Source organism: Thermomicrobium sp. 4228-Ro (assembly GCF_026241205.1).
Taxonomy (GTDB): Bacteria; Chloroflexota; Chloroflexia; order Thermomicrobiales; family Thermomicrobiaceae; genus Thermomicrobium.
Map to the genome: position 1 here is coordinate 1429452 of NZ_JAPFQM010000001.1, position 230686 is coordinate 1660137.

206 protein-coding genes, 4 tRNA genes, 1 other RNA gene, 3 pseudogenes and 1 CRISPR repeat array (2 of these 215 only partly in view) are annotated in these 230686 nt (G+C 64.6%); of the genes and pseudogenes, 121 read left to right on the plus strand and 93 right to left on the minus strand.

What is annotated here, in order from left to right:
• On the minus strand, positions 1-387 hold the beginning of the coding sequence (locus tag OO015_RS06780) for an RDD family protein (protein ID WP_265940475.1). It extends 819 nt beyond the left edge of the window; only the first 387 of its 1206 coding nucleotides appear in the window; it begins with the start codon at positions 385-387; its stop codon lies beyond the left edge, outside the window.
• 142 nt (positions 388-529) lie between these two features.
• On the opposite strand from OO015_RS06780, the gene mutL reads away from it, so the two are divergent.
• Positions 530-2257: a DNA mismatch repair endonuclease MutL gene (mutL, locus tag OO015_RS06785; protein WP_265940476.1), complete on the plus strand. Its 1728-nt coding sequence runs from the start codon at positions 530-532 to the stop codon at positions 2255-2257.
• Here the strand turns inward: mutL and OO015_RS06790 are convergent.
• From OO015_RS06790 to OO015_RS06800, 3 genes are all read right to left on the minus strand, one after another.
• Positions 2254-2988 carry a response regulator gene (locus tag OO015_RS06790; RefSeq protein ID WP_265940477.1) on the minus strand — a complete coding sequence of 245 codons (735 nt, stop codon included), beginning with the start codon at positions 2986-2988 and terminating at the stop codon, positions 2254-2256. The genes mutL and OO015_RS06790 overlap by 4 nt on opposite strands.
• Positions 2989-3025: 37 nt before the next feature.
• Positions 3026-4081 carry a sensor histidine kinase gene (locus OO015_RS06795; protein ID WP_265940478.1) on the minus strand — a complete coding sequence of 352 codons (1056 nt, stop codon included), beginning with the start codon at positions 4079-4081 and terminating at the stop codon, positions 3026-3028.
• A gap of 149 nt (positions 4082-4230) precedes the next feature.
• Positions 4231-5076 (minus strand): deoxyribonuclease IV, encoded by an 846-nt coding sequence (locus tag OO015_RS06800; protein ID WP_265940479.1) that lies wholly within the window; start codon positions 5074-5076, stop codon positions 4231-4233.
• 93 nt (positions 5077-5169) lie between these two features.
• Here OO015_RS06800 and rfbD point away from each other — a divergent pair, with 93 nt between their 5' ends.
• On the plus strand, positions 5170-6006 hold the full coding sequence (gene rfbD, locus OO015_RS06805) for a dTDP-4-dehydrorhamnose reductase (protein WP_265940480.1): 837 nt from the start codon (positions 5170-5172) through the stop codon (positions 6004-6006).
• On the opposite strand, the gene OO015_RS06810 is transcribed toward rfbD, so the two are convergent.
• The gene (locus OO015_RS06810; RefSeq protein ID WP_265940481.1) at positions 5935-7716 is read right to left on the minus strand and encodes a cellulase family glycosylhydrolase; all 1782 of its coding nucleotides are present in this window, start codon (positions 7714-7716) and stop codon (positions 5935-5937) included. The genes rfbD and OO015_RS06810 overlap by 72 nt on opposite strands.
• 108 nt (positions 7717-7824) lie before the next feature.
• Between OO015_RS06810 and OO015_RS06815 the strand changes: the two genes are divergently transcribed.
• The 4 genes from OO015_RS06815 (at position 7825) to OO015_RS06830 (ending at position 11071) form a co-directional block, all read left to right on the plus strand.
• Complete coding sequence (locus OO015_RS06815; protein WP_265940482.1) at positions 7825-8541, plus strand: HAD family hydrolase; 717 nt, start codon at positions 7825-7827, stop codon at positions 8539-8541.
• A 90-nt stretch (positions 8542-8631) separates the two neighbouring features.
• Positions 8632-9594, plus strand: a complete 963-nt coding sequence (gene ispH / locus OO015_RS06820; protein ID WP_265940483.1) for a 4-hydroxy-3-methylbut-2-enyl diphosphate reductase — start codon at positions 8632-8634, stop codon at positions 9592-9594.
• A 20-nt stretch (positions 9595-9614) separates the two neighbouring features.
• On the plus strand, positions 9615-10253 hold the full coding sequence (locus OO015_RS06825) for a phosphatase PAP2 family protein (protein ID WP_265940484.1): 639 nt from the start codon (positions 9615-9617) through the stop codon (positions 10251-10253).
• Entirely contained in the window at positions 10250-11071 is an 822-nt protein-coding gene (locus OO015_RS06830; protein WP_265940485.1) for a glycerophosphodiester phosphodiesterase, read from the plus strand. Before OO015_RS06825 ends, OO015_RS06830 begins: the two co-directional genes overlap by 4 nt.
• On the opposite strand, the gene OO015_RS06835 is transcribed toward OO015_RS06830, so the two are convergent.
• Positions 11047-11541 (minus strand): GAF domain-containing protein, encoded by a 495-nt coding sequence (locus tag OO015_RS06835; protein ID WP_265940486.1) that lies wholly within the window; start codon positions 11539-11541, stop codon positions 11047-11049. The two genes, OO015_RS06830 and OO015_RS06835, sit on opposite strands and share 25 nt — an antisense overlap.
• Positions 11542-11604: 63 nt before the next feature.
• On the minus strand, positions 11605-13296 hold the full coding sequence (locus OO015_RS06840) for a CAP domain-containing protein (RefSeq protein WP_265940487.1): 1692 nt from the start codon (positions 13294-13296) through the stop codon (positions 11605-11607).
• Positions 13297-13424: 128 nt separating this feature from the next.
• Here OO015_RS06840 and OO015_RS06845 point away from each other — a divergent pair, with 128 nt between their 5' ends.
• The gene (locus OO015_RS06845; protein ID WP_265940488.1) at positions 13425-13838 is read left to right on the plus strand and encodes a hypothetical protein; all 414 of its coding nucleotides are present in this window, start codon (positions 13425-13427) and stop codon (positions 13836-13838) included.
• Here the strand turns inward: OO015_RS06845 and OO015_RS06850 are convergent.
• The 3 genes from OO015_RS06850 to OO015_RS06860 all read right to left on the minus strand — a co-directional run bounded on the left by OO015_RS06850 (position 13832) and on the right by OO015_RS06860 (position 16319).
• On the minus strand, positions 13832-15421 hold the full coding sequence (locus tag OO015_RS06850; RefSeq protein WP_265940489.1) for a helix-turn-helix domain-containing protein: 1590 nt from the start codon (positions 15419-15421) through the stop codon (positions 13832-13834). The genes OO015_RS06845 and OO015_RS06850 overlap by 7 nt on opposite strands.
• A gap of 411 nt (positions 15422-15832) precedes the next feature.
• Positions 15833-16012 carry a YtxH domain-containing protein gene (locus OO015_RS06855; protein WP_265940490.1) on the minus strand — a complete coding sequence of 60 codons (180 nt, stop codon included), beginning with the start codon at positions 16010-16012 and terminating at the stop codon, positions 15833-15835.
• 4 nt (positions 16013-16016) lie between these two features.
• Complete coding sequence (locus OO015_RS06860) at positions 16017-16319, minus strand: hypothetical protein (protein ID WP_265940491.1); 303 nt, start codon at positions 16317-16319, stop codon at positions 16017-16019.
• Between the two features lie 522 nt (positions 16320-16841).
• Here OO015_RS06860 and OO015_RS06865 point away from each other — a divergent pair.
• The 4 genes from OO015_RS06865 to OO015_RS06880 all read left to right on the plus strand — a co-directional run bounded on the left by OO015_RS06865 (position 16842) and on the right by OO015_RS06880 (position 20781).
• Positions 16842-17939, plus strand: coding sequence for an ABC transporter substrate-binding protein (locus tag OO015_RS06865; protein ID WP_265940492.1), 1098 nt, complete (start codon positions 16842-16844; stop codon positions 17937-17939).
• Between the two features lie 152 nt (positions 17940-18091).
• Complete coding sequence (gene sucC, locus OO015_RS06870; protein ID WP_265940493.1) at positions 18092-19228, plus strand: ADP-forming succinate--CoA ligase subunit beta; 1137 nt, start codon at positions 18092-18094, stop codon at positions 19226-19228.
• Between the two features lie 13 nt (positions 19229-19241).
• The gene (gene sucD, locus OO015_RS06875) at positions 19242-20117 is read left to right on the plus strand and encodes a succinate--CoA ligase subunit alpha (RefSeq protein ID WP_265940494.1); all 876 of its coding nucleotides are present in this window, start codon (positions 19242-19244) and stop codon (positions 20115-20117) included.
• A gap of 16 nt (positions 20118-20133) precedes the next feature.
• Positions 20134-20781 (plus strand): class II aldolase/adducin family protein, encoded by a 648-nt coding sequence (locus OO015_RS06880; protein ID WP_265940495.1) that lies wholly within the window; start codon positions 20134-20136, stop codon positions 20779-20781.
• Between the two features lie 88 nt (positions 20782-20869).
• Here OO015_RS06880 and OO015_RS06885 read toward each other — a convergent pair whose 3' ends face one another.
• From OO015_RS06885 to OO015_RS06900, 4 genes are read right to left on the minus strand one after another with little or no spacing between them, the layout of a single operon-like run.
• Positions 20870-23374: a YfhO family protein gene (locus OO015_RS06885; protein ID WP_265940496.1), complete on the minus strand. Its 2505-nt coding sequence runs from the start codon at positions 23372-23374 to the stop codon at positions 20870-20872.
• Positions 23375-23397: 23 nt separating this feature from the next.
• Positions 23398-24501: a redox-regulated ATPase YchF gene (gene ychF / locus OO015_RS06890; RefSeq protein WP_265940497.1), complete on the minus strand. Its 1104-nt coding sequence runs from the start codon at positions 24499-24501 to the stop codon at positions 23398-23400.
• Between the two features lie 51 nt (positions 24502-24552).
• Positions 24553-25008, minus strand: a complete 456-nt coding sequence (locus tag OO015_RS06895) for a 7-cyano-7-deazaguanine synthase (protein ID WP_265940498.1) — start codon at positions 25006-25008, stop codon at positions 24553-24555.
• Entirely contained in the window at positions 25005-25229 is a 225-nt protein-coding gene (locus tag OO015_RS06900; RefSeq protein ID WP_265940499.1) for a 7-cyano-7-deazaguanine synthase, read from the minus strand. The genes OO015_RS06895 and OO015_RS06900 overlap by 4 nt, the downstream gene beginning before the upstream one ends.
• A 72-nt stretch (positions 25230-25301) precedes the next feature.
• Between OO015_RS06900 and OO015_RS06905 the strand changes: the two genes are divergently transcribed.
• Both OO015_RS06905 and OO015_RS06910 read left to right on the plus strand, forming a co-directional pair.
• On the plus strand, positions 25302-25856 hold the full coding sequence (locus tag OO015_RS06905; RefSeq protein WP_265940500.1) for a metal-dependent hydrolase: 555 nt from the start codon (positions 25302-25304) through the stop codon (positions 25854-25856).
• A 19-nt stretch (positions 25857-25875) separates the two neighbouring features.
• Entirely contained in the window at positions 25876-26229 is a 354-nt protein-coding gene (locus OO015_RS06910; protein ID WP_265940501.1) for a hypothetical protein, read from the plus strand.
• 27 nt (positions 26230-26256) lie between these two features.
• Here OO015_RS06910 and OO015_RS06915 read toward each other — a convergent pair whose 3' ends face one another.
• Positions 26257-27918: a ribonuclease J gene (locus OO015_RS06915; RefSeq protein WP_265940502.1), complete on the minus strand. Its 1662-nt coding sequence runs from the start codon at positions 27916-27918 to the stop codon at positions 26257-26259.
• Between the two features lie 114 nt (positions 27919-28032).
• Here OO015_RS06915 and OO015_RS06920 point away from each other — a divergent pair, with 114 nt between their 5' ends.
• The 3 genes from OO015_RS06920 to OO015_RS06930 are packed head-to-tail and all read left to right on the plus strand — an operon-like array spanning position 28033 to position 30715.
• Positions 28033-28698 (plus strand): phosphoribosyltransferase, encoded by a 666-nt coding sequence (locus tag OO015_RS06920; protein ID WP_265940503.1) that lies wholly within the window; start codon positions 28033-28035, stop codon positions 28696-28698.
• Entirely contained in the window at positions 28695-29516 is an 822-nt protein-coding gene (locus OO015_RS06925; RefSeq protein WP_265940504.1) for an alanyl-tRNA editing protein, read from the plus strand. Before OO015_RS06920 ends, OO015_RS06925 begins: the two co-directional genes overlap by 4 nt.
• Positions 29513-30715: a PLP-dependent aminotransferase family protein gene (locus OO015_RS06930; RefSeq protein ID WP_265940505.1), complete on the plus strand. Its 1203-nt coding sequence runs from the start codon at positions 29513-29515 to the stop codon at positions 30713-30715. The genes OO015_RS06925 and OO015_RS06930 overlap by 4 nt, the downstream gene beginning before the upstream one ends.
• Positions 30716-30750: 35 nt before the next feature.
• Here the strand turns inward: OO015_RS06930 and OO015_RS06935 are convergent, their stop codons facing one another.
• From OO015_RS06935 to OO015_RS06995, 13 genes are all read right to left on the minus strand, one after another.
• A complete protein-coding gene (locus OO015_RS06935) occupies positions 30751-31944 on the minus strand; it encodes a class I SAM-dependent rRNA methyltransferase (protein ID WP_265940506.1) in 1194 nt (397 codons plus the stop codon).
• 61 nt (positions 31945-32005) lie between these two features.
• Positions 32006-32935: a GNAT family N-acetyltransferase gene (locus OO015_RS06940; RefSeq protein WP_265940507.1), complete on the minus strand. Its 930-nt coding sequence runs from the start codon at positions 32933-32935 to the stop codon at positions 32006-32008.
• Positions 32936-32965: 30 nt separating this feature from the next.
• A complete protein-coding gene (locus tag OO015_RS06945; protein WP_265940508.1) occupies positions 32966-34453 on the minus strand; it encodes an NADH-quinone oxidoreductase subunit N in 1488 nt (495 codons plus the stop codon).
• Between the two features lie 13 nt (positions 34454-34466).
• Positions 34467-36053 (minus strand): complex I subunit 4 family protein, encoded by a 1587-nt coding sequence (locus OO015_RS06950; RefSeq protein ID WP_265940509.1) that lies wholly within the window; start codon positions 36051-36053, stop codon positions 34467-34469.
• 21 nt (positions 36054-36074) lie between these two features.
• On the minus strand, positions 36075-37976 hold the full coding sequence (gene nuoL / locus OO015_RS06955; protein WP_265940510.1) for an NADH-quinone oxidoreductase subunit L: 1902 nt from the start codon (positions 37974-37976) through the stop codon (positions 36075-36077).
• A gap of 13 nt (positions 37977-37989) precedes the next feature.
• On the minus strand, positions 37990-38298 hold the full coding sequence (gene nuoK, locus OO015_RS06960; protein WP_265940511.1) for an NADH-quinone oxidoreductase subunit NuoK: 309 nt from the start codon (positions 38296-38298) through the stop codon (positions 37990-37992).
• Positions 38295-39020 carry an NADH-quinone oxidoreductase subunit J gene (locus tag OO015_RS06965; RefSeq protein ID WP_265940512.1) on the minus strand — a complete coding sequence of 242 codons (726 nt, stop codon included), beginning with the start codon at positions 39018-39020 and terminating at the stop codon, positions 38295-38297. The genes nuoK and OO015_RS06965 overlap by 4 nt, the downstream gene beginning before the upstream one ends.
• Before the next feature lie 19 nt (positions 39021-39039).
• On the minus strand, positions 39040-40065 hold the full coding sequence (nuoH, locus tag OO015_RS06970; protein WP_265940513.1) for an NADH-quinone oxidoreductase subunit NuoH: 1026 nt from the start codon (positions 40063-40065) through the stop codon (positions 39040-39042).
• Positions 40066-40096: 31 nt separating this feature from the next.
• The gene (gene nuoD, locus OO015_RS06975) at positions 40097-41326 is read right to left on the minus strand and encodes an NADH dehydrogenase (quinone) subunit D (protein WP_265940514.1); all 1230 of its coding nucleotides are present in this window, start codon (positions 41324-41326) and stop codon (positions 40097-40099) included.
• Entirely contained in the window at positions 41323-41937 is a 615-nt protein-coding gene (locus OO015_RS06980) for an NADH-quinone oxidoreductase subunit C (RefSeq protein WP_265940515.1), read from the minus strand. Before OO015_RS06980 ends, nuoD begins: the two co-directional genes overlap by 4 nt.
• Positions 41934-42503: a NuoB/complex I 20 kDa subunit family protein gene (locus tag OO015_RS06985; RefSeq protein WP_265940516.1), complete on the minus strand. Its 570-nt coding sequence runs from the start codon at positions 42501-42503 to the stop codon at positions 41934-41936. Before OO015_RS06985 ends, OO015_RS06980 begins: the two co-directional genes overlap by 4 nt.
• Entirely contained in the window at positions 42494-42853 is a 360-nt protein-coding gene (locus OO015_RS06990) for an NADH-quinone oxidoreductase subunit A (RefSeq protein WP_265940517.1), read from the minus strand. Before OO015_RS06990 ends, OO015_RS06985 begins: the two co-directional genes overlap by 10 nt.
• A gap of 75 nt (positions 42854-42928) precedes the next feature.
• Entirely contained in the window at positions 42929-45451 is a 2523-nt protein-coding gene (locus OO015_RS06995) for a transglycosylase domain-containing protein (RefSeq protein ID WP_265940518.1), read from the minus strand.
• A 155-nt stretch (positions 45452-45606) separates the two neighbouring features.
• On the opposite strand from OO015_RS06995, the gene OO015_RS07000 reads away from it, so the two are divergent.
• Positions 45607-46137 (plus strand): PRC-barrel domain-containing protein, encoded by a 531-nt coding sequence (locus OO015_RS07000; RefSeq protein ID WP_265940519.1) that lies wholly within the window; start codon positions 45607-45609, stop codon positions 46135-46137.
• Here OO015_RS07000 and OO015_RS07005 read toward each other — a convergent pair.
• Positions 46120-46293 (minus strand): hypothetical protein, encoded by a 174-nt coding sequence (locus OO015_RS07005; protein WP_265940520.1) that lies wholly within the window; start codon positions 46291-46293, stop codon positions 46120-46122. The two genes, OO015_RS07000 and OO015_RS07005, sit on opposite strands and share 18 nt — an antisense overlap.
• Positions 46294-46328: 35 nt before the next feature.
• Between OO015_RS07005 and OO015_RS07010 the strand changes: the two genes are divergently transcribed.
• The 9 genes from OO015_RS07010 (at position 46329) to OO015_RS07050 (ending at position 55223) form a co-directional block, all read left to right on the plus strand.
• Positions 46329-47519, plus strand: a complete 1191-nt coding sequence (locus tag OO015_RS07010) for a glycosyltransferase family 4 protein (protein WP_265940521.1) — start codon at positions 46329-46331, stop codon at positions 47517-47519.
• A 3-nt stretch (positions 47520-47522) separates the two neighbouring features.
• Positions 47523-48104 (plus strand): CDP-alcohol phosphatidyltransferase family protein, encoded by a 582-nt coding sequence (locus tag OO015_RS07015; protein WP_265940522.1) that lies wholly within the window; start codon positions 47523-47525, stop codon positions 48102-48104.
• Positions 48105-48108: 4 nt separating this feature from the next.
• On the plus strand, positions 48109-49002 hold the full coding sequence (locus tag OO015_RS07020) for a ComEC/Rec2 family competence protein (RefSeq protein WP_265940523.1): 894 nt from the start codon (positions 48109-48111) through the stop codon (positions 49000-49002).
• On the plus strand, positions 48999-49241 hold the full coding sequence (locus tag OO015_RS07025) for a DUF3006 domain-containing protein (protein ID WP_265940524.1): 243 nt from the start codon (positions 48999-49001) through the stop codon (positions 49239-49241). Before OO015_RS07020 ends, OO015_RS07025 begins: the two co-directional genes overlap by 4 nt.
• On the plus strand, positions 49238-49600 hold the full coding sequence (locus OO015_RS07030; RefSeq protein ID WP_265940525.1) for a LysM peptidoglycan-binding domain-containing protein: 363 nt from the start codon (positions 49238-49240) through the stop codon (positions 49598-49600). The genes OO015_RS07025 and OO015_RS07030 overlap by 4 nt, the downstream gene beginning before the upstream one ends.
• A gap of 76 nt (positions 49601-49676) precedes the next feature.
• On the plus strand, positions 49677-50783 hold the full coding sequence (locus tag OO015_RS07035) for a L,D-transpeptidase (protein ID WP_265940526.1): 1107 nt from the start codon (positions 49677-49679) through the stop codon (positions 50781-50783).
• A gap of 55 nt (positions 50784-50838) precedes the next feature.
• Entirely contained in the window at positions 50839-52278 is a 1440-nt protein-coding gene (locus tag OO015_RS07040) for a hypothetical protein (protein ID WP_265940527.1), read from the plus strand.
• 74 nt (positions 52279-52352) lie between these two features.
• On the plus strand, positions 52353-53984 hold the full coding sequence (locus OO015_RS07045) for an N-acyl-D-amino-acid deacylase family protein (RefSeq protein WP_265940528.1): 1632 nt from the start codon (positions 52353-52355) through the stop codon (positions 53982-53984).
• Between the two features lie 9 nt (positions 53985-53993).
• Entirely contained in the window at positions 53994-55223 is a 1230-nt protein-coding gene (locus OO015_RS07050) for a zinc-dependent alcohol dehydrogenase (RefSeq protein ID WP_265940529.1), read from the plus strand.
• Between the two features lie 66 nt (positions 55224-55289).
• Here the strand turns inward: OO015_RS07050 and OO015_RS07055 are convergent, their stop codons facing one another.
• Positions 55290-56456: a class II aldolase/adducin family protein gene (locus OO015_RS07055; RefSeq protein ID WP_265940530.1), complete on the minus strand. Its 1167-nt coding sequence runs from the start codon at positions 56454-56456 to the stop codon at positions 55290-55292.
• Positions 56457-56538: 82 nt separating this feature from the next.
• Positions 56539-57549, minus strand: a complete 1011-nt coding sequence (locus OO015_RS07060; protein WP_265940531.1) for a diacylglycerol/lipid kinase family protein — start codon at positions 57547-57549, stop codon at positions 56539-56541.
• Positions 57550-57808: 259 nt separating this feature from the next.
• Here OO015_RS07060 and OO015_RS07065 point away from each other — a divergent pair, with 259 nt between their 5' ends.
• The 5 genes from OO015_RS07065 to OO015_RS07085 are packed head-to-tail and all read left to right on the plus strand — an operon-like array spanning position 57809 to position 63591.
• A complete protein-coding gene (locus OO015_RS07065; RefSeq protein WP_265940532.1) occupies positions 57809-59479 on the plus strand; it encodes a LysM peptidoglycan-binding domain-containing protein in 1671 nt (556 codons plus the stop codon).
• Positions 59480-59510: 31 nt separating this feature from the next.
• Entirely contained in the window at positions 59511-60587 is a 1077-nt protein-coding gene (locus OO015_RS07070) for a rod shape-determining protein (protein ID WP_265940533.1), read from the plus strand.
• Between the two features lie 20 nt (positions 60588-60607).
• Positions 60608-61432, plus strand: coding sequence for a rod shape-determining protein MreC (gene mreC, locus OO015_RS07075; protein ID WP_265940534.1), 825 nt, complete (start codon positions 60608-60610; stop codon positions 61430-61432).
• A complete protein-coding gene (locus OO015_RS07080) occupies positions 61429-62814 on the plus strand; it encodes a MurT ligase domain-containing protein (RefSeq protein ID WP_265940535.1) in 1386 nt (461 codons plus the stop codon). The genes mreC and OO015_RS07080 overlap by 4 nt, the downstream gene beginning before the upstream one ends.
• A 12-nt stretch (positions 62815-62826) precedes the next feature.
• Positions 62827-63591, plus strand: a complete 765-nt coding sequence (locus tag OO015_RS07085; protein ID WP_265940536.1) for a type 1 glutamine amidotransferase — start codon at positions 62827-62829, stop codon at positions 63589-63591.
• On the opposite strand, the gene OO015_RS07090 is transcribed toward OO015_RS07085, so the two are convergent.
• The 5 genes from OO015_RS07090 to OO015_RS07110 are packed head-to-tail and all read right to left on the minus strand — an operon-like array spanning position 63578 to position 75345.
• Complete coding sequence (locus OO015_RS07090) at positions 63578-66022, minus strand: DUF3536 domain-containing protein (protein ID WP_265940537.1); 2445 nt, start codon at positions 66020-66022, stop codon at positions 63578-63580. The genes OO015_RS07085 and OO015_RS07090 overlap by 14 nt on opposite strands.
• Positions 66019-67965, minus strand: a complete 1947-nt coding sequence (glgB, locus tag OO015_RS07095) for a 1,4-alpha-glucan branching protein GlgB (RefSeq protein ID WP_265940538.1) — start codon at positions 67963-67965, stop codon at positions 66019-66021. Before glgB ends, OO015_RS07090 begins: the two co-directional genes overlap by 4 nt.
• A complete protein-coding gene (locus tag OO015_RS07100) occupies positions 67962-69980 on the minus strand; it encodes a 4-alpha-glucanotransferase (RefSeq protein ID WP_265940539.1) in 2019 nt (672 codons plus the stop codon). The genes glgB and OO015_RS07100 overlap by 4 nt, the downstream gene beginning before the upstream one ends.
• The gene (gene treS, locus OO015_RS07105; RefSeq protein ID WP_265940540.1) at positions 69977-73345 is read right to left on the minus strand and encodes a maltose alpha-D-glucosyltransferase; all 3369 of its coding nucleotides are present in this window, start codon (positions 73343-73345) and stop codon (positions 69977-69979) included. The genes OO015_RS07100 and treS overlap by 4 nt, the downstream gene beginning before the upstream one ends.
• Positions 73346-73353: 8 nt before the next feature.
• Positions 73354-75345, minus strand: coding sequence for an alpha-1,4-glucan--maltose-1-phosphate maltosyltransferase (locus OO015_RS07110; RefSeq protein ID WP_265940541.1), 1992 nt, complete (start codon positions 75343-75345; stop codon positions 73354-73356).
• Positions 75346-75479: 134 nt separating this feature from the next.
• On the opposite strand from OO015_RS07110, the gene OO015_RS07115 reads away from it, so the two are divergent.
• The 10 genes from OO015_RS07115 to dnaJ all read left to right on the plus strand — a co-directional run bounded on the left by OO015_RS07115 (position 75480) and on the right by dnaJ (position 92949).
• Positions 75480-76238, plus strand: a complete 759-nt coding sequence (locus OO015_RS07115; protein WP_265940542.1) for a metallophosphoesterase family protein — start codon at positions 75480-75482, stop codon at positions 76236-76238.
• A gap of 55 nt (positions 76239-76293) precedes the next feature.
• Positions 76294-76788, plus strand: a complete 495-nt coding sequence (mreD, locus tag OO015_RS07120; RefSeq protein ID WP_265940543.1) for a rod shape-determining protein MreD — start codon at positions 76294-76296, stop codon at positions 76786-76788.
• A complete protein-coding gene (gene mrdA / locus OO015_RS07125; protein WP_265940544.1) occupies positions 76772-79027 on the plus strand; it encodes a penicillin-binding protein 2 in 2256 nt (751 codons plus the stop codon). The genes mreD and mrdA overlap by 17 nt, the downstream gene beginning before the upstream one ends.
• Before the next feature lie 30 nt (positions 79028-79057).
• Positions 79058-79765, plus strand: coding sequence for a septum site-determining protein MinC (gene minC, locus OO015_RS07130; protein WP_265940545.1), 708 nt, complete (start codon positions 79058-79060; stop codon positions 79763-79765).
• A 3-nt stretch (positions 79766-79768) separates the two neighbouring features.
• A complete protein-coding gene (gene minD, locus OO015_RS07135) occupies positions 79769-80614 on the plus strand; it encodes a septum site-determining protein MinD (RefSeq protein WP_416236569.1) in 846 nt (281 codons plus the stop codon).
• A gap of 21 nt (positions 80615-80635) precedes the next feature.
• Positions 80636-80914 carry a cell division topological specificity factor MinE gene (minE, locus tag OO015_RS07140; protein WP_265940547.1) on the plus strand — a complete coding sequence of 93 codons (279 nt, stop codon included), beginning with the start codon at positions 80636-80638 and terminating at the stop codon, positions 80912-80914.
• 81 nt (positions 80915-80995) lie between these two features.
• Positions 80996-81412: a VOC family protein gene (locus OO015_RS07145; RefSeq protein ID WP_265940548.1), complete on the plus strand. Its 417-nt coding sequence runs from the start codon at positions 80996-80998 to the stop codon at positions 81410-81412.
• A gap of 199 nt (positions 81413-81611) precedes the next feature.
• Complete coding sequence (locus OO015_RS07150; RefSeq protein WP_265940549.1) at positions 81612-83186, plus strand: acyl-CoA mutase large subunit family protein; 1575 nt, start codon at positions 81612-81614, stop codon at positions 83184-83186.
• A gap of 434 nt (positions 83187-83620) precedes the next feature.
• A CRISPR array of direct repeats spans positions 83621-90095; the repeat unit is 30 nt; unit sequence GTTTTGGCAGTACCTATGAGGGCTTGAAAC.
• 471 nt (positions 90096-90566) lie between these two features.
• Positions 90567-91589: a polyamine ABC transporter substrate-binding protein gene (locus OO015_RS07155; RefSeq protein ID WP_265940550.1), complete on the plus strand. Its 1023-nt coding sequence runs from the start codon at positions 90567-90569 to the stop codon at positions 91587-91589.
• A gap of 223 nt (positions 91590-91812) precedes the next feature.
• Entirely contained in the window at positions 91813-92949 is a 1137-nt protein-coding gene (gene dnaJ / locus OO015_RS07160) for a molecular chaperone DnaJ (RefSeq protein WP_265940551.1), read from the plus strand.
• A gap of 113 nt (positions 92950-93062) precedes the next feature.
• Here dnaJ and OO015_RS07165 read toward each other — a convergent pair whose 3' ends face one another.
• The 4 genes from OO015_RS07165 to OO015_RS07180 form a co-directional block, all read right to left on the minus strand.
• Positions 93063-93227 (minus strand): Flp family type IVb pilin, encoded by a 165-nt coding sequence (locus OO015_RS07165; RefSeq protein WP_265940552.1) that lies wholly within the window; start codon positions 93225-93227, stop codon positions 93063-93065.
• Between the two features lie 15 nt (positions 93228-93242).
• Positions 93243-93431, minus strand: a complete 189-nt coding sequence (locus OO015_RS07170; protein ID WP_265940553.1) for a Flp family type IVb pilin — start codon at positions 93429-93431, stop codon at positions 93243-93245.
• A gap of 280 nt (positions 93432-93711) precedes the next feature.
• Positions 93712-94779, minus strand: a complete 1068-nt coding sequence (locus tag OO015_RS07175) for a hypothetical protein (protein WP_265940554.1) — start codon at positions 94777-94779, stop codon at positions 93712-93714.
• A 131-nt stretch (positions 94780-94910) separates the two neighbouring features.
• Entirely contained in the window at positions 94911-95159 is a 249-nt protein-coding gene (locus OO015_RS07180; protein ID WP_265940555.1) for a hypothetical protein, read from the minus strand.
• 128 nt (positions 95160-95287) lie between these two features.
• On the opposite strand from OO015_RS07180, the gene OO015_RS07185 reads away from it, so the two are divergent.
• The 5 genes from OO015_RS07185 to OO015_RS07205 all read left to right on the plus strand — a co-directional run bounded on the left by OO015_RS07185 (position 95288) and on the right by OO015_RS07205 (position 99699).
• A tRNA-Gln gene (locus OO015_RS07185) sits at positions 95288-95358 on the plus strand.
• 34 nt (positions 95359-95392) lie between these two features.
• Positions 95393-96829 carry a bifunctional UDP-N-acetylglucosamine diphosphorylase/glucosamine-1-phosphate N-acetyltransferase GlmU gene (gene glmU, locus OO015_RS07190; protein ID WP_265940556.1) on the plus strand — a complete coding sequence of 479 codons (1437 nt, stop codon included), beginning with the start codon at positions 95393-95395 and terminating at the stop codon, positions 96827-96829.
• Positions 96830-96833: 4 nt separating this feature from the next.
• Positions 96834-97772, plus strand: coding sequence for a ribose-phosphate diphosphokinase (locus tag OO015_RS07195; RefSeq protein WP_265940557.1), 939 nt, complete (start codon positions 96834-96836; stop codon positions 97770-97772).
• 41 nt (positions 97773-97813) lie between these two features.
• A complete protein-coding gene (locus OO015_RS07200; RefSeq protein WP_265940558.1) occupies positions 97814-99073 on the plus strand; it encodes a hemolysin family protein in 1260 nt (419 codons plus the stop codon).
• 8 nt (positions 99074-99081) lie between these two features.
• Entirely contained in the window at positions 99082-99699 is a 618-nt protein-coding gene (locus OO015_RS07205) for a biotin--[acetyl-CoA-carboxylase] ligase (RefSeq protein WP_265940559.1), read from the plus strand.
• Here the strand turns inward: OO015_RS07205 and OO015_RS07210 are convergent.
• On the minus strand, positions 99634-100758 hold the full coding sequence (locus OO015_RS07210; protein WP_265940560.1) for an LLM class flavin-dependent oxidoreductase: 1125 nt from the start codon (positions 100756-100758) through the stop codon (positions 99634-99636). The two genes, OO015_RS07205 and OO015_RS07210, sit on opposite strands and share 66 nt — an antisense overlap.
• 326 nt (positions 100759-101084) lie before the next feature.
• Between OO015_RS07210 and mraZ the strand changes: the two genes are divergently transcribed.
• From mraZ to OO015_RS07285, 15 genes are all read left to right on the plus strand, one after another.
• Positions 101085-101513: a division/cell wall cluster transcriptional repressor MraZ gene (mraZ, locus tag OO015_RS07215; protein ID WP_265940561.1), complete on the plus strand. Its 429-nt coding sequence runs from the start codon at positions 101085-101087 to the stop codon at positions 101511-101513.
• 23 nt (positions 101514-101536) lie between these two features.
• Positions 101537-102505: a 16S rRNA (cytosine(1402)-N(4))-methyltransferase RsmH gene (rsmH, locus tag OO015_RS07220; RefSeq protein ID WP_265940562.1), complete on the plus strand. Its 969-nt coding sequence runs from the start codon at positions 101537-101539 to the stop codon at positions 102503-102505.
• Between the two features lie 4 nt (positions 102506-102509).
• Entirely contained in the window at positions 102510-102968 is a 459-nt protein-coding gene (locus OO015_RS07225; protein WP_265940563.1) for a hypothetical protein, read from the plus strand.
• Positions 102965-104692, plus strand: a complete 1728-nt coding sequence (locus tag OO015_RS07230; RefSeq protein WP_265940564.1) for a peptidoglycan D,D-transpeptidase FtsI family protein — start codon at positions 102965-102967, stop codon at positions 104690-104692. Before OO015_RS07225 ends, OO015_RS07230 begins: the two co-directional genes overlap by 4 nt.
• The gene (locus OO015_RS07235; RefSeq protein WP_265940565.1) at positions 104689-106086 is read left to right on the plus strand and encodes a UDP-N-acetylmuramoyl-tripeptide--D-alanyl-D-alanine ligase; all 1398 of its coding nucleotides are present in this window, start codon (positions 104689-104691) and stop codon (positions 106084-106086) included. The genes OO015_RS07230 and OO015_RS07235 overlap by 4 nt, the downstream gene beginning before the upstream one ends.
• Positions 106086-107102 (plus strand): phospho-N-acetylmuramoyl-pentapeptide-transferase, encoded by a 1017-nt coding sequence (gene mraY / locus OO015_RS07240; protein WP_265941023.1) that lies wholly within the window; start codon positions 106086-106088, stop codon positions 107100-107102. The genes OO015_RS07235 and mraY overlap by 1 nt, the downstream gene beginning before the upstream one ends.
• 10 nt (positions 107103-107112) lie before the next feature.
• Complete coding sequence (murD, locus tag OO015_RS07245; protein ID WP_265940566.1) at positions 107113-108525, plus strand: UDP-N-acetylmuramoyl-L-alanine--D-glutamate ligase; 1413 nt, start codon at positions 107113-107115, stop codon at positions 108523-108525.
• The gene (gene ftsW, locus OO015_RS07250; RefSeq protein ID WP_265940567.1) at positions 108522-109805 is read left to right on the plus strand and encodes a putative lipid II flippase FtsW; all 1284 of its coding nucleotides are present in this window, start codon (positions 108522-108524) and stop codon (positions 109803-109805) included. Before murD ends, ftsW begins: the two co-directional genes overlap by 4 nt.
• Positions 109802-111190, plus strand: a complete 1389-nt coding sequence (murC, locus tag OO015_RS07255; RefSeq protein ID WP_265940568.1) for a UDP-N-acetylmuramate--L-alanine ligase — start codon at positions 109802-109804, stop codon at positions 111188-111190. The genes ftsW and murC overlap by 4 nt, the downstream gene beginning before the upstream one ends.
• Positions 111174-112127 (plus strand): UDP-N-acetylmuramate dehydrogenase, encoded by a 954-nt coding sequence (gene murB, locus OO015_RS07260; RefSeq protein WP_265940569.1) that lies wholly within the window; start codon positions 111174-111176, stop codon positions 112125-112127. Before murC ends, murB begins: the two co-directional genes overlap by 17 nt.
• Before the next feature lie 3 nt (positions 112128-112130).
• The gene (locus tag OO015_RS07265; protein WP_265940570.1) at positions 112131-113231 is read left to right on the plus strand and encodes a D-alanine--D-alanine ligase family protein; all 1101 of its coding nucleotides are present in this window, start codon (positions 112131-112133) and stop codon (positions 113229-113231) included.
• Positions 113228-113965 carry a cell division protein FtsQ/DivIB gene (locus tag OO015_RS07270; protein ID WP_265940571.1) on the plus strand — a complete coding sequence of 246 codons (738 nt, stop codon included), beginning with the start codon at positions 113228-113230 and terminating at the stop codon, positions 113963-113965. Before OO015_RS07265 ends, OO015_RS07270 begins: the two co-directional genes overlap by 4 nt.
• Before the next feature lie 163 nt (positions 113966-114128).
• On the plus strand, positions 114129-115247 hold the full coding sequence (gene ftsZ / locus OO015_RS07275; RefSeq protein WP_265940572.1) for a cell division protein FtsZ: 1119 nt from the start codon (positions 114129-114131) through the stop codon (positions 115245-115247).
• 18 nt (positions 115248-115265) lie between these two features.
• A complete protein-coding gene (gene nrdR / locus OO015_RS07280) occupies positions 115266-115751 on the plus strand; it encodes a transcriptional regulator NrdR (RefSeq protein WP_265940573.1) in 486 nt (161 codons plus the stop codon).
• Positions 115709-117040: a hypothetical protein gene (locus tag OO015_RS07285; protein ID WP_265940574.1), complete on the plus strand. Its 1332-nt coding sequence runs from the start codon at positions 115709-115711 to the stop codon at positions 117038-117040. The genes nrdR and OO015_RS07285 overlap by 43 nt, the downstream gene beginning before the upstream one ends.
• Here OO015_RS07285 and trxA read toward each other — a convergent pair.
• Positions 116931-117254, minus strand: coding sequence for a thioredoxin (trxA, locus tag OO015_RS07290; protein WP_265940575.1), 324 nt, complete (start codon positions 117252-117254; stop codon positions 116931-116933). The genes OO015_RS07285 and trxA overlap by 110 nt on opposite strands.
• 192 nt (positions 117255-117446) lie before the next feature.
• Here trxA and OO015_RS07295 point away from each other — a divergent pair, with 192 nt between their 5' ends.
• Genes OO015_RS07295 through OO015_RS07305 form a run of 3 tightly spaced genes read left to right on the plus strand, consistent with a single transcriptional unit; the run spans position 117447 to position 120372 of the window.
• Positions 117447-118619: a glycosyltransferase family 4 protein gene (locus OO015_RS07295; RefSeq protein ID WP_265940576.1), complete on the plus strand. Its 1173-nt coding sequence runs from the start codon at positions 117447-117449 to the stop codon at positions 118617-118619.
• A 6-nt stretch (positions 118620-118625) separates the two neighbouring features.
• Entirely contained in the window at positions 118626-119762 is a 1137-nt protein-coding gene (locus OO015_RS07300) for a glycosyltransferase family 4 protein (RefSeq protein ID WP_265941024.1), read from the plus strand.
• A 7-nt stretch (positions 119763-119769) separates the two neighbouring features.
• Complete coding sequence (locus tag OO015_RS07305) at positions 119770-120372, plus strand: flavin reductase family protein (protein ID WP_265940577.1); 603 nt, start codon at positions 119770-119772, stop codon at positions 120370-120372.
• On the opposite strand, the gene OO015_RS07310 is transcribed toward OO015_RS07305, so the two are convergent.
• Both OO015_RS07310 and recG read right to left on the minus strand, forming a co-directional pair.
• Complete coding sequence (locus OO015_RS07310) at positions 120351-121139, minus strand: MqnA/MqnD/SBP family protein (protein ID WP_265940578.1); 789 nt, start codon at positions 121137-121139, stop codon at positions 120351-120353. The genes OO015_RS07305 and OO015_RS07310 overlap by 22 nt on opposite strands.
• A gap of 17 nt (positions 121140-121156) precedes the next feature.
• Complete coding sequence (gene recG / locus OO015_RS07315) at positions 121157-123574, minus strand: ATP-dependent DNA helicase RecG (RefSeq protein ID WP_265940579.1); 2418 nt, start codon at positions 123572-123574, stop codon at positions 121157-121159.
• A 229-nt stretch (positions 123575-123803) separates the two neighbouring features.
• On the opposite strand from recG, the gene rpmB reads away from it, so the two are divergent.
• Positions 123804-123995 carry a 50S ribosomal protein L28 gene (gene rpmB / locus OO015_RS07320; protein WP_265940580.1) on the plus strand — a complete coding sequence of 64 codons (192 nt, stop codon included), beginning with the start codon at positions 123804-123806 and terminating at the stop codon, positions 123993-123995.
• A 31-nt stretch (positions 123996-124026) separates the two neighbouring features.
• Here rpmB and prmC read toward each other — a convergent pair whose 3' ends face one another.
• The 4 genes from prmC to thpR are packed head-to-tail and all read right to left on the minus strand — an operon-like array spanning position 124027 to position 127074.
• Positions 124027-124887 (minus strand): peptide chain release factor N(5)-glutamine methyltransferase, encoded by an 861-nt coding sequence (prmC, locus tag OO015_RS07325; protein WP_265940581.1) that lies wholly within the window; start codon positions 124885-124887, stop codon positions 124027-124029.
• An 11-nt stretch (positions 124888-124898) separates the two neighbouring features.
• Positions 124899-125990: a peptide chain release factor 1 gene (gene prfA, locus OO015_RS07330; RefSeq protein ID WP_265940582.1), complete on the minus strand. Its 1092-nt coding sequence runs from the start codon at positions 125988-125990 to the stop codon at positions 124899-124901.
• Between the two features lie 13 nt (positions 125991-126003).
• Positions 126004-126489, minus strand: a complete 486-nt coding sequence (locus OO015_RS07335) for a TIGR00725 family protein (protein WP_265940583.1) — start codon at positions 126487-126489, stop codon at positions 126004-126006.
• A gap of 9 nt (positions 126490-126498) precedes the next feature.
• The gene (gene thpR, locus OO015_RS07340) at positions 126499-127074 is read right to left on the minus strand and encodes an RNA 2',3'-cyclic phosphodiesterase (RefSeq protein WP_265940584.1); all 576 of its coding nucleotides are present in this window, start codon (positions 127072-127074) and stop codon (positions 126499-126501) included.
• A 192-nt stretch (positions 127075-127266) separates the two neighbouring features.
• Between thpR and OO015_RS07345 the strand changes: the two genes are divergently transcribed.
• The 10 genes from OO015_RS07345 (at position 127267) to pyrE (ending at position 137787) form a co-directional block, all read left to right on the plus strand.
• Positions 127267-127521 carry a hypothetical protein gene (locus OO015_RS07345; protein ID WP_265940585.1) on the plus strand — a complete coding sequence of 85 codons (255 nt, stop codon included), beginning with the start codon at positions 127267-127269 and terminating at the stop codon, positions 127519-127521.
• A gap of 48 nt (positions 127522-127569) precedes the next feature.
• Positions 127570-128433 (plus strand): prephenate dehydratase, encoded by an 864-nt coding sequence (gene pheA / locus OO015_RS07350; RefSeq protein ID WP_265940586.1) that lies wholly within the window; start codon positions 127570-127572, stop codon positions 128431-128433.
• A gap of 12 nt (positions 128434-128445) precedes the next feature.
• Complete coding sequence (gene rsmD / locus OO015_RS07355) at positions 128446-129030, plus strand: 16S rRNA (guanine(966)-N(2))-methyltransferase RsmD (RefSeq protein WP_265940587.1); 585 nt, start codon at positions 128446-128448, stop codon at positions 129028-129030.
• Complete coding sequence (gene coaD / locus OO015_RS07360) at positions 129027-129530, plus strand: pantetheine-phosphate adenylyltransferase (protein ID WP_265940588.1); 504 nt, start codon at positions 129027-129029, stop codon at positions 129528-129530. Before rsmD ends, coaD begins: the two co-directional genes overlap by 4 nt.
• A gap of 5 nt (positions 129531-129535) precedes the next feature.
• Complete coding sequence (locus tag OO015_RS07365) at positions 129536-130024, plus strand: hypothetical protein (RefSeq protein WP_265940589.1); 489 nt, start codon at positions 129536-129538, stop codon at positions 130022-130024.
• Positions 130025-130357: 333 nt separating this feature from the next.
• The gene (locus OO015_RS07370; RefSeq protein WP_265940590.1) at positions 130358-131752 is read left to right on the plus strand and encodes a dihydroorotase; all 1395 of its coding nucleotides are present in this window, start codon (positions 130358-130360) and stop codon (positions 131750-131752) included.
• Entirely contained in the window at positions 131661-132818 is a 1158-nt protein-coding gene (gene carA / locus OO015_RS07375; RefSeq protein WP_416236570.1) for a glutamine-hydrolyzing carbamoyl-phosphate synthase small subunit, read from the plus strand. Before OO015_RS07370 ends, carA begins: the two co-directional genes overlap by 92 nt.
• A gap of 2 nt (positions 132819-132820) precedes the next feature.
• Positions 132821-136063 carry a carbamoyl-phosphate synthase large subunit gene (gene carB / locus OO015_RS07380; protein WP_265940592.1) on the plus strand — a complete coding sequence of 1081 codons (3243 nt, stop codon included), beginning with the start codon at positions 132821-132823 and terminating at the stop codon, positions 136061-136063.
• Between the two features lie 9 nt (positions 136064-136072).
• On the plus strand, positions 136073-137104 hold the full coding sequence (gene cax, locus OO015_RS07385; protein ID WP_265940593.1) for a calcium/proton exchanger: 1032 nt from the start codon (positions 136073-136075) through the stop codon (positions 137102-137104).
• Between the two features lie 59 nt (positions 137105-137163).
• Positions 137164-137787, plus strand: a complete 624-nt coding sequence (gene pyrE / locus OO015_RS07390; protein ID WP_265940594.1) for an orotate phosphoribosyltransferase — start codon at positions 137164-137166, stop codon at positions 137785-137787.
• On the opposite strand, the gene ligA is transcribed toward pyrE, so the two are convergent.
• Positions 137776-139869, minus strand: coding sequence for an NAD-dependent DNA ligase LigA (gene ligA / locus OO015_RS07395; RefSeq protein WP_265940595.1), 2094 nt, complete (start codon positions 139867-139869; stop codon positions 137776-137778). The genes pyrE and ligA overlap by 12 nt on opposite strands.
• Positions 139870-139968: 99 nt before the next feature.
• Here ligA and OO015_RS07400 point away from each other — a divergent pair, with 99 nt between their 5' ends.
• The 9 genes from OO015_RS07400 (at position 139969) to OO015_RS07440 (ending at position 149922) form a co-directional block, all read left to right on the plus strand.
• Positions 139969-141939 carry an exonuclease domain-containing protein gene (locus OO015_RS07400; RefSeq protein ID WP_265940596.1) on the plus strand — a complete coding sequence of 657 codons (1971 nt, stop codon included), beginning with the start codon at positions 139969-139971 and terminating at the stop codon, positions 141937-141939.
• Positions 141936-142586: a uracil-DNA glycosylase gene (locus tag OO015_RS07405; RefSeq protein WP_265940597.1), complete on the plus strand. Its 651-nt coding sequence runs from the start codon at positions 141936-141938 to the stop codon at positions 142584-142586. The genes OO015_RS07400 and OO015_RS07405 overlap by 4 nt, the downstream gene beginning before the upstream one ends.
• Before the next feature lie 49 nt (positions 142587-142635).
• The gene (locus OO015_RS07410; RefSeq protein ID WP_265940598.1) at positions 142636-144876 is read left to right on the plus strand and encodes an FtsK/SpoIIIE family DNA translocase; all 2241 of its coding nucleotides are present in this window, start codon (positions 142636-142638) and stop codon (positions 144874-144876) included.
• 70 nt (positions 144877-144946) lie between these two features.
• Complete coding sequence (gene recR / locus OO015_RS07415) at positions 144947-145558, plus strand: recombination mediator RecR (protein ID WP_416236571.1); 612 nt, start codon at positions 144947-144949, stop codon at positions 145556-145558.
• Positions 145559-145580: 22 nt separating this feature from the next.
• A complete protein-coding gene (locus OO015_RS07420; protein ID WP_265940600.1) occupies positions 145581-146564 on the plus strand; it encodes a hypothetical protein in 984 nt (327 codons plus the stop codon).
• A 44-nt stretch (positions 146565-146608) separates the two neighbouring features.
• Positions 146609-148303 carry a R3H domain-containing nucleic acid-binding protein gene (locus OO015_RS07425; protein WP_265940601.1) on the plus strand — a complete coding sequence of 565 codons (1695 nt, stop codon included), beginning with the start codon at positions 146609-146611 and terminating at the stop codon, positions 148301-148303.
• Positions 148300-148932, plus strand: a complete 633-nt coding sequence (gene tmk, locus OO015_RS07430; protein WP_265940602.1) for a dTMP kinase — start codon at positions 148300-148302, stop codon at positions 148930-148932. Before OO015_RS07425 ends, tmk begins: the two co-directional genes overlap by 4 nt.
• Positions 148933-148940: 8 nt before the next feature.
• Positions 148941-149273 carry a cyclic-di-AMP receptor gene (locus OO015_RS07435; RefSeq protein ID WP_416236595.1) on the plus strand — a complete coding sequence of 111 codons (333 nt, stop codon included), beginning with the start codon at positions 148941-148943 and terminating at the stop codon, positions 149271-149273.
• 22 nt (positions 149274-149295) lie between these two features.
• Entirely contained in the window at positions 149296-149922 is a 627-nt protein-coding gene (locus OO015_RS07440; RefSeq protein WP_265940604.1) for a zinc ribbon domain-containing protein, read from the plus strand.
• On the opposite strand, the gene OO015_RS07445 is transcribed toward OO015_RS07440, so the two are convergent.
• On the minus strand, positions 149908-150768 hold the full coding sequence (locus tag OO015_RS07445) for an NAD(+)/NADH kinase (RefSeq protein ID WP_265940605.1): 861 nt from the start codon (positions 150766-150768) through the stop codon (positions 149908-149910). The genes OO015_RS07440 and OO015_RS07445 overlap by 15 nt on opposite strands.
• 96 nt (positions 150769-150864) lie before the next feature.
• Between OO015_RS07445 and OO015_RS07450 the strand changes: the two genes are divergently transcribed.
• From OO015_RS07450 to OO015_RS07460, 3 genes are read left to right on the plus strand one after another with little or no spacing between them, the layout of a single operon-like run.
• Positions 150865-151506, plus strand: a complete 642-nt coding sequence (locus OO015_RS07450; protein WP_265940606.1) for a bifunctional 4-hydroxy-2-oxoglutarate aldolase/2-dehydro-3-deoxy-phosphogluconate aldolase — start codon at positions 150865-150867, stop codon at positions 151504-151506.
• The gene (gene recO, locus OO015_RS07455; protein ID WP_265940607.1) at positions 151503-152342 is read left to right on the plus strand and encodes a DNA repair protein RecO; all 840 of its coding nucleotides are present in this window, start codon (positions 151503-151505) and stop codon (positions 152340-152342) included. The genes OO015_RS07450 and recO overlap by 4 nt, the downstream gene beginning before the upstream one ends.
• Complete coding sequence (locus tag OO015_RS07460; protein ID WP_265940608.1) at positions 152302-153159, plus strand: purine-nucleoside phosphorylase; 858 nt, start codon at positions 152302-152304, stop codon at positions 153157-153159. Before recO ends, OO015_RS07460 begins: the two co-directional genes overlap by 41 nt.
• Positions 153160-153180: 21 nt before the next feature.
• Here OO015_RS07460 and smpB read toward each other — a convergent pair whose 3' ends face one another.
• Entirely contained in the window at positions 153181-153663 is a 483-nt protein-coding gene (gene smpB, locus OO015_RS07465) for an SsrA-binding protein SmpB (RefSeq protein ID WP_265940609.1), read from the minus strand.
• A 104-nt stretch (positions 153664-153767) separates the two neighbouring features.
• On the opposite strand from smpB, the gene OO015_RS07470 reads away from it, so the two are divergent.
• From OO015_RS07470 to aroA, 3 genes are read left to right on the plus strand one after another with little or no spacing between them, the layout of a single operon-like run.
• Positions 153768-154559 (plus strand): class I SAM-dependent methyltransferase, encoded by a 792-nt coding sequence (locus tag OO015_RS07470; protein ID WP_265940610.1) that lies wholly within the window; start codon positions 153768-153770, stop codon positions 154557-154559.
• Positions 154560-154587: 28 nt separating this feature from the next.
• Complete coding sequence (locus OO015_RS07475) at positions 154588-155043, plus strand: dTDP-4-dehydrorhamnose 3,5-epimerase family protein (protein WP_265940611.1); 456 nt, start codon at positions 154588-154590, stop codon at positions 155041-155043.
• 13 nt (positions 155044-155056) lie between these two features.
• Positions 155057-156367: a 3-phosphoshikimate 1-carboxyvinyltransferase gene (gene aroA / locus OO015_RS07480; protein ID WP_265940612.1), complete on the plus strand. Its 1311-nt coding sequence runs from the start codon at positions 155057-155059 to the stop codon at positions 156365-156367.
• Here the strand turns inward: aroA and aroC are convergent.
• The 6 genes from aroC to rfbB are packed head-to-tail and all read right to left on the minus strand — an operon-like array spanning position 156364 to position 162215.
• Positions 156364-157431, minus strand: coding sequence for a chorismate synthase (gene aroC, locus OO015_RS07485; RefSeq protein ID WP_265940613.1), 1068 nt, complete (start codon positions 157429-157431; stop codon positions 156364-156366). The two genes, aroA and aroC, sit on opposite strands and share 4 nt — an antisense overlap.
• A gap of 27 nt (positions 157432-157458) precedes the next feature.
• A complete protein-coding gene (locus tag OO015_RS07490; protein WP_265940614.1) occupies positions 157459-158322 on the minus strand; it encodes a GNAT family N-acetyltransferase in 864 nt (287 codons plus the stop codon).
• Entirely contained in the window at positions 158304-160064 is a 1761-nt protein-coding gene (locus tag OO015_RS07495) for an ABC transporter substrate-binding protein (protein ID WP_265940615.1), read from the minus strand. Before OO015_RS07495 ends, OO015_RS07490 begins: the two co-directional genes overlap by 19 nt.
• Positions 160061-160423 carry an AAA family ATPase gene (locus tag OO015_RS07500; protein ID WP_265940616.1) on the minus strand — a complete coding sequence of 121 codons (363 nt, stop codon included), beginning with the start codon at positions 160421-160423 and terminating at the stop codon, positions 160061-160063. Before OO015_RS07500 ends, OO015_RS07495 begins: the two co-directional genes overlap by 4 nt.
• 50 nt (positions 160424-160473) lie before the next feature.
• On the minus strand, positions 160474-161187 hold the full coding sequence (locus tag OO015_RS07505; protein ID WP_265940617.1) for a PP2C family protein-serine/threonine phosphatase: 714 nt from the start codon (positions 161185-161187) through the stop codon (positions 160474-160476).
• The gene (gene rfbB / locus OO015_RS07510) at positions 161184-162215 is read right to left on the minus strand and encodes a dTDP-glucose 4,6-dehydratase (RefSeq protein WP_265940618.1); all 1032 of its coding nucleotides are present in this window, start codon (positions 162213-162215) and stop codon (positions 161184-161186) included. The genes OO015_RS07505 and rfbB overlap by 4 nt, the downstream gene beginning before the upstream one ends.
• 599 nt (positions 162216-162814) lie before the next feature.
• Between rfbB and OO015_RS07515 the strand changes: the two genes are divergently transcribed.
• From OO015_RS07515 to OO015_RS07530, 4 genes are all read left to right on the plus strand, one after another.
• Positions 162815-164128 (plus strand): HD-GYP domain-containing protein, encoded by a 1314-nt coding sequence (locus OO015_RS07515; protein WP_265940619.1) that lies wholly within the window; start codon positions 162815-162817, stop codon positions 164126-164128.
• 222 nt (positions 164129-164350) lie between these two features.
• Positions 164351-165148, plus strand: a complete 798-nt coding sequence (gene trmD / locus OO015_RS07520) for a tRNA (guanosine(37)-N1)-methyltransferase TrmD (protein WP_265940620.1) — start codon at positions 164351-164353, stop codon at positions 165146-165148.
• The gene (locus OO015_RS07525; RefSeq protein WP_265940621.1) at positions 165135-165395 is read left to right on the plus strand and encodes a GlsB/YeaQ/YmgE family stress response membrane protein; all 261 of its coding nucleotides are present in this window, start codon (positions 165135-165137) and stop codon (positions 165393-165395) included. The genes trmD and OO015_RS07525 overlap by 14 nt, the downstream gene beginning before the upstream one ends.
• A gap of 25 nt (positions 165396-165420) precedes the next feature.
• Positions 165421-166116, plus strand: a complete 696-nt coding sequence (locus OO015_RS07530) for an ABC transporter ATP-binding protein (RefSeq protein ID WP_265940622.1) — start codon at positions 165421-165423, stop codon at positions 166114-166116.
• Between the two features lie 62 nt (positions 166117-166178).
• Here the strand turns inward: OO015_RS07530 and OO015_RS07535 are convergent, their stop codons facing one another.
• A complete protein-coding gene (locus OO015_RS07535; protein ID WP_265940623.1) occupies positions 166179-168053 on the minus strand; it encodes a peptide ABC transporter substrate-binding protein in 1875 nt (624 codons plus the stop codon).
• Between the two features lie 209 nt (positions 168054-168262).
• On the opposite strand from OO015_RS07535, the gene OO015_RS07540 reads away from it, so the two are divergent.
• The 3 genes from OO015_RS07540 (at position 168263) to OO015_RS07550 (ending at position 172961) form a co-directional block, all read left to right on the plus strand.
• Positions 168263-170611, plus strand: coding sequence for an ABC transporter permease (locus OO015_RS07540; RefSeq protein WP_265940624.1), 2349 nt, complete (start codon positions 168263-168265; stop codon positions 170609-170611).
• A complete protein-coding gene (locus OO015_RS07545; protein ID WP_265940625.1) occupies positions 170604-171584 on the plus strand; it encodes an efflux RND transporter periplasmic adaptor subunit in 981 nt (326 codons plus the stop codon). The genes OO015_RS07540 and OO015_RS07545 overlap by 8 nt, the downstream gene beginning before the upstream one ends.
• A 111-nt stretch (positions 171585-171695) precedes the next feature.
• A complete protein-coding gene (locus OO015_RS07550; protein ID WP_265940626.1) occupies positions 171696-172961 on the plus strand; it encodes an ATP-binding protein in 1266 nt (421 codons plus the stop codon).
• An 87-nt stretch (positions 172962-173048) separates the two neighbouring features.
• On the opposite strand, the gene speE is transcribed toward OO015_RS07550, so the two are convergent.
• Entirely contained in the window at positions 173049-173987 is a 939-nt protein-coding gene (gene speE / locus OO015_RS07555; protein WP_265940627.1) for a polyamine aminopropyltransferase, read from the minus strand.
• Positions 173980-174330 (minus strand): adenosylmethionine decarboxylase, encoded by a 351-nt coding sequence (speD, locus tag OO015_RS07560; protein WP_265940628.1) that lies wholly within the window; start codon positions 174328-174330, stop codon positions 173980-173982. The genes speE and speD overlap by 8 nt, the downstream gene beginning before the upstream one ends.
• A 230-nt stretch (positions 174331-174560) precedes the next feature.
• On the opposite strand from speD, the gene ssrA reads away from it, so the two are divergent.
• The 3 genes from ssrA (at position 174561) to OO015_RS07575 (ending at position 176405) form a co-directional block, all read left to right on the plus strand.
• Positions 174561-174913: a transfer-messenger RNA gene (gene ssrA, locus OO015_RS07565) on the plus strand.
• A 271-nt stretch (positions 174914-175184) separates the two neighbouring features.
• The gene (locus OO015_RS07570) at positions 175185-175847 is read left to right on the plus strand and encodes a glycosyltransferase 87 family protein (RefSeq protein ID WP_265940629.1); all 663 of its coding nucleotides are present in this window, start codon (positions 175185-175187) and stop codon (positions 175845-175847) included.
• A gap of 168 nt (positions 175848-176015) precedes the next feature.
• Positions 176016-176405: a hypothetical protein gene (locus OO015_RS07575; protein WP_265940630.1), complete on the plus strand. Its 390-nt coding sequence runs from the start codon at positions 176016-176018 to the stop codon at positions 176403-176405.
• A gap of 26 nt (positions 176406-176431) precedes the next feature.
• Here OO015_RS07575 and OO015_RS07580 read toward each other — a convergent pair whose 3' ends face one another.
• The 3 genes from OO015_RS07580 to OO015_RS07590 are packed head-to-tail and all read right to left on the minus strand — an operon-like array spanning position 176432 to position 177493.
• On the minus strand, positions 176432-176656 hold the full coding sequence (locus OO015_RS07580) for a hypothetical protein (protein ID WP_265940631.1): 225 nt from the start codon (positions 176654-176656) through the stop codon (positions 176432-176434).
• 13 nt (positions 176657-176669) lie between these two features.
• Positions 176670-177017, minus strand: a complete 348-nt coding sequence (locus tag OO015_RS07585) for a hypothetical protein (protein WP_265940632.1) — start codon at positions 177015-177017, stop codon at positions 176670-176672.
• A complete protein-coding gene (locus tag OO015_RS07590) occupies positions 177017-177493 on the minus strand; it encodes an EVE domain-containing protein (RefSeq protein WP_265940633.1) in 477 nt (158 codons plus the stop codon). Before OO015_RS07590 ends, OO015_RS07585 begins: the two co-directional genes overlap by 1 nt.
• Before the next feature lie 298 nt (positions 177494-177791).
• On the opposite strand from OO015_RS07590, the gene OO015_RS07595 reads away from it, so the two are divergent.
• From OO015_RS07595 to OO015_RS07615, 5 genes are read left to right on the plus strand one after another with little or no spacing between them, the layout of a single operon-like run.
• On the plus strand, positions 177792-179252 hold the full coding sequence (locus OO015_RS07595) for an FAD-linked oxidase C-terminal domain-containing protein (RefSeq protein WP_265940634.1): 1461 nt from the start codon (positions 177792-177794) through the stop codon (positions 179250-179252).
• A gap of 9 nt (positions 179253-179261) precedes the next feature.
• Positions 179262-180560 (plus strand): FAD-binding oxidoreductase, encoded by a 1299-nt coding sequence (locus OO015_RS07600; RefSeq protein WP_265940635.1) that lies wholly within the window; start codon positions 179262-179264, stop codon positions 180558-180560.
• 21 nt (positions 180561-180581) lie between these two features.
• Positions 180582-181925, plus strand: coding sequence for a (Fe-S)-binding protein (locus tag OO015_RS07605; protein WP_265940636.1), 1344 nt, complete (start codon positions 180582-180584; stop codon positions 181923-181925).
• A gap of 54 nt (positions 181926-181979) precedes the next feature.
• The gene (locus tag OO015_RS07610; RefSeq protein WP_265940637.1) at positions 181980-183158 is read left to right on the plus strand and encodes a carboxypeptidase regulatory-like domain-containing protein; all 1179 of its coding nucleotides are present in this window, start codon (positions 181980-181982) and stop codon (positions 183156-183158) included.
• Positions 183159-183162: 4 nt separating this feature from the next.
• Positions 183163-185142 carry an alpha/beta hydrolase family protein gene (locus OO015_RS07615; RefSeq protein ID WP_265940638.1) on the plus strand — a complete coding sequence of 660 codons (1980 nt, stop codon included), beginning with the start codon at positions 183163-183165 and terminating at the stop codon, positions 185140-185142.
• Here OO015_RS07615 and OO015_RS07620 read toward each other — a convergent pair.
• Both OO015_RS07620 and OO015_RS07625 read right to left on the minus strand, forming a co-directional pair.
• Positions 185139-186407: a metallophosphoesterase family protein gene (locus tag OO015_RS07620; RefSeq protein ID WP_265940639.1), complete on the minus strand. Its 1269-nt coding sequence runs from the start codon at positions 186405-186407 to the stop codon at positions 185139-185141. The genes OO015_RS07615 and OO015_RS07620 overlap by 4 nt on opposite strands.
• Positions 186408-186411: 4 nt before the next feature.
• Positions 186412-188043, minus strand: a complete 1632-nt coding sequence (locus tag OO015_RS07625; protein ID WP_265940640.1) for a helicase HerA domain-containing protein — start codon at positions 188041-188043, stop codon at positions 186412-186414.
• Positions 188044-188138: 95 nt separating this feature from the next.
• Between OO015_RS07625 and OO015_RS07630 the strand changes: the two genes are divergently transcribed.
• On the plus strand, positions 188139-189848 hold the full coding sequence (locus OO015_RS07630) for a sensor histidine kinase (RefSeq protein WP_265940641.1): 1710 nt from the start codon (positions 188139-188141) through the stop codon (positions 189846-189848).
• A gap of 66 nt (positions 189849-189914) precedes the next feature.
• On the plus strand, positions 189915-190706 hold the full coding sequence (locus OO015_RS07635) for an enoyl-ACP reductase FabI (protein ID WP_265940642.1): 792 nt from the start codon (positions 189915-189917) through the stop codon (positions 190704-190706).
• A gap of 12 nt (positions 190707-190718) precedes the next feature.
• Here the strand turns inward: OO015_RS07635 and OO015_RS07640 are convergent, their stop codons facing one another.
• Positions 190719-191768, minus strand: a complete 1050-nt coding sequence (locus OO015_RS07640; protein ID WP_265940643.1) for a M42 family metallopeptidase — start codon at positions 191766-191768, stop codon at positions 190719-190721.
• A gap of 188 nt (positions 191769-191956) precedes the next feature.
• Between OO015_RS07640 and OO015_RS07645 the strand changes: the two genes are divergently transcribed.
• The 5 genes from OO015_RS07645 (at position 191957) to OO015_RS07665 (ending at position 198250) form a co-directional block, all read left to right on the plus strand.
• Positions 191957-192493 (plus strand): STM3941 family protein, encoded by a 537-nt coding sequence (locus tag OO015_RS07645; RefSeq protein WP_265940644.1) that lies wholly within the window; start codon positions 191957-191959, stop codon positions 192491-192493.
• Between the two features lie 250 nt (positions 192494-192743).
• Complete coding sequence (locus OO015_RS07650; protein ID WP_265940645.1) at positions 192744-193511, plus strand: ABC transporter ATP-binding protein; 768 nt, start codon at positions 192744-192746, stop codon at positions 193509-193511.
• Positions 193508-196483, plus strand: coding sequence for an ABC transporter permease (locus OO015_RS07655; protein WP_265940646.1), 2976 nt, complete (start codon positions 193508-193510; stop codon positions 196481-196483). Before OO015_RS07650 ends, OO015_RS07655 begins: the two co-directional genes overlap by 4 nt.
• A gap of 7 nt (positions 196484-196490) precedes the next feature.
• Positions 196491-197654, plus strand: coding sequence for a YibE/F family protein (locus tag OO015_RS07660; RefSeq protein WP_265940647.1), 1164 nt, complete (start codon positions 196491-196493; stop codon positions 197652-197654).
• Positions 197654-198250, plus strand: coding sequence for a methylated-DNA--[protein]-cysteine S-methyltransferase (locus tag OO015_RS07665; protein WP_265940648.1), 597 nt, complete (start codon positions 197654-197656; stop codon positions 198248-198250). Before OO015_RS07660 ends, OO015_RS07665 begins: the two co-directional genes overlap by 1 nt.
• On the opposite strand, the gene OO015_RS07670 is transcribed toward OO015_RS07665, so the two are convergent.
• The 5 genes from OO015_RS07670 to OO015_RS07690 form a co-directional block, all read right to left on the minus strand.
• Positions 198212-198967: a rhomboid family intramembrane serine protease gene (locus OO015_RS07670; RefSeq protein WP_265940649.1), complete on the minus strand. Its 756-nt coding sequence runs from the start codon at positions 198965-198967 to the stop codon at positions 198212-198214. The genes OO015_RS07665 and OO015_RS07670 overlap by 39 nt on opposite strands.
• Before the next feature lie 78 nt (positions 198968-199045).
• Positions 199046-199321: a hypothetical protein gene (locus OO015_RS07675; protein WP_265940650.1), complete on the minus strand. Its 276-nt coding sequence runs from the start codon at positions 199319-199321 to the stop codon at positions 199046-199048.
• Between the two features lie 74 nt (positions 199322-199395).
• Complete coding sequence (locus OO015_RS07680) at positions 199396-200103, minus strand: HAD family hydrolase (protein WP_265940651.1); 708 nt, start codon at positions 200101-200103, stop codon at positions 199396-199398.
• Positions 200100-201449, minus strand: coding sequence for a M20/M25/M40 family metallo-hydrolase (locus OO015_RS07685; protein ID WP_265940652.1), 1350 nt, complete (start codon positions 201447-201449; stop codon positions 200100-200102). Before OO015_RS07685 ends, OO015_RS07680 begins: the two co-directional genes overlap by 4 nt.
• Positions 201446-202375 (minus strand): EamA family transporter, encoded by a 930-nt coding sequence (locus tag OO015_RS07690; protein ID WP_265940653.1) that lies wholly within the window; start codon positions 202373-202375, stop codon positions 201446-201448. The genes OO015_RS07685 and OO015_RS07690 overlap by 4 nt, the downstream gene beginning before the upstream one ends.
• A gap of 164 nt (positions 202376-202539) precedes the next feature.
• Between OO015_RS07690 and OO015_RS14080 the strand changes: the two genes are divergently transcribed.
• Positions 202540-202998: a J domain-containing protein gene (locus OO015_RS14080; protein ID WP_323053847.1), complete on the plus strand. Its 459-nt coding sequence runs from the start codon at positions 202540-202542 to the stop codon at positions 202996-202998.
• Here the strand turns inward: OO015_RS14080 and OO015_RS07700 are convergent.
• On the minus strand, positions 202995-203843 hold the full coding sequence (locus OO015_RS07700; protein ID WP_265940654.1) for an MBL fold metallo-hydrolase: 849 nt from the start codon (positions 203841-203843) through the stop codon (positions 202995-202997). The two genes, OO015_RS14080 and OO015_RS07700, sit on opposite strands and share 4 nt — an antisense overlap.
• Positions 203844-203948: 105 nt before the next feature.
• Here OO015_RS07700 and OO015_RS07705 point away from each other — a divergent pair, with 105 nt between their 5' ends.
• Positions 203949-204740, plus strand: coding sequence for a hypothetical protein (locus tag OO015_RS07705; protein WP_265940655.1), 792 nt, complete (start codon positions 203949-203951; stop codon positions 204738-204740).
• Here OO015_RS07705 and OO015_RS07710 read toward each other — a convergent pair.
• Positions 204737-205513, minus strand: a complete 777-nt coding sequence (locus OO015_RS07710) for an enoyl-CoA hydratase/isomerase family protein (RefSeq protein ID WP_265940656.1) — start codon at positions 205511-205513, stop codon at positions 204737-204739. The genes OO015_RS07705 and OO015_RS07710 overlap by 4 nt on opposite strands.
• Before the next feature lie 198 nt (positions 205514-205711).
• Between OO015_RS07710 and OO015_RS07715 the strand changes: the two genes are divergently transcribed.
• Both OO015_RS07715 and OO015_RS07720 read left to right on the plus strand, forming a co-directional pair.
• The gene (locus OO015_RS07715) at positions 205712-206878 is read left to right on the plus strand and encodes a hypothetical protein (RefSeq protein WP_265940657.1); all 1167 of its coding nucleotides are present in this window, start codon (positions 205712-205714) and stop codon (positions 206876-206878) included.
• A 24-nt stretch (positions 206879-206902) separates the two neighbouring features.
• A complete protein-coding gene (locus OO015_RS07720) occupies positions 206903-208105 on the plus strand; it encodes a hypothetical protein (RefSeq protein WP_265940658.1) in 1203 nt (400 codons plus the stop codon).
• 229 nt (positions 208106-208334) lie between these two features.
• Here OO015_RS07720 and OO015_RS07725 read toward each other — a convergent pair.
• The 9 genes and pseudogenes from OO015_RS07725 to OO015_RS07755 form a co-directional block, all read right to left on the minus strand.
• Positions 208335-208407 (minus strand) — tRNA-Gly (locus OO015_RS07725).
• Positions 208408-208600: 193 nt separating this feature from the next.
• Positions 208601-208969, minus strand: coding sequence for a hypothetical protein (locus tag OO015_RS14210; protein ID WP_416236572.1), 369 nt, complete (start codon positions 208967-208969; stop codon positions 208601-208603).
• A 131-nt stretch (positions 208970-209100) separates the two neighbouring features.
• A pseudogene (locus tag OO015_RS14215) lies at positions 209101-209615 on the minus strand (asparaginase); the annotation flags it as partial.
• Positions 209616-209618: 3 nt separating this feature from the next.
• Positions 209619-210425 carry an ABC transporter permease gene (locus OO015_RS07730; RefSeq protein WP_265940659.1) on the minus strand — a complete coding sequence of 269 codons (807 nt, stop codon included), beginning with the start codon at positions 210423-210425 and terminating at the stop codon, positions 209619-209621.
• Between the two features lie 876 nt (positions 210426-211301).
• Positions 211302-211868 (minus strand): TOBE domain-containing protein, encoded by a 567-nt coding sequence (locus OO015_RS07735; RefSeq protein ID WP_323053858.1) that lies wholly within the window; start codon positions 211866-211868, stop codon positions 211302-211304.
• A 90-nt stretch (positions 211869-211958) separates the two neighbouring features.
• Positions 211959-212431 (minus strand): annotated as a pseudogene (locus OO015_RS14220) (ABC transporter ATP-binding protein); the annotation flags it as partial.
• A gap of 65 nt (positions 212432-212496) precedes the next feature.
• Complete coding sequence (locus tag OO015_RS07745) at positions 212497-213804, minus strand: ABC transporter substrate-binding protein (RefSeq protein WP_265940660.1); 1308 nt, start codon at positions 213802-213804, stop codon at positions 212497-212499.
• 19 nt (positions 213805-213823) lie between these two features.
• Positions 213824-214864 (minus strand): CobW family GTP-binding protein, encoded by a 1041-nt coding sequence (locus tag OO015_RS07750; RefSeq protein ID WP_265940661.1) that lies wholly within the window; start codon positions 214862-214864, stop codon positions 213824-213826.
• Between the two features lie 454 nt (positions 214865-215318).
• Positions 215319-216189 (minus strand): annotated as a pseudogene (locus OO015_RS07755) (polysaccharide deacetylase family protein); the annotation flags it as partial.
• A 97-nt stretch (positions 216190-216286) separates the two neighbouring features.
• On the opposite strand from OO015_RS07755, the gene OO015_RS07760 reads away from it, so the two are divergent.
• From OO015_RS07760 to OO015_RS07770, 3 genes are all read left to right on the plus strand, one after another.
• Positions 216287-216484 (plus strand): hypothetical protein, encoded by a 198-nt coding sequence (locus OO015_RS07760; protein ID WP_265940662.1) that lies wholly within the window; start codon positions 216287-216289, stop codon positions 216482-216484.
• Positions 216485-217125: 641 nt separating this feature from the next.
• Positions 217126-217198, plus strand: a tRNA-Ala gene (locus OO015_RS07765).
• Positions 217199-217305: 107 nt separating this feature from the next.
• On the plus strand, positions 217306-217566 hold the full coding sequence (locus OO015_RS07770; RefSeq protein WP_265940663.1) for a hypothetical protein: 261 nt from the start codon (positions 217306-217308) through the stop codon (positions 217564-217566).
• Positions 217567-217639: 73 nt separating this feature from the next.
• Here the strand turns inward: OO015_RS07770 and ftsH are convergent, their stop codons facing one another.
• The 11 genes from ftsH to OO015_RS07835 form a co-directional block, all read right to left on the minus strand.
• Positions 217640-219580, minus strand: coding sequence for an ATP-dependent zinc metalloprotease FtsH (ftsH, locus tag OO015_RS07775; RefSeq protein ID WP_265940664.1), 1941 nt, complete (start codon positions 219578-219580; stop codon positions 217640-217642).
• Positions 219581-219812: 232 nt separating this feature from the next.
• Positions 219813-221789 carry a hypoxanthine phosphoribosyltransferase gene (gene hpt / locus OO015_RS14085; RefSeq protein WP_323053848.1) on the minus strand — a complete coding sequence of 659 codons (1977 nt, stop codon included), beginning with the start codon at positions 221787-221789 and terminating at the stop codon, positions 219813-219815.
• 97 nt (positions 221790-221886) lie between these two features.
• Positions 221887-221958, minus strand: a tRNA-Met gene (locus tag OO015_RS07790).
• A 99-nt stretch (positions 221959-222057) separates the two neighbouring features.
• Positions 222058-222873 carry an SDR family NAD(P)-dependent oxidoreductase gene (locus OO015_RS07795; protein WP_265940665.1) on the minus strand — a complete coding sequence of 272 codons (816 nt, stop codon included), beginning with the start codon at positions 222871-222873 and terminating at the stop codon, positions 222058-222060.
• Positions 222874-222887: 14 nt separating this feature from the next.
• Complete coding sequence (locus OO015_RS07800; protein ID WP_265940666.1) at positions 222888-223706, minus strand: SDR family NAD(P)-dependent oxidoreductase; 819 nt, start codon at positions 223704-223706, stop codon at positions 222888-222890.
• 31 nt (positions 223707-223737) lie between these two features.
• Complete coding sequence (locus tag OO015_RS07805; protein WP_265940667.1) at positions 223738-224550, minus strand: SDR family NAD(P)-dependent oxidoreductase; 813 nt, start codon at positions 224548-224550, stop codon at positions 223738-223740.
• A gap of 66 nt (positions 224551-224616) precedes the next feature.
• Positions 224617-225660, minus strand: coding sequence for a hypothetical protein (locus tag OO015_RS07810; protein ID WP_265940668.1), 1044 nt, complete (start codon positions 225658-225660; stop codon positions 224617-224619).
• The gene (locus OO015_RS14090; protein ID WP_323053849.1) at positions 225638-226207 is read right to left on the minus strand and encodes a UGSC family (seleno)protein; all 570 of its coding nucleotides are present in this window, start codon (positions 226205-226207) and stop codon (positions 225638-225640) included. Before OO015_RS14090 ends, OO015_RS07810 begins: the two co-directional genes overlap by 23 nt.
• A gap of 2 nt (positions 226208-226209) precedes the next feature.
• Positions 226210-226479, minus strand: a complete 270-nt coding sequence (locus OO015_RS07825) for a hypothetical protein (protein ID WP_265940671.1) — start codon at positions 226477-226479, stop codon at positions 226210-226212.
• Positions 226480-226535: 56 nt separating this feature from the next.
• Positions 226536-227228, minus strand: coding sequence for a 3-oxoacid CoA-transferase subunit B (locus tag OO015_RS07830; RefSeq protein WP_265940672.1), 693 nt, complete (start codon positions 227226-227228; stop codon positions 226536-226538).
• Between the two features lie 7 nt (positions 227229-227235).
• On the minus strand, positions 227236-227931 hold the full coding sequence (locus OO015_RS07835) for a CoA transferase subunit A (protein WP_265940673.1): 696 nt from the start codon (positions 227929-227931) through the stop codon (positions 227236-227238).
• A gap of 304 nt (positions 227932-228235) precedes the next feature.
• Here OO015_RS07835 and OO015_RS07840 point away from each other — a divergent pair, with 304 nt between their 5' ends.
• Positions 228236-230554, plus strand: a complete 2319-nt coding sequence (locus OO015_RS07840; protein ID WP_265940674.1) for an ATP-dependent helicase — start codon at positions 228236-228238, stop codon at positions 230552-230554.
• Positions 230555-230617: 63 nt separating this feature from the next.
• Positions 230618-230686 carry the 5' end (the start) of a pyruvate, phosphate dikinase gene (gene ppdK, locus OO015_RS07845; RefSeq protein WP_265940675.1) on the plus strand. 2580 nt of this gene lie beyond the right edge of the window, so only the first 69 of its 2649 coding nucleotides appear in the window; it begins with the start codon at positions 230618-230620; the stop codon falls past the right edge of the window.

The window sequence follows — 230686 nt, forward strand, 5'->3', positions numbered from 1 at the left end:
CTGCTCGCGCGGAAGCCACCAGGTCAGCTCGGTCTCCAGCGGGACAGTCAGCCAGAGGCGCAGACGCGCTTCCTCGAGCAGCGCGTTGTCGGTTCCCGCTGCGCTCCGGCGCAGGCTGCCGAGCGCAGCGGCCAGGAGGCCCAGCGCGTCGGGACCGAGCGCGAGCCGCAATGGCCGCTCGCCCCAGCGTGTCGCGCTGAGTTCCTCGCGCACGGCTGCCAGCAGCCCGTACCCGGTGATGCGCACCCAGGTGGCATACGGCGGTTCGTCTCCGGTCGCCTCGACGAGTTCGGCCGCCCGGACGATCAGGTGTTCCAGCGTCGGCACGAGAATCTTGACCGCGACCACGTGACTGATTTCGACGGTCACCGGCAAAGCGCTCGCCATCGTGCGGGTCCTCGAATCCGGTGGGAAAACGCTTCCCGCGGTACAGTACCAGAGAATCGTTCGTCGCGCAAGCGGGAGTGGGCCGGTCGGACGCCTGACGCCGGGTGTCCTCGCGTATACTCCCGCGTGAGGGGTGGAGACGATGCCGATCGTCCGACTCGACGAGGCGACGGTTCGACGGATCGCTGCCGGCGAAGTCGTCGAGCGCCCAGCGTCGGTCGTCAAGGAGCTGGTCGAGAATGCACTCGATGCGGGTGCTCGCACGATCCGGGTCGAGGTCGTCGCCGGCGGGCGCGAGCTGATCCGCGTGCAGGACGATGGCTGTGGGATCCCGGCCGAGGAACTCCCGCTGGCTGTCGAACGGCACGCGACGTCCAAACTCCGCCGTTTCGAGGATCTCGCGCGGCTGGCGAGCTATGGCTTCCGGGGCGAGGCGCTGGCAGCGATCAGTGCGGTGAGCGATTTCGAGATCGCCAGTCGGCCGTCCGAGGCGAGTCATGGTGGGCGCTTGCGCGTCCGCTTCGGCAAATCCGGCCGAATCGAGCCGGTCGGGATGCCCGTTGGGACCATCGTGACGGTACGCGATCTCTTCGCCAACGTGCCAGCCCGGCGGCGGTTCCTACGGCAGGACGCGACCGAAACGGCATACATTCACCGCGTACTGGCTGCGCTGGCACTGGCTCGCCCAGATGTCCGGGTGGAACTCGTCGTGGATCGTCGTACCGTCCTCACGACGCCAGGGAGTGGTCGGCTCGTCGATGCACTCGCTGGTGTCTACGGCGCGGAAACCGCTGCCAAGATCGTCCCGCTAGAACCCACCAACAGTGGCGATGTCGTGGTGCACGGTGCGATCGGACTGCCGGTTGTCGCACGGGCCAACCGGCAGGCGCTCTTCGTGCTGGTCAACGGGCGGTGGATCGAGAGCCGGACGCTGGTGGCCGCAATCGAGCAGGCCTACCACACGCTCTTGATGGTCGGGCGGTACCCGATCGGTGTCGTGGCGGTCTCGCTGCCACCAGATCGGGTCGATGTGAACGTGCATCCGACCAAGCGCGAGGTGCGCTTCGCTGACGAGCGGGTCGTGGCAGCAGCGGTACACGAGGCAGTGCGGCGGACACTCTTGTGCCATCTTCCTACGCAGCCGCCCCCGGCGGTCACCTTCAACCCGCTCGAGCAACCGGTTGTCCAGCGACGACTCCTGGTGGCTGACCCCTCTCGTGTGCCGGTTCCGGCGCCCCTGCCATCCTCACCGACTGCGAACAGCAGGGAGGCTTCAGCCGGCGCGTCGCCGGCAGAAGGACGCTTGCCGGTCCTCCGCGTGCTCGGCCAGGTGCGTCAGTCGTACATCATCGCTGAAGGCCCGGATGGGATGTATCTGATCGACCAGCATGCTGCGCACGAGCGGATCCTGCTCGAGCAGTTGCTCGAGCAGCTGGCGACGCGGGGAGTCGAGCAGCAACGATTGCTGGAGCCGCTGGTACTGGAACTGTCACCGCAGCAGCTCGAGGCGAGCGAGCGGTACGCGGGTGACCTGCGGCAACTCGGCTGGGAGGTCGAGCCGTTCGGCGGGGCGAGTGTCGCAGTACGGGCGGTACCGAGGGTGGTGCAGCGCAATATCGAGCGCGTCCTGACGGCCGTGCTCGACGACCTGGCCAGCGGTGGGCGCGGGACAACGCCGCTCGAATGTGTCGCGATCAGCACGGCCTGCCACTCAGCGATCCGGGCTGGGCAGGAACTCTCGCTCCCGGAGATGCGAGAACTCATCCGCCAGCTCGAACAGTGCCGGGCGCCGAATGCGTGCGGTCACGGTCGCCCGACGGTCGTCCATCTCAGTACCGAGGAACTCGAGCGGCACTTCGGCCGGCGCTAGCGGCGTCCTCGTTCTCGGAAGCTGGGAGCCGATCCGGGTAGGCTGTCCTCCGTATCCTCGAGCTTGATCCAGCCGTGACGGAGCGCGTAAATGACTGCCTGTGTCCGATCGTTGACTGCCAGCTTGCGCAGGATCGAGGTGATGTGGTTCTTGACGGTCTGGTCGCTGATGTTGAGGGCCTGGGCGATCTCTTTGTTACTGTAGCCGCGTGCCACGCAGTCCAGGATCTCGATCTCGCGGGGTGTGAGCGGTGAGAAGAACCCGCTCGAGGTGCGGTCGAGTCGCGAGAGCTCCCGGAACTGGTCGAGCACACGCGAGGCGACGAAGGGGCGCGAGAGCACCATCTCGTTGATGAGATACTCGCCGCGCGCCACCCGCGTGATGGTGTCGATCAACTGATCAGGTTGGATGTCTTTCGTGCAGTAGGCGGACGCACCGGCACGAATGGCGTTGAAGAGCTGCTCGTCGTCCTGGTGCATGGTGAGGATGATCACGCCGGCCTGAGGCTGCCGGCGCTTGAGCGCGCGGGCGACCTCCAGGCCGTTCATTCCCGGAAGACTCAGATCGACGAGAATGACATCGGGTGAGAACTCGTCGGCGAGCCGCAGGGCCTCGCTCCCGTCCGAGGCTTCTCCGACCACGACGAACTGGGGATGTTGCTCGAGACTCCAGCGAATGCCGCTCCGGAACAACGGGTGATCGTCGACGATGAGGATATTGATCGGACTCATGTGCGCCGCTCCTTACGGTTCTGTGCCCGCATGCCGGTCAGCTCTCTCCTGCCCGCAGGCTCGTTTGCTGCATCGCGCTGACTGCGAGGGGAATCCGGAGCCGGATCGTCGTCCCCTGGCTGGGCTGGCTCTGGATATCGAGCTGGCCACCGACGAGTTCCGCACGCTCGCGCATTCCCTGCAACCCGAAGCCACCACTGGATGTCGGAACGACTGGTTCGGGCCGGAAGCCCTGGCCGTCGTCCGCAACTTCGATAACTATTTCGGACGGGTGCGCCGAAATCCTTAGCCAGCAGTGCCGCGCGTGGGAATGCCGTTGCACGTTGTGCAGTGCCTCCTGGACCACGCGGAAGGCGGCGAGCTCTTGCTCGGGCGTGAGCGGTGGTAACGCTTCAGGCATCTCGACGTGGAGTTCTGCCGGGAAGTTCCGCCGTAAAGTGTCGAGATAGAGCGTGACGGTGCGAAGCAGGCCATGTTGCTGGAGCGTGGTGGGCTGCAGCGCGAACATGAATTGACGGGTCTCGCTCAGTCCCTCGCGTAACGTCTCCTCGACGCGCACGAGTTCCTGGTGCAGTGTCTCGATCTGGACAGTGCCCCGCTCGATCAAACGTGTCAGGTACTGCACGGTGAGAATCGCGTTGGCGAGTACCTGGGCAGGTCCGTCGTGGATCTCGCGTGCCAGCCGGCGCCGTTCTTCTTCTTGCGCACGCACCATCGCTTGCCGCACCAGGAGATCTTTCGCAGCGTCGAGATCGGGGAGCCGCTGGTTGCGGCTCAACTGTTGCCGGCTGACTGCCAGGAGCTGCAGGAAGCCAGCGAGTTGTTGACTGAACGCTTGTGCCTGAACGAGTACTCCCGCCAAGCGATCCTCCGCCGCACGCAAGTCAGCGAGATCGTCGGGGCCGAGCGATCCAGCTGCATCCATCAGGCGCTCTTCGATGTGGAGCTGAAGCCGGACCCGCTGTTGCTCGAGTTCACTCGCCAGCGCATCCACCCGCGTCCGGATCGCTCGAAGCTGGTGCTCGAGCGCCGTGATCGCGTCCTCAGCTTCGTGCACGAGGTCAGCCAAAATCTGTGCGATCTGGTCTCGCACGAGCCCCACCGCTCTCTGGAGGTGCCGACTCGACGGCCGGAGAGGGCTCCGGATGGCGGAACGCACTGCTCACGGTTACCGCCGCTGCTTTATCATACCACTTTCGGCACCAGTCCCTCGAAGCACGCGATCCGCTTCGGGCAGCCCGTTCACTGTTCGACGAGGTTGCGCAAGACGCGGAGGTTCTCCACATCCTCGTGGAGATCCGGGCTCTTCTCAGTTTCGAGCAGCCCGGGATGCTCGCGGAAGCGGGGATCGTTCACCAGCAGCCGGAACCCATCGAGGCCGATCTTCCCCTGGCCGATATGCTCGTGCCGGTCGATCCGCGAGCCGAGTTCCCGCTTGGAGTCGTTGAGGTGGAAGACGAAGAGACGCTCGAGGCCGAGGATACGGTCGAACTCCTCCATGGTGGCTGCATAGCCTTCCGGTGTGCGCAGCTCGTAGCCGGCTGCGAAGACATGACACGTGTCGAAGCAGTAGCCGATGCGTTCTGGCTCGCGCACCCGCTCGACGATCGCCGCGAGGTGCTCGAAGCGATAGCCGAGGCTGGTTCCTTGGCCGGCCGTCGTCTCCAGGAGCGTCATGACGCGATAGCCGGGGAGGTCGGCGTGCAAGCGGTTCAGTGCCTCGGCGACGCGTTGGATACCGTACTCGAGTCCTGCCTCGCCGAAGGAGCCCGGGTGCGTGACGAGATACGGAATCCCCAGGACTTCGCAGCGCTCCAGTTCCTCGCGGAAGGCAGCGATCGATTTTTCCCACAACGTGTCGTCGGGACTCGCAAGGTTGATGAGGTAACTATCGTGTGCCACGACCGGGATACCGAAGCGGGCTGCCTTCTCCTTGAAGCGCTCGATCTCGTCCGGCGAGAGTGGTCGAGCCTTCCATTGGTTGCTGCTCTTCGTGAAGAGCTGCACCGCCTCGCACCCGATCTCGATCGCCCGGTCGATCGCCCGGTCGACTCCACCCGCGATCGACATGTGCGCTCCGAACCGCATCCGCTCGCTCCCTCCTGGCTTCCCGCAGCCGGCCTTCGTTTTGCACACGCTATAGTAACCTGTCGGAGAAGGTGGCGAGCACGGGGAGTAGGTATGCGTGTCCTCATCACTGGTGGGCATGGGCAACTGGGACGCGCGCTCGTGCGCACCGCACCATCGGACAGCGAGGTGGTCGCGCTCGGCGCTAGCGACTGCGACGTCACTGACCCAGTGGCAGTGCGGGCAGTGCTGGCGCGCCTGGAGCCCGATGTCGTGTTCCACTGTGCAGCCTGGACCGATGTCGATGGCTGCGAGCACCATCCCGAGCGGGCCTGGCGCGTCAACGCGCTCGGGACACAGCATGTCGCGGCAGCCTGCTTCGAGGCGGGGGCGAGGCTGGTCTACATCTCGACCAACTACGTCTTCGATGGCGAGCAGGACGAGCCCTACCACGAGTTCGCCCGTCCGCATCCATTGAGCGTCTATGGGGCCAGCAAGCTCGCCGGTGAAGAGGCAGTGCGGGCGCTTTGCCCGCAGCATGCGATCGTCCGGACAGCGATGCTGTACGACGCGACAGGGCGGAACTTTCTGACCACCGTGCTCAGACTCGCGGCCGAGCAGCCGCGCTTGCGCATGGTGGCAGACCAGTACGGGAATCCGACCTTCGTCGACGACCTCGCTCGCGCGCTCTGGCAACTGGTGGAACGTTCGGCTGCTGGCACGTTTCACGTCGTCAACGCGGGAAACGCCTCCTGGTACGACTGGGCGCAGGCGATCGTGGAGACGCTCCAGCTGCCGGTCGCGGTGGAGCCGATTCCGGCGAGCGAGTACCGGCGTGCTGCCCGACCACCGCGCAACGGGACGCTGGTGAGCCTGGCTCTACCGACTCTCGGAATCGAACTCCCGGACTGGCGGGACGCGCTCGCCCGCTGTCTGGCACGTCGCGATTGAAGCGGTGGTAAGCCGATGGGTGGTCGCTCGCTCCCGCGCTGGCAATGGGTGCCGCAGCGTCCAGGCGAGGGAAGCGACGTTGGCCACCAGGGTAAGGGTGAGCAGGCCGAGCACCAGCGGTAAGAGGTCGAGTATGAACGGCCGCCGTATCACGTGCGCCTGCAGGATGCCGCCGCGCGCGTCCTCGGCAACGATGGTCAGGGTATGTGGTCCATCAGACAACCCTTCGGCGACGGTGAGGCGTACCGGCGTCGGACCGCTCGCCTCGATCCGGCGTGGTGCAGCGTCGTCGACCTGCACGGTGAGGCGCGTGCCGGGCAGCAGGGTGAGGTCGAGGCGTGGACCACCGAAGGGGAAACGGAGTCGTGCCATCGGCGCGGTCGGGACGAGGGCAGTGCCGTCCGGCGTGTCCTGGAGTGTCCAGTTGGCGTCCGTGGACCAGTACCGGCTGCTCGCTGGGTAGATGCCGGTCCAGGCCCGGTCGAGTACTGGGCGCGCACGAGCGAGCCAGTCGTAGGCCGGGCGTGGGGTCAGGTCCCACTCGACGATAGCGAAGCCACGAGTCGGGTCGGCCCAATTGTCGGGATCGTCGGGTGGGAGCCACCAGCGGAAATACCAGACGCAGAGGACACCCATCCACGGCCACTCCCGCTGGGCGCGGAGATACCCTTCGTAGAGATAGCGAGCCTGTTCCGCGAGCGAGACCGGTCGACCCCATACGGAAGGCAGCCCCTGCCAATCGGGCGGGAAGGCGACCCAGTTGTACTCGGCGACCCAGAGCGGCTTGTCGCCGTCACCGTACCGCTCCATGATCTCGCGCGTCTGGATGACTCGGGAGAAGTTATTGCGGGTGAAATCGACTCGCCGGTCAGCCGGTGGGTAGCCATAACCGTAAACCATCGCGCTGGCGATATCGAAGTACGGAGCCGCACCGGCCCGATACATCCCTTCGAGAAAGAGCAGGTCGCTCAAGTTCTCCGGCCCTGTCTGGTCGGTCGGCGCCAGTCCCGGCATGAGGACGAGCACGTTCGGGTCTGCTTCCTTGGCGGCACGGTAGGCCAGCGCGAGCAAGCGCGTGAAGGCGGCCGGATCGATCGGCTGGCAGCCCCATTCATTCCGTAAGTTCGGCTCGTTCCAGATCTGGACGTACTTGATCTGCCCGCGGTAGCGGGCGACGACAGTGGCAACGAAGCGTGCGTAGTCCTCGTACCGGGTCGGTGGGCCGTCCGGGCACTCGTCGAGATGCGGTTGCCCCGCACGCGCCCAGCGGGGTGGCTTGTCCAGCCGGGCGATGATCTCGAGGCCGCGCTCGCGAGCGAGGCGGACGATCCGGTCGTACTTTTCCCACGTGCTCATGCCCCATTTGGCGTCCCAGAAGACGCCGGGCTCCGGCTCGATTTCATACCAGAAGAACGGCTGGCGGATGTAGGTGAACCCGGCAGCGGCGATCATGTCGAGCATCCGCTCGACCTTGGCCGGATCGGGCTCGGCCTGCAGGAAGGTATTGACGCCGAGCGGGTTGACGTCCGTGAGCGGAATCGGGTTGCCCTGCTCGCCCGTCTCGATACCGCGGGTGACCATCCGATGCGCGAGGACACTTGCCGGTATCGCGACGACGAGGCCGGCGATGACCAGCCCATGCAGGAGAACGAGCGCCCACTGGCGCCATGGCTGTGGCGATCGCTTCCATCGCTCCGACCAGCGTCGCATCGTCCCCTGCTCTCGACGCCGCCCAAGAGGATACCGAGGGAACAGCGAGACACGGTATCGTTGATCGCGTCTCCTCGGTCACGTACGCTTGGCGGTGAGGAGATCGCGATGCCCATCCGGCTCATCCTGTTCGATCTCGACGATACCTTGTGCGACCATGCCCGGTCGTTCCGGTTACGCGTCGAACGGGCGATCAGAGCTATCCCGCCGGAGTACGTGCAACTTCCGGTCGAGACGATCGTCGAGTTCGCACTGAGCCAGCCGAGTCACACCTGGGAAGCGGTTCGAGTAGCGTTGGAACGTGCCGGCGTGAGGGAGCAAGCGCTGCTCGAGCGCGCGCTCGCTGCCTACTCGAGCGACCGGTACTACGGGTTAGAACTGTTTCCCGATAGTGTACCGGTCGTGTGGGCTCTGCAGCAGCGGGTATTGACTGGCCTGGTGACGAACGGCCCGAGCGAGATCCAGCGAGCGAAGCTGGAACGGCTCGGCATCGCGCGGTTGTTCCCGATCGTCATCGTTTCCGAGGAAGTCGGTGTCGCCAAGCCGGAGGCGACGATCTTCCACCTGGCCCTCGCCCGAGCCGGTATGCGGCCAGAGGAGACGCTCTTCATCGGTGACCATCCGGTCAACGATGTCGCGGGAGCAGCGCGGGCTGGTCTGGTCAGCGTGTGGTGCAATCGCTCCGGTCGGGAATGGAACGGAGAACTGCCGCCGGCCGTCACGGTTCGCTCGCTCTGGGAACTCTATCGGCTCGTCGAGGCGTGGGCGAGCGGGAGCATGCCGGAACCGCAACCCTGGAGAGCGACCGTGCGCGGTACCGACTGAGGCTCGGGGAGTACAGCGACGCAGTCGGTTCGGCCTCTCGAGAGGGTATACTCGGGCTCGGCGGTGGAGCCGGGCGCGAGGAGGCGAGCGATGGCCGTTGCGGCGACGGAGAAGCGGATCGTCTTGGCCGACGTGATGGGCTACTGCTGGGGAGTGCGCCGGGCGCTCGAGATCATCCAGCAGGCAGCCCGACAAGGCCCGGTTGCGACCGTCGGTGACGTTATTCACAATCCGCAAGTGGTCGAACGTTTGCGCATTCAGGGGATCGAGCCGGTCGGTTCGGTGCAGGAAGCTCGCGAGCGTGGGTTCCGCCGCGTCGCGATCACTGCGCACGGGGCTGGCCCGCAACGCGCGCAGGAGGCCCAGGAGGCCGGGCTGGAACTCATCGATACGACCTGCCCGCTCGTGACGAAGGTTCAGCGGTTGGCTGAAAAACTGGTGCGCCAGGGGTACTTCCTCGTCGTGTACGGCGATGCCAACCATCCTGAAGTCCGAGGTGTGCTCGGTTGGGCGGGTACGAGTCGGGCTGTCGCAGCGAAACATCTCGAAGACCTTCCCTGGAACGGGCCGCGCGGTCTGCCCGGCGTGACGGCACCGCCTCGCAAGGTTGCGGTGGTGAGCCAGACGACCAAGCAGACGGATGAGTTCCTCGCGTTCGCGCTGGGTCTCGCCAATTGGGTCGCTCGGCACGGTGGCGAGATCCGCATCGTGAACACGATCTGCCAACCGACGTGGGAGCGGCAAGAAGCACTGCGCGCCTTGGCTCGGGAAGTCGATGTGCTCTTCGCGGTCGGTGGGCGGAAGAGTTCCAATACGGCCCGGCTGGCCGAAGTCGGACGGGCGTGTGGCGTGCCGAGCTACCACATCGAGCGACCCGAGGAGATCGATCCAACTTGGCTGGAGGGGAAGCGCGTCGTCGGCGTGACGGCCGGCGCTTCCACCCCCGATGAGGTCGTCCTGTCGGTTGTCGATCGCTTGGCCGAACTCGGCTTCCAGCGGCCGGATCGGTTGTGGCGCTACGAGGCACCGGACCTCGACGATTTCGCTGAATGAGCGTCCAGTACGAGGAACCGATGCGACGCAGGCATTCGCTTCCGGGACTGGTGGCTGTGCTCGGTGCGCTCGCGGCGTATGCCGGGCTGGCAATATGGGTTCGCCGCCACCCCGAGTCACCCTGCGAACTTGTGGTCACGCGTCGCCTCCAGGAGAGCACGCCGCCAGCAGTCGGTCGCTTCCTCGAGTGGATCAGCTGGCTCGGGTTCCCGCCTCAGAGCGTCCTCGTCCCGAGCGCGATCATCGCGGGATTCTGGTTGCGCGGCGATCGGCGAACTGCGACGCAACTGTTTTTCGCTTGGACAGCGAGTACCGTCAGTTTCGTGACCAAGCGGTTGGTCCGGCGACCGCGTCCGAACCATCCGGACGTCCGGGTTCCGATCGCACAACCGCGTGACGCGAGCTATCCGAGTGGGCATGTGGTGACGTATACCGCGTTCTGGCTCGCAGCCCTGGTCGCGCTCGCTGAGCGGGCACGCTGGCTCTGGCTCCGGGTGGTGCTGGTCGCCTCGGCAGTGGTACTGGTCGGAACGGTGGGGCTTTCGCGGATCTATCTCGGTCACCACTGGCTCACCGACGTGCTCGGGGGGTATTTGCTGGGAGGGAGCTGGTACGGCCTGGTGCGCTTTCTCGGCGGTGGGGATGGACAGAAGGAATGAAGACAGCGACACTGCCCAACTTCACGGTCATCGCGCACCGCGGAGGGAGCGTCGCGCGCGGCCAGAACTCGGCCGCTGGCTTCCTGGCAGCGGTGGCAGCTGGCGTCCCAGCGCTGGAATGCGATGTGCGCCTCACTGGTGATGGCGAACTCGTCTTGCTCCACGACAGCGTCGTTCCTCTGCCGGATGGTGGACGGCTAGTCGTGCGGCACGCGAGTCTGCCCGCGCTTCGTGTTGCCGAGCCGAACCTCTTGACACTCGAAGAGTTTCTCGAGGAATTCGGTCATCGCGCGCTCGTCAACCTGGACCTCAAGGGCAGCGGGTACGAGCGACACCTGGCGCGCGTGGTCGAACGGTGGGGGCATCCCGAACGCGTGTATATCACGAGTCAGCACGCGGCGAGCCTGCGCCGGCTCGCGAAATTGCTGCCGACGGCGTACCGGGGGCTTTCGCACGGCCATGCCTTCACGCGCGTGCCACGGCGCGTTGCTGGACGCAGCGCGTTCCCCATGCGCTCCCTCATGGCGTTCCAGCTCGCCGTCACGCTTCGCTTGGCGCGCGCCCAGTTAGTCGCCTTGCACTACCGTGTCGTCACACCGTGGCTCGCTCGTTGGCTCCAGCTACAGGGATGGCTGCTGACTAGCTGGACCGTCAACGATCCGCGCGAGGCAATTCGGCTCGTGCGAACCGGTGTTCGTGCGGTCACGAGCGACGTACCGGTGCACTTGCTGCACGCGCTCACGGCTCGACAGTTGCGTCCTGTTTCGTCCTGGACCTGGGACGAGATCTTCCGTCAGGGCGTGCCGGCAGTGGGCTGAGGGAACCGCTCAGCGAGTTGTGCTGCGAGCCATTCCAAGAGTTCCCGATCGTCCTGGTCGAAGGCGGCGAGACGGTCGCTGTCGATGTCGATCTCGCCGAGCACTCGTCGATCGCGCAGGATCGGGACGACGATCTCGGAACGGGTCGAGAGAAAGCACTGGAGATACCGCGGGTCCTCGCGGACGTCGGGAACGATGATCGTCTGCCCCTCGCGTGCGGCTGCACCACAGATTCCTTGCCCGATCGGGATGCGCACGTGTTCGGTAGCTGCTGGCCCCCGCCAGGCAGCCAGGACGAGCTCGTCTCCATCAACGAGATAGATCCCGACCCAGTCATACCACGGGACAGAACGCTCCAGAATGTGGCAGACGTCCTCGAGCAATTCCGGCCCGGCGGTGGATTGGGCGAGACGCTCGCGCAGTTGGTTCCGTGCCTCTTCGAGCACGACCCGGCGTTCTGCTCGCTGCATCGACTGAACTCCTCTCGTGCCAAGCAGCAGTCGCTCGACCCTATCGCTCGCGCGATCACGGTATCAAGGGGCAGCCGGTGGCGCTTCCCCGTACCGCCACTCGTAATACTGCCGGCCGACGTTCCCCATCTCCACTTGCCAGCCAACCGGATTGTCCGGCGTGTAGGTGAGAACCCGGCGTTCGAACGCTTGGACGAGTACCCAGCGAGGCTGCCCGCTGACCCGAACCAGGATCCAGTACGGCTCGGCGATCGGCCTGCCGACGACGAAGAGCGAATTCCACGGTCGTGTGGCCAGCCATTCCGTGAACGGGCGGGCACTGTTGTGGCCGGTCACCGGATCGTAGCCCGCGTACTCCACACCTGGTCGTTCTCGTGCGGGATCGACGACCACCGTGCCATCCTGCCGCAGCACCTCACGAATCGCTTCACCGGTCCGGTCGGACCGCGCGACTCCGGTGACGAGGGCGCTGTGGGGGCGCAGGCTGGCGTAGGTCGGGGCGTCGGGATTGGACGGCGCCGGGTCACCGGCGAGCGGGACCTCGGCGGGAGCACGGTCGACGAACCGATGGTCGCCGACTTGGACTTGACCGAGTAGCATCTCGCGGGCGAGTAGGCCACTGGTGACGAACCATTCCGATGACGCGTCGGCGCGTGGATCGTTCACCTCGAGGCGCGCCTTGTCGAGGTAGACGACCTGGCGACGCCCGCCAGGCGAGTCAGCGTACGGTTCCCACCGCACGGCCCAGGCGTCGGGGCCGAAGGTCCAGCTTCCCGATCGACCAGCCGCGACCGGGCCGTCGATCGTTTGCCAGAGATCCTGCACCTTGGGAGGCGCCTGGCTCAGGCCAGGCGGAATCGGGACGCTTGGTGCTGAGAACCGAAGTTCTTCGTCGGCCGATCGGGCGGTGCGGAAGCTTCCCGTGATCTGAAAGGGGCGGCTGTCGATCGTTCCCTCGATGACGTAGCGATAGGTGACACCAGCGTCGAGCGGCTCGGTCGCGGCCAGGAGAGCGGTTCGCTGGCTGAGCCAGCCGCTACCGGTCGCGAAGTGCACGGGGATCTCCCGATTTTCCTCGAAAAGGGAGCCGCGGGTGAACGCCACCGTGCCGGGGCCGAAGTATTTGGCGGTCACGGGATACCCGAGCGGATACTGCGCTCGGGGGAAGGGGTTCGGTGCTTCACCCCAGAAATGCGTTCCAACCCCGCTGGTACCGTCCGGTGGCCAGACGACCCAGTCCGGATCGCCTTGTTCAGTCCAGTCGTTGAGTGTCCCGACCATGAGCACTTCGATCCGCACACCGTTCCGGTTCACGGCTCCAAAGCCGATGTGCTGGTAGCGCGGATCGATGAGCGGGAGACGGTGATTGACCGTGGCCATGAAGACTTCGACGGACAGGAGAAGCGAGCCAGTGAACCCGATGTTCTCGTTGACTGAGCCGATGTAGCCCTGGGCGCGTGCCCGGTCGATCATCGTCTCACCAGTAAAACCAGGCTTACCCGGCTCCTCACGATGCAGACCCAGGCCGGCCAAAGAGGGATCGCCGAAATTCAGCTGGTAGTACTCGGCATGCGCTTGGGCTGCTGCGTCCAATGCCGGGTGACGGCTCAGCGGTGGGATGCCGAGAGCTGCACGCCATTCGTTGATCCGGTTCAACGCGAGTGTCGCCTCGTCGGTCGCTGCTGCCACCGGCTGCGCGGCGAGCAATGGTACAAGCGCGGTGACCAGACTCCAGAGTGCCAGGAATGTAACCATTCGATTTTGCGCCCTCGACCGCACCCCGAGCTCCCTTCCCGATCAGCCAGCGTTCGGCTCCTATACTACAGAAGCAGGAGAGAGATGCCGTCACCCTTCGGTCCTCGTTCGAATGACAGGGGAGAAGCGTGGCGCTGGATACGCGCGACATCCGGGTCGGGATGGACGTCTATACGGCCGACGGTGTGTACGTGGGTACTGTCCGGAAGGTCTCTTTCGGTCCCGCGCCGCAGCGGGGCGAGCCAGCGGTGGCAGTTCGCGAGGTGAGTGTCGTGCCAGGAGAACTCTTGGGTCCGCAGCCAACCGCGCCGCTCGGCAACCCAGGACCGGAGACGCAGGGAGCACGGAATGCTTTCGCGACGGTGCGCGACGATGCGCTTCCCCTGGGGGCGGGGCGATTTGCCGTCGGTACGCTGCCGATTCCGCTTTGCTGGCGCTGGTTCACGTGCGATGCGGTCTTGGTCGTCTCGTTCGAGCGCGTGGTACTGAAACGAACGGCAGCCGAACTCGGTCTGTACCCGCGCCGTCGCCCTGCTCACTGAGAGACGTTCGGCTCCGCGGGCGGCAGCATGCCGAGGAGGAAGGCCAGCTCGAGCAAGAAGCGATCACGCGCGTCACCGAGATTGCGCCCTGTCCGCTCGGTTGCCTGCGCCAAACGGTAGGCGACCGTGTTGCGGTGAATGCCGAGGCACGCTGCGACCTCCGATGCGCTGCCATAGGCGAGGAAAGCAGCGAGGGTTTGCAGGAGTTCGCACGCTCGCTCGTCCGCATCGAGTAACGGGCCGAGCGCCTGGTGACGGAAGGCTTCGATCTCTGGGTTTCCCCAGAGGAGATACAACAGCGCGAAAGGGCCGGTATCCTCGAGAGCGTCGAAGCGCACGACGGATCCTGTTAGCGCGCCAGTGCGGAGGAGTCCGGTCAGGAAGCGGGCCTGGCGCAATCCCTCGGGAGCGGCCTTGAGGCGGGCGACCGGACGAGAGAGGACGAGGAACCACTCGGGATCCCGCCGCGCGTCCGGGCCGAGGATCGACGGGGCAAACGGCAGTCGTTCGGCGGCGACGGAAGCGCCAGCCAGGCCACGGGCACGGCTCTCGATGGATTCGGCTTCCTGCTGGGTCAGGAGGAGCGCGATCTCCTCGCCGAGTGGCGTCGTACGGTCGCGCGCGCTCGGTTCCAGTACACGCCGGAGAACATCGCCACGTGTCGTGGCCGAGCGGCCACCGAACAGCGCGACAACGACCGGTGCGTTGGGATCGAGGCCGAGTCGTTGTGCGGTATGGGGAAGGACGGTCTCACTCAACCGGCCCAGCAGGAGATCGGCGACGAGCTGGCTCAGCGGAGCTGGGCGCGTTGCGCGCCCCTCTTGCGCGAGGAGGCTGGCACAGAGCCCAGCGACGAGGGAAAGCACCAGCCGGTCACGCTCGGTCGTTGCGCTTCCCGAAGCGAGCAGCGACAGATACGCCAGCCGGCCACTCACACTGATCGCGGTGAGCAGTCGTTCATCGTCACCCTCAGTGAGAGCCCGGACACTCGGGTGGGGCCGAGCGCGAGCCAGTGCTGTCGGTGCGGCGGGCGACGGTGCATCGCCCCCGGCTGCGAGGATGCGACCGTCGCTGTCCTGGAGGACGAGGCTGCGGTCGCTGGCGAGTGCAGCAGCCTGGAGGACGGCGTCGATGCCACCGGTCAGTGCAGCACGCGACAACTCGCGGGTCAGTTCGGTCGAAAGGCGGTAGAGTGCGCGGCGTTGCTCGGTGAGCAAGCGATTGAGGGTCGATTCGAGATCGAGCGGGATCGGGCCGGGAAACAGCACGAGCGGTAACGATCCGACTGGCTCTTCGAAGAGATTGGGTTCGGTCACGAGTGCAGCGACCGGGGCTTCGGCCAGTGTCTCGAGGAGCTCATCCGCGTCTGCTAGACCGGTAGCCTGAATCTCACGCAGGATCCGTCCACTCAAGATGATGAGCTCATCGCCACGGAGCGGGGGAAGGAACGGTGGCACGGCGCGGACACTCACGGCCCACGAGACCGGACGATCGAGTACCGCTTCCTCGTTCGCTCCGGGGGGGTAGAGTATGGTGAAGCGTCGATCCCACCGACAGAGGTCGCGGAGAATCAACTCAGCCATCGGTCACCCTCGGCATCCTCGCCGGAGCGCAGAAGTGCTGGCGCCGTTGCCAACGCACCGTTATCGAGTGTAGCAACAGTGAGACTAGAAAGGCGGCAAACGACGCTAGGTGCGAGATCCTGTTTCGCGTCCCGACCGAAAGGCGGCGCTCACCCTTCGCGACTCGTCCGGTATCCGATCCGTCCGTGGTAGGTCGCGGCCTTCGCCGATTCGCTGTTGGCGAGCCCTCGTCTGGGCAGCCGCAGTTGCGCGGATCGGAGCACGGCCTCTAGGACGCGCAGGGCAGCAGCGGAAACGCACCGGTATGCAAGGTACGAGAACCTGACGAGCGTGCCGGGTAGGCTAGACTCGCGGAAGTGGCCGTCGGGATTGCCGCTTCCAGCACCTCGAGCGTCCACGATGGCCGGCACGCTACGACGGCGAACTTCCCGTCAAGCGTTCGCGGATGCGCTCGATGCCGGCTTGCAAGCGGCCGGTGCACCACCGGATCAATCGTCGGCGCAGCTCCTGGCCGCTGGCTGGCGCAAAGAGCAGGCCGAGGAGGAGCCCCCACGTGAAGAATTTCGCAGCGGTACGCAATCGTGCCAACATCGCCTCAGCTCTCAGCTTCGACAGCCACCTCAGTATCGCTCGCCGTTGTTTCGGTTCGCTCACCGGGCGTTTGCGTGCCAGCGATGCGCGATTCGATCGCCTGCCGGGCAGTCAAAAGTTGCGTCCGCAGGGTCGTAACTGCTTGCTCACCTTGTGCGCGTGCCTGCTGGAGGAGCGTCCGAGCACGCTCGCGGAGGGCAGGCGGAATAGGTTGCTGTTGAGAAGTCCTCAACCAGGTTGCTAATGCCCCCAGGATCGTTCCGAGCACGAGACCGCCCAGGAAACTCCGGAGCGTTCCTCGTCGCATTGTCGCTCTCCCTTCCCGGAGTGACCTCCGTTGCTCGGACGGGTACCGAGTTCGTGTACTCGCAGTGTAATCGGTCGAGGAGCAGTGCTGCAACCGATCCGTCCGGTGACGGTAGCCTCCGCTGCCTGGGAGGCGGATCGGCTACGCTCGATCGCGGCTGCATGCACTGCCTGCAGAGCCCTTCGGCAGGCTCATATCTCGTCGCGTCGCTTCTACCGGTGTTTGGGCGCTCCCCAGAGGCTTGACGAATCGTGATTTAGTTATTAATATACCTTAAGTTGTTCGACATCACGAACGCGAGGAGAGTGACCGTCGATGAGTGAGGAGGAGCTGAGCGTGAACCGTCGGTACCTGTCCAGGCGCAAGCTCGTCCGGTATGCTGTTGCGCTCGCTGGGGGGTTACTGGCTTCTTGTGCAGGTGGTGGCTCGACACCAGCGACTGATGTGCCAGGTGCTGCGAGCCCGACAGTGTCGACCCGCTCATCGAAGCACGACGCCAGGACAGTACGCTCAGGAGAAGCGGTGCGGATCGGGATGCTGGTAGCGTTGTCTGGACCCTTCGCGTCGCTCGGAGAGAACCTGGTCCGTGGGCTCGAGCTGGCGCTCGCGGAGGTGAACGCCGAAGTCGCTGGCCGACAACTCGCCGTGCACGTCGAGGATTCGGCCGGTAATCCCGATCAAGCCTTGGCCAAGGCGCGACAATTGGTCGAGCGCGATCGGGTGCACGTGCTGGCTGGCGTCACGTTGAGCAGCGAGGCCGGAGCGCTCCGCGACTACGTCGTCTCGTCCGGTGTGCCCTTGATCGTCAGCAACGCAGGATTGCCCGGTTTGACGCGCGATCCCAACATGCGAAGCTCCCTCATCTTCCGCGTCTCCTTCGCGAACGGGCAGCACGAAGCGCCATTCGGTCGTTATGCCTACGAGAAACTGGGCTTCCGCCGGGTGGTCTTGACCGGACTCGACTACTCGGCAGGTCATGACAAGGTGGGAGCGTTCGGAAAGCATTTCCAGGCCGCTGGTGGAACCATCGTCGGCGAGGTCTACGCACCAGTCGATACAACCGACTACGGCCCGTATCTCCAGCGGATTGCCCAGTACGATGCGGATGGGGTGTTCGCGTTCTACTCGGGCGTCGACGCCGTGCGCTTCGTTCAGCAGTACGCGGAATTCGGCATCGAGGAACGTATCCCGCTCTTCGGTTCCGGCGATACGGTCGATGAGAGTATCCTGCAGGAGCAGGGCGAGGCAGCGCTCGGTTACGTCAGTTCTTCCCATTATGCAGTACTCTACGACTCTCCGGAGAACCAGGAGCTCGTCCGTCGGACTCGCGAGCGCTACGGTGTGGTGGCGAACCAGTTCGTCTATCAAGGCTATGTGACCGGACGGGTCCTCGTGGAAGCGCTCGCAGCGGTGGAGGGGGCGATCGAGGATACGGCGCGTTTCCTCGAGGCGCTGCGAGCTGTCCGCTTCCGCGGTCCGACTGGAGAGTTCCGCTTCCATCCCGAATCGCAAGGAGCGATCATCACAGTCTTCATTCGGCGGGTGGAGCGCCTGCCGAGTGGTGAACTCGGGAACGTGGTGCTCGACGTCATCCCCGAGGTGGACGACGTCTCCTTCTAGCCAGTTGATCGTCCACGTCGTGGCGGGAGCCGAGGCGGCCGTTGCCCGGGCTCCCAATACGGTTTTCGTATTCCACCATGCTGAACGAGAGTCGAGATGGTTTTCGGCAGCGTGGTATGATCGCCTCGGTTGTCGAGTCGAAAGGTGGAGCGATGGATCTCCACGAATACCAAGCTGCGGAGATTTTCGGACGATACGGGATTCCGGTGAACCGGGGGATCGTCGCCCGGACACCGGAGGAAGCACGGAAGGCTGCAGAACAGCTCGGTGGCCGGGTGGTCGTCAAGGCGCAAGTCCATGCTGGTGGGCGTGGGAAAGCAGGAGGGATCCGTCTGGCGAACGGCGCTGCCGAAGCGGAAGCGGTCGCTTCCCGTATCCTCGGGATGGAGATCCGCGGCCGCACGGTTCGGAAGGTGCTGGTCGCGCCGGCGATCGCATTCGATCGGGAGTACTATCTGGGTGTCGTGCTCGACCGCGATGCGCGACGCATCGTGGTGATGGCCAGTCGAGCTGGCGGTGTCGATATCGAGGAGGTCGCGCGGGAGCGGCCTGAAGCGATCGTGCGCGAGCATGCCGATCCTTTCCTCGGCTTCCTCGACTACCAGGCGCGTCGGCTGGCGTTCCGGTTGGGGATCGAACCCGATCTGGTGCGCGGCTTCGCGGCCATCGCGCGGCAGCTCTATCAGGCCTACGTCGACTGCGATGCCTCGCTGGCGGAGATCAATCCGCTGGTGTTGACGCATGACCGGACCTGGATGGCCCTCGACAGCAAGATGGTGCTCGACGATAACGGTCTCTTCAGGCATCCGGATCTGGCTGAACTCCGTGACCCGGAAGACGAAGATCCGTTGGAACGGGAAGCGCGGCTAGCGGGGATCAGCTTCGTGCGTCTCGACGGCACGGTGGGGTGTATCGTCAACGGGGCGGGCCTCTCGATGGCGACCATGGACGCGATCAAGCTCTACGGTGGTGAACCAGCGAACTTCCTCGATATCGGCGGTGGTGCCTCGGCGCAACGAGTCGCTGCTGCGCTGCGTATCGTCGTCGCTGATCCCAATGTCCGATCGATCCTGGTGAACATCTTCGGGGGGATCACGCGCGGTGACGTGGTCGCGCAAGGCTTGTTGGAAGCGTTGCGCGAGGTTGAGGTGCGCGTGCCGATCGTCATCCGCCTCGTCGGAACGCGCCAGGAGGAAGGGCGTCGCCTGCTCGAGGCAGCCGGGTTCACGGTCGTCGAGACCATGGAGGAAGCTGCCGAGCGCGCGGTCGCGGCGGCGAAGGTCCAGTAGGGCAGGGGGAGCGATGGCGATCCTGGTCGACGAGTCGACGCGGTTACTGGTTCAGGGGATCACGGGTCGCGAGGGATCTTTCCATACGCAGCAGATGATCGAATACGGGACGGAGGTCGTGGCCGGTGTGACGCCGGGGGCGGGTGGTCGCGAGGTGCACGGTGTCCCAGTGTTCGATACAGTCGCCGAGGCCGTAGCGGCAACACGACCGAACGTATCCTTCGTGGCGGTACCGGCTCCGTTCGCCCCCGATGCGATCCTGGAAGCGGCCGACGCGGGTATCCCATTGATCGTCTGCATCACCGAAGGGATTCCCGTTCTCGAGATGGTGCGGGTCTACCACGCGGTGCGGGCGCGCGGGGTGCGACTGGTCGGACCGAACTGTCCTGGTTTGATCTCGCCAGGGAAGGCGAAGGTGGGGATCATGCCAGGTTTCATCCATGCACCGGGGCCCGTCGGAATTGTCTCCCGGAGCGGTACGCTGACGTACGAAGTCGTCTGGGCGCTGACCCGGGCAGGAATCGGACAGTCGACCGCGGTCGGGATCGGTGGCGATCCGGTCATCGGTACGTCGTTCATCGAGGTGCTGGAGTTGTTCGAGAACGATCCGGAGACACGGGCGATCGTCCTGATCGGTGAGATCGGTGGAGCGGACGAGGAAGCTGCGGCTGAGTACATCCGTCACCACGTGACGAAGCCGGTCGTCGGCTTCATTGCCGGTCGGACGGCACCACCAGGACGCCGGATGGGACATGCCGGAGCGATCATCAGCGGGGGACGGGGAACAGCAGCTGAGAAGATCGCTGCGCTCGAAGCAGCCGGTGTGCCGGTCGCCGAACGTCCGGCTCAGGTGGCTGACCTGATTCGCCGAGCTCTGGAACGTGCGTGACAAACGAGGAGGTACGATGCCGGTCGAACTCGTCCCGCATCAGAATCTGATCGTTTTGGGGAGGCTGGCCGGCAGTCGGGGATACCTTTGGGGGACCGGCGGGAATTTCAGCTTGCGGCGCAGCGAGTCGCATTTCCTCATCACGATGCGTGGTACTGCCCTCGACCAGCTGGATTCCCAAGATTTCGTCCTGGCCCCCCTGCACGGTGAGCCCGGCGAACCACCTGAAGCCTCGACCGAGATCCAGTTGCACCGGCGTATCTATCAGACACGGCCGGATGTCCGCTGTGTGATCCATCTCTCGCCGCCGTATACGACGCTCGTCGCATGTACGGACCTCGCGCTGCCGACTGACCTCGTCCCCGAAACCGCGATCTATCTGGGCGAGTTGGCTCGCGTTCCCTACATCCAGCCCGGCACAGATGACTTGGCCCGCGCGGTGGCTGAAGCGCTCGGCAAGGAGCGCTGGGTGGTCCTCATGGAAAACCATGGTGTGGTAGCGGTGGGCGAGACGCCGCTCGAGGCATTCCGGCGCATCGAGGTGCTCGAGTTTCTCTGTCGCTTGGTGGTGACTGCACGGAGTGCGGGACTGACGCTGCGCGGCATCGGTGAGGAGGCGGTTGCCGCATTACGTGCTTCCTACGGAGCGAAATCCCGGCGCTGACTACCTGTCGGGCGCTCTGCCGCTGGCCGTGCTATCGCTCGGTCATGACGTTGATGGCTGGCGATCGGTCAGTCCTTTCGGTCCTGTGTCAGTGGTCGCTTCCCGTCGAGGGAGCGGCAGCTGCCAACGAATCGCCCGGACTCGTTGTCCGGTGTCCGCGGTTCGCGGTCGTTTCGCGTCGGCGCCCAACTGACCAGCCGAGAACCAGGGAGAAGCTCAGCGCGAGCAGGCCGAGCAGGGTGACAGCGAGTGCCCAGCCGAGCAGCGGTGGCCAGTAGGTGAGGACGACGGTGTGCTGGCCGGCGGGCACCCACAGCGCCTGGTAGATCCCGTCGGCGGTGGCGAGCGGAGTCCAGCGGCCATCGAGCGTCGCCTGCCAACCAGGGTCGGCCGTGACAGCGATGACGAGATAGGCCGGGGCGCTGGCTTCGACTGCGACACGCAAGCGGTTCGGTCCGTCCCAAGAGGCTCTCGCCTGCCCAGTGGCACCTGGCTCGGCCGGCGAAAGCGGCCGGTTGAGGTACAGCTCCTGGCGTGGATCGAAGGCATCGTTGCACACACGCTCGAGCGCGGTCTGGACATCGGTCACGACTGCACGATCGCTCAGCCAGACGCGAGGCAGCGCGGACGGGTTCTCCCAGAGAACGAGGCCGGTCGATGAGGTCAGCCGGCGCTCGAACGATGAGCTGAAGTCACCGTCGTCGGCGCGGGTCAGCACGAAGCGCACATTGAGGAGGTCGAGGAGTGCACGCTGGGGAGCAGAGCGGGTGCACGCGAGCACCCGTGCATAGGCTGCCGGCTGCATCGGGTCGAAGAGTCCACCGGCGTCCTCCAGGCCATGCACTGCTGCGGCGCTCGGTTGCCAGCGGATCGTCAACGCGAGGAGGCGCCAGGGACCGTTCTCCTGTGTCGCCTGGCGGAGGTATTCGACCACCTCAGGATGCCGGAAGTCGGCGAGGAGGTCGTCCGGTGTCGGGTTGAACGGACTCGTCGCGCTGAAGAGATCCAGCACGACGAGCCCCACCCCGGCCAGTGCCGTGGCCTGGTTCGCTCGGCCACTCGCGAGCACGCGGAGCCAGACCGCTGTGAGTCCGAGCCAGAGGACGAGGAGCAGGATCCCGTCGAAGGCACGGACGAGCGGTTCGGCTGGTGTGGCGCTCGTCACGATGGCGAGGAGGAAGAGCGGTGCGACGAGCAGAACCAGTGTGCCGATGGCCAGAACGAGCGAGCGGACCAGGTGGTGCAGGAACTCGAGCCGTTCTTGGCCGCGCTCGAGCGCAGTGGCGACTCCTATTGCCGCGAGCAGCGCCAGTGTCAGATCGACGAAGAGGAGCGAGCGCGCTGGTGCCCGAAGGAGATCGGCGAACGGCAAAAAGCGGTAGACCCACCCGTGGATCGGTGTGGCTGGCCCGAGTGCGTGCAACAGGGCGAGAGAACCGATCGCGGCGAGTACCCAGCGCAGCGGGTCCCGGCTCAGCACCAGCCCGAGCCCGGCGAGGACGAGCGTCACGATCCCTGCGTAGCCCCACACCTCACCGTTGGCCCACGGGCCCCACCAGTTCGTCGGGTTGTCGCCGAATGTCCGGGGAAGCACGAGGTTGACGAGCGCGGTCGGCTGGAGGGCGAACTCGCTCGCCTGCTCGTAACTCAGGCCACCGGACCGCACGGACCGGCGTGCCAGTTCGAGCGAGGGGAGGAGGGCCGGGGCTGCCAAGGCGAGGCCACTCGCGATGCCGATACCGGCCCGAAACGCGTCACCCGCGAGCAGCCATGCTGAGTGGACTGCTCCTCGCGCGTTGCGGTTCTGAAGGCTGCTCGCGAACGCGGCGAGTGCAGCTCTGCGCTCATGGGCGAGGTAACCGAGCCACCACACGCCAGCAGCAGTGAGGCCGTAGAGGACGGTCTGCTGGTGGCCGCCTGTGGCGAGCAGGAACGTCGCGACGGCGATACCGACAGTCCAGCGCCTGCGGTGCGTCGCGACCGAGCGTGCGAGTGCGACCCACAGCCAGGGAAGCCACACCGCGGCGGCGAGCATCGAGTAGTGACCGAGGTGGGCGACGAGGAAACCGCTGTAGGGAAACACGAGACCAGCGAGGAGCGAGGGGACACGAGCGAGCCGCAGGCCGAATCGTGCCAACACGTATGCGCCGAGGCTCGCCACGGGATAGTGGCAGAGGACGAGGAACTCGAGTGCGGCGTAACTGAAGGGGCGTGCGAGGAGATAGGCGAGCCAGTTCGGTGGGTATAGGATCCCGGTTTGATAGTTCGCCCAGTGGGGCATACCGCTGAAGAGTGTCGGGTTCCAGAGTGGGAGCTCTCCACTCTGCACCGTACGGGCAGCGAAGGCGTGGAGCGGGAAGAAAAAGGAATTCAAATCCCCACCTCCACGCGGCACATGGGCAGCGGTGAACAGCGGGCGCCAGAAGAACAACAACCAGGCGCCCACGAGGCTGCCGACTGCAGCGAACTCGGGCGCGGACCGGCTCCGTTTCCACCAGAGGGCGAACGTGCAACCGATCCAGAGGAGACCGCCTGCCAACACGAACCACGGGGGAAGCAGGCCAGTCGTCCGCGGAGCCAAATCGATGCCCACGGTCGTGCTCCCGGCGCGTCCGATCAGACGTTGAAGAGAATGTGCAGGATGTCGCCGTCTTCGACGACGTAGTTTCGCCCCTCGAGCCGGAGGGCCCCGAGCTTCCGTGCCTCGGCGAGGCTGCCGGCGCGCACGAGATCGTCGTAGTGAACGACTTCTGCTCGGATGAATCCCTGAGCGAGATCGCTGTGGATCGTGCCGGCTGCCTCCACAGCCGTCGCACCGCGGCGAATCGTCCAAGCGCGGACCTCGTCCGGACCGACGGTGAAGAAGGAGATCAAACCGAGCAATCGGTAAGAGGTGCGGATAACTCGGTTCCGCGCAGGCTCGCTGATACCCAGCTCTTGCATGAAGATGACTGCCTCCTCCGGCGCGAGCTGTGCCAGTTCTGCCTCGAGCTTGCCCGGGAGTGCCTCGACGGCAACGCCTGGGCCGGCTACACGCTCGCTGACGGCAGCGAGCGAGCTTTCCGCCTCGCTCAGGCGATCCTCGCCGAGGTTGAGCAGGATCAAGAGTGGCTTCTGCGTGAGGAATCCGAAGCCACGCAGGAGCCTTTCTTCGTCCGGATCCAACTCGACTGCCCGGAGCGGTGTCCCGTCGCTGAGCGCGCGATGCAGCCGCTCGAGCACTGCTCCTTCCCGCTCGTGCGCCTCGCGCTCCGCGCCGCGGAGTTTGGGGATCATAGCACGAATCCGCTGGAGACGCTTCTCGACCATCGCGAGATCGGCGAAGAGCAGTTCCATATCGATCGTCGCGATGTCGCGGAGTGGATCGACCGATCCCTCCGGGTGGGGAACGGCTGGATCATCGAAGGCACGCACCACATGAACGAGTGCGCTCGCTTGCTGCAGATACCCCAGCAAGCGCCCTCCGAGACCGCGCTCGTGGATACCCTTGGCCAATCCGGCGACGTCCCAGTACTGGATCTCAGCTGGCACGGTGCGACGGGGCTTGAACATCTGAGTCAGCACATCCAAACGAGGGTCGGGGACTTTCACCGTTGCCAGGTTCGGTTCGTCCTCAGCACCGCTGAAGGTGCCGGTCATGGCGTGGGCGCCGGTCAGTGCATTGAAGACGGTCGTCTTCCCGCTTTGTGGTAGTCCGATCAAGACCAGTTGTACCGGCATTCGTCGTCCTCCGCTCGATGTGCCGTGCCCTGTTGTACCACGGTGCCGTGCTCAGTCGTCGAGCAGCGGGTCAGGCACACCGGCTTCAGCGAATGCTCGTGCCCGCAAGCGGCATGAATCGCACTGCCGGCAGGGGCGCTCTCCGCCACGGTAGCACGACCAGGTCAGTCCGTCGTCGACACCGAGGCGAAGGCCGAGGCGGACGATGCTCGCCTCGGGCACATCGAGACACGGGGCCTGCACAGGGATGCGCCGTCCGGTCTCGACGAAGCGCCGGGAAGCCAGATCGGCAGGATGCTGGTAGGCAGCGGGGAATCCACCGCCGCAGTCCGGATATCCATCGACTCGACTGACAGCGATCGCGACAGCATCGGCGTCGGTCGCTTCGGCGCAGGCATGGGCGAGAGCGAGACAGATGAGATTCCGGACAAGGACGTACGTGGAAGGGATGTCGCTCGTCGGCTGACCCGGCTTTCCCTGGCGCTCACGAGCGAGGATCCGCCTCACTGTGCGAGATCGATCGTGACGATGCGGTGTTCGGCAAAGTGGAGGCGTTCAGCGACTGTGCGCGTAGCGAGCAGTTCCCGCTCGTGTCGCTGGCCGTACGGGAAGGGGAGTCGATAGGGCTCGAAGCCATACGCATCCAGGAGGTACGCGAGTGTCGTGCTGTCCAACCCTCCCGAAAGCATGGCGACCACGCGACACGCTCTCCGTTCAGCGGCCGTCATGCTCGACTCCTTCCCGTCCAGCGTTCCTCTCGGCTCGAGTATGCTGGCAGCGGAACGAGGGGAGGGGTGACGATGCGGCGGTCAACGTGGGGCGCCGCAGGGACGTGGCTGGCCGTCGCGATCGCTCACCGGTGGTGGTCACGGTCGCCAGCCGGTTCGCTCGCACGCGCCATCAGCGACGGCCTCGCGCACGCAGCGCTCGGTCTGGCGACCAGCTTGCCAGCTGCCCGGTGCACGCCGGATCCCAAGCGCGTTCTGGCCGGTGCACTGCTCGGTGCTCTGGTGATCGACCTGGATCACATCGCTGCCGCGCGCTCGATCCGTCTTCAGACGTGCATGACTATGCCCCAGCGACCGGTGACCCATTCGCTGGTGATCGCTCTTGGGCTCACGGCGGCGGCTGTCCGTGCTGACCGCTACCTGGGAACCGGCTTCGGACTTGGCTTAGGATCGCACCTCCTGCGTGACCTCGTCACGGGTGGAGTCCCGCTGTTCCATCCGCGTCGGGTCGTGCAGCTCCGCGAGCACCTCGCCCTGCCACTGGTGGCAGGCTTGGCAGCTGGTGGCTGGTGGCTCGTACGGGTGGTGCCGAACGAAGCATCGTCCCGCAACTCCGTGTTAAAATAGCGCCGGGAAGGGGGAGCGGATGGACATTGTACGAGCCATTCACGGTGCGCTTGGCGAGGGGTTGGCGGTCGTCTACCTTGCAATTGCGCTCGGCAGTTATCTCAGGCGCCGGCAGGGTGGGCTGCCGATGTGGCTCGTCGGGCTCGCGCACCTGCTCATCGCCATTCAGGTGATCTTCGGTACCGTCCTGTATATCCGTGCGCCGCAGGTGATCAGTGTCTGGCACCCGATCACCGGCTATCTCGCACTCGCGGCGCTCGGGCTGACTGTTGTGTTCCGCAACCGACTCGGTCGGGCGAACAGCGCTGCCCTTACGGCGCTCATCGTCATGGTGCTCGTGATCGTGAACGTCCTGATCGCCCGCCTCCGCTGAGCGTGCCGGGAGCCGCCGCCGGTCCGCTCAGAGCTCGCTGATCAGCGGCAGGATGAGCGGCCGGAACTTGGCACGCCGGTAGAGCTGGCGACCGAGGACGCTCTTGGTGCGGCTCACCAGATAACCGTGACTGAATCCACCCTTCTGCTTGGCCAGGAACCGTTTGAATTCCTCGGTCACCTTGGCGAGCGTCTCCGGATTGACTTTGCCGTTCAGTCCTTCAGCAGTTACTTCCGGACCGGCGATCAGTTTGCCCGTCTCGCGGTCGATCACGAACGCGGCGATGATCACACCACTCGATGCCACTTCATCGCGGCGACGAAGAACTGGGTGCGTCGGCGTGACGAAGTCGACGAGAACGGGACCGCAGTCGACGGTGCCCTCGCGACGGACGTCCTCGCGACTGAAGCTGAGCACTGCTCCGAGTTCCGGAATCACGACGCGCTCCGGTAGATAACCGAGTTCGAGCGCCAGTTCCCGGTAGAGCGCTAGATGCCGGTACTCACCGTGCACCGGGACGCAGAAGCGCGGCCGAACGAGGCGGAGCATGTGCTTGAGTTCGTCCCGGCTCGCGTGCCCGGAGACATGCACGGTCGGCTCGATGTCCGGATAGATCACCTTGATGCCCATCCGGAAGAGCTGGTCGATCGTCTCGCTGACCGTCTGCTCGTTGCCCGGAATCGGCGTCGCCGAGAAGATCACGAGGTCACCGGGAGTGAGGCGGATGTGCGGGTGATCGCTGCTCGCGATGCGAGCGAGTGCAGCGGTTGCTTCACCCTGGCTACCGGTGGTGAGGAGCATCGCTTGCTTGCGTGGTAATGTCATCGCGATCTCGACAGGGACGATCACGCCGGGCGGTGGTTGGAGATACCCGAGCTCCTGAGCGATCCGGGTGCTCTGTTCCATGCTCCGACCCGAAATCGCGACCTTCCGTCCGTGGCGGTGTGCCGCGCGGATGGCCTGATCGATACGCGTGATGTTCGAGGCGAAGGTCGTCAGGATGACGCGTCCCTCGGCCGCGCCGATGATGCGGTCCAGCGTCTCGCTGACGACGGCCTCAGAAGGGGTGCGGCCCGCGCGCTCGACACGCACCGCATCGGACAAGAGAACGAGCACACCCTCGCGCCCGATCTGCTTGAGCCGCGCTTCGTCGGTCTTTGGCCCGAGTGGTGGCGTGGGGTCGAACTTGTAGTCACCGGTATGGACGACCCAACCGAGCGACGTCTTGAGCGCGATCGCATAGCTCCCGGGAATACTGTGCGTCACCGGGATGAACTCCACCTCGAAGTGCTGGCCCAGCCGATAGCGCTTGCCTGGCTGCACGACACGAAAGTCAGCCAGCTTCGGATCGCTGAAGTCCTCGACCTTGGCCCGGGCGTAGGCGATCGCGAGTTCGGAGCCGTAGATGGGCACGGGTGCGATACCTTTGAACTCGTTGAGGATGAAGGGGATACCGCCGATATGGTCCTCGTGCCCGTGGGTGAGGAGGATACCGCGCAGCTTGCTCATGCGTTGCTTGATATAACCGACATCGGGGATAATCAGGTCGACTCCGCGTAGGTCTTCTTCAGGAAACTTCGCGCCGGCGTCGACGACGATCAGTTCATTGCGATATTCGTACACCGTCATGCTTTTCCCGATCTCGCCGACGCCGCCGAGCGGGATAATCCGTAGACGTGGTTTGGCCATGGACTGTTCCTCCGATTGTGTGTGGCGGCGCTCGACAGGGTCGCCGCACGGTTGCGTCAATCATAGCCTAGTCTGGCCGAAAATCGAGTGACAGGTGACGTGTGGGGGTGGGGCATGTTTCGTGATCGGTTCGAAGCAGGGCGGCAGCTTGCCGAGCGACTCCGAGACCTTGCTGGGCAACCGGCAATCGTGCTGGCGCTTCCCCGTGGTGGCGTGTTGGTCGGATACGAAATCGCCCGAGCGCTTCGTCTGCCGCTCGACGTCATCCTGACGCGCAAGATCGGTGCTCCGTTCAATCCCGAGTACGCGATCGGTGTAGTTGCCGAGAATGGCTTCGTCTCAGTGAATGAGGAAGAACTCGCGCTCGGCGTTGCCGATGAGGACTTCATCCGACGCGTCGTACCGAAGCTCATGGCAGAACTGGAACGTCGGCGCCAGCTGTATCGAGGCGGACGACCGCTCCCTGACCTGACCGGTCGAATCGCGATTCTCGTCGACGACGGCGTGGCGACCGGTTTCACCATGCTGGGAGCGATCGCTGCGGTGCGCGAGCAGCATCCGGAGCGCATCGTCGTCGCCTTGCCCGTCGCGCCGCCGGTCACCGTCGAGCGGTTGCGGAGAGAAGTCGATCGTGTGGAAGTCCTGCTCACCCCGGAGCCGCTCGACGGTGTGGGAGCGTGGTACCAGGACTTCCATCAGGCGACGGACGAGGAAGTGCTCGAACTCCTGCGCCGGGCACGCGAAGCACTCGCCCAGGGGGAGCGCGAGGGAACAGCGTGACGGTGGAGTGTTTGACGAGCTGCGGTCTCGCGCCTATCATCGCCGCGGAGGACGTGACGATGCCGCCGACACTGTTGCTGTGTCTCGAAGACAGCTACCTCCGCGAGTTCGACGCAGTTGTCATCGGTGTGACACCCGATCACGGCGTCGCCCTCGACCGGACAGCCTTCTTTCCTGGTGGTGGGGGGCAACCGCACGATACGGGCGAGCTCGCCACGCCTGACGGTCAGCGTTGGCGAGTCGTCTCGGTCCGGAGAGGTACAGCACCGGGGGAGGTCGTGCACCTGCTCGATGGTCCACCACCGCCAGTCAGCACAGTGGTCCAGGGTCGGCTGGACTGGGAACGGCGGTACCGCTTGATGCGTTTCCACACCGCCTTGCACGTGCTCTCGGCGGTCGTCTTTCGCGAGTTCGGTGCGCTGGTCACTGGCGCGAACCTCGATGTCGACCGAGCGCGGATGGATTTCGAGCTGGAGGATCTCGCTCCAGAGCGAGTCGCGCGGATCGAGGCACTGGCCAACCAAGCGATCGCCCGTGGTCTGCCGGTGCGGTGGTGGACGATTCCACGCGAGGAAGCCGAGCAGATCCCCGATCTCATCCGCACCAAGGTGAATCTGTTGCCGGCAGGGATCCGCGAGGTGCGCGTGGTCGAGATCGAAGGGTTGGATCTCCAGGCCGATGGTGGGACGCATGTCCGCAATACCCGGGAAATCGGGGGCATTCGGATCGTTGGCACCCGGTCGAAGGGGCGCAGCAACAAGCGTCTGGAAATCGTGTTGACGGACGACGGAGCACGCAGCGAATCGGAGGCGTCGTGAGGCTGGAGTGGGAGCGTGTTCTCGCCAAGCGCGTGGCGGCCTTTCGTGCCTGCACGCGGACGGATTTCTCGCAACTGCCTTGCCCACCAGGAACGATCCACTTTACTGGGGGTGCACCACCTGTCGAGTGTTTGCCGGCCGAAACGATCAGCGATGCTTTGGTACGAGCTTGGCACGCCGAACCGACTGCCCTCTGGTACGACGAGACCGACGGCTACGAAGGGTTACGCGTCGCGATCGCTGACCGCATGCGGCAGCGTGGCGCGAGGGTCGACCCGGGTCAGGTGTTGATTACCCAAGGGGCGCAACAGGCGATCGATCTCGTCGCGCGGCTCCTGCTCGAACCCGGTGACCGGGTGGTGGTCGAGGGGCCGACCTACTTCGGTGCTCTCCAGGTCTTCGAACCGTACGACGTCGCGATCGAGGCGGTACCCCTCGACGAGGCCGGTGTCGTCTTGGATCGACTGGAGGATGCGTTCCGGCGCGAGCCGCGTCCGAAGCTGTTCTACACGGTTCCGACGTTCCAGAACCCCGCAGGTGTGACGCTCTCGGCCGAACGGCGGAGTGCGGTCGTCCAGTTGGCGGCCCGCTACGGCGTCCCGATCGTCGAGGACGACCCTTACGGCGAACTCTGGTACGAAGCACCGCCACCTCCGCCGCTCCGGGCGTACTGGGAAGAGGTGCTCTTCATCGGAACCTTCTCCAAGACGCTGGCGCCGGGGCTGCGGCTCGGGTGGCTCGTCGCTCCGCCGCGCCTGATGAAGCCACTGATCGACGCGAAGGAGGCGGCCGATATCCAGTCCGACCGTCTGCTGCAGCGAGCCGTCGCGGCGGTCGTCACGAGTCCGTGGTACGAGGCGCATCTGCGGGCTGCACGTGCCGAGTATGCTGAACGATGCCGGCTGTTGGCCGATGCGCTGTCGCATGAACTCGGTGAACTGGCACGTTGGTCGTTACCCGGCGGTGGCTTTTTCCTGTGGGTCACGCTCACCGGTGAGGTCGATGCAGCGACGCTCCTGCCCCGCTGTGCCGAGGCGGGCGTCACGTACGTACCGGGATCGGAGTTCTATCCGGAACACCGGCCAAGCCCCAGCTTGCGGCTCGGTTTCACGACGCTCGGGCGCGACGAGTTGCTCAGAGGGGCGGAGCGACTCGGGCGAGCACTGCGCCGCCTGCTGACCGAGGCGCGGCCAACGTGAATCGATAGGCAGTCCAGCAGGGCTTCTGCTCCGCCTTACCAGACCCGACAGATCAGCCCCTTCAGGTATTCACCCTCCGGGAAGCTGAGCCGGACCGGGTGATCGGGCGGGTGACCGAGTCGCTCGAGAATCTGTACCTCGCGTCCAGCGTCCTCGGCTGCCGCGAAGACGATCTTCTGAAAGAGATCGATCGAGACGAGCCCGGAGCAGGAGAAGGTAATCAGGACTCCCCCGGGCTCGATGAGGTGAAGTGCTTGTAGGTTGATGTCCTTGTAGCCGCGTGCAGCACGCTCGAGATGCGCGTGCGCGTAGGCGAACTTCGGTGGGTCGAGAATCACGGCATCGAAGCGGCGGCCGCCGGCACGAAAGTGCCGGAGGAGGCGGAAGGCGTCGCCTCCGATCTGCTCCGCCCGATCCGCAGGAAAACCGTTGAGGGCCAGATGAGCCGCCGCTTCAGCGAGGGCTTCGGCTGACGTATCGAGATTGACCACATGCTCGGCGCCGTTTGCCAGGGCGTAGATCGCGAACGCACCGGTGTAGGCGAACGCGTTGAGCACACGCCCGTGTTTCAGATAGGCCGCTGCACGTCGCCGGTTCTCGCGCTGGTCGAGGTAAAAGCCGGTCTTCTGCCCGCGCCGCACGTCGACCTGGAAGCGGTGCCCGTACTCCTCGATGAGGATCCGTTCCGGAGGCTCCTGGCCCCAAAGCGTACCGTCAGCGGGCGGCAGCCCTTCCTTCTCGCGAACGTCGAGGTCCGACCGTTCGTAAATGCCGGCCGGTCGGCACCGCTCCGCCAGGAGGCGAACCAGGAGTTCCTTGCGGCGTTCGATTCCCAGCGTGAGCGACTGGATGACGAGAAAGTCGGCGTAACGGTCGACGATCAGCCCAGGGAGCCAGTCGCTTTCGGCGTAGATCAGGCGGTAGGCGTTCGTCACCTGGTCGAGGTGCAAGCGGGTGCGGGCAGCGAGTGCTCGCTCGATCCGGCGCGCCCAGAACGACTCGTCGATCGTCTCGTCCCGATTCCAGGAGAGGAGTCGCACGACGATTTGCGAGCGACGATTGAGGTAGCCGCGGGCGAGCCATTCGCCGTCGCTGCTGTGGACCTCGACGATGTCACCGTCCTCAGCATCGCCGTCGATCCGGGCGATGGCACCGGAGAAAATCCAGGGATGATGCCGTCGGACTGGGCGATCGTGGTCGGATTTCAAGATCAGCCGCGGGCACCTCATGACCGCCGGTCTCCAGACGCTACGGGAAGGAGGTTGAACATCCTCAGGTCTGGCGACATGATCAGGACAGTGGCAGGGCTGCCATCTGATAGGTGCGCCAGACGTGCGCGCCAGCACGGCCGTAGAACGCGGCGAGTTCTGTCCAGTCAATGACCGCCCAGCGCGCACCGGTGTCGCGCAAGAACGCGAGAGCGCCTCGAACCATGGCGAGACCGAAGCCCTGTTTGCGATGGGTGGCAGCAATGCCGAGTGGGCCGAGGCCGCCAACAGGACCTGACAGGACGGGGGCCCAGAAGAGGCTCGGCGGGGGTGGCCACGAACCGGGCGGATGGGCCGCCGCGAAGCCGATAAGCTTGCCGTCGCGACGCAGGCCGAGAACCGTGGCGCCGGCCTCGTAGGCCTCAGCGACGTCGACTTCCCATTCCCCTGGAAATTCCCGAGCTAAAAAGGCGAGCATCTCGTCGCGAGGCGCTGGCTCGAGGGTGACGCCATCGGGCCAGCTGGGTGGCACGGGTAGCACAGTGAGATCGACGAGAAGGTCATGGAAGACCTCACGCGGGAATGCACCGGATCGTCGGAGGAAGCGCCAGGTCGTCAGCGGCGCCTCGAGCGGAATACCCGGGACGAGGTGACCCGGTCCGCCACCGAAGACGAGTACGCGATACCCGTGCCGCGTTGCGTCTCGGCTGGCCTGGGCGAGGAGAGCCTGGCCGATTCCCTGGCGGCGCGCGCGCCGGGCGACAACGAAGAGTGTGACGAACCCGACACCGGCTGGAAACCACGGTCGCGCAGGAAGACGGACCAGTATCGCTCCGAGCAGCTCCGATCGCTGGCAGGCTACCCACCCTGTAGCGAGCTCGTTCGGGCCGATTCGCCAACGATGCAGCAGGAGTTCGGTGGACAGCGGCAGAGCGTGACCGAACTCCTCGTTCCAGAGATCAACCACTCCGGCTGCATTCTGGTCTTGATACGGTTCCAGAGTCCAGCCCATGGCCCTTCCCCGGTCGCCGTGATTGCCTGATCAGGTGAGCGCGGTCGGCCAGCGCTGTGCCAACTCGAGAATCGGGCCCGAGACCAGACCGAGCGCCAGCGTCACTCCGGCCATGACGACGAGCCCCAGCCCCAGCAGCGGGGTGCGAGCCGGCTGCCAGGTTCCGGCAGGTTCCTCGAAGTACATCCGTGTCACGACCCGGAGGTAGAAAAACGCCGAGACCGCGCTCATCACCACGATCGCGACGGCGAGCCAGAGTTGCCCAGCCTCGATGAGTGCCAGGATGACATAGTACTTGGCGTAGAACCCGAGCAGCGGTGGCATACCCATCAACGACAGCATGAAGATCGCCATCATGAGCGCAGCCAGCGGTGCCCGACTCGCCAGGCCAGCGACGTCGTCAAGTGTCGTGCCGAGTCCACGTTCTTGCAGCCAGGCGATGATCCCGAAGGCACCGATGTTCATGAAGGCATAGGCAAACAAGTAGAAGAGGACGCTACCGACGCTGCGATCGCCTGGCTGACCGGTCGTGAAGGCAGCGAGGCCAGCCAGCATGTACCCGGTGTGACCGATGGCCGAGTAGCCGAGCATCCGCTTGAGATCACGCTGCGCGATCGCCACGACGTTGCCATAAACCATCGTGACAAGCGCCAGCGCCGCCAGCAGGTCGACCCACCGTTCGCTGAGCGGTTGCAGGCCCTGGACGAGAATCCGAGCCATCGCGGCGAAGCCAGCCACCTTCGGAACGACGGACATGTACGCGGAAACTGGCGTCGGTGCGCCCTGGTATGCATCCGGCGTCCACATGTGGAACGGCACAGCGGCGATCTTGAAACCGAGACCAACCGTCAAAAGGAGGAGGGCCAACAGGAGTGCGGGATCGAGCGGCTGTCCAGGTGTCACGACTGTCCGAAGTGTGTGACTGATATCGCTGAGAACGATGCTCCCGGTCAACCCGTACATCCAGGCCATACCGTAGATGAGGATCGCGGTCGCGAAGGCACCGAGGAGAAAGTATTTGAGTGCACCTTCGACACTGGTGATGCGCCGACGAGCGAAAGCCGTCAGTGCGTAGACAGCGACGGCGCTCGTTTCGAGGCCCAGCAGGAGTACGATGAGGTCACCGGCTGCGCCGACGATCAGCGTCCCGAGCACCGAGAAGAGTAAGAGCGAGAGGTACTCCGCTTGGCCGATGCCGCCCGGCTCGAGGCCTGATTCGGTGTACCCAGCTGACACGAGAACCGAGAGAAGACCAGCGACCAAGGCGACGAGCGCCACGACCAGCGCGAACCAGTCTGCCCGGTAACTCGCTCCGAAGGTTGTCGCGCCGCGGCTCCAGTCGATCGTCGCGAGCGAGCCGAGCGCGAGCACGTGCCCGGCGATCGCGATACCCAGCATCAGGCGAGCGGAGGGGCGCGAGACCAGCGCGTCGATCGCGAGCAAGAGGACGATCGTTCCGACGATGATCAGCGGTGGGACGAGGAGCGACCACTCGGGTGCGGCGAGTCGCAAGGGCATCGACTCTCCTCCTTCACAGCCCAGTGCCGGTCACAGTCGCCAGGAGCGCGGCGAGCGTCGATTCGATCATCCGCAGAACCGGTAACGGGTAGACACCGACCCACACCGTCAGGAGCGCGAGTGGTGCGAGCGTGAGCGCCTCACGCCAGTTCACGTCCGGGAAGGTGCGCGGGTCGAGCGGTGGATGCTCCACATCGCCTCCCCCAGCGACCGGTGGGACACCATGAGCCGCAGCGAGCCGGAGTTCGGGGTCGTCCGGATCGGGCGGCTCACCCGGCGCGCGAACGAGCGCGACACGCTGGAAGACGCGCAGCATGTACCAGGCCGCCAGGATCACGACAGCCGTGCCCAACACACCGGCCCACCGGTAGGCCCGGAATCCGCCGAGCAAGGCGAGGAACTCCCCGACGAATCCGCTCAGTCCAGGGAGACCGAGCGAGGCGAAAGCGAATAGACCGAAGAACGCGGTGAAGACGGGCATGTTCCTCGCGAGGCCACCGAAAACCGCGAGTTCTCGGGTGTGTGCGCGCTCGTAGAGGATACCGACGATGAGGAAGAGCGCGCTGGTGACGAAGCCGTGGCTGAGCATCACCACCATCGCCCCGCTCAGGCCAGGCTGGTTGAGCGCGAAGATGCCGAGCGTGACGAACCCCATGTGGCTGACCGACGAGTAGGCGACCAGCTTCTTGAAGTCGCGCTGGACGAGCGCCATGAGCGCACCATAGAGGATGGCGATGACGGAGAGGACAACGATCGCCGGAGCCCACGCTCGGCTCGCATCGGGGAAGAGCGGGAGATTGAAACGCAGGAACCCGTATCCACCCATTTTCAGGAGGACGCCAGCGAGGATGACGGAACCGGCTGTCGGTGCCTCGACGTGGGCATCGGGAAGCCAGGTATGGAACGGCCACATGGGCACCTTGATGGCGAAAGCGAGGAAGAACGCGAGGAAGGCCCAGAACTGGAACGTCTGACTATAGTGGCCTTGCGCGAGTTCGAGGACATCGAGCGTGCGGACACCCGTCCGCTGAAAGTACTCCTGGTACAGTGCCACGATGCCGACGAGCATCAGGAGGCTGCCGGCCAGCGTGTAGAGAAAGAACTTGACGGCTGCGTACACGCGGTTGGCACTTCCCCATACACCGATGATGAGTGCCATCGGAATGAGGACGATTTCCCAGAAGACGTAGAACAGGAAGAGGTCGAGGCTGACGAAAACACCGAGCATGCCCGTGGCCAGTAACAGGAGCGTGATGTAGTACTCGCGGACCCGGTGTCGGATCGGCTCCCAGGAGGCGATCACCGCGATCAGCGTGAGGAGCGTCGTCAACCCGACGAGCGGAGCGCTGATCCCATCCACGCCCAGTCGATAGGCGATGCCGAGTTCCGGCAGCCACTCGAACGTCTCGGTGAACTGCATGCCCGAGCGCTGCGGATCGAACGCGATCAGCATGCCGATCGAGAGCAGGAACGAGATGCTGCTGGCGACGAGTGCCACCCATCGGGCGGCGCGCGGTGAGGCGTTTGCCCACAGGAACAGGATGACCGCTCCGGCGAGTGGGCTGTAGGTTATCAGACTCAAGATCGGCAGCTGCTCCACCGCTCTCTCCTCCACCCTCGATCAGCGGAACAGGGTGCTGCCCATCACGAGCGACACACCCACCAGGACGACCGTTGCCAGCGCGATGAGGAGCACGTAGTTCGCGACCAGTCCGGTTTGGAGACGTCGCCAGAGTTGCGCGAGTGCAGCGACTGCCCGGGCCAGACCGTTGACTGCGCCGTCGATGATGCCGACATCGACCGCACGCCAGAGCCAGTCGGCGAAGGCGTCGAGCGGGCGTACGATGTATCGCTGGTACAGGAAGTCGAAATACCAGCCGTTCGCAGCAAGCCGATACAGCCAGCCGAGCCGCTCGGCGACCGTCGCCGGCGAGAGCGTACCGCGGACGTAGGCCGCGTGCGCGAGTCCGAGCCCCGCCAGCGCGACGAGAGTCGAAAGCGTCGCGAATGCCAGTGTGAGGCTGAGTGACACGTCATGGTGCTCGGCTGTTTCGAAGACCGGCTCCAACGCGTGGTGGATCCAGCCGTTTTCCGGCGGCACCCCAGCGAAGCCAGCGAGCAGTGCTCCGATGGCCAGGACGACGAGCGGGACCGACATCGTCGCCGGTGGGTCGTGCGGGTGCAGCTCGTGTGGGTCGAAGCGTGGTTCGCCGTGGAAGGTGAGGAAGACAGCCCGGAACATGTAGAGCGACGTGAAGAAGGCTGCGACGAGACCGAGAAGCGCGAGCAGCGGTGCGCCACCGACCCACGCCCCGACCAGGATCTCGTCCTTGCTCCAGAAACCGGCCAGGGGCACGATGCCAGCATTGGCAGCCGCACCGATGACAAACGTCCAGTAGGTGATCGGCATCCAGCGCTTGAGCCCCCCCATCCGGCGCATGTCGAGTTCGTCGTGGAGCGCGTGCATCACCGCGCCGGAGCCGAGGAACAGGAGAGCCTTGAAGAAGGCGTGTGTGAACAAGTGGAAAATCGCCGGGATCCAGGCGCCGACACCGAGTGCCAGCGCCATGTAGCCGAGCTGGCTCACCGTCGAGTACGCGATGACGCGCTTGATGTCGAACTGGGTCACCGCGATCGTGGCAGCGACGAACGCGGTGAGCGCGCCGATCAGCGCGACGACCGACATCGCGGTCGGTGATGCCAGGAAGATCGGATGGGTGCGCGCGACCATGAAGATGCCCGCCGTGACCATCGTCGCGGCGTGGATCAGCGCCGAGACGGGTGTCGGGCCTTCCATCGCGTCCGGAAGCCAGACGAAGAGCGGCAGCTGGGCCGACTTCCCCACCGCCCCGGTGAAGAGCAAGAGGGCGATCGCCGTAATGGTACCGGACGAGAGCTCGGGAATCGCCTGGAAGACGGCCTCGTAGTCCAATGTGCCCAGAGTCGTGAAGATCAGCATGACGCCGAGCGCGAACCCGAAGTCACCGATCCGGTTGACGGCGAACGCCTTCTTGGCTGCTTCGGCTGCTGAGCGTCGCCGGAACCAGAAACCGATGAGCAGGTACGAGCACAGGCCGACTGCTTCCCAGAACACGAAGAGCACCAGGAAGTTGTTGGCGAGGACGAGCATGACCATCGAGAAGACGAACAGCGGCAGCCAGGCGAAGAAGCGATAGTAGGCCGGATCGTGGTGCATGTAGCCGATCGAATAGATGTGGACGAGCAGGCTGACGCCGGTCACCACGAGCAACATCACGGCTGTGAGCTCGTCCACGACCAGTTCGACCGGCACGTGGAAGTCTCCCGCAGTGATCCAAGTGTAGAGCGGTTGTCGCAGGACCTCGTGGCGGCCCAACACGGCTGCTGCGGCGAGGAGACTCACGAGGAACGAGAGAGCGACCGCCGGCACGGCCAACCAGTGTGCGCGCTGACGGATCCACCACTTGCCGAAGAGAAAGTTCAGGAGTGCGGCCAGCAGCGGCGCGAGCGGAATGATGACCAACCACGAAACGGTTCGTTCCATCACTCTTCTCCGTTCACTCGCGGAGCTGCCGGAGCTCGTCGATATCGACCGTATCGGTGCGCCGGGTGAGTGCCATCACGATTCCGAGTCCGACTACTGCCTCGGCGGCAGCGACGGCGATCACGAAGAGCGCGAAGACTTGTCCGGTGAGCTGGTGCAGTTCCCACGCGAAGCCGGCGAGACTGACGTTCACCGCGTTGAGCATCAGCTCGACGCACATGAAGATGACGAGGACGTTGCGGCGCGTGAGCACGCCGACCATCCCGATGATGAACAGCGCTGCGCTGAGGAGGAGGAAATGCGTCGCCGTCAATTCGGTCATTGTCTCCTCCATTCGCCCCAGGCGGGTTGCTCGGTGAACTCGTCCGGAGTCCGAGCCAGCACGATCGGCCGACCACCGCCAGCTTCCTTCACGCGACCGTCCTGCGGCCCCGGCAGTGCGACCGGAATCGCCGGCTGGTCGAGTCCACGTGGATGCGCGAGCGAGATCGTCATGACGCGCCGGGCCGCGGCCAGGCGCTCGCTGACCGCCTCGGGCCGTGCCAAGACGATGGCTCCGATCGTTGCCGCGAGGAGAAGCAACGCGGTCAGCTGAATCGCGAGCATGTAGTCCGAGTACAGCACCTGACCGAGGGCCCGGGTATTGCCCCCCACTATCGCGACCGTTTCGTCCGTCCAGGGGCCTGGCGCGCCGCGTAGGCCACGAGCGAGGACGGCTGCGCTGACTTCGGCGAGGAGGGCGAGGCCGAGCACGAGACCGGTGGCGATCCGCAACGGGCGCCGCCCGTGGAACTCCGGGAGGTCGTCCGGGTGCACGAGCATCGTGACAAAGACGACCAGTACGATCACGGCACCGGCGTAGACGATCACCTGCACGACTGCCAGGAACTCGGCACGCGCGATGAGGTAGATCGCTGCCACGTTGAGGAACGACAACACGAGCCCGATCGCGCTGTGGATCGGATTCCGTGCGACGACGACCCCCAGCGCACCGAGCATCGCGACCAGCGCCAAGAGCCAGAAGACCAGCACCTGTACCGTCATACCCGGCGTAGCCTCTCCCTCAGAGTGCGCCGATTCCCCAGAGCCGGACCAGCCCGGTCAGCGCGATGTTGATCAGTGCGAGTGGTAACAGTACCTTCCAGGCGAGCCCCATCAGCTGGTCGTAGCGGAAACGCGGCAGCGTCGCCCGCAACCAAACGTAGAAGAACAGGAAGAAGAGTGCCTTGAGGGCGAGCCACCACACACCGTCGGCGATCGGTCCGTCGATGCCCCCGAGAAATAGCGTCGCTGCCAGCAGCGAGACGACGATCATGTTGATGTACTCGGCCAGGAAGTAGAACGAGAAGCGAAAACCGGAATACTCGGTGAAGTAGCCTGCGACGAGTTCCGTTTCGGCTTCCGGTAGATCGAACGGCGCGCGGTTCGTCTCGGCGACGGCAGCGATGAGGAAGAGCGCGAAAGCGAGTGGTTGCGAGAGGATGTACCAGTTCGGAAGCGTCAATGGGCCGAGAACGAGTGACCGCTGCTGTTCCCGCAAGATGTCCTGCAAGCTGAGCGATCCGGAGAGGATCAGCACACCGACCAACGAGAGCCCGAGCACGAGCTCGTAGCTGATCACCTGCGCGGTCGAGCGCAATGCTCCGAGCAACGAGTAGCGATTGCCGGATGCATAGCCGCCGAGGATGATCCCGTAGACGCCGACCGATCCCAGCGCGAGGACATAGAGAACGGCGACATTGATGTCGGCAACGAGCAGCGGGATGTCGATTCCGAAAAGGTGCAGGGAATCGCCGAAGGGAATCACCGCCGCGCCGAGCGGTGCCAGCGCGAAGGAGAGGAGTGGCGCGACGAGGAAGACCAGCCGGTCGGCATTCGCTGGGACGATGTCTTCCTTCGCGAGGAGCTTGATCCCATCGGCGATCGGTTGGAGCAGGCCGAAGGGTCCAGTCCGGTTCGGCCCGACGCGGTGTTGCATGCGTGCGAGCACGCGCCGCTCGAACCAGGTCATGTAGGCCATCAGCCCGAGCAGCACGTTGAGGAGAACGAACCCGACGAGATAGCTGACGATCAACCGCTGCCAGTCCATCGATCCCGCTGCCCCACCTCGTCTCTCGCCGCTATCGATCGACCGACCCGAGCACGATATCGATCGTCCCGATGAGGGCGACGATATCGGCAAGCATCGCGCCCTGTGCCATGTACGGGAGCGACTGAAGGTTGACGAAGTCCGGGGACCGGATGCGTAAGCGATACGGGATCGGGCTTCCGTCGCTGACGATGTAGTACCCCAGCTCGCCCTTGGAGTGCTCGACTGCGTGGTACACCTCCCCCTTGGGCGGGCTGAACCCTTTGATGACCCAGATGAAATGCCGTTGCATGTCTTCGGCAGTCGTCATCACGTTCTTGTGCGGCGGGATGACGTACCGCGACTCGTGGGCCATGAGCGGCCCGTCAGTCGGTACCTGGTCGAGACACTGTTCGATGATGCGGATCGATTGCCGCATTTCTTCGATCCGCACGAGATAGCGGTCATACACGTCACCGTGCGTGCCGAGCGGCACCTCGAACTCGACGCGGTCGTAGAGCAAGTACGGCATCGCCTTGCGCACGTCGTAGTTGACACCGGAGCCGCGCAGGCAAGCCCCGGTCAGACCGTAATTGATCGCGACCTCCGGTTCGATCACCCCGACGCCCTTGGTACGGGCGAGCCAGATCGGGTTCTCGGTGAGGAGATCCTCGTACTGGCGGATCGCCTTCGGGAAGTAGCGACAAAAATCACGCACCATTTCCGGGAGATCAGGTGGGATCTCGCGCGAGAATCCTCCGATCTCCATCATGTTCGTCGTCAACCGTGCGCCGCAGAACTTCTCGAAGATATCGAGGATCAGTTCGCGGTCGCGGAAGGTATAGAGCGAGACGGAGAGCGCGCCGATGTCGAGCGCATGCGTGCCGAGCCAGACGAGGTGCGAGGCGATCCGTGTCAGCTCGGCCATGATCATCCGCCAGTACTGGGCACGTTCAGGCGCCTGGATGCCGCACAACTTCTCGACAGCCAGGACGTATCCGAGATTGTTCGACGGTGCCGCCACGTAGTCGGTGCGGTCCGTCCAGGGGACGAACTGGGCGTACCGGTGCGACTCGCCGAGCTTTTCCACACCGCGATGGAGATAGCCGATCACCGGGTCGCAGGCGATGACCGTCTCGCCTTCCAGTGTCAACCGTACCCGGAGCACGCCGTGCGTACTCGGATGCTGTGGCCCCATGTTGAGGACGAGTTCCCGGCGGGTCGGCGTGATCTGCCGTACCTCGCTGAGAATGACCGGTGTCGGCTGCGAGAAGTCGATCATGGTCCTGGCCTCCGCAACGTACCGCGGATTCGCGGGGCAGGCGATTCGAAACCTGGCTGGACGTAGTCGCGGTAACCGCGTAACGGATAGTCCTTGCGCAAGGGGTGCCCCTCGTCCCAATCCTCCGGCAGGAGGATCCGCCGGAGGTCCGGGTGCCCCTCGAAGATGATGCCGAACATGTCGTAACACTCGCGCTCGAGCCAGTTCGCGCCAGCGAAGATCGGGACGAGCGACGGGACTGTCTCCCCGTCGTCGACGCCGCATTTGACCCGGAGCCGCTGTCGACGCGGGATCGAGTACAGCTGCACGACGACGTCGAAACGCGGACGTTCGCGGAGATACAACATATCGACTGCTGTGATGTCGGTCAGGTGGTTGTAGCGGAGTTCCGGGTGAGTCCGCAGGAAGTCGACGACGTCGCGCAACGCCTGGCGAACGACGCGGAGCGTCACCTCGTCGCGGAAGACGACCACTTCCTGGAACGCGTCCGGAAAGCGCTCCCGGACGAGCCGGACGGCTGGGTGTTGTTCCGGATCGGTCGGCCCCCAGTAGCCGGTCGTGTCCCACGGGCTCGTTTCCGGTGCAACCGGGAGTGACCGTGGCTCGCTCATCCTGCCCCCTCGGATCGCGGTCCGAGCGCAGCGCGGGCAGCCTCGCGTTGCTCCTGCCGGTAAGCCTCGGCAGCCTCGAGCCCGTAGCGCTCTTTCAACCGTTCGTACCGGATGATCCGGTTCTGCAGCTCGAGGACACCGTAATAGAGCGCTTCCGGAACCGGCGGACAGCCTGGCACGTAGATATCGACCGGAATGACCTGGTCTACACCCTGGACGACAGCGTACGTATCGAACGGTCCGCCGACGTTGGCGCAGCTGCCCATGCTGATGACCCACTTCGGGTCAGCCATCTGGTCGTAGAGCTGGCGCACGACTGGGGCCATCTTCTTGGTGACGGTCCCCGCCACGATCATGAGATCGGCCTGGCGCGGCGAAGCGCGGTAGAGCATGCCGAAGCGTTCGGCCAGGTCGAAGCGCGGCATCGCCGAGCTGATCATCTCGATCGCACAGCACGCGAGGCCGAACTGGAGCCACCAGAGACTGGAGCGTCGTGCCCAGCTGAAGACCCAATCGGCTGTGGTCGTGATGATGTTCGGGTGGCTCTGCGTCTGGCTCATACCCATTCCAGGGCTCCTTTCCGCCACTCGTAGAGGAGCCCGATGAGCAAGATGCCGACGAAGAGCGCAGCCTGCACGTAGCCGTAGAGTGCCAACGCGTCGAACGCGACAGCCCAGGGATAGAGGAAGATCGCTTCGACGTCGAAAACAACGAACAGGAGCGCGACGAGATAGAAGCGCGGTGTGAACCGGCCGCGTGGTGGGTTGACATCCGGTACACCCGACTCGTAAGGCTGGAGCTTGGCTGGATTCGGCTTACGCGGTCGGACGAAATGCCCGAGCAGGATGAGGACCGTCCCCATCAAGGTGCTGGTGATCACGAGTAGTCCGATCACCGCGTAATCGACGAGCGACATGGATACACCTCGCTCTCGCGGGCCCCTCTCACCCCGCTCGTGAAGGATAGCACGATCGATACACACGCACAGCGGTCAGGGGGTTTCCTGCGGCGGTATTTCTCCGGGTAGGAGCGGCCCGCCGGACGAGTTCCCAGATTGTGCTGGTGCTGGGCTCGGTGCCGGTTGTGTGGGCTGCGGTGCTGTGGTAGGTGTCCCTTGGTTCGGTGTCGGCTCGGTTCCCGTAGCGGGTGTTGGGGTCGGCCGCTCGATCTGGATGCGCGGCGTGACACCGACCATCGCCGCGTACGCTTGGAGGGAACTCCACCCACGTGCCGTCATACCCCGCGGAGTCGCGAGTGCCGCCCGGAGTTCGCGCAGTTCGTACTCCGAAGCCTGATTGCACCGGAGGCGCGGTGGGCCATCCTGCACGCTGAGTTCGGTGACGGTGCGGGCACCGGGGATCGGTCGCTTGCCGGTGGCTGCGCAAACCTGGACCTCGACGACTCCCGGTGGGCGAGAGAACTCGATCGGAAGCGGTTGGCCATCGGGGCCGAGCAACGTGCGCGCCAGGTTTTCGTCCTGGTGTACCTTGACCATGAAGTCGTGCCAGATCAGTGCTGCGCTGGAAATCCCGTCGAGTCCACGCGTCGGACTGTTGTCGGTGTTACCGACCCACACGCCGACGACGACGTCGGTCGTGTAGCCGACGGTCCAGAGATCGCGTGCGTCTTCCGAGGTTCCGGTCTTCGCTGCGACCGGGCGGTTGCCGAGTTCGGGCAACACGAGTGGATTGTTGAGGCCGAAGATCAGGGCGCGTGCTCGGTTGTCCGAGAGGATGTTCGTGATGAGGTAAGCGTACTCAGCTCGCACCACCTGCGGTGCCTGTTGTAGGACGTTCACCCGATCGAGCTGGTAGATCCGATTGTTGCCGGGTGCGATGATCTCCAGGATGGGGTTGTAGGGCACGTACTTGCCGTTGTTGGCGATGGTGGTGTACGCATTGGTCAGCTCGAGCAGCGAGACTTCGCCGCCACCGAGTGTGATCGACAGCCCGTAGAAACTCGGGTCGCGCCAGAACCCGGTCTTGATCCCGAGCCGGTGCGCCATATCGATCATGGCTGGCACACCGACGACGTCGATCGCTTGCAATGCCGGGATGTTCAACGAGTTGGCGAGTGCCTCACGGACCGTGATCGCACCGAAGTGCTGCCCGGTCGCATTTTTCGGTTCGTAGCGACCGAAGCCCGGGATGTTCCAGACTTTGGCGTAGTCGAAGACGATGGTGCCCGGGTACCAGCCAGCCTTTTCGAAGGCCGTCAAGTAGGTCACCGGCTTGATCGCCGAACCGGGTTGTCGCTCGGCGGTCGCCACGTTGTACTGGCCGTCGATCGCGTCGTTGTAAAAGTCAGCGCTCCCGACCATCGCGATGATCTCACCGCTCCAGGGCAGCATCGCGACGAGCGCACCGTTGTTGACGTGATACGGGGCGAGTTGCTCGACGCGGCGCTTGACGATCTCCTCCGCTGCCTGTTGCGCTGCGAGATCGAGTGTCGTCCGGACCATCAGCCCGCCGCGGTAAACGGCAGCCGGGCCGTACTTCTGCTCGAGGTAGTCGATCACGAAGTTGACGAAGTGCGGCGCCAGATTGTAGCGTCCTTCGCGCGATTGCGGGTAGAGCGGCTCGGCGAACGCCGCGTCCGCCTCCTCCTTGGTGATCATGCTCAGTTCGACCATACGGTCGAGAACGTAGCGCTGTCGTTGCTTGGCGAGTTCGAAGTTCTTGGTCGGATCGTAGACACTCGGTGCTTGGGGCAAACCAGCGAGCATCGAGGCTTCGGCGAGCGTCAGTTCCCATGCGAACTTGTTGAAGTAGGCCTGTGCTGCGGCATCGATCCCATAGGCACGGTTCCCGTAGTAGACGTTGTTCAAGTACATCATCAGGATTTCTTGCTTGGAATAGCGCTGGGTGAAGCGCACTGCCATGATGGCTTCGCGGATCTTGCGGCGATAGGTGCGTTCGGTCCCGATCGTCTCAGGATAGAGCATGCGGACGAGTTGCTGGGTGATCGTCGAGGCACCGCTCGTCGGCTCACCACTGAGGTTGAAGATCAAGCTGCGGAGAATGGCTCGTGGCTCCACACCCGGATTCGTCCAGAAGGTCTCGTCTTCGGCCGCGATCGTCGCGTCGATGATCCACGCACGGTGCGGCTTGGTGGGATCGTTCTGTTGCTGTTCGATGTGGTCCATCAGCTCTTCATAGCTGATCGCCGTGCGCCAGCCGGTCGTCGGGTCGCTCACCTCGGCGAGGAGGACCCAGTTGCGGTCATAGATTTTCGTCGTCTGGAAGTCGACTGCCTCGAACCGATCCGGAGAAGGTAAGTCCGCCGTCAAGGCCGACCAACCGAGGTAGCCGGCGGCAGCGACGACACTTACCCCGACGAAAGTGAGCAGGAGGAGGGTCAGCGCAACGATGGCAGTGAGGCGAGCGAGGAGAGCGGTGATCGGTTGCCGCCGGCGCGCGCGTCGGCGACGGGCGAGTACGACGGGTGCGGCCGGTGCCGTTCGGCCGTTCCTCTGTCCGTTGCTGTTCCGTCGTCCGTTGCGTCGGTTCGCCATCGACCACGACCTCGTTCCGGTTCCGTCCGATCGCAGGATAGAGCATACTGCTCGACTGGCTTGCGGTTCTAGGAGAAACTGGTGACGACGGACTGATTGCCTGCTATGATGAAGCGAGACTCTGGCATCCGTTTCGATCGACGGAAGGCGTGCGCATGGAATTGCGAGCGGTGCGTGGGAGGCCGGTGATCACGGTCGACAATGGCGAGCGACTCGGCGAGATCCAGGACGTTTTTATCGATCCTCAGCACCGGCGAGTCGCCATTCTCCGTATCCGTCGAACGAGCGGAGACACCAACGATGTGACGTTCGAGGATGTCCACAGTATCGGTGCTGACGCAGTCATGCTGCCATCTCGTGAGGTTCTGCGCCTGGCGGGTGACCACAGTCAGGCGCTCCTGGACATCGACGAGTTCGTGCGGCTGCGTGTCGTCACTGAGCAGGGCGAGGCGCGTGGGACGGTGGACGACGCTGCGTTCGATCCCATCAGTGGCGCGCTGACCGCTTTGGTCGTCTCTCCGGCCGGTATCGGCGGATTGCTCGGCCGTCGTCAGTCGGTGCCGATCGATCAGGTGCGCACGATCGGGCGCGATGTTGTCGTGCTGATCGTGCCGCCACCGGAAGCGGCGGAGCAAGAGGCGAGCAGCGGAGACCGGGGATCGGCTGCTTCAGCCGAGGCCCAATGACCGTGCCAGAAGCATACCGAGGAGCGGTGCTGGGGCGAGGTCGCGGGTCAGTGCGAGCCAGAGGGGTAGGGCCGCCCTTGGGCGGCTGAGGCGCCAGACGGTGGCGGCTGTCCACCAGAGTCCGCATACGAACATCGTGAGTGCCCAAGCGATCATCGTTCTCCTCGCTGCGACCTGATGGGGGCGTGCAAGTGCGTATTCTCTTCGTCTCGCCGTTCGATTTCAGCTATCCGGGTGGCGTCAACGAGCACATTCTGCACCTCGATGCGGAGTACCGCAAGCTGGGTCATCAGACACGTATCCTCGCACCACGCTCTCCAGGCGAAGCGGAAAGCGATGACGGCCATCTCATCAAGCTCGGTGTGGCAGTGCCGGTTCCCACCAACGGTTCGACCGCTCGTATCACGCTGTCTCCCTTTGTGTCCGGGAAGGTGCGCGAACTCCTCCAGCGTGAGCGGTTCGATATCGTGCACCTGCACGAGCCGCTCGCGCCGATGCTGCCGCAGCTGGCATTGCTCCATTCTCGTTCGATCAACGTGGGGACGTTCCACGCGGCGCGTTCCCGCAACTGGGGATACCTTTCGGCAAAGCCGCTGCTGGGACTTCTGTTCGCGAAGCTGCATGGGCGAATCGCTGTGTCACCGGCAGCACTCGAGTCGATCGCCAGGTATTTCCCGGGTTACTACGAGTTGATCCCGAACGGAATCGATACGGAACGCTTCCGACCGGATGTTCCACCGGTGCAGCAGTTCGGCCGGCCGACGGTGTTATTCGTTGGACGCTTCAACGAGTCGCGCAAAGGGTTGCGCTACCTCTTGGAAGCGCTGGTACTCGTTCGGCGAGAGTTCCCGGACGTGCTCCTTCTCGTGGTCGGGCCAGGTGATCCTGAGCGGTTTCAGCGGATCATCGAACGAGGTGAGTTGCAGGACAACGTGAGGTTCGTCGGAGCGGTTCCCGATGACGTGCTGCCATCCTATTACACGGCCTGCGATGTCTTCTGCGCACCGGCGACTGGCGCGGAGAGCTTCGGTATCGTCTTGCTGGAGGCGATGGCGAGCGGCCGGCCAGTCATCGCCAGCGATATCAGAGGGTTCCGTTTCGTACTGCGGCACGGGGTGGAAGGCTTGCTCGTCGAACGCAAGAATCCGGACGCGCTGGCAGTTGCACTCGTCCATCTTTTGGCTGACGCGGCTCTGCGCGAACGCTTGGGGAAAGCCGGCCGGTTCCGCGCCCAGCAGTTTTCCTGGCCTGTCATCGCGCAACGCACGCTGGCATATTACGAGCGGCTGCTGCGTGGGGTGCGCGAGGCGGAGACGGCATTGCCGCTCGATTGGTGGAGTTCGCTTCGTGTCGCGCTCCGCGCCTGGTCGAGGAGGGTCTGACGCGTGCTCAGTTCGTTGGTTGCCGATCGCGTACGGAGCCGTGTGCAGCAGATCGGTGCGCTCGTCGCCCGGACCGGGCTAACACCCAACCAGCTCACGATGCTCGGTCTCGTGCTGAACGCCATCGCGGGACTCGTTCTCGCACTCGGCTACCTGCAAGTGGCCGGTGTTCTCCTGCTGGTGGCCGGAGCCTTCGATCTCCTCGACGGGGCAGTGGCCCGGGCAACCGGAAATGTCACCCGCTTCGGTGGAGTGTTGGATTCCGTACTCGATCGGTACAGCGAAGCGTTCGTCGTCGGTGGCCTCTTGTTCTGGATCGTCCGAGCCGATCTCGGAGTGGTTCCGGTCGTCCTCTGCTATTGGTCGATTGTTGGCTCGTTACTTGTCAGTTACGTCCGGGCGCGTGCCGAGGGGGCTGGAATCCCGCTGACGCAGGGCTTCTTTGCCCGCCCCGAGCGTATCGTCGTGCTCGCCGTGGGCTTGCTCCTCGCTCGTCCTGTCATCGTGCTCTGGCTCCTTGCGATCGCGACGAATCTCACGGTCCTGCAGCGCCTGTGGTTGGTGCGGCATGCCGCCCGGGATTGACGCAATGCGACGTTTGCTTCGCTCGCTCCTGCTGCTCCTCGTTCTGCCACTCGTCGCCTGTTCCCTCCGTGGAAACGAGTCCGAATCCGTAGGTACCGGCGTCACGGTCGCTGTCCTCGATGTCGGACAGGCCCTAGCGGTAGGAATCGTCACAGCGGATGGCCGGGCGCTCCTCTACGATGCCGGGAACAGTCGCGAGGACGCTGAGACGGTCATCCTCCCCTTCTTCCGGTCGTACGGGATCGAGCAGCTCGATTACCTCGTCCTCAGTCATCCTGACCAGGATCATGTCGGTGGCATGCCGGCCGTCATCGCCGGAATCGCTGTCGCCAGCTTCGTCGACCCCGTGTTGCCCACCACGAATCGCACCTATCTGGAGACGCTTCGGCTCGTCCGAGAGCGCGGAATCCGCGCGATGCGTGCCGAGCGCGGTCGGATACTGCAGTTGGGCGAGCAGGTCAGCGTCCGCATCCTGTGGCCCGAGCGACCGTTTCTCGTCGATACCGCTGGAGAAGCGAGCGACAATGACAACAGTGTCGTCTTGCTCGTCGAGCACGGAGGCGTGCACTTCTTGCTTCCCGGGGACCTGGAGGAACGTGGAGAAGAGGCGCTTCTCGAACAGGAGGGTGCGGACGGACTGCACGCTCAGATTCTGGTCGTCGGGCACCATGGTAGTCGTACGTCATCGAGCGAGCCGTTCCTCCGTGCGGTACGGCCGGCGGTCGCCATCATCTCGGCTGGGCGCGATAATCCGTACGGTCATCCGCATCCGGAGGTGTTGCAACGGTTGCGTGCGGTCGGAGCCGACGTCTATCGCACCGATCGCGAGGGTACGGTGCTGGTGCACTCCGACGGCAGACGTTGGACCGTTGAGATCGAGCGGGAACTGGAGCGATGACGGGGGAGTACCTGATCGCGACGGTGGATCGGTTCGAGGTCGACCGCGACGGGCAGCAACTCGCTGTGCTCGTCTTCGACGACGGGCAGCAACTCGTCGTCCCGCAGAGCGTGGTACCCTGGCTGCGGCGCGGCATGGTGCTGCGGGTCCGCTTCGAACGGGATGTAGAAACGGAAGAGGCGCGTCGGGAAGCCATCCAGCGCTTGCAGGAGGAACTCTTCGGGGACACCGAGCGATGAGAAAAGGCCTCAGCATCCTCCTTTTCGTGACACTCGTGCTCGGTGTCGGTTGCCTACCGTTCGGGAGGGCGACGCCGGCGGTCACGCCAACGGTGGTGCCGACACCGACGCCGTTTCCTGTCCTCCCCATCGTCACGCCGACCCCTCCGCCGCCTGCGCTCCAGATCCCGACGCCGACGCCAGCTCTCTCTGGGGCGAGCAACTCGAGCAACGGAAACACCTATGTCGTCCAGCCGGGCGATACCTTGTACAGTATCGCGGTCCGCTTCGGGGTGTCGCTCGACGCGCTGATCGAGGCGAACGGCATCCAGGATCCAAACGACTTACAGGCTGGACAAGTGCTGGTCATCCCACGCTGACGAACGAGTTGGCGTCCGCACGTCGGTGGCGTATCCTGAGCCTCGCAGCAGTCAGCACCGCGAGCGGAGGTCGGTCGTGCAGAGCGTCTGGCATTTCCTCCGGGTTGGGATCGGAGCACTCGTTGCGAGCTTACTGGTTCATTGGGTTGTCGGGCTCGTGTCCCCAGCTGCGTTGGCTGTATCCGGTGGTCCAGACCGCGTCTACTTTCCGGAGACAGGGCACACACTCTCTTACGGGTTCCTCGAGTTCTGGTTGTGGCATGGTGACGTGCCGATCTTCGGTTATCCGCTCAGTGAGGAGATCGACCGAAACGGGGTGACGGTCCAGTACTTCGAGCGGGCCGTCTTCGAATGGCATCCAGAAGCTCCGCTCGACTGGCGAGTGCAGTTGCGGCTTCTCGGAATCGAGGCCAGCGCTGGTCGAAGTGATCGGGCCTTCCGACCGGCTGTCCCGATCACGGGTTCCGCGTGCCGCTATTTTCCGGAGACACAGCACAACCTCTGTCACGGATTCCGGGCCTTCTGGGAGCGATACGGCGGGCTGCGGATCTTCGGCTACCCGATCAGTGAGGAGCTGACCGAAGATGGTGTGACGGTCCAGTATTTCGAGCGTGCGCGTCTGGAGTGGCACCCTGAACGAGCGGGCACCGCCTACGAGATCCAGGTCAGCCGGTTGGGTGCGTGGGTCGCCGAACGCGACGGGATCGAGACGGAAGCACTGCCAGCACCGGCTGATCTGCCGACTTACGATCCTGCCCTATTCCCGGCCGTGCCCGGTCTGGTGCGCACACCACTCCCCGGTGCGCCGGTCCAGGCAGCGAAGTGGATCGAAGTCGATCTCAGCGACCAGGTTCTGCGGGCCTGGGAGTACGACCGACTCGTGTTCGCGACGCTGGTCTCGACTGGCCTTCCACAGTATCCCACGCCGAACGGTACGTATCGCATCTACACCAAGCTCCGCTACGAGCACATGCGCGGCGGAACGCCAGGAATCGACTCGTACGACTTACCGAATGTGCCGCATACGATGTACTTCTATCTCGGCTATGCCATCCACGGGGCGTACTGGCACAACAACTTTGGCCATCCGATGAGTCACGGGTGCGTCAACCTTCCCCTCGATGCGGCAGCCTGGCTCTACGACTGGACGCCGGTCGGTACCGTGGTTTGGATTCATCCCTAGCTCACGGAGGAGTTGGTGTACCCTGCTCGGTCGAAGCAGGGAGGAGTCGGGGCTGGTGAGGCGCTCGCTCGCACTGCTGCTGGTCGGGGTTCTCGTGATCGCAGCGTGCCGGAACCTTCCGGTGACTCTGGTGGCAACTCCGACCGGTCTCGCAACTCCGGTGTCGACTGTAACACCGGAACCGGAGGTGACTCGGACGACGCTCGTCCTCCCCACACCTTCGGTAACAGTCCAGTGGGTCGGAACGTGCTCGCTCGCTCGAGTCCTCGAGGTGTATCGGTCGTTTTTGCAGGCGTTGAACGATGGCGATCTTCCGGCATTGCGTGCAGTACTCGGAATCGGGATGGAGAGCGCAGCAGAGAGCCGTTGGTTCGCCGTGATCCCCCGAGAGTCGGAATTGTTTGGCACAGGGCTTTTCACCGAACGCCCCGAAGGTTTTCTCGACTGGGTGAGCCAGCGGTCCAGCCAGCACGAGCGGTGGAACGTCCTGGAGTTCGTCCAGATCGAGCCGTCCAGCGGAAGCCGCGTCGTTGTGACTGCTGCACTCCTCCGCGAGGCGGATGACTTCATCGCGAAACCGTTTCTCTCTCGGATCGAACTCGATTGTGACACCGGGGTTGTCCGCTCGATGGTAGCTGGCGCGGTAGGAGCCGATACGTTACCGACGTCACCGAGTGCTCTGCTTGCCGAGGCGCTGGCCCAGCGGTCACTGCGTCCCCCGGAGGTGAAAGAGCCCTGTCCGCGTAGTTCCTGGGCCTTCGGCAACGCCGTCGGTGAAGGACCGGTCTATCTCGCCGTGGGGCCCGATGCCGTCGTGAATGTACCGGATCACGCCACCGGATCGACCGAGCCGGTTCCCCTCGACGTTGTCGTCTCGGCGAGCGAGCGAGGGCCTGTCCTCCTGCGGCTCTTTGCACTTGCTGACGAGACGCCGGTACCGCTCGGCAGGAACGGATCGGCGCTCTTCCTCGAGCCTTCAGGAGCGGGAGAACGATCGACCACCCTTTCCCCGATGCTGCAGCAAGCTGGCTGCTACGTGCTTCAAGCTGATGGCGCGACCTGGCAGCAATCGATCGTCTTCGAAACGATCGCCGAACCACTGGCGGCGTTCGTTCCGCAGCTCGTCAATGTTGCGCTGCCGGTCGATCTCCGTCTGGTTTCTGCGTGGCGTGACGGGCCGGACACCGTGCGAGTCGGATTGGTCGGTTCGACCCTGGTCGCCCGTTTGAGCATCGGGGTCGGTGGGCCAGGGGGACCCACTCTCGGCGTGGAACAGCGCTGCGAACGCATCGCGGAGCGGATCGATCTCTGCTGGGTACCACATCCGGTCTGGGGCTGGCCACAGGCGGCGGTGTGGGACGATGGCATGCGACGCTACCAGCTGGTCGTACTGGCTGGCAATCGCGATGCCTGGAGCGAGGATGACCTGCGGACACTCGTGCGGCGCCTCAGCCTGCCGGAGGACCCTGCCCGTGTCCTCCAGAGCAGAGGGTAGTGAACGGACGACGGGGCGGTCTGCCGCACTGCTCGTTCCTGGATTAGGATTCCAGCGAGCCGGACGGAGGCACAATGGTGGAGTTCGACTTTCTCATCCGGAACGGGAAAATCGTCGACGGGACGGGAAATCCCTGGTTCTGGGGAGACGTCGCGGTGCGCGGTGACCGTATCGTGGCAGTCGCACCGCCGGGCCAGCTCGTACCGGAGCGGTCACGGGAAGTCGTGGATGCGAGCGGATGCGTGGTCTGTCCGGGTTTCATCGATATCCAGAGCCACTCGATCTACCCGCTCATGCGCGATGGCCGATCGGTGTCGAAAATCGCACAGGGCGTCACGACCGAAATCATGGGCGAGGGCTGGACACCGGCACCGTTCGGTGGGCGTATCCGCGAGCCGATTCCCAGTGCGTACTTCGCGACCCGCTTGCCGGAGTGGGAAGAGCAGGTTCGCCAGTGGCGTCGGTTCGGCGACTGGCTCGAAGCGATGGTGGAGCGCGGTGTTTCACCGAACATCGGCGCCTTCGTCGCTGGCGGAACGGTGCGGGAATACGTCAAAGGCTACGAGATGACACCCGCCACGGCCGACGAGCTGGTGGCCATGCGGCGGCTGGTCGCTGAGGCGATGGAGGATGGCGCCTTCGGGGTCGCGTATGCGCTCATCTATCCACCGGATGCCTATGCTTCGACGGAGGAGATCATCGCGATCTGCCGTGAAGTGCGCCGGTTCGGTGGACTCTACATCACGCATCTCCGGAGCGAAGCCGGCCAGCTGCTCGAGGCGCTCGAAGAAGCGATCCGAATCGGCCAGGAAGCCGATGTTCCCGTCGAGATCTACCACCTCAAGGCGTCCGGGCGCCGCAATTGGTGGAAGTTCCCGTCCGTGATCGCACGGATCGAGCAGGCACGGCAGGATGGGATCGACATAACGGCCGACCTCTATCCGTACACGGCGGCTGGGACAGGCCTCGCCTCCATTCTCCCGCCGTGGGTCGCTGCAGGTGGTCGCTTTTTCGACAATCTGCGCGATCCGACGGTTCGTGCCCGGATCAAGCAGGAAGTCGAGCAGCCGTCGGGGAACTGGGAAGCGCTCGGCACCGAGGCTGGGCCGGACGGTATCATGCCGGTCGGCATGCAGCATCCTGCTCTGCGTCCCGCTGTCGGCAAGCGACTCGCTGACATCGCGCGAGAACGCGGTCAGGACTGGATCGATACAGCGATCGACCTCTTGCTGACCGAGGAGCGGAACATCTTCACGATCTATTTCCTGATGGATGAGGCGAACGTGCGTCTCGCCCTCCAGCAACCCTGGATCAAGGTCGCGACCGATGCTGGCGGTTTGGATCCGACGTGGGCACGCACCGAGGGCCCGGTTCACCCGCGCGCCTACGGGACCTATCCCCGGGTTCTCGGACGGTACGTCCGCGACGAGCGTGCACTCACGCTCGAGGAGGCGATCCGCAAGATGACCTCTGCCGTAGCTGATCGCCTGGGCTTGCGCGATCGGGGGCAGGTGCGCCCAGGGTTCTACGCTGACCTCGTCGTGTTCGATCCGGTGTCGGTAGTCGACCGGGCGACGTTCGAGGAACCGCACCAGTTCCCGAGCGGGATCCGTCACGTCTGGGTGAACGGAAAGCAGGTTCTCCGGAACGGCGAGCATACCGGTGCGTTACCAGGGCGCATCGTCTCCGCGCCGGCGAGGATTTAGGGAGGCACGATGCTCGCGCTGCAGATCGTCGAAAGCGTACCGCGGTATCTCCTCGCGAAGGCGCTCGGCCGTGTTCAGCCGGCGGTGTACTGGAACGGCTGGGGACTCCTGCAGTTGCGGGATATCCCAGAGCCCCGCTTGCCGAACGGTGAATGGGTGCGGATCGGTACGCGGCTCAGTGGCATCTGCGGCAGCGATATCGGCTTGATCACGCTCCATACGAGCCCGACGACCTCACCACTCGTCTCGTTCCCGTTCACGCTCGGTCACGAGATCGTGGGTGAGGTGACGGAATTGGGTGCCGCGGTCGAGGGATTCCAGATCGGTCAACGGGTCGTCGTCAACCCTCTGCTCGGGTGCGTTGCGCGCGGTTTTCGGGATTTGTGTGTCGAATGTGCGCGCGGCATGCCGAACCGTTGCCTGCGCTTCCGCGAGGGGACGATCGCCCCGGGCATCATGATCGGATTCTGTCGCGATACGGGCGGAGGGTGGAGTCCGACCTTCGTCGCGCATCGCTCGCAGCTCGTGCCGGTGCCGGATGCGCTCTCGGACGAAGAGGCGGTGCTGGCCGAGCCGTTCGGGGTGGCGCTCCATGCGGTCCTCCGGAACCGGCCGTCGGACGACGAGACGGTGCTGGTTGTGGGCGCTGGGATCATCGGGCTTCTCACGGTCGCAGCGTTGCGAGCGATCGGATGCCGTGCCCGCATTCTCGTGACGGCCCGCTACCCGTTTCAAGCCGAGGCGGCAGCGCGCCTGGGTGCCGATACCGTCCTGCGCAGCCGGCCTGGGCCAGCGCTCTACCGGGAACTGGCGCGTCTCACGGGTGCGCGGGTGTACCGGGCGCGCTTCGGTCGTTGGCTCGTCCAAGGGGGTGTCGATCGGGTCTTCGACTGCGTCGGCTCGAGTCGTTCCGTCCAGGACGCGCTAGCCGTGACGCGTGCCGGCGGGCGTGTGGTCCTCGTGGGGCTGGCGAGCGACCCGGGCGGTGTCGACTGGACACCGATCTGGCTGCGCGAGGTGGAGATTCGTGGGTCGATGGCCTATGCCGATGACGTGCTCGACGGAGTCCGGGACTCCAGTATCGCGCATGCCGTCCGCCTGATGGCGGAGAGACGAGTCGACCTGGGCTGGCTCGTCACGCATCGGTTCGCGCTCACCGAGTATCGGAAAGCTCTCGAGACCGTAACGGCAAAAGGGAGCAGCGGGGTCATCAAGGCGGTCTTCGCGTTCGTCGGCTGAGCTCTGGGAAAGACAGAGCCGCCCGAAGCACTCGGGCGGCCCGATCGATCTTCGCCTGAACGGGACTCAGGTCATCGGGACTTGCGGGATCAGCTTGCCGTCGATCCGGTCGAGAATTTCGTCCATGCTGCGTCCGGTGATAGTGACGCCGTGATTCTTGAGCCCGATCACCGCTCGGGTCGGATCCGGTTCCTGCGCGAGCAGGTTGGAGACAGCCAGGGCGAGTTCGAGCGTGCCGCAGGGATAGTTGATCTCGGTCGACCGGATCCCGTCCATCCAGGCATGGACGTGGACGATCGCACCGATCTCGGGATGCTGCTGGTAGATCATCCAGTGCTCGATGGCATCGACCGAGACCCGGCGCGGCTCCACGTTGGGAGGCACGCTCAGGATGATGGCCGGGATCGAGGGATCGAACCCGCTGACCATGAGGATGTCGCGACCGATCACCTCGAGTTGGGCCTTGTTGACACCGCTCGCGCTCATCCAGAAGCGGTGACGATCCTTGCGTGCGCTCAGGTTCCCGTAGCTCAGGCCACCGAGCCCGTAGAGGCGCTTGACGTGCCGCAAGTCCTCCTCGCTCAAGAGTTCGTGGACCGGGAACGGCGCGGGCAGGAGGTTCATCGCTTCCAGTCGCTTGCCGGCGCGGGAAATCTGCTGCGTGATCTCGTCACCGTTCCAGAGCTCCGGTTCGAGATCGGTGCGGAACACGTTGTTGATGACCAGATGCGACGATGCGAGCGGATGGAGGCGGTCGTAGATCGCGGCGAAGAAGCGTTCGTCCTCGCCCTCATGGTACGGGATGCCGTAGTGCCCGCGCTCGAGGGTGACGAAATGGGCTTCTGGCCCCGACTCGCCTGGAATGAGGATCAAGACCAGATTCGCCAGCGCGTAGAGCAAGTACGGGTAGCACGCGGTGAGGATGTCCGGTGGCCGTTCGGGCAGCTCGGTGATCCCGACGACGAACGTCGCCTGCGCCTTACGGCGATACCGGTGCGGCTTGTCGTGCGGAAACACGCTCAGGACGAGCCGGATATCCGCAATCGGTTGCGGGTGAAACTCGTGGCCGCGCCGTTGCAGCTCACCTCGCAGGCCATCGATGAACCACCGCAACCGTGGTGAGGGCGGATCACCGTAGACCGTGAACGTTCCGGTTTCTGGCTCCTCGGCGAGAATGCGCAAGGTTTCGGCCAGTGCCTCGACTTGGTTTATGGACCGCTGTTCGGTCGTCATCGTTCCGATCGTTCCCCTTGCTTCGCGCTTCGCGAGCGATATTGCTCGCACCGCCCGATTGTGGCAGAGAGGAATCGGAAGGTCAAGCGGTGCGGCAGGCACCGACCGGCACACGAATCGTCAGCGCTCGCGGCACGACTCGGGCTTCGATATCGGTTCTCCCCACCGGCTCGCCGTCGATTTCGATCCGGACCGGACACGGGGCGGTCACGCGAACGCGCGACCCGCTCCAATGCAAGACGGCCGGATGGCGCACGTGGCTTCCCCGGTAGACAGCGGGTAAGAGCGAGCCGATGAGGACACGACGGGGAGTTTCTCGGAGCAGAAAGATCTCGAATATCCCGTCCGTGACGGATGCTGTCGGTGCGATCCGCATGCCACCGGCGTGGAACCGCCCGTTGGCGATCGCGACCATCGAGGCACGGCCAGCGAAGACCGGCTCACCGTCGATCTCGAGCGTCAGCTCGGCAGCAGCGTGTCGCAGGATCGTGCGGAACGCTGCGACCAGGTAGGCCAGGAATCCGCCGAGCTGCTTGGTGGACGAGCTGACCGAGGCAGCAGTTTCGGCACCTAGCCCAATGTCCGCCATGTTCACGAAATACCGGCGACGCACAACCCCGTCCGGATCCGTGAAGGTGATCTGCCCAACGTCCACGCGGCAGGGCTCACCGTCGCGAAGCAGCTCGATGACCTGCTCGGCACGGGTGATACCGAAGAGTCGGGCGAAGTCACGGCCGGTGCCGCAGGGGACGATCGTAAGCGTAACCGGGGCGAGTAGCTGCCCGTGTTCGTCGAGTATGCCGTTGACGACCTCGTTCACCGTTCCGTCTCCACCGACGACGAGTAGCTCCCTCGCGCCACTTTTGACACAAGACCGGGCGAGGTGCATCGCGGCGCCCGGTTCAGCGGTCTGCGCTTCGTGGATGCGCAGGCCGAGTCGCTCGAGGCGCTGCCGGACGGCCGGCCAGATTCGGGCCGGTCGTCCACTCCCGGCAGCCGGGTTGACGATGGCATGGATCGTCTCCGGAATGTAGGGCGTGCTTTGCCGCCCCGTGTAGCTGGTCGCTGTCGTATCCATCATGCGTACCCGCACGCGTCCTGTCCGTTCCATGGTAGCGCAGAACGACGACCTAGTGAACAGTTTCTTGCGAAGCGTTCTCGCTGACCGTGCTGCTGTCAGCGCCAAACCAGGACTGTGCGGAGGGGGAAAACGCGCCGAATTTGCCGGCTCCGATTTGACGCGAGCTGGCTGACGTGCTATGCTGCGCGCGAGAATTGGGGAATCGTCGAGTTCGGCATCGGGACGCAGAGAATCGGCACACGGCCGAGGGAAGGGAAGCCGGGAGCAAGCGATGCCGCATCAGCCATCACCGGAAGAGCAGCGAGCGGACGCTCCCGAGGTCACAGTTCGTTTCGGCTGGATGCCAGAGGCTCCCGTCGCCGGAGCGTCGGCGAACGGTCACCCCCTCGAGCCAGGGGTCAATGGCCGTGCCGTGGAGGCGGAGGGGTCGTTACCGCCAGCTGACGGTGGAGCACGAGTCCGCGACGTCACGTCGCGGCCGATCGCGTTACCAGCGCAGCCGAACGGCTCGGCGAACCGGACTCCCGTACTCGAGTCCCTGCCACGCTCGTCTCGCCGCAGTTCGGCTCCGTCGGCGCCACCGAGTGGGCGGTCGGCCTGGCGCATGGGGCGGTGGTCGCTCCATGCGGCGGTCGTCTGTTGCATCGTGGTGGTCGCGCTCGGTGGCGGGTTCTGGCGTGCTCCACTGCTCGTTTCGGTTTCTGCCGGTACCGATCGGATCGCGGCTCTCTGGGATGCGGGCTATACACCAGGAGTTGTGGCTGGTCAGGCTGTGCGTCTCGCCGCGACAGACCCGCGGATCGGCTATCTCGCTACCGGCGGCCTGGCGGTCAAGCCGGATGTGCTCGTGCTCGACACCTACGTCACGAGCGGTGGGGAAACGGTCTATGACGTTTCCCGCGCGACTGGCCGGAGCGTCGATACGCTGTTGTGGGCGAACAACCTCGTCGATCCTGGTGCACCCCTACCGGCTGGTGTGCCGCTGCGTGTGCCGCCGGTCGATGGGATGCTCCACGTCGTCCGGGAGGGCGACACGCTCGAATCGATCGCTGCCCGGTACGGCGTGACGCCGGACGTCATCACCGGGTACGAGCCCAACGGTGTGCAGCGAGACACTGACCTCGTGCCGAACCGGATGATCATGGTGCCCGGTGGCAAGATGCCGCAGCGCGACCGGGTGATCATGTACACGGTGCAAGAGGGTGATACGCTCTGGAAGATCGCCGAACGTTTCGGCCTCAAGGTACAGACGATCACCTGGGCGAACTCGCTGCCTGATCCAGAGCTGATCTATCCAGGCCAGCAGCTTGCCATTCTGCCGACCGATGGAGTGATGGTGAAAGTCAAGGAAGGCGATACGATCGAGTCGCTGGCCGAGTACTGGGGGGTCGATCCGCAGGTCATCCGCGACTACCCGATGAACGGCATCGGCCCGAACGGCGTGTTGCGCGTCGGGCAGCTGGTCATGATTCCTGGTGGGGAGCCGCCACCACCGCCGCCACCGCCACCTCCGGCGCCTGCCCCGGCGCAGAGCGCCCCGTCGGCGCCGAGCAACCCGCCGGCCCAGCGGCAGGCACCACGCGGCTCGTTCATCTGGCCGACGACGGGCGTGATTACGCAGTACTTCCACGCTGGGCACAACGGCTGGGACATCGCGAACAACATGTACACGCCGATCGTCGCGGCGGACAGTGGAACGGTGATCTTCAGCGGGTGGAACAACTACGGTTTGGGCTATGCCGTCGCGATCGATCATGGCAACGGGTTCGTGACCTGGTACGGGCACATGGCCGAACCGCCACCGGTGCAAGTCGGACAGTGGGTCAACCAGGGGCAGTACATCGGCCCGATGGGGAGCACAGGATACTCGACCGGCCCACACGTCCACTTCATCATCATGTACAACGGGGTCTATCAAGATCCTGGTCTCTACCTCCGGTGACGGTGAGGCCGGTGGGAGGAAGGGCGCGACGATGATTCGACCACTCAGCGCGCTGTTCGGGCTGTTCAGCCGCGATCTCGGTATCGACCTCGGGACGGCGAACACCCTCGTCTACGTGCGCGGTAAAGGGATCGTGATTTCCGAGCCTTCCGTCGTCGCTGTCGACAAGAAGACGCGCCGCGTGCTGGCCGTCGGTGTCGAAGCGAAGGCGATGGTCGGGAAGACGCCGGAATCGATCGTCGCGGTGCGACCGCTCAAGGACGGTGTCATCGCCGATTTCGACACCGTCGAGGTGATGCTCCACTACTTCATCCGCAAGGTGCACGCGCAGCAGCTGCTGACGCCGCATCCCCGTGTGGTGATCGGTATCCCCTCGGGGGTGACCGAGGTCGAGAAGCGGGCAGCCAAGGATGCCGCCTTGAGTGCCGGTGCTCGCGAGGCCTATACGATCGAAGAGCCGATGGCGGCTGCCATCGGCGCGGGATTGCCGATCAATGAGCCAGTCGGAAGCATGATCGTCGATATCGGGGGTGGGACGACTGAAGTCGCGGTGATCTCGCTGGGCGGCATCGTCGTGAACCGGTCGATCCGCGTCGCGGGTGACGAGATCGACGAAGCGATCGTCCAGTGGGCCCGACGCGACCATAACCTGATCATCGGTGAGCGGACCGCGGAGAACGCGAAGATCGCTGCTGGCTCAGCCTATCCGCTAGAGGAAGAGCGGCGCGTCATCTTGCGCGGGCGCGACGTCCTGACCGGGCTACCGAAGGCCGTCGAGGTCAGTTCCGTCGAAATCCGCGAAGCGATCGCTGGTCCGGTGAACCAGATCATCGAAGCGGTCCGATCCTGCGTCGAGGAAACACCACCGGAACTCTTGGCCGACATCATGGAGCGGGGCATCGTGCTGGCTGGTGGCGGAGCGCTGCTCATGGGGCTGGACAAGCGTTTGCAGGCGGAGCTGCGAATCCCGGTCTATCTGGCTGACGATCCGTTGACCTGCGTCGCGCGTGGGACCGGGCGCGTCGCCGAGGCGCTCCATCTCTATCAGCGCGCGTTGCAGGGAACCCAACAGCGACGCACGCCGGCCACGACGACGTCGACGAGCTGAAGACACCGATCAGGTGAGGCATGCCGATCACCCTGCGGCGAACGGCGATCCTCGCACTCGGACTCGTCGTCGCGAGTCTGCTCTTCATCGTCTCGGATCGCCAACAGCATCTGGCGCCGTTCCAAGCTCCGATCACGGGGCTGCTAGTCGATCTCGAGCGTGGTATCCGTTCGCTGACCGATGGCCTGCCGCTCCCATCGTTCTCGAGCCAGCAGGACTTGCAGCGCGAAATCGAGCGGCTCCGTGCTGAGCGTGATGCCTTGCTCGCTCAACTCGCGGAAGCACGGCGTGCCCAGCAGGAACTCGAGCAGCTTCGGGCGCAGCTGCAGTTCCAGCAGGCGCATCCTGGTCTCCAGCTCGTCGCAGCTCGCGTGATCGGCTACGATCCGGAGCAGCCACAACGTGTCCTGGTCATCGACCGGGGGAGCGATGACGGTGTTCGTGTCGGTATGGCGGTGCTCAATCCGAACGTGTTAGTGGGTCTCGTGACTCGTGTAGAGAGCCATCGCGCACAGGTCACACTGTTGACCGACCCCTCGATCCAGCTCGGTGCACAACTGCTCGATTCCGGCGCGGAAGGTATCGTCTACGGGCGAGGGTGGCACGGGCGTGGTTTGCTCGAACTCCGCCATCTCCCGCCCGATACGCCGTTCCGGGAAGGTGAACTGGTGGTGACGAGTGGGCGAACTGTCGGTATCCCGGCTGGACTGGTGATCGGTGTCGCAGTTGGGGGAACCCGGCAGGCTGCGGAAGACGAATTGCGAGTCAGTGTGCGGCCGCTCGTCGATGTCCGCTCCCTCACCACGGTCAGTGTGCTGGTGGGCACGGCTGAAGGACACGAATGACCACGATGCGGCTTCGAGCGAGCGCCGCCACGACGGTGGGGCGTGTCGTCGCCTGGGCGACGCGTCGGCTCCAGCTCGGTGGTGGGACCGCAGTGCCCGGCTTCCTGGCGCTGCTCGTCTACCCGGGCCTGCTCGACGAACTCGCGCGCCAGCTTCCACACGGTACCGTCATCGTCGCCGGGACGAACGGGAAAACCACGACAGCCCGCGCTCTCGCTGCGCTGCTCCAGGCGAGCGGGCTGGCAGTCGTCCACAATCGCTCCGGTAGCAACCTCCCGCGCGGAATCGCATCGGCGTTCGTCGATGGCAGCAGTGTCACCGGCCGCATCCGGGGGGAGATCGCTGTCGTCGAGGTCGACGAGTTCGCGCTACCGACCGCGGTTGGGGCGCTACGGCCGCGGCTTCTCGTGCTTCTCAATCTGTTCCGCGATCAACTCGACCGATATGGGGAGCTGGAGACCGTCGCGCAGACCTGGCGCGGCGCGCTCGCCGCGCTGCCGCCCGATGCGCTCGTCGTCGTGAACGCTGACGATCCGGTACTCACTGCCCTGACCGAACCGCTCAGCGAGCGTCGCTGGACCTTCGGTCTCGACGATCCGACTGTGGCACTCCCTGCCCTTCCGCATGCGGCCGATTGGCGACTCTGCCCCCGCTGTGGGGAAGCCTTGACATACCGGCAGGTGTTTCTGGGGCACCTCGGGATCTATCAGTGCACGGGGTGCTCCTTTTCCCGGCCGCCTCTGACGGTTTCTGGGCGGTCGGTCGCCTCGGTCGTACCGCTCCGCATCGAGGCAGTGGCTGGAACCAGCACGATCACGCTGGAGAGCCAGCTGGCCGGTGTCTACAATGCGTACAACGTTTTGGCCGCAGCAACGGCAGGGCTCGCGCTCGGCCTCGACCAGGCGGAGATCGTCCGTGTCCTGGGTAGCGTCGAGGCCGCTTTCGGTCGGCAGGAGCGGGTGACATGTGACGGACATGAGTTGACCCTCCTGCTCGTCAAGAATCCTACGGGGTTCAACGAAGCGATTCGGCTGCTGGTTCTGGCGCAGCAGCGCTGTCCCGTCCTGATCTTGATCAACGATCTCGATGCTGATGGACGTGATGTCTCCTGGCTGTGGGACGTCGACGTCGAGAAGCTCCGGGCGCTCGATGTCCCGGTCAGCACTGGAGGTATCCGCGGTGGGGAAATGGCGCTGCGTCTCGAGTATGCTGGGATCGAACCAGTCGCGCAGCACCGGGGTGTCGTCGAGGCGTTCGATCGGTGGATCGCGTCGTTACCCCCTGCATCGTGCGGCTGGGTACTGGCGACCTACACGGCGATGCTGGAACTCCGTCGTGCACTCGCGCAGCGGGGGCTCCTGCCATCGTTCTGGGCGCAGTAGCGAGGTTGGGCGATGCGCCTTCGTATCGGTTGGCTCTACGCGCGGACGATGAATATCTATGGCGACCGCGGCAACGTGCTGGCCATCGTCGAGCGCTGTCGCCGGCGGGGAATCGATATCGAGGTCGTCGAGATCGGTATCGGCGAGCGGTTGGAGCCGGGCCGCTACGATCTGTTCTTTTGGGGCGGTGGTCAGGATCGGGAACAGATCGCTGCGGCCTACGACCTGCAAGGTGCCAAGGGCGAGGTTTTGCGGGCAGAAATCGAGCGAGGTGTCCCGCTTTTGGCTGTCTGCGGTGGGTATCAGCTCCTCGGGCGCTTCTACCGACCGCATGCCGGCCCGGAACTTCCTGGTCTGGGCATCTTCGACGCCTGGACGGTGGCTGGGAGGCGCCGCATGATCGGGAATGTCGTCATCGATTCGACCGAGTTCGGTGAAGTGGTCGGTTTCGAGAATCACAGCGGGCGGACGTACCTCGGCCCCACTGCTCAGCCGCTCGGCGTCGTGCGCATCGGCTACGGGAACAACGGCGAGGATGGGACCGAGGGATGCCGGTACCGCAATGCGATCGGTACGTACCTGCATGGTCCCGTCTTGCCGAAGAATCCGCAACTCGCCGATTTCCTCATCACGTGTGCGCTTCGCCTCCATGGCTGGGAGGAGCCGCTCGCACCATTGAACGACGAGCGCGTGTTCCGGGCGCATGCCGAAGCGGTGGCGCGCGCACGGGCGCAACGGCGTTCTTTCGCGTTCGCGCTGCCTTTCAGGCGGCCGTGAGGCTCTTCTCGATCTCGTCGAGGGCGAGCCAGAACGCATCGCAGAGAGCGCGGAAGCGTTCGATCCACTCGTGGGCGGCCGGATCGCCGCGCTGTGCCTGCCACCGTTGCTTCGGAAGCTCGCGCTGGATCAGCTCGTAGGCGACGTTCTGGACGCGCCAGGTGTTCACTGGCTCGTGGAGATGGCTGGCCAGACGAACGAGTCCAGTGAGTATCTCGATCAGTTCCAGATCGTCCGGGCGGTCGTCCCATTCCTGCGCGAGGGACTCCATCGTCTCCTGTAATGCGTAGGCTAGCCCGGCGTGGTCGAGTTGCAGTTGCCACCGCTCGGCTTCCTCGAACAAGAGGGTGAGCGTCTCGAAAGGCGGCCGCGGCTCGCTCAACCGGCGACGCAGTTCGGCGTTCACCGTCACCTCGGCGGCGGTCAGGAACGCCCGGGGGATGGGGACGCCCAGATCGAGGAGGAAGCGCATCAGTGGCTGGCTGTCCTCGTAGAGATGACGATACAGGTCTTCTGCTTGGCTCAGTGTCGCGTTCAAGATGATCTCGAGCAGCTTCCGCTGCTCGTCCTTGAACAGCGAGCGTAGTGAATATTCCGCGCGCCCGAACGCTCGGTCGAAGGCCCGTACCGTTTCTGCGAGATCGGCGCGCGCGAACGGCTCGTTGAGGATGTCCCAGAGCTGCGCGAACCGCTCCGGTGTCCCGTCCGGTTCGACACCCCCGACCAGGTTGTGGTCACCGAGATGGAGGGCTGCACTGATGAACGACTGGTTGCGGCCCGTCAGAGTGCAGGTTACGCGAACACGCGTGACGAAGAGGTGCGCGCGTCCGGCTCGTTGCGCTGTCCCTTCGAGCCGCTCGATTTCGAAGCAACCGATACTCGTTCGTTCCGGGTAGTCCTCGAAGAGCGCGCTCAAGCTGTAGTGCGCGGCCACGTTCGCGAGTTCGACGCGGGCCGGCCGGACGAGTCGCTCCCACACGCCGCGCCCATCGCGGTACTGCTGGATATTGCTCGGCGCCCGAGCGAGACGCTCGACGAACTCGTTCTCCAGCGAGGTTTCGGACAGCTCTTCGGCGATCTGGATGACTCGGGCAGCCGCCTGGAGTGCCTGGATCGTCTCGAGTCCAGAAAGTTCATCGAAGAACCAGGCGTCACTACTGTACATGCGCAGGGCATACCGCTGCATTTCGAGCGCTTCGAGGACGCGTATCCGTTCCTCCGGCTCCAGTGCACGAGTTTGCCAGCGATCGAGGAAACGCCGCACGTTCTGCGGCGAGCGGTCGAGGATGACCTCGATGTAGTCGTCACGAGCAGCCCAAGGATCGCGGACGAGAGTGCTCAGCGCCCGCTCGTACAAGGCCGCGACGGCATCGCGGAGCCAATCGAGCGCTTCCCGCAATGGCCCACGCCACTCTTGCGTCCAACCAGGATGGGCTCCGGTGTTGCAGCCGCAGTTGCTCCGCCAGCGCTCGATACCGTGCGCGCAGCTCCAGGATGTCTGCTCGACGATCTGTGCCTCCCAGGTCGGCGGATGGGTCGCGAGGTACGAACCGTAGGTCACGACACGGGCGTCCGGCTCAGCCTGGAGCGCGGCGAGCGCGGCTGCGAGAGCCATATCGCCGAAGCGGTGGTGGTGGCCGTACGTTTCACCGTCGGTCGCGATATGCGCCAGCCGGTCAGTGGAGTCACTGGCTGCAGCGAGCAGGCGCGCGGCCAGAAGACGACCGTCGTTGAGGAGATCGCCGAAGGCGACGTCGCGAGACAACGGACCATCGTAGAAGAACACCACGATCGATCGACCGGACGGGAGTTGCACGCGGTAGGGTCGAGTCGGATCGACCCGTCCTCCCGAAACGTCCTGCCACCCACTGAATCCGGGGGCGCGCACGGCTGCAGCCTGGTGTGGCGCGAGGATAGTGAAGGCGATACCCATCTGCGCGATACGATCGAGCGTGGCCAGATCGACCGCGGTTTCCGGCAACCAGATGCCCTCTGGCCGGCGGCCGAAGCGGTACTCGAAATCGCGGATGCCCCACAAGAGTTCCGTGTGCCGGTCGCGCTCGTTGGCGAGCGGCAGAATGACATGGTGGTAGGGATGCGCGATAGCCGGGCCATGCCCGTCGAACCGTTCGCACCCTTCACGATCAGCGGCGAGGATCGCGCGATAGACGTCAGGTGCTTCCTGCTCCAGCCAGCGGAGGAGCGTCGGGCCGAAATCGAAGCTGATCCAAGCATAGTTGTTCACGATCCGGATGATCCGGCCGCGCGCGTCGAGGATGCGCGACCAGGCATTCGGGCCGTAGCACTCCGCGGTGATCCGCTCGTTCCAGTCGTGGTACGGATAGGCGGAGTCTTCGAGTTCGACGACCTCCAGCCACGGGTTCTCCCGCGGCGGCTGGTAGAAGTGTCCGTGGATGCAGACATACTTCACGGTCGACTCCCGTCCGTGACTCTCTTGAAGATCACGATCGCGAGCGGTGGCAACGTCAAGGTCAACGACCAGGCTCGGCCGTGCCAGGGAACCGGTACGGCTTCCACGCCGCCGAGATTGCCCCAACCACTTCCACCGTATTCGCGTGCATCGCTGTTCAGGAGTTCCCGCCAGAATCCCAGAGCGGGAACGCCGATGCGGTAGTTCTGTCTCGGTACCGGTGTGAAGTTGCAGACGACCAGAAGCTCCTCGCCAGGTCGGCGGCTCTTGCGGAGATACACCAGGACACTGTTTTCGGCGTCGTTGCAGTCGATCCACTCGAAACCTTCCGGGGAGCAATCGAGTTCGTACAGGGCTGGCTCGGAGCGAGCCAGGTGGTTGAGATCGGCCAGCCAGCGCCGCACGCCCTCGTGCGGAGGATACTGGAGCACGTGCCAGTCCAGGCTCCTATCGTGGTTCCATTCCCGCCATTGTGCGATTTCCGCACCCATGAAAAGGAGCTTCTTCCCAGGCTGCGTGTACTGGTAGCCGTAGAGAAGGCGAAGATTCGCGAATTTCTGCCAGTCGTCTCCGGGCATCTTGGCCAGGAGCGAGCCCTTCCCGTGGACGACCTCGTCGTGGGAGAGCGGCAACACGAAATTCTCGTTGAAGGCGTACAGAAGCCGGAAAGTCAGTTCGTTGTGATGGTACTTCCGATAGATCGGATCGCGGCTGAAGTAGCGCAACGTATCGTGCATCCAGCCCATGTCCCATTTGAGCCCGAAACCGAGGCCGCCCACGTAGGTGGGGCGCGAGACCATCGGCCAGGCGGTCGATTCCTCCGCGATCGTCTGGACGTCGGGATGGTGCCGGTACACTTCCTCGTTCAGCCGCTGCAGGAAGGCGATCGCCTCCAGGTTCTCGCGACCGCCGTACTCGTTCGGGATCCACTCACCTGGTGCACGCGAGTAGTCGAGATAGAGCATGGAAGCGACCGCATCGACCCGAAGTCCGTCCGCGTGGTACCGGTCGAGCCAGAACATCGCGCTGGAGAGCAGGAAGGTACGGACTTCGTTCCGGCCGTAATTGAAAATCGCGGTGTGCCAGTCGGGATGGAAGCCTTTGCGCGGATCGGCATGCTCGTAGAGGTGCGTCCCGTCGAAGAAAACGAGACCATGCTCATCGGTCGGAAAGTGCGACGGAACCCAGTCCAAGATCACGCCGATCCCATGCTGGTGGAGCGTGTCGATCAAGAACATGAAGTCCTGCGGGGCACCATAGCGTGCCGTCGGCGCGAAGTATCCCGTGACTTGGTAGCCCCAGGATCCGTAGAAGGGATGTTCCATGACCGGCAGGAACTCGACGTGCGTGAACCCCATCCGTTGCACGTGCTCGGCCAGCTTGGGGGCGATTTCTCGATAGGTGAGCCAGCGGTTCCCCTCTTCCGGAACGCGCATCCAGGAACCGAGGTGCACTTCGTACAGCTGCATCGGTGCGTCCAGCGCGTTGGCACGGGCGCGCTGTCGCATCCAGTCGGCGTCTGCCCACTCGTAGGTCAAGTTCCAGACGATAGAAGCCGTACCGGGTGGACATTCATGCCGGGCACCGTACGGGTCTGCCTTGAAAACTTGATATCCGTTCAAGCGTGACACGATGTGGTACTTGTACCGGGCACCGACTCCGAGGCCCGGAACGAACCCTTCCCAGATCCCCGACGACCCGCGTGGTGCCAGCAGATGTTTACCGGGTGTCCAGTCGTTGAAGTCCCCGACCACCGAAACCCGCTCGGCGTTGGGAGCCCACACGGCGAAGTAGACGCCCTCCTCACCCTCGAGCACGCACGGATGAGCCCCCATCTTCTCGTACGCCCTGAGCCAGGTGCCTTCGTTGAAGAGATACACGTCGTGATCGGTGAGGAGCGATCGGTCATGACGAACCGGGCCGACTCGCCACGTCGTCGTCACCGAGCACCTCCTTTCCGTGTGCGGTCGAGCGTTGCGAGCAACTCGCCGATGGTTCGATCGGCGGCCAAGTCGGCGAGCCCGCGTCGTGCGAGACGTCGCCAGTTGGGGCATTCCAATCCGGTACCCGGTCGGTTCTGCGGTTCTCGCTCGAGCCACAGATCCTCGAGGTTGACGAGGACGATCGCCGCGGGTCCGGAGCCGAGTAGGCGCAGCAATGCGCGCAGCAGCGTAGCGGGATCGTGCCCGCCTTCGCCCGGCTGGATGTATCCACGCTGCACGAGCCAGTCGCGCACGGCCTCTTGGCGCTCGGGCCCCCACTCCTCCCACAGTGCAGCGAACGGTGGCAGGTCGTGCGTCTCCAGGCTCGCGACCGCCAGTCCAGGCGGCTCGCGAAAGCTCCCGTTTTGCTGCTCGAACGGGAGGACCCAGAGCCGGAGGAGGCCATTGTCGACCATCGCGTGCCGCACGGCCTGCGGCACCGTGCCGAGATCCTCGCCGGCTACCGCGCAACCAGCTCGCTGGCTCTCGATCGCCAGTACGGCGTAGAACTCTTCCGGCCGGTACCGCACGTAGACTCCCTCGCGGCCACTCGCGCCGGACGGAACCCAGTAGAGTCGGTGGAATCCCATGACATGGTCGATCCGCAGCAGGCTGGCTGCACCGAGGTGATGAGCCAGGACGGCCCGCACGTACCGGTACCCGTCCTCGCGGATCCGTTCGGGATGGAGCGGCGGGAATCCCCAGACTTGCCCACCAGCGAAGAACGGATCGGGCGGCGCACCGGCACTCATGCCCGTCACGAAGAGTTCCGGCCACGACCAGACGTCGAAGCCCTCCGGGTGCACCCCGAGCGGGAGATCGAGATACAGTGCCGAGCCCTCGCTGGCACCGAGCTGGTGGGTCGCCAGCCACTGCCCGACCAGGTACATCCTGGCGCCTTCCTCGAGACCAGGGATCGCGAGCGTGCGATCGCGGCGGAGATCTCCTGGCCATCGACTCGGTGGGCCGTACTGATCGACCGCTGCGCGGAACCGCGCATACAGCTGGACATCAGGCCGTCCCTCGAGCCACTGTTGGATCTCGCTCCAGCGTTCCGGATCGGCCTGGAGTCGCTCGGCCAGCGTGGCCAGCGCGGTGCGGCGCTGTCGCCAGGTGGCAGCGTAGTCGACGAGGAGCGTTCCCCGTTCGCCGGCGACCGTCACGAGCGGCGCAGCGAGGTTACTCGCCTGGAGAGAACTCGCGACATCGCAGTAGAACTCGTTCCAGAAGAGGCGACTGATCGGCGCGTAGGGACTCGGATCGAACGGATCCTCGCCGAGGAAGACCGGGAGAAGCGGGAGCGTCCCGACGAGCTGGCCGCCATGCTGGCGCGTCCAGGCGACCAGTTCCTGGAGCCGGCTATAGGTCGCTCCGTCTCGCGGCTGATCGCGCCAGAGGGCATAGAGCGGGAGAAACGTCCCCCAGCTCCGATCGAGCCCGTTCGCCTCCGGAAGCACGACGGTCGGGGGCCGCACCATGAGGAGCGTGCGCGCTTCCGTGCCATCCGCGCTGTGCATCGTGACCTCGTGATACCCGAGCGGTAGGATCCAGGGTAGCGGGAGCGAAACGACGAACCCGGCAACGGAGTCAACCCCGTTCACCGGAGAGGAAGCCGGAGCGACTGCAGCCCGTTCGGCCGGTATCGCGCTCTCCACCGTCGTGCCGTCCTCGTGTCGGACGTGCACCGTGTAGGTGCCAGTGGGGAGTCCGGTGGCCAGAAGGTGAATCGTCGGCTGGCCACGACCAGCGACCCAGACATGGACCGGCTCGCAGCCGCGCTGCAAACGCTGCCGCTGGTATGCGCGCAGAACCCGCGGCGCATCGTCCGGGCGCTCGATCGGGAGGCCGAGTGCCTGGAGAACCGCGATGAGTTGCTCGGTTCCGGCCACATGTCGTTGACCAGCGATGTCCCGGTAGGCGAGCTGGACGCCCATCGTGCGTGCGAGTGCATGCAGTGCCTGGAGTGTCTTCATCATGTCCCTTCCTGAGCCCGGAGAAGTTCGAGCACGCCGCGCAAGGGAATCGCGAGCCAGTCGGGGCGGTGCCCGAGTTCGTAGCGGATCTCGTAGATCGCTTTGTCCATGAGATACGCCTCGAGCAGAATGGCGAGCTGCGCCGGGTCGCTGGGCAGCAGCGGCGTGCCAGTGAGCTCGTGCAGGTATCCCTGCAGGAAGACCGCTGCGACCCAGCCGTACCAGAACCGGAGCCAACCCTCTGCCCGGGCGACGTCGGGGAGCAGGCCGCGTTCGTGCTGCTCGAGCAAGGTCGTCGAGGCAGCGTAGTGGAACGAGCGGAGCATTCCGGCCACGTCGAGGATGGGCGAACGCTTGAGTCGTCGCTCGCTGAGCGGTCGGGCTGGCTCCCCCTCGAAGTCGATGAGGACGAAGTCGCGGCCGGTATAGAGCACCTGCCCGAGATGGTAGTCACCGTGACAACGCGTGCGTTGGGCAGGGAGCAGCCCATGCAAGAGCCGCTGGTACACGTGTACGATTCCGCGCTCTCGCTCGAGCACTGCCTCGGCATCGCGACGAACGGCTTCCGGCAACTGCTCGAGCTGATTACGGAGCTGGCCGAGCGTCTGGAGGAGCTGGCTGCGCATCGCCTGGTACAGCGAGCGTTGGTAGAGCATCGAGAACGGCTCGGGCGCGAACGCGGGATCATCCGTCAAGCTGGCGAGTGCCCGGTGCAACTGGGCCGTGCGCTGGCCGAGGAGATGCGCCGCTTCGACATACGTGTCGATCAGCTCGTAGGCCACCTCCGGTGGCGTCTCCTGGGCGCGTGCCAGCAGTGACGCGGCATCGAGGGCGAGGCGAGGTGGCTCCTCGCCGTGCGCGAGAGCACGTTCGAGGAAGCCGGTCAGTTCGTCGAGCGTGTACTGCCAGGTGTCGCCCTCGTTCGGCACGTAACCGACCAGCACTCCCAGGGTCATCGTCTCGCCCTGATGGGACTGATACTCGAGGCTGCCGGCCAGTGGTGGCACGTGTGGGAAGCCGAGCCGTTCGCTCAACGCCCGCTCCATCTCGAGTTCTGGGTTCGGTCCCGGCTCCACGCGCCGGTAGAGTTTGAACAGCACACGCTCCGGGAAGATTACCGAGGTATTGCTCTGCTCGGCGCGACCGAGTACCGGCTCGGGGAGCTGAGCCGCGGGCCCGAGCAGGCGTCTGTAGGCACTGGTCGGAGACGCGAGAATCGTTCCGCCTTGTCCCCGGAAGCGGCGCCGTCGACCGATCGCTTCGACGAGCCCACGCACGAAATCGGGGACGGCGAGCGCATCGACGAGCAGCGCTTCCTCGCCACCCGGCATCCCGCGCGCGATCACCGCGTGCGGTGTCCGCTCGATGGTCTGTTCGGCTCGGTCACCACGAACGAGCGCGAGAGGCAGCACGTACAGGTCTGGATCGCCTTCGGTGTACTCGACCTGAACGAGCGTGAACAGTGCCGACTGGCCGTCGATTGCGATCGGTACCTGTTCGGTCACACGCACCTGCTTGACGCGGCGTGCTTTGCCAGCGAACCAGCGTCGTGCGCGCAGGTAACGTGGCAGGTGGCTTTCCAAGGCCCGCTGCGCGCTCCCGAGCTCGATCAGGCCGTCCCGCTCGCGAACGGGGACCATCGGCAACTCGCTGGTCGTGATGACGAGTGGCTCTTCACCGGCGCGCGGGCGCTCCAGGCTGAACCAGTAGAAGCTGTGTGGCCCGAGCGTGATACGATACGGCTCCTCGCCGATCATCGGGAACTCGACGCGACCGAAGAGCTCGACTGGGATGAGTCCGCGGTAGGCGGCCAGGTCGAGTTCGGCCCACTGGACGAAGCGGGAGAGGTTGGCGACGACGAGAATCGTTTCCTGCTCGTAGCGCCGGACGTAGGCGAGCACTTTTCGGTTCTCGACCGGGATCAGCTCGAAACTGCCGCGCCCGAAGGCCTTGAACTGCTTGCGCAGTGCGATGAGGCGCTTCATCCACCAGAGCAACGAGTGCGGGTTGGCTTGTTGCGCCTCGACGTTGACCGCCTCGTAGTGGTACTCGGCATCGACGATGACCGGGAGGTACAGGCGCTGCCGCGGAGCGGTCGAAAAGCCGGCGTTACGGTCAGCACTCCACTGCATCGGCGTGCGCACCCCGTTGCGGTCGCCGAGGTACACGTTGTCGCCCATCCCGATCTCGTCACCGTAATAGATCACGGGGGTACCGGGGAGCGAGAACAGCAACCCGTTCATCAGCTCGATCCGGCGCCGGTTGTTGCCGAGCAGTGGCGCCAGGCGCCGGCGAATGCCGAGGTTGATCCGGGCGACCGGGTCACGGGCGTAGACCCGGTACATGTAGTCGCGCTCTTCGTCGGTCACCATTTCGAGCGTGAGCTCGTCGTGGTTGCGCAAGAAGAGGGCCCACTGGGCCGTTTCCGGAATCGGCGGTGTTTGCGAGAGGATATCGACGATCGGGAAGCGGTCTTCCATGCGGATGGCCATGAAGAGTCGCGGCATCAGCGGAAAGTGAAAGGCCATGTGGCACTCGTCACCGTCACCGAAGTAGGCGACGGCATCTTCCGGCCACTGATTCGCCTCGGCCAGCAGCATGCGGTTCCGGTAGCGGCTGTCGACGTAGCGGCGGAGTTCCTTGAGGAACGCGTGGGTTTCCGGCAGGTTCTCGCAGTTCGTCCCCTCTCGCTCGTAGAGATAGGGCACCGCATCCAACCTCATCCCGTCGACGCCCAGCCGCATCCAGAAGTCGACGACGCGGAGGATAGCGCGGCGGACGGCTGGGTTGTCGTAGTTGAGGTCCGGTTGATGCGAATAGAACCGGTGCCAGTAGTAGGCTTTGGCGATCGGATCCCAGGCCCAGTTCGACGTCTCGAAGTCCTTGAAGATGATGCGTGCTTCCTTGTACTTCTCTGGGGTGTCGCTCCAGACGTAAAAGTTCCGCCAGACGCTGCCCGGGGCGGCCCGACGAGCGCGCTGGAACCAGGGATGCTGGTCGGAGGTGTGGTTGAGGACCAGCTCGGTGATGACCCGGATCCCGCGTCGGCGCGCCTCCCGGATGAACTCCTTGACGTCCTTCAGCGTCCCGTACGCCGGATGGACGTCGGTGTAATCAGCGATGTCGTAGCCATCGTCGCGCAAGGGTGAGGGATAGAAGGGCAGGAGCCAGACGGCCGTGATGCCCAAATCCTCGAGATAGTCCAGTTTCTGCGTGAGCCCGGGGAAGTCACCGATACCGTCCCCGTTGCTATCGTAGAATGCCCGCACGTGCAGCTCGTAGATGATCGCGTCCTTGTACCACAGCGGATCATCGGGCAATTCCGGTGCCGGAGCAGTTCGTCTTCGCTCAGCGACCTTGACGGCCATCGTGCCCCTCACTCGTAGTACTCGAAATCATGTTCGGTGCGGACCCGTTGCCGGACCAGAAAGATGTGGGCCGGCATGACGTGCGGGTCGAGTTCGACGTAATTGTGCGTACCGTGCCAGATGTAGCGCTCGTCGGTCAGGAGGTCGTGCACCTGATAGGGCACATCCTGCGGGAGGCCGAGCGCAGCGAGATCGAGCGTCACCCACCCGGCATGGCGATGGTGCGGGTCGAGGTTCACGACGGTGATGATGACATCGCGCTTGTCGAGGCTCGTCTTCGAGTAGGCGATCAGTTGCTCGTTATCGACCGGATGGAAGCGGAGTGTCCAGTCCTGCTGGAGCGCGGGATGCTCGCGCCGGATCCGGTTGACGCGCGCGATGACCGGTGCGATCGAGTGCGGTGCATCGAGTTTCCAGTGCCGGATTTCGTATTTCTCGGAATTCAGGTATTCCTCGCTCCCCGGCGCGAGCGGTGTCGCTTCGCACAGTTCGTACGGTGGGCCGTAGATCCCGTAACTCGCTCCCAGGGTGGCGGCCAGGATCAGACGGATGAGGAAAGCCGGTCGACCACCGGTCTGGAGGTACTCGGTCAGGATATCGGGCGTATTCGGCCAGAGGTTGGGACGGAAGAACTCGCGGACTTCGGTCTGCGTCAGCTCGGTGAAGTACGACTCGAGCTCGTGCTTCGTGTTGCGCCAGGCGAAGTAGGTGTACGACTGGGTAAAGCCGAGCTTCGCGAGGTGGTACATCACCTTGGGGCGGGTGAACGCTTCCGAGAGGAAGATCACTTCCGGATAGTCGCGCTTGATCTCCCCGATCAACCACTCCCAGAAGGCGAACGGTTTGGTATGCGGGTTGTCGACGCGAAAGATGCGGATCCCCTGCTCGATCCAGAACCGAACGATCCGCAAGAGTTCCAGCCAGAGTTCACGCCAGGCTGGTGATTCGAAGTCGAAGGGATAAATATCCTGGTACTTCTTCGGTGGGTTCTCGGCGTACTGGATCGTCCCGTCTGGCCGCTTGCGGAACCATTCCGGATGCTCACGCACATAGGGGTGATCCGGCGAGCACTGGAAGGCCAGGTCCATCGCGATTTCGATCCCGTACTCACGTGCTCGCGCGACGAATGCCCGGAAATCCTGGAGCGTGCCGAGTTGTGGATGGATCGCGTCATGTCCGCCCTCTTCGCTGCCGATCGCCCAGGGGCTGCCCGGGTCGTCGGGCCCGGCCACGAGACTGTTGTTCTTCCCCTTCCGGTGCGTCTTCCCGATCGGATGGATCGGCGGAAGATACAGTACGTCGAAGCCGAGTTCAGCGATATGCGGGAGCCACTGCTCGCAGTCTCGGAATGTCCCGTGTCGGCCCGGCTCCGGAGAGCAAGAACGGGGGAAAAGCTCGTACCAGGTACTGAAGCGGGCGCGCTCGCGGTCGACGATGACACGCAGGACGCGCGGGTAGCTGACCGCGAAGGGGCGCGGATCGACTCGTCGCATCCGTTCGGTGAGATCGGGATGGAAAGCCAGCTCCGCCGCGTCGGGGCCGGTACGGAGTTGGCCTGCGATCGTGCGCAGCCAGTGCGCCTCCGCTTCCGGTGCGTGCTCGGCGTAGGCCTCGATGAGTTCGGCGCCAATCGACAGGTCGACGGTCACGTCCTGGCTGGCCTCGAGACGCTTGCGGAGGTCTCGTTGCCAGGTCGCGAAGCGATCGATCCAGGCGACTGCCGTGTAGTGCCAGACGCCGAGTTCGCTCAGGACGAAACGAGCCTGCCAGCGGTCGTTGGTCAGGAACGTGAACGGCACTTCCTGCCACTCGGTCTGCCCCGGTCCCCGGTAGCGGAGTACTGCTGCGATCGCGTCGTGCCCATCGGCGAAGATATCCGCTTCGACAGTCATCTCGTCGCCGACGATCCGCTTCACAGCGAAGCGCCCGCAATCGATCTCGGGTAGCAAGCGCGCGATGACGACGCGCTGCCGGCCTTCCTCCGGCAATCGTGCCTGCATTTCCAAGACGCTCGCTCTGGTTTCGGTCACATGACCCCCCAGGATCGGTTCTCGACATTTTCGAGCCTACTCTACTCGACGCGGTACGCTTGGTGCCGAGAGATGGTGGCAGAGAACGGAGGGATCGACAACCGATGCGTGTCGCAGTCATATCCGATACGCATGGGAACCTCCCGGCGCTCGAGGCTGTCCTAGCCGAACTCGACCAACTCGGCCCCGAGCGGATCGTCATGGCTGGTGACTTCGCCTTCGGCGGTCCTTGGCCAGCCGAGTGTATCGAAGCGATCCGGCAGCGCGGCATCCCGGCTGTCCGCGGCAATACCGACGAGTTCCTGGTGGAGGTCGCGACCGGCGGAGCGCGGCCGGCCCAGGTCGATGATCCCCGCCTCCGGCATCTCGACAACCCGGCGCTGGCCGAGCGCTATCGCTGGTGCGCGGCACGGCTGTCCGCCGATGCTGTCGCGTACCTGGCTGACCTGCCGCTGCGCTACACGGTGCCGGCACCCACCGGTGCCGCGCTCACGGTCGTCCATGCCACGCCCTGGAGCGCCCATCCAGTCATCGCACCACCCTCCGCACCGCGCGAACAGATTCAGGAACTTCTTGACCGGGCCGGTGGTGCCGCGCTGGCCTACGGTCACATCCATCTCCAGGCACAGTGGCGACTCGACGGCCGGCTGGTCGTGGCAGTCGGGAGCGTGGGGCTCCCGTTCGATGGGGACCAGCGGGCCGCCTACGCGCTCCTGACCTGGGACGGGACACGGTGGGAAGTCGAGTTCCGTCGCGTGTCCTATCCGGTCGAGCGAACGATCGCTGCCTTGCGGACGAGCGACATGCCCGGTGCGGAGGTACAGGTGCGCGTCCTGGAAACCGCGCGGCCGCCGGGGACGTGAGGTCGGGCGTGGTAGGATTGCCGCGAAGGCAGTCGCGGGGTTGGGGTGTGACCTGGTGCGGCAGCTGGTGATCGCGATCTTCTTGCTCAGCGCCGCTGCACTCGAGGTGCTGGTTCTGCCGCGCTCGGCACCGTACGGACTGTTCCCGGACCTCGTTCTGGGCGTCGTGCTCGTGGCGAGTGCTGTCGAAGGCCTGCGAACGGGTCTCCTGTGGGCGGCACTCGGCGGGCTCTCGCTCGACCTCCTCGCAGCGCACCCGTGGGGAGCACATGTCCTGGCATTGTTGCCAGCCGCGGCCGTGGGCGCCGCAGCGCGACGGGGCATGTACCGCAGCGCGGTCCTGCCGCTCATGGGTTTCGTCGGCCTCGTCACCGTGCTCTACCGTGTTCTCTTGACGCTCGTGCGCTGGCCAAGCGAGGCGGACGTCTGGGTCGATGCGGCGATCACGGCGATCCTCGTCGGTCTTCTCAACATGATGACGGTCCCACTCGTTTACGGCGTCATCGCGCTCTTCGGACGTGTGGGGGTTGGCCGTGCGCGCGCGAACTAAGCGACGCTGGCTCGATCTCCCAGCCCCCAAGTCGATCGCGCCGCCGGTCGAGCCGGAACCGGTGCGAGACGAGCTGCTCACCCGTCGCGTCTTTCTCCTGCGGAGTGCGATGGTACTCGGTTTCGGCGCAGTCCTGGCCAAGCTCGGTTTCATGCAACTCCGCGAGCGACCGCGCTACCAGCAGGCAGCGCAGGGAAGCATGGTGCGCTTCGAGCCGTTGCGCGCGCCGCGCGGCCTCATCCTCGATCGGAACGGCGAGGTGCTCGCGCGCAACCGGCGCAGCTGGACCGTCTGGCTGGTGCCGGCCGACCTTCCCGAGGACGAGGCAGAACGGCAACTCGTTCGCCAGCAACTCATCACCGCACTGGCACTGGATGACCTCGTGGTCGTGCACCGCCCAGCCCTGCCGCTCGGTCACGAGCGGGAGATCCTCGATCAGCTGGCGGCGTTGCTCGGTACCTCAGGCTCAGAGGTGGCGGGAACGGTTTTCGGCGCTCCGAAGGATCAGCAGTACGTCATCGTGCGCGAGAAGCTCCGTCCCGCGGAAGCCCGGGCGCTGGCCGAGGATGTCAAGCGACTGCCAGGTGTGCATGTGCTCAACCGCTTCGACTATGTCCTCCTGGCGGCTCCAGGCAGCGCCGTTCCGGTCGCACTGGCGGAAGACGTCCCGCGCGAGCTGGCTTTGACACTGGCAGCCAATCCGACGGCGCTGCCTGGCGTGCGGGTGACCGACGACACGCTGGTGCGCGAGTATCCGGCTGGCCCCGAGTTCTCGCATATCCTCGGGTACGTCGGCCCGATCACGGGCGAGGAGTACGAGGCAGCCGGTGGCGACAGCCCGGCGAATCCGTATCGCCCGGACGACCGGGTGGGACGCGGTGGGGTCGAGCAGGCAATGGAGGAGGCGCTGCGTGGCCAGCACGGTGGCCGTTGGGTGCAAGTCGATGCCCGAAATGTCGTCGTCGGCGAGCTGCCGGAGCGGCGGCGCGACCCGGTGCCTGGCCTCACGGTCGTCCTGACGATCGACGCCACGCTTCAGCGTGCCGTGACGCAGGCGCTCGCCGAAGGAATCGCGGCGGCCGATCGAGCAGCACGCGAGCAGGGACGTGATCCGGTCGGCTCCGGTGTGGCGATCGTCCTCGACCCCCGCTCGGGCGAAGTGCTCGCCCTGGTCTCGCTGCCGACCTACGACAACCAGCGGTTCATCCGCGGGCTGAGTCAGGCCGAATACGACGCGCTCCTGAACGACCCGTTCCACCCCCTCGTCAACTTCGCGATCAGCGGCGAGTTCCCTCCCGGCTCCACCGTGAAGCCGCTGCTCGCTTGTGCTGGCCTCCAGGAAGGTGTGATCTCGACCGAGACGACGTATACCTGCCGGGGATCGATCCGGGTGCCGACCGTCTGGGACGAGCAGGGTGGGAACACCTACGTCTGCTGGCTGGCGACTGGACACGGTGCCGTCAGCGTCCTGGACGGCATCGCGCAGTCGTGCAACGTGTTCTTCTACAACGTCGGGGCACCTGGGCAAGTGCCCGAGGGAGGAACCGAGCCCCTGCACTATTACATCCCCGGTGATCCCGACAAGCACTATTTCGAGGGACTCGGGATCGAGCGGATCGAGCGCTACTTGCGCGACGTGTTCGGCTTCGGCCAGCCGACAGGGATCGAGCTGGCTGGCGAAGCCGATGGACTCGTGCCGAATCCGCGCTGGATGTTCCAGACGTTGCGGGAGTACTGGTCGGTCGGAGATACTATAAACGTCTCCATCGGCCAGGGGCACCTGGCCTGTACGCCGTTGCAGCTGGCCTGTGCATTGGCCGCGATCGCCAACCGGGGGGCGTATTATCGACCACGGATCGTCAGGGAACTCCGCGACGCGGCTGGGCAGCTAGTGCGACGGTTCGAACCTGAGCTGGTGCGCGAGCTCGCGATCGCACCCGAGCATCTGGAGACCGTACGTCGTGGCATGCGACGTACGGTGACCGACGGCACGGCGAAAGGGAAGTTCGTGCGGACGGGTGACGACATCCCGATCGCTGGAAAGACCGGTACCGCTGAGTACGGGGAGGCGGAAAACGGCCGGTACAAGAAGTCACATGCCTGGTTCGCAGCCTTCGCACCGTACGATGACCCCGAAGTGCTTGTCCTCGTCCTGATCCGCGACGGCGGCGAGGGTGCGACGTTCGCCGTCCCGGTTGCCGATCGGATCCTCGCCACCTATTTCGGACGCGCGCCCTGATGGGTGAGGAACAGCGAGAGAGGGGCGGTCATGCTGGATGGAGAACGACTGGAGGCAACCGTACGCGTCCGCGGTACGCAGGACGGCGTGCGACTCGTCTTGCCGCGTGGCGTCCCGTTCCCGTCGGTGCTGGCGCACGTTCACGACGTCCTGGATGCCCGGGCAGCGTTCTTCCGGGGGGCTGCGCTCGTCCTCGACTTTTCCGAGCGTGAGCCGGTACTGGAAGAGATCGTCGCGCTGCAGCACCTGCTCGACTCGCGTGGCGTGCGGATCCAGGCGGTCAGTGCGGAGACAGCCGAGTACCGGGAGCGGCTCGCCCGCTGGGGATTCCGCACCGAGCCAGGCGAGCCGTCGCGTCGCCTGCGGCTGGTCGAGCCGAGCGGTGAGGAGGGGCCGGACGGTGCAGCGACCTACGTCCGGCGCACCTTGCGCTCCGGCATGAGCGTGGAGGCACCAGGGCACCTCGTCCTCATCGGTGACGTCAACCCTGGGGCACTCGTCGTCGCCGGTGGTGACGTGCTGGTATGGGGAGTCGTCCGGGGAACCGTACACGCTGGGCGCAACGGGGACACCGAAGCGGTCATCGCGGCGTTGCGGCTGGCACCGATGCAGTTGCGAATCGCGCATCTGGTCGCGCGAGCACCCGATCGCGGTGCACAGCTCCTGGATGGGCCAGCGCTCGCGCACGTCGTCGATGGGCAGATCGTGATCGAACCGTGGCGGATCGAACGCCGGTAGTCCATGGCCAGCAGGAGGGGTGCGGTGGAGGAGCAGCAGGATCGCAATGGTCGCGTCATCACCATCACTTCCGGTAAGGGGGGCGTTGGCAAAACCACCACGACGGCCAATGTCGGCGCGGCCCTAGCTGCCCGCGGCAAGTCGGTCGTGCTGGTCGATGCCGATATCGGGCTGCGCAATCTGGATATCGTGCTCGGTCTAGAGAACCGCATCGTCTACGACATCGTGGACGTCGTCGAGGGACGCTGCCGCCTGCGGCAGGCGCTCATCCGTGACAAGCGGCTGGCTAACCTGGCTCTGATCCCAGCGGCGCAGACGCGGGACAAGGAAGCAGTCTCCCCCGAGCAGATGAAGGAGCTGTGCCGTGAGCTGCGGCAGCAGTTCGACTTCGTGCTGATCGATTCGCCGGCCGGGATCGAACGGGGATTCCGCAACGCGATCGCCGGTGCCGATGAGGTGCTGGTGGTGACGAATCCGGAGGTTTCAGCAGTGCGTGACGCCGACCGGATCGTCGGGTTGGTCGAAGCGGCTGAACTGCCGCCGCCGCGGCTCATCGTCAACCGGATCGATCCGGAACTCGTCCGGCGCGGCGACATGCTCTCGGTCGAGGACGTGCTCGAGATCCTGGCGATCCCGCTGATCGGTGTGGTGCCGGCTGACGAGTCGATCGTGACCGCGACCAATCGTGGCGAGCCGGTCGCGCTCGATCCACAGTCGCGGGCCGGCCAAGCCTTCCGCGACATCGCGGCTCGCCTGCTTGGTGAAGACGTTCCCTTCCAACCGCTCGAGCTCCCGGACGGTGTCTGGCGACGCATGTTGCGGGCGCTCGGCTTCGGCGGTCGGTCCTAGAAGACGGGGGAGGACGGAGGAATGGGTTGGTTGGACGCACTGTTCGGGCGCGGATCGAGCCGATCGTCGCGCGGGAGCGCACAGGTCGCCAAGCAGCGGCTGGTGGAAGTCTTGGTCTACGACCATGTCAAGCTGACTCCTGATGTGCTGGAAGCGATCCGCAGCGAGATGTGCCAGATCCTCTCCCGTCACCTGGATATCGATGCTGACCGAATCGAGATCAGCATCGTCCGGGGTGACGGTGGCGATCGGCTGGTCGCCAACGTTCCCGTTCGGCGGGCTGGGACGGGGCGGCGGTGAGGCCGCGTGACGAAACAGTATAGTGCTATACTCGGGATGTCGCAGGATACGTCACGGTCGAGAAGCGAAGGAGCGGAGTACATGGTACCGGTTCCGGTGGTCGGGATCCACCATATCGGGATCGTCGTCGAGAACCTGGACGAGGCGATCGAGGCGTACCAGAAGCTCGGCCTCACCTTCGACGGTGTCAAGGATTTCCCGCATACGCGGGTGGCCCTGTTCCACGGTGGTGAGGGGCATGTCGAGCTGTTCGAGCCGAAGGATCCGGAATCGGATCTCGGGCGCTACCTGCGCGAGCGCGGTGGCATCCACCATGTCGCCTACGCGGTGCGGGACATCCGCACCGCACTCGCCCAGCTCGAGCAGGAGGGATTCGAGTTGATCCACCGCGAACCGGTGATCGGCCTGCATGGTTTTCCGGTCGCGTTCATCCATCCCCGCTCCTGCCACCGTGTGCTCACCGAACTCGTCGAGGTACCGGAAGGCGAGGGACACTAGTCTCGATCACATGTACTCCGGCTCGACGACCCGCCCACTGGTGGGTGGGTCGTTACGCTTTCAGGCTCGCGCCTGCGCTGTGGTGACCGCATCATGTAGAGTAAACAGCATGTGAGCGGCCGTATCCGGCGTTGGAACGGTGCTGGATTTGCGTGACCGCTCGGAGGCAGCGCACCGGAGACTGGCGAGGGGGCCGAGCATGACGTCGACCGAAATCCGCCGCGTCGTGACCGACTCGGGCATCGAGATCGCGCCCGTGTACCGCGATACGGGGCGCCCGCCCGAGCCCGATCCGGGGGAGTATCCCTATACGCGCGGCATCCACGCCACGATGTACCGGGGCAAGAAGTGGACGATCCGCCAGTACGCTGGCTACGGCTCGGCCGAAGAGACCAACCGGCGGTTCCGGCTGCTGCTCGACCGTGGGCAGACCGGGCTGAGCGTCGCCTTCGACCTTCCGACGCAGCTGGGCTACGACTCCGACCATCCGCTGGCGCGGCCCGAAGTCGGCCGGGTAGGCGTCGCGATATCGACGCTCGACGACATGCGCCGGTTGTTCGAGGGGATCGACTTGGGCGCTGTCACGACCTCGATGACCATCAATGCACCGGCGGCCATCCTGCTCCTCATGTACGAGATCGTCGCGGAAGAACAGGGGGTAGATCCCAGGCAGCTCCGGGGGACGATCCAGAACGACATCCTCAAGGAATATGCGGCACGCGGTACCTACATCTTCCCGCCGCGTCCCTCGATGCGGCTGGTCGTCGACACCTTCGCCTACTGCAAGGAGCGGCTTCCGAACTGGAACACCATTTCGATCAGCGGCTATCACATCCGCGAGGCCGGTGCGACTGCCGTGCAGGAAATCGCTTTCACACTGGCCAACGCGATTGCCTACGTACGAGCGGCGACCGAGGCTGGGCTAGTGGTGGATGAGTTCGCACCGCGGCTGAGCTTCTTCTTCGGCGCACACAACAACTTTTTCGAAGAGATCGCCAAGTTCCGGGCAGCGCGCCGGATGTGGGCGAAGATCATGCGCGAACGGTTCGGGGCGCGGAACCCGCGGTCGTGGATGTTGCGTTTTCATACGCAGACCTGCGGCTGCACGCTGACGGCTCAGCAGCCGCTCAACAACATCATCCGGGTCGCCTATCAGGCTCTGGCTGCGGTACTCGGTGGCACGCAGAGTCTCCATACCAACGCCTACGACGAGGCGCTGGGTCTCCCGACCGAAGAGTCGGCGACGATTGCACTGCGCACGCAGCAGATTCTGGCCGAAGAGACCGGTGTCGCCGATACCGCCGATCCGCTGGGCGGGTCGTACTTCGTCGAGGCGCTGACCGACGAAGTCGAGCGGCGAGCCTGGGAGCTGATCGAGGCGATCGAAGGGCTCGGCGGGGCAGTGACGGCGATCGAGCGGGGCTGGATTCAGGCGCAGATCGCCGAGAGCGCCTACCAGTGGGAGGCGGCGGTCGAGCGGGGCGAGCGGATCGTCGTGGGGGTGAACCGCTACCAGGACGTGGTGCCGGTACAGGTACCAGTGCACCGGCTGGACGAGGCTGCGGTGGAGCGGCAGATCAGGCGGGTGCAAGAGTACCGGGCAAAGCAAGACGCGGTCCGGGTGGAGCGGGCGTTGGCGCGGGTAGAAGAAGCTGCGCGCGGAACGGAGAACATGCTGCCGGTACTGCGCGAAGCGCTACTGGCCGGTGCGACGCTCGGGCAGATCTGTGGCCGGCTGCGGCAGGTGTGGGGCGAATACCGGCCGCGGTTCTAGGATTCGTGAACCGAACGGTTCCCACGGGGACGGCTCACGCAGCTGCGGGGTCTGTATCTTCTGTCGCCCGAACAGGAGGTCGACGGAGCCTGGTCGCCTGCGAGCAGCTTGGAGGGCTGCGAAGATCGGCTTGGTGATCAGCAAAACGGCCACGGGTGGCCTGGCCGGCTCGGCGCCCTTCTGCAGCAGCGTGAGGAGGGGCTGAAAAGCGCGTGGTGACGCGCATGTTCGGCTCGTCGAAGCCGTGCTGTGGGAGACGGTTGCAGCGTCGACTTCCGGTCGTGCAGGAACCCCGGGGGGGTCGACGGATTCCCGTTGTGTCACTGCCGTGTTGTCAGGGCCGCCGGAAGAGAATTCCCCAAGCGCTTGCGCTCGTGTGCTTCCTGCGGTATGCTGGTGATGAGAGAAGCGCGTTGCGACGCCGAGCTGCTTGGGTTTTGGCAGTACCTATGAGGGCTTGAAACTAACTGCGTCATCGAACCGTCTGATCGAATCCTGAGTGGTTTTGGCAGTACCTATGAGGGCTTGAAACCGGCCGTGAGCGACTGTCGCAATTACCAGGCGTACGTGGGTTTTGGCAGTACCTATGAGGGCTTGAAACCGCTCAGCCAGATGCCGAAACGATTAGACGACGGTGAGGTTTTGGCAGTACCTATGAGGGCTTGAAACTCGTGTCGCAGCTGCGTGACGCCGGTCGATCCGGCCTCGTTTTGGCAGTACCTATGAGGGCTTGAAACCTGACGTCTGAGTGCCTGCGGCCAGACGCTGTTGCGTGTCGTTTTGGCAGTACCTATGAGGGCTTGAAACAGGAGAGGGGGTAGCGGTGCCCGTCCGACCGCTCGGTTTTGGCAGTACCTATGAGGGCTTGAAACAGGGGCGGTTCGATGAACGCGCGCTCTTCGGGCCGCGTTTTGGCAGTACCTATGAGGGCTTGAAACCTCGCAGTCTTGTCTCAATGTCGTACACTGATCGACGTTTTGGCAGTACCTATGAGGGCTTGAAACAGGAAGGCGTGCTGTACATCGTGTCGACGATCGCGGGTTTTGGCAGTACCTATGAGGGCTTGAAACCGGCACGCTCGCCCGCTTCTGCCCGGGCTTGCCTGGTTTTGGCAGTACCTATGAGGGCTTGAAACGCACCTCCTCTTCCTCCTCTCTCTCGGCCAGCCGGGGTTTTGGCAGTACCTATGAGGGCTTGAAACCCTGGACCCGGCGCGACCTTCCGCGTCGTGGGCTGGGTTTTGGCAGTACCTATGAGGGCTTGAAACCACGCTCGTCAACGTGAGCCCCGAGACAGAGAACCACTGTTTTGGCAGTACCTATGAGGGCTTGAAACCCGCCTCCCCTGCGGGCGTCAGTACGCGAACACCTTGTTTTGGCAGTACCTATGAGGGCTTGAAACTATCATATTGACCATACCTAGAACAATATTCACAGTGTTTTGGCAGTACCTATGAGGGCTTGAAACTCCCCTCAACTCACCTTCGCTCTAGATTTCCTCATACGCGTTTTGGCAGTACCTATGAGGGCTTGAAACGAATCAGCCTCGTCGCCTCGAGTCGCGAGAAAACTGGTTTTGGCAGTACCTATGAGGGCTTGAAACGGAGACACGAGAAGCGGCCGCCCGGTGGGTGACCGGGTGTTTTGGCAGTACCTATGAGGGCTTGAAACGACGGTCGGTGCCTATCTCGAGCAGTGGTTCGACGCGTTTTGGCAGTACCTATGAGGGCTTGAAACTCAAGGGGGAAACGCCGAGTAGCCGGAGCACCGCGGTTTTGGCAGTACCTATGAGGGCTTGAAACGGATAGTGTCACCGGCGAGGGGGCGGGCCCCTCGCGGGTTTTGGCAGTACCTATGAGGGCTTGAAACTGGCGTCTGGTGGGGAGCAGTGGTGCGCAGGATGGCGTTTTGGCAGTACCTATGAGGGCTTGAAACCCGAGACCGGATCATGACGATCGGATACCCGATATGTTTTGGCAGTACCTATGAGGGCTTGAAACACGTCGTAGGCGTAGACGCCAGAGAAGATGCCGTTCGTTTTGGCAGTACCTATGAGGGCTTGAAACTGCGCGAACACGGCCGGCGCGACGTCGACCGAAATCGTTTTGGCAGTACCTATGAGGGCTTGAAACGCCGAGTCGCGCGTCCGGTGTCGGCATCGTGAGCGCGCGTTTTGGCAGTACCTATGAGGGCTTGAAACATCGGTCGACCAAACGCTTGTGCGATCGGGCAACGGTTTTGGCAGTACCTATGAGGGCTTGAAACGTCGACGCCTTCGGTGTCGACGGGCCAGTAGTCGGGCGTTTTGGCAGTACCTATGAGGGCTTGAAACTCTGCGTCCACGCGAGTATCGTGATACTGGCCTGCGCGTTTTGGCAGTACCTATGAGGGCTTGAAACAGTGGTAAGTGGAGGTGAGTGATGAACGTGAACGATGTTTTGGCAGTACCTATGAGGGCTTGAAACCGTTCTCGTCAAGAGCAACGTCGCGTTTCCCGTCGGTTTTGGCAGTACCTATGAGGGCTTGAAACCTGCTGCCTGCCTCCGCGCGCGGGTAGTACTCATGGGCGTTTTGGCAGTACCTATGAGGGCTTGAAACGCGGAGTTCCAGGGGCGAGAGTGCCACCAGGGGTCGTTTTGGCAGTACCTATGAGGGCTTGAAACTGTACCGCTTTCCGTGCCATCGTGATCCCTCCTTTCGTTTTGGCAGTACCTATGAGGGCTTGAAACTGATGACGGTCGGTTGTGGTTAGTGGCCGGAAGGGGTTTTGGCAGTACCTATGAGGGCTTGAAACATCGCGCTGCGACTCGGAGTACCTCGTCATCTACTGTTTTGGCAGTACCTATGAGGGCTTGAAACCCGGACGGCGTGATCGTCGCCTTCGACGACGTCGTCCGTTTTGGCAGTACCTATGAGGGCTTGAAACTGTGGCCAACTATCGACTAAAACCTCGAGACCCTTCGTGTTTTGGCAGTACCTATGAGGGCTTGAAACCGCCGCAGCCAGCGGAAGAGCCAGCGCCGCACCACACGCGTTTTGGCAGTACCTATGAGGGCTTGAAACATTGTCGCCTCGAATAACGGAATCGATTGACTCGCGTTTTGGCAGTACCTATGAGGGCTTGAAACCAGCCGTTCCCGGTCGGCGAGGGCGGCGAGGGCGGGTTTTGGCAGTACCTATGAGGGCTTGAAACTACGATCGTGTTGAGGACTTGCACCGTTCTCTCGAGTTTTGGCAGTACCTATGAGGGCTTGAAACTTCATCAACGAAGACTGTGGCGGGAATTGGTCTGAAGTTTTGGCAGTACCTATGAGGGCTTGAAACTGAGTCGCACTCGAACTCGCACTCGGAGTCGGACTCGTTTTGGCAGTACCTATGAGGGCTTGAAACCACCTGCACCTGCCCGGCCTTCCGCTACTACTCCCGGTTTTGGCAGTACCTATGAGGGCTTGAAACCATTTCCGAGTACGTAAAACCTGATATGAGCGGCAGAGTTTTGGCAGTACCTATGAGGGCTTGAAACTAGGATACGTTCTCTCGTTCGCGAAGATTTCCCTGTGTTTTGGCAGTACCTATGAGGGCTTGAAACCGGGCAGCTGGTGATCGAGCAGCTGGTCTGGACTATGGGTTTTGGCAGTACCTATGAGGGCTTGAAACGAATGTCGTACTGTCCGTTTCTATCACAGTATTCAGTTTTGGCAGTACCTATGAGGGCTTGAAACCATTCGTGCCTTCGAAATACCTCATCATATTCAACTCGTTTTGGCAGTACCTATGAGGGCTTGAAACTCGGTTCGCCTCCGGGCCAGTCGCCCCGGCGAGAGGTTTTGGCAGTACCTATGAGGGCTTGAAACGCATACTAACACAACTGTGTCCGTCACGCAACCACTGTTTTGGCAGTACCTATGAGGGCTTGAAACGCGCGTTACGGCGTCGACCCCTGGGTGCACTACGTCGTTTTGGCAGTACCTATGAGGGCTTGAAACATGCCACCGCGACGGCATCGGGATTCATGAGTGCAGGTTTTGGCAGTACCTATGAGGGCTTGAAACGCCGACGTCGAGCCGGAGGCGCTCTATCCGGACTGGCAGTTTTGGCAGTACCTATGAGGGCTTGAAACTCCACCACAAGGGACACTCCACCCAGTCGCAGGGTCGTTTTGGCAGTACCTATGAGGGCTTGAAACCGAGTCAACGCGTCAAGCTTACCCATCACGACCCCCGTTTTGGCAGTACCTATGAGGGCTTGAAACTCCGTTTCCTAACACGATCATAACACGATAGCAACTGGTTTTGGCAGTACCTATGAGGGCTTGAAACTCCGGGAAAGTCGAAAAGGTCGAGCGGGCAGAGCCGGTTTTGGCAGTACCTATGAGGGCTTGAAACTTCGGCGTCGGCGACAGCCGGCCGATCACCTGGCAGTGTTTTGGCAGTACCTATGAGGGCTTGAAACGTGAGTCAGCACACGATATTCGCGACACTCACTACAGTGTTTTGGCAGTACCTATGAGGGCTTGAAACTCGCCGATCCCGGCACTGACTTTCCGGATCCGGAAGTTTTGGCAGTACCTATGAGGGCTTGAAACTCGCGTCCGTCACCGTCCTGATCGTCCTCCGCCAGACAGTTTTGGCAGTACCTATGAGGGCTTGAAACAGCAGCAACCGCTCCCGACCGAGGACGTCGAAGCGGTTTTGGCAGTACCTATGAGGGCTTGAAACCGTACTCCACGTGATCGCGTGCGACTGGCGACCGTCGCGTTTTGGCAGTACCTATGAGGGCTTGAAACCGTTCGGAAGTGTCAGAGACAGTGAGGGCAGCAGCGTCGTTTTGGCAGTACCTATGAGGGCTTGAAACTCTGGCTCCTGGCGATCTGAGGCGATCGAGTACGCCTCGGTTTTGGCAGTACCTATGAGGGCTTGAAACATCGACGCGTGACGGTAGCGGAAGGGGTTAGGCAACTGTTTTGGCAGTACCTATGAGGGCTTGAAACCTGCGATATGAATGTGTCCACCGCAGGCTACTGTGTGTTTTGGCAGTACCTATGAGGGCTTGAAACACTCCGTCTCGCGCACGTCCGCGGTCAGGCCGCCGCGGGTTTTGGCAGTACCTATGAGGGCTTGAAACTCCCCGTTGTCTCTGCTACTTCGAACCCATCACCCCGTTTTGGCAGTACCTATGAGGGCTTGAAACGTTCGTACGGCGAGTCTCGGACAGATGTGCGGAACGCGTTTTGGCAGTACCTATGAGGGCTTGAAACTCCGTCACCTGGCTTCAAGCGCCCTCCAGAGTCTCCTCGTTTTGGCAGTACCTATGAGGGCTTGAAACCCGCGTCCGCTTCCGCGGTGGCCTGACCGTGGACGGTTTTGGCAGTACCTATGAGGGCTTGAAACCGGCGCATAACCGACCGGTATGACCGACGAGACACCGTTTTGGCAGTACCTATGAGGGCTTGAAACCCTCGCTCGCCAGGATAGCGACGCGCCACGAGAGCGGTTTTGGCAGTACCTATGAGGGCTTGAAACTACGGATAACCCCTCGACAACTATCACCACTACACCAAGAGTTTTGGCAGTACCTATGAGGGCTTGAAACTTCCGGTGGCGAGCGCTGCAGATGAGCCGCCTTCTCGTTTTGGCAGTACCTATGAGGGCTTGAAACTGTTTTTCGATTATGCCCCGAGTCCGGAAGCGAAGTGTTTTGGCAGTACCTATGAGGGCTTGAAACAAGCCCTCGCTCCTCTCGTTCTTGACGGTCACCGTGTTTTGGCAGTACCTATGAGGGCTTGAAACTCGTACTCGTGGTCTTCCTGGTGCAGACCATCGTCGGGTTTTGGCAGTACCTATGAGGGCTTGAAACGAAGATCAGGCGACTCATAGGATACCGCGCGTGACGTTTTGGCAGTACCTATGAGGGCTTGAAACCCGGCCGTTCGTTCGGCCAGCCAACCGAACAATAGGGTTTTGGCAGTACCTATGAGGGCTTGAAACCGCACAGTCGTTCGCAACGCGACACTCGCGCGCGGGTTTTGGCAGTACCTATGAGGGCTTGAAACCGCGACTCGTTCTTGCGAGTCGCGCCCGGCCTGCTCGTTTTGGCAGTACCTATGAGGGCTTGAAACAAAGTCCAGCGCCCGGTACAGCGCCCCGGCGCCAACGTTTTGGCAGTACCTATGAGGGCTTGAAACGATGTACAAGTGGAATAGGATCGATCTCGATCTGACTGTTTTGGCAGTACCTATGAGGGCTTGAAACAATGTGCCCCCACAAGCAACCGACCAACCCGCTGCTGTTTTGGCAGTACCTATGAGGGCTTGAAACGGAGGTACCTCCGGACGAGGAGCGTGCCGATGCCGAGTTTTGGCAGTACCTATGAGGGCTTGAAACCACGTCGCTCACGGTGCCAGCGAAGAGTGCTGGCGGGTTTTGGCAGTACCTATGAGGGCTTGAAACGGGCTCCGGTCCCTGGATGTGTGGAAACCCGTGCAAGGTTTTGGCAGTACCTATGAGGGCTTGAAACAAGGACAGCCTCCCGACCATTGTGCCGCTCCTGGTCAGTTTTGGCAGTACCTATGAGGGCTTGAAACGTTTTGGCAGAGTGAGTCCGTTTATAGCTCGAACGAGTTTTGGCAGTACCTATGAGGGCTTGAAACATCCCGTCCCAGATACTCGAGGCGAACGACTTGATCGTTTTGGCAGTACCTATGAGGGCTTGAAACTGATAGTGGTGTCGGACGGTACGGAGTAGTGGTGAGTTTTGGCAGTACCTATGAGGGCTTGAAACCAGGTTTCCGACGACGACGAGACGCAGCATCCTAGGTTTTGGCAGTACCTATGAGGGCTTGAAACGCAGCACGACGACGTCGATGCAGCGGTCCGACGGTGTTTTGGCAGTACCAATGCGGTCCTGAAGCGGTTGTGTGCCTCTTGGGTCGGTACGCTCAGTGTGTTTCGCTGTCTCGCGTTCTGCGTGCGAATTTACACAGGGCTGATCAGGCTCGAAACGACGATGGACGAGAAGAAGGCACTGGCCGAGAACGATTCTCGGGAGCTCCTCTGACTCTCGAAACGACCCTGTACCGTCTGTATACTGGCCCAGGCACGCCGACTCCTGCTGTGTCCGTGTCGCGCGATAAAACGAGGCGAAGACTGCGCTTGCCCGCTTGTCCTTGCGGCCAGCGTCCCGTATCGTTCGTTGGTGGCGCACCGGCGTGAAAGGTACGTGTAGACCTATGCGAACCACCTGGCTCACGCGACGCTCTTTCTTGGCCACACTGGCGCTCGCCGGGTCCGCATTGCTCCAGGCCTGTCGAGGCCGGGGATCGACGGCGCCCACGGTAACCTCCGCCGCTTCCCCGACGCCGGCTGCGGCGGGTCCCACGGTCGTGACCAGCACGCTCGAGCTGCCACCGTACATCGACCGCAGTCGGCTGGAGAGCGAGCTGTTCGTCTTCAACTGGGGCGACTACATCGATCCCGATGTGCTCGCCGATTTCGAGCGCTTGACCAGCGTGAAGGTGACGATCGATACCTACGAGACGAACGAGCAGGCGATCGCCAAGCTCCAGCAAGGGGGCCTCGGCTACGATATCGTGGTGCCGACCGATTATGCGGTGCAGATCGCGATCGGACTCGGTCTGCTCCAGGAGCTCGACCGCTCGGTGATCCGCGCGATCGAGCATCTCGATCCGAACAACCTGAACGGCCCTTTCGATCCCGGGAACCGGTACAGCGTGCCGTACTTCTGGGGGACGTCCGGTTACGCGTACGATACTGCGGTCCTCGGTGACGGTCTCACCAGCTGGCGGGCGCTCTTCGAGCCCGCCGAGGCTGCCCGGGGCAAGCTGGTCATGCACGGGTACTACCGGGAGACGATCGCTGCGGCCTTGCTCTGGCTCGGCTACCCGCTCAACGAGACGAGCGACGAGGCCCTGCAACGTGCGCTCGCGGTGCTGAAGGCGCAGAAGCCGTACGTCCTCTCCTACACCAGCGAGAACAACGACGAGCTTCTCGTCGCGGGCGAGGCGGTGATCGCGCACTGCTGGACCGGCCAAGCGATCCTGGCCAAGCGGGAGAAGCCGACGATCCGCTACGTCATTCCTGCGGAAGGGTGCGCCGTCTGGCAGGACAACCTCTGCGTCGTCAAGGACGCCCCGCATCCCTACGCGGCCATGGTGTTCATCGATTTCCTCTGCTGGCCGGAGATCGCGGCCCGCAACGCCACCTACGTCGGGTACGCGAGCCCCAACCGCACGGCTCGAGAACGCGGTCTGCTCGATCCTGACCTCGTCGATGATCCGGCGATCTACTTGGACGACACGACCTGGCGTCGGCTGCAGTGGTTCCGTGACCTCGGGCCGGACTACGTGAAGTACGACCGTATCTGGACGGAGCTGCAGGCGGGCTGACCGTGCTCGCCACCGGCTCGTCAACGGGACAGGAGACCCGGTCAGCGCTTGCCGGAACCGGTGCGCTTGGCCCCGTCGGCGGACCGTGCCGATCGATCGACCTCGCGGGGCCGAGGCTGGTCGCGTCCTCGCGCGTGACCCGGCGGGACGCGATCGGGACCTTGCTATACTCCATATCAGACCTGGCGGGTGCGGGTGTCGCCCGATGAGCAGGGGTGCGCGGATGAGCACGAAGCGCGACTACTACGAGGTGCTCGGTGTCAGCCGGACGGCGAGCCAAGAGGAAATCCGACGTGCCTATCGCCGGCTGGCTCGCCAGTATCACCCGGACGTCAACAAGTCGCCGGACGCTGAGGAGAAGTTCAAGGAGATCAACGAAGCCTACGAAGTCCTGAGCGATCCCGAGAAGCGGGCAGCCTACGATCGCTTCGGTCATGCGGGTGTCCAGGTCGGGGCTGGTGCCGGAGCGGGGCCGAGTGCCGATCCGTTCGGTTTCGGCTCGCTCTTCACCGACCTGTTCGACTCGTTTTTCGGCGACATGACCGGCACCGCCCGCCGCAGGCCAGCCCGTGGCGCCGACCTCGAAGTGACGCTCGAGCTCGAGTTCGAGGAGGCCCTGCGCGGCGTCGAGAAGGAGCTCGAGATCGAGCGGCTCGAGGTCTGCCCGGACTGCCGCGGCACGCGCGTGCGCCACGGTGCGAAGCCGACGACCTGCCCGGTCTGCGGAGGCACGGGCCAGATCCGGCGCTACCAGCAGACGATCCTCGGTGCGATGATCACGGCGACGACCTGCAGTCACTGCGGCGGCGAGGGGCGCGTGGTCTCGGATCCCTGTCCCACCTGCCGGGGGCGCGGGCGCACGGTGCGGCGCCGCACGGTGCGGCTGGAGATTCCGGCTGGGATCGAGGACGGCGCGACCTTGCGGCTGACCGGCGAGGGGGAGCACGGGGAGCCGGGCGCCCCGCCGGGGAACCTGTATGTCCACGTGCGCGTGCGCCCACACGAACTCTTCCGGCGGGAGGGCTCGACGCTCTATCTCGACGTACCAGTCAACGTGGCGCAGGCTGCGCTCGGTGCCGAGGTGGAAGTCCCGACGGTCGACGGGCCGGTCGTGCTGACGATCCCACCGGGTACGCAGCCCGGCCAGCGTTTCCGGCTGCGCGGGAAGGGGGCGCCGGAACTCGGCAGTGGCCGGCGCGGAGACCTCATCGTGACCGTGCGCGTGGTGGTGCCGACCGAGCTCACGCCGCGCCAGCGCGAGCTCTTCGAGGAACTGGCTGAGTCGCTCGAGCGGCCGGACGTGCGCGAAGCGCACCGCAAGGGGCTCTTCGAGCGGATCAAGGAAGTGCTCGGCGTCTGACCGTCCGGTGGCCGGTACAGGACGAGCGGCGGGTCTCGCGACCCACCGCTCGTCGTTCGTCCGTAGTGCGTAACAGAACGCCCCGCCCGGTTGCCCGGTACGGGGCGTCCCGTTCACGAGCCGGGAAAACTACCCACGACCGACTGGTAGAAGGTGTCGAGCGACCCACCGAGTGCGGTGAGCGCCGTGACGACGGCTAGAGCGATGAACAGGATGATCATCCCGTACTCGACGAGGCTTTGGGCGGGTAGGGCTCGGTGTACCGCATGTCGCAGCATTGCCCTGACGGTCCATCAACCACCGAGTTTCCCGGCGATGTTCGTCAGCAAGCCATTGATGTTCTGCCCGATCAGCGTCAGCGCACCGATGACCACGAGCGCTACCAGTGCCAGGATGAGCCCGTATTCCACCAGGCTCTGACCCTCCATCGCCCGCTGCTTCTGCACCTCGTACCACGCGAGGATGTCGTAGAGATACCGCATGGTCGTGACTCCCTCCGATGACCTGCGCCGGCCGATGACGGCACGGCATCGACGACTCCAGCGAACCCCCGTCGTCCCGACCCCCTGGTGCCGCTCGTCCCGGTGGTCACCTCCCCTCTCGCTGGCGCAGCCAGGTGCGGTCGTATCGGGCGTCTACCCACACACTACGGCGTCGGAGCGGCCGGTCAGTAGATGCGCTCGTCTCGACTCGTCACGGGAACTTCGTCGTGAACCGATCGGGGGAGGACGAGTAGGAGGAGACGCCAGTTCCGAGCGGTGCTCAGGTCAGGGGAACGAGCAGGGTCTGGCGCAGCCGCTCGGGGGCGACCGCTTCCTCGGTCAGGGTCGCGTCCAGCTGGCGGAGCCGCTCGACGAGTGCCGGGTCGAGCGGCGGCAATGGGTCGAGCGGGGCCGGTCCGGCTGCCTCGAGGTGCGCCACCACCTGCGCCGGCTCGTAGTGGATGTCGATCCGCAGTACGGTCACGCCCGGTTGACGGGCCAGTCGCAGCGCGAGTTCCTGGAGCAGACGGTAGACGAGCAACGGGAAGGGCGGGGGAAGGGGCGTGTCCTGCTCGGGGCCCTGTACCTCGGCTTGCTCGAGACGAGCGAGGCGGGCCAGCTCGCGCACATAGCGGCGCAGCGTCTCGGTCAGTCCGAGTTCCTCGAGCACGCCGGGTGCGAGTTCGAGGAGCGTGCGACGTAGGCCGCGCACGGCTTCGCTCGCCAGCTCGCGGAGACGGAGGAGCTCGACCCGGAGGGCGGCCGAGCCCTGCCGCTCCAGCTGGAGACAGACCTCGATCTCGAGCGCGAGTGCGCTCAGGAGCTGGGCGAGCTCGTGCTCGAGGCTCCGGCGGACGAGGGCCCGCTCGCGTTCGGCTGCGAGCAGGACGTCCGTGGGCGGGATCGGCCCCACCGGTGCGGCGGACAGGAGCCGGGTGCGCCGGTCGCTCGCCCGCTCGCGCTGGCTGGTCACCTGCAGGTGCTCCTCGGCGAGCGCGAGGAGGTCGCGGAGCCGCTCCTGATACTGGAGCAGGCTCTGCCGGCGTTCCTCGAGCAACTCGAGCTGGTTCCGCAGCATGAAGAGCCGGAGCGTCGCCTCGTGGACGGTACGGTAGGCGTCGCGGATCTCGCTGCGCGGGTAGGCCTCGAGGTTCGTCTCGATCTCGCGCAGGCGGGCGCTGAGCTGGATCTCGCGCTGGCTGGCCCGTTCGACCTCGGCCGCCGTCTGGGCCAAGAGGACATCGATCTCCTCCAGCGAGCGACCGGTCTCGCCGAGTTCTGCCCGGCAAAGCTCGACGGTGCTGCGGAGTCGCTCGGTGATGGTGGCCGTGTCGCGCGTCTCGGCCATCGATACCCCTGACCGGAGTCTACGGGCGAGGACGAACGGTGACAAGCTGGTCCGCGTAGGAAAGAAGTCCCACCAACGAGTGATCCGAGAGGCTGGAGCGGTGCGCTCCTCTGGGCAGCAAGGCTCCATCATCACGGTTGTGGGATCACCACCGCGAGCGGTGTTGCCGGTGCGATATCGGCGTAGGGCACCGGGTCCACCCGACCCGTCAGCATGTGCTGGCAGAACACGTACTCGGTCGTGCCATACGCTGCGGGACGGTCGGACGCAGCAGCGTTTCGAGCCTGACGAGTGGACGGGGCGACCGCCCGAAACGTGCACGGGAGCATCGCTTCTCGGAGCAGGTCTCGCTGCTGGGCCAGCTGTGCGAGGGAGAGCACGATCCGTTGTCGGTCGTTGCCCGTGCCGACGACGCGACAGCGCGATCGCTCGGGGCGGGAGTGGCGTCGGCGCGCAGTGGTTGACAGGGAGCCGTCGCGACGTGTAGGCTTGCATAGGGCGACGACATTGGCGGGTGGTGAAACGGTATCACAGGGGCCTTTGGAGTCCTTGTTCCAGGTTCGAATCCTGGCCCGCCAGCCGGGTGGCATGCCCAGCCCTTCGACGACCGGGCATGCCCGTCCAGACGACGAACGTGGACGAGAAGCCTGACGCAACGCAAACGTCGAGTGGCGAGGCGCTCGCCGTGGTCGTCCTCGCGGGCGGTCTGGGAACCCGGATGCGTTCCCGCACGCCGAAGGAACTGCATCCGCTCGCCGGGCGGCCGCTCATCAGCTACGTCCTCGACGCCGTGCAGGCGCTCCCCGCAGTGCAGCGCATCCTCGTCACGAGTCCCGCGAAGGTAGAGCTCGTCGCGTGTGTGCCGCCGGGTTGGGAGATCGTCTACCAGGCGGAGCCGCTGGGGACTGGCCATGCCCTCGCCCAGGCGCTGCCCCACCTTCGTCCCGAAGTCAGCTGGGTGCTGCTCGTCTTCGGCGACCATCCCTTGCTGACGGCGCCCGATCTGGAACGGCTCTGTGCAGCAGCCCAAGCGCAGCGACCGCTCGCTGCCGTGCTCACGACGGTGTTGTCCGACCCGGCCGCCTACGGGCGGATCCAGCGTGACGAGCAGGGCCGCGTCATCGGGGTGGTCGAAGCGCGCGAGGACACGACGGCCTACGCGGGGCCAGTCGAGGTGGTCAGCGGAGCGACGCTCTACCAGCGACAGTGGCTCGAAGAGGCTCTCCCGCAGGTGCCGCGCAGCCCCTCGGGTGAGTACTACCACACGTCCCTCGTCGGGCTTGCCGCCGCGACAGCACATCCCGGCGAGCCCGTCATCACGGTGGTCGCACCACCGGAGACCGCGCTCGGTGTCAACGACCGGATCGACCTGGCGCGGGCCGAGGCGGTCCTGCGCGACCGGATCGTGCAGGCGCACCAGCGGGCTGGGGTGACGGTGGTCGATCCGGCAACGACCTGGATCGAGCCGGAGGTCGAGATCGAGCCGGACGCTCGGATCGAGCCGTTCACGATCCTGCGTGGACGGACGCGCATTGCCAGCGGGGCCTGCGTCGGCCCGCACGCGGTCGTGCGCGACAGCGTGATCGGGCCGGAGAGCGTTGTGGTTGCCTCGGTGATCGAGGAATCGGTCGTCGGAGCACGCGTGCACGTCGGACCCTACAGCCACTTGCGGCCGGGTACGGTCGTGGAGGACGGCGTGCACATCGGGAACTTCGCCGAACTCAAGAACGCGCGGATCGGGCGCGAGACGCGCATCGGCCACGTGAGCTATATCGGTGATGCCGATCTGGGCGAGCGCGTGAACATCGGTGCCGGGACAGTCACCTGCAATTTCGACGGCGTGGCCAAGCACCGCACGGTCGTCGAGGACGAGGCCTTCATCGGAAGCGATACGATGCTGGTCGCACCGGTGCGGGTCGGCCGGGGGGCGCGGACCGGTGCCGGGAGCGTGGTGACGAAAGATGTCGCGCCTGGTGCGACGGTTGTCGGCGTGCCGGCGCGGCCGATCGAGTTGCGGCGAGCACGTCGCGACGGACGGACGGGGGCGTAGGACGGTGGACGGCCGGTTGCAGATCTTCGCCGGAAACGCGAACCCGCACCTGGCTCAAGCGATCGTGAGCGTTCTGGAAACACCGCTCGGCCGGGCGGAAGTCTCGAGCTGGAGCGACGGAGAGACACGGGTGCGCTTGGAAGAGAACGTGCGCGGTTCCGATGTGTTCGTGATCCAGTCGCTCTGCGCACCGGTGAACCAGAACATCATGGAACTCTTGATCATGCTCGACGCGGTCAAGCGTGCCTCGGCAGCGCGTATCACGGCGGTCATCCCGTACTACGCCTACGCGCGCCAGGAAAAGAAGACAGCCGGCCGGGAGCCGATCAGCGCGAAGCTCCTGGCCAACCTGCTCACGACCGCCGGTGCCGACCGCGTCCTGACGATCGATCTCCATGCACCGGCGATCGAGGGGTTCTTCGACATTCCAGTCGATCACTTGCGGGCGACGCCGATCCTGGCGGCCCATTTCCGGCGGCTCGGCCTCACTGACTTCGTCGTGGTAGCACCCGATGCTGGGGCTGTCTTGCGCGCCGATGAATTCCGGCGCCGGTCCGGTGGCGGTCTGGCGATCATCTCCAAGCAGCGGCCCGGACCGGAACAAGCTGAGATTCTCGAAATGGTCGGCGATGTCGAGGGGCGCGATGCGGTCATCGTCGACGACATCATCGCGACGGGGGGTACCCTGCTCAAGGCAGCAGAACTCCTGCGCGAGCGCGGTGCCCGGTGCATCTTCGCCGCGGCAGTGCATGGGGTGTTCGCTGGGAACGCCCTGGAACGCATCCAGGCATCGCCGATCGAGCGGGTCTTCGTGACCGATACGATTCCGTTACCGGAAGGGGTGCGCACGGACAAGGTGGAGGTGCTGACAGTCGCTCCGCTGTTGGCGGAAGCGATCATGCGGATCCATAAGGACCTGAGCATCAGTGCGCTCTTCACCTGACCGCTCGCCGCTTCCTGCGGGGCCACCCCGGGAGTGTGCACTTGAGTAGTCCCTGGAGAGAACTGATCCTCTTCGTTGTTGCAGCGGTGGTACTCGTCACCACTGCCCTGGTCGATCTGGCCAGCTGTCTACCGGCTCGCCGCTCGCTCCGTGAGTTCCTGGCTGAACTCAGCGAGGCGGCGAACGGTAACGGCGAGCGGACACTCGACGAGTTGCGCACGGCGCGCCCGGCAGTACGCCTGGTGCAAGGGGTCGCCTTTCTCGTCCTCGTGCTGCTGGCGGTGCGCTTGGGCCAGCTTTGGTGGCCCGCCCACTCACTGGCCTTCGCGGGGCTGCTGGCGACGGTCGCGCTGGTCGTCTTGGCCAGTGCGGTACCGCTCGCTGTGCTCGCCCGACGGCCATTGCCGAGTAGCCGGGCGCGCACGCTCGCTGTCACGCTCGGGCGCTTCGGTGCACCGTTGCGGGCAGCCAGCGACCTCGTCGAGCGTGTCGTCGCCCTGGCCATTCCGGCGGTGCCGGCCGCGCTTGCCCCGGCTGCGACCCCGGCCGCTGCTGGCGGGGAAGCGGTGGAAGAGGCCGAGGAGCTGATCGAGCGGGTGCTCCGGCTCGATCGGCTGACGGCGCGCGACATCATGGTGCCGCGCACCGATATCGTCGCGGTGCCGTTCGCGGCATCGGTGCGCGAGGCGATCGCGATCGCACGCGAGAGCAAGCACTCGCGGCTGCCGGTGTACCAGGGAACGATCGACCGGATCGTCGGTATCGTCCACGTGCGTGACCTCTTGCGCTTCGCGCTCGAATCGGCCGAGGGGATCAAGGTCGGCGACGTGATGCGCGAGGCCTACTTCATTCCGGAGACGAAGCGGGTGGACGAGCTCTTGCGTGACCTGCAGCGCCAGCGCGTCCACATGGCGATCGTGGTCGACGAGTTCGGCGGGACAGCCGGCATCGTGACCATCGAGGACGTCCTCGAGGAGATCGTCGGGGAGATCCAGGACGAGTACGATGTCGAAGCGCCGCTCGTCGAGCGGGTGAGCGCCGAGGAAGCGATCGTCGACGGGCGGATCTCGCTCGAGGAGATCGCCGATATCTTCGGCGTCTCGCTCGAGGACGAAGAGACCTCGACGATCGGTGGGCTCGTCCAAACGCACCTCGGGCGTATCCCGCAAGCGGGTGAGTCGGTAGCGGTCGACGGACTTGAGGTAACGGTGCTCGAGGTGGACGGGAACCGGGTGCGGAAGCTCCGCGTGCGTCGCATCCCGGCCCCGGTCCAGCGCAGTGACGACGAGGAACGCACCTGAGCGGGGCGATGGTCGTCTGGCAGATCCACCGCTACGAGCGGGTAACGACGACGATGGATATCGCCGCGGAGCTGGCTGCCCAGGGGGCACCAGCCGGGACGGTCGTGCTGGCCGAGGAACAGACCGAGGGCCGGGGACGCGAGGGACGGCGCTGGCTCGCCCCACCCGGTACGTCGCTGCTCTTCACCGTGATCGCGCGCCCACCCTTCGCGGTCGTGCAGGACGAGCGGCTCTCGGTGCGCGTGGCCGAGCGTGTCGCTGCGGCGATCGCCCGCACCTGCGGTCTGCAGCCGACGATCAAGGAGCCGAACGACCTCCTGGTGGATGGACGCAAACTGGTTGGCATCCTGCTCCAGAGCCGCGTACGCGGCGAGACGCTCGAGTATCTCCTCATCGGGATCGGCATCAACGTCAATATCCCGGCCGAGCAGCTCCCGCTCCCGACGGCGACCAGCCTCCTGGTCGAACTCGGCCGCCCGGTGGACCGCGAGGAGTTGCTCCGGGTGGTCCTGGAGGAGCTCGAGCGCGATCAGCAACTGTTCCCACTGGAGACGAAGGCGCTAACGCTCCAGAGCGTTGCGCACCCGACGGAGTGCCAGGAACGTCCAGAGCGCTGCCCCGGGTGAGCGCAGTGCCGAGGCCGGCAAGACGGCGAGGAAACGGAGGCCAGCCTCCTGGTAGGCGCGCAGGCGCGCGATGACCTGCTCCGGTGTACCGGCGAGGACGCTGCGCGCGACGAGTTCCGGGGGCACAGCCCGGAGCGCGGCGCGCAACGTCTCGGGCGAGAGGCGCTCCGGTACGAAGTCGAGGTAGCCCCGGAAGCGCTCACCGAGCGGATGGACGAGCCCGAGTGCCTGCCAGTCGCTGGCCGGGCGGAGCAGCCCAGTGAGCCGGAGCGCCGGGTGGCGCAGCACCGACTCGACGGCCCGCTCGGTCGGCGCGAGGACGAGTGGCGCCTGCATCCCTGGCCGCAGTGCACTGGGATCGCGACCGGTTTCCACAGCGGCACGGCGGATCGTCGCGAGCTTGGCGGCGTACTCTTCTGGAGTGTCGATCCAGTTCGGGTACCAGCCATCGGCGAAGCGTCCAGTCAGGACGAGCATGCGCGGTCCGTGCGCACCGAGCCAGATTTCTGGTTTGCGGCCGGGTGGGGCACTCAGATCGAAGACACCGTCCGGAATTCGGTAGTAGCGACCGTCGAAGTGGATGGTGCCTGGCTGGTCGAGACAGGCGCGAAGAATAGCCAGCGCTTCCTCGATCCGGGAGACCGGGTGGTCGAAGGGAAAGCCGTACGGCTCTAGGTTCTCGGCCTCTCCTGCGCCGATCCCGAGGATCGGCGGTCGCCGTGCCAGATGTGCCAGCGTGAGCATCGCCTGGGCGAGCAGCACCGGATGGCGGCGGATCGGATCGGTCACACCGACGCCGAGGCGGAGCCGCCCGGCGTGGGCGCTGAGCCGACCGAGCAGGGTCGCGAAGTCGTAGTAGGGGTGGGGGCTCGAGCGGAGGCGTGCCATCCAGGTCGTGCGCGGTGACCAGAGCGCGCGGGGCACGAAGTCCTGGAGGTGGTCCCAGAGCATGACCGCCTCGAAGCGGAGCAGCCGGGCGAGCCGGACGAGCCCGGTGACGCTGGTGACCGGTGGCTGGGCCGGAACGACGAGTCCGAAGGCAAACGATTGTTCGGCCATGGTGCCCTCCCCAGTCAGTATAGCGGGCATGCACGGTGCGTTCCGCGAGCGGTGCCTGGGCGGAAGGGTGAACCGGTCTCGCGGCAGCCTCGCGACCTGCGGTGTGGGCAGACGGCCCCGTACCCGACCTCCTATTGTGGGGCGATACGGGCGCGTACGGACGAGTGTCCGTACGATCGCAGGAGTCGACAGAAGATGCTTGCGCGCGGGGGTGTCCGTGCATATGCTTGTGGACAACTGTGGGGGAAGGTGGGGATAAGTGGGGGCACTTGTGGATAACTCCCACGTGACCGCACCCTGCAGGATCGCTTAGCGAGGGTGGCGGCGTGTTTCTCGGGCGCTTTACCCACGCGATCGACGAGAAGGGGCGATTGGCGATCCCGGCTCGCTTCCGCGAGGCGTTCGATGGCCAGGGCGTACTCACCCGGGGGATCGACCGCTGTCTCACGCTCTATCCGATGGCATCCTGGCAACCGCTCGCCGAGAAGGTGTCAGCACTCTCGATCAGCGATCCGGACGCGCGTGCCTTCCGCCGCATGGTGTTCGCGGAGGCGACGGTCGTCGAGTTCGACCGCCAGGGGCGCATCCTCATCCCACCCGAGCTCCGCGCCTACGCGGGGTTGGAGCGGGAGGCGATCGTCGTCGGCGTGCACTCCTACATCGAAATCTGGAGTCCGGAGGGCTGGGCAGCGCAGGCCGAGCTGCTCACTGCCGAAGGTGCATCGATCGCCCAGCGCCTGGCGAGCTTGATCTGATACAGGCAGGAGCGTCCGGAACCATGGAGGAGCGCGAGCTGGGCACGATGGAGACACCCGCACCCACGACGGTGCACGAACCGGTGCTCCTCGCTGAGGTGCTGCACTATCTCGCACCGTGTCCCGGCGGACGCTACGTCGATGCGACGTTCGGTGGGGGCGGGCACGCGCGAGCCATCCTGGAAGCCAGCGCACCGGACGGGCGGCTTCTGGCGATCGATGCTGACCCGGCCGCCGTTGCGCGCGCAGAAGCGCTGGCTGCTCGGTATCCTGGTCGGCTCGTGCCCTGCCACGGCAACTTCCGCGACCTAGCGAGTCTGGCCCGTCGGCACGGTTTCGATCCGGCCGATGGCATCCTCTTCGACCTCGGGCTCAGTTCCGATCAGCTGGCCGATCCAGCGCGGGGCTTTTCCTTCCAGCAGCCGGGACCGCTCGATATGCGGTTCGATCCGACGCAGGGCGAGCCAGCCGCGGTCATCGTGAATACCTGGCCCGAGGAGCAGCTGACTGACCTGTTCTGGCGGTACGGCGAGGAGTCGCGGGCGCGCGCCATCGCCCGAGCCATCGTTGCCGAACGCGCACGGCGGCCGATCGAGACGACGACCCAGCTCGCCGAACTCGTCGAACGCGTGGTCGGTCGGCGTCGCGAGCGGATTCACCCAGCGACGCGGGTCTTCCAGGCCTTGCGGATCGCTGTCAATCGAGAACTCGATGTGCTCGAGCTCGCGCTCGAGCAAGCGGTCGCGCTGCTCCGTCCTGGCGGGCGGTTGGTGGTGATCGCGTTCCACTCGCTGGAGGATCGCATCGTCAAGCACTTTTTCCGGCGCGAGGCTGCGCGGTGTCTCTGCCCACCGGGAACGCCGGTCTGCGTGTGTGGGCACGTACCTCGGCTACGAGTATTGACGCCGCGTGCGGTACGGCCAGCAGCCGAGGAAATCGCGCGGAATCCGCGGAGCCGCAGTGCGCGCTTGCGCGCCGCCGAGCGGGTGTGAGGCGATGGTCGCGGAGCGGACGAAACCGGTTGTCGCGACACCCAGTCTCACGCCGATCGGTCGGCAGAAGGTACGCCGGTCGGGACGGTCCTGGCTGCTCCTGACGCTGGTGCTCGTCGGCGGCCTGGCTGGGCTCTGCTTGCTCTATCTCGAGCAGACGAACCGCGTGGTCGAGTTGGGCTACGAGCTGACGCGCCTCCAGCGGGACCGCGAGCAGGTCTCGCTGGAGGTCGCAGCGCTCCGCTATCAGTTGGCTCAGCGCCAGTCACTGGCGCGGGTCGAGGAGCTGGCGCGACGCGAGTACGGTATGGTGCCGCTGCGGCGTGCCGAGGCGCTCGCGGTCGAACGCCCGGTGCCAGCACCGGATCCGACTCCGGCACCAGCCCCCCAGCGGCGCTGGTGGGAGCGGGTGCGTGATGCGTTGCTCGGTATCGGACATGCCGAAGCGAGCGGGATGCCATGAGCGGTCTCTCGGCACGTCGTCTGCGGTTGCTGTTCGCAGCGTTCCTGCTCTTCAGTGGTGCGGTCGGGTACCGCGTCGTCTCCTTCGCCGTCCTGCAAGGCCCGGTTCTGGCCCAGCGAGCTGAGGCATTCCGCTACCGTGCCGATGTCGTGCCGGCACATCGCGGCGAGATCCTCGACGCGCGCGGGCGTGTGCTGGCGACCGATGTACCGGCCGATCGTGTCTCGGCGATCGTCCGCGAGGTCGAGGATCCGCACCGGACTGCGCAGCTGCTCGCTCCGTTGATCGGGCGCTCGGTCGAGGAGATCGAAGCGGCCTTGACCCAGCCAGGACGCGAATGGGTGGTACTGCAGCGGCAGCTCGATCCGGATGTCTCGGCCCAGATTCGCGCGCTCGATCTCCCTGGCATCGTGCTCGACCCGGAACCGAAACGTGCGTACCCGATGGGCGACTTCGCCTCGCAGGTACTCGGCTTCGTCAACTGGGAATACCGCGGTGCGTATGGAGTCGAGGCGCAGTACGACAACGTCGTGGGCGGCACGCCAGGGCAACTGGTCGGTGAGCGCGATCTCGCCGGCAACGTGATCGCGCTGGCGCCGAGCTCCTGGAACCCCCCGAAGGATGGGGCGACGCTCGTCCTCACTATCGACAGTGCGGTGCAGTACCTGGCCGAATCGGTGCTCGACCGGACGATCGCGGAGCAGCAGGCGGCCGGTGGCACCATCATCGTCATGGACGTGCGGACTGGAGCGATCCTCGCCATGGCGAACCGGCCGTCGTTCGATCCCAATCGCTTCACCGAGGTGCCTGATCCAGCCGTCTTCGCCAACCCTGCGATCAACTCGGCGTACGAACCCGGGTCGACGTTCAAGGTGATCACGATGGCCCTGGGGCTCGAGGCTGGTGTGGTGACGCCGCAGACGACGGTCGACGGCGGTGCCTACCGGGAATTGCCTGATGGGACGAGGATCTACAACGCGTTGCATCAGGAGTTCGGGCCGGAGACGATGACCGAGGTCCTCATCCATTCCAGTAACGTCGGCGCGATGGAAGTGGTCGACCGTCTCGGTCCGGACCGTTTCTACGAGGGAGTGCAGCGGTTCGGTTTCGGTCAGCCGACGGGTGTCGACCTCCCCGGCGAGGTCGGGGGTATCGTAAATCTGCCCGGGAGCCCGGGCTGGTCGTTGACGACCTTCTATACCAACGCCTTCGGTCAAGGTATCGCGGTGACGCCGCTGCAGCTCGTGACGGCGGTGTCCGCGATCGCGAACGGCGGTGTGCTGATGCGCCCGTATGTGGTCGAAGAGATCCGCGACGGTGAGCGCGTCGAGGTCATCGAACCGACCCCGGTTCGCCGGGTGATCGGCGAGGAGACGGCGCGGACGCTCAGCGAGATGCTGGCTGAGACGATGGAGAGCTACGCGACACGCTTCAGCGTGCCGGGATACCGGATCGCTGCCAAAACGGGAACGGCCGAGATACCAGGGCCCAACGGATACGAGCACGGTGAGGGCGCGACGATCGCCTCGGTGATCGGCTATGGGCCAGTCGAGCATCCGCGATTTTGCGTCCTCGTCAAGATCGACCGGCCGAAGGCCTCGCCGTGGGGTGAGCGCGCCGCTGGCCCAGCGTTCGCCGAGGTATTCCGGCAGCTCCTGCTCCTCTACGATATCCCGCCGTCGGAGCCGGTCACGACGACAGCTGCACGAGGGAGCGAACCATGATCAGCCTGCGCGACGTGCTCGAGGGAACCAAAGGAGAACTCCATGGCTCGGCGGCACCCGATCTCTTGTTCCGTCGTGTCTGGCACGACTCCCGGTCGACCGAGCCTGGCGACCTGTTCGTCGCGCTGCGGGGCGAGCGGCACGATGGGCACGAGTTCGTTGCCGATGCGGTGCGTCGCGGTGCCAGCGGGGCGATCGTCGAAGCACGGCGCACCGAGGAGCTGGCGAGTCTCGGGATTCCGCTCATCGTCGTCGACGATTCGCTCGCGGCACTCTTGCGCCTGGCGAGCTACTGGCGCCAGCTGTTCGATGTCCCGGTCGTTGCGGTGACCGGGAGCGTGGGCAAGACGAGCACCAAGGAGGCGATCGCCTCGGTGCTCGCCCAGCGCTTCCAGGTCGTGCGCAGTCGGGGCAGTTACAACACCGATGTGGGTGTCGCGATCGACTTGCTCTCGATCGACCCTGACACCGATGTCGTCGTGCTCGAATTCGGTGAGGCGTACCGGCTGGGGGAAGTGCGGGAACTCTGCGCGCTGGCCCAGCCACGGATCGGTGTCGTGACCAACGTCTCGCACGCGCATCTCGCGCGCATGGGCACGCTGGAACGGATCGCCCAGAGCATCGCTGAGCTGCCGGAGTCGCTACCGGTGGATGGAGTGGCGATCCTCAACGGCGACGACTTTCGGGTGCGGCTCATGGCCGAACGGACGCACGCACGCGTGCTGTTCTACGGTCTCGCGCCCGACTGCCATATCCGGGCCGAGGAGATCGAGAGCCGCGGACTCGACGGTATCGCGTTCGACCTCATCGCTTATGGCGAGCGCAATCGTGTCCGCTTGCCGCTCCTCGGGCAGCACAGCGTGCACCATGCGCTCGCTGCGATCGCGGTCGGCTACGAGTTCGGCTTGACGCTCGACGAGATGCTGCCGGGTTTCCACGATCCGCGCGTCCAGGTGCGGCTGCTGACAGTTCCTGGCGTCAACGGGTCGACGCTGCTCGACGATACCTATAACGCCAGTCCTGCATCCTGCATGGCCGCACTCTCGCTGCTGCAGGAAATCCCGGCCCAGCGACGCATCGCTGTCTTCGGCGATATGTACGAACTGGGCTGGTACGAAGAGGAAGGGCATCGCATGGTGGGCCGGCGTGCCGCTGCGGTCGTCGATCGGTTGTTCACGCTGGGGCCGCGGGCTCGCTGGATCGCCGAGGAGGTGATCGCAGCTGGGCTCGCGCCGGAACGCGTCTTCGCGACCGACGATCGGCGCGAACTGATCGACGTCTTGCGCGAAACGCTGCGACGTGGTGACTTCGTCCTGATCAAGGGAGCACGGGGGATGCGGATGGAAGAGATCGTCGAGGCGCTGCGCGTGCCTGGTGAGGAGCGCGTCTCGTGATGGAGCTGTTCGAGTTGCTGCGGTCGCGCAGCGTGCTGCCGCGCGATCCTGGGGAAAACCTGGCGCTTTCGCTCGCGCTCTCTGGTGTCGCGTTCGTCATCACGGTGGGAATCGGGAAACCGTACATCGCATGGTTGCGACGACACAATATCGGCAAGCAGATCAGGGTCGAGGGGCCGGAGGGACATCAGACCAAGCTCGGTACACCCACGATGGGTGGCTTCCTGTTCACCGTGCCGGTGATCGTGCTCACGGTTCTCTTCAACCTGGCCGGTCGGCTATCGATGTTGCTGCCGCTCGGTGTGCTGATGGGTACAGCAGTGCTGGGTGCCGTCGACGACCGCCTGACGCTCGTCACGACGCAACGCGGGGGACTGACGGCACGTTTCAAGATGGCCTGGCTCTTGCTCTTCTCCCTGGTCGCAGCCCTGGTCTTGCACTTCCTGCTCGGGCTGCGCAGTATCTACATCCCCTTCCTGGGCAAGTACGAGATCGGTCTCTGGTACATCCCGATCGCGGTCATCGCGATCGCCGGGACGGCGAACGCGGTCAATCTGACCGATGGACTCGATACGCTCGCTGGGGGGACGGCAGCAGTCGCCTTCACCGCGTACGGCATCATCGCGTTCTTGCAGGGGCAGATTCAGGTCGTCACGTTCTGTTTCACCATGGTCGGTGCAGTACTCGGTTTCCTCTGGTACAACGCGCATCCGGCACAGGTCTTCATGGGCGATACGGGTTCGCTCGCGCTCGGGGCTGCCCTGGCGACTGCGGCCTTCATGACTGGACAGTGGCTGCTCCTGCCCGTGATCGGAATCGTCTTCGTCGCCGAAGCGCTTTCCGTCATGTTGCAGGTGGCGTACTTCAAGCTGACCGGTGGCAAGCGGCTGTTCCGGATGGCACCGCTCCATCACCATTTCGAACTCTTGGGGTGGTCGGAGACACAGATCACGATGCGCTTCTGGCTGGTCAGCATGATGGCCGGCCTTCTGGGCATCGCCCTGGCGCTCGTCTGATGGAGGAAGCATGACCGACACAGCACGGCTCGACCTGCGTGGGAAGCGTGTCCTGGTGATGGGGCTCGGTACCCGATCGGGTGGCCTGGGAGTGACGCGCTGGCTGGTCGAGCAGGGAGCCGAGGTGACCGTGACCGATCTCCGTTCAGCTGAGGAGCTGCGGCCGAGCCTGGAGGCGCTCCGCGGTCTCCCTGTCCGGTTCGTCCTCGGGGAGCACCGTCGGGAAGATTTCGCGCGTCACGAGATCGTCGTGCGGAATCCGGCCGTGCCGCGCGAGTCGCCCTGGCTCGCGATCGCGCGCGACGCTGGAGCCCGGATCGAGATGGAAATGACGTTGTTCTTCCGGGCCTGCCCGGCACCGATCATCGGCGTGACTGGAACGAAGGGAAAGACGACGACCGCGACGCTCTGCGCCGGCATCTTGCGCCAGTGGCGGCCCGATACCGTGTTGGCTGGGAACCTCGGGCGCTCGGCACTCGAAGCGTTACCAGCGATCCGCTCCGATACACCGGTCGTGCTGGAACTCTCGAGCTGGCAGCTGGAGGGGCTCGACGAGCACGGAATGAGTCCGCACATCGCAGTCTTGACCACCATCTCGCCGGATCATCTCGACCGGTACCCCTCGTTCGCGGCGTACGTCGAGGCCAAGCGGGCGATCGCTCGCCACCAGCGGCCGACCGACTGGTTCGTGGTCAACCGCGACGATCCGGTCGCCTGGTCGTGCCGTGCTGCTGGAGCAGCGCGAGTGGTGCCGTTCGGCCGGGACGATGGCGCGAGGGAGGGGGCGTTCTGGCAGGGCGACCGGTTGATCTGGCGCTTCGCTGGTGACGAGGTGGAACTCCTGCACCGGTCCGAGTTCCCCCTGGCTGGGCTGCATGCGGTCTACGATGCGCTGGCAGCCGCCGCAGCAGCCCTGCTGCGCGGTGCTGCCCCACCCCATGCGCGCCTCGGCCTGGCGACGGCCCAGCCGGTGCCGCACCGGCTCGAGCGGGTCGCAACGCTCGCTGGCGTCGAGTTCATCAACGACACGGCCGCGACGGCTCCGGCGGCAGTCCTGGCGGCACTGGAGGCGTTCGCCGGCCGGCCGATCGTGTTGATCGGTGGTGGTGCAGCCAAAGGAGTGGCGCTGGACGAGCTGGCCCGGGTCGTGGCAGCGCGCACCGAGGCGGTCGTGCTGCTCGACGGGACGGCGACGGCGGGGTACGAGGCAGCGCTCCGCCAGCATGGGGCGCGGGTTTTCGGCCCGTATCGCTCGATGGACGAAGCGGTGAGACAGGCCGCGACCCTCGCCCCACCTGGCGGTGTCGTGCTGCTCTCACCGGGATGCGCGAGTTTCGGCCTCTTCCGCGACGAGTTCCATCGTGGCGAGGCGTTCCGCGCGGCCGTGGCGCGGCTGGTCGAAGAACGAGGAGGAGCCCGGTGAGATCGCTCGCCCGCCGGATCACCCAGCTGCTGGCATTACCTGCCCCTCCGCGCACGCTCCACGAGCCTGACCTCGCGCTCCTGTTGACTCTTCTCGCGCTCGCAGCCTTCGGTCTGGTGATGGTCTTCAGTGCCAGCGTCGGGAGCGACACCAGCTACGCGATCCGCCACGCGATCTGGCTCACGCTCGGCGCAGTCGCCGCGGTGGTGACGACAGCGCTCGATTACCGCGTATGGCGGCGGCTGGCCGTGCCGGCGTTGCTCGCCGCTGTCGCGCTCCTCCTGGTCGTGCTCGTACCGGGAATCGGCGATACGCGCCTAGGAGCCCAACGGTGGATCGACCTCGGACCGCTCTCGTTCCAGCCGTCGGAGGTCGCCAAGCTGGCGCTCGTCCTGTACCTGGCGAGCTGGCTCGCTTCCAAGGGTGACGGCATCCGGCGTTTCGGGCACGGGGTGGTTCCCTTCGTCGTCCTGCTCGGGGCGCTGGTCGGCCTGACGATCCTGCAGCCGGATCTGGGCACCTCGATGATTCTCGTGTTCGTCGGTTTCGCGATGTTCTTCGCGGCGGGTGCAGCGGTCTCGCACTTCGCTCTGCTCGGTGCCAGCGGGATGGCAGCAGCGCTGGTGCTGGCGCTCGGAGCGTCGTACCGCCGCGAGCGACTCCTCGTCTTCCTGAGTTCCGACCAGGAGCTCTTCGATCCGAACGGTCTCTTCCGGACGCTCGGCTGGCAGATCGCGCAAGCACGTCTGGCGTTCGGGGGTGGAGGCTGGTTCGGTGTCGGACTCGGGGCCGGACGGCAGAAGTTCCAGTGGCTCCCGCACGCGCACAACGATGCGATTTTCGCGGTGATCGGCGAGGAGCTGGGGGTCATCGGCTGTTCGGTCGTCCTCCTGCTCTTTCTGCTCTTCGCCTGGCGCGGTCTCAGTGTTGCCCGGCGCGCACCCGATCGGTTCGGTGCGCTCCTAGCGGTCGGCATCACGAGCTGGATCGTCGGCCAGGCGCTGGTCAATGTGGGTGGCATCACGTCGACCCTGCCGTTCACGGGGATTCCGTTGCCATTCGTGAGCTACGGTGGCTCTGCCCTGGTGAGTTCGCTCCTGGCGACCGGCATCTTGCTCAGCGTGTCGCGCGCGACGCTGCCGCGCGGTGCCGAGCAGCCGGTCGAACGGCCGGCCCGCGTGCCAGTGGGCCGCCATCCCTCGCTGACGCCGGCGCTCCGCTCGTTCGGTCGTGAGCGCCGGCGCCGGAGCACACCGCGCGGCGGGAGGTTGCCCCGATGAGTCGAGTTCGCTTGCCAGCACAACTGGAGACGGTGCGGTCGCTGCACTTCCTCGGCATCGGTGGTGCGGGGATGAGCGGCCTGGCCGAGCTGGCGGTCGCAGCTGGCTTTCAGGTGTCCGGCTGCGATGCTGCTGAGACGCCTCTGCTGGAGCGGCTGCGCGAGCGAGGGATCGCGGTCTACAGCGGACACGATCCGCAACACGTCCAGCAGGCGGATCTACTGGTGGTGACGAGCGCGGTGCGAGCCGACCATCCCGAGGTGGCAGCGTTCGCGAGCCGGCGTCGCCCGATCGTCAAGCGAGCCGCTTTGCTCGGCTGGCTGGCGAGCGGGTACCGGACGATCGCGGTGGCCGGTACGCACGGCAAGAGTACGACGAGCGCGATGATCGCGCTAGTTCTCGAGGAGGCCGCTCGGTCACCCAGCTTCGCGATCGGTGCCGAGGTGCTCGATCTCGGTGGGAGCAATGCCCGGCTCGGGAGCGGGGAGGATTTCGTGGTCGAGGCGGACGAGTACGATTACAGTTTTCTCCTCCTCGAGCCGGAGGTGGCTGTCGTGCTCAATGTCGACCATGACCACCCTGACCTCTTTCCCGACCATGCGAGCGTGGTCCGTGCGTTCCGGAGTTTTCTCGCCCGCGTGCGTCCGCAGGGTACCGTCGTCCTTTCGGCCGACGATGCGGTGACGAGCGGGTTCGTTCGTGCGCTGCGGGCGAGCGCACAGCGTGTCGTCACCTTCGGAAGCGATAGGCAGGCTGATTTCCGCGTCCTGCCGGACGGAACGCTCCGTGATCCAGAAGGTACCTGCTGGCGGCTCACGCTCGCTGTCCCGGGCTGGCACAATCGGCTCAACGCTGCGGCGGCCGTCGCCGCTGTCGGAGCGTTGGGGGTTCCGGTACCGCTCGCGCTAGAGGCCCTGGCCCGCTTCCACGGTGTCGGACGTCGCTTCCAGGAGGTAGGAATGACCTCTGGTGCCCGATTGATCGTCGACTACGCGCATCACCCGCGCGAGGTCGCTGCGACGCTGCAGGCAGCGCGCGAACGTTTTCCGACTGCGCGGGTCTGGGCCGTGTTCCAGCCGCACACCTACACGCGGACACTGCGTTTTCTCGACGAGTTCGCTCGTGCCCTGGAGAACGCTGATCTCGTGGTCGTCACGGATGTCTACGCAGCCCGCGAGCGACCGCTCCCGGGCGTCGATGCCGAAGCGCTCGCTCGCCGCATCGGGCGGGTCCCGGCGATCGCCGTACCCGATCCGAGCGCGGCTGCACAGGCAGTGGCAGCTGGAATCCAGGCTGGCGATGTGGTGTTGTTTCTCGGTGCAGGCGACATCTGGAAGGCTGCTCAGGCATTGCGAGAGGATAGCCGTGATGCCGGCACGCGCTGAGCGCGATCGGACTGTCCGCGTCGGGAGCCATGAGCTGCGCGTCCGGGTGCAGGAACCGCTCGCTCGCTATACGACGTTCCGGATCGGTGGGCCGGCTGACTACTTGGTGCGGGCCAGTGACCGCCCGACGCTCGAGCTCGCACTCGAGTGGGCTGAGCAAGAGCGCTTGCCCGTGACCGTCATCGGGGGTGGCAGCAACCTACTGGTGCGCGATGGCGGAATCCGGGGTCTCGTCATCGTCTTTCGTGCCGCGGGCGAAGCGCTCGATGGAGCGATCCAGCTCGCAGCGGACGACGGTGCGACCATGTTGACCCTCCCGGCAACGGCTCCCCTGTCCTGGGTCGGTCATCGGACGAGCGAGCTCGGACTGGCTGGACTCGAGTGGGCTGCTGGCTTGCCCGGCGTGGTCGGCGGTGCCGTCGTCAACAACGCCGGGGCGCACGGAGGTGCGATCGGAGACGTCCTCGCCGATGTCGAGCTGTACGATCTCGTCGACCGGCGTGTGCTGCACTGGACGCGGGACGCCTTGGCTCCGCGCTATCGCATGACCGAACTCAAGGCGCAACCGCGACCGCGCCGGTACGTCGTCCTGGGCGCTCGTGTGCGACTCGTTCCCGGTGATCCGGCGCGCTTGCTCCGGACAGCTGAGGAGAATGCGCGCTGGCGGCGACAACACCAGCCCACCGGGCCGTGTGCAGGTTCCGTCTTCACCAACCCGCCGGGAACGTACGCTGGATACCTCATCGAGCAGGCGGGGCTCAAGGGGTTCCAGATCGGCCGGATCCGGGTGTCGGAGCGGCATGCCAACTTTTTCCTCAACCTCGGTAGCGCGACAGCGGCCGAAGCGCTCGCGCTCCTCGAGGCGGTACAGCGTGCGGTGGCCGAGCAGTTCGGGATCGTCCTGCAACCGGAAATCGAGATCGTGGGGGAGCCGTGAGCGATGAGCAGGAAGCTCCGCGTCGCTGTTGTCTTCGGAGGCCATTCGGGCGAGCACGACGTGTCGCTGCGCTCGGCGCAGGCCATCCTCCGGCATATCGACCGTGAGCGCTTCGAACCGGTTCCGATCGGTATCACCCGTGATGGACAGTGGCTCGTTGGGGGTGACCCGCTGCGGGAGCTCGCTGCCCAGAGCCGGCTGCCGCTCGAAGGCGCGGATGGTTCGGAGTCAGGGTGCGCGTCCGGCTCGACGGGGGCGCGCGTGCTCGCCGTTCCGGAGCCGTTCTGGTCGGGAGAAGTCGATGTCGTTTTCCCTGTCCTGCACGGCCCCTATGGAGAAGACGGGACGATTCAGGGGATGCTGGAGCTCGCTGGTCTCCCGTACGTCGGTTGTGGCGTGCTCGCCTCCGCTGTCGCGATGGACAAACCGACCGCCAAGCGGCTCTTCACCAGTGCTGGCCTCGACCAGGCACGTTGGCTCGTCTTCACCTGGCACGAGTGGGAGCGCGAGCGATCCGCCCTCATCGAGCACATCGAGCGAGAACTCGGCTTTCCGTGCTTCGTCAAGCCAGCCAACCTGGGCTCGAGCGTCGGCGTGAGCAAGGTGCGCGACCGGCCAGAGCTGGTAGCAGCGGTCGAGCTGGCGAATCGGTATGACCGGCGCATCCTCGTCGAGGAAGGGATCGATGCGCGGGAGCTCGAGGTGAGCGTGCTCGGTAACGAGGAACCGGTGGCGTCGATCGTCGGCGAGATCGTGCCGAGTCGCGAGTTCTACGATTACGAGGCCAAGTACATCGATACTGGCTCGCAACTGCTCATACCGGCACCGATCAGCCCTGACCAAGCCGAAACGGTTCGGCGAATGGCGATCGAAGCCTTCCGGGTCATCGACGGAGCGGGGATGGCACGGGTCGACTTTTTCCTGGAGCGGCCGACCGGTCGCATCCTGATCAACGAGGTGAACACGATTCCGGGCTTCACGGCGATCTCCATGTATCCCAAGCTCTGGGAGGCGTCGGGGTTGTGTTTTCGGGATCTGATCACGCGACTGATCGAACTGGCACTGGAGCGACACCGGGAGCAGCGACGGCGACGGTCGGCGTGACGGGGGTACCGCCACGGCCGCGTCGCCGACGTGTCCGGCACGCGCTCGCGAGTGGCGTGCTCACGGGCCGCATCCTGGCACTGCTGCTGCTCATCGGGGGCGGAGTGCTCCTGGTCGGTTTCCTCGAGGGCGAGCAGTATCGCGTGCGTACCGTCGTCGTCAACGGAAATCGCCTTGCGTTCGCTGACACCGTCATCCGAGACAGCGGGGTATTGGGCCTCTCGGTGTTTCGAGTCGACACGCAGGCCGTGGCGCAGCGCCTGGTCCAGCATCCGGCGATCGCCCGGGCGACCGTGCGGGTCTACTATCCTGACACTGTCGCGATCGATCTCGTCGAGCGCGAACCAGCGAGCGTCTGGATGACGCGTGAGGGGAGCTGGCTCGTCGATCGGGAGGGGCTGGTGATCGGGAGCGGTGACCAGGATGGTGTCCCGCACGTCGACGTCGAGGGCGGCCTCGCTTTGCAGCCCGGCGGACGTGTCCCCAGCACGGTCGCAAAGGCGTTACCGGTGGTCGTCGAGCGGTACGCTGACCGTCTGGCAAGACTCGAGTACCGCTCGGCCGATGGCTTCGTTCTCGTCTTCACCGGTGGCGAGCGCGTCGTACTGGGTGATGCTGAGCGCTTCGCTGAGCAGCTCGCCGTGCTCGACGCGATTCTGACGCGGAAGGACAGGTGGTTGCATCTGGATCTCCGTGACCCCGATCGGCCCGTACTGTGGACAGTGAGTCCGTGAGCGGCGGCATGATATGCTACACTCCGACCTTGACGACTGGTACAGCCAGCGGGTGGTCGCCTACCCGCCGGTAGAGGCGGGGTTGTCGGTATTGCGGTAGCGGTCACCTATCGATCGGAGACCGGACGGAGGGGCAGGGCGAGAGCGCAGGAGGATGAGCGCGATGTCCAGCATGTTCGAAAACCATCACGAGGACGAACTCATTCACTCCTTCGCCCGTATCAAGGTGATCGGTGTCGGGGGTGGTGGCGGGAACGCGGTCAACCGGATGATCGAGGCGGGCGTACAGGGTGTCGAGTTCATCGCCGTCAATACCGATGCCCAGGCTCTCCTCAAGTCGCTGGCCCCTATCACGGTACGGATCGGCGACAAGTTGACCAAGGGGCTGGGTGCCGGAGGGCGACCCGACATCGGTGAACGCGCCGCTGAGGAGAGCGTCGACGTCCTGGCCGAGATCGTCCGCGGTGCCGACATGGTCTTCATCGCTGCCGGGATGGGTGGCGGGACCGGTACGGGCGCATCACCAGTCATCGCCCGTCTGGCACGCGAGGCGGGAGCGCTCACCGTCGGCGTGGTGACGCGCCCGTTCGACTTCGAGGGGGCGAAGCGGCGCCGGATCGCCGATGAGGGAATCGCTGTCCTCAAGGAGCACGTCGATGCCCTGATCACGATCCCGAACCAGCGGTTGGTCTCGATGGTCGACCCCAAGACGCCGTTTTCCGAGGCATTCCGGATCGCTGACGACGTGCTTCGGCAAGGCATCCAGGGGATCTCCGATCTGATCACGAGGCCTGGACTCATCAATCTCGATTTCGCCGACGTGAAGACGATTCTCCGCGATGCCGGTACGGCTCTGATGGCGATCGGTCGTGGGACGGGCGAAAACCGTTGCGTCGATGCAGCGCGGGCAGCTGTGGAGAGCCCGCTGCTCGAGATGAGCATCGAGGGTGCGACGCGCGTGCTCTACAACATCGCTGGTGGGCCTGACCTTTCGATGGCGGAGGTGAACGAAGCGGCAGAACTCATCCGCTCGATGGTCGACGAGGAGGCCGAGATCATCTTCGGCACGACCGAGCCGGACGAGGCGATGGGCCGCGACGTCACGATCACCCTCATCGCTGCCGGCTTCACTGGCGCCGGTGCCCAGCGCCGCCCGCGCACGGCCGAGCGCCGCTTCCGGCCGGAACCGACGATACGGCCGAGTGCACCGCCGCGGACGCCGATCTTGGACGACGACGAGTGGGCGGAGCCGTCGATCCTGCGTTTCCTGCGCGAGCGCTGAATCAGCGAGGCGTGTGCGGTGAAGTGCCCGTATTGCGGTGCCCGTGACGCACGGGTGATCGATTCGCGCGAATTGAACGGTGGCGAAAGCATCCGGCGACGCCGGGAATGCAGTGCCTGTGGCCGTCGGTTCACGACCTATGAACGGGTCGAACCGGTCTGGCTGATGGTGGTCAAGCGGGACGGTCGTCGCGAGCCATTCGACGTCGGCAAGTTGCGTGAGGGGCTGCGACTGGCGCTGAAGAAGCGCCCGGTTTCGCCGGATGCGATCGATCGGATCGTCGCGACGGTCGAGCGCGAGTTGCAGAGTCTCGGAACCACCGAGGTGACCAGCACGCAGATCGGTGAGATCGTGCTTCGCGAGCTGAAGCAGCTCGACGAGGTGGCGTACATTCGTTTCGCGTCGGTCTATCGGCGCTTCGCGGATCTCGAGGATCTGCGACGGGAAATGGAAGCGCTCGGATGGCGGCCTCAGCCGGTGCCCGTGACGGACGAAGCCCACTGAGCATCGAGCTCTCGACCGTCGACGGCGCACCGCTCGACGAACTGCGCTTCACGAATGCCGGATCGGACACGTTCCGCTGGACCCCTGATCGCTTCCGCGTGACGGTTCGCGGAGGCGATCCGGACGATATGGCCGGTTCGCGCCTCCACCTCGTTCCACCGGCGAACTGGCGCGTGCTGCCGGGTGGCTCACGAGAATGGCTGGTGTTTCCGGCCGGGATACCGTCGTTTCCGGTCGTGCTCCGCGTGGTTCGCCCGGAAGCTGGCCAGCAGACTGTCGTGGCCGAGTCACCCGTACCGGTCGTTTTCTGTGGGCGCAATCGCTTCGACCCCGGGCGTGATCGCCTACCCTGGGCCAACCGGTTGGACGACCTCGGTACCGTCGATCCGGACAGCCGGCACTTCCGCGCGACCTTTCGCTTCGCTCTCGCTCCGCGCCTGTTCTTCCGTGGCCTGTACAGCGAGGTAGTCGGTTTGCGGCGGCTGCCGGACGGCCGTGTCAGTGGCGGCTTGTGCACGGGACTCTCACGCGTCGCCCTGGCACGAGCGCTCGGCCAGCTCGAGGAACCGGAAGGGCTGCGTGACCTCGTGCTGGTCTTGCACGGGCGTCAGTTGAGCGACCGCGCCTTGCTCGCTGGCTTGCCTTGGTTTCTGTTCCCGAGTCCACGGCGGGCGTACCGGGCGTTCGTGAACGACCTCCTGGAGCGCGGCTGGAGCGAGCGGTGCTTCGACATCAACGTCCCACGGCCCTGGCGCCGCGACGTCATTCGCGCATTGCTCGGGCAGGGGCACACGGTCGTCCCGTACGCGTTCTGTCAGCGCGATGCCGACCAGGCCCAGGTCTGGGTCTATGATCCCAACATTCCTGACCAGGCCGATGCGAGTATCGTCACGTTCGACCTTCGGCGGGACCGGTACCGCTATCCTCCGCTCGCGGTCGACGAACGGAGGACGACGGTCGTAGCGGTGCCGCTCGAGGCGTACCTCCGTGGTCGGACAGCGATCCTGGCGAGCCTCGGCAACCTCTTCCTGCTCGCCTACGAGCACGCGCGAAAATCGCGACGGGCGCGGCGGGTGGCGGCGATGGTTTTCCTCGCGAGCTGCGGTGCGATGCTCTGGAAATACATCGGCGGCCGACAGCGTGCCGGCCGCCTCTCGGAAACGCAACGTGCGCGTCGACTTACAAGTGCTTCTCGATCTGCTGCAGCAAGCGCTGCTTCGGCATCGCGCCGATCATACGCTCCACCGGCTTGCCATTCTTGTAGAGGATCAAGGTCGGGATGCTGCTGATACCGTGCTGCATCGCCACCTGCATGTTCTCGTCGACGTTTACCTTCGCCACCTTGAGCTTGCCGGTCTTCTCCTCGGCGATCTCCTCGAGGATGGGAGCGATCATCCGGCATGGGCCGCACCAGGGGGCCCAGAAGTCGACGAGAACCGGAACCGGCGAGCGTACGACTTCCTGTTCGAACGTCTCGTCACTGACCGTTACCGTCCTGGCCATCCTCTCGCTCCCTCTCGCTCCGTTCCCCCACGACCCGTGGGTCCTCGGTACCCACTATACCGATGTCGTCGTCGCACCGGCAACCGAACTCGGTGACTCGACACCTCCACGGCCGGTGACAGGAAACCGTGCGCGCGCCCTGGTCGGGTACCGCACTATACTCAGCGCCGGATCTGGGAGGGTGTGGGGCAGTTGTCGACACCGACGGTCGTTCTAGACGGTAGCTTCGTCAGCCAGCCGCGAACCGGGAGCGGACAGTACACGCTCGCGCTCTGGAACGAGTTCGCGACCTCGGACGACTGCGCGGTGACGCTCGCGCTTCCTCATCCGATTCCAGCGACCCTGTCGCGCGGCGAGCGCGTCGTCGTCCAGGAACCACCGTTTCCCGCTCGCAGCAAGCTCGCCAAGGTCTGGTGGGAGCAACAGGGCTTGCCGGCGCTGGCTGCGCGGATGCGACCACACCTCGTGCATGTCCCGTATTTCGCTGCTCCCGTACGGATCGCGGCGCCCCTGGTGGTGACTGTCCACGACGTGATCCCGCTCGTCCTCCCGGAGTACCGTGCCTCGCTCGCTATGCGCCTCTATACAGCGCTCGTGCGGAGGACGGTCCGTCGGGCGATACTGGTGCTCACCGACTCGGAGTGGTCACGGCGCGATATCGTCGACGTGTTGGGCTATCCGGCAGACCGGATCAGGGTGATACCGCTCGGTGTCGACGAGCGTTTCCGTCCTGCTACCGAGTCCGATCGCGTGTGGCAACTCGCTGCACGCTGGGGTATCCGAGGGCCAGTAGTTCTCAACCTCGGTGGGTTCGACGTACGGAAGAACCTGCCGCTCCTGGTGCGCGCATTCGCCCGTGCGCTACCCGATCTCCCGGAAGGGGCGGTTCTGGTCATTCCGGGACAGCCGCACAGCGACAATCCCACCCTCTATCCACCACTCGAGCCGCTCATTCGTGCGCTCGGCTTGGAGCAACGTGTGCTGCTGCCCGGCCCGGTCGATGAGGACGAGAAGGTCCTGTGGTATCAGCTGGCGACCGTGTACGCATATCCTTCTTTGTACGAGGGTTTCGGCCTCTCGCCGCTCGAGGCGATGGCCTGCGGGACACCAGTCATCGCGGTACGGTGTACGAGCTTGCCGGAAGTCGTCGGCGATGCCGGACTCCTCGTCGAGCCCGACGAGCATGCCTTCGCGCGTGCACTGGTTCGAGTGCTCAACGACCCGGTGCTGCAACGGACGCTCCGCACCCGCGGCCTGGAGCGAGCTCACACCTTCACCTGGCGCCGCACAGCCGAGCGGACGCTGGCAGCGTATCGAGAGGCGATCGCCCTGGCACGGCAAGGAGCCGGTCGAGCGATGGGCTGAGTGACCATGCGGATCCTGATCCTCTCCAAAGCACTGGTCAACGGCGTGTACCAGCGGAAGCTCGAGGAGCTGGCTCGTCTTCCGGAGGTCGAGCTCCTGGCGGTCGTGCCGCCAGCGTGGATCGAGAGTCGGGTCGGTGTCCTGCAATTGGAACGGCGGTTCGTCAATGGATACCAGCTCGTCGTCGAACCGATGTGGTTCAACGGGCACCATCATCTTCACTTCTATCCCGGACTCGGGAAGCACATCGCGCGTTTTCGCCCGGACATCCTGCACATCGACGAGGAGCCCTACAATCTGGTCACGGCGCACGCGGCGCTCGTCGGGAAGCGGTACGGTGCGCAGATCCTCTTCTTCACCTGGCAGAACCTGTACCGGCGGTATCCGCCACCGTTCTCTTGGTTCGAGCGGCTCAACTACCGTTTGGCGAGCGCAGCGGTGGCTGGGAATCACGAGGCAGCCGAGGTCTTGCGGCGCAAGGGATACCGCGGGCCGCTGGCGGTCATCCCGCAGTTTGGGGTCGATCCAGAGATCTTTCGCCCGCTGCCGGTGCCTCGCTCCGATACTCCGACCATCGGCTTCGTCGGGCGGCTGGTACCGGAAAAGGGGGCCGATCTGGTGATCCGGGCTCTGGCCCGGTTGCCTGGCCGTGTCCAACTCGAGATCGTCGGTGAGGGGGTGGAACGGACGCGCCTCGAGATGCTGGCAACCGAACTCGGTGTCCGCGATCGGGTCGTCTTTCGCGGTGGCGTGCCGCCGGCGCTCATGCCCGAAGTCTTGAACCGGTTCCATCTCCTCGTCGTCCCGTCGCGGACGCGACGCAATTGGAAAGAACAGTTCGGGCGCGTGATCATCGAAGCGCTGAGCTGCGGGGTGCCAGTCATCGGCTCGTCCTCAGGGGAGATCCCGCAGGTGATCGGCGATCCGGCACTGGTTTTTCCGGAAGACGATGTCGATGCGCTCGTCCGGCTGCTGAGGGATCTTTTGGCTGATCTGGAGCGGCTTCGCCGCCTCGGTGAGGCAGGGCGACGGCGCGTTTTGGCCCACTACACGCAGCGGCGGATCGCCGAGCAGTACTATGCTGTCTACCAGTCGATGCTCGCTGCCCGCCGTTTCGGATCCACCGCGACGGAGAGGAGTTGAGGCAGGCGTGGGGCGCAAAGAGGCGCGTGAACCGCGAATGGCTGCACGCTTGCTCGAACCTGGCCCCGTGGTCCTGGTCACCACGCAACACCGTTCCCAGCCGAACGTAATGACGGCAGCCTGGGTCATGCCGCTCAGTCTGGATCCGCCGCGGATCGGTCTCGCGATCCATCCCAGTCGCTTCACGCACGAGCTGCTCGGGAAAGGTGAGTTCTTCGCCCTCAATATCCTGACGATCGAGTACCTACCAGCGATTCATCTCTGCGGGACACTCTCCGGCCGAGACCTGGACAAGTTCGCGCGTGCCGAGCTGCATGCGGTCGATGCCCTCGAAATCGACGTCCCCGTGATCGAGGAAGCTGTGGCGCAGATCGAATGTGGGCTCGTTGGGCGCCTCAGCCTCGGCGATCACGATCTCTTCATCGGCGATGTCCTCGCTGTCGCCGCGGACGCGGAACTCTTCGGCGAGCGCTGGCTGCAGCTCGAGGACGCACCGCTCGCGCACCATGTCGGTGCGGAGTGGTACGCTGCGCTCGCGCGAGTCTATCGTGCCCGTCTGCCTGGCACCGAAGAAGAGGAAGCGGAGCTTCAGGAGGAGAGCGAGCGATAGTGCTCTGCCTTCGGCGGCCGGAGAGCGCTCCGGCTGCGGCGCAGCAGCTCCTCGATCGCGCGACGAGCCGGTGGCGTCAGCACGTTCAGCGCTTCAGTGATGTAGGACAGCACGCGTCCAGCGTCGAGCGATCGTTCAGCAGCGAGGTCGCTCGCGATCTCGGCTGCCCGGTCACGCAGCTCGTCCGGAAGTCGCTGCGCCCAGCGCGCGAAGGTCTGCCGGGTTTCCGCTGCCACGTCAGCCGGGCAGACGAGCACGTGACTGACGAACGGAAGGCCAGTGAGGATGAACCAGGCTCGGCCGAGGTCGTGGTGGTGCTCGTCGAGCCGGACGAGGGCCGCTTCGTCCTCGACGACACGCAGCGCGGCACTGGTCTCGCTACCCGGTTCCTGCTGCCACTCGACGACGCGCAGTCCGAAGAACGGTTCGATCGTCGCACGCGCCAGCGCTGTACTCGCGGGACGGCACCCGGCGACGCTCACGGCAGCCCGGTCGATGCGGTCCGGCCGCTCGGGAGTCGAGAGCGCCACGGCACTGGTGTGCTGGGAGAAGACGGCGAGATCAGTGGCGATGAAGGCAGCTGGCAGGAGCGCGAGCGCTTCGAGTGTGTCGAGCAGCGCGATCCCTGGCTCGGCTCGAATGGCGGCTGCGGTCAGGTCAGGGCGAGTCCGGATCTCCCAACCGGCGTCCGTAGCGACGGGCTCGAGGAACGGTGCGAGCAGGCGTGCGATCAGGCTCCGATCGAGCCAGACGATCGGTCGGCTCATCGGTATCGTTTCCTTTCTCAGCTCACGTCAGCAACGCTCCGTGACCAGAGGTTCCGGACGAGTTCGGCCAGTGCGGCATGCTCGGGAGCTGACAGCGACGGGTCCCGTTGGAGGAGCTCTTCGGCAGCGCGCCGGGCAGCGTGCAGTGTCGGCATATCGGCGAGCGTCGCGAAGCGGAGATTGGGGAGGCCGCTTTGGCGCGTCCCGAGGAATTCTCCTGGCCCGCGCAATTGCAGGTCGATCTCGGCGAGGCGGAAACCGTCGGTCGTCGTGGCGACCGCCTCCAATCGTTGTCGCGCGCTTTCCGAGTCGGCATCGGAGACGAGCAAGCAGTACGACGGTGCCGTACCGCGTCCGACACGCCCGCGGAACTGGTGCAGCTGAGCCAGTCCGAACCGCTCGGCACCCTCGATCAGAATGACGGTCGCGTTGGGGACATCGATGCCGACTTCGACGACGGCGGTCGAGACGAGGATATCGATCTCACCGTCCCGGAAGCGGGTCATCACGTCGTCCTTTTCGCGGGCGCTCATCCGACCGTGCAGGAGACCGAGGCGCAGGTCGGGAAAGACCTCGCGGCTGAGGCGCTCGTACTCGGCAGTCGCCGCGCGTGCCTCGATCGCGTCCGACTCCTCGACGAGCGGGCAAATGACGAATGCCTGGTGTCCCTTCTCGATCTCGCGACGGACGAACTGGTAAGCCTGCCCGCGCTTGCGACCTGGCACCACGAACGTCTTCACCGGCTGGCGACCTGGTGGAAGCTCGTCGATGACCGAGAGATCGAGGTCGCCGTGCAGCACCAGCGCGAGACTCCTCGGGATCGGTGTCGCCGTCATGACGAGGACATGTGGGTTGTTCCCTTTGCTGCGCAAGCTGTGTCGCTGAAGGACGCCGAAGCGATGCTGCTCGTCGATGACCGCAAAAGCGAGGTTGTGGAACTGCACGCGTTCTTCGAGCAGTGCATGCGTACCGACGACGATCGGGATCGCACCAGTCGCCAACCCTGCCAGGATCGGCCCACGGTCGCGTTCCGGCGTGCTACCGGTGAGCAGAGCGACGAGCGGTCGCTCGCTACTCGCGAGCCCACTGTACAGTTTCGTCAGGGTACGGAAGTGCTGCTCTGCGAGAATCTCTGTCGGCGCCAGCAGTGCCGACTGGTAGCCTGCCCGATGGACGAGCAGCGCCGCAGCGGCCGCGACTACCGTCTTGCCTGACCCGACGTCCCCCTGGAGCAAGCGGCTCATCGGGTGCGGCTGAGCGAGGTCAGCCAGGATCTCTTCGAGGGCACGTTGTTGGGCTCCCGTCAACTGGAACGGCAGGGATGCTAAGAATCGGTCGAGGAGCGCACGGTCGATCGGGATCGCCGTACCGGCCTGGGCGTGCCAGACCAGCCGTCGCTGGACGAGCCCGAGCTGCAGGATGAGAAATTCGTCGAACGCGAGTCGCTGCCGTGCGCGCTCCGCAGCGGCGAGCGACTCGGGATAGTGCACCTGCTCGAGTGCCCAGGCGAGTGTCGGCAGTTCGTAGCGTTGGCGGAGACTCGCCGGCAGTGGGTCAGCGAGCCGGGGGAGCGCAGCGTCGAGGGCGAGACGGGTCAACTGACGCATCTGCCGCTGGTAAAGACCCTGGGTGAGCGGGTAGATCGGGACGATCCGGCCGGTGTGGAAGAGTTCCGCATCAGCCAGTTCCCATTCCGGATTGCGGAAGCTGACGTACGGCCCGCTGCTCTCGAGCTTTCCGCTGATGGCGATCCGCTGGCCGACTGCCAGTTGCCTGGCCACGTACGGATTGAACCACACGACCGGAATACTCCCGGTATCGTCGCGGAGCTCGGCAGCAACGTAGCGCCGGCCAGAGTGCGACTCGCGGAGTTCGAGCTGGGTGATCTCGCCGATGACCGTGCAGGTTACCTCCTCGCCCGGTCGGACGAGTCGGCTGAGCCTGCCGATCGGGACGACTTGGGTGTAATCTGCGTAACGACGAGGAACGAGATAGAGGAGGTCTCGTACCGTGCGGACGCCGAGTGCTTCCAGCTGACGCGCCCGCTGGCTGCCGACGCGGGGAAGCGCGGTGACCGGCTCGTCCGGATCGACCGACAACCTTGCGGCAGGCCACGCCGGTGCAGTGCGCGGTGCCCTTGCAGGGGGTGCTGGCTCTGGTTCGCTGGGCTCGCCATCGAGGATGAGGAGTGCCCGGCGGATGAGGGCGTCGCGTTCGTCCGGGGTGCGGTCGGCGTAGCCGCGCAAGAGCGAGGCGAGCCGCTCCAGCTGCGAACGCAGGGCTGGTTGTTGGGCGACCCACACTGGGAGGTTGCGCGCGAGAAACCGCTCCAGTCCGCCAACAGCGGCCGTGTCCTGTAGACCCTTGCGCCGTTCCAGCTCGAACACGCGATGGAGCACGTCCCGTGGATCGCGGTTGGATCCTGCCCCTGTCATCGCTCGAAACCGACCCCTGTCGCGTCCTCGCCAGCTCCAAGTCAACCTGTCGCCCGGAGAGCCGTCAAGCAACAGTGCTGACGGTGAGCGGTACGGAGCCGCATACCGCGAAGACGATCGTGTTCCGACGGTTTCGGTAGACGTTGCATAGGCGGCCGTGCTAGTCTTACCGTTCGGTGAACGGAGACGATCCGCCGGGCGGACGAACGACGAAAACGGAGCGTCGACCATGGCGATGTGCGAACTCTGTGGCAAGAAGCCGATGTTCGGTCATAACGTCAGCCACTCCAATCGCAAGACGAACCGGAAGTTCAAGCCCAATGTCCAGCGCGTGACGGTTATCCTGAATGGCGTCCCGAAGCGCATGCGCATTTGCACCCGCTGTCTCCGGACGCTCTACAAGGAGGCCCGCCAGGCTTGAGAAAGCCCCTCTCGGTGCTGGACATGCCGGGTCAGCTGGCCCGGCTTTTCGTTTTCCGCTCGACGGTCACATATCGTGGCAAGCCAGCGAGATCGGGAAGCACGGTCAGCGTCGCCTCCGGAAAGTGCTGGCGGGCTTCCGACATGGCCCGCTCGGCCTGTGCCGGATCGATCTCGAAGATGAACCCGCCATCGCTCGCCAGGCGATCGGCCACCTGGGGAAGCAACTCGGTGTAGAGACCGAACCCGCTGTCCGCCGCGAAGAGCGCCTCGGGTGGCTCGAAGGCGATACCAGGGTGCCACTGTTCCGGCCGCAAGTACGGAAGATTGGCGACGACCAGATGGAGCGGGCCGCGGCACCAGGTCAAGAGGTGCCCGCAGACGAGGTGCACGCGACCCGGTGCCAGGCGGTCGCGGTTGCGGCGTGCGACCCGGAGAGCCGGGAGCGAGCGATCGCAGCCGACGAGCACGGACGGATGCTCCGGACCGAGTGTGGCGGCGATCGCGATGACGATCGCACCGCAGCCGGTTCCGACATCCACGCAGCGTGCGCGGTCACGGCGATGGCGGAGGCGCTCGACTGCCCAGCTGACGAGGTATTCGGTCTCTGGCCGCGGTATCAAGGTGTCGGGCGTCACGATGAAGTCGAGGCCGTAGAACTCCCGGTGTCCGGTGAGGTACGCGACCGGTTCGCCGCGAGCGCGTCGCTCGACGAGCTGCCAGTACTCGTCCAGAGGAACGGCGAGGGACTCCGGGAGGCGGCGATAGAGTTCGGTGCGGTCGATCCCGAGCGTGTGACAGAGCAGCACTTCGGCATCGAGGCGTGCCGACTCGATCCCGCTCGCGCGGAGCCGTTCGGTAGCGGATTGCAACACTTCGCGGTACGTCGGCACGGCCGGGTGACTCAGCTGATGCCGGCGGCGCGCAACCGCTCGGCCGTTTCCAGCGCCTGCAGCTCCTGGACGAAGATGTCGATTTCGCCGTCCAGGATCGCTGCCAGGTTGTTCACGGTGAGCTTGAGCCGGTGGTCGGTGACGCGATCCTGCGGAAAGTTGTAGGTGCGGATCTTCTCGGCTCGCTCACCGGTACCCACCTGTTGCCGCCGGAGGCCGGTACGCTCCTCTTCCAGCTTCCGACGCTGTAGCTCGTAGAGCCGGGCGCGGAGGACTGCCATTGCCTTGATCCGGTTCTTGAGCTGCGAGCGCTCGTCCTGGCAACTCACGACGATGCCGGTCGGCAGATGCGTGATCCGGACTGCCGAGTCGGTCGTATTGACGCTCTGCCCACCGTGACCGCTCGAGCGGAAGACTTCGATCCGGAGGTCGTTTTCGTCGATGTGGACTTCGACCTCGTCAGCTTCGGGCAAGACAGCGACTGTCGCGGTCGACGTATGGATACGGCCGGACGATTCGGTGATCGGGACGCGCTGGACGCGATGGACACCGCTCTCATGCTTGAAATGACTGTAGGCGCCACGACCTCGGACTTCGAAGATGATCTCTTTGAACCCACCGAGTTCGGTTGGGCTGCTGGAGAGCACGTCGACTTTCCAGCCCTGCCGTTCAGCGTAACGGGTGTACATCCGGAAGAGGTCGGCCGCGAAGAGTGCCGCCTCCTCACCACCGGTACCAGCTCGGATCTCGACGATCACGTCCTTCTCGTCGTTCGGGTCGCGCGGGACCAGTCGACGGCGCAAATCTTGGTAGAGCGACTCACGGTACTCGCGCAACCGCTCCAGTTCGTCAGCTGCGAGCGCAGCCAGTTCTGGATCTTCCGCTTCGAGCAGCTCTTCCGCCTCGGCGATCTGCCGGTCGGTATCCTTGAGTTGCCGGTAGACGCTCACGATCTCCTCGAGTTCAGCTCGTTCGCGACCGAGCTGGGCCAACCGGTGCGGGTCCGTGGCGATAGCCGGATCGGCCAAGAGTCGCTCCAGCTCTTCGAAACGCTGCTCGAGTTCGGCGAGTTTGTCCAAAACGGAAATCGTCTGTGTCGTCATGTCGGTCCCTCCATCAGCCGGACTGCCCAGTCCGGCCGTGTTCGAGCGCTCGCTGGGCGGCTTCCTCAGCGCTCGTGACCGTGACGAGCCGAGCGCCGGTGCGCGCGAGCAACTCCGGATCGAGCGGCCAGGTACGGAGCGCGATGACCGGGCGCCCCAGCTTGAGCGCGAGCGCGATTTCGGACAGCGTGCCCAGCCCCCCGCCGACTGCGATCACGACCTGGCCCGAGGCGACGACGACGGCGTTGCGCGCTTCGCCGATACCGGTGCACAGCGGGTAGTCGACCCATCGGTTCGCCTCGCGCGGGTCGGTTCCAGGCAGAATGCCGATCGTTGTGCCTCCAGCCTGTTTCGCGCCACGGCAGACGGCGGCCATCACGCCGCCGCGACCCCCGCAGATGACTGTCGCGCCGGCACGGGCCAGCAACTCACCGAGTCGTTCCGCCAGGGCAACTTCCTCATCCGTCGCTTCGTTGGGCCCGCAGACTGCTACGAGCATCGGTGTCCCTCAGCCGAGCGGAAACTCTTCGATGACCGTATAGCGCGGTCCGGAGCGGAAGAGTTCGCTCCGATACAGCGTCAGTCGATCGACCGGGAGCGGCAGCGGTGGCATCCGACCGAGCCGCTCTAACTCCCGCGGCAGACCACGCAGCGTGCCGGTGTCCTCCGGCCGGACCCGTGCGAGCGTGATGTGCGGGTGGAAGCGGCGGGTCTCGCTCGCTTCGGCGAACGCTCCCGCGTGCTGCTCGACCCGCTCGGCCAGGTCGAGAAGAGCCGGCACGTGTCCATCGACCCCGAGCCACAGCACGCGTGGCCGTTCGGGATGCGGAAAGGCACCGGCACCCGTCACGCGCAGCAGAAACGGTTCCAGTCCGCGCACGCTCGCCCGAAGAGCGGCGACGAGATCCGGCACGGCATCGCGTGCGACCGAGCCGAAGAAGCGGACGGTGAGATGACTTGCGGCCGGGTCGACCCATTTGGCTCGGTATCCCCGTGCCTGCAAGTGTGCGATCACTGCAGCGACTCGCTCGCGAACGTGTTCCGGCAACGACAAGGCGGCAAAAAGCCGCCACTCCTCACGCATGGCGGCACAACCTCGTGACATCGCATTCTCTATCAGTATACCCGATGCTCCCGTTCCGGTCGGAACAAGCGCCGCCCATGCACGGCGATCTGCTGTGGCGCGGTTCGCGCGACCGTTTCACCATCGACGGAAGGATCTGTGGTCGGGAAACGCGAACCCGTCGTACGATGGAAAGCGGTGCGAGGAGGACGTGTGGAGGGGCGACACGCTGCGCCGGCGAGCGACGATCTCGATCTCCCGTTCCCGATCGAGCGGCTGCGTGGTCGGATCGTCTTCTGCACCGACTGCGGAAGCCCCTTGGCTGTCTTCCGACGGCGGCGGTTCTATGCGCTGCAGGCGGAAGTCCTCGAGACGACGCAGGGTGGTGTACTCGTCTGCCGCCAGTGTGGGAAGCAGTATGCAGTCCGGGAACTCCTCGCGACCGATCGTCGGGCACGGCACCGGTGAGTGACGATCCGCTCTCTGGTGCGAGCGCCGCATCGTGGAGGAAAGAACGTGTTACGACTTGCCTATCTCGGGCCACCAGGGACGTTCACGGAAGAGGCGGCACTGCGGTATGCCGAGCGCGAGCCGGCAGACCTGATCGCCTTCGGCTCGATGCCGGCACTCGTTTCGGCGGTGGAGACTGGCTTGGCTGATCGCGCGATTCTGCCTATCGAGAACTCGCTGGAGGGTACTGTCAGTACGACGGTCGATCTCTTGATCCATGAAACGGATCTCAAGATCTGTGCCGAGTTGATTCTCCCGGTGCGTCATTTTCTCCTCGCGCATCCCGGTACGCGGCTGGAAGACATTCGCGTCGTCCTTTCCCATCCGCAAGCGCTGGGGCAGTGCCGCCGTTTCCTGGAACGGTGCTTGCCGCACGCCGAGCAAGTGGCGGCGCTGAGCACGGCGGCTGCGGTCGCTGAAGTGATGCGGAGCGAGGATCGCTCGCGAGCGGCGATCGGGACGCTCCGGGCTGCCGAACTTTACGGTGCCGCGGTGCTGGCGCGCGATATCCAGGATCAGCGGAGCAATGCGACCCGTTTCGTCGTATTGGCCCTCGAGGATGCCGAACCGACCGGAGTGGATCGCACCTCGTTCTGCTTCACGGTCAAGCGGAACGTTCCGGGAGCACTGGTCGAGGTACTGAACGAGCTGGCGATCGCGCAGATCCAGATGACGAAGGTGGAAAGCCGGCCGATGAAATCGGTACTCGGGGAGTACGTCTTTCTGGTCGACATCGAGGGGCACCGGAAGGATCCGCACATCGCTGCGGCATTGCAGCGGATGGCGGAGAAGGCAGCCGAGCTGAAGATCTTCGGCTCGTATCCGCGTGACGAGGATGGCTTGAACGGGTCGCGAACGTTGCGCGACTGAGAGGCCGGTCGCATGCGGGTGATCGGTGGGACGGCACGAGGGCGACGCCTGAAAGCGCCGCGTGGCCTCCGGACTCGGCCGATGGCCGACAAGATCCGAGAGGCGCTCTTCGCGATGCTCGATTCGCTCGGCATCCGGCCACGACGGGTCCTCGACCTCTACGCCGGGAGCGGTGCGGTCGGGATCGAAGCGCTCTCGCGCGGTGCCGAGTGGGTGGACTTCGTCGAGCGGAGCGCAGCGGCGTGCGCCGTGATCCGTGACAACCTGGCGTCCACCGGATTCGCCGAGCGCGCAGCAGTCCATTGCACGACTGTCCAGGCATTCCTTCGCCGCCCGCCGCGTGGTGAGCCGTATGACTTCGTCATCATGGACCCACCCTACGCTGATCCGACGATTCACGAGACCATGGTGGCAGTAGCGCATTCCCCACACGTGGGGGATGGAACGATCCTCGTCATCGGCCACTCGCCACGCGTCCCGATGCCGGAACGACTGAACGGTCTCGAGCAGCTGCGCGACCGCTGTCACGGTGACAGTTGTGTCGCGATCTACGTGATCCGACGTCACGAGGCGAACGAAGGCGAGGCGGAAGCGTGAAGCACGTCGCGTTCTACCCCGGCACGTTCGACCCGATCACCAACGGTCATGTCGACGTGGCCCAGCGTGCCGCGCGACTGTTCGACTTCCTGATCGTCGGCATCTACGCAGGGCACGAGGGGCGATCCAAGCAGCCGCTCTTCACAGCCGAAGAACGGCGTGCGCTCGCCGAACAGGCGCTGCGCGGCTTGTCGAACGTGCGTGTTGACGTGTTCCGTGGGCTCGCGGTAGACTACGCGCGTGCCGTGGGGGCACAGGCGATCGTCCGGGGGCTGCGAGCAGTCTCTGACTTCGAGTACGAGTTCTCGCTGGCGCACATGAATCGGCATCTGGCGCCGGATGTCGATGTCGTGTGCCTGATGACCAGCGCGCAGTACTCCTTTATCAGCTCGAGCATGATCAAGGAGGTCGCGCAGCTGGGCGGGGACTTGACCGGCCTCGTGCCTGAGCACGTCGCGGAAGCCTTGGTCCGCAAATTCCGTGCGCTCGTGGGGGAGTGAGGGCGATGGCGACTGTAGACGAGGTGCGTGGTTATCCGATCGCTGAGCCGACTCCCGACCTCTATCAGCTTCTGGAACGTTTGGAGGCGCTCGTCGAGCGAGGGTCACGGGTGCCGTTCAGCAACAAGATCATGGTCGACGAGCAGGAACTCGCCGCGTTGGTCGAGGAGCTCCGGCATGCGTTTCCCCGGGAATTGCGGCAGGCGAAGCGCGTCTTGCAGGAGCGGCAGAAGATCATCACCGAGGCACAACTCGAGGCGCAGCGGATCCTCGCGACAGCGCAAGAGCGGGCGCAGTACCTCATGAGCGAGCAGGGCATTATGAACGAGACACGGGCTCGCTGTGAGGAGATGTTGCGACAGGCGAAAGAACAACGGCAGCGGGCGATCGACGAAGCGAACCGCTACGCACGTGAGGTGATCGAGAAGGCCGAAGCGGCTGTCCTCAATGCCGCGAACCACTTGCAGCGCGTGAAGATGGAGCTGATGCGCTGATCGCAACGCCCCGGGAGCGCAGGCAGCGTGCTCTTGGCCGGTGAGGTCCCTTCGCCGGCGCCATTTGGGATGACTCGTTCCTCCGTGCCATGGAGGGCTCCTCGAGACCGGAGCACCGACCGTGCTGAAGGGGCTCTCCGTCGACCGACAGTCCGGCTGTTGACGCGAGCGCCTCAGCGCGATATACTGGCCTTTCGAATGTCGGGGTCTGGTGTACGGACGCGACTGACTGGATGAGGCGTGCACGGCGGTAGTCCACAGCACTGGAGCGAGCGAACGAACGGGCCTCTGGATTCAGCCCGAATCCAGAGGCCTTTTTTATGGGATCGCACCGTGCTGCTGCGTGGCGGACGCCTCGTCGATCCGAGTTGTGGGCTCGATTTGGTTGGGGATCTCGTCCTGCACGACGGAACTGTGAGCGCTCTCGGTCAGTCCCTGCCCGTTCCGGACGGTGCACTCGTCATCGATGCGGCAGGGCTGGTCATCTCGCCGGCATTCGTGGATGTCCATGCGCATCTCCGCGATCCTGGCTTCCCGGAGAAGGAGACGCTGGAGACCGGTGCGGCGGCGGCTGCCGCAGGCGGCTTCGCGACGATCTGCTGTATGCCCAATACCGAGCCGCCGCTCGATACGCCGGAGCGTGTACGGGCACTCGTCGAGCGAGTGCGCGAGCTACCGGTGCGGATCTTCCCGATCGGTGCGATTTCGCGGGGCCGTCGCGGTGAGGAGCTCGCTGATCTGGCTGGTATGGCTGAGGCTGGCGCGATCGGGTTCTCGGACGACGGCGACAGCACACGCAGTGCAGCCGTCATGCGACGAGCGCTCGAGCTGAGTCGCGTGCTCGGGCGGCCGATCATGGTGCACTGTGAGGACTGGACGCTCGCCGCGGGCGGTGCGGTGCACGAAGGCCCCGTCGCTCAACGACTGGGCCTGTCGGGTATCCCGGCTGTGGCGGAAGAGATCATCCTGGCCCGCGATTTGGAACTGGCGCGTCTAACCGGGGGGTGGCTCCACGTGCTGCACCTGACGACCGCTCGCGGGCTCGCGATGGTCCGGCGAGCCAAGCGCGAAGGCGTGCATGTCACGGTCGAAGTGACCCCGCATCACCTGCTCCTGACCGACGAGTGGGTGGCAGGTATCCGGCGTTTCGCTGGTGAGGACGAGTTCCTGCCTCCCGGGCCCTGCCCGGATGCGAACGCGAAGGTCAATCCTCCCTTGCGCCCGGAGGCAGACGTGCTGGCCTTACGCACCGGCCTGCGCGACGGGACGATCGATGTCATCGCGACCGATCATGCGCCGCACCACGAGCGCGACAAATCGACGGATTTGCATCGGGCAGCATTCGGGATGATCGGACTGGAACTCGCGTTACCGCTCCTGTTGCGCCTCGTCCGCAGCGGCTGGTTAACCATGGGTGAACTCGTCGACTTCCTCTCCTGCCGGCCGGCCGGGCTCTTCGGCCTGCCAGGGGGAACCTTGAGGCCGGGTTCCCCGGCCGATGTCACAGTGTTCGATCCGGAGGCCCCCTGGCAGGTGACGCGCGCGACGTTGCGCTCGCGCAGTGCGAATACACCGCTTCTCGAACTGACGCTGCACGGGCGCGTCTGCCTCACGATCGTCGGAGGGAAGGTGGTCTATGTCGATGAAGCATTCGCGCATCGGAGCGCTCGTCTTGGAAGACGGTCGGATCTTCCCGGGTACGCCGTTCGGAGCGCGCCGGACGGTTGAGGGCGAGGCCGTTTTCACCACGGTCATGACGGGGTATCAAGAGGTGGTCACTGACCCCTCTTTTTATGGGCAGATCGTCTGCATGACGTACCCACTTATCGGCAACTACGGCGTGGCTGAAGAGGATGACCAGTCGCGTCGTCCGTGGGTTGCCGGGCTCGTCGTGCGGGAGTATTGCGATCAGCCCAGTCATTGGCGCTCGCGGGGGACGCTCGGCGACTATCTGGAGCGGTGGGGGATCCCTGGGTTGGCTCGTGTCGATACGCGTGCACTGACCCGCCACTTGCGCGTGCACGGGACGATGCGCGCTGTCCTGGTTTCTGACCGGCGCGGTCTGAGCGACGACGAGTTGATCGCGCTGGCGCGTCGCGCCTGGTCACCGGATCGCGAGGACGTCGTGCCAGCCGTTCGTGGTGAACCAGCAACGTTCGGTCCGGTCGGTGCGCCGCATATCGTCCTGATCGATTGCGGCGTCAAGCGGAATATCCTCGTGTCGCTCCTGCGCCGGAACGTGCGCCTGACAGTTCTCCCCTACGGTGTCGACGCAGCGACTGTCCTGGTCTACGATCCGGACGGTGTCGTCGTCTCACCCGGACCGGGTGACCCGACGCAAGCGCGGGAGGCGATCGAAACGGTGCGAACGCTCGCCGCGTCGGGCAACCCCTTCTTCGGGATCTGCCTCGGCCATCAGCTGCTCGCCCTCGCAGCCGGTGCCAAGACGACGAAGTTGACGTTCGGGCACCGCGGCGGCAATCACCCCGTGAAGGATCTCCTGACTGGTCAAGTTCGGATCACCTCGCAGAATCACGGCTACTGTGTCGAAGCTGCCAGCGTACCGGTGGAAGACGGCTGGCAGGTCTGGATGGTGAACGTCAACGACGGAACGGTCGAGGGGTTGCGGCATCGGTCGTTACCCGTACTCACCGTGCAGTTCCATCCGGAAGGCTCGCCAGGACCGCAGGACAGCCAGGACCTCTTCGATGCTTTCGTCGAACTCGTCCGGCAGCGCTGGCAAGCACGACGTCAGCCGACGCGCTCGGCAGTCCTGGCCGGCGAGGAGGTGTGACGATGGCACGGCAGCCACTCGTCTCCAGCGTGCTTGTGATCGGTTCGGGGCCGATCGTCATCGGTCAGGCAGCGGAGTTCGATTACTCCGGAAGCCAAGCGCTCCGAGCGCTCCGCGAAGAGGGGATCCGGACGATCATCGTCAACTCCAATCCGGCGACGATCATGACCGACGAGGACATGGCCGATGTGGTCTACATCGAGCCGCTGACGGTCGATGTTCTCGAGCGGATCATCGCGCGCGAACGGCCGGAGGGCCTCTTGGCGACGCTCGGTGGTCAGACCGGTCTCAATCTGGCAGTTCAGCTCGCTGAGGCTGATGTGCTCGACCGCTATGGCGTTCGCCTGCTGGGTACACCGCTTACGGCGATCCAGAAGGCGGAGGATCGGCAGCTCTTCAAAGAACTCCTGCTCGAGATCGGTGAGCCTGTGCTCGAGAGCAGCACGGCGTACAGTGTCGAGGAGGCGCTGCGCTTCGCCGACGAGGTGCCCCTGCCGCTCATCGTACGGCCAGCCTTCACGCTCGGTGGAACCGGTGGCGGTATCGCCTTCACGCGTGACGAGCTGGTAGCGCTCGTCCAGCGCGGCATCGCGGCGAGCCCGACCGGACAGGTCCTGGTCGAACGCTGCCTACTCGGCTGGAAGGAAATCGAGTACGAGGTGATGCGGGATGCCAACGATACCTGCATCACCGTCTGCAACATGGAAAATCTCGACCCGATGGGGGTGCACACTGGCGATAGTATCGTGGTTGCGCCCTCGCAGACGCTGAGCGACCGCGATTATCAGATGCTGCGGAGCGCTGCGCTCAAGATCATCCGCGCGCTCGGCATCGTCGGTGGATGCAACATCCAGTTCGCGCTCGACCCGCATTCCGACCAGTATTATGTGATCGAGGTCAACCCGCGTGTCAGCCGCAGTTCGGCACTCGCCTCCAAAGCGACCGGTTATCCGATCGCTCGGATCGCCGCGAAGCTGGCGATCGGTCGGACGCTCGACGAGCTGCCGAACCCGGTCACCGGCAAGACGATGGCCTCGTTCGAGCCGGCTCTCGACTACTGTGTCGTGAAGATCCCGCGCTGGCCGTTCGATAAATTCCGCCACGGCGACCGGACACTGGGCTCGCAGATGAAAGCGACTGGCGAGGTGATGGCGATCGACCGCTGTTTCGAAGCTGCCCTCCAGAAGGCGGTTCGCGGCCTCGATACTGACCAGGCGGATCTCCGCTGGGAGGATCCACGCTGGCAGGACCCGGCGCAACTCGAGCACGCGTTGCGCGTCCCGACCGATCTGCGGTTGTGGGCTGTCGCTGCGGCCGTTCGACGCGGCTGGGAACCCGAGCGGGTGAGCGCGCTGAGCCGCATCGATGTCTGGTTCGTCCGTGCGATTCAGCGCATCGTCGCGCTGGAGGAGCACCTGGCGCACAAGCCGCTCACGGACGAGGTGCTCTGGGAGGCCAAACGTCTCGGCTACAGCGATCGGACGATCGCTGCCTTGCAGGGAACGACCGAAGAAGCGATCCGGGCGCAGCGGTACGCGTGGGGCATCGTCCCGGTCCACAAGCTGGTCGATACGTGTGCCGCGGAGTTCGCTGCCGAGACCCCGTACTTCTACGCGACCTACGAGGACGAGGATGAAGCGCCTCCCCTGGCACCACCGAAGGTGGCCGTTATCGGTGCCGGACCGATCCGGATCGGGCAAGGAATCGAGTTCGACTACTGCAGCGTGAAGGCTGCACAGGCGCTGCATCGGTCGGGCGTGGCGGCGATCATGCTCAACAACAATCCGGAAACAGTATCGACGGACTTCGATGCGTCCGACCGGCTGTACGTCGTGCCACTCGATGCGGAATCGATCATCGACGTGCTGCGCCATGAAGCGGCTGGCCGGATCGATGCCCTGCCGCCGGTGGTCGTCCAGTTCGGCGGACAGACCGCCATCAATGTCGCTGCCGACCTGGCAGCCGCCGGTGTGCCGATCCTGGGGACTGATCAGGAAGCGATCGATATCGCGGAGGACCGCCGGCGCTTCGAGCGGTTTCTGCGGGAACTGGGCATTCCGCAGCCGCCGGGTGCCGGTGTGCTCAGCCTCGAGGAGGCTCTGGCGACCGCTGAGCGGATCGGCTATCCGGTTCTCGTCCGCCCGTCGTACGTCCTCGGTGGTCGTGCGATGGAGGTCGTCTACCGGCGCGAGCAGCTGGAGCGGTATCTGGCTACATCGGGTGCGTTCGCCTCGGGCCGCCCGGTCCTCATCGACAAGTATTTGGACGGCATCGAACTCGAAGTGGATGCGATCTGTGACGGTCGCGAGGTGCTCGTTCCGGGCATCATGCAGCACATCGAGCGGGCCGGTGTGCATTCGGGGGACAGCTTCGCCGTTTATCCAGCCGTCGAGTTGCCGCACGAGCATGTCGAAACGCTCGTCCGGTATACCACCGAGATCGCGTTGGCACTGGGTGCGCGAGGGCTCATCAATATCCAGTTCGTTCTGCATGAGGGGACGGTCTACGTGCTCGAGGTCAATCCCCGCGCCTCGCGGACAGTGCCGTTCTTGAGCAAAGTGACCGGTGTGCCCATGGTCGATGTCGCGACGCGCATCTTGCTCGGCCAGTCGCTCGCCGAGCAGGGTTACCGCGGCGGGCTCTGGCCGCGGCAGCCGCTGGTGGCGGTGAAGGCACCGGTCTTCTCGATGGCGAAGTTGCACGGTGTCGACGTCCAGCTCGGGCCGGAAATGAAATCGACCGGTGAAGCGATGGGGATCGATCGCACGTTCGAAGCGGCTCTGGCGAAGGCGTTCCTGGCAGCGGGGCTGGTGATCCCGTCCGGTGCGCCAGTGCTGCTCAGCTTAGCGAACGAGGACAAGCCGGCCGGTGTGGAGCTGGCGCGTGGGCTCGTCGCGCTCGGTCACCCGATCGTGGCGACAGAAGGGACGGCCAACTATCTCCGCGCGCACCGTGTGCCGGTCGAGTTGACCGTCGCGCATATCGGCCACGGCCACCCGGATGTGCTGGAAGTCATCCTCGACCGCACCGTGCGCGGCGTCATCAATACGCCAGGCCGTGACGAGGGAACGATCCAGGACGGCTTCCTGATCCGTCGCGCCGCAGTGGAGCGCGGCATCCCCTGTCTCACCTCATTAGATACCGCTCGCGCGCTGGTCCGTGCGTTGCTCGGCGGGGGTGCGAGTTACACGGTGCAGCCACTGCCGGCTTATCGGACACGTGAGACGGTGCCGGCTCTCGTTTGAGGGGGGGCGATGCGCTGGTGGATCGTGGGTCTCGCGCTCGTTCCTGTAGCCCTGATACTGGAACTCCTGCATGCGCCGCCGCTGGCGGTTCTCCTGGCCGCCGCGGCGGCCTTGGTCCCGCTCGCAGCACTGCTCGGTCGAGCGACCGAAGAAGTGGCCGCACGCACCGGGCCACTCGTCGGTGGCCTCCTGAATTCGACGCTCGGGAACGCAGCGGAACTCATCATCGCCCTGGCGGCGCTGCGGGCTGGCCTGCACGAACTGGTGAAGGCGTCGATCTCGGGCTCGATCCTCGGGAACCTTCTCCTGATCCTCGGGGCGAGCCTGCTCGTCGGCGGCCTGCGACACGGGATGCAGCAGTTCGATGCGCAGCTGGCTGGGGTCAGCGCGACGATGATGACCCTCGCGGTGGTCCTCTTGCTCGTCCCTGGGCTCTTCACGCTCGGCCCCACACCGGTGCACGGCGATGCGGTCGAGTGGATGAGTATCGGACTCGCCATCGTCCTCGCGGTGATCTATGGACTCTATGTGCTCTACATCGTGCGCCGTGGTGGCCCGGTTCTCGAGCACGCGCACGCCAGCTGGTCGCTCCGGCGTGGCATCGTCGTGCTGGCGCTGGCGACGATCGGCGTCGTGGTGATGAGCGAGGTGCTGGTCGGGGCAGTCGAGCCGGTCGTCGCAGCCACCGGGATCTCGGAGTTTTTTCTCGGTGTCGTGCTCGTGCCGCTCGTCGGCAATGTCGCCGAGCACTTCGTGGCGGTGCAGGTCGCTGGGCGGAATCAGATGGATCTGAGTCTCAATATCGCCTATGGGTCGAGCCTGCAAGTTGCATTACTGGTGACGCCAGTACTCATCGGCGCAAGTCTCTTGACCAGCCAGCCGATGTCGCTCGTCTTCAATGTGTACGAACTCGTGGCCTTGCTCGGCGCCGCCCTCGTTTCGACGCTGATCGCGCTCGACGGACGCTCGCACTGGCTCGAAGGTGCGATGTTGCTCGCGGTCTACGCTGGCCTGGGGGTGGGCTTTTTCTTCCTCCCCTGATTGGCGCTCGGGCGCATACAGGCAGCTTGATGGAGAGGCAGCGCGCGTGGAGGGAACCGATGGTTCGGATCCTGGCAGATGCACAGCACACGGCCGAGTTCATCGAGCTCTTGCGGCAGGTCGGTGCGCTCCTCGAGGGTCACTTTCTCCTGGCTTCGGGACGCCACAGCGACCGCTACGTGGAGAAGTTCGCCCTCTTGCGCTGGCCACGCCGGGTGGAACAGGTCTGCCGGGATCTGCTGGAGGGACTCCCCTGGTCGGGGATCGACGCCGTGGTGGGTCCGACGACCGGGGGCATCCTGCTCGCTTACGAGTGCGCGCGACAGCTCGGGGTGTGGGCAGCCTATGCCGAACGAGAGAGCGAGGGAAGCAGCCGCCGCGTCTTCCGGCGCGGGACGCGCTTTCCGCCGGGTACACGTGTCCTCGTTGTCGACGACATCCTCACCACCGGCGGCTCGGTGCGCGAGACGCTGCGTGCGCTCGCTGAACACCCGGTCGACGTGGTCGGAGTCGCTGTCCTGGTCGACCGCTCGACGGAGCCTCTCGACCTCGGCGTACCGCTCGCGGCGCTCGTCCGTCTGGAGATCCCGAGTTGGCCAGCCGATGCCTGTCCACTCTGCGTGCGCGGGCTACCGCTCGTCAAACCGGGTACGACGGGAGCCCCCGAGACGTCAGCGCTCTGAGCGAGCGGCTGCCTCGACCTCGATTCCCGATTCCCGCAGCATGCGGAGCAGGTCTTCCTCGCCGAGAATCGGAACTCCGAGTTGCTGCGCTCGAGCGTATTTGCTCCCCGGCTCAGCACCAGCGAACACGAAGTCGGTCTTGCGCGAGACGCTGTCGGTGACGTGCGCGCCGGCGCGGCGCAGGAGTTCCTCAGCCTGACTGCGTGTCAGTGACTCCAGACGTCCGGTCAAGACCACCGTCTTGCCAGCGAGTGGCCCCTGTGCTGGCATAGCGGCCGGTGCTTCTACCTCGGCCATCCGCACGCCGAGTTTGCGGAAGCGCTCGATCATCTCCCGGTTCTTCGGTTCCCGGAAGAACTCGTAGACCGACTGGGCGACGGCTGGGCCGAAGCCCGGGATCTGCAGCAGCTCGTCGATCGTCGCCTCCATCAGCCGGTCGACCGACCGGAAATGCTCAGCCAGCAGCTGCGCATTCCGTTCACCGACGTGGCGAATACCGAGTGCGAAGAGGAAGCGAGCGAACGGTCGGTTCTTGCTCGCCTCGATCGCCTTTTGCAGGTTTTCGACCTTCTTGGGCCCGAAACCTTCGAGCCGGAGGACACGCTGCCAGTCGATCTCGTACAGGTCGGGGAGCGAGCGGACGATGCCGAGATCGACGAAGAGATCGGAGATCTTCTCGCCCAGTCCCTCGATGTCCATCGCGTTCCGCGAGGCGAAGTGCCGGAGCGAGGCCTTGAGTCGGGCAGGGCAGTTCGGGTTGGGGCAGTAGCGGTCGACTTCGCCTTCCAGGCGGATCGTATGTGCGCCGCAGACGGGACACTGCTGCGGAATGTCGACTGGCCGTTCGTCGCCGTCGCGGCGCTGTGGGATGGTCGCGACGACCTTCGGGATCACGTCACCTCGCCGCTGGACGACGACTGCGTCGCCGATGAGGAGGCCGAGACGCTTGATTTCTTCTTCGTTGTGCAGCGTCGCCCGCTCGACGATCACGCCGCCGATCTCGACCGGTTCCAGTATGGCAACAGGGGTGAGTTTGCCCGTACGGCCGACACTCCAGATGACCTCGCGGACGATGGTCGTCTTCTCGTGAGCCGGGAACTTGTAGGCGGCCGCACCGCGCGGCTCACGTCCGACGACGCCGAGCACCTGATACAGCGCCCGATCGTTGACCTTGATGACCACCCCATCGGCCTCGAACTCGAGCTGGTCGCGACGCTCCTGCCAGCGGTGACACTCGGCGATCACCTCGTCGACCGTCCGGCAGACTCGATAGGCGGGTACGACCGGAATCTGCAGCTGGCGCAAGAAGTCGAGTGCCTCGACATGGGTTGCGGGTGGTTCGGTTCCTTCCCAGAGCCCGATGTCCCAGGCGGCGAAGCGGAGCGGGCGGGAGGCCGTCACGCTCGGGTCGAGCTGTCGGAGCGAGCCAGCAGCAGCGTTCCGCGGATTGGCGAAGAGCGGTAGGCCTTGCTCGCCGCGCTCGCGGTTGAGTTTCTCGAAGTCGCGAATGTTCATGTACACCTCACCGCGTACCTCGAGAACGCTCGGGATCGCGACGCCGTCCGGCGGATACAGCCGCAGGGGGATCATCCGGATCGTGCGCACGTTGTTCGTGACGTCTTCGCCGGTGTAGCCGTCGCCACGCGTCGCGCCGCGGACCAGCACGCCGTCGCGGTAGAGGATCGAGACTGCCAGGCCGTCCAGCTTGGGCTCGGTCACGAATTCCACATCGCTCCGACCGCTCAAGCGGTAGACCCGTTCGGCCCAGGTGCGGATCTCCGCGTCGGAGAAGACGTTGCCGAGCGAGAGCATGGGGATCTCGTGTTGAACGGTGGCGAATCCCTCGGCCGGCGGAGCCCCGACGCGCTGCGTGGGGGAATCAGGGGTGACCAGTTCGGGATACTGCTCCTCGAGGCGACGCAGTTCGAGCATCAGCGCGTCGTATTCGGCGTCGCTGACCGTCGGGGCGTTGAGGACGTAGTACTCGTAGTTGTACCGGTGAATCAGCCGTCGCAGCTCTTCAACCCGGGCGCGTATTTCCGACGGAACACGATCCTGCGCCGCTGTCGTCCGGTCGGCCATCTCGCCCTCCCTCACCGCGGTCGTTCGCTGTCGCGCTGGCGAGTATACGGCCACGTACGGTCGGGTACCATACCTGGGGGTGCGGGTGAGGAGCCAGGGATGGCCAGCGAGCCGGTTTCGAGCGCCTACGATCGATTGCGAGGCCGCGCGCGGGAAATCCTGCTCGGCAACGGTGGTATCGCCAGCGAGGAGCAGCTCGTCGAGGCCCTCTTCGGATCGGTCGGGAATCGGCGCTTGTGGGCTCCGTTCCTCGCGCAGCTGCTCGCGAGCGAAGAGGATCTGGTGCGCCGAGCCGACGGGACATGGGCGTTGCGCCACCGTCCGGTCGCGCTCGATGAGTGCTGGCCGCGGACATTCGTGGCCGTCGACGTCGAAACGACCGGTCTTCGCCCCACCCGGCACCGGGTGATCGAGATCGGTGCCGCGCGCTTCGAGGAAGGGCGCTGTGTCGAGCGCTTTTCGGTCCTGGTGAACCCGCAGCGGCGACTGCCTTCCTACATCGTCCGGCTGACCGGGATTCGCGACGAGGACCTGCTCACGGCTGTCCCGTTCGCCGATGTCGCGGCGGCGCTGCGCGCGTTCTTGGGAGACAGCGTGATTATTGGCTACAACCTCGGATTCGATCTCGATTTCCTGAACTTCGAGTTGCGCCGACTGGGCCAGGGACCGCTCGCGAATCCGGCCCTCGATGTGCTGCCGCTCGCTCGAGCGCTCTTACCAGGAAACGGTCGCTTCGATCTCGACTCGGTCTGTCGCAGCCTCGGGATCGAGCGGGTGATCCGGCACCGTGCCTTGCCGGATGCCGAAGCGACGGCAGCGCTTTACTTGCGGCTCATCGAACGTGCGGAAGCGGCCGGGCTGCGCGTGCCCGGTGACGTGCCGTCGCCACCGGTGCAGCGTCCCATCGTCGTCGAAGCGGTCGCCCGTGGCCGAGCGGTTCTGGATCGCGCGTTGCTGGACGGTGTGCCCGAATCGCCTGGGGTGTATCTGATGCGGGACGGCCTGGGGCGAGTCCTCTACGTGGGCAAGGCGCGCAACCTGCGGCAACGGCTCCGCTCCTACTTCGCGCAACCGCTCGGTTACACGCGCAAGATGGACGGTCTCCTGGAGTCGGTGGCCGAACTCGAGACGGTCGTCGTCGGTTCGGAGCTGGAAGCATTGTTGCTCGAAAGCCAGTTCATCCAGCGCTACAAGCCGCCCTACAATACACAGCTTCGCAACCATGAGGCGTACCCGTACGTGAAGGTCGAGCTCGGGCGCCCCTGGCCACGGATCGTCCTGGCGCGCGAGCGCGGCGACGACGGTGCCGTGTACGTCGGACCGTTCCGGAGCACGGCGGCGGCGCGAGCGGTCGTGGAGCTCTTGCACACAGTCCTGCCGTTGCGGACATGCCATCGGTCGTTTCGGGACGCCCGTTCCTACGGGCGTCCGTGTCTGCAGCTGACGCTCGGCCGCTGCATCGGTCCCTGCACGGGGCGAGTCGATCCGGATGCCTACCGTGCCCTCGTCGACGCGGCGCTCCGCTACCTGAATGGAGAGACCGAGGCGATCGTCGCCCGTGTGCAGCAGCTTCTGGTCGACGCTGCCGAGCGACTCGACTTCGAGCGTGCGGCACGACTGCGCGATCTCCTGCGACGCAGCCAGGAACTCGTCATCGCACATCGTCTGGTGCGGGACTCACTGACCGCGCGCCCATGCCTGATCGTGACTCCCTGCCCGGAGACCGGGGGCCGCGCCTTTCTCCTGGTCGTCGGCGGTCGGTTGTGGGCACGAGTCGTCGCGGCCTGCGAAGAAACGGACGAAGACGTCGCAGCGCGCTTGCGGGCTGCGTGGGAGCGTGCACGGGCGGCTCCACCGTGGCTCCTGGATCAGGAGACGCTCGATGCAGCCTCGATCGTCGCACGCTGGCTGCGCGAGCATCAGGACGATCCGACCGTCATCCAGCTGGATGAGCCGATCGACTGGTGCGCGGTCGTTCGCTACGCCCGTGGGCTACCGGTGACTGCGCTGGCGGTGCATGCGCCGGTTCGGAAAGAGGACGTCAGCACGAGTGAGAGGAGCGCGAAGTGAGCGAGGAGCGGAGAGAAGCGCAGGAGCGGAGCGTCGAGGAGCGCCTGGAGGAGATCGCAGCGCGGGTGCGAGCTTGTACCCGCTGTGATCTCTGGCGTACGCGGACACAGGCGGTACCGGGCGAAGGGAATCCACGCGCGGAGGTCATGTTCATCGGGGAGGCCCCGGGGTATCACGAAGACCGGCAGGGGCGCCCGTTCGTCGGTGCCGCTGGCCAGTTCCTCAACGAACTGCTCCAGCGAGCAGGCTTGCGCCGCGAGGAGGTGTATATCACGAACGTCGTGAAGTGCCGGCCGCCGGGGAATCGCGATCCGTTGCCCGACGAGATCGCGGCCTGCGCGCCGTATCTCGACGAGCAGCTGGCCGTGATTCGTCCACGCATCATCGTCACGCTCGGTCGGTACTCGATGGCCCGCTGGTTCCCGAACGAGAAGATCTCGCGCATTCACGGGCAAGCTCGCCGGATCGGTGAGTACGTGGTCGTGCCGATGTACCATCCCGCAGCAGCCTTGCACCAGCCCGCACTCAAAGAGCTCGTCGAGAAGGATTTCGAGAAGCTCGGTGAGATCCTCGCCCAGGTCCGTGCCGAGACGACCACGGCTGACGCGCAACCGGAAGAACAGCCACAGCAGATGCGCCTCTTCTGAGACGTTGCTATACTCCGTACGGACACGCGAACGGACGCGGGAGGAAGCGATGGCGCGAGGGCGGTCGCAAGGGCGAAAGCGGGGCGAGGCGCGCGAGGTGCGATCGGAGAGAGGCGGGAGTCAGCTGCTCCCATGGTTACTCGGGCGCGTGGCGCGTGGACTCGCTCACGTGCCGCGCCGGCTGCCCCGCGACCTCGCTGGCCTCTTCCTCGCGACGCTCGGTGTTCTGCTGGCGCTCGCCTTGTTCGGTGCCGAGCAGCGAACGGGGCTGATCGGTCTGGTTGCGGAAGCCTGCCGCTGGCTGTTCGGGCGTGGCGCGATCGTAGTGCCGCTGGTTTTCTTCTGGGGAGCCCTGGAACTCCTGGCAGCGCAGAGCCGGCAGGCGACGCTGCGGCGGGCGTTGGGGATATTCCTATACATCGCCGGTGCCGTTGCGTTGCTCGATGCACGAGCCGTGGATCGGGTCGAGGAGGCGGGTGGGTACCTCGGTGCCGGGGTCGCAGCCGTGTTGCGGCTGATCGGTGGGGAGATCGGTTTCGGAGTGCTGGCTCTGGTGCTCGGGGTAGCCGGGGTGACTCTCTTCGCTGGAGTGGACCTCCGCACGCTCGGTCAGGGAACGGCTCGTGTCGCGAGACTGCTCGGAGCAGTGCGGTCGTGGCGGCCTCCGGTTCAGGAAGGAGAGCAGCAGTCGCCTTCCCGAGGATCGGAACGAGAGGGGGCGGTCGACACGACGGAGTTCGCGATGACGCGCCCGGTGATCGCGGCGACTCGCCACACCGGATCAGCGCGGGCGCGGAATCGGCGCGGGGGTGGCGGAAGGAGCGGGCGAGGCGAGTCTGTGGTGGCCACCGGGGCTGAGGACACCGCGCCGGAAGCCGCGGGTAATCCGATCGGCGGTGATGACGTGCTACCCGATATCAGCCGCCTGCAGCAATACGCGACGAGTCTGCCGGATGCGGAGGAACTGGAGCGGAAAGCGGCGATCATCCAGGAAACGCTGGCGAATTTCCGAGTGGATGCCCGGGTGCGGGAAATCTATCCTGGCCCAGCGGTGACGTTGTTCACGCTCGAGCCTGGGCCGGGCGTCAAGGTGCGGCGTATCACCGAACTCCAGAACGATCTCGCACTCGCGCTCGCGGCACCAGCGATCCGGATCGAAGCACCGGTTCCGGGCATGGCGCGTGTCGGCATCGAGGTGCCGAATGCGGCGATTTCGACCGTCGGCTTGCGCGAGGTGCTGGAGTCCCCGGCGTTCCAGCGCTCGCGGGCGCGCCTCCCGCTCGCACTCGGCCGCGACGTGCACGGGGAGTATGTGGTTGCCGATCTCACGCGCATGCCGCATCTCTTGATCGCTGGTGCGACCGGATCAGGAAAGTCGGTCTGCATCAATGGCATCATCGCGACGTTTCTCCTCACCCGGCGGCCGGACGAGCTGCAAATGCTCCTGATCGATCCGAAGAAGGTGGAACTGGCTGGCTACGATGGAGTGCCGCATCTGAAACGGCCGGTCGTCACCGACATGGGGCTGGTGGTCGGAGCGCTGCGGCGGGTGCTCCAGGAGATGGAGCGCCGTTATGAACGCTTCGCCCAGCTGGGGGTACGGAATCTGGAGGGGTACCGGCTGCGACGCGAGGAGGATCCCTCGCTCGAGCCGCTTCCGTACCTCGTGGTGATCATCGACGAGCTGGCTGACCTCATGCTGACGACGCCCGATGAAGTGGAGACGCTCCTCGTCCGGTTGGCCCAGATGGCGCGCGCGACCGGTATCCACCTCCTCATCGCGACGCAGCGGCCATCCGTGGACGTTCTGACCGGTCTCATCAAAGCCAATGTGCCGGCCCGGATCGCGTTCGCGGTGACGTCGCAGACCGATAGCCGCGTCATCCTCGACATGCCCGGGGCCGAACGCCTGCTCGGGCGCGGCGACATGCTCTATCTGCCACCGGACGCTCCCCGGCCGCTCCGGATTCAAGGCTCGTTCATCGATGACCGCGATCTGGAATACGTCGTCGATCACTGGCGCCGGCTGTACCCCGTGCCCCAGTACGACCCGACCTGGCTCGACCTCGAAGAGGCCACTACGGAGCCGACGCACGCCGAGGATCCGCTCCTCGAGCAGGCTCGGCAACTGGTTCGCCAACTCGGGGCAGCCTCGACGTCATTGCTCCAGCGTCGCCTTCGGATCGGGTACAACCGGGCAGCGCGCATCATGGAGCAACTGGAGGCCGAAGGGATCGTCGGCCCGGCCGATGGCGCGCGTGGGCGCATGGTGTACCTCGGGGAGGACTGACCCGGAGGACAGGTGAGCAGTCTGGTATACTGGTGAGTGTGAACGCACGTTTTGCCGGGCGGCGACCGAGGTGATTGTGCGCACGAGAGGGCCGGCCGAGCCGATCGCTCGGCTCATCGACGAGTTCGCGAAGCTTCCCGGAATCGGTCCGAAGACGGCATCGCGCTTGGCCTACCACCTGTTGCGGAGCCCACGCGAGGAGGCGTTGGCACTCGCGCAGGCGATCATCGAAGTCAAGGAGCGTGTCCAATTCTGCTCGCGATGCTTCAATCTGACCGACACCGATCCCTGTCCGATCTGCGTCGATCCGGCTCGCGATCAGCAGACGATCTGTGTCGTCGAAGATCCGTTGGACGTGCTCGCGCTCGAGCGAACTGGCGCGTACCACGGCGTCTACCATGTGCTGCATGGTGTGATCTCGCCGGTTGACGGGATCGGTCCCGAGCGCCTGCGGATTCGGGAGCTTCTCGAGCGCGTGCAGCGAGAGCGTCCGAGCGAGGTGATCCTGGCACTGAATCCGAACATCGAAGGTGACGCGACAGCGATGTACCTGGCGCGGCAGCTCATCCCGCTCGGTGTGACCGTGACCCGGCCAGCGAGTGGTCTGCCCGTGGGGGGCGATCTGGAGTACGCCGATGAGGTAACGCTCGGACGAGCTCTGGCTGGGCGACGCGCGCTGTAACAGCGCGGGAGGGGGCCGCACCGTGTTCTGGCGACGGAACCTCACGACCACGATTTCGAATCCACCGGGCGGTTCTCGAGTGCTCAGCGGCGATCTCGTGGGGCTGCCAGCGGTGTTCCAGCCCCCGTTGATCCGCGGGCTCATCGGCGCAGCGCTCCGCTCGACGAGCGAGCGTCTGTTTCTCCTCCGGGGGCAGCCTGCGGTGTTCGCGCAGGTGGTCGCCGAGCCGAGTCATGACCACTGGTTCGTCGCGCGCCTGGTCGTGCCGCCGGAGAAACTGGAACGTGGAGTGGATCTGCTCGAGGCGATCGCTCACGAGGCCGGAGCGCACGGTGTGATCCGTCTCCATACGCTCGTGGCTGATCAGCCGGACGTCCTCGCCTGGTGGCAGGAAGCGGGCTTCACACCGTTCCGTCGTGTTGTCTTGCTGGCGGCGAGAGCACCCCTGGAAACGGGGGACCCTGAGTCATCGATCCGGGTGCAAGACACAATCGATTCCTGGGAAGTGCAGCGTCTCTACGAGCGGTCGACGCCCCGGCCGGTTCAGTATGCGGAAGCGCGGAACCGCGCGACCTGGCAGATCGGTCGGCGGGCTGGTTGGCGGATCCGTGGATTTCTCTTCACTGGAGAGGCCGGCTTGTCAGCGTACTGCCGCGTGCGCTCGCGCCGGCACCGGCATGTGATCGAGTTCCTCGCTGACGACCAGGCAGTGGAGGATGCCGTCCGGCTGGTGCGCTATGCAGTCGCCCGCTGTGCTCGTCCACATGATGAGATCCTGATGATCCTTCCGGAGGACGAGTCCGCTGCGCGACCACTGCTCGAAGGGCTCGGCTTCGAACCGATCGAAGCACGAGTCTGGGTCGCGCGCTACACGGTCCGACGAGTGCGCGCTTGGAAGACAACGGAAGAAGCGGCTCGTCTGGCTGTGCTCGCCGATGCGCCACGTGTGTTGTATCGTCGTGACCGTCCGAAGGTCGCCATCATCGAACGGGTGCGACGAGACTGAACGACTCGAAGAGGAGGTCAAGTACGCGAACCGTGACGAAGGCAATGACGACAGTTCCCGCAGTGCCGGAACAGACGATCACTGACAATCTGGAGGACTTGCTGGCAGTCCTGCCGCCGGATATCGTCGAAGCGCTCCAGCAATACAACAATCCTGAGGACCGTGCGAAGTTGCTCGAGATCGTGCTCGATCTCGGTCGGCGTCCCGAAGCGCGGTTCGAGGATCGCGAGGTTTATCTCGCTGACCGCGAGATAACGCGCGAAGATATCGCGTACGTTGCCTCGCGGATCGGCCGCTTTGGGGATGACAATCGGGCTGGTATCGAACGGACACTGCACCGGATTTCGGCCATCCGGTCGCGTTCGGGCGAGATCGTCGGGTTGACCTGCCGGATCGGACGCGCGGTCTACGGTACGGTCGCGATCATCCGGGATCTGATCGAGTCCGGCGAGAGCATCTTGCTCCTGGGCCGACCGGGTGTTGGTAAGACGACGATGCTCCGCGAGACAGCACGAGTCCTCGCGGATGATCTCCGCAAGCGCGTCATCGTCGTGGATACGAGCAACGAGATCGCTGGCGACGGCGATATCCCGCACCCGGCGATCGGTCGTGCGCGCCGCATGCAGGTGCCCACACCGAGTCTCCAGCATGCGGTCATGATCGAGGCTGTCGAGAACCATATGCCCGAGGTGATCGTCATCGACGAGATCGGGACGGAACTCGAGGCTGCGGCAGCGCGGACGATCGCTGAACGGGGTGTGCAGCTGATCGGGACAGCGCACGGGAATACGCTCGAGAACATCATGATGAATCCGACTCTTTCCGACCTGATCGGCGGCATCCAGTCGGTCACGTTGAGCGACGAGGAGGCACGTCGGCGCGGCACGCAGAAGTCGATCCTCGAACGCAAGGCGCCGCCGACCTTCAGTGTCCTGGTCGAGATTCAATCCCGGAACCGGGTGGCGGTGCACCGTGACGTCGCGGCGGCGGTCGATGCGATCCTGCGCGGACAGCCGTTGCGTGTCGAGATTCGCGAGCGCAACCCGGATGGCACCGTCTCGATCTGGTACGAGGAGCTGCACGGGCAAGAGCGTCGGGCCGAGCGCTCGATGTTGCCAGCAGGACCGCGCCGAACCTACCAGCGCATACCCGGTACACCCGCGCCGTCTCGTGCCGTGACGGTCGCGGCGGAAAGCGAACCGACTCCCGCGGAGCCGGTCCGCCGGACGCTGCGACTCTTCCCGTTCGGTGTCAGCCGGAATCGGTTGGAGCAGGTGATCCGGCAGTTGATGCTCCCAGTGGAGATCGTGCGCACGCCGCGGGAAGCGGATGCGGTCGTAACGCTCAAGAACTATTTCCGGAAGCGCCCGCAGGTGTTGCGCGAAGCGGAGCAGCGCGGCGTCCCGGTCTACGTTTTACGCAGTAATACGACGCAGCAAATGGCCAATCTCTTCCGCTCGCTCTTCCCGGAACGTTTCGTCGACGAGCAGAACTGGAACTCCGACGACGGGAGCGACGATTCGCCGGACGATCGGATCGCTGCAGCGATGGAGGAAGCGGAGGCTGCCGCCTACCAGGTACTGCAGGGAACACGCGAGCGTGTCGAACTCCAGCCACAGGAAGCATGGATCCGGCGCCTCCAGCATCAGCTTGCCGAACGGTATAACCTCGCATCGCGGAGCCGGGGGCGTGAGCCCTTCCGACGTGTCGAGATCTACCGCGAGGACGAACGCTGGTGAGCTGGTTCGTCACGTTCGAGGGACCGGAAGGCGCGGGCAAGACGACGCAATGCCAGTTGCTCGCTGCGCGTCTCGAGGAGCACGGTGTCCCTGTCCTCCTCACCCGAGAACCGGGCGGTACACCGGTCGGTGAGGCGGTCCGGGAATGGTTGCTCGCCGGCGTTTCCATGCGCCCGGAGACCGAGGTTCTCCTCTTCACTGCAGCGCGCGCTGAGCACGTCTGGACGGTGATCCGTCCGGCACTAGCGAACGGGCGTTTCGTCGTGTGTGACCGATACGTCGACTCGACTCTCGCCTACCAGGGAGCCGGGCGGGGACTGGACGAGAAGTGGTTACGCGCGTTGCACCAGTTCGCGACAGGTGATCTCTGGCCCGATCTCACGATCCTGCTCGATGTGCCGATCGAGATCGGGTTGGGCCGACGACGGGCCGCTGATGCCCCGCTGACACGTTTGGATCAGGAAGTCGCGAGTTTTCACGAGCGTGTTCGTGCCTGGTACCATGCTGCCGCACAGCGAGAGCCGGCACGCTGGCTGGTCGTCGACGCCACGATGCCGGTGGAGGCAGTTGCGGACGTCGTCTGGCAGGCCGTCGAGAGGCTGCTCGCACGCGGGAGACGAGGAAAATGACGACCTCGATGAAATTGGTCATCGCTGTCGTGCAGGCCAGGGATGCCGACAAGCTGCTCGAGGCGCTTCAGGCCGAGGGGTTCCGGGCGACACGGATCAGCAGCACTGGTGGCTTCTTGCGTGAGCAGAACGTCACCGTCTTGATCGGTGTCGAGGCTGCTCGCTTGCACGATGTGCTGCGAGTGATCAAGGCCAACTGCTACACGCGGACGCAATACGTCAACCCGTTGCTCCCGATCGTCGAGTCGGGAGAGTTTTTCGTACCCCAGCCGATCGAGGTAGAAGTCGGCGGCGCCAACGTCTTCGTCGTGCCGGTTGAGCGCTTCGAGCGAGTACCGTGAGGCAGGAAGGCGGGGGAATGCGATGGAACAGGTGATCGCGCAAGCAGCGCACCTCCTCCTCGCGCTCGCCGGCGCCTACTACCTCGCACTCTGGTTCGCGCTCGTCGTGTGGACATTCCAGGATATCCAGACGCGTACCCGGAGCGTAATCGCGCAGATCTTCGCGACGCTCCTCGTCGTGCTCTTTTCGGTACCTGGTGCACTGCTCTACCTTCTGATGCGCCCCCGGGAAACACTCGATGAGCAATTCGAGCGTGCGCTGGAGGAGGAATACCTCGCTCAAGACCTCGAGACGGTTGACCGCTGTCCTGCCTGCCGCCGTCCAGTACAGGATGATTTCCAGTTCTGCCCATTCTGCCGGACGCCGCTCAAGCAGCTGTGTATCTCGTGCGGGAGGTTGTTGCGACTCGACTGGCCGAGTTGTCCCTATTGTGGCGCCGTCCAGCCGGCCGAAGAGCCGGACGTCACGGTTCGCGAGCGGCGCACACCGCTCGAAGCGGTCCAGCGCGTGCTGGAGCGGACGGTGTCGCTACGTGAGCGTCGGTCTGAGTCCTCCTTTCCGGAAGGACCGCAGTCGACTCTGCCGCCGGGCTGGTCGCGTCGCGAGGAAACGGCAGAGCCGGATACGAGCGAGCTACCGCGCGCTTGACGGAGTAGCTCGATCGTTTCCCCGGCTCGGCTGCGCTTCCGGCCGGATCTGAAAGTTGAACTTGCTCCGGAATGCCTCGTAGAAATTCGTCCCCGGCAGTACGACGAGCCGGAATGTCTGCACACCTCGGGTGATACGGACGAGGTCGCCTCGCTCGAGTGCAGACACAGCTTCTCCGTCGATGATCAAGCGCGCCTCGCGATCGCTGAGGTAGACCTGCTCGATCGTCGCGTGCTCCGGTACGACGAGCGCGATACGGATCGGGGAATGGGGGCAGATAGGCGTCACAGCGAAGCCGCGAACTCCAGCGGTCAAGACCGGACCACCGGCGGCCATGCAGTAGGCGGTACTTCCCTGTGGTGTCGCGACGATCATGCCATCCCCAGGGTAGGTATTGACGAACTGGCCATCGACGTACAGTTCGACTTCGATCAGCTGGTAGCCGGCGCGGACGACGACGTCATTGATCGCCCAGGAATCGACGAGCGTCTGACCGTGTCGTTCGAGCTGGACGGCGAGTGTCGGCCCTTCCTGAACGGTGTACCGGCCTTCGACCAGGTCCTGGAGTGCACGCTGCCAGTTCTCCCGCTCAGCCAGGGCCAGGAAGCCGACGCGCCCCACGTTGATACCGAGAATCGGGATGCCGGGGTACGAATGCGCGACACGCATGATCAGCCCGTCGCCGCCGATCGCGATGATGACGTCACGCCCCATCCACGTCTCAGCGAGCTCGCTTTCACCGACAACGTCGCACGCGTGGGCCGCGAGCCACTGCTCGATTTCCTCGGCGAGCTCCTGCGCTTCGGGCTTGCCGTGGGCTGCGACCAAGCCGAACCGTTGTGCCATCCCGTCCGCTCCTACTCCCGGCAGCCCCGGGCGGCTACACTGAGCACGGGGCGATCTTCGCGAGGAATGGTACCCGAGCAGGAGAGGGGGCGGCTCGTGACCTGGATCGAAACCTATCGGCTCATCGCCGTCATCCGTTTGGACGATCTCAGCTGCGCCGAACGACTGGCGGAGGCACTGTACGACGGGGGCGTGCGGGTTCTCGAGTTTACCTACACGAATCGTGAGGCAGGCCGGGCGATCGAACAGGTGCGGAGGCGGTTCGACGGCCTCTGCCTGGTCGGTGCCGGAACGGTCCTCGATGCCGAGACCGCGCGCCAGGCCATGCTGAGTGGTGCCCAGTTCATCGTGACGCCCACGCTGCGTCGGGAGACGATCGAGATCTGCCGCCGCTACGCGATCACGAGCGTGATCGGTGCTTTCACGCCGACCGAAATCCTCACGGCGTGGGAATGGGGCGCGGACTACATCAAGGTCAACCCGGCGAGCCTGGCGGGACCGAGTTACTTCAAGGACGTGCTCGCGCCGTTGCCCCAAGTGAAGCTCATCCCGTCCGGCGGTGTGACGCTCGAGACTGCGCCAGCGTTTCTGGCTGCCGGAGCAGTCGCCGTCGCAGTGGGTAGTCATCTCGTCGATCGCCAATTGGTGGCGCAGCAGGATTGGGCAGCGTTGCGTGAGCGTGCCCGGCGCTGGGCCGAACTCGTCGCTCGGCCGGAGCGTGGAGTCCCGGTGTCGTGAGCGAGAGCCGTCGTTCACGCGAGAGCGAGCGCATCCGGCTCTTCCGGGTGGAAGCACTGGTGCTCCGCCGGCGAGACCTGGGCGAAGCCGATCGGATCCTGACGCTCTTCACGCGAGAGGTGGGGAAGATCAGAGCAGTCGCCAAGGGAGTGCGCCGGCCGCAGAGTCGATTGGCTGGCCACCTCGATCTCTTCGCCCGGACCAACGTGCTGCTCGCCCGGGGTCGCGAGCTGGACATCGTCACCCAGGCACAGCTGGTCGAGTCGTATGCCGGTCTCCGGCAGGATCCCTGGCGGGTCGGTTGGGCAGGCTATCTCGCTGACCTCACCGATCGTGCGACGGCGGAAGGCGATCCGCAGCCGTCGTTGTATGACCTACTGGCCGAGAGTTTCCGTCTGCTCACGAGCCGGCGCGATCCGTTTCCGATCGTTCGCCGCTTCGAGATGCGGTTACTCGTCTTGCTCGGCTACCAGCCAGAACTCTTCGTCTGCCCGCGCTGCGGAAAGCGCCTCGTTCCGGGACGGCTGGCGTATGTGCCGGACCTCGGGGGTGTCGTCTGTGGCGCATGCGTGACTGAGGCGTCGTCGGAAATCCCGCTGAGTGTCGGCGCAGTGAAAGCCTTGCGTCTCCTTCTGGCTGATCGGTGGGAAGCGCTGGAGCAGCGGGCATTGAGCCAGCAACTCCGGAGCCAGATCGAAACCACGATCCAGGCTGCCCTCCGTGCGCACGTGCCGGGCCCGTTGCCGTCAGCCGAGGTAGCTGCCGTGCTCGACCGTCGTGAGGGAAGCGAGCGCGATGAGGATTCCGCTCCATCCCTGGCAGGAACGAGCAGCTGACCGCGCAGCGGAACTCGCTGCTGAGTCTGGACTCGCTCCGCTCGTTTTCGTGGTGCTCGGATCCGGCCTCGGTGCGCTCCCAGCTGGTCTCGTCGTCGAAGGGCGAGTGGTGCTGGACGAGGTGACGGGAATCGCTGCGACCGCCGTGCCAGGACACGCACGTGAGCTGGTGCTCGCGCGGTGGGACGGCGTGCCAGTCTGGCTCTGTCTCGGACGGTATCACCTCTACCAGGGATTGACGGCCGCTCAGGTGGCGGCACCGGTCGCGATGCTCGCGAAGTTGCCGGTTCGCAGTGTGCTCCTCACCAACGCGGCGGGGGGCCTGAATCCGTCCTTGAATCCGGGAGATCTGGTCCTGGTCCGCGATCACCTGGCCGTTCCCAGCCTGGCCGGCCAGCATCCGCTCGTTCCACCAGCTGGCCCGGTGCAGTTTTTCAGCTTGCGCGATGCGTACGATCCGGGTCTGCGGAGCGCGTTGCGGGCCACTGCTGCGTCCTGCGGGGTCACTCTCACGGAGGGCACCTACGCGTGGGTGGCTGGGCCGACGTTCGAAACCCCGGCTGAATTGCGTTGGCTCCGGTTGGCCGGAGCGGACGTCGTCGGGATGTCGACAGTGCCGGAAGTGATCATGGCACGAGCGCTTGGATTCCGGGTCGCAGCACTCTCGGTCGTGACCAACCGGGCAGTTCCCGAAGAGCCGCTGGTGCCGACGCACGAGGAGGTGACCGCGATCGGCGAACAGGCACGCCCGCGGTTGTTCACTCTCCTGCGAACAGCACTTCCCCGCCTGGTGGGCGACGAGCCGGCGAGCCAGTGAGCGGGCATGACAACTTACCAGTTACCAGCGTGGCCTCAGCGCGCGCTCCATCTCGCGACGGGCCTCGCGCTCGGCGATCGCCTCGCGCTTGTCGTATTGCTTCTTGCCGCGTGCTAGGCCGAGATCGACCTTCGCTAATCCCCGCCGGATGACGAGACGCAAGGGGACGAGCGTGTACCCTCGCTTTTCGAGCTTGCCGCGCAAGTAGTCGAGTTCGTGCTTGTGAACCAGAAGCTTGCGCGGTCGTGTCGGATCGTGCTGGTGCTTTCCGCTCGCGCCGGGCCAGGGGCTCACGTGCATGCCGATGAGCCAGAGTTCCCCGTCCTCGATGCGGGCATAGGCATCCCGGAGGTTGACGCGTCCAGCGCGGATGGACTTGATCTCCGATCCGGTCAGCTGGATGCCTGCCTCCAGCTCCTCTTCGATGAAGTAATCATGATAGGCTTTGCGATTGACCGCGATGACCTTCTCGTCCGCGCGGCCCTTCGCCGTTCCCTTACTCATGCTCTCTCCTAACTCGCTCCTGACTGCCGCCCCGGCGCGGCGGCGTGCTCCACGCGCCGAGCAGGTCTCGTTCCCAGTCAGTACACTGAAGCGAGGTGGTGAACGTGGACGCCTACGACGTCATCGCTGAATTTTACGATCTCGAGTTCGCCGACTTCGACACCGACGTCGATCTCTATCTGGCGTTCGCCCAACGGAGCGGCGACCCGATTCTCGAGGTGGGATGCGGGACGGGGCGACTGCTCGTTCCATTGGCCCGCGCCGGGTACACCGTGCACGGCGTCGACCGTTCTCCGGCCATGCTCGAGCGGGCTCGCCGGCGTCTCGAGCAGGAGGGGCTCACACAGGTCCGCCTCTACCAGGCCGATATGGTCGATCTCCACGAGCTTCCGGACGAGTTCTATCGCCTGGTGATCGTTGCGCTGAACGGCTTCCTCCACCTGCCTGAGCGCGAGGCGCAGCAGCGGGCGCTCCGGGAACTGCACCGCGTGCTCCGGACGGGTGGGCTGCTGGTACTCGATGTGCTCCATCCGACGCCGGAACAGCTCCGTGCGCTCGAGCAACCGCTGGCCTGGGACGGAAGCTGGCAGCTGCCCGACGGCAGCCGGCTCGATCGGTTCGCTAGTCGGTCGGTGCAGCCCGCCGAGCAGACGATCACGACCACGCTCTTCTACGATCGGACGGACGGGAAGACCGGAGCGGTCGAGCGGCGGGTGGCCACCTACACGCTCCGCTACGTCCATCGTTTCGAACTGGAGCTGCTGCTGGAAACGGCGGGGTTCGACATCGAGGCGGTGTACGGGTCGTACGACCTGGAGCCGCTGTCCGACGAAAGCCCGTCATTGCTCGTCGTCGCCCAGCGGCGGGTGGACTCGGCTATACTCGCTCGGCGTTGACGACCGTGAAACCGCGGAGGACAGTGCCGTGATCCACGGAGTGGAGATCAAGCGGTTGGTGACGCACGTCGACGAGCGTGGTTCCCTGACCGAACTGATCCGCTGTGACGATCCGTTCTTCGAGAAGTTCGGCCAGTGTTACGTGTCGGTCTCCTGGCCGGGAGTCATCCGAGCCTGGCACTGGCATAAGAAGCAGACTGACTACTTCGTCTGCATTCGCGGGATGATCAAGGTGCCACTCTTCGATCTCCGGCCAGACTCGCCGACCTATCGCGAGCTCAACGAGTTCTTTCTCGGCGACGACAACCGGATCGTCCTGAAGATCCCCCCGGGCGTCGCGCACGGCTTCAAGAATATCGGCACCGAGCCGTGCTATCTGCTCAATTTCCCCACTGAGCCCTACAACCCGGACGATCCCGACGAATACCGGTTGCCATACGATACACCGGAAATTCCGTATTCCTGGGACATCAAGTACCGCTGACGAAGGAGTTGCCATGTCGCTGCACCGTACGTATCCGGAGCGTCTCGCCATCCAGCCGGTCGAGCGGCCGGTGGATACCGACGTCCGCTTGCCGGGCTCGAAGAGCCTGACCAACCGCGCGCTCGTCCTCGCCGCACTGGCGCGTGGCACGAGCGTGCTCGAAGGGGCGCTCTGGAGCGAGGACAGCCTGGTCATGGTCGATTCGCTGCGCCGACTCGGCATCGCGGTCGAGGTCGACGCGCCGGCCGAGCGGATGATCGTCCACGGTCGTGGTGGGGAGATTCCCGCGGAACGAGCCGAGCTCTTCGTCGGCAACTCCGGCACGACCGCACGCTTCTTGACCGCCATGGTAGCGCTCGGCCCCGGCGAGTACGTGATCGACGGCGTACCACGCATGCGCGAACGACCGATCCAGCCGCTGCTCGAGGCGCTGCAGCAACTCGGTGTCGACGCTGTGTCGATCGCGGGGACCGGTTGTCCACCGGTTCGTCTCCGAGGGGGCGGTATCCGTGGTGCAACCGTGCGGATGCGCGGTGACGTGTCGAGCCAGTATCTCAGCGCGCTGCTCATGATCGGTCCGTACCTGCCGCAAGGGCTGCGGGTCGAGCTGGAAGGCGAGCTGGTTTCGGTTCCCTACGTCGAGATGACGCTCGGGGTCATGGCTGACTTCGGTGTCGAGGCGCGACACCACGGTTTCCGTGTCTTCGAGGTTCCGGGGGGACAGGTGTACCAGGCACGCCAGTACGAGATCGAACCGGACGCCTCTGCTGCCTCGTACTTCTTCGCACTCGCCGCTGCGACCGGCGGACGGGTACGGGTGCTGCATCTCGGTGAGCGTTCCAGGCAGGGAGACGTGCACTTCGTCGAGCTTCTGCAACGGATGGGTTGCACGGTGATCCGTGAACCGGACGCCATCACGGTGATCGGTCGACGCCCGCTGCGCGGGATCGAAGCGGACATGAACGCGATTTCCGACACTGTCCCGACGTTAGCGGCACTCGCCCCCCTCGCCGAGGGGCCAGTCGTGATCCGGAACGTGCAGCACATCCGGTACAAGGAGACGGATCGCATCGCGGCAGTCGCCACGGAACTGCGCCGCCTGGGCCTCGCGGTGGACGAGTTCGCGGATGGTCTGGCGATCTACCCTGGGTCAGTTCGGCCAGCTGTGATCCGAACCTACCAGGATCACCGCATGGCGATGAGTTTCGCAGTGCTCGGCTGCGCCGTCCCCGGGATCGTCATCGATGACCCTGGGTGCGTCGCCAAGACCTTTCCCGACTTTTTCGAGCGCCTCGAAGCGGCGCTCGGTCGAAGCCGCCGCTAGAGCCGCGCGGCGCGGTTCATCAAGTAGCAGTCGGCGAGGACGAGGAGCAGCATCGCCTCGGCCACTGGCACGACGCGCGGGCAGATGGACGGGTCGTGTCGTCCCTCGACGACGATCGTCCGCTCGTTACCGTGGATATCGACCGTCTGCTGGGGCCGCGCGATCGATGAGGTCGGCTTGACCGCGAGCCGGACGATGATCTCCTCACCGGTAGAGATCCCGCCCAGCATGCCACCGGCATGGTTGGTCAGCGTTCGCACTCGCCCGTTCTCCATGACGAAGGGGTCGTTGTGCTCGTGTCCGCGGAGTCGTGCAGCAGCGAAGCCGTCACCGATTTCGACACCCTTGACGGCTGGGATGCTCAGCATGGCGTAGCCGATCAGCGCATCGAGCTTGTCCATCGTCGGCTCACCGAGTCCAGGCGGTACGTTGACGGCGCGCACCTCGACGATGCCGCCGACGCTCGTCTTCTGCTCTTTCGCCTCGAGGATCGCTGCGACCATCTTCTGGGCGGCGACCGGATCGGGGCACCGTACCGGATTCCGATCGATCTCTTCACGATCGAACGTCTCGATCGAAATGCCGGCGAGTTCGCGGACGAAACCGTAGACCTCGACACCAGCGACCGTGCGCAGCAGCTGCCGCGCGATCGCGCCGGCTGCGACACGTCCCCAGGTTTCGCGCGCGCTCGAGCGGCCGCCGCCGCGGTGATCGCGATGGCCGTACTTCACCCAGTAGGTGTAGTCGGCGTGTCCGGGACGGAACACGTCGCGCAGTGGCTCGTACTTGCTCGAATCGGCGTCCGCGTTGTAGGTGATGAGCGAAATAGGGGCACCCGTCGTCTTCCCTTCGAAGACACCGGAGAGGATCGTGACCCGGTCACGCTCCTGGCGTGGCGAGGTGACTTCGCTCTGGCCGACGCGTCGCCGGTCGAGGTCGCGTTGGATGATTTCCTCGTTCAATTCCAGCCCAGCCGGGCATCCTTCGACGACGACGCCCAGCGCCGGTCCGTGTGACTCGCCCCACGTTGTGATACGGAACAGCTTGCCGAACGTACTGCCCATCGACTCTGCTCTTCCTCCGTCATCGAACTAGGCACGGCTCGACCAGTCGTCGAGCGGTTCGGTGAGCCAGCGCCCCCAGATCTGATAGTCGAGATCCGGCACTCGGCGGAAGCCGAACCGCTCGTAGAGTTGCCGGCTGCGGCCGTTGCTCGCCTGCGTACTCAGCCCGATCCGGTGTGCACCGCGCGCGGCGAGGACCCGTACCGCCCACACCAGCGATTCATAACCATACCCTTTCCCCTGGAACGCTGGGGCGACTGCGAGACGGTCGAGGTGTCCCCAGCCGCGAAAGCGCGTCACACCGACATAACTCACCGGGGTTCCGTCCCGTTCGCGGCCCAGGTACACATCGACGCGTGGATCGCTCATGTACTCGTCGAATTCCTCGAGCGTGTTCCACCAGAGCCAGTCGAACGCTTCGTGGTCGAGGTCGAGAAGCTCACCGAGCGTGAACGGGTCCTCCATCGTGACACGCTCGAAGCGGAGCCGGCTCGGGGCGGGTGGAATCGTGTACAGGACCATCTCGTACACGAGAATCTCCTCGAGCAGCTCGAACCCCGTTTTCTCGTAGAATACCGGTGGCCTGCGCTCGTACTGCTGTGTCATGACCAGGAGTTCCTTGCCGCGAGCGCGCGCCGTCTCGGCCAGTGCGTCCACGAGATGGTAGGTTAGCGTACCCGACGAGAGTTCCTGTACTTGGACGATTTCCCCACGGTGACGCCAGGGGGCAGCGAGCACATACTCGCCCGTGCTGGGGGCCCAGAGTGACAAACCAGGGGCTTCCCGGACCAGTTGGGCAACCTCTTGCAGGCTGTAGCGGCTGCCCCACTTGAGCCGGAGCCGAGGGAGGTCGCCGAGTTCGAGCGGTACGATCAGTGTCGATCCGACCATGTGAACAGCACCGGTTCGCTCGGTCGATGATGCGCGGCACGTGTGTGGTCGATCCAGACTCGTTCCAGTCCGAGGATACCTAGCGGTGTCACCGGCAGGTCTCGGACATGTGGTGCGACCAACAAGTATTCCACGTCGAAGACGAGCGGCAGGACGACGGCATCGTCCAGGATCGCTTGCTGTGCGCGTTGGAAAGCGGCGACCCTCATCGAGGGATCCTGTGCCTGTCGGGCTACTTCGAGCCAGCGTTGCACGTCGGGATTCTCGTACACGATCGGCTGGTACGGACTGTCGGTCGCGAAGAGTGCGTCGAGAATCGCCTCCGGGTCCGGATAATCGGCGATCCACGAGAAGACGAAGATCGGGAGGCGCCGCGCATCGAGGTCAGCCAGGTAGTCAGGCCAGTCGAGCTGCAGCACGTCGGTGGTGATGCCGAGTTCGCGCTCCCACACCTGCGCGAGCGTCACCGCCAGGTCGCTCCCAGAGCTCGCGATTTCCAGGAGGAGCGTGCGGTCCGCCAGGGCCTGCCGAGCCGCCATCGGATCGTAGGGGAGCACCTGACCACGCCACGTGCGACCGGCCATGCCCGGGGGCACGATCCCGTCGGCCCGGGTTACCTTGCCCTGGAAGGTTACGTCAGCAACCTTCTGCTGGGGAAACGCTTCAATCAAGGCCCGGCGGACGACTGGATCGTCGAGTGGTGGAAAAGCCGGATTGAAGAACACGTACGTGCCGGCAAAGAGCGGTTGCACGACGAGCTGTGCACGATAAGGCGATTCAGGCGCCATGAACCGGTCGACTGCCGAGAGCGGGACCGGAGCGATGTCCAGTTGCCCGCGCTCGTACTGGTTGAGGGGCGAGAGCGCAGCGGCGCCGATACGAATGCGGATTTCGCGGAGATACGGTGGTGCTGGCTGGTATCCGGGATGTGGGCCCAGGACGATCGTGTCTCGCTCCCAGCGGAGCAGTCGGAACGGGCCGCTCCCGACGGGATGACGCCACCAGTCCTGGCCCTGATCGACGTTGGTACGCTGCACGACACTGGCGACTGGCAACGCGAGGCGCTGGAGAAAGGTCGCCCGCGGTGCGACGAGATGGAGCCGGAGCGTGAACCGGTCGACGACCTCGATGCCCGGAATGTCATCTCGCCGACCGAGCAAGCGATCCTCGGCACCGACCAGGTCGCGCAAGGTGCCCCAGGCCGGCAGTCCGCGACCATCGCCGCCGTAGAGTGCGGGATCGCAGGCACGTTCGAGCGAGAACTTGACATCGAGCGCGGTGATCGGTGAGCCGTCGTGGAAGGTCGCGTCAGGCCGCAACTGCACGGTGTAGGTCGTTCCGTCGGGACCGATCTCGATACGCTCGGCCAAATCGGGAACGAGCTGGAGATCGGCGTCGAAGCGGACGATACCGCGGAAAAGCTGGTGGACGATGAAGGCCGAGTCGACGTCTCGGACGAGTGCCGGATCGAGGGTCACCGGACCATCGGGCGAGCCAGGGAGGACGAGGACTTGCTCCCCAGCGAGCGGCGGGGGTGGTGGGGCCGGGGGCGCTTCGAGGACTGTACCCGGCGCGAACGCGTGGGGCGTCGAGGTGCTCGCGGTCGCCCAGGGAATGGCTGCCGTCGAGGTCACTGTCGGGATGGCTGGCAGCGCGGTCGGTGCGGGGCTCTGCGCGAATCGGCAGGCGGTGAGGACGAGCATGAGCGTGAGGATGAGGCGGATCACGCCGTGGCGGCTCATCGGCTTTCCCGGTTCCCGTTCCATCCCCGCTGCGCGAGTACGGTGAGGATACGCTGGACGACCTCGTCGATCGTCAGTTCTCCCGTGTCGAGAACGAGGTCGGCGTGAGCACGCGCTTCGGCCAGGCGTTCCTGTTCCGTGCGATAGAGCCATTCCGGCCAATCGGATCCACGGCGTGCTCGCACGGTCTCCAGACTGGCATCGAGGAAGACGACGAGATCAGGATGCGGGCGTCGCCAGAGGTCACGGATGATCGAATGCTCCTGCCCGACTACTACGACGTCGAGGCCGTGGCGGGAGAGTTCCCGAGCGATCGTCGACTTCCCGGCGCCACATGGCCCGACCAGCACGATGCGCATCCACCGTCCTCACTCTCGCCTTGCAGGCAAGTGTAGCCTTCGAACGCCGGTCACTCGGAGAGGGGCACGGTGAGCGCGAGCCGTCGGATCGGCTGGGGCGAGCCGCCGGCAGAGAGGCGGAGTGCGACGACCGTCATGTCGTCCTGTGGGTGCCCGCGGTCGGCGGCGATCGCGGCAGCGAGCAAGGAGTCCGCGAGTTCCTGCGCGCTGGGCTCGCCCGCGAGCGTGCAGGTGAGGAGGGAGACGAGATCGACCGGTTGCTGCCACCGCTGGCCAGCATGAGCGACCCCGTCACTGACCACGATGACGGTCAGCCCCGGTTCGAGCGGCCACTCGGAAACGCTCGGACGCGTGTGGCGGTAGAGACCGATCCGACCCCCCGTCGAGGCGACGACCTCGAATCCGCCATTGCGTCTCAGGAGCAACGGGGCCTCGCTATTCCGGGTAATGACTAACGTGCGGCTGGCCAGATCGACCGAGACGATATCCAGTTCTGCGGACACACGGCCACCCCGAAGCGTGAAGAGAAAGTCGTGCGCGGCGCGAGCCGCCGCGCCATCGCGGACACCTTGGTTGAGGAGCGCGAGTACGTGGCCGGCGACCTGGAGGCTCAGCAGTTTGGCCGCGTTGCCTGATCCTTGAGCATCGACGAGGACGACCGAGATGCCACCTCCCGGCCGCTCGACGAGTTCGACCGTGTCACCGCTCTCGCGGTTGCCGGCTCGGTGAGTCTTGGCGACGGCGAGGTCGATCGTCAGCGTCACGGCTGCGTCACTGGCGTCCCGCGATCCCGATAGTTGCGAGCGTAGTACGCGGCGAAGGCTTCGTCGCGGCGAGCTGTCCACCAGTCCGGCCGGGAGCGATACCAGGCGATGGTGCGGGCAAGACCTTCCTCGCAGGATGTGCGGGGAGCCCACCCGAGCGCAGCCAGCTTGCTCCACTCGACGGCATACCGGCGGTCGTGGCCGGGGCGGTCGCTGACGTGCACGATCGATGCGGGATCGGCACCGAGAAGGTGGACGATGGCACGGGCGACCGCGATGTTCGGTCGGTGCTGGCTGGCGCCGATGTTGTAGGCCTGGCCGGGCTGTCCGTGGAGGAGCACGGTCCAGATGGCGCGGCAGTGATCGTCGACGTAGAGCCAGTCGCGTTCATGCAAGCCGTCGCCGTAGAGCGGTATCGGCTGACCGCTCAAGAGGTTCGTGATGGCGAGCGGGATGAACTTCTCAGGATGTTGGTATGGGCCGTACGTGTTGCAGCCTCGGGTGACCAGGACGGGTAACCGGTAGCTGGTCCAGTAACTGAAAACGAAATGTTCGGCAGCTGCCTTGCTCGCGGCATAGGGATTCCGCGGGTGGAGGGGGTCTATCTCGCGGGCGGCACCGGTGAGAACCTCGCCGTACACCTCGTCGGTACTCACGTGGAGAAAGCGTTGCACCCCGGTGCGGAGGGCGTGCTCGAGGAGCACCATCGTTCCCCAGACATTCGTCTGCACGAAGGCAGCTGGTTCCAAGAGCGAGCGGTCGACGTGCGTTTCGGCAGCGAAATTGACCACCGCCTGGCACCCAGCGATCGCCTCGGCGACGGCAGCTGGATCGGCGATATCGCCCTGGAGGAAGTGCAGCCGGGGATGGTCGAGGACACCCTCGAGGTTGAGGAGACTGCCCGCGTAGGTCAGCTTGTCGAGGACGACCACTTCGAGATCGTGTTCGAGCGCCAGGCGGACGAAATGGCTGCCGATAAAGCCGGCACCACCCGTGACGAGGATGCGACGGAACGGCTGAAGACCCACCGAACCCTCCCGTTTTCGCGCAGAGCCTAGCATCCGCGCGAGGGTCACGGCAACACGCTGGCAGAAGCGGGTGGCGGAACAGGCTCGTTGCGGGACGCAGGAGGGGCACCCCAGGCCACTGGAGGCCGCTCGCTGGGCACTCGCCTGAGCCAGGGAACGACAGCAGCTTGCTGGCTCGTGTGGGGCCACGAGCCGGCAGGAGAAGGACGAAGGTTTGCGTACTCAGGTATTGACAGACCGGGCCCTTCGTACTATAGTGAGACTGACCAGTAGTACTCGCTGCGAGGACGACCGGCCGGGTTCGCGCAGGACGAGAGTACTACGGGTGCGGGTCGGTTGTTCGAAGGGGAAGGGTTCCGAGGATGAAGTGGAAGAGCTGGAAGCTACGCTAGTTGCGGTGTAGCTCGCATACACGGCCCCGGTCGTCCTGGTGAAACGGCGTCCGGGGTTTCTTCGCTTTTTTCTTTTGTGCCTGTTATCGCAACGGGGAATGCTGTACTCAACGGCAGTCATCTGTTCCCGATAGAAGTCGGGACAACCGGGCTACCTTCGCGGAAGAATGCAAGTGGTAGAGTTGAGCCCAGGGGCTCTGCAGTGTAATGGGCACAGGGCGCTCGTCGGAAAATCTCACGCGGCTTATGCCGGTCCTTTTGGTGCTTGCGGTCATTAATGTCGCAAGCGTTGTCGCGTTTGCCATCTGGCATCCTACCACCCGCTTTGACGGACGGACCCTATTCACCACAGCTATTCTTGTAACGTTGGTCATCATCGCCGAGCAGCTGGCTATCGATCTGCCGATTCCGTACACTCGTGTTACCGTCTCCGTTTCGTCAGCTGTGAACTTCGCAGCTGTGCTCACGGTGGGGCCATTCTGGGGTGTCGTCGCCGCCGTAGTGGGCGCAGTTGCCGATGACCTACTGGAACGTCGCGAACCGATCAAGGTGCTGGTGAATGCAAACAATTTCGCACTTCAGGGTATTATTGCTGGATCTATCTATTACACTCTTGCGGATTCTGGGTCACCACTGTCAAGTCTGGGCAATTTCGGTGCAATGTTGCTTGCAGCATTGACGTCAGCCATTGGGCAGACACTGCTTTTGGGAGTTGTTCTGTCCGTCGCGATGGGCACCAGTGCCTGGTATCTCTGGCGCTCGATGGCGCGCGGGTTGCTGGTCGAGTTCCTGGCGCTCCCCGCTTTGGGGAGTCTCTTTCCGATCCTAGCCAAGGAGCATCCGCTGGCGCTCGTCCTCATGGTGATCCCGCTGCTCGGGCCGTACCTGGCGTTCCGTGACTACCGCCAGCTCCATCACGAGACGCAGAGCACCTTCGAACTCCTGGCCGACCTGCTCGATCGGCGGGATCCTTACACGGCTGCGCACTCTCAGCGGGTAGCTCAGCTGACCGCACTGATCCTCGACGAATTTCCGGAGCTCTCCGCGGAGGAACGCGAGGCGATCATCTCCGCGGCCCGCATCCACGACCTCGGGAAGGTCGCCACGAGCGACACGATCCTGCGCAAGCCCGGGCGCCTGACCGAGGACGAGTTCGCCGTCATCAAACGGCATCCGGTCGATGGCAGCGAGATCCTGCGCCATCTCAGCCCCTATCGCCACATCGTCGAGATCGTCCGGCATCACCATGAGCGTTGGGATGGGCGGGGCTACCCCGATGGGCTCGCTGGTGAGGCCATACCCTTCGGCTCGCGGGTCATCGCCGTCGCCGATACCTACGATGCGATGACGACCGATCGGCCCTACCGGCGTGCCTTGACGCACGACGAGGCCCTCGCGGAACTTCGGCGTGGGGCCGGAACGCAATTCGATCCGGCTGTCGTCGCGGCGTTCGAGCGAGCCCTCGCCCGGGCGAGCGAGGCTGCCCAGGACAAGACTGTCCCCCAGCCTACCTTGTCGTAGGCTCGACGACCTCGCTCGAGATCTTCCGGTGTGCCGCTGTGACCGAGGCCAACCAGCGCGCCGGTTCACAGGGGCTCCGCTTGCGCGTCGGCTATCAACGGACGTCAGGTACCAACAGTGTTCTGGACGGGCGTTCGTGACCATGTGTCGTGCTCGCTCCCGACCGGTGTGCCGTGGCTACGGCTCGATCTGGTAGGCTCTCTGCGAGGGGAGCGAGCGCGTATGCGGTTCGACGTGTTCACGATCTTCCCGCAGATGTTCAGCGGTTTTCTGAACGAGAGTATCCTCAAGCGGGCCCAGCAGAAGGGGCTCATCGAGATCGCTCTCCACAATATCCGTGATTGGACGACCGACAAGCATCGCACAGTCGACGACACGCCGTATGGCGGTGGCCCCGGGATGGTGATGATGGCACCGCCGATCGTCCACGCAGTCGAGGATGTCCTCGGAGCTGACCTGGCCACGACACCGGTGATTCTCCTCAGCCCATCAGGACAGGTCTTCGCGCAGGAGGTCGCGCGGGAGTTGGTTCGGTATCCGCGGCTGGCGCTGGTGTGTGGGCGTTACGAGGGCATTGACGATCGCGTGCGGATCCTCCTCAGGGCACGGGAACTTTCGATCGGCGACTATGTGCTGACGGGTGGGGAACTCGCAGCCGCGGTCGTTATCGACGTCGTGAGTCGTCTGGTACCGGGAGTCATCGATCCGGAGTCGCTGGCGGAGGAATCGCACAGTTCCGGTCTGCTCGAGTATCCGCAATATACGCGGCCACCGGTGTTTCGTGGTCTCGGCGTTCCGGAGATCCTGCTCAGCGGCAATCACGCCAAGATCGCCGAATGGCGGCGCATGATGGCATTGTGCCGAACCAAGGTGCGTCGGCCTGATCTCCTCGCTCGTGCATCACTGACCCCACGCGATCGGCAACTCCTGGAGCAATGCCCGCCGGATCCGTTCGCCCACCTCGGCCCGGTGTATGACGAGCACGCAGTGGACGAAAGGAGGGCCGGTGATACCGACTGAGCCACGTTCCTTGCTCGGCTGGCTCGTGATCGGGTTCCTCGCTGGCTGGATCGCGGGGTTGCTCACCCGTGGTAGGGGATTCGGGTGCCTGGGCAATGTCGCGGTGGGACTCGTCGGCGCCGTCATCGGCGGCTATCTGTTCAACGTGCTCGGCATTCGTGGGTCAGCTGGGTTCCTGTGGAGTCTTGTCGTAGCGGTGATCGGTGCAGGGATCTTGCTGGTCGCTGCGAACCTTCTCCGGCGTTGACCGTCACCGCCTTCGGATTCGCGGTATGGAAAGAGAACCGCTCGTCCGCATCGACCGAGTCAGCAAGATCTACCGGGACGGGCGTCGTGAGGTCGTCGCATTGCACGAGGTCTCGCTGACGATCCAGCCTGGGGAGTGGGTGGCGATCGTCGGCCCATCTGGCTGCGGCAAATCCACGCTCCTGAACCTGGTCGCTGGCCTGGATCGGCCGACGGCTGGACGAGTTCGGGTTGCCGGGGTGGATCTCGGGGCGCTCGATGAGGAAGCGCTCGCCCGCTGGCGGCGATGCACGGTCGGCATCGTGTTCCAGTTCTTTCAGCTCTTACCGACGCTCACGGCGCTCGAGAACGTGCAGCTTCCGATGGTGCTGGAGGGACGGGCTGGGGCATCGCGGCGGGCCCGGGAGCTGCTCGAGATGGTCGGTCTCGGGCACGTTGCCCATCGTCTGCCGAGCGAGCTTTCCGGTGGTGAACGGCAACGTGTGGCGATCGCTCGTGCGTTGGCCAACGACCCTTTGCTGCTTCTTGCCGACGAGCCGACCGGTAACCTGGACAGCGAGACTGGCGCAGTAGTGTTGGAACTCTTCGAGCGAGCGTGGCGCACCGGTACGACGATCGTACTCGTTACTCATGACATGGACATCGCCACGAGGGCACAGCGCATCGTTCAACTCCGGGACGGCAAGGTTGTCGGTGAATGCGTTGTCGTGCCGACACAATGAAGATCGCCACCGGATCGGGGAGGAGTCGATCCGGTGGCGAGAACGAGCGGATAGGTGGCCCGTTACGCGCGTCGCCAGTCGGCAATGTTCCAGACGTCCGATGCCCAGGTAGATGTCTGATAGCCCGTCAGGTTCTTGGCTGCGGCCGACACCTCGTTCCGGTGGACGAGCGGGATTTCGACGACATCGGTGACAGTGATCCAGTTTACTTGCCGGAACAGCTGTGTTTGCTTTTCAGGATCCAACTCCGTTGCGAGCTGGTCCAACACCTTGTCCATCTCGGGATTCTGGTACCGTGTGATGTTCACACCGGACCAGTTATTGGCCTTGCGTGCTACTTCACGTGAATGGTATCGGCGCGCCCAATTGAGCGGGAACGGATTCGTCGGGCCATTGGTGTACATCTCGAGGTCAGCATAGAAGTGGCCGTAGGTGTCCGGGTTCCCCGGATCAGAGGAGAAGAAGACTGACGCGTCGATCGACTTGAGCTCGACCTGAAAGCCGATCTTCTCCAGCTCCGCCTTGATAATTTCCTGGGTCCGCTGGCGGATCGAGTTGATCGAGGTCTGGTAGAGCAGGTAGAGCGGCTTTCCGTTGTACTCCCGGACGCCGTCACCGTTCGTGTCTTTCGCCCCAGCTTCGTCGAGCAGCTGGGCCGCCTTCTCCAGATCGAACTCCCACTTGAGATCGGGATGCTTGAAGCGGGCCGGTGCGTTCAAGTTATTCGCGGTCGCCTGGCCAGCTGGGCCGTACAGCTGCTCAGCGATGACGTCTCGCCGGATCGCCAGAGCGATCGCCTGGCGGATATTCTTGTTGGTCAGGAACGGGTGCGGCACGTCCGGCTCAGCCCGAGCGCCGTCCTTCTCGGTGTGCGGATCCGCGAAGTTGACCATGATACGTTCGGTATTGGCACCTGGTCCGATGACGAGCTTGCCTTGGCCGGCCTTCTCCAGCTGAAGGAGCACCTGGGCTTCGACTTGGAGGTTCCAAGCCCAGTCCGCTTCACCGGTCTGGAGCACGGCCCGGGCAGCGCTCGTCGCGTCTCCACCACCTTTCATCTCGACTCGGTCGAAATAGGGCTTGCCCTCCTGCCAATAATCCTGATTGATTTCGTAGACGACCACGTCACCGGGCCGGAAATCGACCACCTTGTAGGGGCCTGTCCCGATCGGCTTCAGATTGAAGGGCGCATTGCGGGCTTTTTCGCCCTTGTATTCGCGCAGGATATGCTCGGGGAGGATGAGCCCGAAGTCCCCGACGAACGGCTCGAACCAGGCCGGATTCGGCTGTTTGAAAGTCACCTTCACCGTGTGGTCGTCGATGATCTCGATGCTCTCGATCGCACGGTAGGAGGCAATGGTCGTGGCGGTGGTCTTCTCGTCCGTCACGTACTCCCACGTAAACTTGACGTCCTTGGCCGTGAAGGGCTGGCCGTCGTGCCACTTGACGTTCTTCCGCAGCTTCCAGATGACCCAACGTCCCTCTGGATCGAGCGTTCCCTTTTCCACCGAGGGAATCTCTTCGGCGAGCCGGGGCACCAGCTTGTCCTCAGCATCGAAGTAGGCGAGAGCCTCGAGCACGATATTGGATGCATCGAAGTCTTTCGTACCTTGCGCCAGGTGTGGGTTGATGATCGTCGGTGCCTGCCACCAGAGCAGCCGCAGCGTCCCGCCACCACCGCGCTGGCTGGGTACTGGTTGCGTCGCCTGTGCTTGGGGTGTCGCCGTCGCCGCACCCTGGGTCGGCGAGGCCTGCCCCGCGGGCGTTTGCGCTGCCGGTGCGGCCGTCGGTGTCGCCTGTCCACCGCCGCCACAGGCAGCAAGGAGCGAGGCGATCACTGGTGCGGTGAGTCCGAGCGTAGCAGCCCGCTTGAGCACGTCTCGCCGCGTCACTTGCCCGCTCGCCACCGCTCGTCGCAAGACCTCGAGCTGGTCCATCGGTTCCCTCCTCCTCACGAGGTACCCATCCATCTCCATAACCGGCGGTCCCACATAAATGAACAACCTTGTATTTCTCTACCAGAGGGCGTGGCCTTTCGGCAAGCAGCGAACTGTCGAGTGGGGCAGTGCGCGGATCGGAGCGTACGGCTATCGGCGGGGATGCGAGCAGTCGCGTACAATCGCCTCACGAACGAGCGGATGGATCGATGCGCTCGACACTCGTCCTTCGCTTCGCGTTGCGGTCGTTGCTCGTCCGGCAGATCCGCTCAGTGCTGGCGCTGGCGAGCATCGTGCTCGGTGTCTTCGCGATCGTTGCGATCGTCTCGACCGGTCGGACACTCGTCGAAGCGCAACGTCGGACCTATGCCGATACCGCGCAACCCGACATCGTCGCCACGGTTCCGCGTCTCACGCCCAGCCTCCTGGCGGCGCTCTCCCGCCGTGACGGTGTGGTATCCGCCGAGGCCCGCACGGTCCAGCCGAGCCGGGTCTCGGCCGGTGGACGGTGGATTCCCATTCGACTCGTCGGGATCGCTCGTTTTGACGATATTCGGCTCGATCGTCCTGAACTGATCTCCGGGCGGTGGCCTGGGCGCGGCGAGATCGTGCTGGATGTCGCTGCCGAGCGGCTAATCGGGGTCGACATCGGCTCGCTCGTCGCACTGCAGGCCAACCCGGGCGATCCGATCACCTATGCACGTGTGAGTGGTTTTGCCTGGGTTCCGGCCCGGCCCGATGCGTCGCTCCTCGACCGGCTGACCGGCTTCGTCCCTGACCGCGAGCTTCGACAGCAGCTCGCGACGGACAGCGCGAACACACTCCTCGTCAAGGTCGAAGAGCCGGCGCTCGCTGGCCGAGTCGCGACGGAGCTCCAGCGGTTCCTCGCAGCCCGCGAGGTGTCGAGCTATGGCTGGACTGTCCGCGATCCGGAGTCGTTCCTGGGTGTACGCGAACTGCGAACGCTCATCATGCTGCTGCAGGCGTTCGCTCTGCTCGGGCTGGCGGTGGCGCTGTTCATCGTCGCCAATACGACTGTCGGCCTCATGACCGAGGAGCGACCGCACCTCGGTACGCTGCGTGCGCTCGGTGCAACGCAGTGGCAGCTCTTCGCGCTCTACGTGTCTCCCTCCTTGCTCCTCGGGATCGGCGGAGGGCTCATCGGTTTCGTGTTCGGGGAGGTAGGGGGAAGGATCCTGAGTGCAGTGCTCACTCGTCTGGCAGGGCTAGTACTCCCTCCCTTTACGTTCTCCTGGAGCGTGCTGGCGCTGGCGCTGTCGGTCGGGGTCGGCATCGCTGTTCTCGGGTCGCTCGTGCCGCTCCTGGCGAGTGTTCGGCGGCCAGCGGCGATGCTCTTGCGCGGTGAAGCGACAACTGGAGTGGCCGCTCCTCGCGTGCTCACGCGATCGACGCGATGGCTCGGTCGCTGGTCTCCGATCGTCGCGATGAGTTTCCGCGACCCGCTCCGGCGGCCGCTCCGGACGACGCTCATCGTCGCAGCGAGTGCGGTCGCCTTGAGCGCAGTGCTTGCCAGCCAAGTGGTCGATCACTCGCTTCGCGTGACGATCGCCGATCTCTACACGCGTTACCGTGCGGATGCTTGGATGCTGACGAATCCGGGCGTGCCGCCGACGTACGCTCGCCGCTTAGAACAGCTTCCACCGGTGCGAGCTGCTGAACCGTGGACGATGATGCAGGGCGCGATCGGTTCGGTGCGGACCGACGTGTGGGGCGTGCCAGCGGAGACAGTGGTGTACGATCCCCGGCTGGTCGCTGGGAGTTGGCTCGAGCCCACCTGGCCGCCAGCAGTCGTCCTGACAGCGAATCTTGCTGCGCGCGTGCAGGCCGGTGTCGGTGACGTCGTGTCGCTGGATCTCGGATCTCGCCGGATCCCGGTCCGTGTGATCGGGGTCGTCGATGACGAAAGCACCTATCTCGGAGCGACGACGATCGGGAAAGTCTTCGTCGAACGGAGCGTGCTCGAGAAGCTGCTCGGGCGCGAGGACCGGCCATCGCTCTATGCGCTGCAGTTCTGGGTGCACATGCCGGCAGATGCTGCCAGGGTGCTGACAGCGGTCGAACAGCACGAGCGTTCGCTGCGACCGTTGACCTTGCTGATGGCTGACGACCGTGCGGCGACCGAGCGGGTACTGGCCATCTTGACCGTGCTGGCGCGAGCAGTTGTTCTGGTCGTCGTATCGGTTGCAGTCTTCGGGATCGGCAATGCACTCCTTCTCGATATCAGCGAGCGGCGTCGGGAACTCGGGATCCTGCGCTCGATCGGTGCGGAATCGGTAACGCTCGCTGTGCTCCTCGCTGGCCAGGCGCTCGTGATCGTGGCATTGGCAGCGTTGCTCGCTTTTCCGGTGGGTATCGTCTCGGGCACGGCCATTCTCGAGGTGATCAGCGCTCACCTGTTCCACGTCCCGCTCGCCTGGGGTCACCGGTTGGAGATGCTGGTACTCGGCGCGGCGGTCGTTTCGGCCGGCGCAGCGATGCTCGTTCCACTCGTCGTCGCGACGCGGATTCGTCCCGTCGAGGTGTTGCGCTATGAGTGAGCGCCGACGATGGTGGTTCGCGCTCGGGCTGGTGGTTCTGCTCGTTGCCAGTGCTCTGGTGGCCGTCTGGTGGTCCCGGCGCCCGAGCGAGACGGTGTGGGTCGTACGGCGGGGAGACCTGACCAGTTCGCTGGAGCTTCCTGGGCGTGTCGTCGCGTTGCGGAGCGTGGCAGCTCGCGCTGCCTACGACACGCGTGTGCGTGTGGTCGCCGTGCAACCTGGTGACACGGTTGAGGCTGGTGACATCGTCGCGGTACTCGACGACAGCCCACTCCTCAGCCGGCACGAACAGGCCCGACAGCAGCTCTTGCAAGCCGAAGCGGCACTCGCGCAGGCCGAGGCGAGCGGAGCCCCAGTGGAGACGCGCGTACGCGCGGAAGAGCAGCGACGGCGGGCGTTGGACGCGTATCGAGAGGCGACGGAGCGGTTAGCCGACAAGTATGTCCTGGCGCCGTCGGACGGCATCGTCACCGAAGTCACGGTGACCGAGGGGGCTCCTGTCGGTGCCGGTACGGTCGTGGCGCGCATCGCACTGGCGGAGCCGTTGGGGGTCTCGGCGACGGTCGACGAGGTCGATGCACAGTATCTGGCGGACGTAAAGCAGGTGCGCATCACGGTCGATGCGTTACCCGGCTGGGAAGGGAATGGGACGGTCGTCTCGTTCGGGCGGAGTGCGAGCCAGCAAGCAGGGGTGGTGGGGTTCCCAGTGCTGGTTCGCCTCGACGGTGGGAACGAAGCCCTGCGCCCGGGTATGACGGCAACCATGCATATCGATGCTGTGCTGCGTCGGTCGGTCTTGCTCGTACCCGAACGGGCGATCCGGGCGGTCGGTGAGCGGGCTTTCGTCACGGTGCTGACCGATCGCGGCCGCGAGGAACGCGAAGTGCGACTCGGGTTGCGGAGCGGCGGCATGGTCGAGGTCGCAGCGGGACTTTCCGAAGGCGACCGTGTCCTTCTCCCGGACTCTTCCTAGCCCGTTGTGGCTAGGATCGGAGTGTCGAGAGTCCCCTCAGGAAGTGTGCGGCCCTCGCCGAAATACCTCTGGGAGGGACAGCAGGGTGATGCGTCCGGGGTATCGTGCGCGATGACAGCGAAGACGCAGAGCGAGTCGATTCTGGCGATTCCCCAGCCTTCGATACTCGACGAGGCAGGGTTCGATCTTCAGCTGCTCGTCGAACTTGCACTCAAGTATCTCTATGTGCACGGTAGTCAAACGGCCCGTGACTTAGTCGAAGCGCTCTGCGTCCCGTACACGGGTGTTTTGGAACGAGCGCTGACCCAAGCGAAGCGGGAGGAGCTCGTCGAGGTTACGGGCAGTAACGGGATCGGTGAGCTGGGTTACCGGTATGTCCTCACCACCAAAGGGCATCAGCGCGCACAGGAGTTTCTCGGCCGAAACGGGTACATCGGCCCGGCTCCGGTGCCGATCGAGCAGTATCGGGTGATCGTCCAGGCGCAGAGCCTGCGCCGTGTCGCAGTGACACCTACGGCTGTGCGACAAGCGTTGGGGCGGCTCGTGTTCTCCGATACGGTGCTCGACCAGATCGGTCAGGCGCTCAACTCCGGTCAGGCGATCTTTCTGTTCGGCAAGCCGGGAAACGGGAAGACTGCACTCGCCCAGCGCGTGACGGCCATGTACGGTGGCACCGTCTTCGTTCCGTACGCGATCTTGGCCGATTCGCAGATCATTCGCGTGTTCGATCGCCATCATCACCATCCGGTCGCCAACCAACCTCCGGGCGATCGACGCTGGGTGCTCTGTGAACGGCCATTGATCCAGGTCGGTGGTGAGCTGACACTGGAACAGCTGGATCTCATCTACGACGAACGGAATCGCTTCTACGAAGCGCCGCTTCAATTGCGGGCCAACAACGGTGTGCTGTTGATCGACGACTTCGGTCGGCAGCGGGTTCCGCCCCGGGCGATCCTCAACCGGTGGATCGTCCCGCTCGAGCAACGGATCGATATCCTCACGCTCCACACCGGGAAGCAGATCGAGGTTCCCTTCGAGGGACTGGTGATCTTTTCGACGAACTTGCAGCCGACCGACCTGGTGGACGAAGCGTTTCTCCGCCGGATTCCAAACAAGATTCATCTGGCGAATCCGACCGTTCAGCAGTTCGCTGAGATCTTCCGCGCGCAATGCGAGGAGCTTGGTATACCGTTCGAGCCGCAGGGGCTCGCCTATTTGTTGCGGACGTACTACGTAGGAAAGCGCGAGCTACGGGCCTGCCACCCGCGCGATATCCTCCGCGTGCTGGTCGGTGCGGCGCGCTATCTCGGGCGTGAACCGCGGCTCACCCCGGATCTGATCGACCGAGCGTGCCGGTCGTACTTCATCAATCCCTAGCGCCGTCGAGCAGCGCTGTGTCCGTATGACGAACGCGAGAGGGGCAGTGTCGGGTGCCGCTGCCCCGAAGAATCGAGTTCACTGGTCTCACGCCGTCGAGCGCCGGACAGCTGCTTCCGGTAGGAGCGGATGCGAATCAGCTGGGCGTCCGAGTGCGACTGAGTCCTCGATGAAGTGCCGGAGGAACGGCGGGAGACGGAACGCCGCCCAGTGAATCTCCGGTGAGTAGTACTGGCAATCGTCGATACCGCGCTCGCGCAGTCGCTGAGCGACCGTCTCGATGTCGAGTGCGGCCGGATCGACGTCGCGCGAGGCGACGGTAAAGCTCCAGAAACTGTCGTACGATTGCACGGTCGTGATATAGGTGCGGACGATCGGGAGCACTTCCCGGAGGTGCAGGTGCGTCGCTGCCGTCTGGATCGGCAGGAGCATCGGTGATTCGGTCTGCTGGACGACCAGGCCACCTGGTGCCAGCATATCGGCGAGACCGTTGTAGAAATCCGGTGAGAACAGCACCATGCCAGGTGTATCCCCGAGCGGATCCGGCCCGTCGACGATGATCACGTCGAAGGTACCGGAGCGCCGTTCGACGTAGGCGAAGCCGTCTTCGAAACGCAGTTCGACGCGCGGGTCGTCGAACGCGCCGCGATGGATGTTCCAGAGATGTTCGCGGCACGCCTCCACCACCTGCTGGTCGATCTCGACCATCGTGACGTGCTCGACCGGATGCTGGAGGACACGACGGAGCGCACCCCCATCCCCACCCCCGATGATCAGGACCCGGCGAGGGTTGGGGTGAGCGATCATGACCGGGTGCACTAGCATCTCGTGGTAACAGAACTCGTCGCGCTCCGCCGTTTGGAGCACGTTGTTGAGTACCAGCGCACGGCCGAAGAGGACCGTGTCGATGATCGCGATCTCCTGATACGGGGATTTGCCCCGATACAGGACGTCGCGCACCTGCAGGAAAACCCGCTGACTCGGGACTTCCGGGTCGTCGGTATGCCAGAGTCCTCCGTCAATCAACGATCATCCCCCTACTCACCTGCATCACTTCCATCCGCTCCGGCTGGAACCGCTCCCGCAGCACCGGGATCGCCGCCTCCGGGTTGGTGTGCTCGCCACAGGTGAAAACGTCCACAGCCGCATACCCGAGTTCCGGCCAGGTGTGGATGCTCAGGTGCGACTCGGACAGGATAGCGATACCACTGACCCCGTTGTACGGCTCCCAGGGAAAGACCTGCAGGTCGCGCAACGTCGCGTTCGTTGCGGCGACTGCGTCGCGGATGGCCTCTTCGACCGCGTGCAGGGAGTCGATATTCTTGCAACCCCAGAGTTCGACAATGACGTGTCGACCCAGGCTCTTCACTCCCCACAGACCTCCGTTTACCTGAGAACGATCACCCCCCAACAGCGCGTGCCCAGTCCAACGGGCAACGACACTACAGTCTACCAGCCGATCCTCTTCTCTGCAACCCCTTGGGCAGACGCGGAGTGACAGCTCTTCGTGGCCGCTTCGATCGTTGGCCGAGCCTGACCAGCCCTTGCGAGAGCGACCGCGGACGATTAGAATATCTGATGCGCTCGGAACTGCGGCATGGGGATGACAGGATTCGACAGGGCCGTAGGTCCGAGGATTGCAGGCCGAGGTCGCCCACGAACTCGTAAAAAGGGGCACCAAAGTAACTGGCGAGCGCGAACTCGCTCTGGCTGCGTAATTCACGCGGCCACGTCTGCCCGGACCTTTCCCCGGTGGGTCTGGAGCGGGCGTCGCAAGACCGGGGTGCCCCTCGCCCAAGCGCCGGTGCGGGCGAGGTCAAGTGCAATCCGGCTCGGCTGACTGGGATCCTGTCGGTGGGAGCCCGGCGGCGACAGTGAAACACCGACTAAGCCTGTAGGATATCCTCGGCTGAACGCTCTGGACGGGGGTTCGATTCCCCCCATCTCCACTAGGGCACCCCGGCAGGTTGCCGGGGCTTTTCGTTGTTCCGCGATCCCTCGTGATACCATCGACCGCGCTGCCTAGCGAAGAGTATACTGGGCCTCGCGCGGCGAATGTGGCTCGCCGCTGCGCTGGTCAACTCGCCTCGCTCGTTCTGGAGCGTCCTTCTCGTGCGATCGTAGTTCGCGTTAGCCTGGCTGGTCGGTCTGGCGTTCGCCTGGTTTCGGTTCGCAGGGCCGTCGCAGATTCTGCGTGCGGCGGAGCGCTCGCACCGGCGCGTCGTGGTCACCTGCGTTGGGATCGCCTTCGTCGCCCGCCTCCTTCCCGCCTTGTTGCTTCCCTCTGGGGCAGCCTTCGACATCGCCTCCTCTGCCATCGTCGGAAGCCTCCTGCGCCTCAGTCACGATGTCTACCCAGCACCGCTCGCCGAAGGACGCCATCCGTACTTCCCGCTCCAGCTCTTCATCGACGCCCTGGCACATCGTCTGGCGACCGACTACCGGCTCCCCTTCCCGGTCCTCGTGAAAGTCGTGCCGGTTCCGGCTGATGTCCTGCTGACGCTTCTCATCACGCGTGTCTCCTCGCGTCGACCGCTGGAGACTTGTGCAACCATTGCCGTTCTCTCTTCAGTGCATCCGGGGGCAGTCTCCGTGTGCGCCTACCATGGCCAGTTCGACGCGGAGCCCCTCTTGGCCGCGGTACTCGCCGCTCTTGCCATCGCCAGCGGACGGGTCTTCCTGGCTGGTCTCCTGTTGGGCGTTGCGATTGCGCTCAAACCATGGCCGGCGCTGTTCGTCCCGGTGTTCATCGGCTGTGTTCCCCAGTGGCGGCAGCGCGGTACGCTGCTGATCGCGAGTCGTCTCGCCCCGCTCGCTTGCGTTGCACTGTATCGGTCGATGATCCCGGGAAGCTGGGTACCAGTGGTCGCAACGGTCGTCTCCTAGCATGGGGTGCTCGGTTGGTGGGGACTCACAGCGCTGCTCCAACTTCTCTTCGTCGTTTCACAGTCGCAGACATTCAGCTTCCTCGCCCCCATGCACCCGGATCGCGTGCTCAGCGAGGTTTTCAGCCACGGGCGTTGGGTGCTGCTGGGAGCGCTGCTCGGAGCCTCGATGCTCGCTCCATCTGCGTGGTATCGATCGGGTTCTTCGGCCAGACACCGTTTCCCACCCATCCAGTGGGTAGCGCGTGCCCAGTCGTTCTTCGTCGTCACGTTCTTGGCGCTGGCCACAGGCTTCGGTGTGCAGTATTCGAGCTGGGTCGTGTCGTTCGCACTCGCCTCCAGGCAACTGCGCCAGCTGCGTGTCTTCACCCTGACGACAGTGGCCTTCCTGGACGGTGCGAATACCCTCGGCCTCCTCCAGGAGTCGCTCGGCCTGGCCGATCAGTTCCCGCTCGACGACATCGTCCGCGTGCTGGGTCTCCCCGTGTGGGCAGTGACAGTCTGGTGGGCATGGTCGCTCGGGCGTGCCTTTTGGAACGAGCGACTCGGTCGGACGTGACTCCGGTGACTGACCGGTGGATCCGCTCAGGCATGCCCAACTCGGAGCAGAACGAGTTCGTAGGCATCCCCTTCTTTCCGAACTCGGAAGAGGCAACCCGCATAGCGGATCGTCGCGCCGTCTTCGAGATCGGGAGGCAAGGGAACGATCCAGGATCCGATACGGATGCGGATCGACGGAAGTTCGAGCGTCTGCTCCGGATCGGCCTCGCGGTACGGGGAATGTTCGCCGCAGCGTGGACAGTAGCCCATAGCTCGTCCTTCCTCAGCGTATTCCCACCTGCCGTCCACCGAAGTAGGCTGCTGCGCCACCGAGCACGCCAGCGTACAGCGCCGCGATGATCGCGAAGAACCAGAGCGTCGCGGTCCCCAATGTGAGATGACCGAGATGTGGTAAGAGGACACCGGCAGTGAGCCCAGCAGCGACTGCCTCGATGATCCCGAAGACGAAAGCTTCGCCACCCTGTAGCCGACCGACGATACCGGCGGCAAGCCCACCGATCAGCGGCGAGAGTGGCCCCAGGATAAAGTGCAGACCTGGCGGCAGGATGCTCAGGATCATGACGAGGACTGCGACGATAAGTGCTTTGATGAGGCGCACGGCACGGTGCATCAGCGCGCGACTCCCTCCTGCGTCGCGACCGCAGCGAGTGCTGCACGGATCAGGGCGAAATCGTGCTCGTCGATCCGGTGGAGCTGTCCTTGAAAGGCGAGTCGCCAGTGAGCGGGCGGCCACTTCTGGACGTGGTGGAGCTGGGGTGCGAGTGCTTCCGCTCGCACGACGACACCGGGTGGCAGGACGATGTCCGGCTCGATCTGAACGCGCCAGGGATAGTCCTCTGTGGCCTTCTTGGGGTCCTTGCTCTTCCAAATCGGTGTGTGATCCTCGAAGAAATCCGAGATCACGGTCGCGGTGGCAGCGAAGCCCTGGACACCGGTCAAGTAGTACACGATCCGGTCTCCCGGACGCATCGCCTCGGCTTTCTTGCGGTGACGGGACTTGAACCCCTGGATCCGAAAGCCGTGCTCACGCGTCGCTTCGAAGTTTTCGGGGGATCCGACCAAAATCCAATACTGAGGGGTCGACACCGCGCTCGTTCCTTTCCTCATCGGTCGGTTCGCTCGCCATGACCCAGTGTACTCCTCGCTGCATGGTACGGGACCGTCGGAGCAGGGCTGGATCGCTCAGGGAGGGCAAGCGAGCCAGCGTCAAGCGAGTCAGCGTTGTGGTAGCCATCTCCTCCGTGTCCGGCGCAACGCAAGGCGAGCAGGCGTCTCGGGCCGTGTGCGATTGCGTGCCCAGCATCGTCGGGTCATACTTGAGGTGATCTTCGGCGTCGGCACGCGATCCGTCGCCGCTCACCGATCCGCAACGGAGGAGGCACCCATGGACCGTGCAGCTATCCGGGAACGCCTGGTGTCCATCGTCGGTGCCGACGGCGTTCTCGATCGACCCGACGAGTTGCTCGTCTACGAGTATGACGCGTCCGACGAGGTCTTCGCCGGGCACCATCACCCGGATTTCGTCGTTCTGCCGCGCACCGCGGAACAGGTCAGTGCCATCGTGCGGCTGGCGAACGAGGTTGGTTTGCCGGTGATCCCGCGTGGTGCCGGAACCGGTCTCGCGGGCGGTGCACTCGCCTTGCGGGGCGGCATCCTGGTCGTGTTGACGCGGATGAACCGGATTCTCGAGGTGAACGAGCGTGACGGGTATGCCGTCGTCGAGCCGGGCGTGATCAATCTGGAACTCTCGAATGCGCTGCAGCCGCGCGGCTATTTCTTCGCGCCTGATCCGGCGTCCCAACGTGCCTGCACGATCGGTGGGAACGTCGGGAACAATTCCGGCGGGCCGCATTGTCTCAAGTACGGGGTGACGACGAACCATATCCTCGGCCTAGAAGTCGTGCTTCCCGATGGGGAGCGGATCTGGACCGGGGGACCGGTGCCGGAGACCCCCGGCGTCGACTTGACCGGTGTGCTGGTCGGCTCGGAAGGGACACTCGGTATCGTCACGAAAGTGATGGTGCGGCTCACCCGGCTGCCGGAAGCGGTGAGCGTGCTGCTGGCGGCATTCCCGGATATCGAGTCGGCCTCGCACGGTACGTCGGCGATCATCGCGGCTGGCATCCTGCCGGCAGCGCTGGAGATGATGGACCACCTGACCATCAAGGCGGTCGAGGATGCCTTCCACGCTGGCTACCCGCGCGAGGCTGGCGCGGTGCTGCTGGTCGAGCTGGACGGCCTCCAGGAGATCGTCACCGAGAACACGACGCGAGTCGCCGAGATCTGCCGTCAACACGGCGCCTGGGAGGTCCGCGTCGCCCGGACGAAGGAGGAGCGCGATCTCCTCTGGTTGGGGCGGAAGTCGGCCTTCGGCGCGATGGGTCGACTCGCGTCCAACTATTATCTCGTCGACACGACGGTGCCGCGTACGAAACTTCCGGCGACTATGCGGCGCGTCGAGGAGCTGAGCCGGGAGTACAAGTTGTCGATCGCGAATGTGTTCCACGCCGGTGATGGCAACCTGCACCCGCTCGTCCTCTTCGATCGGCAACGACCAGGCGAGGTCGAGCGAGTCCTGGAGTGCACGACCGAAATCCTGCGGTATTGCGTCGATGTCGGCGGCACGCTCTCGGGTGAGCATGGGATCGGCTTCGAAAAGCGTGACTACATGACGCTCGTCTTCACGACGGAAGACCTGTGCGCGATGGCGGGTCTCAAGAAGAGCTTCGACCCGCGCGAGCTCTTCAATCCGGAGAAGGTGTTGCCGTCCGGCTTTCGCTGCGCTGAGGTCGGCCTTTTCCGCCAGCAGGCGCTCGCCCAGCGCCTCGGGCTCGAGTACGTTTGAGGTGGCAGCATGACGGGAACGACGCGTTTGGAGCCAGAGATCGCGCTCGAACGGCTCGCTACGTTCGGAGTCTACCAGGATCCCTCGGCCTTCGCCGTCGACGGCGTGGTGCCGAGAGTGGCGCTCGCTGTCTCGAGCCCGGAAGCTGTGGCTGAGGTGCTGGCGGTCTGTGCTGCTGCCGAACTCGGCGTGATTCCGTGGGGCGGCGGCGGTCAGATGGGGCTCGGCAACGTGCCGGAGCGCTACGACGTCGCCCTGGACCTCCGCGGGCTCTCCCGGATCGTGCAGTACGAGCCCGCCGATCTCACCATCGCGGTACAGGCTGGGCGGACGCTGGCGGATCTCGAGGAGGCACTCGCGGCGAATGGGCAGATGCTACCGATCGATGCAGCCGAGCCGGAGCGGATCACGGTCGGTGGTCTCGTGGCGACCGGTCTCGGTTGCCCGCGACGCTTCGGGCATGGAAGCCTGCGGGACCTCATCATCGGGATTACGGTCGCGCTGCCGGACGGCACGCTGGCCAAGGGTGGGGGCATCGTCGTCAAGAACGTTTCTGGCTACGACATGATGCGCCTCCATTTCGGTGCCCTGGGGGCACTCGGCGTGATCGTGCAGGCGAACTTCAAGGTACTGCCAGCACCGGAGGCGCAGCGGAGCGTGCTCCTCGCCTTTGCGGATGCAGCAGCGGCAGCCGAAGCGGCCCTGACGCTCCGTGGGTCGCAGCTCGCTCCCACCGCGCTCGTGGTGCTCGCCCCGCCGGTGGTGAGGCAGCTCGATCTGGGTATGACCGGCTGGGTGCTCGCGGCGCGTTGCGAGGGACCGGAAGCCGCGGTGATTCGTCAGGCTGACCGGTTGCGGGAAAGTGGCGGTATCGCCGCTCGGGAGGCGGACGTCCTGGATCGCGAGCAGACGATCGCATTCTGGCGTGCACTGCAGTCGTTGCTGGATGCGAGGCCACAGCGCGATCGTCTTCGCCTACGCATCGGTGAGCGGCCTTCGCGCCTGAGCGAGCTGGCCGGGCACGTGGTGACGGAGCTGGGCTCAGCACTGGCTGGTCTGGTGCTGGACTACGGCAGCGGACTCGCCTACGTGACGGTCAGCGGGACGGTCGACGCGTTGCGCCTGGCCTGGGACAAGCTGGCCGAGGTGGGGCAGCATGCGGTGCTGCTCGCGGCGCCGGCTGCGGTGAAGGTCGGTACCGACGTGTTCGGGCGGCATCCCGACGGGATAGCGGTCATGCGGCGACTCAAAGAGACGTTCGATCCCGACCGTGTGCTCAACCGAGGGCGCTTCATCGCGCATCTCTGACCGAGGAGGCAGGTGACGAGGATGGTGACTGTACAGGAGGCGGAGCGCCGACGAACCTTCAGCGGGCGGGATGCTCCAGCGTACGATGCGATACGCAAGTGCGTCCATTGCGGTTTTTGCCTGCCGTCCTGTCCGACGTACCGGATCACCTGGCGCGAGCGCTCGTCGCCGCGCGGTCGTATCTGGCTGATGAAGTCGGTAGCCGAGGGACGGCTGGACCTCCTCGATCCGGTTTTCGCCGAGGAAATGCAACTCTGTCTCAACTGCCGGGCGTGTGAGGCGGTCTGTCCGAGTGGTGTTCATTACGGAGAGATCCTGGAGGCCTCGCGCGCGCAGCTGGTGCAGCACCGGCCGCAATCGCTGCGCGAGCGACTGTTCCGCTTCCTCGGATTCCGCATCCTGCTCGGCGACATGCGACGGTTCCGTCTGGCGAACCGTTTGCTTCGCTGGTATCAGCGAAGCCCTATCCGGGCGCTGGTGCGACGCTCCGGCCTCTTGCGGCTGGTCGGCCTCGAGCACGCCGAGGCCTTGCTCCCGCGTCTCTCCGACGAGTTCGTGGTTGCCGACGGTCGGTTCTACCCGGCGGAGGGCGAGCGGCGCGGACGGGTGGCGCTTTTCGTGGGTTGTGTCATGAGCACCGCTTACGCACATGTCCATGCGGCGACGATCCGGGTCTTGACGCGGAACGGTTTCGATGTCGTGCTCGTCTCGGGTCAGCAGTGTTGCGGAGCGTTGCATGTGCACAGCGGTGAGCCGGAACTGGGCCGGAAACTCGCTCGACTGAATATCGAAGCTCTGGAGTCCCCCTATCTCGATGCGATCATCGTCAATGCTGCTGGCTGTGGAGCGATGCTGAAGGAGTACCCGCAGCTCCTCCGGCACGACCACGGTTATGCCGAGCGGGCGCGGGCCCTGGCTACCAAGGTACGGGATGTTCTCGAGTTCCTAGTCGAACGTGGCTTGACTGTACAACCGGGCCCATTACCCTGGACGGTCACCTATCAGGAACCGTGCCACCTGGCGCATGCGCAACGGATCACCCAGCAGCCGCGGGTGCTCCTGCGGGCGATTCCGCAGTTGCGGCTGGTCGAGATGGCCGAGTCAGCGCTCTGCTGTGGCTCTGCCGGTATCTACAACCTCCTGCAACCGGACATGGCGTCCGCTCTGCTCCAACGCAAACTGGACAACGCCCTGGCGACCGGTGCCGAGGTGATCGTTTCGGCTAACCCCGGATGTATGCTCCAACTCGAGGCGGGGCTCCGGGCGCGGGGTCGCCGCGTACCGGTACTCCATCTGGTCGAGGTACTGGATCGTGCCTACTCGCACGGTGTACCCAGCCAGCCAGTCAGCCTGCTCGCTGACTGAGCAGGCAGTGCGCGACATCGGTGAGTCGGCGCTGAAACGATAAGGATCGCGGTCGTGCGCTGGTTGCGTGTGCTCACGGTTCTCTCGTTCCTCGTGTTGACGCTCGTCCAGGCGGCTCACGCCCAGGAAACGGGCACGATCAGTGGCCGCGTGCAGAACGGTACCGCTGGCGGTGGAAGTGTCGCCGGTCTCACCGTCACGCTGCGCCACTTTGCCGGTATGCAGCTCGCTGAGGAAAAGCAGACTCGAGTCGGTCCGGACGGCTCGTTCTCGTTCGAGGGACTGCCGACGGATGCCCAGGATGCCTACATCCTCGTTGTCCGCTACGCAGGCGTCGACTATGTGAGTCAGATGGTGCAGCTGAACCAGCAGCCGCAGCAGACGGTCGATCTCACCGTGTACGAGACGACGACCGATCCGAACGTGCTCCGGGTGAACTCGCGTTCGATCGTGATCGCTGGCGCGTCACCGGAACTGCGTGCTGTCGATGTGATGGATATCGTCATCGTGGAAAATACGGGCGACCGGACCTACGTCGGGGATACCAGCGGTGTGGTCCTCCGCATTCCGCTTCCACAAGGTGCTCAGGAGATCAGTCCGCAACCGGGCTTCGACTACGGCCAGCCACGCCTGGAGGGGAACGTCCTCGTGACGACCGGTCCAGTACCGCCCGGCTCGCACACGATCGTGCTGAGCTATACGGTGCCCTATTCAGGAACGCGTGCGACGCTCTCCATCGGCACGGCTCTCCCAACCGGCACCTTGCGGGTGCTCGTTCGTGAGGGGACATACAAACTCGATTCGCGCAGCTTGATCGATACGGGAACGGTCGATGTGAGCGGCGTGACGTACCGGGTCCTCGCGGTCGACGCGCCGGTCGTCGGTGATACGCACGTCGTCCAGGTCAGCGGACTTCCGCGAACAGGATTGTTGTTCGATCTGCCGCTCGGTCCGAGTATCGCGATTGCCGTCGGCGTAGTCGGCCTGCTGGCTGCTGGCATCCTCACGATCATCGCGCTGCGCCGACGCCATGCCCGTGCGGTTGCGAAGGGGTCAGCAGCTGCTTCGGTCGAGGACGAGCGCTTGCGCCTAGCCGCTGAGCTGAACCGGCTGGATGAGGCACGGGCTGCGGGCGAGTTGGACGAGATGCAGTACAACGAGCGACGAGCAGCGGTCTTGGCACAGCTGCGGCAACTCGTGCTCCGCGAGCGTGGGGTCGAAGGAGGTAACTGAGGCGATGGCGCGACCGGTCGAAATCGGTGACCTCGCTGTTCTGCAGCTTCCGAGCGATGCGCAGATCGCACCCGACGGGCGCGAGGTGGCCTATGTCCTGACCACGATGGACCTCGAGGCCGACCGCTACCGTTCGGCGATCTGGCTCGTTGGTAGAGGAGGTGGGCCGCCGCGTCGCTTCACGCAGGGGCCAGGGCGCGATCTCATGCCGCGCTGGTCACCGGATGGGCGCTTCCTCGCCTTCCTTTCCGATCGCTCGGGTACTGACCAGTTGTGGGTCATCCCGCGCGATGGTGGTGAAGCGCGCCAGCTCACCCGGTTCGCTGAGCCGGTCACGGCGTTCGAATGGGCTCCGGAGGGAGAGCGTCTCGTCGTCGTGACGCGTGCAGTGCAGCCGGAAGGCGCACCGGATACGACCTCGGACGTGGTGCGCCTGACAGCGCTCCGCTACCGGTTCGATGGCCAACGGGGATTCTTGCACGAGCGGCGGAGCCACCTCTGGCTCGTGCGTCTTGCGGACGGTCAGGTGCAACGGCTGACCGACGGAGACTGGGACGACGACTGGCCGGTGTGGGCGCCGGATGGCTCGGCGATCGTCTTCATCTCGAACCGCACCGATGACCGGGAGTGGAATGCTGCGAGCGAATTGTGGCGGCTGCGCCTGGACGCGAGCGGCCGGCCGATCGATGTCGAGCGACTGTCCGGTGGTCGGGCGGCTGCGCTCGGCCGTCCGGCCTGGTCACCCGATGGTCGCTGGGTGACTGCTGTCGGTCACTTCGAGTCGTGGGCTGGCTCGGCTCGGCACAAGCGTCTGTGGATCGTTGCACCCGACGGAAGCGAGGTGCGCTGTATCACCGAGCAGTTCGACGCGACCCTGGACGACGCTCTCTTGTCCGATGCGTTCGGGCCGTCACGGCCAGGTCTGGCGTGGTCGCCGGACGGCCGGTGGGTGTATGCCCAGGTGAGCCAGCAGGGTGCCGTGCGGCTCTACCGGTTTCCGGTCGATGGCGGCGAACCGCAGTGTGTTCTGGGCGGTGCCCGCCGGATTCTGGACTTCAGCCTGAGTCGCGACGGACAGTGGATCGCAGCGACGATCGCCGACCCAAGCGATCCTGGCTCGATCTGGCTACTCGCTGCGGATGGTAGCCAAGCTGAGCAGCTGGTCGATCCGAACCGCGACTGGAAGGAGCAGGTCACGCTGGTCGAACCGGAGGAGCTGTGGGTTCCGAGCCCGACGGACGGCCGGTCGATCCACGCGTGGCTCTTGCGCCCGCAGACGGCGGGCGAACGCAAAGTACCACTGGTCTTGTCGATCCACGGTGGCCCGCACGCCATGTACGGCTGGGTGTACTGCCACGAGTTCCAGGTGTTGGCGTCCGCTGGGTACGCAGTCGTGTACGCCAACCCGCGGGGTAGCCAAGGATACGGGGAAGCGTTCTTGTCGTGCACGCGGGGTGCCTGGGGCGAGGCGGACATGCCCGATCTCATGGCGGTCGTCGATGCCGTAGTTGCACAGGGCTGGGTCGATCCGGAGCGATTGGGTGTCTGCGGTGGTTCCTACGGTGGATACATGACCAACTGGATTATCGGGCATACCGATCGTTTCAAGGCGGCAGTCTCGATGCGGTGCGTTTCCGATCTCCTGAGCATGTACGGGACGAGCGATATCGGCGTCTATTTCAACGAGTGGGAGATCGGTGCTGCTCCATGGGAAGATCCGGAGCGTTACCGGCGTCTCTCACCGCTCACGTACGCTCCCGATATCCGGACGCCGCTGCTCTTGCTCCATGCCGAGGAGGACTGGCGTTGTCCGATCGGGCAAGCGGAGGAGTTGTTCGCCTGGTTGCGACGGCTCGGGCGGACGGTCGAACTCGTCCGCTTTCCTGGTGAGGGGCACAATCTCACACGGAGCGGGCGGCCGCGACATCGTCTCGAGCACCTCGAGCACGAGCTGCGCTGGTTCCGTACGTACCTGGGCGGCTAGCTTGTCGGCGAGAGGGATTCTCCAGCCTCGGCTCGCTCGATCAGCTGGCGACCTCGAGCGACGACAGCCCGGGCCAACTCGTCTGGCAACGAGCGAAGGCTCACCCAGCGCTCGAGGAGCGCTACGGGATCGTTGCGCGTCTCGTGCGCAACGTCGACACGCGGACGGGTGAGTCGTTCGGTCTCGATCAGGATACCCGCAACATGTGCTGCACCGAAGTCGAGTAGCCAGCGACGCACTTCGTGCGAACGCACCGCACCAGCTCGTTCGGGTGGCAGGCGGAGGAAGAGGCGGACGATTGCATCCTGCACCTCGGGCATTCGCTGCTCGAGGCGCGCGCGCAACTCCTCCATCGGCGTATCCGTTTCCAGTTCGAAACGCAGCGTCCGCATCGGACGCGTGCGGATCGGGCGGAACGAACAGCTGACCGCCCGCGGATACGTTCCCGGTTCGACGGTCACCAGGACGAAGCCTTTCTCTTCGTGTTCCTCACCGAAATCGATCCGCTCGACGCTGCCCGCATAGACGACCGGTGGACGGTGGTGCAGGACCTGATGCTTGTGCAGGTGCCCGAGCGCGACATAATCGATCGGTGCCTCGACCAGACCGAGTTCATCGAGTGCGAAGACCGGATCGGTGCCGAGCAGCGCGCTTCGCTCGGCACCGAACTGTCCTCCCTCCAGCGTGAGATGACCCAGGAAGACCGCGGGATGAGATGGGTCAAGTTCCATGAGGTGCTCGCGAACGATGCGACTGACGTGTTCCCGGAATGCCCGTTCCAACTCGACCGATGAGGATCGGTGCAAGCGATCATCTGCGAGAAGGATACCCATCGGAAGCCAGGGAAGCGCGACCACCTGGAGTGGCCCGGAGCGTGTCTCCAGCATCAACCGTTCAGGCCAGGTCAGGACCCGGACGCCCGGGAGCTGCAAGGCGTCGTAGATATCCATCGGCGTCGAGCGAGCGAGGCTGCGTGGCCGGTCATGGTTGCCGACGAGGAGGACGGTCGGAATATCCGCAGCGAGGAGACGTCGGATGCGCGACGCGAAGAGGCGCTGGAGCGTCGGGCTCGGATCGGCGTTCTTGAAGGCGTCCCCGGCAAAGAGCACTGCGTCCACCTGCTCGGTGAGCGCGGCCTCGATCACCTGGTCGAACGCAGCGAGAAAGTCCTGGACGCGCGTGCTGTATCCGAGTTCCGGCCGGAAGGTACCGTGTGTCTCGATACCCAAGTGGAGGTCGGCGAAGTGGAGGATGCGCAGAGCCACGCGATCATCCTCTCTGGCCAGTCAGGAGCCGCCGCAATCGCTCCTCGCGCGCACGCTCCGAACCATCCGAGTGCCCCGGGCGGCTCCGCACGAGCGCGAACATGTCCTCGCGCCGGTACGGTCGTGTGCGGATCGCGACCGGCATCCGGACCGCGTGCCCGACGATCACGCACTCCTGACGCGGGCTGAGGTTCGCCAGGAGGTTGCGGAGACCGGAGCGATCGGCGACACCGGTGAGCACCGCCTCGATATCTTGCTGGTCGCTGAGCGGCCCGATGATCTTCGTGCCGAGCTGCGAGAGAATTTCCCGATCGATGCTGGACGGTCGTTGGTCAACGATGAGGAGGGTGACGCGGTACTTCCGCATCTCGCGCGCGATCGTGCCGAAGATCGACTGCCTGGCAGCCTCCGGAGTCAAGAATTTGTGTGCCTCCTCCAGGACGATCACGAGCGGGCGAACCTTCGTCTCCCCGCCCGCGAGCTGGGCTTCCAGCACCTCTTCGGTGTACCGGCTGTGGATACGCCGGGTGAGCAGGTTAGCGACGAGCATGTAGTCCAGGAACGAATCGTTCTTTCCGAACTGGACGATGACATGCGTGCCTTTTTGGAGCTTCTGGATGATCTCGTCGATGACGGAAAAGTCGAGCGATGAGCGGATGTAGGGACGGTTGACGAGCCGACCCAACTTCGACCGCAGTGCATTGACGGATGCCTCGGCAACGCCCGTTTCCGAGCAGAACGCCTTGACCGCCTCGCTGTCGAACTCCTGCGTCCGGACGATCCACTCCCGCCCGAACCGTCCGTACAGGTGATGCGCGACCGTGGCGAAGGTCGGGTTCAAGTTCAGCTCCTCGGCCAGCAGTTCGATGTCACCCGGCTCGATCTGATCGAGGCCGATATGGATCGTCCGCGCTGCCGCGCTCCGTTCTGTCCGGTCGTCCAGTGTGTAGACGTGGACCCGGCTCGGGCCGAAGAGTTCGAGCAGCCCGACGAGTTGCGGCTGGTCAGCCAGAGCGCGCGCGTACTCGTTGTGCATGTCGAAGAGGAGGACGGAAACCTCGTCGGCCAGGATCAGGCCGATGAGGAGCAGCCGGGTCAAGACGCTCTTCCCGCTCCCGCTCTGACCGAAAACGCCGTTGGAGCGCTTGACCAGCTCAGCGAGATCGATCGGTACCGGGATATCCATCGCTGGTGGAGTGCCGAGTGCGAAGTGCGTGGCATCCTCGTGGCCGAAGACGGCTGCGAAATCCTCGGCGGTCGCTTGCCGGAGGTGCGCGAAATGCGGCGGGATCGTTCGTGCTGGTTGCGGCTCGGCATTGCCGTGCTCCAGCTCGAGCGATGGCCGGATTTCAGCGACTGCATAGGCTTGCGTACCGCGCAGGATGCGACTCGCGAAAGACGATCGCAGAGGAGGATCGGCGGCGATCGCCGAGTCGGTCGTATCGAGCGAGAGATCCGTGACCATGCCGAAATAGCGGTGACGGTCACCCTCGAGGACAACGAAGCTACCGACCCGCAGGTGCTCGACTGCGGCGGGATCCAGCAAGCGGACGCGCAGTCCTCGACTGAAGCTTCCCTCGGTCACCACACCGAGCAGGCAGTGGTCGGCGTCGTCTCGCTCGTCGGGTCGGTGCACCGCAGCGTTCACCTTGTCTCGTCCGTTCGCGCCCTGTCGTTTCCGCGCAGCGGATTGTACCATGAGAAGAAACGCGCGAGGCGGGAACGAGGCCCATGCTGGACAACGAGTGGGAAACGCTTGCCGAACTCTTGAAGGCCCCATCCGACCCGAGCCGGCGTGTACTGGCAGGTCCGGTCGGGCGACTCCAGGCGCTGCATTGGATCACGCGTGCTGCGACCAGTAGTCTCGACCTGGACGAAATGCTGAATACGGTCGCGCGTGTCTTGCGTGAGACGATGCGAGCCGACTCATGCGGGATTTTCCTCTATGACGAGTCCTCAGGTACCCTCACGCTCCGCGCGGTCGATGGCGTCTCGCCGGATCGGCCGGGTCGGATCACGTTGCCGCTCGGCGTCGGGATCACTGGGCAGGCTGCGCTCACGCGCCAGCTTCAGATCGCGTTCGATGCACCGCGTCATCCCGCGTACGTCGACTATCCGCACGTCGATGACCGGCCCTTCGCGAGCCAGGTGTCCGTGCCGTTGATCGCGCGGCAACCGGGGCGCCTCTTGGGCGTGCTCAACATCCTCACGCTCGAACCGCGCGAGTTCTGGCCGGAGGAGATCGACTTCTTGGAGACAGCGGCAGGCGAAATCGCTATCGCGATCGAGAATGCGCTCCTGTACAGCGAGACGGATGCCGAACTCCGGCGGCGCATCGCGCAGCTCGAGTTGCTCCAGCAGCTCTGGCGAGCGATCGCCTCGACACTCGATCTCGGTGAGCTTTTGGCCACGATCGCGAACCGGGCGCTCGAGCTCTCCGGTGCTCGCGGTGTTTCGATCTTCCGGCAATCGCGTGCCACGGGCGGCGGGCTGGAGTTGCTGCGGGCTGCACCTCCCGAATGGGCAACGCACCACGATGGAGCACTGGAGCAGGCACTCCGGGGCGTGGTACAGGACGTGCTCGACTCCGGTGCCGCGGTGTGGCGGGAGCTGCCCGAGGAGGGCGTCGCGGTCTACGCGCTCCCGATGATCACTGGTCGTCGGGCTGTCGGGGCCCTTTGCCTGGCTTACCGGCACGGTACTGCGCCACCAGCCCAGACCGGCCTGCTGCACGCCTTCACCGACACCGCGGCGATCGCGATCGAAAATGCCGAACTGTACGAAGAAGCCCGGCGTGGGCTCGCTCGGGCTTCGGCGCTCCTGCGCGAGCTGCACCACCGTGTCCGCAATAACCTGCAAACGGTGGCGGCGTTGCTCTCGTTGCAGGCGCGACGCGCTGGACCGGAGGCGCGTGCTGTCTTGCAAGACGCCGTGAGCCGCATCCGGAGTCTCACTGTTGTCCACGATCTCTTGAGCGGACGCGAGATGCCGGAAGTGTCGCTCCGCGAGCTGGCGCGCATCGTCGTCGCGCAGGCCGTGCACTCCTTCTACGGCGACGACGTCGCCGTCGAGTGGGTGATCGAGGGGGACGAGGTCGCCGTTTCCTCGCGGCAGACGACGGTACTGGCGCTCCTGCTGAACGAGTTCGTGACGAATGCGGTGCGGCACGGTTTCGCCGGGGGCCCAGGGCGGATCGCCGTTCGCGTGCGGGCAGAAGGGAACCGGGCACTGGTCGAGTTCGAGGATAACGGGCGCGGGCTGCCGCCGGATTTCGATCCGTTGCGCGGCCGCGGGCTCGGCTTGCAGATCGCACGAACGCTGGTCGAGGTTGACTTGCGTGGCGAACTCGAGATCGGTCCAGGGAAGAATGGGGGGACGCTGGTACGGGTACGCTTCGTCCCCGAGGGACAGGAGACTGCGGTGCTGAGCGCTCCGAGTTGACGGGCGCGATCTCGCCTGCGGATACTGCAGCCGGACGTACGGTGGAGTGGGAACGGGAAGGGTACGATGGCGAACGAGGGGTTCAGCGGTTACTGGGCAGTCATCCTCGGCGCGTCGAGTGGGTTCGGAGCGGCGACCGCACGGGAACTCGCGCGCGCCGGTATGCATGTCTGCGGTGTGCATCTCGATCGGCGAGCGACGCTGCCGCTGGCCGAGGCAGTCAAGGCGGACGTCGAAGCAGCGGGGGTTCAGGCTGTGTTCGTGAACGCGAATGCCGCGGACGCTGACACCCGCCAGCAGGTCGTGGCGGCCCTGCGCGAGCGCCGTGCGCGAGTGCGCGTACTGATGCACTCGCTCGCCTTCGGGACATTGCGACCCTACATCGACGAGGACCCCTCGCAACAGGTGACGCAGAAGCAACTGGAAATGACGCTCGACGTCATGGCGAACTCGCTCGTCTACTGGACTCAGGACCTCTTCCACGCTGGCTTGTTCGAGCGTGACGCGCGGATCTTCGCCATGACGAGCGAGGGATCAACACGCGTCTGGCGTGGGTACGGACCTGTCTCGGCAGCGAAGGCTGCGCTGGAGTCGCATGTCCGGCAGCTCGCGGTCGAACTGGCCCGGTACGGGATCACGGTCAACGCGATCCAGGCCGGTGTGACGCCAACCCCAGCCCAGGCGAAAATTCCCGGTGCCGATGAGATGCTCCGCGAGGCCGAGCGGCGGAATCCGAGCGGGCGACTCACCACACCAGAGGACATCGCCCGAGCGATCCGCGCGTTGAGTGCGCCTGGCCTGACGTGGATCACCGGTAACGTGATCAAAGTCGACGGTGGCGAATCGCTCGTGCCCTGACCTCCGCGCACCTCAGTGCTCGATCGGACCTTCGTAGACCAGTTGCTCGATGAGGAGGAGTGTCGCCTCGACGTCGGAGAGATCGACGGCCTCGAACGGTGCGTGCGTATGCCGCGCGCCGACTGCCAGGAGCGCAGTCGGGATGCCCTGGCGAATCAATGCAGCACCATCGCTCCCGTATCGTTCGAAGACCACGTGCTGCACTGGGATGCCGGCGCGATCAGCGAGCTCGGCGAGCCGCCACAACAGACGCTGGTCATAATGCGTCGCGGAGTCCTTGTGAACGAGTTGTGGCCCGTTGCCGAGTGCAGCGGGCATTGACTGCTCACCGATGGTCGGGAGATCCCCGACGAGACCGACGTCGATGGCGACTGCCCAGTCGACATCGAGATCGTTTCGCAACGAGCTCGCGCCGAGCAGTCCATTCTCTTCCTGAACCGTCGCAGCGAGGTAGAGCGCGCAATTCAATTGCTGTGTGTCGATATGACGAAGAAGGAGCGTCAGGAGTGCCAGCCCGACACGGTCGTCGATCGCTTTCCCGTAGAGGCGAGGCCCGACCCGACGCGGCGGTGGGTTCCAAATGACGCTCGCACCGACGGTGATGCCGCGGTCGAGGACTTCCTGCTTCGAGTTCGCCCCGATGTCGACGAGAAGGTCGGAGAACGTGACCGGCTTGCTTCGGCGCTCCTCGGGGACGACGTGACCCGTAGCGGTGACGAAGACGCCCTCCACGCTCAGTCCACGACCGAGAACCAGCGCTGGTTGCCCGACCGGAAAGCGCTCCTGTGGTTCACCCCGTACTTGCCCAGTGGTCAGCCAGAGGAGACCGCTCGAGTCGACCGAGCGGACGACGAAGCTCAATTCGTCGGCGTGTGCCGTTAGGAGAAGGCGTGGGCCGGACCCGCCGACGTACGCGAGCAGATTACCCACCCGGCTCCGCCACAAGCGTTTGACATGCGGAGCCCAGGCTCGTTCCAGCCAGGCGAGGACGGGCTCCTCCCGTCCGGTGGGCCCTGGCAGTGCCATCAGATCGGTGAGCACTTCAGCGATCCGTTCGCGCATCGGTCTGCTCCTCGTTCGCCCTGTCCGATCCCGGTGCCAGGATACAGCGTCCGCGTCGCGTGCGGCAGTCCTGCCGATCGCCGTTCACTCGGTGCGGTCACTTTGTGCCGCTCGCCCCTTGCCGGAGCGGTGCAGACCATCGAAACTTCTGGTGTATCAGTGTGCAGAGGATGGAGGTCTCTCCCTGAATGGACACGCAACCTCGAGAGCGTCCGCAGCGGATCGTGGTTCGGCGCAGCCGTGTTCGCGCAGCGGTGCTCGGGTCGCTCTCGCTGGCGCTCTGTCTCGTCGCGATACGGTTCGCCTGGGGGGCCGACGTCTGGATCGAGCGCCTGTTCGCGGGTTCGATGGCGCTCTTCCTCGGTGTCGTCGCGATTCTGACGATCCTGCTCGCGGTTGACCGGACACCCGTGCTCGAACTGGACGAAGAAGGCGTGATCGATCGCGGCTCGCTGGTGCGTGCAGGCCGTATCCGCTGGCAGGACGTGCGCCGCGTCGAAGCACGGGAATCCGGTGGGCGTCGCGTGCTGCTCGTTCAGGTGTACCGCCCGCAACGGTTCGCCGCTGATCTGGACCCGGAGCACCGGCGCAGCGCTGAGGAACTGATCCAACGCTACGGGACCCCGATCGTCATTCCTTGGGAAGCACTCGACCGACCGCTCGATCAGGTCGTCGCGTATGCTGAGGCGTTGCGACGAGGGATGCCGCCCGCGAGTGACTCGTAGAGCGCGAGGGAGCTGTTGGCGTCCTCGCAGCAGCTGGCCGTTCTGACATCGACGAGGGTTCGGTCGCCGGAGGCACGGCAGCTGATACGTTTACTCAGCTGTTACAGAACGGTCGAAGCATTGGAGCACGATGCGCTGGAGGAGAAGTTGCTTGTCTCCAGACGCGCGGCCGGATCGGCGGGGCGAGCGGACGGAAGATGGTACCATCGAAACGTTCCGGCGCGCGGGCGCCGATGAGAGGAGACGTAAGGTGGAAACAGTTCTCCAACCGCTCAGGACAGTGACAGAAGTCGAGCACTCACCCATCGTCGAAGCGCGAAATGTTCTCAAAATCTACGACACCGGTCGTGTCAAGGTACAGGCCTTGCGGGGTGTCTCGCTCACGGTCTATCGCGGCGAGATGGTCGCCGTCATGGGGCCGTCGGGGAGTGGCAAGACAACGCTGCTCAATTGTCTTTCCGGACTCGATACGATCGACCAAGGACAGATTCTCATCGCTGGCAAAGAACTCGCCAAGCTCCCGGACGATGTGCGCTCGACCTTTCGAGCCCGACACATGGGCTTCGTCTTCCAGCTCTTCAATTTGATTCCGGTGCTGACCGCGCTCGAAAATGTCGAGCTTCCTGCACTGCTCGCCGGTGCTCGGCCGAGCGAAGCACGACGGCGTGCCATGGAGGTGCTCGAGCAAGTCGGCCTCGCCGACCGGGCTGGTCACAAGCCGAACGAACTCTCCGGTGGCCAGCAGCAGCGGGTGGCGATCGCTCGTGCGCTCGTGAATCAACCGGACATCATCTGGGCTGACGAGCCGACCGGGAATCTCGATACCGAAACAGCGGACGAGGTGATGGCGCTGCTCCGGCGACTCAACCGGGACAATGGGCAGACGTTCGTGATCGTGACGCACGATCCTCGCATCGGAGCGATGTGTGACCGGATCGTCCAGATGCGCGACGGCCGGATCATCGATGACGGGTTCAATGGTGTCAACGCTGCGGGACGTGGGGGCGAGGCTCGATGAACGAGATCTTCGGTGTCTCGCTCGCGCTCGTTTTGCGCATTCTTCTCGTCGCCTTCGCGCTGATCCTCGCGATCACGGCTGGCCTCTGGATCTGGCGCCCCGTACTCGGGCGCATGGCACTACGGAACATTCCCCGCCGGCCGGTGCAAACGGTCCTCATTGTGATCGGTCTCATGCTCAGCACGCTGATCTTCTCAGCGTCGCTCACCACTGGAACCACATTACAGCGCAGCATCACCGGTCAGGTTCTCCGGCTCGCTGGCCCGGTCGACGAGCTGGTCGTCCAGGCTAGCGGTGATGCGCGGTTTGCAGGGCCACAGCCAGGTGTCTTTCTGCCGGCTACGGTCGTCGAGCAACTGGACACGGTGCGCACGCAGGAGCCCCGTCTCACTGCAGTCGTGCCGGCGCTCTGGCAGCCGGTCGCCGCGATCGATCTCCGCACGCGTCAGAGCGAACCAGCCTTGAACCTGATCGGTCTGCCGCCTGACCGTCTCGCGGCGGTCGGTGGACTCGTCGATGTTGAGGGGCGACCGATCGACCTCGCCGGTCTGGCTGAGGATGCGGTCGTGCTCGGTGCGGAGGCTGCCAAGCGGCTCGACGCTCAGGTCGGTGACCGGCTCCAGGTCTTTCTCGCTGGCCGACCCATCGAGGTTCAGGTGGCTGCGATCGCTCCGGACAACTTCTTTACCGGAACGCTCAACGTCGGCGACGCCGGTGGCTTGACCGTTCCGCTGGCTCGGGCTGAGCGATGGCTCGGCGTGTCCGGGCAGGTCAGTTTCGTAGCGCTGAGCAATCGAAACGGGCTCGACGACAGCGAAGCCGTCACCGCTGCAGCGAACGCCGCACTCGCGGGAACGCCATTCCGTGCGGTGCCGGTCAAAGAGCGAGCAGTGGAGCAGGCAACGCAGGCGGGGGAGGCGTTTACGAATCTCTTCCTCCTGTCCGGACTCTTTTCGGTCGCTGCGGGAATCTTGCTCATTTTCCTGATCTTCGCACTGCTGGCTGCCGAGCGAAAGACGGAGATGGGCACGCTGCGCGCGCTCGGCATGAAACGCTGGCATCTGGTCGCCCTCTTCGCACTGGAGGGGATGGGGTACAACCTCCTAGCTGCCCTGGTGGGGGCTGTCGCTGGCGTCGCGGTGGCCTACGCCATCGCCGGGGTCATGGGCCGGTTGGTCGGGGAGTTCTTCACGATCGAGCCATCGTGGCGACCGCGCGACCTCGTGCTTGCCTACCTCATGGGGGTCGTGGTGACCTTCGTGACGGTCGTCATTGCAGCCTGGCGCGTCAGCCGACTCAACATCGTGGCAGCGATCCGCGATCTGCCGGAACCGCAGCTCTCGCGTGCCAGCCGGCGCTGGCTCATCGCTGGTGTCGTCGGGTCGGTTGTCGGCGGTGTGCTCTGCTGGCTTGGCTGGCGCGATGAGAGCCTCGGTTGGTTCAGTGTGGGCATCTCGCTCCTCCCGTTGAGTGCAGCAGCAGTGCTCCGCCGCTTCGGCGTGCCGGCGCGACCACTCTATAGTGCGGCGGCGATTCTCGTCCTGATCTATTGGCTCATGCCGGATTCCTGGCACGAGCGGCTCTTCGGGCCGATGAGTGGGGGCTTTGAGCTGTTCGTGCTCTCCGGCCTCATGATGGTCGCCGCGCTCACAGTGCTGCTCGTCTGGAACATCGAAGTCGCAGTGGGACTCGTCGGCCGGCTCGGGCGTGCTTTCCGGCGCTGGTTACCGGCTGTGCGGATCGCCGTGGCCTATCCGATGGCATCACGTGGCCGTACGGGACTCACCGTGGCGATGTTCAGTCTGATCCTCTTCGCGCTCGTCGTCATGTCGACGATCTATGCGAACGTGGTCGCGATTTTCGCAGGCCCACTGGCAGATGCCGGCTGGGATGTGGAAGTCACGCAGGTCGGTGTCCAGCCGATCCCTGACCTGGTCGCTGCACTCCGCGAAAGTGGCGCCGATGTCGCGGCGATCGTTGCGACCGGACGGACGGCGAGCGTGCCTTGGACACGGGTCAGTGTCCGCCCGGTGCAGCACGCGAACGACGAGTGGGCTCGCTACCCGGTACGTGGTATCGATCAGGACTTCGCGGCGAAGGTCGAGGCGCCGTTGCAACTGCGCAGTTCGGACTATGCAACGGATCGTGAAGCCTGGGAGGCGGTCGCTCGTGACCCCTCTCTGGCGATCGTCGATGCCAACGTGCTCCAGCAGCGCGGTGGTGATCCGGCCAACTTGTACCTTCCCGAGCTGCGGACTAGCCAGACAGATTTTCGACCGATCGAGCTGGAGCTCCGTGACAACGCCAGCGGGAAGACGACGACAGTTCGGGTGATCGGCGTGATCGACGGGCGGGTGTCGTCCCTCTCCGGGCTGTACGTCTCCGAGCAGGTCGTCGAGCAGGTGTTCGGGCAGCCGTCCACGATCGAGTACGAGCTCCGCCTCGCCCCGGGAACCGATGCACGGGCGTTCGCCCGGCAGGTCGAGGCGGCATTGCTCCCGTTCGGTGCCCAAGCAGAGGCGACGAGCGACCTCATCGGGCGGGCGACCGGAATCATCCGCGGTTTCATTCGGATCATCCAGGGATTCATGGCGCTCGGACTCGTCGTCGGGATCGCAGCGCTCGGTGTCGTCTCGTATCGAGCCGTCATCGAGCGGCGGCATCAGATCGGGGCGCTGCGTGCGATCGGCTATCAGCGATTGATGGTGGCTGTCGGCTTCTTGCTCGAGTCGGCGCTGGTGACGAGTGCCGGAATCGCCGGGGGAACACTGCTCGGCGTGCTCCTGGCCCGGAACGTGGTAACGGGTGAGGACGATCTGGCCGGACGATTCGAGCAGTTCTCGCTCGTCATCCCGTGGGGACAGCTCGCGCTCTTCGCTGGACTCGCGTTGGCTGTGGCGCTGTTGATGGCGTACGTGCCAGCACGACAGGCGTCGCGCGTCTCAATCGTCGAAGCGCTGCGGTACGAGTGAAACCGGTATGGTGGTCCGACGTCTTCTGGTCGCCGTCGTTCTCGCTGCTGTGGGGCTGTGGCTCGGCCAAGATGGTGACATCCGGGCACAGCAGGCGACGGGGCGAGCGCAGACGTTCACGGCAACTGCGCGTGTTGTCGCGGTGCTCGAGGAAGGCATCACCACTGTCGGGCCCGTGACGCAGCCGTACCAGCGGCTCCTCGTCGAGCTGACGAGTGGCCCGGAAAAGGGGCAGCGAGTGGAAGTGTCGGTCGGGGTGCGTGACTTGAACACGGCAGGGCAGCGTTTCGCACCAGGCAATCGACTGTTTCTCTCCGTTTCGACTGGCCCGGACGGCAGCCGTGCCTACACGGTGCTGGATCGCGACCGCTCGACGCCGTTAGCCGTGCTCGGTGTCCTTTTCGCTGGCGCGATCGTCGCCCTCGGTCGGTGGAAGGGGGTGCGCGCACTTCTCGGCCTCGCGTTCACATTCGTCATTCTGGTGTGGGTGCTCGTGCCGCTCATCCTGCGCGGTTATCCCCCTGTGCCCGTGGCGATCGTAGTCTCGTTCGTCGTGTTCGTCGTGACGCTCACGGTAACGCACGGGATCGGGCGGATGGTGATGGCCGCGATGGCGGGTACCAGCCTGAGTCTGATTTTGACCGGTCTCCTGGCTGCGCTGTTCGTGGCGGCTGCTGGGTTGACCGGGCTCGCTGATGAGGAAGCGAGTTTTCTCCAGGTCGTCCTCGGTGAACGGGCGGTGAGTCCACAAGGTCTGTTGCTCGCTGGGATGCTGGTCGGGGCACTCGGTGTCCTCGACGACATCACGGTCTCGCAAAGTTCGCTCGTCTTCGAGTTGCGACGTGCGAATCCCGCCTTGACTGGCTGGGAACTGTTCGCCGCTGGTGTACGCGTCGGTCGCGACCATATCGCAGCGACGGTCAACACGCTCGTCCTGGCTTATGCAGGGGCAGCCTTGCCCCTGCTCCTCTTGTTCAGCCAGCTGGAGGAGCCGCTCATCTGGATCATGAACCGCGAGATCGTCGCACAGGAGATCGTCCAGATGCTCGTCGGGAGCCTGGGGCTGATCGCTGCCGTGCCGCTGACGACCGGTTTCGCGGCCTGGTTGGCCGTGCGCACACCCGTCGCAGCGCTGGAAAGCCTCCCACACCAGCATGGGCATATCCACTGATGACTCGCCGATCGCACAGCGCGACGCTGACCATCGTCACGACAGCATGGAAGACACCGATCGGCGTGCTTCGCCTCTACGGCTGTTCCCGTGGTCTCCTGGCGATCGCTTTACCGACCGAGGAGTTGCGTGCCGTCGAGCAGAGGCTAGCGCGGTGTCTGGCCAGGGAAGGGTTCCGTCACCTCGTGTTCCGTGAGGATGCTGCAGCGCTCGGCGAGGCGCAGCAGGAACTCGCCGAGTACTTCGCTAGCCTCCGGCAGCAGTTTACCGTGCCCGTGTATCTTTGCGGGACACCGTTTCAACAGCAGGTCTGGACACGGATCGCGATGATCCCCTACGGCATGACCTGGACGTACCGTGAGGTCGCCGAGCGATCGGGGAGTCCGGCAGCGGTACGAGCCATCGGTGCGGCATTGGCGGCCAACCCCGTACCGATCGTGGTTCCGTGCCATCGCGTGGTGGGAGCACGTGGCGAGCTGCGCGGGTACGCTGGTGGACTCGCGCTCAAGCAACACCTGCTGGCACACGAGCGAGCAGTTCTGGAGCGGACATCTTCCTCACCAGCCGCGATCGAGTCGCTGGAAGGCCCGGTGTAACCGCCGAGCGGCTCGTTGCCGCTCGACTCGCTCCGGATCCCGGAAGAGCCAGACGAGGACGATTCCCGCGAGGAAGCCCCCGATATGGGCCCAGTAGGCGACACCGCCGGTCGGTGCTGTTGGCACACCGAGCGAGGCGAGCCCGGCGAAGAACTGGAAGACGAACCAGAGCCCGATTAGGACGAGAGCAGGGAGGTAGAAGAAGATCGGAATGAAGCCGAAGAAGGTGACGGTACGGACGAGTCCTCCTGGATACAGGACGAGATAGGCTCCCATGACGGCGGAAATGGCACCGGAAGCGCCGACCATCGGGATGCGCGAAGAGGGATCGAGCAGTGTCTGTGCCCAGGCTGCAGCGACGCCTCCGAGAAGGTAAAAGATGAGGTAGCGAACGTGTCCCATCGAATCTTCGACGTTGTCGCCGAAGATGTACAGGTACCACATGTTGCCGATCAGGTGGGCGAAACCGCCGTGCAGGAACATCGAGGTGAAGACGGTGAGATAAATAGGAAATCCGACCGTCGGAGGGAGATCGACGCCGCGGGTCAGCTCGTATGGGATCGCCCCGTACTTGAAGATGAACGCCTCCAGCCGCCGCGGTGATTCCGCCATGAGGAGCAACTGGTACAGAAAGACGAGCACATTGATGGCGATCAGCAGCGTATTGACGATCGGAAAGCTCTGCCGACCGCTATTGTCGTCCCCGATCGGAAACATGGCCAGCTAGCCCCCCGCTCCGATAGACGACGCCGGTAGCGAGTGCACCGAACCTGCTCGCTACCGGCGTCACCGCGTTCACTCGCCCTGTCGGGTCTCCTCCTGAGCCTGCTCGGCCAGAAGGCGGCGAAACTCGTGCACTTCCTGCTCGTACCCCTGGTACTGGAAGGTGACACGCGACTGGTTGTTGGCATCGCCGCGGATGTCGATCTCGACGAATCCGTGAGGGTCCTCGAACCGCATGAAGCCTGCGAGATCCCGCACCAGTGGGATGCCGAGCTGCTCGCCGAAGAATTGCCGGGCTCGCCGTGCGACTTCGTCCGGATGGAGGCGAAACGGATGCGTCTCGGCCATGACACTCCCTCCCATTCGCATTCGTCCACGACGATACCGGGCGCGGGCTGGCCCGGCAAGTCCGCTGAGCCCGGTCACGCGGACCGGGCGAGCGATTCGAGCAACGCGACGACCCGTTCGACCTCGGTGAGATCGGGCACCACAGCGTCCGGCTGCAGGGCTCGGAGCTCGTCGACACCGAAGCGTCCGGTCGCAACCGCCAGTACGCGCGTCCCGCTCGCCTGTGCAGCGGCGATATCGCGCGGTGTATCGCCGATGAGAATCGTCTCGTCGAGCGACGGGGCGATGGCGAAGCGAGCGCGTGCGGCTTCTCGTGCTCGGGTGACGAGTTCGTGACGCTCCTCGGCTTCGTCCCCGTATGCCCCGAAGGGCAAGAAGCCATCGAGGTCAGCGGCAGCCAGTTTCCAGCGGGCGACGAGCTGAGCGTTCCCCGTGAGCACACCCGCCAGGTGACCACGCTGCCAGAGCCGGTCGAGGAGCGGTCGGACACCAGGCAGCACCCAGTCGCGGCGGGAGCCTGGATGAACGAGTTCTCGGTACCGCAGGCCCATCCGCTGCATGACCGCGGGTAGGATCTGTGCGATGTCCTCTTCAGGCACACCATGCCGGTGCAGCGCCAGCCGAGCGATCTGACGATCGAGCATGCCGGCGAGCGGGATGCCGTCGAGCGGCACCGGCTCGCCGAGGGTTTCGGCGAGCGCATCGCGCATCGCCTGGGCATGCGCTGGATCGCCAGCCCGGAGGAGCGTGCCGTCGATATCGAACAGGACGAGGAGTGTCACCGGCGGCTCCTCGCATGCGGTGCACAAAAACGCGTCACGATCTCGAAGAGCGCTCGGGTCGCGAACTCCAGGGTATCGACCGAAATACGCTCGTCGTGGGCATGAGCGAGGTCGAACTCCTCCGGATGGTCACGCATCGGCATGAACCCGTAGACCTTTATGCCGGGTAGGCACTTGGCATCGGTACCTCCCGGGACGAGGTACGGGACCACTCGTGCGCCGGGATCGAGCTCCGCTATCGTCTCGCTGATGACCCGGAAGAGTGTCGAGTCCGGTTCGGCCTCGATGCCGCGACCCCGGCTCGTGAGCTGCACTTCGACGTTCGGTCCGACGAGTCGCTGGACCTCAGCAGCGAAGGCTTCCGGCTCTTGCCCCGGTAAGATGCGGCCGTCGACTTCGATCGTCACTTCTGATGGAATCACGTTGATCCGATGCCCGCCCCGGACGATCGTCGGCACAGCGGTATTGCGTGTCATCGCATAGAGCAGTCGTCGCTCACCGGTACCGAGCGGTAACGCGGCGAGCCGCTCCCACGTCGGGTCAGCGAGCGCAGCCTCGATCTGCTCACGGATGCGGCCGCCGAGTGCCTGGCCGATCTCGCGGAGGAAGCGAGTCACCGTGGGAGTGAGGACAGTCGGGAACGTATGCGTGCTCAACGTCAGGATGGCACGGGCGGCGTGCTGCATCGCCGTCTCTGGAATCGGCATGGAGGCGTGGCCAGGTTCACCGCGGGCCACCAGCCGCAGGCGCGCTGCTCCCTTCTCCCCGGTCTGGCACAGATAGAAGCGCTGGCCGGCGAGTGTCAGTGCCATGCCACCACCCTCGTTGATGGCGAACTCGGCATCGATGAGGTCGCGCCGGTTCTGCCACATCCAGCAGGCGCCGAACTGACCGCCAGCCTCCTCGTCGGCGAACACGGCGAAGATGACGTCGCGTTCGAGCGGGATAGCCAGGCGGCGAAGGAGCAGCATCACGCCGAGTTCGCACGCAACCAGGCCCTTGGTATCGACTGCCCCGCGTCCCCAGACCTTGCCGTCAACGAGTTCGCCGCCGAACGGATCGCGTGTCCACTTCTCCCGCTCCACGCTGACGACGTCGCTGTGCGCCATCAGGAGGAGCGGTCGGGCTTTCCCGTTCCCACGCAGGCGCGCGACCAGATTCCCGCGTCCTGGTGCACTCTCGACGACGTCAGCCGGGATGCCTTCCCGCCGGAGCACGTCAGCTAGGTACTCAGCGAGCGGTGTCTCGTTGCCCGGTGGGTTGACCGTCTCGAAACGGATCAGGGCCTGCAAGTGCCGTGTCACCTCGTCGCGGACGGTGCTCCACTCGATACCGTAGTCGATCACGTTTGCCTCCCTTCTCCACGGACCAGCATCGCAGCGATGACGACCATTAGCCCACCGGCCAGCTGTTCGACTGTGAGTCGCTCCCTGAGCACCAGCAGGGCAATGCCCACCGAAGCGACCGGTTCGAAAGTACCGAGCAGCGCAGCTGGCGTTGGCCCCAACCGGACGCTACCGAACAGGAAGAGCTGCACGGGTAGGACGGTCGCGAAGAGCACGATGCCCAGGGTCGGTGCCAGTGCTGATGCTTTGACGAGCAGCGGAGCGTGCGTGACGTGTGCTGCGGCGAGTGCCGCGATCGCTGCGGCCGGAAACAGGACCGCTGTCGCGAGGACCGGGGAAGCGTCCCGCAGTCCTCGATGAGCGAGCACGATGTAGGCCGCGTACAGTGTTGCCGAGGACAGCATGAGTGCTGCGCCGGGCAGATCGACCTGGTGCCATTGCCACCCGAGCGTGAGCGTCACGCCGCTGAGCCCCAGCACGAGCGCGATGCACTGTTGGATCGAGGGACGCTCGCGCCAACCGAGCGACCGAAGCAGCATGACCAGGACAGGATAGGCATAGAAGAGGGCAGCTGCGACGGTGATCGACACGGACTGCAGTGCGACGAAATACAGCGTCGTGTTGCCGACGAAACAGGCGACTGCGAGCACTGCAGTCGCGAGGCGCCGTCTGGACCACGGCTCGTGACCGAGGAGATGGCCACGCCGCCGGTACTCGAGCGGGAGTACACAGAGGACGAGGAGTGTCGCTAGGCCGAAGCGCCAGGCGATCAGGGTCGGTACGGCAACGCCAGCAGCGTAGGCGATCTTCGTCAGGGTCGCCAGAGTACCGAAGCCCAATGCCGAAACGAGGACGGCGGCGGTGCCGACCGGATCGATCCCGTACGTGCAGAGCATTCGCGGTGCAGCTATGCTCGGTATCTTCACTGTGCCTCCCGTCGCATTCTCGCGGAGGTGCGGAGGAGGAGACAAGCCCTGGAGTGTTGCCGAGGTCGGGAGCCAAGGACGGTGCCTATCGTGCTGTACGGATGCCCAGGATGCACCGCGAGGCCTAGAATTGTGGTGCCGGGGCGAGCCGGGTAGGGGCGACGATGACTGGACTGGGCGATTTCGACCCGACGCTGGACTACTATCAGATCCTCGGCGTTCCGGTCACGGCAACGCTGGAGGAGATCCGTCGTGCCTACCGGCAGCTGATGCGAGCGACGCATCCCGATCGGGTGCGCGATCCGGACAAGCGGCGCATCGCTGAGGAACGGGCGAAGCTCCTCAACGCAGCCTACGCCGTCTTGAGCGACCCGGAGCGTCGACGGGTCTACGACGAGCAGCTTCGGCAGCGTGCGGTTACAGACCTGCTCTTCCAACGCTACACCGCGCCCAGCCCGGCCTGGGTGCGCCCGGCTCCGAGTCGCCGGTCACGGCAGACAATGGCCGACGATCTCGCAGCGTTCGTGCAGCTCCTCGCGGTAACGGTGATTTTCGTCGCGACACTCGTCCTGCTTCTCGTGGCCAGCAGCGCACTGAGTGGCCTCTTCGGCAGCCTCAGCTAGTGCGTGACCGAGCGCCAGAGCAGGCGACCGTGTTCTCGGACGAGCGTTCCCGCGACCGGTAGGAAGTGACTCGCGAGGAGCGCGATACCCTCGCGCTCGGCCCGTTCCGTCGTTGCCCGGCGGGTCGCGATCGCCTGTTCCCGATCCATGTCGAACGCCGAGCACCACTCCGGGCGGTCGATCTGCGCTGGATGGGTGAAGGTATCGGCCACGATCCAGACCGCTCCTTCCGCGCTGGTGAGTTGGATGCGGAGCATCCCGGGGGTATGACCGGGTGCGAGCGCGATCGTCAGCCCGGGAGCGAGTTCGGTCTCCGGTTCGACGACGTCGAGGACGCCTGCACGCTCGAGGGGCGCCAGGCAAGCATCGAGATAGCCCGGTGCGATCGTCTCCATGGCTACCCGGACGTCGTTGCGATGGAAGGCCTCGAGCTCGACCTCGCTCACGATGTAGCGAGCGCGGGGGAATGTCGGGCGACCGTCGAGCGTAGCCCAGCCCACATGATCGGGATGGAGGTGCGTGAGTATGACGGTGTCGATCTCGGCGGCACTCAGGCCGCGCCGGGCCAGTTCGTCGAGCAGGCGTCCTCGCTCGTTCCCGAAGAGCGGCACCGGTCCGGCTCCGATACCGGCATCGACGAGGAGTGTCTGGCCCTTTCCCCGGAGTAGGAAGCAGTTGACACGAGTGTAGAGCATATCGGAGCCCGCGAAGGTGTCAGGATAGCGATCCCGGAATGCTTCCCACTCGGCGAGCGCAACTTCAGGAAATACGACCGAGAGGGGAAAGAATGTCCCCTCGACATCGACGATCGGTTCGATCGTCAAATCCCCGGCACGCAGGATCATCGTCGGTACCTCCTTTCTCGTTCGATCGAGCACGCGAACGGGCCGCTACGGGAACTCGCAGCGTCTGCCGATCGTCTCAATGATGAGACACGAAAGGGGTTACTGATGAGTGAAAGGCTGTGGCGCAACAGGAACCGTACCCCCTTGGTCGGAATCGTTTTCCCGTTCGTCGTGGTGGCCCTCTTGGCCGCCTGTGTGACATCGGTTGAGACACCGACGCCATCAAGCGGCGGGGCGTCGCCGGGTACACCCTCGCCGGCCGTCGAGCGACCGAGCCCCACACCAGCGAGCGAGCGGATCGAGGTTTCTCTGGCCAGTGCCTCGCTGCGGGATACGGCTGACGGGAAAACGGAGCTGATCGTCCAGGCCACGCTTCCGGACGCTTGCACGGAGGCGCGACACCGGGTCGGTGCAGAAGGCGATCGAATCATCGTCGAGATCTGGGGCGAGCGGCCGGTCGGTGTCGCTTGCGCGCAAGTGCTGCGGGAAGTAGACCTCACCATACCGCTCGGTCGAGCAGTGACGGACGACCAGACCGTGGAAGTCAACGGGATGCTGGTAGCGAGAGGACCCTTGGGAAGCGGTTCGCACGAATACGGCGCAGCGTTCGTCGAACAGGTCACGGTCCATGTCGGGAATGGGGAGCCGCGGCACGTGACGATCGAGGTACAGGGGTCGTTGCCCGATGCCTGCTCCGAGCTGGTCGAAAACCCGAGCGTCACGGTGCGCGGCCACGAGGTGATCGTCCAGCTCCAATGGCAGCGCCCGCGCGATCTGGTCTGCGCGCAGGTGCTCCGACCGTTCACGACGACGGTCGACGTGGGGAATCTCGATCCCGGTGCGTATACCCTCAGCGTGAACGATTTCACGACGACCTTCACCGTTGAGGGAAGCTAACCAGAAACCCAATTCGGAGCCCGACGCTCGGCGAAGGCGCGCAGTCCTTCCTCGTATTCTGGGCTGTGGTCGAGTGCCCGGCGCAGTGCGCGGATATCAGCGAGCGTTACCGCGTCGCAGGTGAGCGCGCGCCGGAGCGCAGCCTTGGCAGTGCGAACTGCGGTCGGTGCTGCCTGGCGCAACTCGCCGAGCCAGGCGTCGATCAGGCTGTCGAGCCGCCCCGGTTCGCAGAGCCGATCGATCAGCCCGATCCGGAGCGCTTCCTCGGCGTCGATGATCCGCCCGGAGAAAAGCAGGTCGGCCGCGCGTGATGGTCCGACGAGCTGCGGGAGCCGGAGCATCCCGCCAGCTCCGGGAAAGATGCCACGCCGCACCTCGGGAAACCCGAACCGGGCTGTGGTATCGGCAAAACGCAGGTCACAGGCCAGCGCGAGCTCCGCACCACCAGCGAGACATGCTCCCGAAATCACAGCGATCGTCGGCACCGGGATTTCGGCGAGCGCTTCGACCGCTGCAGCGATCGTCTCGGTATGGGCCGTCCGTTCCTCCGGACTGAGTGCGATCCGTTCGCGCAGATCGGCTCCCGCACAGAAAGCAGGCGGTGACCCGCGGAGGACGACTGCCCGCAGTCGCTCGTCACGCGCCAGCTCCCGGGCGGTCGTCGTGAGTGCCTGTGCGAGGGCGCGGTCAAGGGCGTTCCGTACCGCTGGTCGGTTCAGAACGATCGTTGCCACGTCGCCCGCGCGCTGGACGAGGAGCACTGGTTCTCCCATCAGGCGAGGACTCCCTCCAGGTACGAGCCGGTTCGCCATCTTTCAGTTTCACGTACCCGTCAGTATGGCACATGGCTCAGCGCGTTCGATGGCTCGCTGCGTCGGCTGCTGTGCGGGAATGACTGGGTTCTCACCGGCACAGGAAACTGGGTGAGACGAGAGGTTCTCAGCCCGTTCGTGAGCGGAAGGAGTTGTGCGGTGAACGACTTCGGACGGATCGTGATGCTCGGGCGGGCGTTCCCGATGGCTATCTGGCTGCGCGAGCGTGCGTCGGAGCGGCCAGGCGTCTTACGTGAGTTTCTCGAGGGGGCACGGGCCTGGCGGGCTCGCGGCGGACATCTCGATCTCGCGCGCATCGTCCGTCAGGTGGACCCGTCACTGGTCGATCCGGAGACCTCCATGCCACGGGGAGACGTACACGGCCTCTACCAGCAACGCTTCGGCATCCACTTCTTCCAGGATGTGATCGAGCAGCTGGAGCCGCTTTCCACGACGCAGGGCGCGATCGCTCTGGCCAGCCAGCTCGGCCTCGAACCGTGGTACGTCTGGGCGCACGTGGCACCGCGACGAGCCGAGCGGGAACCCCTCGACCCGCTCGATCTGGAGGTGCCGCGTCAGGCGATCGTCCGCATGGGTGACTGGGCGATCGGATTACAACTCATGGATGTCGTTGCACCGGAGCTCTTCGGCGAGCTCGTCGGCGACGACAGCCTCTCGCACCACGAGCTGGCGGTGTGGCCGGTCACGCTGGCGCTCCGCCGCCGGATTCCGCACCCACTGCTCCTTCCCGAGCGCGAGCGGGACGAATTCGTCGATGCCGTTGCGGCGTGGGAGCATGGTGCGGAGACGGACGACTTTCTGATCGAGGCGATGTCACTCGCCTGGGTCGATCGCTTCGGTGAGCCACCGCGGTCACCAGCCCGAGCGAACCTGCCGGGACCCTGGCACCCGTTGCACTGGCCGGAGGCGCTGGATCCGGCGGATGCGGTGCTCTGGGAGCTGCTGCGCCAGGGTGTTGGACTCGTCGAAGGATGGCAGCGGGACGTTCCAGCGTTGCTGACGGCAGACGAGCTGCGCGCGGCCTGGGAACGGTCGAGTACCGCGCTCGATGGGTTGCTCGCAACGAGCTATGCCCGGCAGGTGGCACGGCTGCTGGGGATCGCCTGGGCACTGGGTGGCGACCTGCCGGAGGACACGGGCGAGGCGGCCTGGCGTCTGCTGGTCTTCGAGGGAGTCTTGCGGGAGCTGGTCGGTGCGATCCGCGCACTGGTGCTGGATCCAGATGCCTGGCTGGGTGAGTACGATTGGCTGGCCGACCAGTTCGACGCCTGGACCCGTTATGGCTTCCGGCACTTCGGCGTATAGGGTGAGCCGCGAACGGGGGTAGAGGTGGAGCAGTCACAGAGCGGAGATCTCATCCAGGACGGGCTTCGAATCGCACAGGCTTTCGGTCGCGAACTCGAGCCGGACCAGCGTGCCAGACGCATGACGTACCAGCTCGTCGTTTCGGCGAGGCAGTGGCGCGAGAGCGGCCATCGCTGGAACCCAGCGGATGCGCTGGAACGCGCTGGTCTGACCGATCATGTCGGAGAGCGCTGGATCGACGCGCGAGCTCTCGGCTATCTCGCTGAACTGACTCGGCAGCTCGGGCCGCTGGCGACGACGCCGGCTGCCCTGTACTGGGCAGCCAGGATCGGTGTCGAGCCGTGGCTGGTGCTCGGGCTGCTGCGGCGGGAGGGTATCTCCCTACCGGGTGCAGCGGGCCTGCGCGTTCCCTGGGAAGTGATCCGCCGGATCAACCGGTGGAGCCTGGCACTGTGCGTGCTCGCGTTCGCACTGTGCGAGACAGCCAAAGAGTGCGAAGAGCCCTCCGACGCTGAGCGAGTCCGGCTCGACTGGCCGCTCCTGTGGAACCTCCGTCACCTCGTTCCGCACCCGCTCGCGCTCGATCCCGAAACCGCGCGGTCGTTCGTCGAGGCGTGCGCAAACTGCGATCCGGTCGTCCGGGCCTCCGACTGCCTTCTCGAAGCGCTCTGGTCGGAGGTGCGGCTCCTGGACAGCGTACGGGCTCTCGTGCAGCGCCGACCGCTCTCCGATCCCTCGCTCGCAGGCCAGCCGAAACAGCGGACAGCTGCACTCGACGAGTATCCGCGTGACGCCTGGGTCGAGGCGGTGCTGACGGCAGCGGCATACTGGCTCCTGCATCCTGAGCGGATCGCGGATGAAATGGCGGAGCTGATGGCAGCTGAGATGTCGGGAGAAACGGGAGAACCACTGCCGCCTGTCTTTCGTTTGGAGCCGTCGAACGGCGCGGAGCGCTGGCAACGCGCGTCGGAGGTACTCGGACCGTTACTGTCGAACGGGTATGCCGACGCGGTGCGGGCAGCGCTCCAGGTTCCGGAGAACAGTGTGGGTGGACTGCTCGCCGGTCGCTGGGAACAGTGGGCGCGTCTCGTGCTGTTCGAGTCAGTGCTCCGGGAAGCTTACGGAGCGGTGTCGGCGCTGCTCGTGGATCCGCTGGCAGCGATGGAGCGGACGCGGCCTCGGGCCGAACGACTGCTCGGCCCGCTCGATCGGCCGCTGGGAACGTGATCGCAGGGTGAACCGGGCGGTGTGCTGCCGGTGGGACGGCACGCTCGTGGTGAGCTCCCGCAGGCAGGTGCACAACGGTTCTCCGGTACCGGCGAGTCTCCTCGGGGCGCTCGGTTGGCTCCGTATCGAGTAGCCGGGAGCAGCGTGTGCTCGCGGATCCTCGAATGCGTGGTGCGCGGCAGGGGCGAAAACGATCGACCGGGTAGCAGGCGCTACCCGGTCGACTCGGAGCGGGAGACGGGATTCGAACCCGCGACAACCGGCTTGGGAAGCCGGCACTCTACCAGCTGAGTTACTCCCGCACTCGCTTCCCAGCTAGCATTATAGCAGGATTGGCATACCCTGTCCAGGGAAATGTGCGGCCTGCTAGGCGAGGCTTTACGGAATCGTGGGTGCTTCGCTACACACATCATTGGACCCGGGTGCGCCGCTCCAACCGCGTTAATAAATACCGGTCCGTGTTGGACGTGGCAGATTCTTGGTTATGAACGACGGCTATTGGTGTAGTGAAGGACTCGGTACGAGTTTCGCAAACAATGTCCGCAAGTCGTCGAACGCATAACCCGACATCAGGGCAAATAGCAGTGCGAGTCTTGCCTTCGGTCCGGAAAGGTGTGGTGCTGGTATTACGTACGCACGGATTTTCTGTCCGCCGCCGACACCACCGTAGCTGAAAGTGAGGGGGCCAGAAGGGCAGCGTGTAGTTACGACAACGGGAATTGCACGACTATTACAGACTTCAAGGAATGATTCCCATTCAAAATAGAGGTTTCCGCTGCCGAAGGCTTCGATAACGATACCATGAATAGGATACCCGGATTCCAGGAGTACCTTATACGGTACCGCAGTGATACCGGCAGCCATTTTGATAAGCAAGACGTTCGGGGAGGGTTGGTAGGTGTGAGGTGAATCCTAGGCCACGTCCGATGTAACCAAATGACAATATTATCGTGGTCGACTCTTCCGACAGGCCCAAAATTGGGCGAAGCAAACGCAGAAATCGCAGTACTGTCGGCCTTCGTCACCCATCGTGCGGCGTGAATTTGCCCGGCAAGGGTGACAAGCACTCCGAGACCTCGGGCTGAGGGGTGGAGCGCGACTTGAGCGGCGTCGACTAAGTTGCGGGGCCATCCGATCCGACGGAACCGCTGGGCAGCATGGCACCGGTAAGAACGACAGGGATATCAATATCTAGCAGAATATCAAGAGCGAACGCTGTCTCTTCGAGTGTATCCGTGCCGTGTGTCACGATAATGCCATCGAAGGAATCGTTTCTAAGCATGGAAGCTATTGTGCTGGCGAGTTCTACGTGCATCGTTGGTGTCATATTCCAGCTGCCAATAAGGGCAAACTCATGAGTTGTACAGTCCGCCAGCTGTTGAAGCTGAGGGACAGCGTCAAGTAGCTCATGAGCATGCGCGGCCGGAATAGCAGCGCCTGTAGTCGGGTCAATCCGGCTTGCGATTGTACCGCCTGTGGTAATGACCAAGAGTCTTGGGCGGTGCTGCACAGGTTACTCCTTTCGGAACCGAGCGAATTGGGAGATGAGCGACGGTACAAGGAGTAAGAAGACAATGCCCAGCGTCACGATGACTGTTAAGGCCCCTAATGCGTATACGTCAGGATCAAGGACCCGAACCGTTACGATAGACCAAAGCTGGAGAGGAAGAGTGTTTTGTGTGGTGACGAGGAGACTGCGCTCGAATTCATTGAGGGACAGGGTGAAGCCGAATAGAGCCGCGCTGAGGATACCCGGCCATGCGATCGGCAGAAGTACGTCGAGTAGTGTTCGGTAGCCTGAGGCACCGAGGTCTCTCGCTGCTTCCTCAATGTTTGGATTAATACGGGTAAGTACAGCTACGAGAATGAGAAATGCGAACGGGAGAGCCCATATGACGTGCACACCGAGCAGCGGTACGTTACCCGGTTGGAGACCGAGAATACGCCACCAGAGACTGACGCCTAGTCCAAGCAGGATTCCCGGCGTCAGAAGCGCAAGGAAGATGCCCCATGTCAGAAAAGACGCGACGCGGGCGCGTCGGCGGACTGCTAGGGCAGAGATAAAGCCGAGCACTGCGACGATAATTCCCGTCATTACCGCGATTGCAATCGACCTCAGCAACGGCGCGCCGAGTTCGGGGAGTCGGACGGTGAACAATCGCTGCCACCAGTAGGTGCTTACTCCCTTGAGTGGGAGAGTCATGCCACCCGTGGGTCCCTGGAATGAGAGAATGGTCATTATGATTATAGGGCCGTAGAGAAAGATACTGAACATACCGAAATATAATGTCAGAAACGTGATTCCCAGTTTTGTGCGCATGGACTCAGACTCCTTCCAAGATTCGACCATATCGAACGAGAAGAACGACTGCAAGGAGGGTCAGAATGACAAGGATACTCGCCGCAGCGGCGGCGAGAGGAAATTGAACGAATAACATGAAATTCTGAATCGTTAAGCCAAGTGATGAAGCAGACCCACCGCCGATAAGCCGGACAGTCGCAAAATCACCCATCGAAAGTACAAAGACAAAGATCGCACCAACAAAGACCCCTGCCGACTTAAGGGGATGATGACTTCAAGGAGCACCCGAAAGAAGGTCGCACCCATGTCGCGTGCCGCCTCTATAAGAGATCGATCGATAGTCGAAAGCGAAAAGAAGATCGGAGATATCATAAACAGTATGTAGAGCTGAATCATTGCGAGACGGACAGCGAAATTTGAGAACAGCAGCACGTCCAGAGGTTGTTGGATGATGTGAAGCCGCAGGAGTAGCCAGTTGACAGCGCCCTCACGACCCATAAGGGGTATCCAGGCTATAGCGCGAACGACGGAGCTTGTGAAGAATGGGGCGAGAGCAATGAGAAAAAGGCAAAACGCAGGCGCAGATTTGGAAGAGAGAAAGCAAGATAGTAAGCAATCGGGTAGCCAAAAATGAGGGCAAGCAGAGTGGTTATAATAGCATTAGTGAGAGTTGTTAGTATCGTTTGAAGGAAGGATGATGAGGACAGAAGGTCACGGTAATTCTGGAGGGTAAACTGATAAATGTAACCACTGATGGTTGGTGTGAGAACGCTAACGACAAGGACAATGACGACGGGCGCAACAAGAAAGAAAAGTAGCCAAAGGGCAGGCATCGCGTATGCCGCATAAGAGAGCGCCGTCTGTAGGCGAGAAGCTGCAGTCAGTGTAACCGGGTTAGTCCGCGCGTAGGATGTGGACATAGTGACCCTCCCAGGTCAGCCAAAACTCATTGCCAATATCAGCGTCGGAGTAAGTGGGGGAGCTAAAGGTTTTAACCAGGAGTTCGCCAACGGATGGATGCGAGAAGAACAGTTTTGTGACGTCGCCGAGGTATTCGACAAAGATGAGGCGGGCTTTGAGAGCATTCGTACGAGTTGGTGTGGTTGCTGGCTCTACTCGGACGTGAGCGGCAGGGATAACGGCGTGCACGTGTGTACCAGGAGAGGGTGTAGGTACAGGGGTGTGCGATTCGAGAACAAGGTCCCCGTGACGAAGCTCGATGCGAGATCCTATGACATTGGAGACAGTTGCTGGAATAATGTTGTTGTCACCCATAAATCTGGCGACGAAAAGGGTTGCTGGTCTGTTGTAGATTGCCGGTGGACTGTCGATTTGCTCAATTCGGCCGCTATTCATTACAACGATACGGTCAGCAATGGCCAGTGCTTCCTCCTGGTTGTGGGTGACGTGGATAAAGGTGATTCCTAACCGACGTTGAAGTTGCCGCAATTCACGACGCATGCGAAGCTGAAGAAGTCGGTCGAGATCACCGAGGGGCTCGTCGAGGAGGAGCAGGGTCGGACGAGTGACTAGCGCTCGGGCGAGGGCGACTCGTTGCTGCTGACCGCCTGAGAGTTGGCGGGGATATCGGTCGAGAAGGGAGTCAAGTTCAAGGAGATGGGCCACCTCTTCTACTCGCTTAGCACGCTCGTCGTGAGGTATACCGCGCATGCGAAGACCAAACTCGATATTAGCACGTACGGTCTTGTGTGGGAAAGGGCATAATGCTGGAAGACTGTAGAGATGTCGCGCTCGTGCGCCGCAATTGAGAGGATGCTGCGACCATCAAGGAGAATCTCACCAGAGTCTGCTACCTCGTGGCCACCAAGAATACGGAGGAGAGTCGTCTTACCACATCCGGAAGGGCCAAGGAGAACGACGTAGGTTCCCGGCTGGACAGTGAGACTGATGCCGTCCAGTGCGACAGTGGATCCGAAACTTTTGCGAACGTCTTGGATGACGAGTTGGCCGCGACCGTCACTGATCGAAGGTGAGAATGGCTGGGAGTGGACGCTTCTAACCATTTGTAACCCGCCCCATTCTCTGCTTTGATGTTCTCCTTATGCAGTGAGAAACTCGTTCCACTTTGTCACGAGATATTGATGTTGGTCCATGACGGTATTCCAGACGGCGATACCTGTCTTGCATACCCGATCCTGGAGGCTGCCTCCGTCACGAACCTCACCCTTTTAACGACAACGTTTCCGAATGGGTCCTTTAGGTCTTCTGCCGCAGGCTTGCCCTCATACCAATAGTCCCATTCTCCCGGAGTCAGATACTGTTTGACATTCTCTGGTATGGAGAAGTAGTATCCCTGACGGGCGACAACGGCTCCCGCCCAGCCGGACAGCCACCAGTTCAGGTAGGCATAACAAGCGTCCAGAACTTTACCTGATGCTGCCTTGTTGAGCATGATGCCACCATGCCAGCCTCTGTAGCCTTCTTTTGGCGAGGCGTATCGCACTGGGAAACCGCGGGCGCGGAGGGCAGTAACGGCAGGGGACCACATGCTCTCAACGACAACTTCGCCAGCCGCCATGAGGTTGACAGACTCGTCAAAGGAGTTCCAGAAGGCGCGGAACTGGCCCTTGCGCTTATAATCGATGAGGAGTGCTAGCAATTTATCAATTTCCTCGCGAGTCATGTTGCCGATGTCTTGGAAACTCATGAGGCCAGCGGCCTTTGCAGCTAGCGCCAAATCCATGAGGCCTGTACTCGGGTCGCTATAGAGACCGATGGCTCCAGCGTATTTGTTACTGAAGAAGATAGCCCACGAGCGAGCATCGTCTTCCTTGACCTTCTCGGTGTTGTAGCCGAATGAGTCTACATTGAAGGTCAGAGGTAGCATAGAGATCTTATCAGTCTTATTGCTGCGAAGAGTTCCATCAGACTGCACGTAGAGTAGCCGGTACGGCGCGTCGCCAGCACCGACGGGGGCGTCAGGACAGAGGCGTCCCTCAGTGGTGAGCGGCATAAGTTTGGACCAATCAGTGAGTCGGTTCACGTCAATGGGTTGGGCAACACGGGCTCCCCAGACAATTTTGACGGAGTTGAACCATTGATCATAGAGGTCCCAAGCCTGAGGCTGTGTTACCGCCTTTTGTTGTGCACCTGGGCCGTCTTTGACGTCGTATTCAAGCTTGATGCCGAGGTCTTTCTCAGCTTGGACCCGAATCGGCTCGAGAAGGGTGACACCCGTGCCGACAACACGGAGAGTGACCCCTGTGATGACTGCAGGGGTAGCGGGCGTACTGGCTTGCGAGGGAGCTTGGGCTTGAGTCGCCGGTGTAGGTGACGTCGACGATCCCTCGCAAGCCCAAAGGAGGCTGCCGGACGCAGCAAGAAGCGATGTAGCCAGAAATCGACGGCGAGTGAGCTTGTGCGCGTTGTAGGCCATGAGATACCTCCTCCTCTGCTTACTGCTGAGCGATCCTGCTGACGATGTCAGTCTCTAGAGGTGTGGCCGAAGGCACTTTGGGGTCAAGGATATCACGCAAGGTAGTCAAGGAGTGCGAAACGGTCTCTGGCAGAATATCCTTGGTAATGAGAACTAGCGTGTTTGTAGGTGTGGCGTCTGCGAGATGGATATGTTCCGGTTCATGTATGACGTGTTGGAGTGCCTGAAAGAGCACAGGTGATGTGGCGTTGGGTGGCGCGAGAATACCTTTGACTCGCAGTAGCTTATCCCCGTGACGGTGGATAAGGAGAGAAAACCATGTGACAAAGAAATCGAGGTCGAGATCGTCGGGCAGAGTGTAGGTAGCAGAACGGACCGACTCGGTGTGTCGGGTAACGGGAAGCTCAGGTAAGTTGGCGGCTGTTGAGCTCTCCACGCCAGTATTGGTGGATGCGAGCAGTGCCGTGACATCGGTGTCTGGTACCCCATGGTCAAGGAATGCGATTGACGCAGTTGGGTTGATGGACGTCAGCGCCGCGATTATCTGTGCAATAGCCTCCTCGGAAACGAGGTCTCGCTTAGTAATGAGGAATGTATCGGCTGCAACGCACTGGGCCGTGACCTCAGGGTACTGCGAGAGGTTTGAGAGAAAGTGTGCGGCATCGATAGTGACAAGCATCTTCGTGATGCGAACCTGGTGACGCAGGACGGGATCGGCAGTGAGCGTGTGACGGATGGCCACGGGATCAGCGAGGCCCGTCGTCTCGAGGATAATATCGGGTGCACAAGCGGAGGCACGGGACTTGTTCGCTCGAACAGTGTCCAAGAGTGGGTAGAGGATTTGGGGAAGATCCTGGCGATAGGCGCAGCAGAGGCAGCCGCCGGCTAGAAGGTGGGTACGTTCCGCCGCAAAATGGACGAGATGGTGGTCTACAGAGATAGGGCCGAACTCGTTGATGATGACTTGGGTTCCCTTGAACTCAGGCTGTGCTAGCAGGTAACGAAGAAAGGTGCTTTTGCCGCTGCCCAGGAATCCGGAAATGACCACGATATTGATCACGACTGTCCAGCCTTTCGGGAATTATGGAGGCTAGTCCGGAGGTTGACTAAGTAGGCCGGATCTAATGGGTCAGGCGAAGCTCTGAACACCGTGTCGGCTAGTTGCCAAAGGTGCGAGAGATTGGCTGCTACCTCGCAGCGGCCCGTAGGGGACTGCAGAAAGAATGCAGTCCCTCCCAATCGCGTACCCGTAGATGCCACGGCGAGAGCAGTGCACTCGCAAGCGAAGCTCTCCGGGAACGCGTAGAGAGTCGGGCGGCACGAGAGAAAAGATGTCCCTCAAACGTAACGGTCGGAGCTGTACCGTGGGACGCACTATCCGGATGGAAATCGGTCCAGTGGTCAGCGTTCACGAGAAGTTGGCATAGGGAGCACACCTGTGCACCTCGCTTGACAAACTGCCTAGCGCTGTGGCGGCCACGCTTCAATGTAGCTTTCTGGCTTTTTACCGCTCCCCGCGGATAGCGTGCGCGGAAGTCGTCGGCGATTTCTTCAAATGTTACCCACCTTACGCCAGGGTGGGCGCCGATGTGGCTGATGACACGTTCAAGCATAAGGAGTACTTGCGGGCGTCCACTGACATCGGGATGGATCGTAATCGGAAAGATCGCGTAGTCGTACTCACGATACACCCAGTCAAATTGGTCCAGCCACATCTGCTCGATATCGCGGGGTTCACAAATCCATGACTATTGGGCGCTTTCTTGATAAACATCATAGGCGGAAGGTCGTCAAGGTACCAGTTAGCAGGAATCTCAACGATGTCAGTCTCTTCACCACGGATCAGAGGTTTCATCCACTCTTCTGCCGGTTTGGAATAGTCAATTTTGGTCCATGTGTCGCCCACTCGAGCATAGAAAGGATGGAAGTCGTTGTCCATTCGGCTGTGGTCGTATTTGATGCCATACTTCTGAAGAAGGCCTATTGTATTGGGGGAGAGCTCCCACCACGGTGCAACGTACCCGACTGGGCGGCGACCACTGAGCTTTTCAACAAGGTCAATTGTCTTGACTAGAACAGCCTCTTCTTGTTCGGGTGTCATCGCGATCGGGTTTTCGTGGGAGTAGCCGTGCAGACCGATTTCGTGCCCTGCATCGGCCACCATCTTCATTTGCTTTGGGAAGGTTTCGATTGAGTGGCCGGGAATGAACCAGGAGGTGCGAATGCCGTATTTATCAAAGAGTTTCAGCAGGCGAGGGGTACCGATTTCACCAGCGAAAAGTCCACGGGTAATGTCACAAGGAGAGTCCTCGCCCCGTATGAGCCCAGCCAGCCGGCCACAGCGTCAACATCGACGCCGAAGGCACAGAGAATTTCCTTGGGCATTCCCCATCTCCCTTCCTAGTAAGCCCGATCAGGCCACATGTTAGCACAGCCGCAGAGCCGTGTCAAGCCGCAAGACATATGACAGAGACGAGGGCGGATGATTTGGAAACGCGAGGAGATCGATGATGACGCACGATTACGCGTCACAGGCTCGTATCGGAATATTCTGAGCTTCGAGAACAGGGCGCTATTCGATGTGGAGTTCAAGGTGACAGTGGGCAAGCCCGAGGCGAGCGGAAGCGCTGCGTTTATACCCAATCCGCGTCACCTCGTCTTCAAATGGTTCTACCGGTAGAATCGCGGTGACAGCAGACAAAATTTTTGCAGAAGCGGCCTGCCACAGGGCCGCTATACAGCGTCGCTGGCTGATGGGACGACGGGTTGCGATCCGGAGGTCGTTTAGGGTTGTGAGCACTTCGAGGGCGGCGAGTAAACCAATAGAACCGTCCAATCGGCCGCCGCATGAAAGAGTATCGAGATGTGAACCGACGAGAATGGTAAGCAGATTGGTATTTGTGCCTTACGGGCGGCCAATAATGTCGCCGAAGTCGTAAGCTTATACCGTTAGGGCCGTTGCCTGCATTCAACACAAGAGTAATGCACGCGCCAGCCTGCCTTCGTTGGTGAGCGCAAGACGGGTGACACCTCTCGCGGGGGTTCGTCCAATCTTTGGAAGTTCGTCCATTCGGCTCTGCAGAAGCTGGATGTTGATCTACACGCACCACTCCAATCGGGCTTTCCGATCGGTTGATTGGCCGCCTACCAAGTACAGACGGTGCTTATTATGTTATGCACAACAGCGCTAGCGGCAAGCATGACGGACTACACAGCCTTCCCTGTTGATGCGCCCCGGGGAAGGGAGGCACTGTATCGATCGTTACGGAAAGCTCCTTGACAGGAGGGGAGCCAACGGGTAGACTTCCCGTTGGCGAACGTGGGGGCATAGCTCAGCTGGGAGAGCGCGACAATCGCACTGTCGAGGTCGGGGGTTCGAGTCCCCCTGCCTCCACCGAGTTTTTCCACACTCTTTTGGACAACGCTTTCCGCTCGTGAACTGTCATTCACTGTCGACCTGCTGGTTGGCGGAGAGCCGCTGAGTGCGAAAGGAGGCCGCCGATGGAAGTGCGTGCGTTCCAGCCAGTCGGTCGGCGCAGCGGCCAACCGGATGTGCTCCTCTTCCGCGACCGAGAGGGTCGCTATTACCTGCGGCCTGGGTGCAGTGGACGGCTCGTGCGCTTGACTGCCCGCGACGCGCAACGACTGCTGCGGCAATACCAGTATCGTCCGATTTTGAGCGGTGCCTGGTTGACCTACGACGAGGTGATCCAGGTCGACTGCCCCTTCCCCGACGAACGGAACAGCACTGCTGCCGGGTGAGAAACAACGACATGAAGGCGGGTTCGTCCAACCGGGCGAACCCGCCTCTCGGTAGCCGTACGGCCGCGTGCCGTCAGGATGCCGGCTGTGGGCGAATCTGCGGTGCGGCTGCTGGGCGCGGCTCCGGCGCCGGCTGGGGCCGCTGCATCAGTGCCGCCGGCTTGGTCACGGGTGGACCGACCAGCTCCGGCCGTGGGCGCGGCTCGTCGAACAGCGCTTCGATCTCGTGCCCCTCGAGCGTCTCCTTCTCGACGAGGAGCGTCGCGATCTTCTCGAGCTTGTCCACGTGCTCCATCAGGATGCTCTTGGCAGTGCGGTAGGCCTGGTCGATGAGCCGGCGGACCTCCTGGTCGATCTCGTAGGCAACCTGATCGCTGTAATTGCGCTGCTCGGCGATCTCGCGACCGAGGAAAACGAGCTCCTCCTTGCGGCCGAAAGCGAGCGGCCCGAGTCGCTCGCTCATTCCGAATTCGGTCACCATCCGCCGGGCGAGCGTCGTGGCGCGCTCGATATCGTTCGCAGCGCCGGTCGAGATCTCCTGGAAAACGAGCTCTTCGGCAACCAGCCCAGCCATGAACACGGCCAGCTGCGCCTCGAACTGCTTCTTCGTCCAGAAGAAGCGATCCTCCTCAGGTAGCACGCGGGTGTAACCGCCCATCATGCCGCGGGCGACGATGGAGACCTTGTGCACCGGGTCCGCATGCGGTAACATCCGGGCCACCAGCGCGTGGCCAGCCTCGTGATAGGCCGTCATCAGCTTCTCGCGCTCGCTGATGCGCCGGCTCTTGCGTTCGGGACCAGCTACGACGCGATCGATCGCCTCGTAGAGCTCGCGGCGGCCGATCGTCTTCTTGTTGCGCCGCGCTGCCAGGATCGCAGCCTCGTTGACCAAGTTCTCCAGGTCGGCACCCGAGAAGCCAGGCGTCTGACGCGCGAGATCCTCGAGGTCGACGTCACTCTCGAGCGGTTTGCCGCGGGTGTGAACCTTGAGGATGGCGAGCCGACCGTGCAGGTCCGGCCGATCGAGAACCACCTGCCGGTCGAACCGGCCCGGCCGGAGCAAGGCCGGGTCGAGGACGTCGGGACGGTTGGTCGCCGCGAGAACGATGACGTTCGTGCTGGAGTCGAACCCGTCCATCTCGACCAGGATCTGGTTGAGCGTCTGCTCGCGCTCGTCGTGGCTCCCGCCGAGTCCAGCGCCGCGCTGCCGACCCACCGCGTCGATTTCGTCGATGAAGACGATGCAGGGAGCGTTCCGCTTCGCTTGGTCGAAGAGGTCGCGCACCCGGCTGGCACCGACGCCGACGAACATCTCGACGAATTCAGAACCGCTGATACTGAAGAACGGTACTCCAGCTTCCCCAGCCACCGCTCGGGAGAGCAGTGTCTTCCCCGTGCCGGGCGGTCCGACCAGCAGCACGCCACGCGGAATGCGCGCGCCCAGCGCAGCGAATTTCTCGGGGTACTTCAGAAATTCGACGATCTCCCGCAGCTCTTCCTTGGCCTCGTCGACGCCTGCCACGTCATCGAAGGTCACGGTCGGCCGATTACTGGTGAAGACGCGAGCGCGGCTCTTGCCGAAGGAGAGTGCCTGGTTGTTCGTTCCCTGGGCCTGGCGCATCATGAAGATGATCACGCCGATCAGGAAGATGGTCGGCAAGAGGAACGTCAGCGTGCCGAGCCAGTTCCCCCACTGGCTCGCTGCCTTGGTCGTGATGTTCACCGTCTGCGGATCGATGCCGTACGTCTGGAGCAATTCGAAGATGTCGACATTGGTCGGCAAGCGGAGCGTGCGGACCTCTTGTGAGCCGTAGTAGTGCACCTGGACCTCATCGGAGCCACTGGTCATCACCAGCTGCTCGACCTTGCCGGCCTTGATGTCCGCCGCGAGTTGCTGGGTGGTGAGCGAGGAGCCGCTGTGACCACCCTGCACGAACGTCACCCAGACCGCAATCGCAGCGATGATCAGGATCATCCAGACGAAGCCGTTCCGGAGCCACTTGTTGTCTGCCATCGGGGTAGCCTCCACTGTCGTCGGCCCGCAGCGTCGCACGGTGTCGCGGGCGCCCCCGATTATAGCAAGCGGTGGAGGTGCTCTGGCCGTACCAATGTCCGAGCGCTCCCCGGCCACCGCGCGAGCCTTCTCGGTGACCTGCACCTCCAAAGGCATCGACCGGTGGAGGCACGGGGGCGCAGGCCTTTTCGTACCGGCTCGCGTCAGCGGACGTTACCCGAATACCGGTGCGCTACTTTGCGGTGCGGTAAACGGCGATGAAGGGCAAGTTGCGGAAGCGGCCAGCCGCATCCAGGCCATAGCCTACGACGAACTCGTCCGGGATGTCGAAGCCGACCCAATCGACCGGTACTTGAATCGCCTCTGGCTTCTGCTTGCGGAGCAAGACGACGACGCGCAAGCTCCGCGGGTTGCGGCGGCGGAGCACGTCGAGGAGGTATTGCAAGGTCAGGCCACTGTCGACAATGTCCTCGACGAGCAACACGTCTCGCCCCTCGATCGGCCGGTCGAGATCTTTGATGATGCGGACGACGCCTGAGGTCACGGTGGCTTGCCCGTAGCTGGAGACGGCCATGAAATCGACATCGAGTTCGATCGGCAGATGACGGATCAGGTCGGCCATGAACACGAACGCGCCGGTGAGAACCCCGATCAAAACGGGCCGTTGCCCGCGATAGGCCTGCGCGATCTCGTTCCCGAGTTCGGCGACACGCTTCTGGAGCGTCGCCTCGTCGATCAGGACGCGCTCCAGCTCTCCCGGGACAGTGCGAACTGTCTCGTTCACCCGCTGCGCCTCCTCGCTTCTCCGTAGTTCCACCACCAAGGTGCCATCTGGAGCCACGAACCGCTCCGATCCCAGACCAGCGATCCACCAGACGACGCCGTCACTGGCGACCATGGCCAAGCGGTCGCGGACGTAGCTCGGGATCTTTTCGTTGACGAGCCAATTCTGTAAGCGAACCGGCGTCGAGGTACCCGGTCGGACGAGCCGGTCACCGATCCGTCGCGTGCGCAGGAACCAGCGACCTTCGGTCGCCTCGTAGACGACGAGCGACCAGCCATTCGCGAGCCGGACGGTCATGCCCCTCTCGAGCGGGAGAACGGTTCCCGGCTCTAGGAGCGGGTATCCCGACCGCCGTCGCAGAAAGTCCTCGATCCGTGCAGCCGGACCGAGAACAGCCTCAGTGTAGCTGATGAGCGCAACGATGCCACGGCCGAGCTCGACGCGTGCTCCGGGACGCCCCTGCTCGATCGCGTGACGGAGCGCGAGCAGTCGGTCGCGGGGGAGTGTCCAGGTTGGGTCGATGAGGTCGCGGATGGTGAGTTGGAGGACCCGTCGCTGGAGAGCTGGGGCCAAACACCGAAAGGACGACCGGTCGACGATGGCGAAGCCATCCACCAGCTGGACGCTCCTCCGGTACGCGTCGCTCGCACAGTCCAGGAGATACTGCGCGTCCTCCTGGAGCTGCTCGGCTACCTGCGCGAGCGTCTCGACCGCTCCCGGACGGATCTCTTCGAGGACGGGAATGACCCGTTGGCGGACCGCGTTGCGCTCGAACGCCAGCGAGACGTTCGTCGGGTCCTGCAACGGTTCCAGGCCGAGCAACGAGAGCGTCGCGAGGATGGTCTGACGACGGACTTTGAGGAGCGGCCGGAGCAACTGGATCGTCGCGAACGTGTGGTGTTCGGGATCCAGGGGAACGCGCAGTTCTGTCAGCGGGCGCATCCCGGCGAGACCGTCGAGGCCGGCGCCCCGGAGCAGGCGGAGGAGGAGCGTTTCCGCCTGGTCGTCACGCGTGTGTCCGACCGCGATCCAGCGCGTGCCGTGTTCCTGCGCGACCTGGGCGAGCGCAGCATAGCGCGCAGCACGTGCGCCTGCTTCGGTGCCGCCTTCGCGAAGTTCTGGCCAGGCGTTGACATCGACCGTGCGGACCAGCACGGTAAGCCCCAGTCTCGTGCCGAGAGCGGCTGCGCGCGCTGCGAGCGCGGAGGAGTCCGGATGCAGCCGATGATCGACGTGGACGGGGATCGGTTGTGGTCCAACACCTTGCCGGGCCAGGTGCTGGAGACCCCAGAGGAGCGCGAGCGAGTCTGGCCCGCCGGAAAACCCGACGACCACGCGTTCGGCCGGTGACAGTCCGGTCGCTTGGAGGGCAGTACGGAGCGCTCGCAGAAGGACACTGACCGCACCATCGCGCGCTGACGACACCGACGGTTCCTTCCCAACCGGGGATGCCTGGCGATCCTACTCGATGATGATTGTAGTGAAAACGAAAAACGGCGCACGCAGGCGCCGCTCGCTGCAGTGCCGGTGGGCGGATTCGAACCACCAACCCAGGGCTTATGAGTCCCCTGCTCTACCGTTGAGCTACACCGGCTCACGTTCCGTGCGAGAGTGTAGCATGTCCTCCGTCGTGTCGTCAACGGTCAAGAGCATGGCAAGGGGCTCGGGACAACCGTCCCGAGCCCGCCGAGCGTTATTCTCCGATGTCCTTGCCGATCTGTCGTGCCATCGCCCGATAGCCGGCGAAGTCGCCCAGTCCGGTCGCGTTCGCTCCGGGAACGACGATGACGCTCGCTGAGATGAGATGCGCTTCTGGGCTGGCCAGGTGGGCACAGATGGCGCCGATGTCGTCCGGTTGCGCCCAGCGCCGGGCTGCGACGAGGCGCTCCGCCTGCGGCCCCATTTCCGCCCGCATCCGCCCGCTCAGGATGCCAGCCGGGAGCACTGCGTTGACCGTGATGTTGTACGAGTAGAACTCAGCAGCGAGTTGCCGGGTGAGACCGAGCAAGCCGCGCTTCGAGCTGGTGTAGCCGGCTCCCCCATTGAGGCTAGCGCGAAGCGCTGCGAGCGAGCCGATATTGATGATCCGTCCGTACTGCTGTCGCATCATGTGCGGGAGTGCGGCACGGCTCATGTAGAAGGGGCCAGAGAGGTTGACCGCAATGTAGCTGTGCCATTCCTCATCCGACATCCGCTCGACCGCTGGCGACCGCCCGAGCCTCGCGGCGTTGTTCACCAGAATGTCGATTCGGCCATGTTGCTCGACCACTGTCTCGACCATCTCGCGAGCGCGTCGCGGGTCGGAGACATCGCCAGCGAGAACGAACGCCTGGCCACCCTGCTGGGTGATCTGTTCGACGGTCGCTCGCGCGTATTCTTCGTTCAAGTCGTTCACCGCCACGACGGCACCTTCGCGAGCGAGCACGCGGGCAATGCCAGCTCCGCCGCCTCCCAGCTCGCCGCCGCCCGCGCCAGTGACGAGCGCCACCAGGCCTGCCAACCGTCCCATCGTTCTCTCCCCCGTCATGCAAACGCTGCTTCCGGATCGTTCCGCGCTCCCGGCACTACGGAGGCCGCTCCGTCGATCGGGATCGCGGCACCGGTGATGTACCCAGCCTCGTGGCTCGCTAGGAAGACGATGAGCGCTGCTACTTCTTCAGGTGTCCCAGCACGCAACGCTGGAATTGTTTCGGCCAACCGGGAGATGCGCTCCTCACCCCACTCTACCGCGAGTTTGGGGGTCACGATGAAGCCGGGCAGGATCGCGTTGACGGTGATACCGTGCTGTGCCACCTCGATCGAGAGGTGACGAGTGAGGCCGTAGAGTGCTTCCTTGGTCGCGACGTACGCCACACCATTGAGGACGCTCGTCCGGATAGCGGTAATGTTCGAGACGTGAATGATGCGGCCGAAACGGCGCTGGCGCATGTGACGGACAGCTGCCCGACTCAGGTAGAACGGAGCATGCACGTTGACTGCCAAGACCGCTTCCCACTCGTCGTCCGTGACCCCGTCGGAGCGACGCCCGCTCCCGTGCGCCTCCGCCTTGTTGACCAGAATATCCAGTTGGCCGAATCGCTCGACCACTGCCTGGACGAGTCGATCGACCAGTGCGGAATCGGTCACGTCAGCCGGAAAGCCCTCGACCGCGAAACCAGCCTGCCGGAGCTCCTCGACGGTCGCAGCAGTGCATTCGGCCGTACGATCGTTGACCGCAACGGTCGCGCCAGCCTGGGCGAGCGCGCGAGCGATGAACGGGCCGAGCCCGGCGCGCAACCCGCCGCCAGCACCGGTGACGAGAGCGACCATCCCCGTGAGGTCGCAGCCTTGCTGGGTCTGCATCCGATCCTCCCGTGCCGTGTTTCAGAACGCCTCAGCCGATACCCTTGCGACTCCGCCGTGCGTACTCGACGAAGTTTCCGAGCGCACTTCCCAATCCGCGATCCAGCGGAATGGCTGCTCCGGAGATGAAGCCGACGTCGCGTCGTGCCAGGAAGGCGACCAGCTTACCGATCTCCTCCTCGGGATCGAGCGGGCCGAATTGTCGGTCAGTGCCCTGGAAAAGGTCTGGGCGGCGACGCAAGATCGCCGGATTGCGGATGCCGGTCGGCAAGAGCACGTTGACCGTGATGCCGTAGGCAGCGAACTCGATGGCCATCTGTCGTGTTAGCCCGATGAGCCCGCTTTTGGCGGTGGTGTACGGTGCGCCACTGACGAAGCCGGTGCGGATACCGGCGAGCGAGCCGATGTTGACGATGCGCCCGAACCGTCGTGGAACCATGTGCTTGAGCGCTGCTCGACTCATGAAGAAAGGGCCGGACAGGTCGACCGCGGCCTGCCGGTGCCAGATGTCGTCGGGCAATCGCTCGATAGATGGTACCAGTCCGCCGAGTGCCGCATTGTTGACGAGAATGTCAATCTGGCCGAAGCGCTCGACTGTGGCCGTGATCATCTGCTCTGCGTCGCGTGAACGCGAGACGTCACCGACGATGCCCCATGCCTCGCCGCCGCGCTGCTGGATCTGGGTGACGGTCGCGGCGACGAATTCCTCGGTCAGGTCGTTCACGACGACACGAGCACCGTGCCGTGCGAGTGCCCGAGCGATTCCGGCTCCGCCGCCCCCGTCTTCACCACGGCCAGCTCCGGTGACGAAGGCGACCATGCCTTCCAGCCATCGCTCGTCCATCACGACTGATCCTCTCCGCGGCGAAGAAAGGGGAACCGGGCATCCAGCCCGGTTCCCACGGTTCCGTCATGCTTTGGCCCGGATCGGTACGGTGACCTGCTGTCCGATGAACGTGGGGCAGACGGTCGAGATCCCGGCATTCCGGGCTCCAGCGACGACGAGCAGGATCGTCTCCGGCGAATGAGCGAAGCGGACGAACGCGTCGTCTGGCAGCGAGGGGTCGATCAGCGCGTCCTTGGCCAGTCGACGGAGCACCCCGGCTGGTCGCCCGAAGTGCTCCCAGAGGTGCTGACGAGCCTGCTCCTTGCTCCACCCCGCTTCGGCGATGAGCTGCGCATGCTCCGGCCCCAGGACGACGATCCCCGCGTGCCCACGCGGGGTCGGAAAGTAGGTGCCAGCGTAGGACATCGAATCGGCGATCGTCTCCAGGATAATTTCCGGTTGCTTCGAGTCGCGCTGCTCGACCTGCATGGTGCCGCGGACGAAGCCGACCGTGACCGTACTCTCATCCCGTGCAAAGCCCCGTTCGACGTGCAGTGGCTCCCAGGGGCTCTCTTCCTCGTTCTCGGCGATGCAGAGACTCAACTTCCCCGGTTGTCCCTGCGTCGACTGGTCGAACTCGTGCGGCCGAATCCCCAGCGCGTTCATGATCACGAGCCGGATCGCCCGCCCGATAGTCACGTTCGGCCGGTCGCCCGGGCTGAACGCGTTGTCCCGGCTGTTGAACCCCAGTCGTGTGCGGATCGGCCCGTTGACCACCACGAAGACCGCTTGCCCGGTCGTGCTCTGGAGCAACCCACGACTCCCGGGGAGGCGGTTCAAGGCGTCCAGCGCCGCGAGCACGACGGGAAAGTACTCCGGTTTGCAGCCAGCCATGACCGCATTGGCCGCCGCCAGGCGGAGGGTGCACTTGCGGCCGAGATGTTCCTGCTCGATGACGACCTCCTCGGGATCGCGGTCGACCTGGGCCAGGAACTCCTCGACGAATTCCTCAGCGGGCGGAACGACGGGCAGACCATCCGTCCAGCCGCGCTCGTAGCAATACTCGATCGCCTCGCGGGCGTGCCGCACGGCCTCCAGCGTTGGCTCAGCCGTTCGCTGCACGCTCATGCGTTTCCTCCCCGGCTGCTTCCTCGACGCCCAGCAAGCGCAGGACGGCAGGCAGCACCTGCTCGGCCCGTTGCCGCACCTCTTCCGGGCTCAGGCTGCTGATCGGGTGGGGGATGACGGCGTAGGGATACCCCGGCATCCCCTGTGTCTGGGCCATCGCGTCTGCCGTCGCCCGGAAGACTTCCGTGATGATCGGAGCAGCGGGAACGCCGACTTCCTCGAACCGGATCGCATCGGCCACACTGGCCGCGCTGCAGGACCCTCAGTCCCCGACCGCAGCGATCGCGAAGTCACAGCGCTCCTTGAGCTCGGCAACCGCCGTCGGGTCGATCGGTACCGAGGCGTTGGGCTTGCGCTGCATGACGACTTCCGCAACGCCATACCGCTCGCGGAGCAGTTCGCCGATGGCCTGGAGCAGGAGATCGGCATTCTTCTTGCCATTGTCGATCAGGCAGACGCGTGCACCGCGCAGCGAGCGTCGGGTGCGCGCCGCGCGCGTTTTCGTGGCGAGTCCCGTTTGTCCGGTCGGATCGACGAGCACTGGCATGATCAGCTCTCCTCGGGTAGTCGCTTCTCGAGTCGAATTTCACGCAGAGACGGATAGACGGGTGCGATCGCCTGTTGCAGCATCGCGTGCAGCAGCTGGTCCGGCACCAGGCAGTCCAGGCACGCGTCGGGCAGTGCCTGAAGGACCAGCTCGACGATTCCGTCATCCGTCACATGCTCGACCCGCAATTCGAATCCATCCGGCGCGAGACCAGCGCGGATCTGGTCGAGCGCCCGGTCGATCTCTTGCACGACAGCTGGTGATGCACTCATCGCTTCGGTCTGCCCTCCTTCCGTATGCTCATCGAGCCCGCCGTTCCGTCTGCGAATCACGGGGCGAGCAACGCAGCTCCGGCGAATTCGGCCGGGATCTCCATCGTGCGCACCGTGGGCGGGATGGTCAATGGCGCTCCGGTGCGTGCCACGACATCCTCGATCGTCACACCGGGTGCGACTTCCTCGAGGACGAGTTGCTCGCCTTCGACCGAAAGTACCGCGAGATCGGTGTAAATGCGCCGCACGCAACGCGCGGCCGTCAACGGATAGGTGCATTCCTCGACGATCTTCGGTTCCCCCTGATCGGTCGTGTGCATCGTCGCCACCCACACGCGTTGGGCTCCCACCGCGATATCCATCGCACCACCGACGCCTGGAACGCGAGGCCCGGGGATGCGCCAGCTGGCGAGATCGCCCCGGCGCGAGACCTGGAGCGCACCGAGGATAGCGTGTGTCAGATGGCCGCCGCGGATCATGGCGAACGAAAGCGCATGGTCGAACACGCTCGCCCCCGGGATGAGCGTGACATAATCCCCGTTCGCGTTGACCAGGTCGGGATCGACCTCATCCGGTCGGGCCTTCGGTCCGGCTCCGAGGATGCCGTTCTCGCTGTGGATGAGAATCGTCTTCCCTGGAGGGAGGAATCGCGCGACCAGAGACGGTGTGCCAGTGCCGAGGTTGACGAAACTCTCATCCGGGAGATCCTGGGCGATGCGGTAGGCGATTCCTTCACGCGTCAACGGCATAGCTGCCTCACCGTACTTCAGGCGTTGTGCGACGAACCCAGTCGCGCGGTCCTTCGACCACGCGATCGACGAAGATACAGGGCGTTTCGATCTCTTCCGGTGACAACGCGCCGACCGGTACGATTTCGTCGACTTCGACGATGACCGTGTTGGCCGCCGTCGCCATGATGGGGTTGAAATTGCGCATGGTGCGCCGGTAGACGAGGTTCCCCCACCGGTCGGCACGATAGGCCTTGATGAAGGCGTAGTCGGCACGGAGCGGTAATTCGAAGACATAGGGTCGACCGTCGATGATGCGCACTTCCTTGCCTTCTGTCAGCTCGGTGCCGACGCCGGTCGGTGTGTAGAAGCCGCCGAGCCCCGCGCCGCCGGCGCGAATCCGCTCGACGAAGGTGCCCTGGGGAAGGACTTCGAGTTCGAGTTCTCCAGCGAGATATTTCTCGCGTACGGCCGTCGCACCGGGATGGGTCGGGAACGACGTAATCAGCTTCCGGACAGCTCCGTCGGCGATCAGTCCGCCGATACCGTCTTCTTCGGTGCCACCACCGCAATAAATCAGAATCAGATCGCGCAGCTTGCGTCGGCGGAGCGCCTTGACCAGGTTCACGGGAATACCAGGCGGCCCGAATCCGCCGATCATGATCGAGGCACCGTTCGGGATATCGGCCACAGCCTCGTCACACGTCGCTACGACTCTGTCCATCGCACCGGACTTTCCGTTTAAGGATTAACTCAGCGACTAGCTCGATCATACGGGTACCGGACCGGTCTGTCAAGCCGGGGCACTCCAGCCGACCGTCCGACACCGCAGGGGTGCGCGACCCGGCGCGACTGTGCTGAGAGGGCTCGCTGGGACTGGAGGCGAGGCGGTCTGTCGGATCGGTGCGGCTGGCTCGTACATCCGGCCCGGCAGGACCACGCAGCGCGAGCGATGCGGGGTCGTGCCCTGTCTCCTCGGGTGAGCCAGTTGCTTCAGGGTAGAATCGGCTCGGTAAGGAGTGCTCATCATGTCCGACTTGCAGGAGAGACCGGTAGGGGAAGAGCTGTTGACCTCCGCTCCTGACTTCTCGAGTGTACGGAGCGGGCCGGGTGCTGGGCACTGCGGGTCCGAGCCCGCGCAGCGGATCGAGCTGCTGCTCGAGCGGCTCGACCCGGATCAACGCCGCGCGGTGACGACGACCGAGGGACCGGTTCTCATCGTTGCCGGCCCAGGGAGCGGCAAGACGCGGGTCCTGACTCATCGTGTCGCCTATCTCATCGCCAGCGGTCGCGCCCGTCCCTGGCACGTGCTCGCGGTGACCTTCACCAACAAGGCCGCGCGCGAGATCCGCGAGCGGCTGGAGCAGTTGCTCGGTCCCGATCCGGCACGCCTCGTGCAGGCCGGTACGTTCCATAGCGTGTGCGCTCGGGTTCTGCGTCGCGACGGCGGACGGATCGGGCTGGAGCCGTCCTTCACGATCTATGACGAGGATGACCAGCTCGCCCTCGTCAAGCAGGCGTTGCGTGACCTCGGATTGGATGCGCAGCGCTTCGCGCCACGTTCCGTGCTCGGTCGTATCTCGCGTGCCAAGAACGCCTTCCAGTCGCCTGCGGAGCTGGCGCAGGGCGCCCAGAGCTACTGGGATGAGGTCGCCGCACGGGTCTACGAGCGATACAGTCAGCTCCTGCAGCGTGCGCAAGCGGTCGACTTCGACGATCTCCTCCTCCTGACGGTCGATCTCTTCGACCGGCATCCGGATCTGCTCTCCTCCTATCAGGACCGCTGGCGGTATCTCCTGATCGACGAGTATCAGGATACGAATCACCTCCAGTATCTCCTGGTGCGCCAGCTCGCGACAGCGCACCGCAACGTGTGCGTCGTGGGGGATCCGGACCAGTCGATCTACAGCTGGCGGCAGGCCGATATCCGGAACATCCTCGAGTTCCAGCGGGACTTCCCGGATGCGGTCGTGATCCGGCTGGGGCGGAACTATCGTTCTACCCCACAAATCGTCGCGGCAGCCGATGCCGTGATCCGAGCGAACCGGCAGCGCATCGAGCGCCCTTTGTGGACGGAGAACCCACCGGGGCCGCCGATTCGCGTGCTGGCCTGCTGGGACGAACAGCACGAAGCGGAAACAGTCGTCGCCGAGATCGCCCGGTTGGTCGCAGGGGGAGAGGCGCGCTACCGGGATATCGCCGTGCTCTACCGTATCAACGCGCAGAGCCGGCCGGTCGAAGAGGCGTTGATCCGTGCGCAGGTCCCGTACCAGGTCGTCGGTGGCGTCCGTTTCTACGAGCGCAAGGAAGTGAAAGATGCGCTGGCGGTGCTGCGAGTCCTCGTGAATCCCAAGGACTGGCTGAGTCTGCAGCGGGTGCTGCGGGAGAGCACGCTGGGTCGCGGCATCGGCGACAAGACGCTCGTGCAGATCGAACACTGGGCGGCCCAGGTAGGGCGTTCGCCGGCCGAGGCGCTGCCGGCCCTGGCGGAGGAGCTGGACGTGGCTCCACCGAACGTCTCGGCGCAAACGGCCAAGCGACTCCGCGAGGTGTGGGGGGAGCTGGTGCGGCTTCGCGGCGCGCTCGTCTCGCAACCACTCAGCAGTGTGTTCGACCTCGCACTCGAGCGAACCGGGCTCGCTGCGCGGTATCGCGACGCGAGCGATCCGACCGAGCGGGACCGTTGGGAGAACCTGGTGCAGCTGCGCAGCGTCCTCGAACGCTACGATGAGCTGCCAGCGAGGGAGGGCCTCGAGCGCTTCCTCGAGGAAGCCGCGCTGGTGGCGAGCGTGGACGAGGCGGAGCTCGGAGGCGATCAGGTGACGCTGCTCACGCTCCATGCCGCCAAAGGGCTGGAGTTCCCGGTCGTGTTCCTGATCGGCGTCGAGGAAGGGCTGTTGCCGCACGCGCGAGCGCTGGAGAGCGAGGCGGAACTGGAGGAAGAACGACGACTCTTCTACGTCGGTATCACGCGGGCGAAACAGCGCCTCTACCTGAGCTACGCGCAGCTGCGCAGCCGGTTCGGCTTCCGCGAGCGCGGGATCCCTTCGCACTTCCTGGACGCCTTGCCGCCCGATGTTGTCGAAGAACGAAAGGCCGGTACGGGGTATCGTGGCGACGATGGGTGGCCCGGCAGAGCGCCGCGCCGGCAACCGGAACCGCCTGCAACAACGCCAGTGCCGCGCCGGTACAAGCCGGGCCAGCGTGTCTTCCATGCGACCTTCGGTGATGGTGTGGTGCTGTCCGTTCGAGAGAGCGCGGGAGACCAGGAAGTGACGGTACAGTTCAAGCGACACGGGACGAAGACCTTATTGGCCAGCCTTGCCAGGCTCATCGTCGACGGTTAAACAAGGAAGCAGCAGCTGGCTCGGCATCGATCTGCGTATGACCAGAGACGAGGAGGGAGCGTCATGGCCTCTGTGGCGACCGGACGACGCTGGGTGTACCTCTTCCGCGAAGGGAACGCGCAGATGCGCGAC

What these genes read in the sequence shown, in the direction of transcription:
- OO015_RS07825 (WP_265940671.1), bottom strand. Translation starts at nt 226,479, where the DNA reads ATGAGTGCATCACCAGCTGTCGTGCAAGAGATCGACCGGGCGCTCGAC.
- OO015_RS06910 (WP_265940501.1), top strand. Translation starts at nt 25,876, where the DNA reads ATGGACATTGTACGAGCCATTCACGGTGCGCTTGGCGAGGGGTTGGCG.
- OO015_RS07365 (WP_265940589.1), top strand. Translation starts at nt 129,536, where the DNA reads ATGGCGACTGTAGACGAGGTGCGTGGTTATCCGATCGCTGAGCCGACT.
- OO015_RS07840 (WP_265940674.1), top strand. Translation starts at nt 228,236, where the DNA reads ATGTCCGACTTGCAGGAGAGACCGGTAGGGGAAGAGCTGTTGACCTCC.
- ispH (WP_265940483.1), top strand. Translation starts at nt 8,632, where the DNA reads ATGGCCGTTGCGGCGACGGAGAAGCGGATCGTCTTGGCCGACGTGATG.
- murD (WP_265940566.1), top strand. Translation starts at nt 107,113, where the DNA reads ATGACCGACACAGCACGGCTCGACCTGCGTGGGAAGCGTGTCCTGGTG.
- OO015_RS07020 (WP_265940523.1), top strand. Translation starts at nt 48,109, where the DNA reads ATGCGACGTTTGCTTCGCTCGCTCCTGCTGCTCCTCGTTCTGCCACTC.
- OO015_RS07575 (WP_265940630.1), top strand. Translation starts at nt 176,016, where the DNA reads ATGCTCGCTCCATCTGCGTGGTATCGATCGGGTTCTTCGGCCAGACAC.
- OO015_RS07265 (WP_265940570.1), top strand. Translation starts at nt 112,131, where the DNA reads ATGAGCAGGAAGCTCCGCGTCGCTGTTGTCTTCGGAGGCCATTCGGGC.
- OO015_RS07025 (WP_265940524.1), top strand. Translation starts at nt 48,999, where the DNA reads ATGACGGGGGAGTACCTGATCGCGACGGTGGATCGGTTCGAGGTCGAC.
- OO015_RS07175 (WP_265940554.1), bottom strand. Translation starts at nt 94,779, where the DNA reads ATGGCCGAGACGCGCGACACGGCCACCATCACCGAGCGACTCCGCAGC.
- recG (WP_265940579.1), bottom strand. Translation starts at nt 123,574, where the DNA reads ATGACAGGGGCAGGATCCAACCGCGATCCACGGGACGTGCTCCATCGC.
- aroC (WP_265940613.1), bottom strand. Translation starts at nt 157,431, where the DNA reads ATGGGCAGTACGTTCGGCAAGCTGTTCCGTATCACAACGTGGGGCGAG.
- trxA (WP_265940575.1), bottom strand. Translation starts at nt 117,254, where the DNA reads ATGGCCAGGACGGTAACGGTCAGTGACGAGACGTTCGAACAGGAAGTC.
- OO015_RS06840 (WP_265940487.1), bottom strand. Translation starts at nt 13,296, where the DNA reads ATGGTTACATTCCTGGCACTCTGGAGTCTGGTCACCGCGCTTGTACCA.
- pyrE (WP_265940594.1), top strand. Translation starts at nt 137,164, where the DNA reads ATGGTTCGGATCCTGGCAGATGCACAGCACACGGCCGAGTTCATCGAG.
- OO015_RS07655 (WP_265940646.1), top strand. Translation starts at nt 193,508, where the DNA reads ATGAACGAGATCTTCGGTGTCTCGCTCGCGCTCGTTTTGCGCATTCTT.
- aroA (WP_265940612.1), top strand. Translation starts at nt 155,057, where the DNA reads ATGTCGCTGCACCGTACGTATCCGGAGCGTCTCGCCATCCAGCCGGTC.
- nuoK (WP_265940511.1), bottom strand. Translation starts at nt 38,298, where the DNA reads ATGACCGAATTGACGGCGACGCATTTCCTCCTCCTCAGCGCAGCGCTG.
- OO015_RS06790 (WP_265940477.1), bottom strand. Translation starts at nt 2,988, where the DNA reads ATGAGTCCGATCAATATCCTCATCGTCGACGATCACCCGTTGTTCCGG.
- OO015_RS07410 (WP_265940598.1), top strand. Translation starts at nt 142,636, where the DNA reads ATGGCGCGAGGGCGGTCGCAAGGGCGAAAGCGGGGCGAGGCGCGCGAG.
- OO015_RS07645 (WP_265940644.1), top strand. Translation starts at nt 191,957, where the DNA reads ATGGACACGCAACCTCGAGAGCGTCCGCAGCGGATCGTGGTTCGGCGC.
- OO015_RS07830 (WP_265940672.1), bottom strand. Translation starts at nt 227,228, where the DNA reads ATGCCGTTGACGCGTGAAGGAATCGCCTACCGCATCGCCCAGGATCTC.
- OO015_RS07500 (WP_265940616.1), bottom strand. Translation starts at nt 160,423, where the DNA reads ATGCGCATCGTGCTGGTCGGGCCATGTGGCGCCGGGAAGTCGACGATC.
- OO015_RS07595 (WP_265940634.1), top strand. Translation starts at nt 177,792, where the DNA reads ATGGACCGTGCAGCTATCCGGGAACGCCTGGTGTCCATCGTCGGTGCC.
- OO015_RS07760 (WP_265940662.1), top strand. Translation starts at nt 216,287, where the DNA reads ATGATTTGGAAACGCGAGGAGATCGATGATGACGCACGATTACGCGTC.
- OO015_RS07675 (WP_265940650.1), bottom strand. Translation starts at nt 199,321, where the DNA reads ATGGCCGAGACGCATCCGTTTCGCCTCCATCCGGACGAAGTCGCACGG.
- OO015_RS07050 (WP_265940529.1), top strand. Translation starts at nt 53,994, where the DNA reads ATGCTCGCGCTGCAGATCGTCGAAAGCGTACCGCGGTATCTCCTCGCG.
- mraY (WP_265941023.1), top strand. Translation starts at nt 106,086, where the DNA reads ATGGAGCTGTTCGAGTTGCTGCGGTCGCGCAGCGTGCTGCCGCGCGAT.
- trmD (WP_265940620.1), top strand. Translation starts at nt 164,351, where the DNA reads ATGCGGTTCGACGTGTTCACGATCTTCCCGCAGATGTTCAGCGGTTTT.
- OO015_RS06980 (WP_265940515.1), bottom strand. Translation starts at nt 41,937, where the DNA reads ATGAGCGAGCCACGGTCACTCCCGGTTGCACCGGAAACGAGCCCGTGG.
- OO015_RS06850 (WP_265940489.1), bottom strand. Translation starts at nt 15,421, where the DNA reads ATGGCTGAGTTGATTCTCCGCGACCTCTGTCGGTGGGATCGACGCTTC.
- OO015_RS07515 (WP_265940619.1), top strand. Translation starts at nt 162,815, where the DNA reads ATGGGCACAGGGCGCTCGTCGGAAAATCTCACGCGGCTTATGCCGGTC.
- treS (WP_265940540.1), bottom strand. Translation starts at nt 73,345, where the DNA reads ATGGCCGTCAAGGTCGCTGAGCGAAGACGAACTGCTCCGGCACCGGAA.
- dnaJ (WP_265940551.1), top strand. Translation starts at nt 91,813, where the DNA reads ATGAGCACGAAGCGCGACTACTACGAGGTGCTCGGTGTCAGCCGGACG.
- OO015_RS14080 (WP_323053847.1), top strand. Translation starts at nt 202,540, where the DNA reads ATGACTGGACTGGGCGATTTCGACCCGACGCTGGACTACTATCAGATC.
- ftsH (WP_265940664.1), bottom strand. Translation starts at nt 219,580, where the DNA reads ATGGCAGACAACAAGTGGCTCCGGAACGGCTTCGTCTGGATGATCCTG.
- OO015_RS07440 (WP_265940604.1), top strand. Translation starts at nt 149,296, where the DNA reads ATGGAACAGGTGATCGCGCAAGCAGCGCACCTCCTCCTCGCGCTCGCC.
- OO015_RS06935 (WP_265940506.1), bottom strand. Translation starts at nt 31,944, where the DNA reads ATGAGGTGCCCGCGGCTGATCTTGAAATCCGACCACGATCGCCCAGTC.
- sucD (WP_265940494.1), top strand. Translation starts at nt 19,242, where the DNA reads ATGGCGATCCTGGTCGACGAGTCGACGCGGTTACTGGTTCAGGGGATC.
- mutL (WP_265940476.1), top strand. Translation starts at nt 530, where the DNA reads ATGCCGATCGTCCGACTCGACGAGGCGACGGTTCGACGGATCGCTGCC.
- OO015_RS07335 (WP_265940583.1), bottom strand. Translation starts at nt 126,489, where the DNA reads ATGCTCGTAGCAGTCTGCGGGCCCAACGAAGCGACGGATGAGGAAGTT.
- OO015_RS07170 (WP_265940553.1), bottom strand. Translation starts at nt 93,431, where the DNA reads ATGCGGTATCTCTACGACATCCTCGCGTGGTACGAGGTGCAGAAGCAG.
- OO015_RS06990 (WP_265940517.1), bottom strand. Translation starts at nt 42,853, where the DNA reads ATGTCGCTCGTCGATTACGCGGTGATCGGACTACTCGTGATCACCAGC.
- OO015_RS06945 (WP_265940508.1), bottom strand. Translation starts at nt 34,453, where the DNA reads ATGCCCTTGCGACTCGCCGCACCCGAGTGGTCGCTCCTCGTCCCACCG.
- OO015_RS07640 (WP_265940643.1), bottom strand. Translation starts at nt 191,768, where the DNA reads ATGCGCGAACGGATCGCTGAAGTGCTCACCGATCTGATGGCACTGCCA.
- OO015_RS07045 (WP_265940528.1), top strand. Translation starts at nt 52,353, where the DNA reads ATGGTGGAGTTCGACTTTCTCATCCGGAACGGGAAAATCGTCGACGGG.
- cax (WP_265940593.1), top strand. Translation starts at nt 136,073, where the DNA reads ATGCGCTGGTGGATCGTGGGTCTCGCGCTCGTTCCTGTAGCCCTGATA.
- OO015_RS06860 (WP_265940491.1), bottom strand. Translation starts at nt 16,319, where the DNA reads ATGCGACGAGGAACGCTCCGGAGTTTCCTGGGCGGTCTCGTGCTCGGA.
- OO015_RS07805 (WP_265940667.1), bottom strand. Translation starts at nt 224,550, where the DNA reads ATGGACGAGCGATGGCTGGAAGGCATGGTCGCCTTCGTCACCGGAGCT.
- OO015_RS07165 (WP_265940552.1), bottom strand. Translation starts at nt 93,227, where the DNA reads ATGCTGCGACATGCGGTACACCGAGCCCTACCCGCCCAAAGCCTCGTC.
- nuoH (WP_265940513.1), bottom strand. Translation starts at nt 40,065, where the DNA reads ATGGACTGGCAGCGGTTGATCGTCAGCTATCTCGTCGGGTTCGTTCTC.
- OO015_RS07705 (WP_265940655.1), top strand. Translation starts at nt 203,949, where the DNA reads ATGAGTGAAAGGCTGTGGCGCAACAGGAACCGTACCCCCTTGGTCGGA.
- OO015_RS07710 (WP_265940656.1), bottom strand. Translation starts at nt 205,513, where the DNA reads ATGGGAGAACCAGTGCTCCTCGTCCAGCGCGCGGGCGACGTGGCAACG.
- OO015_RS06915 (WP_265940502.1), bottom strand. Translation starts at nt 27,918, where the DNA reads ATGGCCAAACCACGTCTACGGATTATCCCGCTCGGCGGCGTCGGCGAG.
- ychF (WP_265940497.1), bottom strand. Translation starts at nt 24,501, where the DNA reads ATGCCGGTACAACTGGTCTTGATCGGACTACCACAAAGCGGGAAGACG.
- sucC (WP_265940493.1), top strand. Translation starts at nt 18,092, where the DNA reads ATGGATCTCCACGAATACCAAGCTGCGGAGATTTTCGGACGATACGGG.
- OO015_RS07600 (WP_265940635.1), top strand. Translation starts at nt 179,262, where the DNA reads ATGACGGGAACGACGCGTTTGGAGCCAGAGATCGCGCTCGAACGGCTC.
- minD (WP_416236569.1), top strand. Translation starts at nt 79,769, where the DNA reads ATGGCCAGCAGGAGGGGTGCGGTGGAGGAGCAGCAGGATCGCAATGGT.
- murB (WP_265940569.1), top strand. Translation starts at nt 111,174, where the DNA reads ATGCCGGCACGCGCTGAGCGCGATCGGACTGTCCGCGTCGGGAGCCAT.
- nuoL (WP_265940510.1), bottom strand. Translation starts at nt 37,976, where the DNA reads ATGGAACGAACCGTTTCGTGGTTGGTCATCATTCCGCTCGCGCCGCTG.
- prfA (WP_265940582.1), bottom strand. Translation starts at nt 125,990, where the DNA reads ATGACGACACAGACGATTTCCGTTTTGGACAAACTCGCCGAACTCGAG.
- OO015_RS07425 (WP_265940601.1), top strand. Translation starts at nt 146,609, where the DNA reads ATGACGACAGTTCCCGCAGTGCCGGAACAGACGATCACTGACAATCTG.
- OO015_RS07400 (WP_265940596.1), top strand. Translation starts at nt 139,969, where the DNA reads ATGGCCAGCGAGCCGGTTTCGAGCGCCTACGATCGATTGCGAGGCCGC.
- OO015_RS07110 (WP_265940541.1), bottom strand. Translation starts at nt 75,345, where the DNA reads ATGCAGGCACGATTGCCGGAGGAAGGCCGGCAGCGCGTCGTCATCGCG.
- OO015_RS07700 (WP_265940654.1), bottom strand. Translation starts at nt 203,843, where the DNA reads ATGATCCTGCGTGCCGGGGATTTGACGATCGAACCGATCGTCGATGTC.
- carB (WP_265940592.1), top strand. Translation starts at nt 132,821, where the DNA reads ATGGCACGGCAGCCACTCGTCTCCAGCGTGCTTGTGATCGGTTCGGGG.
- OO015_RS07580 (WP_265940631.1), bottom strand. Translation starts at nt 176,656, where the DNA reads ATGGGCTACTGTCCACGCTGCGGCGAACATTCCCCGTACCGCGAGGCC.
- OO015_RS06855 (WP_265940490.1), bottom strand. Translation starts at nt 16,012, where the DNA reads ATGTTGGCACGATTGCGTACCGCTGCGAAATTCTTCACGTGGGGGCTC.
- OO015_RS06900 (WP_265940499.1), bottom strand. Translation starts at nt 25,229, where the DNA reads ATGACGGCCGCTGAACGGAGAGCGTGTCGCGTGGTCGCCATGCTTTCG.
- OO015_RS07800 (WP_265940666.1), bottom strand. Translation starts at nt 223,706, where the DNA reads ATGCAGACCCAGCAAGGCTGCGACCTCACGGGGATGGTCGCTCTCGTC.
- OO015_RS07150 (WP_265940549.1), top strand. Translation starts at nt 81,612, where the DNA reads ATGACGTCGACCGAAATCCGCCGCGTCGTGACCGACTCGGGCATCGAG.
- OO015_RS07630 (WP_265940641.1), top strand. Translation starts at nt 188,139, where the DNA reads ATGCTGGACAACGAGTGGGAAACGCTTGCCGAACTCTTGAAGGCCCCA.
- rfbD (WP_265940480.1), top strand. Translation starts at nt 5,170, where the DNA reads ATGCGTGTCCTCATCACTGGTGGGCATGGGCAACTGGGACGCGCGCTC.
- OO015_RS06810 (WP_265940481.1), bottom strand. Translation starts at nt 7,716, where the DNA reads ATGCGACGCTGGTCGGAGCGATGGAAGCGATCGCCACAGCCATGGCGC.
- OO015_RS07460 (WP_265940608.1), top strand. Translation starts at nt 152,302, where the DNA reads ATGAGGATTCCGCTCCATCCCTGGCAGGAACGAGCAGCTGACCGCGCA.
- minE (WP_265940547.1), top strand. Translation starts at nt 80,636, where the DNA reads ATGGGTTGGTTGGACGCACTGTTCGGGCGCGGATCGAGCCGATCGTCG.
- OO015_RS07545 (WP_265940625.1), top strand. Translation starts at nt 170,604, where the DNA reads ATGAGTGAGCGCCGACGATGGTGGTTCGCGCTCGGGCTGGTGGTTCTG.
- OO015_RS06965 (WP_265940512.1), bottom strand. Translation starts at nt 39,020, where the DNA reads ATGACGGTACAGGTGCTGGTCTTCTGGCTCTTGGCGCTGGTCGCGATG.
- OO015_RS07235 (WP_265940565.1), top strand. Translation starts at nt 104,689, where the DNA reads ATGATCAGCCTGCGCGACGTGCTCGAGGGAACCAAAGGAGAACTCCAT.
- OO015_RS07115 (WP_265940542.1), top strand. Translation starts at nt 75,480, where the DNA reads ATGCGTGTCGCAGTCATATCCGATACGCATGGGAACCTCCCGGCGCTC.
- OO015_RS06815 (WP_265940482.1), top strand. Translation starts at nt 7,825, where the DNA reads ATGCCCATCCGGCTCATCCTGTTCGATCTCGACGATACCTTGTGCGAC.
- murC (WP_265940568.1), top strand. Translation starts at nt 109,802, where the DNA reads ATGAGTCGAGTTCGCTTGCCAGCACAACTGGAGACGGTGCGGTCGCTG.
- OO015_RS07100 (WP_265940539.1), bottom strand. Translation starts at nt 69,980, where the DNA reads ATGATGAAGACACTCCAGGCACTGCATGCACTCGCACGCACGATGGGC.
- OO015_RS07300 (WP_265941024.1), top strand. Translation starts at nt 118,626, where the DNA reads ATGCGGATCCTGATCCTCTCCAAAGCACTGGTCAACGGCGTGTACCAG.
- OO015_RS07550 (WP_265940626.1), top strand. Translation starts at nt 171,696, where the DNA reads ATGACAGCGAAGACGCAGAGCGAGTCGATTCTGGCGATTCCCCAGCCT.
- OO015_RS07225 (WP_265940563.1), top strand. Translation starts at nt 102,510, where the DNA reads ATGGTCGCGGAGCGGACGAAACCGGTTGTCGCGACACCCAGTCTCACG.
- OO015_RS07530 (WP_265940622.1), top strand. Translation starts at nt 165,421, where the DNA reads ATGGAAAGAGAACCGCTCGTCCGCATCGACCGAGTCAGCAAGATCTAC.
- ligA (WP_265940595.1), bottom strand. Translation starts at nt 139,869, where the DNA reads ATGGCCGACCGGACGACAGCGGCGCAGGATCGTGTTCCGTCGGAAATA.
- OO015_RS07835 (WP_265940673.1), bottom strand. Translation starts at nt 227,931, where the DNA reads ATGGACAGAGTCGTAGCGACGTGTGACGAGGCTGTGGCCGATATCCCG.
- smpB (WP_265940609.1), bottom strand. Translation starts at nt 153,663, where the DNA reads ATGAGTAAGGGAACGGCGAAGGGCCGCGCGGACGAGAAGGTCATCGCG.
- thpR (WP_265940584.1), bottom strand. Translation starts at nt 127,074, where the DNA reads ATGCGTGAGGAGTGGCGGCTTTTTGCCGCCTTGTCGTTGCCGGAACAC.
- OO015_RS07495 (WP_265940615.1), bottom strand. Translation starts at nt 160,064, where the DNA reads ATGAGCCGCCACGGCGTGATCCGCCTCATCCTCACGCTCATGCTCGTC.
- OO015_RS06880 (WP_265940495.1), top strand. Translation starts at nt 20,134, where the DNA reads ATGCCGGTCGAACTCGTCCCGCATCAGAATCTGATCGTTTTGGGGAGG.
- OO015_RS07080 (WP_265940535.1), top strand. Translation starts at nt 61,429, where the DNA reads ATGACCACGATGCGGCTTCGAGCGAGCGCCGCCACGACGGTGGGGCGT.
- OO015_RS06985 (WP_265940516.1), bottom strand. Translation starts at nt 42,503, where the DNA reads ATGGGTATGAGCCAGACGCAGAGCCACCCGAACATCATCACGACCACA.
- OO015_RS06830 (WP_265940485.1), top strand. Translation starts at nt 10,250, where the DNA reads ATGAAGACAGCGACACTGCCCAACTTCACGGTCATCGCGCACCGCGGA.
- carA (WP_416236570.1), top strand. Translation starts at nt 131,661, where the DNA reads ATGTCGATGAAGCATTCGCGCATCGGAGCGCTCGTCTTGGAAGACGGT.
- OO015_RS07145 (WP_265940548.1), top strand. Translation starts at nt 80,996, where the DNA reads ATGGTACCGGTTCCGGTGGTCGGGATCCACCATATCGGGATCGTCGTC.
- OO015_RS07055 (WP_265940530.1), bottom strand. Translation starts at nt 56,456, where the DNA reads ATGACGACCGAACAGCGGTCCATAAACCAAGTCGAGGCACTGGCCGAA.
- OO015_RS07535 (WP_265940623.1), bottom strand. Translation starts at nt 168,053, where the DNA reads ATGGACCAGCTCGAGGTCTTGCGACGAGCGGTGGCGAGCGGGCAAGTG.
- OO015_RS07585 (WP_265940632.1), bottom strand. Translation starts at nt 177,017, where the DNA reads ATGCACCGTGCCGTGCGCCTCATCAAAGCACTTATCGTCGCAGTCCTC.
- OO015_RS06940 (WP_265940507.1), bottom strand. Translation starts at nt 32,935, where the DNA reads ATGGGCTGGACTCTGGAACCGTATCAAGACCAGAATGCAGCCGGAGTG.
- OO015_RS07660 (WP_265940647.1), top strand. Translation starts at nt 196,491, where the DNA reads ATGGTGGTCCGACGTCTTCTGGTCGCCGTCGTTCTCGCTGCTGTGGGG.
- OO015_RS07285 (WP_265940574.1), top strand. Translation starts at nt 115,709, where the DNA reads ATGGCGGCCTCAGCCGGTGCCCGTGACGGACGAAGCCCACTGAGCATC.
- OO015_RS06920 (WP_265940503.1), top strand. Translation starts at nt 28,033, where the DNA reads ATGTTTCGTGATCGGTTCGAAGCAGGGCGGCAGCTTGCCGAGCGACTC.
- OO015_RS07070 (WP_265940533.1), top strand. Translation starts at nt 59,511, where the DNA reads ATGATTCGACCACTCAGCGCGCTGTTCGGGCTGTTCAGCCGCGATCTC.
- OO015_RS07745 (WP_265940660.1), bottom strand. Translation starts at nt 213,804, where the DNA reads ATGGCCTACAACGCGCACAAGCTCACTCGCCGTCGATTTCTGGCTACA.
- mreC (WP_265940534.1), top strand. Translation starts at nt 60,608, where the DNA reads ATGCCGATCACCCTGCGGCGAACGGCGATCCTCGCACTCGGACTCGTC.
- OO015_RS07735 (WP_323053858.1), bottom strand. Translation starts at nt 211,868, where the DNA reads ATGCGTCGTGAATTGCGGCAACTTCAACGTCGGTTAGGAATCACCTTT.
- OO015_RS07810 (WP_265940668.1), bottom strand. Translation starts at nt 225,660, where the DNA reads ATGAGCGTGCAGCGAACGGCTGAGCCAACGCTGGAGGCCGTGCGGCAC.
- OO015_RS07310 (WP_265940578.1), bottom strand. Translation starts at nt 121,139, where the DNA reads ATGAGCCGACCGATCGTCTGGCTCGATCGGAGCCTGATCGCACGCCTG.
- minC (WP_265940545.1), top strand. Translation starts at nt 79,058, where the DNA reads ATGCTGGATGGAGAACGACTGGAGGCAACCGTACGCGTCCGCGGTACG.
- rsmH (WP_265940562.1), top strand. Translation starts at nt 101,537, where the DNA reads ATGGAGGAGCGCGAGCTGGGCACGATGGAGACACCCGCACCCACGACG.
- OO015_RS07065 (WP_265940532.1), top strand. Translation starts at nt 57,809, where the DNA reads ATGCCGCATCAGCCATCACCGGAAGAGCAGCGAGCGGACGCTCCCGAG.
- OO015_RS07795 (WP_265940665.1), bottom strand. Translation starts at nt 222,873, where the DNA reads ATGGGACGGTTGGCAGGCCTGGTGGCGCTCGTCACTGGCGCGGGCGGC.
- OO015_RS06825 (WP_265940484.1), top strand. Translation starts at nt 9,615, where the DNA reads ATGCGACGCAGGCATTCGCTTCCGGGACTGGTGGCTGTGCTCGGTGCG.
- OO015_RS07030 (WP_265940525.1), top strand. Translation starts at nt 49,238, where the DNA reads ATGAGAAAAGGCCTCAGCATCCTCCTTTTCGTGACACTCGTGCTCGGT.
- OO015_RS06905 (WP_265940500.1), top strand. Translation starts at nt 25,302, where the DNA reads ATGCGGCGGTCAACGTGGGGCGCCGCAGGGACGTGGCTGGCCGTCGCG.
- OO015_RS07490 (WP_265940614.1), bottom strand. Translation starts at nt 158,322, where the DNA reads ATGGTCGGATCGACACTGATCGTACCGCTCGAACTCGGCGACCTCCCT.
- OO015_RS07005 (WP_265940520.1), bottom strand. Translation starts at nt 46,293, where the DNA reads ATGATCGCTTGGGCACTCACGATGTTCGTATGCGGACTCTGGTGGACA.
- OO015_RS07605 (WP_265940636.1), top strand. Translation starts at nt 180,582, where the DNA reads ATGGTGACTGTACAGGAGGCGGAGCGCCGACGAACCTTCAGCGGGCGG.
- OO015_RS07770 (WP_265940663.1), top strand. Translation starts at nt 217,306, where the DNA reads ATGGAAGTGCGTGCGTTCCAGCCAGTCGGTCGGCGCAGCGGCCAACCG.
- OO015_RS07205 (WP_265940559.1), top strand. Translation starts at nt 99,082, where the DNA reads ATGGTCGTCTGGCAGATCCACCGCTACGAGCGGGTAACGACGACGATG.
- OO015_RS06995 (WP_265940518.1), bottom strand. Translation starts at nt 45,451, where the DNA reads ATGGCGAACCGACGCAACGGACGACGGAACAGCAACGGACAGAGGAAC.
- ftsZ (WP_265940572.1), top strand. Translation starts at nt 114,129, where the DNA reads ATGTCCAGCATGTTCGAAAACCATCACGAGGACGAACTCATTCACTCC.
- rpmB (WP_265940580.1), top strand. Translation starts at nt 123,804, where the DNA reads ATGGCGATGTGCGAACTCTGTGGCAAGAAGCCGATGTTCGGTCATAAC.
- OO015_RS06835 (WP_265940486.1), bottom strand. Translation starts at nt 11,541, where the DNA reads ATGCAGCGAGCAGAACGCCGGGTCGTGCTCGAAGAGGCACGGAACCAA.
- OO015_RS07435 (WP_416236595.1), top strand. Translation starts at nt 148,941, where the DNA reads ATGAAATTGGTCATCGCTGTCGTGCAGGCCAGGGATGCCGACAAGCTG.
- OO015_RS07665 (WP_265940648.1), top strand. Translation starts at nt 197,654, where the DNA reads ATGACTCGCCGATCGCACAGCGCGACGCTGACCATCGTCACGACAGCA.
- OO015_RS07615 (WP_265940638.1), top strand. Translation starts at nt 183,163, where the DNA reads ATGGCGCGACCGGTCGAAATCGGTGACCTCGCTGTTCTGCAGCTTCCG.
- OO015_RS14210 (WP_416236572.1), bottom strand. Translation starts at nt 208,969, where the DNA reads ATGGCTGCCGGTATCACTGCGGTACCGTATAAGGTACTCCTGGAATCC.
- rsmD (WP_265940587.1), top strand. Translation starts at nt 128,446, where the DNA reads ATGCGGGTGATCGGTGGGACGGCACGAGGGCGACGCCTGAAAGCGCCG.
- nuoD (WP_265940514.1), bottom strand. Translation starts at nt 41,326, where the DNA reads ATGATCGACTTCTCGCAGCCGACACCGGTCATTCTCAGCGAGGTACGG.
- OO015_RS07540 (WP_265940624.1), top strand. Translation starts at nt 168,263, where the DNA reads ATGCGCTCGACACTCGTCCTTCGCTTCGCGTTGCGGTCGTTGCTCGTC.
- OO015_RS07445 (WP_265940605.1), bottom strand. Translation starts at nt 150,768, where the DNA reads ATGGCACAACGGTTCGGCTTGGTCGCAGCCCACGGCAAGCCCGAAGCG.
- OO015_RS07670 (WP_265940649.1), bottom strand. Translation starts at nt 198,967, where the DNA reads ATGTTTCCGATCGGGGACGACAATAGCGGTCGGCAGAGCTTTCCGATC.
- OO015_RS07000 (WP_265940519.1), top strand. Translation starts at nt 45,607, where the DNA reads ATGGAATTGCGAGCGGTGCGTGGGAGGCCGGTGATCACGGTCGACAAT.
- glmU (WP_265940556.1), top strand. Translation starts at nt 95,393, where the DNA reads ATGCCCGTCCAGACGACGAACGTGGACGAGAAGCCTGACGCAACGCAA.
- OO015_RS07210 (WP_265940560.1), bottom strand. Translation starts at nt 100,758, where the DNA reads ATGGCCGAACAATCGTTTGCCTTCGGACTCGTCGTTCCGGCCCAGCCA.
- OO015_RS07635 (WP_265940642.1), top strand. Translation starts at nt 189,915, where the DNA reads ATGGCGAACGAGGGGTTCAGCGGTTACTGGGCAGTCATCCTCGGCGCG.
- OO015_RS07230 (WP_265940564.1), top strand. Translation starts at nt 102,965, where the DNA reads ATGAGCGGTCTCTCGGCACGTCGTCTGCGGTTGCTGTTCGCAGCGTTC.
- OO015_RS06800 (WP_265940479.1), bottom strand. Translation starts at nt 5,076, where the DNA reads ATGCGGTTCGGAGCGCACATGTCGATCGCGGGTGGAGTCGACCGGGCG.
- OO015_RS07730 (WP_265940659.1), bottom strand. Translation starts at nt 210,425, where the DNA reads ATGCGCACAAAACTGGGAATCACGTTTCTGACATTATATTTCGGTATG.
- OO015_RS07085 (WP_265940536.1), top strand. Translation starts at nt 62,827, where the DNA reads ATGCGCCTTCGTATCGGTTGGCTCTACGCGCGGACGATGAATATCTAT.